This window comes from Aquimarina atlantica (assembly GCF_000626715.1).
In the GTDB taxonomy this organism is placed as follows: domain Bacteria; phylum Bacteroidota; class Bacteroidia; order Flavobacteriales; family Flavobacteriaceae; genus Aquimarina; species Aquimarina atlantica.
In genome coordinates this window covers 57,672-288,357 of sequence record NZ_AQRA01000006.1, presented here as the reverse complement: position 1 = coordinate 288,357, position 230,686 = coordinate 57,672, and the positions used below count along the sequence as shown (strand labels likewise).

The following is a 230,686-nucleotide window of genomic DNA, read 5'->3' as shown; positions in this document are numbered from 1 at the left end:
ATGCAGCATCAACTTTCTCAAACCAGGTCGTTGGTGTAGTATGTAAATGTGCTCCAAATTCAATCTCTGGATAGGCCGGAATTAAATTTGCAAACAAGTAATCAATAATTTCTGGCGTAGAAGTACCAACAGTATCTGATAATGAAAGTATCTTCACTCCCATCTTACTTAATTTCTCGGTCCACTCCCCTACTATTTCCACACTCCATGGATCTCCGTAAGGGTTACCAAATCCCATAGAAAGATAGGCCACTACTTTTTTATTTGCTTTATCTGCGATATGTAATATTTCTTGTAATGTAGCTACAGATTCTGCAATAGTCTTATGTGTATTTCTCATCTGGAAATTTTCTGAAATCGAGAAAGGATATCCCAAATAATCGATTGCTTCGTGCTGTACTGCATCATTAGCACCACGTACATTCGCAATAATAGCTAACAATTTGCTTCTGGTATCAGAAAGATCTAATTGTGATAAAACCTCTGCGGTGTCTACCATTTGTGGTATTGCTTTTGGTGAAACAAAACTCCCAAAATCTATGGTATCAAAACCACACCGTAACAATGACTGAATATACTGAACTTTTTTTTCGGTAGGAATGAATTCTTTTATACCCTGCATAGCATCTCGAGGGCATTCAATAATTTTTACGTTTTCGGTCATTTTAGAGTAGCAAACTAAGAAATATTCAATTGTGTGTATAAAAGTATGATTATTTTTTAAAATCTAAAGCGTTTCGACACGATTAGAAATCTCATTTAATTTTACCATTTTATAAAAACTCTGCAAAAAAAGGGGTTTACAAAAGAAAACATATTGTACTTATTTTTTCTTACTGTATTCATTAGGTGTACAATGATACATTTCTTTAAAACACTTACTAAAATAAGCATGATCATTAAAACCAACACTATATCCTACTTGAGACACATTAATATCTGATTTCTTAAGCAATTGTGCTGCTAATTTTAAACGTTGAGATCTAATAAATTCTGAAGCAGACAACCCCGTTAGTGCCTTCAGTTTTCTGTGCAATTGCATACGACTCATACCTAACGCCTGGCTAAACAGTGCTATCGAAAAAGAAGATTCTACCAAATTTTCGTCCAACACTTTTTGCATACGATTTAAGAACTGCTCTTCTACAGAATTTATAGTTACATCTTTCGGTCTTAAAACAACTTCCTGACTGTATCGTAATTGTAATTTTTTACGAACTTCTATCAGTTTTTTTATACGTTCTTTTAGTACACCTTCATGAAATGGTTTAGTAATATAATCATCTGCACCTGTTTTTATACCTTCTAATTTGTTTTCATCTCCAGCTTTTGCTGTTAATAAAATAATAGGAATATGGCTGGTACGTTCATCACTTTTTAATGTATTACATAACTCAACACCATCTGTTACCGGCATCATAACATCACTAATAATAATATCTGGGATATGTGCCATGGCCTGCTCAATTCCTTCCTTTCCATTTTCAGCTTTTATTATGGTATAATGTTTTGCAAATATATGTTCTACATAACTTCGAATATCATCGTTATCATCTACAATGAGTAAAATAGGCAAATCTTCATTTGTTTTATCAATTTCAATTGATTCTTCTTCGGTATAATCATTAACAGAATCACCTATTTCTTTTCTGGAAATAGCAATAAGCCCATCTGCCAATTCTTCTTTAGAAAAAGATTTTTTAGCAATAGGTAATATTACAGTAAAGATTGTCCATTCATTAGGAATGCTTTCCACATTTATAGTACCTTTATGCAACGAGACCAATTCTTTTACCAAAGCCAAACCAATACCAATACCTTCTTTGTTTTCGTTAATCTGATAAAATCGTTCAAAAACCTTGACTTCTTCTTCTTTGGTAAGCCCTTTACCCGTATTCTTTACCACAAAACGTAATTCATTTTCTTTTACCATAGCATTGCATACTATAGATCCCTTGTTTGGTGTATACTTTATGGCATTAGATATCAGATTTGATACTACTTTTTCTACTACATCTTTATCAAACCAAGTTATAGCCTGAGTTTTATTTATATACGTGAGATAGTTGATATTCTTTTCTGTAGCCAAATACGTAAAACTATCGACTATACTCCCAATAAATGAAATTACATCTTGTTGACTTGCTTTAAGCTTTAAATTTCCAGTTTCTATTTTCGAGAGATCTAATAATTGATCTACCAGAGAAAGTAACTTATGTGAATTGCGTTGTGCCATTTCAAAATTAGCACGTTCAATCGGATCGAGTTTTTCTTTTTTAAGTTGTTGTTGAATAGGCCCCAAAATTAAGGTCAGAGGTGTACGAAACTCATGTGAAATATTAGCAAAGAATTTAGATTTTGCTTTATCTAGTTCTTGTAATTTCTTGGTAGTTTTTCTATATACACTATACCTTCCTAATAAGTATATTGCTACGAAGAGAAAGAGAACACAACTACCGATAAAATATATAGACAGATAAAAAGGTTGATGAACAACAAACGTTAATTCTCGTACTGCTAATACATTTTCATCCTTATCAAGTGCTTGAATAGCTAAATTCTTTTTACCAGCAGTCAGGTCAAAAAGGCTTAGTGCATTTTCTGTTTTTATAGGAATCCATTTTTCCGAATTTAATCGGTATCTATACGATATAGAATCTAAAACATAAGGCTTAGAAATAGAAAAATCCACTACTACATTTCGTTCCCCTTCTTTAAGATCAATAGTAGAATATCCATCGATAGAAGGCCTACTTTTTAAAACATTATTAGCAACAAAACTACTTATATCAATACTATGCTTAAAGTTTTGATCGGTTTTAACCACAGGCTGGGTAGAACGAAATATTCTTCCTCGTTTCGATGCCCATACAAATCCGCTTCTATCTAAGTTTAAGAAAACACCGTCTTTCATAGGTTCTGGTGTTTCTAACCACTCATATTTTTTTGTATACCTATTGTAAAGTGCGTTTCCCAAATTAACTACATTAACCAATAAGGTACTATCGTTTAAAGGAATTGCAGATCGAATAACATTATCAGCTCGACTCCATTTCTCATGTACTTTGGTTTCAAAACGTGAAAACTGCTTGGTTTCTGTATTAAACTCTACCATTCCTAAACCATGAGTAGGCATTAAAAACACATTATCATAAGGTATAATATCATGAAAATTATGAGGATAGATATAAGGAGCATCTTTAACCTTGTAATGTTCTATATGATCATTTTTGATGTTAATTTTATAAAAACCATCAGGTAATGCAACCCAAAGAATATTATTTTTTGTATCTACATAAAAAGATTCTACAGCATGTGAGCTATTGCGATGTCGAATATCAATCCCATTAGTTAAATACTTCTTTAAAACAGTATTCGATTTTTTATCTACAATATAAATCCCATTAGAGGTACCTACGTATAATGTATCGGCTATTGATTTCAATTGTAAAATGAAATTTCGCCAATTAGGAAGATGTAACGGTTCTTCTAAAAATATTTTTTCTGAAGTACGTTTTTCTAGATTTATTTTATACAAACCTTTACGTTCTCCATACCAAATAATATCATTATCAATCAAAAATCTCGTTCCAGCCTGATTCCCTACATCCAGATTATGAAAACGAGATAAAAAACTAGTTACATTTACAGCAGCATACCCATTATACCGATATAAACCATCCTCGATAAGTGACCAAATAATTCCTTCTTCATCTTCATAAAATACATCAATATTTTCCCATGCCTGAAGTCCATCATCAGAAGTGATAGTTATTTCTTCAAATAAAATCTTTGTTGGATTTACTACAGATTTCTGAGTCCAACATAAATAAGAAGAAGTAAGAAATAACAAAAAAATGTGCGAGAAATTTTTGATACTAATGATAAATTTAAGTTGTACAAATGTTTATAATCAAAATTACAATGATACATTATTTTGATTAGCATTATTATACCATATGTAACCAATATTGTTACATAATTTATAGCATTGCTATCTGTTAAAGTACAAAAAGTCTATTTCATTCGTAATAATAAAACCAAAAGAAGTAGACTATCTGCAGATCAAAAAACACCCCGAACAAAAGAGGTAATTCCCCCATTTTCTTAATGTTACATAATTTATAATCTTTGTTACATACCTTATAACAATCTCCTTTTTCATCTCCTAGTTTTACCATAGAATCCGAAACAAGTCTGGTTTATTGATCGATTATACAGACATGAATAAAAAAAGAAAGGTTTATAAAGGGCACCTCAATCATTCTCCCACCAACAATATATATCTAAATATAAACCATTTGGAAGACGGAATCTATACGTTAAAAATCACACATAAAAACAAAATCATTAAGGAAGTAAAATTTAAAAAATAAGAGATCAACAAAGGTAACAATATTCATTGCGTAATGATATAAAGGTGTAAAACTCTAAAAGTAAAAAAATGAAAACAAAAAGTTTCAATGTACTAGTATTAATCATCCTTACAGTCACCCATCTTTCATGTGACTTAGATGATGACAATACTACTCCTATACGAGGAGGAGGAGAATTTTCTTTAGCCTTTACAGTACAAACCGAAGAAGATCAAATGGGTGAATTTGCAGGAGTTGCAATGACCATTTTTGATGGAAAAATTTATGCTGCCGGGGGGTATAATACATATGGTAGTTCTGGGTCTCATTTCCTCTGGTCCAGTAGTAATGGTATCAATTGGGCTACTGTTCCTCTTTCTAGCACTACACCAGCAAGCTTTACCTCTTTTCGTTCGGGAGCTACATTAACTACGTTTAATGATCAGCTTTGGCTTATCGGTGGTAAAGATATTACAGATGTTCCATATACTAATATATGGCATTCTGCCGATGGAGTTTCCTGGAGTGAATTATCACCTCCTTTTGGAGATTTACCAGCTCACGAAACTATCGTATTTAACAGCAAAATGTATGTAACAAAAGGTAATCGTACAACCAACCAAACCGAAGTATGGTCTACAACAAATGGTATAGATTGGATACAAGAAACCAATAATGCATTCCCCGGAAGAGGAGGACAAAAAGGTGTCGTTTTTAATGATGCGATGTATCTACTGGGAGGAGAGGATATAGCTGCTAATAAAGTAAACGAAATATGGACCAGTACTGATGGTAGTTCGTGGACAGAAGTTAACCCCACTACACTGTTTTCTGAAAGAAATGCACATTCTGCAACAGTTTACAACAATAAAGTATGGGTTATAGGTGGTAAAGATAACATCACGCCTTTTAATAATGAAATATGGTACTCCCCAGATATGATTACCTGGATCAGGTATGAAGGCCCCAGGCCAGGAACAGATGGTATCAACGATCACACCGTACTATTATTTAATGATGAGATATGGATTTTTGGAAGTAATCGTAGTGATGGTGCAGGTGGTACACGTAGAACTGGTGAAATCAGCAGTATTAAAGAAGATTAAGAACTGTTTTTTTAACAAAACACATTTCATCATTATTAGCGAAGTAAATGACAGAATTAAAATTTAGAAATCATGAAACCTTTACAACTCATAATTATAGCACTTTTTATCACGCAATGGACAAATGCACAAAGCATAGACACTAGTAAAACAAGAAAAAAAACTGTAAAAAAAGATAATCTTTTAGACATGCAAGCCAATTTTTTATCTGGTGTATTTGGAGAAAATCTGGATGGGAAATCAAATGGAAAAACAATTAATTTCTTAGAACTATTAGAAAAAATGGATCTCCCTGCAGAGCAAAAGCTAGAGTATAAAAACTTGTACTATTTACAAGTAAAAGAACTTACCCAAAAACAAAAAGATTCTTTGGGAGCAGCAATCGAGAAAAAAATAATAGAAGCCAAAAAACATCAATAAAAATAATTAAGGGGAATAAAACGTAAATCGATGAAAACTACAAAAACACTTTGCTTTCTTATTGTATTATTTGGTATCACAACAAGTAATGCTCAATTATTAGAAAGGCTTGGTAAAAAGGCAGAAGAAGCAGCAAAACGTACTATTGAAAAACGTGTAGAGCAAGAAACAGAAAAAAAAACCAACAAAGGTCTTGATGATATTTTTGAAGGAAAGAAGAAGAAAAGAAAAAAGAAGAAGAAAAAAAGAGGAGTTATTATTGGAAGTTCTGAAGAATATGAAATCAATCGTGCCTCTGATTTTACATCAGGAAATATTGTTGTATTTGAAGATAATTTCACAAATGATCAACAAGGAGATTTTCCTTCCAAATGGGACACCAATGGTTCTGGTGAAATCGTAAAGGTTGATGGCAAAAAATGGCTGCGTTTAGGAGGTAACTCTAAGTATGTCCCAACAATTGAAGAGTCACTTCCCGAAAATTATACCATAGAATTTGATCTTCTAACCCAGGGATTAGATAAAAAAACTAGTTCTCAGGCCTGGATTAAGCTTCTACTCGAAGACAATACTGGTTTTCAGCGATCCAAAAACTGGTGCATGGCAGAGCTATCTCCCTGCCAGTTTATCGAATCTCCTGGTGTTGTAGAAAAAGTAACAAACGGGCAACGCCAGATCCGAAATAAGATAGGTAAAGATTATCGTACTGCAATACAAGGAATGTCACATATAGCAATTGCTGTTAACAAGACCCGAATGCGAGTATGGCTTAATGAAAATAAAATCGTGGATGTCCCAAGATTAGTTCCTCAAAAAGCAAATGTATTTAAGTTACATACCAAAGGATTACGAGATGCAAGTGATAAAGACGAGGTATACATATCTAATATCAAAATAGCTAAAAGTGGTCAGGATAATCGAAGTAAACTTATTACCGAAGGACGTTTATCTACCAATGCCATCCTATTTAAAACAGGGTCTTCAACCATCACAGGAGGGTCTGAAACCATCATAAAAGAAGTAGCTACGGCTTTGCAAAGTCTACCCGATATGAAAATAAAAATCATAGGTCATACAGATGCCGATGGGAATGCAGAAAGCAATAGAAAATTATCTGAACAACGTGCAAAAGCTGTTAAAATGATTCTCGTAGAACAGTATGATATTCGGTTTAGCAGAGTTCAAATCGAAGGAAAAGGAGAAGCAAATCCAATAGCAGATAATACCTCAAAAGCCGGAAAAGCTAAAAATCGAAGAGTAGAATTTATTAAAATCTAAATCTTAAAAAATGAAAACATTACAATCCATTTTATATATATTATTATTGTGGTTATCGATTACCACATTCTTGTCTTGTTCTAACGATGACAATACCCCTGGGATAGATCCTAATCAAGAAGTCATATTAGCAACATTTGATTACTCTAATCTTAGTGTAAACAGTTTACCTAATATGCTTATAGCTAACAATGCAGAAGGTGAGATTTTAGCTACTGTAGAAACCAATAAAATACCGGGAATTTACACACTAATCGCAAAAGGATATACTTCAAATAACTTTATGCTTACTACCCTTTTAGAGACCGATAGTTATAAAAGTTTAGCCACAATCAAAGATGTACCAGTAGGTAGTAGTGCAATTGCGCCCAATTATAACCCTACCAAAAACGGAAGTATAAAATTCACACTAAACTTAACTGGGGCTACACGTATCAAGCTTTTCGTTTATGGACTAAAAAACAGAACTCGTACAGATGGAGTTGACCCTCTAACCGGTGCTCCTACCAAAACCTATACTTATAACAAAGAAGGATCTGGTGATAAAATTCTTCTAAAAATAAGTTACAAGCCAAATGATGTTGATCCTGTAGTTTATGGGTATACATGGATTGATAACTATAAAGAAATTGAAAATAGAACGTTAAGTTTTGCAGATTTTAGCATCACACCCACAAGCCCTATAACCATAAATGATACTTCTGATGGAAATTACACTGATCTTTATGCCATTTATGACACCAACAGATATGCTAATCTCGAAGGTGACTTTTCACAATATTTGAAAATCACTGAAGGTTTTGAGTACTACCTAACAAATTATGAAGCCTCATATCCCAATAATGTACGACATAACAAAGCTATTAAAACCGATGTTTTTCCCGAAATAATATCCGTTACAAAGCCAAATTGGGGGTTTTCATATACCTCTACATCAAACAGTCTACAAGTACAACCATCTGGTATCTATTTATGTACCAATATTGATACTCAAATTATAAATCCGGGAGCCAAAAACCTTTCATGGCACATTACAATCCCTAATAATGGCTCAAATAAAATAACACTTCCGCAACTACCAGAAAGTCTTTCTGATTATACCAATTATTTTGAAGACATCTCTCGTTTCGAAGATAATTCTGTGAGTTTAATCAATTTATCTAATAACCTCAACTATTCAGATTACATACAAGATCTAATAGATAGAACATATGAGCTGGCGGAGCGAAGTGGAGAATCTATTTTTATTCAGTTTAATCCATAAAACCATCGTTTCGCTTATCAAAAAAACGAAGTAACGATTAATAAAATAATCTATGAAACATATCGCTTTTTTAATTGCAATACTGATACTTGCATCAGTTTCTGCTCAGAACAATAATTGTAGTAAGTTTTATGCTAGCGAGGAAGGCAAAGAACTGATCATCCATCAATTTAATAAAAAGGAGCGTCTTTCTACCATAACCGAATTTAAGGTAACCGATGTAGAAAACACAGCTAATCGTAGTGTTATTACTATTGCTATGCATCTAAAAGACGGCAAGAACAAAAAATCAATTATCACCTCATCATTTAAAGCTCATTGTGCAGGAAAAACAACCCGTTTAGATCCTGAGTCTTTTATCGCTCCCGGTATACTTGATCAATATAATGATATGGAATACAGTATTACGGGAGATAACATCTTTTTCCCCAATAGTTTAACTATTGGTCAGGAATTACCTAATGCATCTGTACATATGTCTGTAAATGCGGGAATCATGAGCATTAATATGACCACTAATATGCTAAACAGAAAAGTAATTGCAAAAGAGCGAGTTACTACTCCCGCAGGAACTTTTGATTGCTACGTAATTACCTATACCAACGAGTTAACCATGGGAATGACCACAACACAACAGACTAAACAATGGATAGCTGAAGGTGTGGGTATGGTAAAAGAAGAAACACGTAAAACTAACGGAAAACTAATCACAAAAAGCATCTTATATCAAATCAACTAAAATTAATTCATTATGAAAAAAGTAGCCACATTAATCGCAATATTCATTTTTATAGGTTTATCTCAGGCACAAGACTCTGGTTTTGATGCGAAAACAAAAGGAAGTTTTATTGCTAATGGAAGCGTCAATATTTATTTCACTACCAGAAAAAGAAATGATGACAAGGCAACCGCATTTACCACCAGAATAACGCCAAAAGTTGGATATTTTGTAATTGATAACCTAGCCGTAGGTCTCGAATTAGGTATCAACACAAACAAAGAAAAGCAAGATTCTGATTTTGGAGATATAGAAACTACGACCAATGGTTTTGGCATAGGGCCTTTTGCACGCTATTATCTGGAAAACAATATTTATTTCGAAGGTCTTATCGGAATAGGAAGCTCTAAAACAACTACTGATGGAGGATTACTTGGCTCAACAGATATAAAATCAAATATTTTTGGTTTTAGAGTTGGGGCTGGCTATGCTTTTTTTCTTGGAAGTCATGTTGCCATCGAGCCCAGCGTAAGCTATTCCTGGGAAGATATTAATCCAGATGGTGCACCATCTGGCTACAAAGAAAGCCTATCCTCTATTTTTCTGGGGATTGGTATATCTGCTTTCTTTTAAAGAGCAATACGCAACAGAGAATGTATAACTTACCCCATTACCTATATAAAAAGCCAAGACTTATGTCTTGGCTTTTTTATCAGTAAAACAGTGTTTTTTACATCTCGGCTCCCGCTAGCGTCTAGCTAGTGGCACTACAAATTGTCTCGTCCTAAAAAAAGTTTACATATTTTACATTAATCCTAAAATAGGTTTACAGTTATCAAATAGCCTTATTATTGTTAACAATAATAAGGCTATTTTTTATAATAATTTTTCCATAGTTTTTCAGTTTTTAAATTGTTTTGATGTACTTGATTAGGGGTTAGATTTCCAATACTCATGTGTGGTCTTTCATTATTGTATAAATTGACAACTACTTTTAATAATTGATTAGCCTCATGAATATTTTCTACTTGATAATCTGTTAAGTATTCTTCTTTTATAATTCCATTTACTCTTTCTGCAATTGCATTTTCTAAAGGATCTCCATTCTCTGTCATACTGATAGCAATATCGTTTTCTTGCAATAGTTTGACGTATTCATTACTACAATATTGTGTACCTCTATCCGAATGATGTATAAGATGTAGATTATTCATAGTTTTTATAGTTAAACTTTCTATTGCCATTTGTAATGCTTGAATGATTCCTGATGTTTGTAAATGATCTGCTAAATGATAACCGACTATTTTTCTAGAATATGCATCTGTAATTAGACTTATATAAACAAAGCTATTTTCTATTTTCCAATAAGTGATATCACTTACCCATAATTGGTTTGAAGCATTGGGGGTAAAATTTTTAATAAGATTTGAATATTTTTTAAACCTATGAAATGAATTTGTAGTGATTGTTTGTCTTTTTTTACGTCTTACCAAGAGATTATGTGCCGATAAAACATCAAATAATCGATCTCTCCCTATTTTTATTTGATGATCTATAAGAAAGGGTTGTAGAAGTTCATATAACTTTCTTGTGCCCATATGTCGATGATGTTTTCTAATTTTTAATACTTCGCATACAATTAGTTCATCTTCGAAAGAGAGTTGTTCTTTGTACCAAAAATGTTGATAATATGCTTGACGAGTGATACCAAGTAATCGGCAAAATCTGCCTAAACTTACCTTTGGATAAATAGTTTTCATCTCTTGGATTACTTGGTATTGGACTTTTTTACAATCTTAATCTTAAATTCTTGTTCAGCCACCTCAATCATTTTTTTATAGGTCTCAGCTAATAATCGAGCCTCTTGAAGTTCTTTCTTTAATTGAGATAAAGATTCTTCCCCGTTATTTGATAATTTGTCTGATTGATTTGCCATCATTGGTAAAGATACGATACTTGGTTTTGAATAATCATATCCTAATCCCTTTAACCATACTGTCAATTGACCATGCCCTATATTATACTTCTTTTCAATTGATCGTCTGGTGGCAGTTCCAGTTAAGAATTCATTGCAAACAAATTGTTTGAAATCTTCACTATATCTATTCTGCCATTTTGTAGAATAAGTTTTAGAATATCTTTCCATTTAGTTACACTTTTGTGTAAACCTATTTCAGGACAAGACAAAAAGAGTGATTAAATAAAAAACGAGATGCTGCGCGAATGTCTCCCGACTTCGCGTGAGAATACAGTAAATAATGTATAAACAAATCGATAAAAGCTACTTAGAGATAAGTGGCTTTTGTTTTATTTATTACTCTTACCTACCAATCTTTGACGTCACTAGCCAAGAGGCATAGCGGGAGCGATCAATTACACGCTAGGAGAAGCAGGGCCAGAACTGCCTATTGGAATACCAAAGTAGGGGGAGTGTCTAATTCATCCCATAAAATACCGACGTGTAAAGCTGTTGATATTCATATGCCTAATAAGCCATTAGAAATAAAATAGTAGTGGCTGCAAAATTAGTAGGGTTTAAACGTATTGGAGTAGGAAATACTTTTGTGCATCTGGACAATGATGCTGCTAAACCTCAATATGTAGCCTAGGGATATCCGAAAGGAACAAAACCTGAGATTAATCGGTTTGTGCAGAAAAAAACAAACCTAAATTAAGAGGCTTGTTTTTATGTGAATTATTATAATTAATTTTTTTTTTTAACTAAGATAACCCAATAATTCATTGAGGATTGTCATGCATCTATTATTAAATTTCCATCTTAATTCTTAAAAAAATCTCTAGGCACATACGTTGTATCTACTGAAGTAATAACCTCGTTTTTATTTGTTTTAATTAGTGCGCCGTTACTAATGTGTTGAACTCCATAAATCATCATATAATCATTATTCTCACCTATAGATTTCTTAAGCATAGCCCAGATTTTGAAATGGCCGAGTCAAAACTTGTCACCTATTTATAATTTAATTTTTAAGTAAAAAATCTAATGATATGTTAGTTGTATCTATGGAAGTTACAACCCCATTTTCAAAATTTTTATGTATCATTATATGTTTTCCATTATCGTAATAAAAGTTTAAGTTTATTGTTTCATAATTTAAAGAATCTTCATTAATTTTTTTTAACAAATCATTTTCCAAGATAAGATTAGAATTATCAATCTTAATCATTTTTTTTAAATGAGTGTATGATGTATCATTATATATCGGGTTAGGATTTTCCCAAATCAACCAATCTTTATAATAATCATCTTCAGTATATATAAAAGTATCTGGTAAATCCATAATACCATTCTGTAATCTCATATCATTATAGTTTGAATCATATACATGTTTATTAAAAAACTTTGAATCCATGACTATATTTCTAAAAACAGAAATACCACATATTATAATAAAAATTGACCAAAAAAAGATGCTCCCTACCTTTCTCATAATTTATTTTTTTTCAATCTCGATTAATAATATTTTACCATAATCTATGAATTATTATACCTATTAAATGTTCTAATGCAATCATTAATAAAAGAAATTGCGTTTTAGTCATTTTAAGATTAAGCCCTTTTATTATTCTATCTGAATTAAGAAAAAGAACCACTAAAATTAAAAAGCCTATTATAGCTTCTATTAAAACAGAATATTCTTTTATTAATTCCATGATTTATTTTATTAAGATTGATAAATATAGATAAAAAAAGACGCAGAATTAACCATGCCTTTATAAGATTAAAGTTTGTTATCTACCAGCAATTTGTAAAGAAATAAACATAAATAGTAACTATTATTAGCATATTAGCAAACCCAAATCATTTTATCATTTTTAACAAAAGAAATTAGCAAATAGACAATTGTAGGGAGTATAATAAGAAATGCCGTCGAATCTAAATTAATAAAAAATAGATGAGTACATTCACTATCTGATAAAACAAAATATGTCATAACAAATATTAACCAAATTATTACTCTATGGTATTGATATAAAATATTATTCTTATTAATCATAAGATGGGTTATACACGGAAAAACAAACAGCCACCTATGTATAGATGGCTGCCTTTTTATTTTTAAAGTAAACTACTTGATTCAAAAATAGATGTTATTTCTTTTGAATATTTTACGTAATATTCTGAATTAGGCAACATAAACAAAAGTCGATAAAGATTATCATCTTTTACTGTAATGTATAACACTCCTTGGACTTTATTGCCGAAATCAACCTTTACCTTATAATATTCTCTATTTTTAAAAATTATTAAATCCTTGCTTAAAATTTCAGCTTTTCCGACATCTTTTAAATAATCTTCAAAGTTATAATCAGAAATAGAGTTAATCTCTTTATTTAATTTATTTTTCATTAAATAAATTAAATATTTAGGCTGATCATTATTAGCTAATGTAATCTTATAAACATCAACATTTGAAGTTTCTTCTTTTGTAGAATTCATCTTTTCAAACACTGTTGCTTTTGGTAATTCTAAAGCATGAGAGCTATTCTTTAAAGAGGTTTGGCCTGATGAAGTTAAAGCTGTCATTACTATTAACAATAAAACTATTTTTCTCATTTTAAAAAATATTTTTGAACAATTTCATAAAAAAATTCCCTATCAAAAAATATACCCACATAAAAAATGCGAATAAGAAAGCAACAAAAGGTATGAATAATATCATTATTATAAAACCCTTAATACCATAAGTAGCTTCGCCATTAAAATTAACAGGTACTATATCAAGTAATGATAATATCCCTAATAGCAAAGCTAAAGGAGCATAGCCAAACAAAAAATTCATAAATAATAAACCAAATAAATTTTTAGGCTTCTCAGAGTATTTTTCTAGTATTTTTTTCATATTTCTTATTTAAAAACATTAACAGCATAATCTTTAAGGTAATTTGCACCTCCAAGAATAGTTTTACCTAATCCTTTTGCTAAGTTATACAAATTAGCACTACCGCTCACCTTAAGTGGACCTATTTTACCTCCTATTCCAATATTTAGAAAATCTTTAGTGGAAAGCTTTACTTCATTGCCTGAACCTGTAATTACATCGCCATCAAATCCACCATTTTCGATTGAACCATCCGTATTTAAATTTTCATCAACGGAAAGGTTTATGTTCGCTACATTAAAAGTACCATAAGCTGTAATGTTTGAATCACTATCCTTTGGACCAACGGTTATACTACCCTTTACATCAACTATTTTAGTTTTTGTTTCAACCTTATCTTTATCAATCTTCCCTGTTATTGATATAGCGTTAGCTTCTGCCGCTACATTCACAGGACCAACTTTGACATTTCCTCCTACACCTAACTTACCTTTTGCTGAAGCATTAAAGCTAAAAGCCTCAGACAATAGTTGCTTACCTTCTTCTATTAAATTCAAGGTTTCTTTAGAAGCCATGAAAGGCTCTAAATGTGATACTGGCTGAGGAAAAGGGTTAATTTTTGTATCACAATCACCATTAGGGCATGGTTCCATTCCATCAGGATCAATAAAAAATATAGGGTTATCAAATGCATAAGTATATGGACTGAATCTTCTCATTTTTTCGGCTAACGGATCAAGATTCATCCATCTACCTAATGCAGGATCATAATTACGAGCCGTAATATCTATCCAGCCAAGACTTAACTCATTTTGCTCCTCTTTATTACCGAAACCATAATTATGATTCCTTCCTCGTAATGTACCATTATATCCTTCATGTTGCAGTCCAAAGGGGTAATAATGCTTCTCTTGGATGATTTCATCTTGCGAGATAGCACCATCTTTATTGGCATCCTTATAACTTAATCTAATGTTATCCAAATGGTCACGGTACTGATATACATACTTATACCCATCAGCTTCGTGCTCTACGATACCCTCTGAGTGATTAAAAAACTCTAGAGCACCATTCTTATACACATAATTACCGGCATACTCTGCGATTAAAGAACTTCCCTCTTTTGCAACCTTTTTAAGCTTTGTTCCAGCGGCATCGTAAATGTAAGAAATATATTTTGCTCCACCATCAACATTTACCCTTGTAGGTAAGTTTAAATGGTTATAAATTATTCCGGTAATGTTCTTGTTATTATCAATAGTCATGTTACCACTCTTATCATACGAATAATCATTACCTGTATTAGTACCATCTTCAAATCCACCAGCTCCATCAATCTGCTCTTCAACAGTTAGAAGTTTATTTCCCTCGTTGTAGGTATAAGCTAAATGATCTAATACTACACTTTGATTAGCTCCTCCCTTCTTATATCTTTTTAACGATCCTATATTACCGTTCTTATCATAAGTGATACCAGAAAGTTTAAACCAATTTTGCTCACTATTATTCTGATTATTATAGTCTGCTCCAGTAATCCTATTTAAAGCGTCATAACTGTATTTGTAATGTCGCTTTACATTATCATTGGCAGTTTTCCAAGTGGTTTCAGAAATATTACCGTTAAATAGTGGTGTAGCCCCGTGTTGCGGATTGTTATAATTGATCTTAAAGGCGAAAAGCTTGTTTCCAAGATTAGCATTAGGATCATTAATTTTAGTAAGCCATCCCCGTACATTATAGGTGTAATTTACTTCTTGCAATCCTCCTCCTGTTTTCTTACTTTCTAACTTCCCTAATTTATCATACCTATTTTCAACAATAGTTTCAACGGCTTGATTGTTGATCTTTTGGGTTTGGGTCAATGGCCTACCCATATGATCATACGTAAAGGTGTCTATCGTTACAATTGCAGCATTGCTACCTTTAGTATGAGTAGTTTTCGTTTCTTCTACCTTACCTACAAAATCCAACTTGCTTTCTACGATATCAGTAGTATTTAAATATTCATTTTTACTGGCTACATAGATCGGTCTTGATTTATTATCATATCTGGTAACGGTAGTAATCCAGTCATTGGTTTCCAGCACCCGCACTTTACTACCTGTAGGTAATGTTTTGGTTTGATCAGAAATAGTTTTTCCGTATGCAGTACCAGGATTCGTTAATCCTGCAAGATCAAAATTGTAATCATCGTAATAATTGATGGTAAACACCTTATAAATACTTGTTGGATAGGCATCTTTAGAATAATAAACAGTTGTACCGCCAATAGCAATAGGAGAGGTTAGTTTAGATTCATATTGTGGCGTTGTAGCATTATTCACGTTATTTTGAATAACCTTTCTATTAGCTCCGTTTATAACCGTTCCTGTATACAACACTCTACCAAAAGCATCATATTTAGTAAACAACCATTGATTCCAGGCCTTACCTGTCATTTCCTTTCTTAAACTGGCATCTTGAGTCATAATAGGCTGGTCTAGCTTATTATATACAATATATTCCCAATCTTTACCGGGAACCTTCTTTTCAATCAATCGGTTTCTATAATCATAATGGTATTGATAGCACAATTCAGATAACTCACTCTCTGATACCCCATCTGCAACATTCACTTTAGGTGAAATCACATAGGTAAGTTTACCAAACCTATCATAGACATAATAGGTGTCATGTGCTGCTCCAGCATTATAGGTTCGCTTTAAAACCACTCTACCTTGTTTATCCTTGTACTCTTTGGTCGTATGGTTATTACCATCTGCCGGGGTCCAGTTCTCATCTTGAGTAATAGTGATATATAGTTGATTAGCACCATAATATCCGTCTTGTACCAAACTTGGTTTCTCTGTATCACTAGGATTAGCAAAAACTACTTTATGATACACTACCTCATTAGCAGTATTCGTATACCAATCAGTCTTTATCGCATGATCTGCATCACTACTGGGGTTTGCTTTCCATGCTGTACCAGGAGCACCAACTTTTATTACCCTATTAAGCGGTGAGCCATCAAAAAGACTCTCTGAGTAGGCATTGATCTGGTTAAGATCAGTAATCCCGGGAAAATCACTAGCATAAGTATCCTTATAATATTGATTGATATCGGTATTGACATTGATCTCTTTATAACTCCCAATCGTATTGTCTGCCTCAAAAGGGAGGTATTGCTTTGCTTGTCTGCCATAGGCATCATACTCGATATGGGTTACAATATCTTTACCATCTGGTGAAGCTTTGATTGCTCTTTCTTGTATAGGTCTACCCAATCCATCAAAATAGGTCACACTCTCTATGGCTTTATCGATATCATTAATGTTAGCGCAGTTTACATTCTCTAGTTCTGCAATAGTCATTCCTACCTGCGGAACTGTAGTATGTATATAGTTCTTGTCTGATAATACTACCTGGGCTTGAAGATTCCAACCCAAAAGCAGTAGTATGATATATATTATATGTTTTTTCATTGTACTTAATTATTGATTAATGTTGGTCTCCACAATCTGGGCAGTCTCCATCTCCGTTATCACTAGAAACAGTAGCTACGACTATCATAGTTTTTGTGATTTGTTGACCCGTAAGATTATCTGTTATAGTCGCCTTAATGGTATATTCATGAGTGCCATTTGAAAAGTTTGAAAAACCAAAGTTTGTACCACTACCTGACCCTAAGGCATGAGATAGATTTGTACTCTTATACGCTTTCCATGAGATCTGACGTGATCCCGAACCTCCTGCTACACTAGTGATGCTAAACGACACACTTGGATGAGTCCCAGAAATAGAAGTATGAGACTGACTGCTGCTTGCCGTCATACCAGGGTAAACTTTTAGAACAGGAGCATTAGCACCCCACTTATAATTTGCATTCTGCATTGTCAGGTCAACCACCTTAAATTTAATGGTATAGGTTCCTGCAGTAGGAAAATGATATGAATATGTGGTTCCTGTAGCACTTTGTTTTACATTATTGACATACCACTCATATCTTCGGTTTCCTGATCCCCCTCCTATACCAGAAGCAGTGAAGGTTGTAGTAGTACCCCGTACAATATGCGCTTTTGACGCACTTACCGTAGGAGTATTTAAAGGATTATATGCGTATAATGTTCTTGTATTACTAATTTTTGTTTTTCCACTTGTGTTATCAATAACTTTAAAATATACGTTATAGGTTCCTGCGGTACCAGGATTGTATCTCAACGTAGTTGCTGTACTGGCTTGTTTTGCATTGTTGACATACCATTCGTATCGTAAATTACCTGTACCCCCTCCTACATTAGAGGCACTAAAGTCTACATTAGTTCCTTTCACTACATAGGTGTAATTTGTACTTACTGCAGGTACACTAATAGGAGGATAGGCCACCACTACATTCATGGTTTTACTTACTCTATGCTTGGTTTGGGTATTATAAGCGATCACTGATACAGCATAGGTACCTTCTGCACTAAAACTTTTGGTAAAGCTTGTACTACCATCACATTGTGCTTGTGTGCCCCCAACAGACCAAGTATACATATCAGCACTACCACTCCCTGAGGTATTGGATGTAAACGTAACAGATTGATTAGGTTGTACGGTACTTAAACTTGGAGTAATGGTCACATCACCCAAAGTAGCCGTTTGTTCTCCCTGGTAATTGTATCGTACTTGTTGTGCAACATGCTGATTTTGATCCAGCCCGTATTGCAACCTATTAAATTCATCATATCTATAATAGGTAGTATATCCTTTGGGGTCTGTCATACTAGTTACTCCAATAAGGGGATCATAGGTATATCCTGTGAGTTGAGCATCTGCAAAATAAACGTCCTCTCTCAAATCTTTAAACAGATTACGCATCGTTACCTCTTCTGCGGGTGTATCTTCTGTATTTGATGCGGTTTGTAATTGTGTAATTAAAGAACTTGCGGTTGAAGAAATTCCAACATAACTAGCGTTATCGATCTTGGCAATAGGCAGGGTATTGTTATATCCCCATACATACATAATATGACGACCATCGACTTGTAATACTTCTAGAGGATAACCTTGATTATCATAACTCAAATACTCTACCTGATCCTGAAATATATTTACTGTACTTTTTTCTCCTTTTAAGGTTTTAACCATTTTAGGTAATAATTTACCATCTCCCCAATCTTTAAACTCTGTAGTTTGAGAAGCAACAAATTCATCACCCTGTTTCGTTTGAGTTTCTATAGGAGTTGTAATTCTGTTCTGATCGATTAAACTGTTATGTACTGTGTTGCTTAAATCATACGGATAGAAAAACTGAGTGACAATTGTGTTATTATGGCTATCGGTATTAGTTTGTGTTTTTAATTGCCCATATGGGTTATCATAGGTATATGAAGTTTCACTGGTAAGTGTCTGCCCATGTAAAAATTCTTTGTCAATAGTTTTTACAAGTTTGTACTCTTTAGGATAGTCTACATAAAAATTGGATTGGTAATGTGTAGGGTTTCCATCAATCAACCCATTAAAATGCCCATCCTCACCATATCTATACATGATTCTTCCAACAGCCATACCATATGCTTTTACAGTACTTAATCCAAACTGTCCGAAAGGATAAACAGTTTGATACTCGTTTACAGTTTCTTTTTGAAGTACAAAGTTCTGGCCTCGTTTTGCAAACACCTCAGATTTTAATAGCTTCCCTTTTAACCAATCATTGTTTACAGGAGGTACAAAAGGGTAACTACCGCCGCTATTACCAAAACTTGAATAATGATTTACAGTTTTTCCATTAGTACCATCTTCTTCCCATATCTCAACTCTGGGATACAAAACCGGAGAACCTGCATAACTGTTTACATCTTGCATACTTTTTGCAACTCTATGAGTTGTGGTAGTTACACGAAGGTGCTTTGCTACAGTAGTTTGATACTCAAAAACTGCAGGGGAACCCACTAACACACCACTATCAGTACCATCTTCTTTGATATATTTATAGGTCTTGGTCTTACAATTTCCATCACCATCACAATCTTTGGTTTGGCTTACTCTAATACCTCCAATTAATTTATAAGGGGTATCTTCTCCTCTTTCTTCATATCGAATAGAGAATCGAAATTTAGCACTACTATTAAAAGGGGCGGTTAAACGAACCTGAACACGTATTTTACCATCTTGGGTAAATCCGGTTTGAGTATTCGTTTCGGTATAAGTATCAGGACAGTCATTTGATGTTCCCGGTTCACAAGGAATCGTTTCACCATGTTTTTTCATTCTCAGGTTAATATTTTGATATCTACAACCTCCCCCTACTGAAGAAATAGTAATATCTGATTCTGCACCCCAAAACGTATAATTAGTTCCTTCTCCTAAAGTAATGTTGCCATTCACAGTGACAACTTGTTGTTCCGGGACTTGTATAATTGTATCCAATACTTTGTCAAAGACTCCATTTTCTATACTAATAGTTTTACTAAAACTTTTGTTATGAGAATAAGAACAATTTGAAGCGGTGCTACTACTTCCTATTGCTATTCTATTTTGCTCATAAACAATCTCACTATACCCTTTAGTAGGATAGGTAATCTTCTTTAAAGCACCAGATATTGTTTTATTTGGATCAATCTCCCTGTTTTCTGCTGGTAATAATGGGCGTAGACTCCCATTATAATATCCCCAGAAATCTTGTTGCTTATAGTTTTGATCCGGAGCAACAAGGTTAGGGGCAGCATGATATTCAAATTGATACCAAGGCAACGCTACTCCTTTATTACTTTTAGTTATAGAAGTAAGAACCTTACGATTTTTTGTAGGGTCATTGTATGTAAAATCATATTTTATAATCTGCTTACTGCTGTTCCATACTGAGACACTATTAAGTGCTTGCGTAGCTACGCTTTGATCTACACTATTTGTAATATTAAATCTAACCTCTCCGTTTGGGAAAACAATTTTCTGTAAGGTACGTCTGGTCGATGTATTATTGCTAGAGCTTCTTTTTATCACCGTTGGAACTAAATATCCTAATGACATAGATTCAGAATATACTCTTTTTGAATAGAACTCTTCAGCACCATAAACAAAATCAATAGCTCCTTTATGATTAGGCAGCACTATTTTTGTTAATAAGTAGCTAATCGGAACAGTATTCTCAACTGGCTCGTTATTTGCTGTATACGTATGCGTACCTAGCTCATGAATATTAAAGTGATAAGTAACCCCTTTATCATTAACAATTGTAAAAACATCACCGTTTTTCTGAACTTTATAATTTTTATAGTTCAAGAATACAACCTCTCCAACTTCATTAAAAACAAAGCTACCTTCTAATCCGGGAACATTAATAGCATATTTATCCTGCTCTGCATCGTGATTCTGGTTAGCTATCTTGTCGTAAACATTAAACGTTTTTTCTCCTAATTGATCTGGATTTAAATGATTGAAGTCTCCTCGTAGATAAGGCACAAAAAGCGTGTTTTTAAAAGATTGATTTCCATAGTCATCATCCAACCCTCTAATTTGTCGGGTAATCCTACCATTGGCTATTAGATCCCATCCTATACCTGTCATAGGATGATCTTGCTCAGCGATTAACCCCCCATAGTTATAAGACAGCATAATAGGCCATTCAAATCCTCCGTGTTGTATCGTATAGATAGGAACAGTGTAATTGATCTTTCCCGTAGCTAGATTAACAGGGACATCCCCGTATTTACCCAAGGAGGCTGCTTCTGGCGATACAGGAAAAACCTGTAAAGCCTCTTCTAAAGGATTTTTAACGTCGTCTAGTTCCTGACTTATGGCTATCGTACAGACCATAAGTAGTAAACTTAAAAGTTGTTTTTTCATAAAAGTAATTTTAGTAATGATTGAATTTTTATAGTGGAACCGATACGTTATTGTGTGCAAAATCAGTAAAGGCAAGCACTATAGATCATTAGTTTGAGATTAAAAATTGTTGTTGTTACACGGTTTATACAAGTTAAATTGCAGTCTTTTTGTTTTCATAGTTAGATAATTATATAGTTAATATTTATGTACTCCATGTGCAATAATAAAGCACACCAGTTTCATTTTTCGGAACTCGAAAAAAATAGTAGTAACTAATTTGATTTTATAAGACTTTATTCTAGACCTCACAGGTCTTAGAGACCTGTGAGGTCTAACAAATGTTTAATTTTAAATTACCGGTTTTAATGCTGTTATTATTTTATAGTCATTTTTGTCATATACTAAACGAGTTCATAGTATACTATGTGTATAAATTAGTGCACTTGCACAAGATGTTTTTCAGGGAATTTTGAGCTAAAAATTTGCAGAAATCATAATTTTTTGAATTAAAATTTAGCTAGAAAAAGAGTGTTTTTTTGCTCCATTTTTTTGATACTTTTGGTGTAAAAATGTGCTTTTTTTGGTGATTTTGAGCACTATTTTTGGTCGTCTAGAGCAAAAAAAACGGCTTCTTAGATGAAAAAAAACGGCATCTAAGGTCAAAAAAAATCGCTTCTTAGGTGAGTTTTGGCGTTTTTTGGGCAAAAAAATACTCCCTGGCACCATAAAGTGCCAGGGAGTATCTTTATAAATTATAGCTATACACTAGATGTTTAGATGTTCTTTTTTTCTGAATTGAAACATAGGGTTTAATGCGATATTCGAACGATCACGAATTTTAATTTGTTTAATAAATGCCAGAGTTACCTCTTTTAAGACAGTAGTCACTCTTATATCCTTATTTATCACCAAAGCATCCCCCGGATTCTTTCTGGCTGCTAATTTAAAACTTACCGACATATTCATCCTATTTAAAAATTCATATCATAGGTAATAGATCAAGTTTTATTCCAAAAACAAAAGATGATATGATAAACCTGTTAAAAAATAGTTTAGATGCTTGATTATCAATAGTATGACTAGCGATATCAAAATGACAATTAAATAATGTGGTTTGCTGGTAAAAAAATAATAAATTAACATTTTTATACAATGATATACCACACTAGTTTCATTTTTCGGAACTCGAAAAAAATAGTAGTAATTAATTTGATTTTAGCTCTGGGGAAATCATCACCGAGGATTTAAAATTAATACCACTTCCAACTTAAATTTACTCAATAAAACTGCATCTTTTTACCTAAAATTTCAAAATAAAATACAACCGTAGCCCTGCTATGCTTGGGTTTTCTTTTTCATCTAAGTCAAAAATCTACTATTTTTCTTATGAGTAAATTTAAATCAGAACTGGTATAATAGAACGCTTTTTCCATCAATTCAAAAAATTAGTAACACCAGATCGCTATACGTACACAACATCGGAAGATGATAAGGAGGATAAAGTGTAGTATGAAATCAAGTATTTTTCACAAGGATTAAATTCAAAATATTTTATTTCCCCGAAATAAGAATAAAAACTCCTATCCCAATAAAAACAATAATCTGAAGCCATTTTAGAACACTCCCAATTTTCGAACTCTTTTTTAAATATTCTGCAATAGATCCGGCCAGAATCGCAATCAAGCCAAAAATAATAAATGAAACTACTATAAAAAGAAATCCAAGTATATAAAATTGTACTACATTACTTATTGTTTTGCTAAATAAGAATCCGGGGAAAAATGCTAAAAAGAATATCGATACTTTAGGATTTAAAACATTCATTATAAATCCCTGCTTAAATAATTGCCCGAGGCTTTTCTTAGGCATACTATTTTCTGAAAGGCTTACGGCTGCTTCACTTCTAAATACTTTGTACGCCAGGAAAAACAAATACAATGCTCCGAATAATTTAATAGCAAAAAAGAGAATTTCACTTTGCTTAATGATAACAGATACTCCAAAAGCAACTAATGTAGTATGAATCAAACATCCAGACATTAAACCTGCTACAACAGCCAATCCATATTTTTTGCCATTTACCACACTTTGCATTAACACAAATATATTATCGGGCCCTGGTGAGATTGATAACGCCGATGTTGCCAGAACAAAGGTGTATAGAATTTCGTAGTTCATTTTCTAAAAGCTTAGCGACTAAGTATTGCTTTATTAATATCCCTGATCAATTTGGGACCTTCATAAATAAAGCCGGTATATAACTGTACCAAACTTGCTCCAGCCTCTAATTTCTCTATAGCATCGGCAGCACTATGTATTCCCCCTACTCCAATAATCGGAAACGCTTTGTTACTTTTTTCTGATAAATATTTAATCACTTCTGTGCTTTTATTTTTTATGGGTTGCCCACTCAATCCCCCATTACCTATAGCTTCTAATCTATTTTCAGAGGCCTTTAACCCTTCTCGGGTTACAGAAGTATTACTAGCGATAACTCCATCTAAATTAGTATCTGCTACTAATTCTATGATTTCATCAAGCTGATTTGTATTTAGATCAGGAGCAATCTTTAATACAATAGGTTTTTGTTTTTCGAACGTTTTATTTTCTTCTTGTACAGCTACTATTAATTCGTTTAAGTATTCTTTATCATTTAGCTTTGCATGACTCCCCACATTTGGGCAACTTACATTAAGCACAAAATAGTCTACATATGGGTGTAATATTCGAAAACACTCTAGATAATCTTTGGTATAATGCTCTGGTAACGTATCTGTATTCTTTCCTATATTTCCTCCTATAATAAGTTTACCCTTGTTTTTTCGAAGTTGGTTTACGATTGCCTCAAGCCCCTTATTATTAAATCCCATTCTATTGATAATTCCTTGATCTTCTTTAAGCCTGAACAACCTTTTTTTAGGATTACCTTCCTGCCCTTTGGGAGTCACTGTTCCTATTTCGATAAACCCAAATCCAAAATTAGCCAATTCATTATACAAAACTGCATTCTTATCAAATCCAGCAGCTAGCCCTACAGGGTTATTAAATTTTAATCCAAAAATTTCTCGCTCTAATTTCGGGTCATTTATCTTATATAAATTCCTGAAAATTGACGGGATAAAAGGAATTTTTGAAAAAAAACGAATCATTCTAAAGGTAAAATGATGTACATTTTCTGGATCAAACAAGAATAGTAAAGGACGTAGTAAGAATTTATACATTAAATATAATTTTGCTTGTGCAAAAATAAGTTATCCAAGGTTCTAATAAAAGTGTATTTTTGAATTCTTCAGATATTAAAATAGTAGAAGCCATGATTTCAAAACAACACATCATAAATAGGTTCGTAAGTTATGTAACTATAGACACCGAAAGTGATCCCGAAAGTAATACAACTCCCAGTACCGAAAAACAGTGGGATCTTGCTAATAAACTGGTCGAAGATTTAAAGGATATTGGCTTAGAAGACATTAGTATAGATGAGCATGCTTATATCATGGCTACATTACCTTCTAATATTGATCAGGAAGTGCCCACTATTGGTTTTATATCACACTTTGATACTAGTCCCGATTTTACAGGCGCAAATGTAAATCCGCAGATTATTGAAAATTATGATGGTAAGGATATTACACTAAACGCATCAGAAAATATTATACTCTCTCCTGATTATTTTGAAGATTTAAAGCAATATAAAGATCAAACGCTAATTACCACTGATGGCACAACACTATTAGGAGCCGATGATAAAGCGGGGATTACAGAAATAATAACTGCAATGGAATACCTTGTACAACATCCCGAGATTAAACATGGTAAAATACGAATAGGATTTACTCCTGATGAAGAGATTGGTCGTGGTGCCCATAAATTTGATGTTTCAAAATTTGGTGCAGATTGGGCCTATACTATGGATGGTAGCCAAATTGGAGAGCTTGAATATGAGAATTTTAATGCGGCTGGTGCTGTAGTAACTATAAAAGGGAAAATTGTACACCCTGGTTATGCAAAAGGAAAAATGATTAATAGCATGTACATCGCACAGGATTTTATCAATTCACTACCAAGGATGGAAACTCCAGAACATACAAGCGGTCGAGAAGGTTTTTTTCATTTACATACTATGAAAGGTAATGTCGAAGAAACTCAATTACAGTATATAATTAGAGATCATGATAAAGAGCATTTTGAAGCCAGAAAAAAAGTGATGAAAAATCTGGCAAATGAAATTAACACTCAACATGCCAAAGAGGTTGTACATATAGAAATTAAAGATCAGTATTTTAATATGCGAGAAAAAGTAGAACCTGTAATGCATATTGTAGATATTGCAGAAGAAGCTATGAAATCTCTAGATATTACACCGATTATAAAACCTATACGAGGAGGAACAGATGGATCGCAATTAAGTTTTATGGGACTGCCTTGCCCGAACATTTTTGCAGGCGGACACAATTTTCATGGTCGATACGAATATGTTCCTGTAGAGAGTATGATCAAGGCCGTAGAAGTAATCGTTAAAATTGCTGAATTAACGGCAAAGAAGTAAATTAACAATTTATCCAGATTGAAAATTGTTGATGTTATTGTTTCTTACGGATTAGTAATAAAAAGCAATAATCAAAGGTATAAGATATCGAAAACAAAAAAGCGCGGTAAAATTAAAATAATTTCATCGCGCTTTTAACAAGTAGGCTAGTTATTACTTCTTATCTGCTGGTTGATTTAACTTTTGACTCATCTCCAACGATATTGCAGATTTATCATACGTTAATTTACCAGATCCTGTTTCAATAATAATAGCATTATTTTTCTCACTGAAGTCAAAAACTTTACCATGAAGTCCACTTTTTGTTACGACACGATCTCCTTTTTTTAAGTCTTCAGCAAATTTTCTTTCCTTTTTTGCTTTTTGCATCTGTGGTCGTATCATAAAAAAATACATTACGACAAATATTAAGATAAAAGGAAGAAATGATTGTATTTGCTCCATAAATAAATTATTCGCTTACTGGTGTTCCACTAACAGGCTTAGCCTTTGGAGTTACCATAGCTTTTATTTTAAGAATTTCTTTCCCAGCTTCGGTATTAGCAGTTATAGTAACTTGCTTAGTTTGCTGATTTGGTTTTCCATTAGAGTTAAACTTCACTAACATCTCTCCTGTTGCTCCTGGTGCAATCGGATCTTTTGGCCATTCTGGTACAGTACATCCACAGCTACCTTTTGCACTTACGATTACCAACGGTGCTTTACCAGTATTGGTAAATTCAAACTTATGCTCTACAACATCTCCTTCATTAATCGTTCCAAAATCGTGTTCTGTTTTAGTAAAAGTCATCACAGGAAAATCTGCGTTCTTTGCGTCACGATCTGCTGCTATTTCTACATTTTCTTCTTTAACTTTTTCTGCGGCATTGTCTTTACACGACATAACTGTCATAGCAAAAACTCCGGCTAAAATTAAGATTCCTTTTTTCATTACTTGGGTTTTTTAATTATTTGAGGGTTAAAAATACTATTTTTTCTAAATATTACATTAATCCACGACCTACTTTGTTCAATTTACCGTTTTCCCGGTACTCTTTAGAAATTTTATCCAAAATTCCATTGATAAAAATACTACTTTTAGGTGTACTATATTCTTTTGCAATTTCTAAATATTCGTTAATTGTTACTTTTACCGGTATTGATGGGAACTTTACAAACTCACAAATAGCCATTTTTATGATCGCTTTATCCAATTCTGCAATACGATCCTGATCCCAATTTGGTGTTTTACCATCAATTTCTTTTGTAAACTCTACACCATTAAGTGCTGTTTTTCTAAAAATATCGGTTGCAAACTTCTTGTCCTCTATATCCTTATATAGCTTAGGCAGCCCCATTTGCTCATCATGAGATGACTTAACTTTTCTAAGCATTTTAATAATCGAAGTATTTACCAGTGGCAGATCATCAACCCATGTTAACTTTTTATCTTCAATATATTCATACAACTTATCGTTGGGAGCTATGATTTCTTTGAAAATGTCGAGTACAAAATCTTTATCTTCTCTAAAAGAGCTAAGTTTAGTACTCATATAATCTGTATACAGCTCACTTTCTTTAATCTCTTTCCATAATATAGCCACATACTCATCATCTAATTCCCAGCAATTCAATTTTTTTTTCTCAATTTCTGTTTTGAGTTGAATATTTTTCTCTAGCAATAACAAGACTTCGTTATTGATAAATTTGGTATTAGGATTTTTTTCTTCGGAAGTAGCAAGGTATTTTTTTTGACTTTTTGCCAAAAACTCAGCTGCATGTTTTCTAATTTCTACCAGAAGCTGAAGATTTATAATAAATAATTCATACATCTGATCAATACTATAAAGAAGAAATTTTTCTTCTTTACCTAGATTATCACTTTGCGTCTGCTCTATCGAATAGAGAGACTGCATTACTTTTACTCTAATATGTCTTCTGGTTAACATAGAAAATTACAAAGAACTTTATATTAAAAAAGGGCAAAAGTATGTTTTAACTTTTGCCCTGCAAAAATACTATTATTTTTAATCGCACCTACCTTAAAACTTCTTTTTTTATGAGGTAATGGTATTTTAAAAATTTATTGGTTTTTCTTTAATTCACTTTTCTTGTGTTACAAAACCGTCTTAATTTTTAAAGGTATGATTACATTTCGTTTTTCCGTGCTGCAATTCTATCTTCAGCTATACTAATTGCTGCTGCATTTGTAGTCACATTAGTTGCTTTTGCTTTATTTAAAATATCTAAAGTAGTATCATAAATCTTCTCGGTTTTGGCAATAATTTGATCTCTGCCATACCCTTCGATCTCTGCATATACATTAATAATACCTCCTGCATTAATCAAAAAGTCCGGAGCATACACAATTCCTTTCTTTTGTAATAAAGGGCCATGAATATTTTCGTTAGCTAATTGATTATTTGCCGCTCCCGCAATCACTTTTACTTTTAATTTATCAATTGTTTGATCGTTAACGGTTGCGCCAAGAGCACAAGGAGCATAAATATCTGCTGTTTCTGCATATAGATCATCTCCTTTATAAATATCAACACCATACTTAGTACTTACAGCTTCGAGTCTTTCCTGGTTGATATCACTAATTATTACTTTTGCTCCTTCTTCAGAGGTTAAACGCACCAATTCTTCTCCTACATGTCCAATTCCCTGAACCAAAATTCGTTTTCCTTCTAGTGCATCATTTCCGTAAGCAAATTTACTAGCCGCTTTCATTCCCATATACACACCATAAGCTGTAACCGGAGAAGGGTTGCCTGCCCCTCCTTTTGATTCGGATATTCCTGTTACATAAGGAGTAACTTCTCTTACGGTATCCATATCAGAAGTTTCCATACCTACATCTTCTGCAGTATAATACTTACCTCCCAGTGTATGCACAAATTTACCAAAGCGTTTCATTAGCTCTGGTGTTTTTATTTTTTTAGGATCTCCGATAATTACCGCTTTTCCTCCTCCAAGATTCAAACCTGTAATGGCAGCTTTATACGTCATTCCTCGTGATAACCTCAATACATCATTAAGTGCATCCCACTCTGTTGCATAGTCATACATTCTAGTCCCACCTAATGCAGGTCCTAAAATTGTGTTATGTACACCAATTATTGCCTTCAATCCTGTATCTTTGTCCTGACAAAAAACAACTTGTTCGTGATTATCAAAAGATAGTTGACCAAATACTGGAGCCTCTTTTTTAAGTTGATTTGCAGTAAACACTTCGGTTATCATGTTATAAATTTTTTAAATATTACAATTATATTATACTCAAAATAAGGGTGCTAAAATAGCATATTTTTATCAATTTGAAATTTAACACTGTTAAACTTTACGGATTTATTAATAAATTCACTTATAAATATTAATCTTTTATGCGCGCATTACGCCATTTGAACAAATACTTTTTAAAATATAAATACCGACTTATTATTGGATTGGTAATTACTATAATTGCAAGAGTTTTTGCAACAATAGTTCCTACATTAGTTGGTGACTCTGTAGATGTTGTAGAACAATATATTAATAAAGATATTACCGATATTGCCGAGGTAAAAAGTGGGCTTATCCTAAATATTCTTCTTATTGCAGGAGCATTACTTATTTCGGCGTTATTTACCTTTTTAATGCGTCAAACTTTTATTGTAGTATCTCGGTTTATTGAGTTTGATCTTAAAAATGAGGTGTTTCAACATTATGAAAAACTATCTCTTAATTTTTATAAAAAAAATAGAACCGGTGATCTTATGAATCGCATTAGCGAAGATGTGTCCCGAGTTAGAATGTATGTTGGCCCTGCAATTATGTATAGTGTAAATACTATTACTCTGTTTGTTGTGGTGATAGGATATATGATTAGTATAGCTCCCGAGCTTACTCTATACACTGTTACCCCTTTACCAATATTATCGGTATCTATTTATAAGTTGAGTGTTGCCATTCATAAACGTAGTACTATTGTACAGGAGTTTTTATCTAAATTAACCACGTTTACTCAAGAATCTTTTAGCGGTATTTCTGTAATCAAAGCATATGGTCTTGAGTCTCCAACTCAAAAAAATTTCATCGAATTATCTGATAAGAGTAAGGATAAGAATCTTGACCTGGCCAAAGTACAAGCGCTGTTTTTTCCTTTAATGGTTTTACTTATCGGTTTTAGTAACATTTTAGTTATTTATATCGGTGGAAAGCAATTTATCGATGGTACGATACAGGATCTCGGTGTAATTGTAGAATTTATCATTTTTGTTAATATGCTCACCTGGCCTGTAGCTACAGTTGGATGGGTTAGCTCTATCGTTCAGCAAGCAGAAGCCTCTCAAGTAAGAATTAATGAATTTCTTAGTCAGGAACCAGAGATCACTAATACCGTAACTCAAAAAACACCGATTACCGGAAATATTAATTTTGACAATGTTTCTTTTACCTATGATGATACTAATATCACAGCCTTAAAAAACATTAGTTTTGAAGTTAAAAATGGAGAAACTATAGGTATTATAGGAAAAACCGGTTCTGGAAAATCAACAATATTAGATTTAATAGGCAGGCTATATGATGTTTCATCTGGTGAAATACGAATAGATGGAGTTCCTCTAAAAGACCTCAACTTAACCAATTTAAGAGAGAGTATTGGCTATGTCCCTCAGGATGCATTTTTATTTAGTGATAGTATACAAAACAATATAAAATTTGGCAACGAGAATGCAACAGATGATCAAGTATATGAAGCTGCCAAAAATGCAGTAGTACACAAAAACATAATAGGTTTTAGTAAAGGGTATGACACCGTTTTAGGGGAGCGTGGAATCACATTATCCGGAGGTCAAAAACAGCGTGTTTCTATAGCGAGAGCAATACTTAAAAACCCACCTGTACTCCTTTTTGATGATTGCTTATCAGCAGTAGATACCGAAACAGAAGAAGAAATCCTTAACAATCTTCACAAAATTTCAAAGAATAAGACAACTTTTATCGTAAGTCATAGGGTATCTACTGCAAAAAATGCAAATAAAATTATTGTCTTGGAAGATGGCAAAATAATCCAACAAGGCTCTCATAATCAACTAATAAGCACCAAAGGTTATTATAAAGATCTCTATTTAAAACAACTTAGTGAAAAAGAAATTTGAGTTTTTTTTGTGAGGTTAACAATTTTTTTGGATTTTTGAAACCATCATAACATATTAATTAATTAATAAATACGGATTATGAGTGATAATGAAATGATGGATAAAGAAGAAATTTTCTCAAAAGTTTTACGAGCAGGAAGAAGAACATATTTCTTTGACGTAAGAGCTACAAAAGCAGGAGATTATTATCTAACAATAACAGAAAGTAAAAAGTTCACCAATGATGATGGATCTTTTCACTATAAGAAACATAAGATCTATCTATACAAAGAAGATTTTGTTGGTTTTACTGAAATCTTAAATGAAATGACTCACTTCATTGTCGATGAAAAAGGAGAAGAAGTAATAAGTGAACGTCACCAGAAAGATTTTCAGAAATCATATGAAAAAGATGGAGTTGAAAATAAAGTTGCTGAAGAAGTTTCTGCATCAACAGAAAGCTTTACAGATGTAAGTTTTGACGATATCTAGACAATAATACGACTTTAAGTTAAAGTTATGTAAACCGCTTCATTCGCTGAAGCGGTTTTTTTTATATTCACCCATCAAAAATAATTACAAAAAAATAAAACGTATGAAACATATTTTTACTGTTTTTTTTGCACTATTAAGCTTTGTCTCTTTTGCTCAAGAGGATTTATCTTTAGAGTATTACCTTCCAAAAAATGTTACATACAATCCCGAGATTCCTACTCCGCAAAGTATACTTGGTTATGTTCCGGGAAAATGGCATGTAACCCATGATAAACTTATAAATTACATGCAGGCTCTTGCCAAAGCATCTTCCAGAATAACAATTGAAGATAGAGGAAAAACTTTTGAAGATCGCCCCATACTATTACTTACAATAACTTCAGAAAAAAATCATCAAAACCTGCAGGAAATACAAAAGAAACATGTAGAACTTACTCAAAATGGTTCTAATGCAATACATATAGAAGACCTACCTGCAATTGTATATCAAGGATTTTCTATTCATGGCAATGAACCTAGTGGTTCTAATGCGTCATTAGTTGCGGCATACTATCTTGCTGCTGCACAAGGGCAAGAAATAGACAATCTTTTAGACAATGTTGTTATTTTATTCGATCCCTCATTAAACCCCGATGGTTTACAACGTTTTGCCTATTGGGCTAATACCAATAAAAGTAAAAATATTAGTACAGATCCTCAAGATCGAGAATATAGTGAAGTATGGCCTGGAGGAAGAACAAATCATTATTGGTTTGATATGAATCGTGATTGGTTACCAGTACAATTACCAGAATCCAGAGCTCGTATCGAGACTTTTCATAAGTGGTATCCCAATATTCTTACCGACCATCATGAAATGGGATCTAACAGTACGTTCTTTTTTCAACCAGGAATTCAATCCCGAACACATCCTTTAACCCCTAAATTAAATCAGGAACTCACCAAAAAAATTGGTAACTATCATGCTAAAGCGTTAGATAATATTGGCTCACTATATTATACCGAAGAGAATTTCGACGACTTTTATTATGGTAAAGGATCTACTTTCCCAGATATTAATGGGAGCATTGGTATCTTATTTGAACAAGGTAGTTCGCGTGGTCATGCCCAGCAAACCGATAATGGGCTACTCACTTTTCCCTTTACAATAAGAAATCAATTTACGGCAACACTTTCTACATTAGAGGCAGCAAAATCAATGCGTAAAGAATTATTAGAATATAAACGAAGTTTTTACAACAACGCAAGAAAGGAAATAACTAAAGATGCTTATATTTTTGGTAACGAAAAAGATGCTGCTTCATCTTATCACCTTGCCGAAATCCTTAAAAGGCATCAAATCAAATTATACGAACTTAAGCAAGATGTGGCCATTCAAGGTAATTTTTTCAAAAAAGAGTATAGCTATATTGTTCCCAAGAACCAGCGACAAAAAAGATTATTAAAAGCTATTTTTGAAAAAAGAACAACATTTCAAGATAGTCTCTTTTATGATGTTTCTGCCTGGACATTTCCTTTGGCTTTTAATCTGGATTATGCTGAAAACGCAGCTATTTCTAATATGGGTGCCGAAATATCAGATCTCACGTATCGAAAAACCAATCCCGTTAATAAAAGTGATTATGCATATCTGATACAATGGCATGAGTATTACACTCCAAAGGCTTTATATCGGATTCTGGCTAGTGGATTGCGAGCCAAAGTTGGGATGAGACCTTTTTCTTTAGAAAACAATGAGTATGACTATGGCACAATTTTAATCCCGGTTCAGAATCAAAAGCTGAACAAACAAGAGATTCATAAACTGTTACAAAAAATAGCTGCAGAGAATCATATTAATATCACTGGTGTTTCTACGGGCCTTACCAAGGGAATCGACCTCGGAAGCAATCAATTTCGTGCTTTATCACTCCCAAGAATAGGATTGTTTACAGGTAGCGGAATCACGCCATATGATGCTGGAGAAATCTGGCATTTAATGGATCAACGTTATGATATTCCTATTACAAAATTAGAAACCCGTAATTTTAACAGAATTACTTTATCAAAGTATACACATATTGTGCTACCAAATAGTTGGAGACAGTCTTTTGACAAAGAAAAAGCAGAAAAATTAAAAACATGGGTTCGTAATGGCGGGACGTTAATTGGATACAGAAATGCTGCCCAGTTTTTTAAGAATAATGAATTCATGAAAATCGAATTTGCTACTCCAAAAAATGATGCAAAAAACATATCTTTTGAACAAAAGCAAGATTTTAGTGGCGCACAAGTAATTGGCGGGGCTATTTTTGAAGCCGAAATAGATCGTTCTCACCCTATTAATTTTGGATATAAGAACAACAAAATTTCACTATTTAGAAACACAAAATTATTTATTAAACCAGACAAGCAGAGTTACAACAATCCAATTCGATATACAAAAAAACCATTGTTAAGTGGCTATATTAGTAAAAAGAATTTGGATTCTCTATCAGGAACAGTTCCTTTTAAGCATAATGATTTCGGAAAAGGAAATATAATCTTGTTTACCGACAATACTAATTTTAGAGCTTTCTGGTATGGGACGAATAAATTACTAATGAATGCTATTTTCTTTAGTGATGAAATGTAAAAAGTAGTAAGTAAACTTACTCATCTTGGTTTTTTCAAACTGTAGCTATACCCTATAAAAAAGGTATCATCAAGGATTAAAAACCTTATGTTTTACAAACAGAAAAAAGCAAGATGAGTTCAATGTTTAAAATTGTAAATTACAGTTGTAACTAAGGTCTGTTTTTGTAGACTTATATGGTATAATATTGTAATTTTGAAACCTTTCAAAAAAAGAAAATCATGGCTCGTACTCCTTCTAATATGTTACCCCTTGGTACTATTGCACCCGATTTTACACTTGTAGACTCTATTACTAATGACACGTATTCTCTAAACGATGTAAAAGGTGAAAAAGGAACCGTGGTTATGTTTATCTGCAATCATTGTCCTTTTGTAATCCATGTTAACGAAGAAATAGTACGTATCGCTAATGACTATCGGGTTCAGGGATTTGGTTTTGTGGCTATTAGCAGTAATGATATCGAAAAATATCCCCAGGATGCTCCTAAAGAAATGTGGAAAACTGCTCAAAAAAACAACTATACATTTCCATATTTATTTGACGAGACCCAGGATATTGCCAAAGTATATGATGCTGCCTGTACCCCAGATTTTTACTTATTTGATTCAGAATTAAAACTCATTTATCGAGGGCAACTTGATGATTCCAGACCCGGAAACGGAATTCCTGTAAATGGTCGTGATCTTCGTCAGGCACTTGATGCTGTACTTCGCAATGCCAAAGTTTCTGAAGAACAAAAACCAAGTATTGGTTGTAATATTAAGTGGAAAGAGTAGATACAACTTATAAAAATTGCTACAATATTGTGGCCTTAGAATATGCAAGAAGTAGTTTTTAAAGAATGTTCTGCTAAAGATATTAATGAGTTAAGTAAAATAAGTCAACAATTCTATCCCGAACATTATGCCCATATTTGGAAAAATAATGATCCCAGCTATTATATAAATCTAAGTTTCAATCAAGAAGCTTTTGAAGAAGATTTTAAAACAGATACCATTGTTTATTTTTTAATTCGAAAGGCAAATACATCTTTAGGGTTACTAAAAATAAAAAAGCAAGAAGCTATTAAAGGGTTTGATACTTCTATAACACTGCAGTTAGAGAAAATATATCTTTTAAAATCAGCCACAGGTCTAGGCATTGGTAAGAAGGGAATTGAGTTTGTTAAAAATTATGCTATTAGCCTAGATAAGAAAATAGTATGGTTAGATGTAATGAGTACCAGTCCTGCACTACTCTTTTATAAAAAAATGGGTTTTGAAACTATTTCTTTTTATGACCTAGATTATCCTGATCTAAAAGATGAACATAGAGAAATGCAAAGAATGGTATTATCTCTTTAAATTAGAGTTGAGCAATAATTTGTAAATGTGCAAAATGATGATTACCGTGCCATGCATAGATACCGATATCTTCGCCCAATGAAATTGATACATTTCCTTCTGGATGTATAAACTCTTTTTCGAGATCATAAGTAGATAAACCTTTTAGGAAATATACCCATTTAGCATGCAAAGCTTTTATCAAGTCTAAGGATAAATGAATTGGTGCAGACTTAGTATCAAACAATTCGGCCCATAATTGCTCATCATAAGCCTTTATCATGGGTTTATTTTCTGTTAACGCCCACTTAAACCGAATATATCCATTATGATGACTATCATGAATATGATGTATTACTTGTCTGGCAGTCCACCCACCGGGACGATATTGTGTCTCTAATTGTTGTTCACTAAATGTGGAAACCAGATTTGATAGTTTCGCCGGTAACTCTTCTATATCATATATCCATTTCTCGATATGATCAGAAGTTATAATTTTTGGGCATTCAAATTTTCCTATAGGATATCTTAAATCCATAGTATAAAAATCATTCTACTTTAGCATAGACAAACTCTTCTTTAGAAAAAAGATCTGTTAATGTAAGCATATTATCATTTAAGTCATTGATTTTATATCTATAAATACGATCATCCATTGGGAAAAAACAAACCAATATTTCTTTATCTTCTATCCTGGTTTTCAAACGATTTGCAAATTTACCATTGTAAAAATTAAATCGTATTGTTCCTTCAAAAATCAAATAATCATCTGTATTCTGAATAAAAAGCCATTTTCCCTGTAACGCTTCATACGTATCCCTGTTATAGAATTTGTTATCTAATAGAGCTTTCATCTTATATGCATATTTGATAAACTCTTCTTCGGGCTCCATATCATCCAAAGGCTGGCCAATTTCTTTTTTTTCTAGCTCCTCATCATTCTTAAAATAATGCTTCGACTCATATTTAGTAAAAGCACTAGAATAGTCCATAATTCGTTGACCATTCTCATTTTTTGTTTCTAAATAAGGGCGTTGTTTGTAGTTTACATGAATAAGTTGATCATTCCAAAAATAAAATACAGTTACAACATCTGCTGTTCTGGTACCAACTTTTCTAACAATCTTTTTGAGACGTTCATGCTCATAATATCCGTTTAGTTCTGCGCCATGATCAGCCATCTTATCGAGAAATTCTTCTGGATCTAAGAAAAAAGTTTCAAATTCTATATAACCATCTATCATCTCTATTTGATCATTGATGTTTACTAGAATATCTGCTTTTTCTTGACCAAGAGTAAGATGAATAGTACACAGAATCAAAAAAGTAATAAGTCCTTGTTTCATATCTAGGGGGTATGCAATTTGGGTTAAAATATAAATAAAAGAGGATTTAAACCTCCTAATACATTTTTTTAACAAAATGAATTTAAAAAAATCGCAATGTTAAAAATAATAAAAAACTATGTTAAAAAAAATACAATTCATTAAAAATAAAGCTTTTAATATAAAAAACCACTAGGGATATACTAATTTAAACCTTCATTATTCTTACATTATTATCAAATCATAAATATGAGAGGTCTATTTTTATGTATCAGATAAAAGCAAGTAAAAAAAAAAGTCCCTTTTAAGGGACTCTTTTAAATTTTGTATGTAAGATTATAGTTATTTCACTTCTACTAACTCAACATCAAAAATAAGTGTTGCATTAGGTGGAATAACTCCTCCTGCACCTCGATCTCCATATCCAAGGTATGGTGGAATCACAAATCTTGCTTTATCTCCTACTTGTAACAGTGCAATTCCTTCATCCCATCCAGAAATTACCTGTCCCATTCCTAACGGAAAGTCAATAGGCTGATTACGTTTATACGAAGAATCAAATACTGTGCCATCGGTCAAACTCCCTTTGTAATGTACAGAAACGGTCTTTCCTTTTTCTGCTTTTGCCCCATCTCCTTTTTGAATAATCTTATATCTTAAACCGCTCTCGGTTTTTTCAAACCCAGCAGCAAGTTCTTCTAATAACTCTTCAGCTTTTTTTCTGGCTGCAGCTTCTCTTTCGGCTTTAGCTCCATTAAAACTTCTAAAAGTTTCGACAGCATTAAAACTTTCGGCTTCTGCTCCTACCCTCTGTATCTCTACAGATTCGATTTCATCGCCTTGTTCTATTGTATTTACAACATCTAATCCTTCTACTACTTTACCAAAAACGGTATGTTTCCCATCTAACCATGATGTTTCTACATGAGTAATAAAAAACTGACTTCCGTTTGTCCCCGGACCAGCATTAGCCATAGATAATACACCCGGTCCATCATGCTTTAAATCTGAGTGAATTTCATCATCAAATTGATATCCCGGTCCACCAGCTCCAGTTCCTTGAGGATCTCCTCCCTGAATCATAAAATCTGCAATCACTCTATGAAATTTTAAACCATTATAATATGGTTTCCCTTGAGGAATAGCCTGATTTTCTATATTACCTTCTGCCAGGCCAACAAAATTACCTACTGTTCCTGGTGTTTTTTTATATTCTAGATTTACTAATATACTTCCTTTTGAAGTATTAAATTTTGCGTATAATCCGTCTTGCATGACAGTCCTTTTATTTAAGTTTAAACAAGTTGCAAAGATAGGAAATTGTAGGTGGTTTTAATCTAAAAATAAAACAAAGAAATATTTTTTTTAATACCTTAAATAAGCGCTTAAGACAAGTAATCTAATAATTAACAAATAATTAAGAGTAACATTACCTCTAATCAAAACATAAATAAATAGGCATAACACTCGAATGCCTCAAAACATTTCGAGATTACACAAAATCATTATTTAACTTTATTTATGTTTAAAAAAATCTTAAAAGTAGAAGGGGTTCAGAAATTGAACAAAGACAAACAAAAATCAGTAAAAGGAGGGCATCCTACTCTAATTCGATGTACTTATAGTTGTAGTGGTACAACTGCTCGACTAAACAATGGCAATTACCTAAATTGTGCCGCTATAATATATGATGCTATACAATGCGGAGGAGATGGAAATGGAGGCGGTGTCTGGGCATAATTTATTTCCTAATTCAAATCAAAAAAGGCTTTGGAGTTACCCAAAGCCTTTTTCTATATTGTATATCATATTATATTTAGCGACATCTATAATTATCAATCAATTTCTTTCAAAAGTTGCTGTGCTTTGTTAAAATTGTAATTGCTTTTATCTGCAATTATATATTGTAAAGTTTCTAATAGTTTGTTTTTATCTTTTTGCTTCAGAAAGACCATTACTTTATACCAATCTGCTTTTTTACTTTGTAATGTGTTAGATTTTGACAATTGCTCAAACTGGAGTAATGCATTTTCATATTGATGCATTTCTAGATATGAAACTCCTAAATAAATATATGTTAATGGATTGATTGACACTTCATTTTGCTGATATACTTTAAACTTATGAATTGCCTCTTTATATTTCTTATTTTCAAATTCTAATTGTGCTTCTTCAAGTAGTCCATTAGTATTTCCTCTAGAAACCAAAGAAGGTATATTTTCAATATTGATATAATCTGTATATAAATCTTCATAAGAAGGGCTTTTAAACAAGAATACCGATATGGCAATCAAAATAGCTACAGTGGCCGCTATACTTACAAATAATAAATTTCTATTTCCAGAATTAGATCTATTTTGTGATACTACTTCTTCAATTGTATTCTTTAAAACATTAGCCTCCTCGCTTTTAAAAAAAGATAGCATTTGCTGTGATTTCTCTTTTTCTAATGCTTTTTTATCACCTTCTAACCATTTTTGATTATCATAAATAACACGCATTTCTTTCTGAAACTTTAATTCTCTGGCTAGCAAAGGATCAGAATCAATCTTTGTTTCAAACGTCTGTTTTTCTTCATCAGACATCTCTCCATCTAAATATTTCTCTATTTCTAACAAAGAGTTGTTCATAATTCTTTTATATCATTATACCTTGGATCTTTCTTGATCAATTTGGCAAGTTGAGATTTACAATTAAATATACGTTGTCTCACCACATTATCCGAGCTATATCCTAGTTTTTCCACAATTTTCTTATAAGGAGTTTTCTGAAAAAATAATTGAAGTAATTGTTTACAATTATCTGATATTTCATTTAATTTTTCCTGAAACAACTCCCATTTTTCTTGTTCCAAAGCAGCCATAGTCATATCATCCTCTTCTCTAGATAGTTCAACAACAGCATCATTTGTTACCCTCTTTTTTTCTTTATTTAGCTCTCTTCTCCACAAATTCTTGCAAACTGTAAAAAGATAAGCCTCAAAAGAGGATTCTATAATAAAGCTTTTTACTTTATATCTAGCTATTAATTGCAACAATGCTTTTTGAAAAATATCTTCTGCATCTGCTCGATCTCCTTTATTTTTTAAAATAAAACTTACAACTTTAGGAAAAACAGCTGTATACAATTCCTGTATAACGATCTTATTTCCATCTGCTAATTGTTTTAAAATGTTTGTTTCTTCTTTGGGCATCAAAAACGTATTTAACATTTTTTACTTTTGCATGGTAACAAAAGTTATATTGAGGAAACATACTAATAAATTTAGTAAACAAAAAACATTAAGAATGAAAAAAATCGCATTATTATGTTTAGCGGTGGTTTTTGTAATTGGGATACAAAGCTGCTCTAAAGATGAATTACCTCTAGAAAAACAAGAAGATATAATTACAAACAAATTATCAACAATAGGTCCTGGAATAGAATTTTGTAGCAAAAAAATTTACGTACGTTATGATACTTTTAGAAGTCATAGTTACAAACAGAAGATTGCTGGTATTGCAAGAAAGCATTGGTTTAGATATGTATTAACCGCCGAAACCAGTTGCCCATATGTTGATATATGGTACATCCCTTGTGATCAGGCTCCTTCTCCTCCTAAAAACGAAAACGAAGCTGTTCTTGATGCCGAAAGTAGTGCTACCATCGGTGAAGGAGGTGCTCCACCACCACCTGATATTTCTGAGAATCCTGTATATGATAACGACGATACTACTAATTATAATAATTTATGTAATCCCGATTTGATCATACCAAGATCAATCAACACCGACCCTAAAACACCAAATAAATAATTTTATTTCTATTTTTACCTCATACCAGTTACGTTATAACATGAGGAAATATGTAGTAATTTTATTTTTCTGTATATCTTATTTCCTGACTTTTTCTAGCAGAGGTCAGGAAATATCTTTTAGTCTAGATTCTATATCTAAATTACCTGGTAGTAATTATGAAAAACTAGGTAGTTATTATACACTATTAGATGGCTATAAAAAAAGTAATAATCTTACTCAACTAGGATTTGACGCGCATCAATTAGCTAAATGGATACACAAAGAAAAAAAATGGGATAAGGCAATAGAAATAGCAAAAATAGCTTATCTAGCTAGAGAAAATGCAATTCCTTTTAATCCAGAGTTATTAAAAAGAAGTTATTACAATTACGCAAATTTTAATAGAAAAAAAGAGAACTACACTATAGCAATTCGTTATTTCAGAAAGATGATTGAAGTAAAGGGTTCTGATTTCTTTAATGGAAAAGCCTATGCTTTAATTGGAGAATGCTATGGTAAAATAGGAGATTTATACCAGGCAGTAGAACATCAACTTCAAGCATTTGTAGATTTTGAATCAAAAAAACAGAAAGCGTATACTATTTCGAATCACATCAATATTGCTGTATCGTATAGAAATATCCGGAATCGAAAAAGCAATCAAAAGGCTGTTAGCCATTTACTAACTGCAGATTCTTTGATACATACTTTAGAGAAACCTAACTTACACGATCTCTATGCTATATATAACAATCTGGGGCTCTACTATAAAGAAGCTGCTAAAGATCATGATATGGCTATCGAATACTTCAAAAAAGCTCTAGAAATAGCTAAAAAAATGGGGATTGACAGAAATTTGGGGCAAATTCATTATAACTTGGGTATCTCAAATATCGATTCTGACAATGTAATAGCAGAAGAACATTTGAATCAATCTTTAGTTTACTCTAAAAATGTAGGCTACTTGATTCCTAAAATTTATATGGGATTAGGTATATCTGCTTTTACTAAAGAAGACTATAATATTGCACAAGAACAGTATAGAAAAGCTTTCTCTTACTATTTTAATATCGACATCCCTGATACAGACTGGTTACCTAAAAAAGAGCACCTGATTCATATCAATAATAAGGCCACTCTTCTTGAATTATTTAAAAAAAAAATTCAAGCATACTTAGAGCATGGCAAAAAAGAAAAGGATTCGTCTAGTCATTTATCTGCTATTAAAACAGTTATGGCCAGCGATCTACTTATTGATATTATCATGAAGGAAAACCTATCTTATAAATCCAAATTATTCTGGAGAAGTTTGATCTCAGAGATTTACATTTTAGGACTAGAAGCATGCATTAATTCTAACAATAAGGATGCTGCATTCTATTTTATGGAAAAAAATAAAGCCTTACTATTAACACAAGACATTACTAAAAAGAAAATTAGTATCCCAGAGGAGGTTTTAGAACAAGAAAAAAAATTGGAGAATGAAATTATTAAATTTCAAAATCAGTTCAAGAACTCCTCTAAAAAACAAAAAGATTCTCTCTCTGCAATTATTCTATCCAAAAAGAGTGAGTTATCTCATTATAAAGATTCTCTCTCATATAACTATCCCGAGTATTTTTCTTCGTATACCATCCCTGAAATGGTTTCTCTGTCGGATATAAAATTAAAAGATAATCAAATAATCATCAATTATACTATGGCAGAAGAAGTTTTAGGAGCACTGCCTAATGCCTATGGAATGGTTTTATCTAATACACAAAAAAAAGTTTTCAAAATTGAGAACATCAATCAATTAACAGATAATATATATGATTTAAGAAAAAAATTAAAAAAACCATTTAAAACATGGGATGATATTCAAAGGTATAAAGAAGTTTCACATCTACTATACAACACTCTAATACCGCTTGATATTAGAAAAGAGTTAAAAAATAAAAAGGTCACCATCATTGCAGATCACAACATAAGTCTTATACCTTTTGAAGCTCTGGTCACCAACATTGAGTTGGGAACTTACCTCATAGAAGAGTCAGAAATTAATTATGCATATTCGTTGTCTTTTCTAAAAGAAAATAAATCTATCGCGAGAACTTCTACTCAGGATTTTTTAGGGATCGCTCCTGTTAATTTCTCAAATCACTTAACTACTTTACACAGTAGTAACGAAGAAATTAAAACAGCAAACATCTTTTATGATGGTTCTTTGTTTACTAAAGAAAATGCCACAAAGAAAAACTTTATCAAAGAAGCCAATAAATATAAAATCCTGCATTTGGCAACTCATGCTGATGCTTCAGATTCAATCGCTCCCTGGATTGCGTTTTATGACAATAAACTAATAGCAAACGAACTTACTACCATAAAAAACAATGCCGAATTGGTAATTCTAAGCGCTTGTAATACTTCTTTAGGAAAATTAAATCGTGGCGAAGGTCTTATGAGTTTAGCAAGAGAATTCTTTAAATCGGGAGCTAATACTGTAATTCCTTCTCTTTGGAACACCAATGATAAATCAACCGCTACTATAACTTCTGATTTTTATAAGAGTTTAAGCGAAGGTAAAACAAAGTCTCAAGCACTTCGAATTGCAAAACTAAATTATTTGAAATCCAATTCTGATGCTGATGCATCTCCTTACTATTGGGCTCCGTTAGTACTTATAGGTGATACAGGAACTTTAGTCCCAAAATCTAATTACAATTTTCTTATATATAGTATAATTATAATAACAACAATTATATTGTTACTCTTATTTTTTAGATATCGAAGGCATAAATAAAAGGCTACGGTAACACCATAAGAAGCTCAAAATTACTTGTCTCTACATATTTTCTTTTCCCTTTAAAAATAAAAGAATTATCTCTTTTTATTCCCTAAAGCTATTTTTTTGATTTTTCTATAGTAACAATTCTTTTTTTTCTGAACATCATGATAAATAAGTATTGATCTAATCATTTCATAAATGACGTAGAAGGTATTTGTTTTTAAATATCAACCAGATATCATCTGAAATTATTAATTATTAAAAGCCAATATTATGTCGAAAAGCATTTTAAGTATTGAAGGAGCGAATTATCTAAGTAAAGCTCAGCAAAAACAGATTAATGGAGGAGCATTACCCGAGTGCCCTACATTTTTTCCAGGAGATTGTTTTGCAGGTGCTCCTTTCTACTGTAACACACAAGGTTTACCAATTTGTGATCCAATAGACGCAACCAATTAGTAAAATTAAAGACATAAACCTTGAGTGTCTATAAATGTTCGAGGATTTTAATTATTAAAATGACAAAAATCATGAAGAAAAAAAAGTTAAAAAGCTTATCCTTAAACAAAATGGCCATTTCAAGACTCAACCGTTCTACTATTAAAGGAGGAGACAGACTTAGTGCAAATGCATGTTCTGCAGAACTACCGTGTTTATCAAAAGATTGTATTGTGAAAACAGCAGAATGTGGGCCTACAGAAGTATTATGCGAATCTATTCAAGTGCATTGCTTATAGTTCTTAATTTTAGTCTTATTGTTTATTATAGTTTATGCTCAAAGTTAATAATAAGGGTAACATTACTTTATGTAGAAAAATTCACATTAGATGCAAGTTTCAAGTATCTATAAAAAGTTGAGAAAAAATTAATTTAAAAATTTAAAATTATGTTAAAAAACATTGTAAACTTAGACGGTTCTAAAATTATTAAAAAATCTGAACAAAAAAGCGTAATAGGTGGCGGACTGACAATAGGGCCTGCATGCTCAGGTGGAGATCCAATTTGTTGTGGAACTGCACAATGGCAGTGTGGAACAGGACCAAGTGCAGGAGGAATTCATAGAGGAGGATATTTCAACGGAAATCCAGTATGTAATTGCTTTTAAAATGCCTTCATTGAATAAACTGCTTAATTGCAGTTTATTTTTTTATGTAAAAAATATTAATTCTTAAAACTAAAATTATGTTACAAAACATTTTAAATTTAGCTGGTGTAAATCAACTAAACAAAACAAAGCAACTAGAATTAAAAGGTGGCTTACCTCCTGAATGCCCTGCTGCATTTCCAACAGGTTGTTTTTCGGGTCCATTTTATTGCAACATTTACAACTTACCTATTTGTAGTCCAATAGATCTGGAAGATTAAAAAAAAATAAAGGCAACCTGTATTGGTTGCCTTTATTTTTTTTTAATCTTTTATGATCTTAATAATATCAATTCGCCACTTCACTAACAAATTTGATACGATATAAGCGCAATTCTTTATCATCATAATCTCCATCAAATTATTCGACTTAAATTTGTTCGCTAAAACCTTATTTTACAATTAATTAAAAACTTAATAGATATAACAAAAAGGAAAACATAAATATGATACGAAATTATTTTTTTTAACAAAATTTAACTTATGGTAAAGGTAACGTCATATCAAAATATAACATAAACACAATAGATACAAGCCTTGAGTATCTTTAAATGTTTAAGGTATATTATCAAATTAAATAATTTAAAAGCATGAAAAATCAACAAAAAAGTTTAAGATTATCGTTATCTAAAATTGAAATTTCTAAGCTTAACTCAATGACCTCGATCAAAGGAGGTGGCGGAAATGGTGCTAGCAACAACTGTGGTACAAGTGTAAAAGGAAATGGTTGTCAGTCAACAAATCAAACTATATATTGCGATCAATAAGGTCTAGATTTCCTTTTTTGAAACAATTACTAGTTCAATTAAAAAAGAGTTTCTAGTGTTAAACTGAAACTCTTTTTTGATAACATTAAATAGTATTTTAATTAAAAATATACGATGTTTAAAGATTTCCTAATTAGCCACTTCACTTATAAATTTGATACGATATAGGCGTAATTCTTCATCATCATAATCCCCATCAAATTCTTCTATTGCTGTATCTATTTTATCATTTTCGGCTTCAATAAAATATTCATGAATTTCTTCTTGTTGATCTTCATCAAGGATTTCATCTATCCAATAGGCAATATTAAGTTTTGTACCACTGTATACAATTGCTTCCATTTCTTTAATAAAAGTAGGCATATCCATCCCTTTTGCAGCAGCAATATCATCTAATGGTAATTTACGATCTACATTTTGTATGATATATAATTTAAGACCACTATTAGCTCCTGTACTCTTTACTACAAAGTCATCGGGTCGCATAATATCATTTTCTTCTACATATTCTGCAATAAGTGATACAAATGCAGGGCCATATTTTTTAGCTTTACCTTCACCTACACCATGAACATTTGCTAATTCTTCTACAGTAACAGGATACTTAAGTGCCATATCATCTATAGAAGGGTCCTGAAACACTACAAATGGAGGGACTCCTAGTTTTTTGGACACTGTTTTTCTCAAATTTCGTAGCATTCCGACTAGCTTCTCATCACTACCTCCTTTAGCTCCGGATTTCGCAGCAGTAATTATAGAATCATCGTTAGTTTCATCATATATATGATCCTCGGTCATCATAAAGCTTACCGGGTTATCGATAAAACTTTTTCCTTCTGCAGTAATCCTAATTACTCCATAGGTCTCGATATCTTTGCGTAAATATCCTTTTACTAATACCTGGCGTGCAAGAGCCATCCAATATTTATCATCTCGTTCTTTACCACTTCCAAAGAAATCTTGTTGATGTGTTCTATGCGAAATGATTAAAGCATTGCTCTTACCAATAAGTGTATTAACCAGGTCTTTAGATTTGTAGATCTCTCCTGTTTTATTAACTACTTCGAGTAGTAACTTTACTTCATCTTTGGCTTCGTGCTTTTTCTTCGGGTTACGCACATTGTCATCCATATCGGCCCCATCACCATTTACATCATCAAACTCTTCACCAAAATAATGTAATATAAATTTACGCCTGGATATAGAGGTTTCTGCAAATGCTACTATCTCTTGTAACAAAGCGTGACCTATCTCCTGTTCGGCAACAGGTTTACCACTCATAAATTTTTCTAACTTTTCTATATCTTTATAAGCATAGTATGCCAAACAATGCCCTTCTCCGCCATCTCTACCGGCACGTCCTGTTTCCTGGTAATAACTCTCTATACTTTTAGGCATATCATGATGGATCACAAAGCGCACATCGGGTTTATCGATTCCCATTCCGAAAGCAATCGTAGCAACTACCACATCTACATCTTCCATCAAAAACATATCCTGGTGCTTAGCTCTGGTTTTGGCGTCTAATCCTGCATGATAAGGAACAGCTTTTACTCCATTAACTTCTAATGTCTGCGCCAGTTCTTCTACTCTTTTTCTACTAAGACAATATATAATCCCACTTTTACTACTATTTTGTTTTACAAAACGGGTTATATCTGCATCTACATTTTTTGTTTTAGGACGTATTTCATAAAACAGATTAGGGCGGTTAAATGATGCTTTAAATGTTTTAGCATCACTCATCCCTAAATTTTTAAGAATATCTTCCTGCACTTTTGGAGTTGCAGTTGCGGTAAGCCCTATAATAGGAATATCTTCTCCTATTCTTTTAATAATATTACGTAGATTTCGGTATTCGGGTCTAAAATCATGTCCCCATTCACTAATACAATGCGCTTCGTCTACAGCTAAGAAAGAAATTTCCTGAGATTTTAAAAAATCTACATATTCTTCTTTAGTAAGTGATTCTGGTGCAACGTACAATAGCTTTGTAACCCCATTAATTATATCTTCTTTTACCCTTTTTACTTCGGATTTATTAAGAGACGAATTAAGTACATGGGCAATACCCTCTACTGATGAAATACTTCGAATAGCATCCACTTGATTTTTCATTAATGCGATCAGGGGTGAAACCACGATAGCGGTCCCTTTACACATTAAAGCGGGCAGCTGATAACATAGGGATTTACCCCCGCCTGTAGGCATGATTACAAATGTATTTTGTTTTTCCAAAATACTTTGTATTACCTTTTCCTGTAGTCCTCTAAATTGACTAAACCCAAAATGTTTTTTTAAAGCACTTTGCAAGTCAGTTTCATTCAAACTCATTAAACTATTTAACTTTTATATACCAATTAAATAAAGATTCACTAACACTAAATCTATTTCCCCAAATACAGACTTAGTGGATGTTTCGTTTTTAATTTTAGTATGCCAAAGATAAACAAAGCATAAATTAATACGCTTTTTTTTATCACTATTTAAAATTAATAAGGTATTGTATACCTTTGCGTAAATTAAAGATAGTAAAATCTTTATTTATAACACGAAAATTTTTTAAATTTTGAACACCCAGGACACTATAATTTCATATGCTAAAAAAACTGTTGCCGAGGAAGCTCGCGCAATTGCCCACTTAGAAGAGCTCATTGATAAAGAATTTTCTGATGCTGTAGAAACGATACATAACTCAAAAGGCAGGGTTATTATTACTGGTATAGGCAAAAGTGCTATTATTGCCACCAAAATTGTTGCTACAATGAATTCTACAGGTACTCCTGCAGTTTTTATGCATGCTGCCGATGCCATTCATGGTGATTTAGGAAATATTCTCGAAGATGATATCGTTATTTGCATTTCTAAAAGTGGTAATACTCCAGAAATAAAAGTTCTGGTTCCTTTGATTAAAAATTTTAAAAACCCTTTAATTGGCATCACAGCTAATAAAGAATCTTTTTTAGGTCAGGAAGCTGATTACGTATTACATGCCTATGTAGAAAAAGAAGCATGCCCTAATAATCTAGCTCCTACCACAAGTACCACTGCGCAGCTTGTTATTGGAGATGCACTCGCCGTATGTTTATTGCACCTGCAAGGGTTTTCTAGTAGGGATTTTGCCAAATATCACCCGGGAGGTGCTTTGGGGAAAAAACTATACCTTCGAGTAAGTGATATCACATCTCGAAACGAAAAACCCGAAGTATCTCCAGAGTCTAATATAAATACTGTAATTGTTGAAATTACAGAAAAAAGATTAGGAGCTACAGCAGTTACAGAAAATGGGACTATTCTTGGTATTATAACCGATGGAGATTTACGTAGAATGTTAACAAAAGGCACTACATCTTTTGAAGGCTTAGCTGCTAAAGATATTATGTCTCCTAATCCCAAACGTATTGATAATGATGCCATGGCAGTAGATGCTTTAGAGAAATTAGAGGAAAACTCAATAACTCAATTGTTAGCAGAAAAAGACGGTAAATATGTGGGGTTATTACATATTCATGATTTAATGAGAGAAGGTATTTTATAATGGCAGGGAAAACTACTCAAAAAGATCCTCAGTCTATGTCTTTTCTAGATCATCTAGAAGAGTTGCGCTGGCATTTAATTCGGGCTACTGTTGCAGTACTCATTGCCGGAATTATAGCTTTTATATCAAAAGAATTCATCTTTGATGTTATAATTTTTGGACCAAAAAAACCAGATTTCCCTACTTATAATGGTCTCTGTAATCTATCTAAACTTCTAGGTTTAGATGAAAGTTTATGCTTTAAAGAATTACCTTTTAGTGTACAGAGCAGAAAAGTAGCTGGCCAATTCTCTGTTCATATCTGGACCTCAATAACAGCAGGTTTTATTATAGCATTTCCTTATGTACTATATGAATTCTGGAAATTTATTTCTCCTGCATTGTATGATAAAGAGAAAAAGAATTCTAAAGGATTTATTATTATCTGTTCCTGTTTATTTTTCTTGGGAGTACTTTTTGGATACTACGTAATTACACCGTTATCCATTAATTTTTTAGGAGGGTATCAAGTGAGCAAAGAGGTGCTTAACGAATTTGATATTGATAGTTATATAGCACTGGTAAGGGCTTCGGTAATAGCTTGTGGCCTAATATTCGAACTTCCTGTTATTATGTTTTTCCTTACCAAAGTAGGATTAGTTACTCCTGAGTTTTTAAAAAAATATAGAAAATTTGCTTTAGTCATTGTATTAATACTTTCTGCCGTAATTACACCACCTGATATTGCTAGTCAGGTTATTGTTGCTATTCCGGTTTTAATATTATATGAGGTAAGTATTTTTATATCTAAAGCTGTAATAAAAAAAGAAAAGAAAAAATTACAAAAACAATCTAAATGAGTGATATAGTTGACGAATTCAACAGCTACAGAGAAAAAATGAATTCTCGTATCCTGGAGGACAATAACAAAATAATTAAGAGAATCTTTAACCTGGATACCAATGCCTATATGGAAGGTGCTCTAAATGTAAAAACTAAAGAATTATTAGGATTAGTAGCTTCTGTAGTCCTGCGCTGTGACGATTGTGTGCGCTATCATCTTGAAACCTGCCATAAAGAAGGGTTAACCAAAGAAGAAGTAGTCGAATCTCTTAGTATTGCTACTCTGGTAGGAGGCACTATCGTTATTCCTCATTTACGTCGTGCTTATGAGTTTTGGGACGCGCTTGAAGCAAAAGCTTCTTAAGTATGTAGTAGTTAAAAAGAATAATGTAAATTTACCAGCTCATTTTAGCAACACCCCCGATATAAAGAAGTCATTCTGATATGAAGTTAAAAGCAGATAATCTTATAAAATCATATAAAGGTAGAAAAGTAGTAAAAGGAATCTCTCTTGAAGTAAATCAAGGGGAAATTGTTGGACTTCTGGGACCAAATGGTGCTGGTAAAACAACTTCCTTTTATATGATTGTTGGTTTGGTAAAACCTAACGGAGGGAAAATTACGCTAGATGATATCGATATCACCAAATACCCAATGTATAAACGTGCTCAAAATGGTATTGGTTATTTGGCTCAGGAAGCTTCTGTATTTAGAAAACTTAGTATCGAAGATAATATCTTAAGTGTACTTCAGCTCACTAAACTTTCTAAAAAAGAGCAATTGCATAAAATGGAAGCACTTATCGAAGAGTTTGGCTTAGGACATATCCGTAAAAACCGTGGTGATCTTCTAAGTGGTGGTGAGCGTCGTCGTACAGAGATAGCAAGAGCGCTGGCCACAGATCCTAATTTTATCCTTTTGGACGAACCCTTTGCCGGGGTTGACCCAGTAGCTGTAGAAGATATACAACGTATTGTTGCCCAGCTAAAAGATAAAAACATTGGTATTTTAATTACAGATCATAACGTACAGGAAACCCTTGCGATAACAGATAGAACCTATTTAATGTTTGAAGGAAGTATTCTAAAAGCTGGTATCCCCGAAGAATTGGCCGAAGATGAAATGGTACGTAAAGTTTATCTGGGACAAAATTTCGAACTTAGAAAAAAGAAATTAAATTTTTAATGATAATATGGAATTTGATTTTTGAGTCTTACCTTAAAAAATGTTGATCAAAAACTATTCTTCGATCGGCTTTTTTTCTTTGAAAAATAAAGACATTAAAATATAAAGTAATATCACACATGGTATTGCTATAAATTTTAAGGGTACAATTAAAATAACGGTAAGTATTATAAAAATATAACGAACCTTATTTTCTGCAAATCCCCAGGTCTTAAATTTTAAAGCAAATAGAGGAATTTCGGCATTAAGCAGATAACAACTTAGTATAGTTAACCCTATCAAAAACCATTTAGTAAGAATAATTTCCAAAATCCAGGGTTCTTGCTGAAACTTGAGTATTAACGGTAAACTAACAATTAACAATGTATTTGCTGGTGTGGGTAAACCAATAAATGAAGTAGTTTGGCGGGTATCTATATTAAATTTAGCTAATCGATATGCAGAAGCCAAGGTTACCAATAAACCCAGCAAAGACACATAAGACATATCAAAACTTGCTAAAATCTGTTCAGAATTCCAAGAACCTGGAGCTATATAAAATGGTTTTCCAAAAACTTGAGATAACAATTGATACATTACAATACCAGGTGCTACCCCACTGGTAACCATATCTGCCAAAGAATCAAGTTGCAATCCTAATTCACTTTTAACATCTAATATTCTCGCTGCAAAACCATCAAAAAAATCAAATCCTATACCTAGCATTACAAAAAGAGCAGTTAATTCCAATTGTCCCTGAACGGCAAAAATAACCGCAATACATCCACAAAAAAGATTAAGGAGGGTTATAAAGTTTGGAATTTGCTTTTTGATCCACATAAAATTCAATTTTGTGTAAAAATAGTAAACTAAATGGATACTTTATCTGATAATGGTTTCTAACCAAAAAAGAATCATTCTGGCAATCACAAATCATAGATTACAACATCAAATTTTGTCATAGTATCCTATCGCTTTTCTTAATACTTTAGATCCTAATCACCTACCAAATTTATTAAGGATTTAGCTTTCTCAAAATGATTATTTGTTATAAAAAAGCACTGATATCTTTATAAAAAACATCAGTGCTCACATAAAGCGTTTAACATTTTTGATGGGAAGAAAGACATAAGTCCCCCTTATTAACTATGAATCGCTTATATATTACAATATTTTATATACTGTTCAAACACCATGCATAGCCCTAATCCCGCACCTCCAGGTCTACAACATCCCATTGATCCAGGGCAATCCTGATGAGAATAGCATTCTGGATGCCCTCCTCCCCCATTAATTTGTTTTTGCTGTGTTTTGGTTAAAATTTTACCTAAGCTTGAAATGTGATTTTTCATAATATAAGTTTTAAGATTATTTTTTATACTCCCAATAATTAAAGTGGACCTGGATTAAGTCCACAATTTCCATCAATACACGCATACGCGTCTTCTGGTCCCAAAAAATTAGCCCATTCCCAACATTCAAATGAATTTTGACATCTACCTCCATTAATTTGTTTTTGTTGCATTTTGGTTAAAACTTTACCCAAGTTTAAAATGTGATTTTTCATGATATAGGTTTTAAGATTATTTTTTACGATAAACATTTAAAGACACTTATCGTTTATGTCTATTCTTTATAAAAATATTATTCCTAATACAAAAGCTATAAAAAGTGTTTTATACTTTCATATTTTGAATGAAACAATCAATCATTTTTTTCAAAATCCGTAATAAACTAAGAATAAACCCACTACTAATTGTACTACATCAAAATGGGTTCTTGCCCTCAATTTATCCTGATTTAGGTTGAGGGATTGGGGTAATAAAACACAACTAATATACTATATCTTATTGAAAAAAAGTAATTTATATTTATGTATAACTTTTTATCATGCGCTTAGAAAAACTTTAGTAAGTTCCTGAAAAAAAGCTGAGTTGCTTCTTAGTAAAAAGCAACTGCAGCCAAGTTATCAATACCCTACAGTGATATAAACTTTAAAACAATGATTGTTTACTTTTAAGCATATAATTGTAGAATTAATTTTACATTCTACCTCTCTTCGGGCTCATGCATACATACATCTATACATATTGGTCCCATAAAAACATAACATGGATTCCCTAGAGTACATAAACACGAGATAATGCCCTATTAATTGATTTTTATTCTGCTTTACTTAAAGCTTTTTCTAAATTCAAAATTGATTTTTTTTACTTTAGAATGATTTTCGATTTAACAACATTTGAGATAATTGATATCAGAATTTGGCGATGCATATTTACAAGTTAATTCGTTCCATCCTAATTCTTCGCAAGAGGCTTCCATTTGTCCACCATTAATAGTTTTTTGTTTAGTTTTATTTATAACTTTTCCTAAATTTAAAATTGATTTTTTCATAATTTAAATATTCAATATTTATAGTTGTGATGAACATTTTAAGACACTCACCATGTGTGTCTATTCCTCGCGAAAGAATATTTTTATATATCAAAGCTCATTTTAGAACTTTGTTTTTTATGCTACTGCCTATATTTCTTTTTTAGGAGTCATTGACTGATATGTTTTTTTCTTCAAAATCTTTAATAAAGAAAATCAAATCTGATAGTTCATCCTCTTTTAGATATGATTGTCCATTTATTGATGTTTATGGAATAAAATTGAAAATGTTTTTTTCACACATCAGATATATTACTACTCTAATTGAAGCCTCTACTTTCCTTTTTCCTGACGGTGATCCCATTGCATAAATCAAGTATTAATAACCGAATCAAATATAGTATAAAGACTAGTACAAAGACAAAGATATTAGCCATATACCCCTGAAAATGAGGTGTGAATTTATAAATTTTAACCACTATTAATTTTACAAGTGCCAAGTTGTTAAAACATAAAAATCTAGAAAAGATATTAGAAAAGTAACTCTAGATTCTTCAAAACAAAATACAGTTTTAAGTGATGAACTTCGTAAATATCACATTACGAAGAATTATATAAAATCGCCAGTTTAAGCGTCTAAAAGACTATCCATTACTAAACGTTACAAAAAAGAAACATTCAATTATATTAATTGTAACTAAATAAGTTTAATTTCGTTATTAATAAGGAAGCATTTTTTTTATGAAAAACATCATATTGTGTATTATTTCAGGCCTTTTTCTTGCTATTAGCTGGCCCACCTACGGTTTTCCTTTATTTCTATTCTTTGGTTTTGTTCCTCTTTTGACTGTAGAATATAACATTCGTAAAAATAAATACAGTAAAAGCCAGGTTTTTGGCTTTGCTTTTCTCTCCTTTTTTATTTGGAATATAATTACCACCTGGTGGATCTATAATTCTACTGCCTTTGGTATGTGGTTTGCAGAAATTGTAAATAGCCTTGTGATGACTTTGGTATTTTTGATTTATCATATTGTTGCCAAAAGAACCACATTTACGATCAGTAGTATATTTCTAGTTTGCTTTTGGATGACTTTTGAATATATGCACCTGCAATGGGAATTTTCCTGGCCCTGGCTTAACCTGGGTAATGGATTTGCAAGCTTTACTTCCTGGGTACAATGGTACGAGTACACAGGGACTTTTGGTGGTACACTTTGGATTTGGGTCATTAATATTAGTGTTTTTAGGAGTATACTACTTTTTAAAGAACACAAGGATAAAACTATTCTGTACAGATCTGCGATTCGCAATGGATTGATTATTCTAATCCCTATTATAATATCGTTTATTATTCTAAAAACGTATAAAGAAGAAGGTAGTAATATCGAAGTGGTTATTCTACAGCCTAACATAAACCCCTATACCGAAAAGTATAACACTACAGATGCTCGAATAGGTAAATTATTAGACTCACTAACAAATACCGTTGCTACTTCAAAAACAGATTTTATTATTGCTCCAGAAACTGTTTTTGCAGACAATAACAGACTTACTAATTTCTCTATCTCTATTGCTAAAAAAACTGCACAACGAATACTTAACCAATATCCTAATGCAAATGTATTATCAGGAATATCATTAATTGATGTATTTAATGATCCCGGTAAAATTCGCAAACAAACGAATACTTATAAAGAAGGCATCTATTATGATGACTATAATTCTGCATTTTTTGTTCGTCCAGATGGGACAGATGAGCTATACCACAAAAGCAAACTAGTTGTTGGTGTAGAAAATTTTCCATACCAAAGTGTTTTAAAACCCATTTTGGGTGATGCCATGATTGACCTTGGTGGAACGGTAGCTAAGAAAACTACTCAAGAAGATCGAGAAGTATTCTTCTCTAAAGATAGTATTGGAGTAGGAACTTTAATCTGTTATGAGAGTATATATGGAGAGTTTGCCACAGGATATATTAGAAATAAGGCAAAATTTCTGGCAATTATTACCAACGACGCCTGGTGGGGCAATACTCAAGGGCATAGACAACACTTATCTTATGCCAAATTAAGAGCTATTGAAACCAGAAGAAGTATTGCCCGAAGTGCCAATACCGGAATTTCTGCTATTATTAACCAAACAGGAGATATTATAGCAAAATTAGATTATGAAAAACAAGGAGCATTAAAAGGAACCCTTGTTACAAATGATAAAATCACATTCTATGTAAAAGCAGGAAATTATCTAGCTAGAGTTTCTATATTTTTATCGATTTTTATATTTCTTTTTTCTGTAACCAGGCGAAAAAGAAAAATGTCTTTACCTTCTTAACAAACAAAACTTAGTTATTTACTCTATATGTTCGTTGTCTATTAGTAATCACAGAGCAACTTATTCTTAATCTAGTTACTCCAGATATCTGTAAAGGATTATCACCTGGCATACCACCATATTCTACAATATAACCTTGTGATGCATATGCTCCTCCTCCTCCGGCAATAGGTAAGTCGTTCCATGAATTAGGAATCCCGATACCTGGTGCTGTAATATGCGCATAATCTTCTCCTCCACAACAATTGTTAGGTTCTCCCGTATTCCAAAACGCAAATTCACCAGGAACAACAGATCCGGTTTGATTTCCTGTCCAAAAAAGAGTTCCAGCTTCTGGCCCGGTAACCCATCTCCATTGTCCTTCTACTGCTTCGTCATTTGCTCCTATCCATCCATTACCTGTTATCTGCGATCCTGCAAAAGCAGCTTCAGCAGTACTGGTTAATGTAGCTAAATACCCTTGTAGTCCAAAATATGTTCTCGTAGCTGCATCGTCTCTTGCATCATCCCACCGAATTCCTGCATCTGATACGAATTCATAAAAATGTCCCGTCTCTGGCAGGAAAAGTGCATTCCCTATCACTATAGAAAATTCTTTTAATTCTGGAGGACTAGATGCACTTGTTGAATATACTACCGCCAAAATTGCCGCTTCAAACTCGGCAAATGTTGCTGGACCAGTTAGAAATAACCTCCCTTCTGTTGCATTCCAGGAACTTGTTATATTGGGATGGACACCTGTTAGTGTTAACAAATCTTGACCATTAACATATCCGGATGATATCTGTATCGAAATCTCATCGGCAGTTGTGTCATCGGGATCGGTAATGGTAACTGTTTGCACTACTGGTTTAGAATTAATAGGGTTAGGACAAAAATGCTGATCACCACTAACTACAATAGTAGGAGGTTGATTAACCGTCACAGCAGTTAAGATCTGAACATTATCGACAAAAACCCTATCATTATCACCGCTCCAATTGTTTCCAACATTATCAAAACGAATTGTTGTAGTAGCAGAAATATATGCCGAAATATCTACACTATAAAAACCAGACTGAGTACCTCCAAATGTTGCAAGAGTAGTAAAATTGGTTCCATCACTAGATGCTCTAATGGCAAGTTCTTCTCCTGCTTCCAGGCTAGATGTTTCCCAATTAAAAGAAAGTGTAGCACTTGTTGCTCCTGACAAATCTGCCGTTCTACTCATAGTTTCAGACCATATCCATCTAAATCTAAGTCGATCACCATTAATACTTATAAAACCACCAGCTGGATCATTATTAAAATCAAAAGGCTCAATTTCACTCCAGTTTCCTGCCCAATTTAATGTCCCATCGTTGTTTGCATAAGATACAGATCCGAATTCGTCTCTATAAGTTCCTTGAGCAAAGGATAATAGGCCAAAAAACAAAATAAATAAATATGGTAGTGTCTTTCTCATTTATTAGTAGGTAAAAAAAGTAATATATTAATTGTTTAAAATAATAATAACTTTAATATTAAACGTATAAAAATCTGCATAACAAGTGTAACATCTAAAAAGCGACATAACACTATCTCTACCAAACTCTTACGTTTATCATTTAAAAATTAAATATAATCCAACATATATCTTCCCCGTGTATTGCCCTAATAAAAAATGATTGTAGTGTGTAAATAATCTCTGCAAGATATAAAAATTCCTACAACTCGTATTTAAGCTACTGTAACCAATCCTAAATTACTTCGTTTCATAAAAAAATTACCCTATTGATTAAATGAATTTATTTTGAATTACAACAATACACAATCTCTTATTTTAATAAATAAAAAGACAGTTAAGTTAACCGCTACAAAACATTAAATACGATAATAAATTTCCTGTTTATCGTTTCACAACACAGAAACTTCAAAACTTTGCTTCATTGTAACTTATAAACCTTGTACCTTTGCAACTTTATAAAAAATTGTGAATTACGTATCAGTAGAAAATATCGCCAAAGGATTCGGAGAACGTATCCTTTTTAAAAACATTTCTTTCGGAATCAACGAAGGGCAAAAAATTGGTTTTGTCGCCAAAAACGGAACTGGAAAAACTTCTCTCCTTGATATTGTTGCCGGTGATGAAGAACCCGATGAAGGCCAGGTTGTATATCGCAAAAACCTTAAAGTAGCTTTTTTACCTCAGGAGCCTAATCTGGATCCTGCTCTTACTATCGAACAAACCATTTTTGCCTCAGACAATGATATTCTTCAAGTAATTAATACTTACGAAAAAGCATTGTTAAATCCCGATGATGTAGAAAACTATCAGCAAGCATTTGAAAAAATGGATGCTATTAATGCCTGGGATTTTGAAACGCAGTATAAACAAATACTTTTTAAACTTAAGCTAGAAGACCTTACTAAAAAGGTAAGTGAATTATCTGGTGGGCAAAAGAAACGATTAGCCCTTGCTAATATATTATTAAGCAAACCCAATCTATTATATCTTGATGAGCCTACTAACCATTTGGATTTAGAAATGATAGAATGGTTAGAAGAATATTTTGCCAAAGAAAATTTTACGTTATTCATGGTAACTCATGATCGTTATTTTCTAGAAAATGTATGTAATGAGATTATAGAGTTAGAAAATGGTCAACTCTATAGTTACAAAGGTAATTATGCCTATTATTTAGCCAATAAAGAGGCTAGAATTATAAATGAGCAAATTACAACAGATAAAGCCAAGCAACTTTATAAAAAAGAATTAGACTGGATGCGTCGCCAACCAAAAGCGCGTACTACCAAATCTAAATCCAGAATCGATGATTTTTATGAAATCAAAGAACGTGCTCATAAACGTCGCAACGATCACGAAGTTCAACTCGAGATTAATATGGAACGTATGGGGAGTAAAATCCTCGAACTTCATAAAATCTCTAAACGTTTCGACAACCTTATCTTGTTAGACCAATTCGAATATGTTTTCAAAAAAGGAGAACGTATTGGTATCATTGGTAAAAACGGAACCGGTAAATCTACTTTTCTAAACATGATTACAGGTGCTATACCTCCTGATCATGGAAAAATTGTGATTGGTGATACTATAAAATTTGGATACTATACACAAAGTGGTATTACCATTAAAGAAGGTCAAAAAGTTATCGATGTAATTCGAGAATTCGGAGATTATATCCCATTAAAAAAAGGAAGGCAAATTTCTGCACAACAACTGCTTGAACGCTTTTTATTTGACCGTAAAAAGCAATATGATTTTGTAGAAAAATTAAGTGGAGGTGAACGTAAAAGGTTATATCTATGTACGGTTTTAATCCAGAATCCTAATTTTTTAATTCTTGATGAACCCACCAACGATTTAGATATTGTAACGCTTAATGTGCTTGAAAATTTCTTATTAGATTTTCCGGGATGTTTGATTGTAGTATCTCATGATCGTTATTTTATGGACAAGATCGTAGATCACTTATTTGTGTTTAGAGGTAATGGTGTTATTCAGGATTTTCCTGGTAATTACACAGATTATCGTATTTATGAAGACAGTAAAGAGCCCGAGGTAAAAACATCTGATCCTACAGAAACAAAAGTTAAAAACACCTGGAAAAAAGACAATAAGGCTGCTCTTTCTTATAATGAGCAAAAAGAATTCAACAAAATTGAACGAGAGCTTAAAAAATTAGAGCTGCAAAAAAAGGAAATCGAAAACCTTTTTGCCGAAGGTAATCTAGACGAAGAAAAAATAAATACCGAGTCCAAAAAACTTCAGAAAATCATTCAGGAAATTGAGGAAAATGAAATGCGATGGTTTGAACTTTCTGAAAAAATGGAAGAATGACATGGTTAACAAATAGTGTTAGATTTTTGATTTAGACTAAAAAATGTATTTCAAAATAAAAGCATATCTCAGATTTCTTTCTAAATCTACTAATCAACATGGAGTACATTCTCCTTTTGTGTATAATTTGGTTACCCGATGTTTTTATAATACTGAAAAACGAAAAGCGTATATAGCTATACAATCAATATATAAAAAAGCAGGCAAAAAAATTCCTGTTAGATATCGCACCGCCAAGCTTCTAAATCGCATACTTCCCTATTTTGATATTAAAACTGGGCTTGTTTTAACAAATTCGAAGGTGATATCAGAGATTTTATCAATAGATAATTCGGTTAAGATTGATCATAATATCCAATCGAAGAATAATTATGATATGATTTATCTCGACATGAATCAATCACAATCTCATTTCGATATAGAATTATTGTTATCCATAATTCATAACGATAGTGTTATCATACTCAATTCTATATATGAATCTGAAAACAATATCATGTTATGGAAAACAATACAAGAACACCCAAAAATCACTGTAACTATTGATACTTTTTATCTTGGTTTTGTATTTATTAGAAACGAACAAGCAAAAGAACATTTCACCATAAGAGCATAAAAAAAGCCTAAAGATTAAAGTAATCCTTAGGCTTTTACATCTAAACATAAACTAAATCACATGAGTTTACCCACTCATATAAAATTTTAAAAAGTAATTATTGTATCATATTATCTAAACATTCTTGAAAATACCGTTCTTCGTTTATGATACTGTAATTCTTTTGGATCATAGGGTTTGGTCTCTTCAGAGAAGCAAACCTCTTCAATAAACTCATGATAGGTCATCCCTTTTTCTTCAAGAAATCCAACAAGGTATTTTTCTGTGGTTTCGACTCCACTGGCCTGTTCGATCGCCAATAGTTTTTTGTATAGTTTATCTATTTTTTCAATAGCTTCTCTAGGCGGAGCTTTTCTTCGTGCAAAAAAAGAAGTAATCTGTCCTTCGTCATCAAGTTTTACATCAAAGTCTGTAATCACCCAGTAATATCTACCATCTTTTGCCAGATTCTTAACCAAAGCGTGTATATTTTTCTTTGCCAGCAAGTGTTCCCATAACCACTTAAAAATAATTTTAGGCATATCTGGATGACGAATTACATTATGAGGTTGACCAATTAGTTCTTGCTCTTCGTATCCACAGACCTCCATAAAATAATCATTTGCGTATTCTATTATTCCTTTAGGATCGGTCTTACTCATGATTGTTTCTTTGGGATCTAAGACAATCTCTACATTAATGGGTTCGGGGCGTTTTAGTGCTTTCATATTTGTTTTGTTAGTTAACATTCCGAAGCAAAATTAACCGTAACATAAAATGCAAAAAATGACAAAAATCATAGTATTATTAGGAGGGTATTAGGGATTCAATTTTTAACTTACTTTTAACCCATATGCTTATCCCAGAGTGGTACACAGGATAAACAAAAGAACATTTTGCAATTAGAGTGTAACAACTTTTTATCTGCTGCGTCATATAGTCTAAAATTGTATCTTAACCATCTGTAAAGATTACTATATGGGAAATGTTATAGAAATTAGAGGAATCATCAGAAATTTTCAATTAGGTCAGGAAACAGTATATGTACTTAAGGGTATTGATCTTGATATTGCTCGTGGAGAATACCTGGCAATAATGGGTCCTTCTGGTTCTGGTAAATCTACTCTAATGAATCTACTGGGATGCCTTGACACACCCACTGGTGGGACTTATAATCTAAACGGAAATGATGTTAGTAAAATGACCGATAATGAATTAGCTGATATTCGAAATCGCGAAATTGGTTTTGTATTTCAGACTTTTAATTTATTGCCCAGAACTACTGCATTAGATAATGTTGCCTTACCGATGGTTTATGCAGGTGCTTCTAAAAAAGACAGAACCGTTAGAGCAGAAGAAGTACTTACAGATGTTGGTCTGTCTGATCGTATGGACCATAAACCTAATCAACTTTCGGGAGGACAGCGACAACGTGTAGCAGTTGGTCGTGCTTTGGTAAATAAACCTTCGATAATATTGGCCGATGAGCCTACAGGAAATCTGGATTCTAAAACCTCATTAGAAATCATGCAACTTTTTGATGAAATTCATGCTGCGGGAAATACTGTTATTCTGGTTACGCATGAAGAAGAAGTTGCTGCTCATGCACATCGTGTTATACGCCTTCGTGATGGGATGATCGAAAGCGATGTAAGAAACAAATAGTTTTGATTTTATGGTTTGTGGTTAGTTGTTAATTTGTATTTTGGGGATTCATTTTTAACCGAAATTCATGCAACCATTACATATCCTACTCCTTATTGCGGCTTATTTTGGGATTCTTCTTCTCATCTCTTATTTCACAGGAAAAAACTCAGGAAATGATGCTTTTTTTAAAGCGAATAGACAGTCCCCTTGGTATATTGTAGCTTTTGGGATGATTGGTGCGTCATTAAGTGGTGTAACTTTTATCTCTGTTCCTGGGTGGATTGAAGCTTCTCAGTTTAGCTATATGCAGGTAGTATTAGGGTATATTTTGGGATATACGGTTATTGGTACTGTATTACTTCCTCTTTATTACAGACTTAATTTAACCTCAATTTACACCTATTTGGAGGAACGTTTTGGTAATTACTCATATAAAACCGGAGCTTCATTTTTTTTACTATCACGAGTAGTTGGGGCGAGTTTTAGATTGTTTTTGGTAGCAAATGTTTTACAGTCTATTCTTTTTGATGCTTTGGCAGTTCCATTTTGGGTTACCGTTATCATAACTATATTATTAATCTGGCTATACACTTTTAAATCAGGAATTAAGACTATTGTATGGACCGATACACTACAAACGCTGTTCATGCTAATTGCTGTAGGTGTTGCAATATACTATGTATCAGACGATTTAGGGATTCGAGGGTCAAACTTATTGGGTTATGTATTAGAAAGTGATCTTTCGAGAATGTTCTTTTTTGATGATTTCAAAAGTGCAAATTATTTTTGGAAACAATTTTTATCAGGCGCATTTATTGCAATTGTTATGACGGGGCTAGATCAAGACATGATGCAAAAAAATCTTACTTGTCGAAGCCTAAAAGATGCTCAAAAGAATATGTTTTGGTTTACCATTGTATTAACTATTGTAAACTTTATTTTTTTAGGTCTTGGATTACTACTTACGCAATATGCATCACAAAACGGAATTGATGCCCATAAAGATCAGCTTTTTCCTGTAATTGCTACACAAAGCGGATTAGGTTTTGGTATCGCAATCTTTTTTGTACTTGGTCTTATTGCTGCAGCTTATAGTAGTGCTGATAGTGCGTTGACCTCATTAACCACATCATTTAGTATCGATATACTCGACATAGAGAAAAAATACAGTCCAGCAGATCAGATCAAGACCCGAAAAAAGATTCATATTCTATTCTCAATATTACTAGTTATAGTGATTATAATATTTAAATATGTTATCCAAGATGAAAGTGTAATTAAGAAACTTTTTAAATTCGCAGGTTTTACTTACGGACCATTACTAGGCTTATATGCATTTGGGCTATTTACGAGATTAAAAGTAAAAGATAAATTGGTTCCTATCATTTGCATTATTTCAGTAATAACATCCATAATCATCAACTTATCATCTCAATTATATGTTTATTTCTCTACTAAAAATTCTTGGACAGTTTCAGAAAAAATAGCTGCAGAATTATATTATCAAATAGGTTTTGAAATACTTATAATTAATGGAGGCCTAACCTTTTTAGGATTATTATTGTCTGCTATTTTAATACTGATTCGTAGAAAGTAATACTAGCGTACAGGCTACCTCTACTTCAATATTTGCCGTTTTAAGTTTTTGATAAAATTCTGGGTTTTCTGTCCCGGGATTAAAAATTACTCTTCTGGGATTTAGTCCTATGATGTCATCATAATAAGGTTGTTGTCTAAGCGGATTTAAATACAGAGTAATTGTATCTATACTATTGACATCATTTATATCCGTTTCAATTTTTATACCGGCAACTTCTCCCTTTTTTAATCCAACAGCAGCAACCTCATAACCATGAGTTACCAGTCTATGAATAGCTAAGTTCGAATATCTATCTACTTTTAAGGACGCTCCCAGTACCAATGTTTTTTTATCCATAAACTGTATTTGAATTTAAAACAGGAAAAATAAGTTTATTAGGACGCCAAATAAAGACTTAAACGTTAAAAATAACCTGAAAATTGTTAAAAATAAAAGATAAATGTAACACAAATCAAAGCACTTCGTCTTACATATAAAAGATATGAATTTTCATAAATTTAGTTAGTTAGTTACTTTATAATAATCAAATTTTATTCATAGTTGATGGTTAGTGTTACTATTTGGTTATTATAGAAAACCGCCTCTACAAGTAGAGGCGGTTTTTAATTATTTAATATTTTGTTAAAGTTAAAATAAGGTGTAACAGAATAGGCTTATGGTCGTCTTACACGTATAACACAATTAATCAATGTGTAAATTTTGGAAACAATCACGCTTTGTATTAGGCAATACAAAGTACAATGCATAACAATTATCAATCAAATAAACGTTCAGATGAAAACAATCAATCAAAAAGTAATTTTATTATTTTTCTCATTTTGGTGTCTATTCCTAACAGCACAACCAAGTAATGAAGCTGTAGTAGGTACTATACAAGGAAAAGTAATAGACAAAAACCTACAGCAACCCATACCTTATGCTACTGTAGCAATTCATGATGGTGCAGATAAAATTATAAGTGGAGGTATTAGTACCGATAATGGAGATTTCTCTATTTCTGATATACCAAAAGGAAATTATACACTAAAAGTACAATTTATAGGATACAAAACGTATTCTCAACCTGTCGAAATTTCTAAAAAAAATAAGGATATCAACGTTGGTACCATATCATTAGAAGAAGAAGCCGAATCTTTAGATGATGTAACTATAGTTGCAGAACGAACAACAATAGAACAAAAAATCGACCGTAAAGTTATAAATGTAGGGAAAGACCTTACTACGACCGGGGGAACTGCTTCAGAAATCATGAATAATATCCCATCGGTTAATGTAGATCAAGATGGTAATATCGCACTACGCGGAAATCAAAATGTGCGTATCCTAATAGATGGTAAACCTACTAATATTGATGCTACACAATTATTAAAACAAATCCCTTCTACTTCTATTAAGAAGATAGAATTGATTACTAATCCTTCTGCTAAATATAATCCTGAAGGAATGAGTGGTATCATTAATATCGTATTACATAAGAATAGCAATATAGGTTTTAATGGTAATATTAATCTAGGGCTTAACTTTGATAAAAATGCTCGTTTTAATAGCTCTATAGATTTAAATTACAGAGCCGGAAAAGTTAACTTTTATGGTAATTATGGTAATAACATCACTAAGCGACAAAATGCAGGAGGTGTGTTTAGACAAGATCAAAATTACCAAACAGATTTTAAATTCTTAGATAATAATAAGTCTCATTTATTTAAAATAGGTTTAGATTATTTTATCGATGACCATAATACCATCTCGGTATATACCAATCAAAATTTGTTTGACGGACTTACCGACGGAACTACAGATATCACCTTTTTTAATAATGATCAAAATGATTTATCCCAACGACTATTAAGTGATAGTGACAACCAAGGTTCTACTTATAACTTCGATTATAAACATGATTTTAAAAAAGAAGGACACAATATAGAGCTAGAAGTTGATTATAACGTTTTTGAAAGTGATAGCGATGACCGTTTTGATTTTGTAGGAGGAGATGGATCGTTTACAAGTTATAATGACCTTATTAATAATGAGCGAAAAAACACTACAATAAACCTTGATTATGTAAACCCATTATCAGAAAAGACCAAATTAGAATTAGGATATGAAACTCGTTTAAGAAGAACAGATAATGACTATCGTTCTACACTTTTCGCAAATTCAAAATATAATTACGACCGAAACATACATTCTTTTTATGGTACATACGGTCAAAATTTTGAAAAATGGTCCTATCAGCTAGGAGCACGTCTAGAAAGCTACGAAGTTGAAGCTGTTTTTGATGGCGTAAAAATATTTGAAGATGATATTTTCACTGTATATCCTTCTGGTTTTATCAGTTATACTCCGGGAGAGAAAAATAGTTACCAATTAAGTTATAGCCGACGAATAGATCGACCTGGGTTAAATCAGGTAAACCCTATACGTGAATGGAGTACACCAAGAATAGTTTCTATCGGGAACCCAGAACTGAATCCTCAGTTTACTAACTCTATAGAAGCGAACTACACACGAAAATTAGGAAAAGGATCGATAACCGGTGGAGTATTTTACAGAATTATCAATGATGAAATAAGTCAGGCTCTTATAGAAAATCCAGATGTTGAAGAAGGTCAGATATTAACATTCAAAAATTTTGATAATAATTCTTCTTATGGAGTCGAGGTATCTAGTAACTATAGAGCTACAAAATGGTGGAGTTTTAATGCCAGTTTTGACCTGTATTCGCAAACGCAAAAAGGAGTAGTAGATAATATCAATAGAGAAGTAGATGCTGTAGTATATAATTTTAGACTTAACAATAGTTTTAAAGCGACAAAAAACTTGACTTTCCAGGTATTTGGATTTTACAGAGGAGAACAAGAAGGCATATTATTTAAAACCAAGCCGTTTTATTTTGTAAACACAGGAGCTCGTTATAATTTCTTAAAAGGTAAAGGTACAGCCAGTATTAACTTTAATGATATTTTTAACACAATGCGTTTCAGGTTTTCTGCAAACAACCCATATCCTCAAAACGGACAGTTTCAAGGTGAAACGCAAACTGTTTTCTTAGGATTGTCTTATCGATTCGGAAGTGGAAAAAATAGAAAAGTTTCAAGAAAACGAAGAGATAATAATGAAAAATCTGGCGGAGGCATACTATAATCAGGTTTTTCTCACAAAAAATGTTAATATTATAACTAATAACTCAGATATTTGTTAAATTTAATACAGTTTTCTCAAAAACCTTATTAAAGTTAAATAAATGCAAAAAAATAACAAATTCTGTAACACTTTACAATTTACAACGTTTAATATAGTATAGTCATGGTTATGATTTATTTGAATTAGCCTTTAAAAAATTAATAACCGAGTTATTAGATAAAAAAACGCGAAGCTTAATTGCTTCGCGTTTTTCATTTTTTTTATTTTATAATTACCATCTAATAATAGCACTACCCCAGGTAAACCCACTTCCAAAAGCAGCCAGGACTACCAAATCCCCTTCTTTAATTTTACCTTGCTCCCAGGCTTCTGTTAATGCTATAGGAATAGATGCTGCTGTAGTATTCCCATATTTCTGGATATTATTATAGACTTGATCATCAGATAATTTAAATTGTCGTTGTACAAATTGAGAAATTCTCAGGTTTGCCTGATGTGGTATTAACATATCAATATCTGTGGCAGATAAATTATTGGCCTGTAATCCTTCATTAATTACTTCAGAAAAACGTACTACCGCATTTTTAAATACAAATTGACCATTCATATATGGATAGTAAGGAATATTTTCTTGTGGATTCTCTGAAATAATTTCCGGCACCCAATGTTCTGTGCTAGGCCCTTCAAGAGATAATTCTTTGGCATGTGCTCCTTCACTATGCAAATGTGTAGACAAAATTCCTCTACCCTCTTCTTCACTTCTCGTTAACACTGCCGCTCCCGCTCCATCACCAAAAATTACCGAAACTCCTCTTCCTCGAGTTGTCATATCCAAACCACCACTATGGTTTTCACTTCCTATGACCAATACATTTTTATACATACCGGTTTTAATAAACTGATCTGCTACCGATATCGCATATACAAACCCACTACATTGATTACGAACATCTAATGCCGGGATAGTTCTCATATTCATCATTTCCTGAACTCTAACTCCTCCTCCAGGAAAATACATATCGGGACTAAGAGTTGCGAAAATGATAAGTTCTATATCATCTGCAGTAAGTTTAGCTCTCTCCAAAGCTATTTTTGCTGCTTTAACTCCCATAATAGAAGTACTATTGCCATCTCCCTTTTTAATATGACGTCTTTCTTTTATACCGGTACGTTCCTGAATCCACTCATCATTTGTATCCATCACCTTAGACAGATCATCATTGGTTACGACATTTTCAGGGACATAAGACCCTAAACCAGATATTTTTGAAGTATACATGTTGTTAATTTATTGTGTATTGTGAGTTGTGAGTTATTTTTTGCTTAACTAAAAGTTATCACACAATATATGTATTCTTAACATTTTGATAAAAGAAACCCCACTTATATTATATGCACGCATAACAAAAAAATTATAAATAACTGTATTACAAACCTCTGTAAAAAAAGAGACTACTAATTTTAATTAGTAGTCCCCATCCCCCAATCTTCCTAAAACTAGAGTTTTAGAAATTTCTTTATCATTACCTTATTATCATCACGCACCTTAATGGTGTACATTCCTGATGGAAAAGAAGTAAATGAAATTGTATTTTTAATCGATAAATTTTTATTCCCTATAACTAAATGTCCATTTAGGTCAAAAACTTCGCAACTAGCATTAGATATTTCAGTTTTGCAATCAATATAAATCTCACCCTTTAAAGGATTTGGATAAAACGAAAATGAACTACCTCTAGAACTTTGTATTTTAGAATTAACATCCTGCATCGACTTCGTTTCTTTTCTATTATCAAAATCAAAAAAGATTTCTATTCAATTATTATATAGACAAATATATAGATATTCGTCTCCTCAAAACATACGTAGCCCCACGTAATTAGACTACAATAGTCAATATATCAATACTAGAGTAGTAATTGTTTATTTTTCTGAGACCAGATCAACAAAGCATTTGGTTTTTGCTCAAGGGTAAGTTTTCGAATTATATTTGCTCTGTGTTTTTCGACAGTTCTCACAGAAATACTTAAAAGATCTGCAATTTCTGTACTTGTCATCTCTTCTGCTATGCGCTTTAGGATTTTAATTTCTGAAGGGGTTAGTTTTTCTATATCCGAATTACGCTCTGAAACATTTGTGAAACGTTTGTATATTTTTTCGCTAAAATAAGGTTCTCCTCTACTTACACTTGCTATACAAGCTTCAATCTCTGTTAACGCAAATTCTTTTAATAAATATCCATGAATATTATATTTTACTGCATCTTCAAAAAACTTCTTTTCTTTATGAAGAGTAATTAAAATGATTTTGGTATCTATCTGGTGTCGTTTACAATTTTTTGCGATATCTACACCTGTAAGATTAGGCATTTCGATATCCAAAATAGCAATATCTGGTTTATCTTTAATAATTGCATTGTATGCAGAAAGTCCATCAGAATGTGTATTTATGATGTTATATTTTCGTTCTTTCAAAAATTCCTCTAGCCCTCTTAATAATAGAGGATGATCATCTGCGATAAGTATATTAGGTTTAAGCATGTTTCGGAATATTAAATATCAACGTAGTTCCGTTATCAATTTCAGACAGTATATCAAAAGTAGCTTTCAAAAATTTTGAACGCTCATTTAATGTTTTAAGACCTATTTTAGAGATCGATACTTTTTCTTTAGAAACATCAAACCCCTTACCATTATCTTTAATAATTATTTCAACATTATTTTCTTGATTAGTTACTTTAATTTCTGCAGATCTTGCTTTAGAATGTTTAATAATGTTATTAAAGCTTTCTTGCACCAATCTATAGATATTAACTTCTTTTTCCTGATCAAACACCTGGTCGATATTATCTATTTCTGCCGAAATAAAAATATCATAATTCTCGTCGATCATCTCTACACTACTTTGTAAAGTTACAGTAAGGCCTAGTTCTTCTAATTTAAACGGATGCAAACTTCTTGAAATGGTTCTCACCTCGTCTATTACACCATCTACCACAGCAGCTGTTTTAGTATCCTTATTCTGTAAAATTCTGTTCTTAACGAGTAATAAACTTTGCCCAACACTATCATGAAGATCCTTAGAGATACGTTTACCAACACGTTCCTGGGTTTGTAAAAGTTCTTGTAAAAATGACTGTTGTAATTTTTTATTTTTAATAAGAAGTGTTCTGTTTCTATATAAATAAATCAATAAAAACAAGAGACTTAAACCTATTCCGCCAAATATTAACAGGTTTTTCTTTGCTTTATCTTTTGCTTCAAGCATCTCGATATTAGCTTTCTGAATTGCTATTTTACTATCTCTTTTTTCGGTCTCATATAGCGTCTGATAATAAATAACACTATTAGATCGGGTTAAATTATAGATAGAATCTTTCAATAATTGATACCTATCTAAATGCACCAGAGCTTCTGGCAGTCTATTCAGGTTTTTATTTGCTTCATAAAGTTCTTTTTCTAAATGTACCTGTCCTCGAATATCATTAGAATTCTTAAAAATCTCAATCTCTTCTTCAAAAACAGGAATTGCCTCCTTATATTCTCCCTTTGCAACTTTATATCTACCTAATGCTTTTAAATAAAATATTCTATCATAAGGACTATTTATTAAATCAGTAGAAAGTTCGAGGGTGTCTAAATATTTTTTGGCAATATCTGGCTTGCCTTGTTTAGCATAAAACTCTGAAACATATGCCCTTAATCTAAACATATTGGTATGCCGACCTTTCTCTTTTCTCAACAATTCAAGAGCAGTAAGATAGGCTTCTTCTTCTTTTTTATATTCTTTTTTCTTTACAAAATCACGAGCATCATTTACGCTTAACTCAGATAAAGCTTGAAAATCTTTATTCTTTTGACTATTTAACAGTACTCTAATTTTCTGCCTTTCCTCAAAAGATTTATCTAAAAGGTAAAGCTGGCTAAAAATTCCGGATACTGCCAACCCACTATACGCTATATAAGCAGTATCTTTCATTTTGGTATACAATCGATTAGCTGCCTGGTATTTCAAAATTGCTTTAGAAAGTTTACCTAATCGCTCATATGCCTGCCCATTAAAATAAGTTGCATCTGCCTCAAAAATAGAATCTTTGGTTTGATGATATATTCTCTCTGCATTTGTATAATCTACAATCGCTTTTTCTAAATTATCAATCTGATAATTTGCTCCTGCCCTTTTAATATAAAGATGTCCCAGGTTAATTTTATTTTTAATTTTAAGGCTATCTTTAATACAGTTATTTACAATAATCAATGCAGAATCTGGTTTACCGATTACCTGAAGGTAATGAAATGTAAGTCGTGAAGTTTTAAAAGCTGCCAGGTCAAAGCTATCCAGTTGTTTTGCCAAATCAATATATTGAAGCGTATATTTTGGATAGTTTTGTTTATAAAATTCAAAATCTGAATTTCTTTTCTCATATAATACACTCGATAGCGAATCTAACAAATAAAGCTTTTCATTTGTATTTGCTACTTTTTCTACTTGATCTATTAGTTTTAAAACAGTCTTTTTCTGCTGCGAAAAAGCATAAAAATGAAATGCAGCAACAAAAATAAATATGTATATTTTGCTTCTCAACATTCTAGGGGATTCTAATTGTGAAGATACACATAAATGTATTTTCAAATTGCATGACAGGCCTCAATTTTTTGTATCTAAACCTCTTTCTGATTAAGAAATCTAAAAAATTAATAAGTTACCTTATACTTAACCACTTTCTAAACACCACATTAAAATCTGTAAATCAATAGTATATAAAACAACTTACAATTTCTATTACATTACGCCAAAATGATCTCAATTTCTTGATTTACAACATTAAACCCATAAGAAAAGACTTACACAGCGTTAATCGATTATCGTCATAAAATAATATTAAATCGACCAATTGTTTTGCTGGATTTTTAACATTAGGAAACATGATACCCGATACAAGTAGATTATACATCATTATTTACGGCTTTATACACAAAATGGTAACATCTAAAACGAGAAAGATGCGCCAACCACAGCGCACCTTTCTATCAACCTAACCAATAAATAAACAAACCAAGTCAGTCGAGTGACCGACTATAGGTACTTTTAAAAAATTCTTATCTTCTTTAATCTACCAACCCAGATGGCGACAGTAAAAACCATCGCCAAACCGGATTTATACAGTTTACAACTCCAGGGTATTTATTCTCATAGCAAAGTTTCTCCCTCCTAAATTAGCTATGTATATTAAATCAATATTCATAGCATTTATATATTGAATTGTAAACAAACTATATACTTCAAACAAACCTATTTACATCCTTAGTCCATTGTGTCAACAAATCATTACAACAGATATGAAAAAAACTTACTTCAGTGCCAGTTTGGCAGGTACATACTATTGGTATTTTTTTTGAATACATAACACCAAAAGATGACAATTAAACTAAAAACAATATAAAAATGGCAACAGGAAGTATTAATGTATCTGTAGAAAACATTTTTCCATTAATTAAAAAATTCTTGTATTCTGATCATGAGATTTTTTTACGAGAACTTATTTCGAATGCAACAGATGCAACTTTAAAGCTAAAACATTTAACAAGTATTGGTGAAGTTAAAGTAGAATATGGTAATCCACTTATCGAGATTAAAATCGATAAAGACAAAAAGCAATTGCATATTATCGATCAGGGAATTGGTATGACTGCAGAAGAGGTTGAAAAATATATTAACCAAGTAGCTTTTTCTGGTGCCGAAGAATTCTTAGAAAAATATAAAGACAGTGCTAAAGATTCTGGAATAATAGGACATTTTGGTCTTGGGTTCTATTCTGCTTTTATGGTGGCAGACAAAGTAGAAATCATTACAAAATCTTATAAAGATGAGCCAGCTGCACATTGGATTTGTGATGGATCTCCAACATATAGTATAGAGGAGCATGATAAAACAGAAAGAGGAACAGAGATCATCCTGCATATTGGTGAAGATGATGTCGAGTTTCTTGAAGATAGCAGAATACGTGAATTATTGGTAAAATACAATAAATTCATGCCTGTATCCATAAAATTTGGTACTAAAACTGAAACCTTACCAAAGCCAGAAGATGCTAAAGAAGAAGATCCTGCACCAACACAAGAAGTTGATAATATTATCAATAATCCTAATCCAGCATGGACCAAACAACCTACCGATTTAAAAGACGAGGATTATAAAGGATTCTATCGAGAATTGTATCCAATGCAATTTGAAGAACCCCTTTTTAATATCCATCTTAATGTAGATTATCCTTTTAACCTAACCGGGATTCTATATTTCCCAAAACTGGGCCAGGATATGAACATACAAAAGGATAGAATACAACTGTATCAAAATCAAGTATTTGTTACTGATAATGTAGAAGGTATTGTTCCAGAATTTCTTACCATGCTTCGTGGTGTAATTGATTCTCCCGATATCCCTCTTAATGTATCACGATCCTATTTACAAGCCGATGGTAATGTAAAGAAAATATCAAGCTATATTACTCGTAAAGTTGCCGATAAGCTAAACTCTATGTTTAAAAACAATAGAGAAGATTTTGAGCAAAAATGGAATGATATTAAAATTGTAATCGAATACGGAATGCTTTCTGAAGAAAAATTCTTCGAAAAAGCTGACAAATTTGCACTATACCCAACAGTAGACGGTTCTTTCTTTACTTTTGAAGAATTACAAGAAAAAATTAAGGATTCTCAAACCGACAAGGATGGTAAACTTGTTCTTCTTTATGCTTCTAACAAAGATGAACAACACTCTTATATCTCTGCTGCCAAAGATAAAGGATATGAAGTACTTCTTTTAGACTCCCCTATTGTTTCTCATTTGATCCAAAAAATGGAGACTAGTAAAGAAAATATTTCTTTTGCACGTGTAGATGGGGATCACATCGATAATCTTATTAAAAAGGATGAAGAGACTATCTCTAAGTTATCTGATGAAGAAAAAGAAGCACTTAAAGCCGATCTTGAAAAAGTAGTGCCAAAAGAAACATATACTGTACAATTAGAAGCTATGGACAGCAATGCTTCTCCGTTCATGATTACTCAACCAGAATTTATGCGTCGTATGAAAGAGATGCAACAAACCGGTGGCGGTGGCGGAATGTTTGGTATGGGTAATATGCCAGAAATGTACAATTTGATCATTAATACAAATCATGAATTAATTGGGCAAATTGCTGCTACCAAAACAGATAAGAAAAAAGAACGCTTAATAAAACAATCTCTGGATTTGGCCAGACTTTCTCAAAATCTATTAAAAGGAGAAGAATTAACAGATTTTATTAAACGTAGTTACGATATGATAAAATAGCAGTTAGATCACTAACGCTGTTAGATCTTAGACCGCTTCGCTGTTAGATAACTTCGAAGCGGTTTTTTGATATCATACTTTGCATTTAAACCACAAAAATTTTACATTCGTAATGAGACCTTCAATATATTATGAAAATGAAGAACCAGAACAGTATTTTTATATTCTTATTTCTACTTAATATAAATGTATTTTCGCAAAATTGTGTTTCTGGTTATGTACATATAGAGCATCCCGAAGAATGGGAACAACAGGTGTATCTAAGCAAAATTCAACTCGAGGAAAATACCAATACTTATCATACAACTACAATTGCGGCTGCTTCTTTAACAGAGAAAGGCTTTTTTGCATTTGATCAAGATTTATTTACTTCAAAAGAGCATATTTATAAAATACAACTTAACCCAATATCTGTTGAAGAAAAAAATAAACTTTCAAACAAGGTAAAGAACTTTCAACTATTTATACTCTCTAAAAAAGATACTATTCACTTTACCAAAGGAGAAACAATGTTTGGAGAGTATATTACAAGCAGTTCTGCTGATTTGGAATGGCAAAAATTAAAAAAATTTGAAGCCCAATATGAAAACCTAACCGATGATTTTGATCCTAAACAATACCTTATAGAAACCAAAGGGTATGTAAAAGATTCATTACAAATACTTTTAGTAAAACTTATTGGCATAAAAAAATTAGATGACCAGAACTTATTAGAAAAAGATGCTAAAGCCAATCCAGAATATTATCTAAGTTTTCTGAAAGAATTAAAATCCAGTGAACTTGATCCTTCTACCTATGCGTATCTCGAAAATAAGCTCAATTTTATTACTCGAGAAATCGTTAGCCATAAATATAAAATAAGCTTATGGGTTAATGGTGTAGCTTTTTTTGTTATTGTTTTATTAATCCTTCTTACCATAAAATCATGGAGAAAATCAAGAGCCCCTAAAGCTATACCTCTTAGCAAGCAAGAAAAAGCAATAAAAAACCTCATCATATCGGGAAAAAGCAATAAAGAAATTGCAAATGAATTATTTATAAGCCTAAGCACTGTAAAAACACATATCACTAACATTTACAGCAAGTTAAACATCTCTAGCAGGCAAGACCTATTGCTCAAAAAATAAAATCATACCGGTACTAGTACCTTATTAGGCTCATCAAAAATAGCCTGGACTTCTATTTTCATATTTATTTGATTTCAGAATATAAATGTGATCAAAATAAATGACAGAACGTAGTTTTCAGAAATGGAATAGAATATCAGGATGGATAGTTTTTATAATTTCTTTAAGTGTTTACATTCTTACTGTAGAACCCACTAATAGTTTTTGGGATGTTGGAGAATATATATCTACTTCCTCTAAATTACAAATTGGACACCCACCAGGGGCCCCTCTTTTTCAAATAATTGGAGCATTTGCTTCGATCTTTGCATCTGATCCTAAGCAGATTGCTTTTATACTTAATTGTACTTCTGCTATTGCCAGTGCATTTACCATTCTATTTATGTTTTGGTCCATTATTATCCTAGTTCGAAAAATTAATCCAAAGGACAAAGCTCTTACCATAAATAAAACAATTGCAATACTAGGTAGCGGATTAGTAGGGGCATTAACATTTAGCTTCACAGATAGTTTTTGGTTTAATGCTGTAGAAGCCGAAGTATATGCCATGGCAACTTGTATCCTATCTCTTCTATTCTATTTGGGGTTATTATGGGAGCGAGATATGCATTTGCCAAGAGGAAACAAGTGGCTATTACTACTATCATTTATCGTTGGATTATCTTTTGGTGTTCACTTTATGGGATTATTGTCTATTCCTGCTATTGGTTTATTATATTTTTTTAAAAATTATAAAAATATAAATATCAAGAGTTTTATTTATGCCAATATCATAGCAGTCGCCATTTTAGTATTCATTTTTAAAATATTACTACCATCAATACTTGCTTTCTTTGGTGTTTCTGAGATATTCTTTATTAATACTATTGGTCTACCATTTAACTCAGGAACCTTGATTGCGGGGTTAATAATTGCTATTATCTTTTACTTTGGATTAAAATACACTCGAAAAAAACAGTACCCTCTACTAAATACTCTATTATTATCTATACTCTTTATTCTAATTGGTTTCTCTAGCTGGATTATGTTACCCATTCGTGCAAATGCGGGTACAGTAATTAATGAGAATAATCCAAATAATGCAAGAGAACTATTGGCATATTACAACCTAGAGCAATATCCAAAAACTTACTTGTTTTATGGTCCTCAATATACAGAGGCTTATGCATACCTGGATGAAAAAAAACCGTATCAGGATGGTGTTCCAAAATATGAAAAAGATAAAAAAACGGGGAAATACATTATAGTAAATGATTGGAAAAACGCAAAACAAAACCTCGACGATAATCACAAAGGATTTTTCCCAAGAATGTGGAGCTTAGATCATATTCCCAATTACATAAAATTTTCGAGCCCACCAAAGTTTACGATCAAACCCGAGTTTAGTGATGAAAAAAAATTACTTGATGCAGTAACCAGATTCCGACGAGAATATGCTACAGGTAAACGAGATAATGAAGATTATGACCAGTTTCTTAAATCCTTTGGCAATTATCTCGATATAGAAAAACCATCTTTTAGAGATAATATAATATTTATGTTTAGCTATCAAATTAGCTATATGTATTGGCGATACTTTATGTGGAATTTTGTGGGAAGACAAAATGACATCCAAGGAGAAATGACAAATCAAAACGGAAACTGGTTAAGTGGGATACAGTTTATCGACGAGATACACCTGGGATCACAAAATAACCTACCCAGTGATGTTCTTAAAAACAAAGCTCGTAACACCTATTATTTTTTACCGCTTCTATTAGGAATTATAGGGCTTACATTTCAATTTAAAAAAGACAAAAAAAACTTCTGGGTGCTATTTGTTTTTTTCTTTTTCACAGGATTAGCTTTAAAAATATATCTAAATGAGAAACCGTTTGAAGTAAGAGAGCGTGATTATGCCTTGGTAGGTTCCTTTTACGTATTTGCCATTTGGATAGGATTTAGCGTATATGCATTATTTGATACGCTTAAAAACGCAGTAAACTTTAAAATGACATCCTTAATTATATTAATTCCTTGCTTATTTGCCGGACCTGTTATACTTGCTCATCAGAATTGGGATGATCATGATCGTTCTAATCGATATACAGCTCAATCTATGGCAAAAATGTATTTATCATCTTGTCAAAAAGATGCTATTTTATTTACTATCGGAGATAATGATTCATTTCCTTTGTGGTACGTACAAGACATTGAGGAATATAGAACCGATGTGAGGATACTAGTAACCACTTATCTAACCACAGATTGGTATATTGATCAAATGAAAAAAGCAGCATACAAAAGTGCTCCTATTCCTTCACAACTTCAACATGAGTTTTATAGATATGGGAATAACGATGTTATTTATCATAAGCCTGTCACAAACGATACAATGTTAATAAAAAATTGGTTGCGATGGATCGAGTCTAGCGATCCCAGGACCAAAGGGGAACTTCAAAGTGGAAAAAAGGTAAATACTTTTCCTTCTCAACATATTCGAATTCCTGTAGACAAAGAAGCTGTGCTTAAAAATGGCATCGTTCACCCCAAAGATGCCGATAAAATAGTTCCCTATATAGACATCCATCTAAAAGGAGATTATATATTAAAACATCGTTTATTAATGTTGGATATTATCGCTAACAATAATTGGGAAAGACCTATATATTTTTCGGGAGGTAGTTTTGGTGATGACGATTATATATGGATGAAAGAATATTTACAACTCGATGGATTGGTATACAAATTAGTGCCTATTCGAACAGAAATAGATCCTAATAATCCATATGAAATGGGTAGAATTAATACCGATGTAATGTACCCTATTGTTAAAAACTGGGGCTGGGGAAATGGAGAAAACCCTAATATATATCATGACCCACAGACTCGAAGAAACGGAATTAGCTATAGAAGTAGTATAAGCAGACTGGCTAAAACATTAATTAACGAGGGCAAAAAAACAAAAGCAGAAGAAATTCTGGACTTGGGGATTGAAAAAACACCTGTCGAGCACTACGGGTATTATAGTCTACTTAGATCTTTTGTTTCCGGGTATTACCAGTTAGACAAAAAGAAAAAAGCCAGAAACCTATGGAATATACTGGCAAAAAAATATCAAGAACAGTTAACATATTATGGAAACCTATCTACTAAAGAACAATATGAATATGCTCAAGATATTGTCACAAACATAGAATATTACAGAAGCTTAGTAGACATATTGTTTATATATAAGGACAACAAAATAATAGATAATAAAGTCGAAGAATTTAATCGATACATTAAACTATTTTCTCGTTTATACAATGAGGAAGATTATTCGAACGAAAAACCTGAACACGAACCAGAAAGCGAAGATTCTAACAGAGTATTTAAAGATTAAAAAAACGCTAAATTCTAATTTAATTGTTCTTTCAAATCTAAAAAATCCTCTCTTAATCGTATTAAAAAGTTATAAATTCTTTTTTTAGTTAGGATTCCTTACTATATTTGCATTGCAATTTTGCATAACTTAAAAAATATATACAAATGAGTAAATCAATTTTTTATCATGCCGGATGTCCGGTGTGTATTAGTGCAGAACATGATATTGTTAATCTAATTGGGGAAGACAATGTAAAGATTGTTCATTTAGGAGAAGATCGTTCTCAAATCAAGAATGCCGAAATAGCAGGAGTGCAATCTGTTCCTGCATTACTAACATCTAATGGAAATGTGCTACACATTAACTTTGGAGCTTCTATGGCGGATGTAAAAGGGTAATTTTTTTAACTTAAATAGTTAGGATTCCTAATTATAAACATAATTTTGAAATGAGTCAATTATTGATCATGGTTGACTCATTTAAACCAACAATACCAAAAAAATGAAAAATTCGATTATAATTATAGTATTTATGGCACTTAGCAGTACGTTAATGGCCTGTGATGAATGTAAAAAATATAATACAGACGATGTACAAATAGTAAAGGCTTCTGTCATACACGATACCAATATCAAAAGTACTATTTGGGAAATTAATGTTAAAGGAAGCGCGGGAAAAACGACTCCAGTCGCTGCGGGACAATTACATGGCGCTCCCGTTTTGGGTTACGTTTTTCCTACTACTCTAAAACCAACAGATGTAGGGTTTAGTGATACTCAGGGTATCTTAGCACTGGCTTTAACATCTCACCCCGATTTTGATGATACTCCATTATGGGATGAGAACAATGATTCTACCTATGATAACGATGGGATCATATGGCACCCGCATTGGGTAGTTCTTCATAAAGATGATCGGGTCGAAGGTGGATTATCGGTAAAGCAATTCAGAAAAACAGATTCCTCGGTAAAACTACCTCCTACCAATCCAGGAATGCCTATGTATATGGATTCTCCAGGTTTTCAGGTCATTACTAATAAAACCAGTATTAAAGTGGTAATACCAGATTACAGAATAAACAATCAAACCAACTTCAAATTCGATGCTGTTTCTGCCTTTATGCAGGTAAATACCGAAAACAAAGATAAACCAATGCTTGGTGTGTATAAAGTATACAGTGTTTTAAGCACCGATTTATCTCTTCCATATACCGTACAATCAAAGTAATAGTATAATGATGAAAATAGCCGTTTGGGATACTTACGTACAACGAAATGATGGGATCATAATGCATTTTGACATACTCGTCCCCGATTCTATAACAGATCAAGATGTGGTGTTTAAATTTGGAGAAAATTACCTGGAGTCTAAACCCTTTAAGACAGAAAAAATTACTACTAATGAATGTAGGCTCTGTCATATTGAACTAGCTACTCCAGAAATGATACATGATATCGAAATCAAAGGATATTCGATTATTGAAATGGAAAATTGCTAAAAACGACAAATAAATAATTAGGATTACTAACTTTGCTAAAGAGAAAGTGATGCTTTCTCTTTAGCATTTTATATGAGTAAAAGTATTTTTGACATATCATTTCAACATAAAGATATCAATAGCAAAATTGTAATTGGCCTGGAACGTATTTCTGAGGTCTTTAGAGTTTTGTTATGGGAACATGCAAAAACTGTAGGCTTAAGTCCTATACAGATACAGATTATAATTTTTATCGCTTATCACAAAGAAGATTTATGTACAGTAAGCCATCTTGCAAAAGAGTTTAATGTAACTAAACCTACGATTAGTGATGCTGTTAAAGCATTAGAAAAAAAAGAAATGATCTTCAAAAATAAAACCTCGATAGATAATAGAAGTTATTACATAAGCCTAACTCCAAAAGGACAAAAACATGTTTTTGAGGCCGAAAATTTTGCAGATCCCATCAAGAAGCAACTTTTAAATTTTGATACCGAGGAACAGGAGTCTCTGTTAAAGACTATAAATATCTTAATATACCAACTAAACAGATCAGGAATATTATCGGTACAGAGAACTTGTTATGCTTGTAAGTTCTATGAAAAAAATAAAAACAATCATTATTGCAATTTTATACAAACAGAGCTTAAAGATGTAGATATTAGATTAGATTGTGCTGACTTTGAAGAAAAACCATAAAAAAACCTCCTGAATCAAGTTTCAGGAGGTTCTTATGTGCAATTAGAGAATCTAATTTATCCTTTTACAGGTTTTGTTGTTTTTTTATTATTTAAATGTTTTGCATAAAATCCCATCATAGCTTTATACATCTCTATAGAATTTTCTTCTTTACCAAAACCATGACCTTCATCATATCTTACCATATAAGGTACATCAAACCCTTTATCTCTTAATGCTTTAACGATCTGATCTGATTCATCTATATTTACTCTGGGGTCATTTGCTCCTTGCACTACAAATAGTGGTTTTTTAATTTTATCTATTTGATATACAGGAGACACTTCTTCCATGATAGCTTTTTCTTCGGCTACATCTTCATCATACCATATTTCTTTTATGATCTTTAAATAAGGTTTCCAATAAGGAGGAATGGTTTTCATAAAAGTAAACAAATTAGAAACTCCAACGTAATCTACACCGCAGGTATACAAATCAGGAGTTTTAGTTAGTCCTCTCAACACAGCATACCCACCATGGCTCCCTCCATAGATAGCTACTTTATCTTTATTCACCCAACCTTGATCGATTACATACTTTAATCCATCCTCTACATCGTCCATGGCTTTTCTTCCAATTTCTTTAAATCCTGATTCTAAGAACTTTCTTCCGTACCCCCCAGATATTCTAAAATTCACTTGCAAAGTTGCATATCCTCTACTAGCAAACAATTGAGCTTCTGGATTAAACCCCCATGAATCACGAATACCTTGTGGTCCGCCGTGTGGATTGACAATCAACGGAACTTTCTTTCCCTGTAATGCTTCTTTTGGTAAAGTGATATATCCATGTATAGTTAAGCCATCTCTACTTGTAAAAGTAATTGGGCGCATTTCGGCCATATCTTTTTCCTTCAACTGTGGCATTAAGTTGTATAACAACTTAAATTCGCCAGTCTTGTTATCGTAAGAATAGTATACTCCATATAATTTATCACTTTGTAAGAAAATTAAATATTTATCTTCTTCATCCGTTTTATCTGCAATAGAGTATTGATGATCAGGAAACTTCGTTGTAATTTTTGCGTGTAATTTCTTATAATAATCACTTACAGGTACAATTACACTCTTTTCTCCTTCATAAGAAAAGTAGTCTAACTCATACCCTCTTTTTTTTGATACCGAAAGGCTAGACACATCATATTTATCATTCGAGAAAATTTTCTTAATCACTTTATCTGCCTTAAGATCGTATAAATAAATTTGAGATTTATCAGATTCCAGATTAGAAACCACATATGCATCATGAGGATTATCTGTAGCATAATCAAATCTCAGAATAGAAAATGTATCTTTCCAGTTTAACTGTTTAATGATTTCATATTTCCCTTCTTCCTTGGCATAATATAAATCAAAGTTTACTCCATCCCTGATTTTGGCATATCCTCTAAGGTTACCATCTTTATCAAAATTATATCCTGCAATTGGATTTGCAGCATCTTCATTTTTGAATAATTGTTTAATCTCACCAGTAATTATATTGATTTTATATGGTTCAAAAATTTGTTTATTATTCTTGTTCATAGAAATGATCATATGATCTTCATCTTCTTTTAAACCTTCAAGAATATTCACCTGGACACCTTCAAAAGGGGTTAATTCTTTTTGATCTGATCCATCGATATTTGCTGCAAAGAGATGATAATCTTCATTTCCTCCTTTATCCATTACATAAACCAAACGGTTATTATTTGCCCAACCATACCCTCGAATCAATTCTTCTTTTTCTTCAATAACACGAGTAACTTTGTTTGTAGCAATTTCTTTTACATATACATGATTCTTTTTATTATCATCTTTCTCTCTATAAGAAAGATATTTCCCGTTGGGAGAAAAACGAAAAGTTCTGGCTTTAGGTTTGGCAAAATAATCTTCGACTGAATATTTATAATCTCCTTTATCCAAATTACCTAATTCTACAAGAGCAGCATCTGTAGTAACCAATTCTGGGTTACCTGGTATAGTTTTTTCCGATTTTTCCATTTCTAGTGGTAGTTCCATTCCGCCTTGATAAAAAGTTCCTGTAAGTTTTTTTGCATCGACAGTTGCGACATATTTAACTCCTGCTTGTTTTAATGCCAAAGTTAATTGATTGTTTTCAAAAAGTGCTGTATCCATAGGGATTCCTGTTGCTCCTTGAGATGGGCTATCCATTGTTGCTGCTAATGCCCCATTCGTTTTTTCTATATGAAACGCTAAAGGAATTTCTGCCCCCTGAACCGATAATTTTCCTTTCCAGGTTCCTGTAACTTCTTGTCCATACGACTGAGCGAAAGACATGCACAGTAACACGATAAAGGTGGTCCATACTTTTAATGATCTTGTTTTCATTATTACGTTAGATTTTATTGATTAATTAAGAGTGTTTGTAAATAGTAAGTAACCCAATTCTACTATTTGTTACATCATTTATCATAAATTAGTCAAGTAGTTATTCATTTTTTCTGTAACCGTTAATGTATTAGAGCGTCATATGGGTAAATCGATTAAAAAGCTTATTATGAAAATCACCAAACATTCATCGATCACACCCTTGGTAGTGTTACTATTTTTATCGGCTCTTTCTTTTTCCTCTTTTGCTCAAAGTCTTGAAGAAAAATTTGATACTCTTCTGCAAGAAAGGTATAAACCCGATGGTCCTGGAGCTACTGTTTTGGTAGCTAAACAAGGAAAAATCATTTATCATAAAGCTTTTGGGCTTGCTAATGTAGAATTAGAAGTTCCTATGAAACCTAATAATGTTTTTGAAATAGGTTCTATCACTAAACAATTTACCTCGGTTGCTATCTTAATGCTTATGGAACAAGGTAAACTTGCCATCGAAGATGAAATCACCAAATTCATCCCTGATTATCCTACGCATGAAAAAAAAATAACAATACATCATCTCTTAAACCATACTTCGGGGATTAAGAGTTACACCTCTATGAATTTATCAGAGATCGCGGCAAAAGATATGACTCCTACCGAATTGATCAATTATTTTAAAAACGAACCTATGGATTTTGATCCTGGTGAAAAATGGTTATATAATAACTCTGGATATATTATCCTGGGTTTTATAATCGAAAAAATTTCTGGGCAATCTTATGAGGATTTTATAGAGCAAAATATTTTCAAACCATTAGCGATGAATAATTCATACTATGGTAGTAAAAGAGAAATCATCAAAAACAGAGCTTCGGGGTATCAAACCCGAGAAGGATATGTTAATGCTGCTTATCTAAGCATGACTTTACCTTATGCCGCCGGTTCGTTGATGAGTACTGTAGAGGATTTACATAAATGGCAAAATGCAGTTAATACCAATACTCTGGTTAAAGCAGAAACTATCAAAAAAGCATTTCAGAATACAACATTAAATAATGGAAAACCTACCTATTATGGATACGGATGGAGTGTAAATGAGATCAATGGAATACCCACAATCGAACATGGTGGCGGCATCTTTGGATATACTTCCTATCAGATTTATATCCCCGAAGAAGATGTACATGTGGCAATATTAACCAATTGCAACTGCAATAGCCCTACAAACATTACAATTCGTATTGCAGCCTTAGCGATAAATAAACCTTACGGAAAAGAGAAAAAAACAAATGTTTCGACTTCAGCACTTAAAAAGCTAACTGGTGTTTACAAATTTGAAGATGGAGCAGTAAGAAGTATTAGCCTAAAGGATGGTCAATTATACAGTCAAAGAGATGCTGGTAAGAAATTCAAAATCTTTCCTAAAACCGAAAACACTTTTTTCTTCGAGGATAGTTTTTCTGAAATTTTGTTTAAAACAGATAGTAAAAAACCAGAGGCTACTTTTAAAAATAGAGTTAAAGAAACTAAAGGACATAAAACAAACGCCCCTATTCCTGCAGAGAAAAAGGCAATTACTGTATCAAAAAATATACTTAGCCAATATGTAGGAGTTTACCAGATCAAAGAAGGATTTAATCTTACAATATCTTTAGAAAACGAACAACTAATTTCGCAAGCAACGGGACAAAAAAGTTTCAAAATATATCCAGAAAGCGAAACCGTATTTTTTGTAAAAGAATTCTCTGCTTCTCTAGAGTTTATAAAAGAAAATAATAAAGTGGTTAGTGCAGTACTTTATCAAGGAGGGCAAAAAACTCCCGCCAAACGTATCGATTAGTTTTTATATAGTTAATATCTTCTGTTACATTTTTCCTAAAAACTGTTTGTTGAAGTATTGGTTTTAGTAATTTTAATACTTGTAACGCAAACTATTATTTATGAAAAATCTATCGATTTTGATCATGGCCATTATCATTTTAAGCTGTGGTAACAATAAAAAGCAAGAAAGTCAAACTACAGATGCTACAGATAACAAAACCGAAAAGATTTCGGTAGAACCAGATGGTGGTATGGGAGATGGTGCTGTTTCTATTATGGATCACCATATTAAAAACATTGAGAAAGCGCATAAAAAAACTGATTTCCTAAAGCATAAAGCGGTAAGCTTTAATATTGTTATTTCTTTTGGTGGTAAATTACGTTTGGATGGAAAGATTACCATGTTAACAAATTCTACGAAAATCAGAATTGATAAAAAAGATGATAGTAAATTGATCTATACCGGCGAAAATGTTTTTTTGTGCCCAGAAAATGCAAACGATAAAGGAGCACGTTTCGATATCTTTACCTGGACTTATTTCTTCGGAATGCCATATAAACTAAATGATCCTGGCAGTAAATTAGAGCTAGAAAACATGAGAACTTTAAACGAAGTAGAGTATCAAACTGCTAGACTTTCTTTTGAAGAAGGCATTGGGGATTCACCCGACGATTGGTATATTATTTATACAGATCCCAAAGATCACACTTTACAAGCCACAGCATATATTGTTACATTTGGAAGTAAAGGTGATATTACCAAGGCAGAGAGTGATCCACACATTATACAATATCAAGATTATAAAACTGTAGAAGGAATTCCTTTTGCTACAAAATGGAAGTTTTATGGGTGGACTGAAGAAAAAGGGATCACTAATGAATTAGGAGAAGCTACAATTACAGATATTACATTTCTGGATGATGAAGGTTCTATTTTTGAAACTCCAGATAATGCCAAAGAGATAAAACTATAACACATTACTTTTTGCAGCATATAAAAATCCCTTCAGAAAAACTCTGAAGGGATTTTATTTTTCATGCTATTTCCTATGCAGTATTAATTTTTTGCTACATCGTTAAGATGCGGTACATCTTGAGCGTTTGATGATTTTGATGCACCACATTGTCCTATTCGGGTCCAACCACTAGAAGTTCTTTCATACAAATACCCTCTATAGGTTACACGATCTCCTACCTGATAATTTTGAGAACTAGACCAAGGAGCAACTCCTTCGCAAATATCATTTCCACCACCACCGGGGTACATAATTTTTATTCCGGCGATATCTCCACTAGAAAGTCCATTCCTTTGTGCATTATAAGTAGATCCATCTTTTTTTACAATAGTAGGTTGCCCATTTGCAGAAAAAGCATAAGAACCATATAACATAATCGAATTAAAATCTAACGAGTTAGTATACTCATCACCATCATACCCTTGCTGAGCATACGTTTTGAAATTAAAATCTCTATTCGCCTGTATATTCTGAAAATTGATGGTGATATACTGATCCCTGTCTTTTCTACTTTGCTCATGCCATAATCCTACAGCATGGCCTATTTCATGAATTGTATTACCGGTAGAACACCCATTTGCAAGATTGATATTTTGCCTTCTACCTGTTCGTCCTACAGAAGATGAGCACCCACTACCACTTCTAAAATAGATATAAGCGGTTTGATTTGTTCTTTTCACAAATTTAAGGCTTGTATTTGCCTCCCAATGTGCAATCGCATTGGTTACCCTTGCCTGATTAGGCAAACTACTTTGTATTTCATAATACACAGTATTGTTTGGCCATCTGCTTCCGGTACGTCCTGTACTTTTACCGTTTTTGATCATAACATCCTCTTTATCAATAAGAATATCTCCTAAAACATACTGTCCGTCGATTTCCTCGACTTCAACAGATTCCCCGTTAAGCTCAATAGTAACTAATTTTCCTGTTCTTTCTGGATAGGCTTGCTCATGCAAGAATCCTTTTTCAACTGTTGTTTGATTTTCTAGTTGTTCGTGAGCATTGTCTTGATCTTTCTCACAAGAAATGAAAGTTGTACATGCAACGAATGCTAAAGCGCCAAGTACGGTGCTCTTAAAAACTGTTTTCATAATTTATATATTTGAGTTTGTGTTATAAAGTAAACTTCAATTTTCTTGTTTTTATTGTTCTTAACCTAGTACAATAGTCAATCCCCCTTAATACACTGATACAGATCAGGATATAAATATTTTCATAAAAACATCAAGTTATAAAATGATCAGTTTTTTTCGTATCTTTAAAAGACACAAGTTTTTCTAAAATTTATTCTCATGACACCTCTATTTAAAAAATTACAGCTTCCTCCCTTTTTAGATGAGATATTAATACTTAATGAACCCGAAGGGTTTTGTGAAGACCTTGATTGCCTTAAGGGTGTAACTGTTAAAGAATCTTTGATTCAGGTATCAGAAGTTGATTTTGCTGTTATATTTGTTACCGAAAAGAAGCAAATAGAAAACCGTATAGAAACGGTATATCCAAAATTGGTAGGTGATGCTATACTTTGGTTTGCATATCCTAAAAAAAACTCTAAAAAATACACCACAGAAATTAATAGAGATTATGGTTGGGGAGTTCTTGGAGATTATAATCTCGAACCCATAAATCATGTTTCTATTAATACAGATTGGAATGCGCTACGCTTTAGAAAAATAAGTTTTATTAAAATGATGACTCATAACAAAAATCATTCGCTTAGAGAAACTGGTAAAGAAAAAGCTACTGGAGTTTGATGAGTTGGCACTTATATGTTTTATCATTCATCTTTGGTATTGCCGGCGTTTTTCATCTAATTAGCCCTAAGGCATTCATGAGAATAATGCCATTGTATATCCCTTATCACAAATTATTGGTTTATTTAAGTGGTGTTGCAGAGATTTTTGTGAGTTTTGGTTTATTATTTGCACCAACCAGAACATTTTCTGCGTGGAGTACAATTTTTATGCTCATTTTGTTTTTCCCGGTTCACATACATATGCTTGTACATAAAAAAGCGAGTTTAAATTTACCAAAATTCGTTTTAGTCATTAGATTGTTACTTCAATTTGGTTTGATATACTGGGCATCTCTTTATCTTTAATTTTTTGTTTATTTTAAATTGACATACAACAGAGGATGATAATTCAATAAAAAAAACCCTTACAAAACTGCAAGGGCGCTTTTAACATCAAACAAAATTAATCTATGAAAAATCCTCTCTGCAAAGAGGTGGCTATTTTTTTATATTTTATGATATGACTCGATATGAATCTTTATCATAGTTTATAGAATTTAAATCATACTTACCATTCTTTAGTAATACTATAGCAATACCACAAAAAAATAGATGAATAAGTGCTAAAATCAAGCAATCTGCATCTATCATAAACAAAGTGAAAAATGTAAATAGTATGATGATTGTGATTAAAGCCTTTCTCACGAAAATATTAAGAATCAGGAACATCCCTATTACAAATTCTTCAAAAGGTACTAATGGAGCCAGGGCTTCTATAAAAGCTATATTAAATACTGTAGCATTACTAAAATATACCTCTAGTCGCTCTAAAAACTCTGAATACCTAATTACGTTATAAGTACCGTACAACACCAGCAAGCCTCCAAATACCACTCTAATGAGATGGTATAGATAAATTCTAATTTTCATGATAGATTTGTGCGAAATTTTGATCGGCAAATGTATATCTTACCTTCATTCTGGTTCTTGTATATTTTTGTAAATAACTTGTACAAAAATCCATGTAATCAATTAATTATCAACATGATTACACACATATACACAAAAATACTTGTATAAAAGAATTCCTGTTTTATTGATTTTATTTTTGTAACTTTAAAATGTTAAAGAATTGTTTATGAACCGTTATACCTTGAATGAAACTTTTGTAGTACATCGATATGCTATTGATGAATGGGAAGCGGAACCTCATAATCATAACTATTTTGAAATCATTTTTATTGAAAAAGGAAGTGGATATCATACCATTAATGATATACGGTTTCCTTATAAAGAAAATAATATTTTTCTACTGGCACCAGAAGACACGCATCACTTCGAAATTGAAAAACGTACTAATTTTACTTATTTCAAGTTTACAGAGCTTTTGTTCTCTAGTAAAGTCAATCTTCCTGACAGGAAATATTGGTTACAACGTATTGAGCAGCTATTACACCAACCTAATATCATACCAGGAGATGTAATTTCGCATGAAGAGGATCGAAGTATTATTTGGGATATCCATAATGTTGTCTTAGAAGAGTTTAAAAACGAGAAAGTATATTATCAGGAAATTATTTCTAATGCAATCAGTACTATTCTAAGTATTATAGTTCGCAACATCTCTGAAAAATATAATTCGCATCAAAAAAATATCTTAGTTTCTCATAACAAAATAGATTCGATCTTAAGCCATATTAGACAACACGTTTATGACAATGATCTTACTAAGATTAATTTTTTGGCAAATAAATTTAATATGTCTCAGAGTTCAATTAGCACATATTTTAAAAGAAAAACAGGAGAATCTATACACCAATATGTTACTAAGTATAAAATGAAGTTGGTTGAGTATCGCTTACAACATACTGAGTTTACTATTGCAGAAATTGCATATCAATTAGGATATACAGATGAGAGTCATCTTACCAAAACCTTTAAAAAGCATTTTTCGATGTCTCCCAAGCAATACCGTAACGAAATGTCTATTAGCTAATCGTAATTTTATCCAAAAATTTCATTTACTATTTTAGCCAATCGTATTCCTCCTTTTTGCAATTGGGTACGTACTATAGGAAAATAATCATACATATATTTATAACCTAGTTTTTCACCTACATTTGCAGATCCATATACTTGTTGTGCAAGCTTTTGAGATTCGTGCACCCAGTCTACTACACCACCATTTTGAATTGCTTTAATCTGATCCTTAGATAACACGGTCTTATTTACAGATAGCTCTGTATAGCTCATACCATAATAATCTATCATATCACTATCCCAAACCCTATGCAAGTTAGATCCATCTCTAAACCAACGTACCTGAATATCATTTCCTCCTTTATCTTCTCCTCTACCTACATGAAGCGGTTGGTGTAAATCACCAACAAAATGTACTAGCATTTTAAGATGAAACACCATATCTTCTTTAGATGATTTTTCATTTTTTAATACCGATATACATGTATTTATCCCTTTTACCAAGTCACCATACTCACTAGGCTTTTCTTCCCCATATTTCTTATCAAATGGAAAATTAACATAATGCCAGGGGCTATAACCTCTATATTTTTTGTCACTTTTAATTTCATCGGCAAATGTAGAAACCAAAGCAAGACTTTGGCCGTTAAGAAGTTTTGCTATAGTACGCCTTGCTTTCTTTGTCAAATATGAGTCTGCAATCTGGCCTGTAGCTCTATGTCCTGTCTTTCCCCAATCATAATCTGCAGAAAACCCAGATAAAGAAATTATGAACAAAACAAGTAACCATTTATATTGAAGTTTCATTTATATATATTTTGAAGCAAAGATAAAAAAGGGTATGTTAGTGATTCGTTAAAAATGATTAATTACGCGTAAATAATATTAAAAATAACAAATAGTAATTGTCTCGAATCAAAATATGCTTTCAAATTTGTCGTTTTATCTGTTTTATGTATGTTCTGTTTGGTAATCAAACACATTTCAATTCATATTAAACGTTTAGTCAATATCAATTTGATTAGTATTCATTTCTTATTTGTTATATACACAAACCCTACCTACTATGAAGAGTAAATTTTATTTATTTATGATCTTGATTTCTGCATTGAGTTTTGCTCAAAAAAAAGAATTTAACTCTGCAGTTGTCAAAATCAATAGGTATATAGAGGGTTCTTTGGTTACTCCATATTCTGAAGATAATGTTCCTTTGGTTATTTTTATAATGGATGCTGGAGCGATTAATAGAGATGGCAATGATCGAATGTCTAAAAATGATACTTTTAAGCAGTTGTCTCATGAACTTGCCAAAGAAGGTATTGCAACTTATCGCTATGACAAAAGACTCTTTAAGATGGATGGTTTAGGAATTAAAGAGCATGAAATTTCTTTAGATCATTATATTGAAGATGCAATATCAATAATAGATTATTTCAGTAAAAACGGAAAATACAAAAAAGTTATTATCGCTGGTCATGGTCAAGGTTCTCTAGTAGGTATGATTGCTGCAAAAGGAAGAGCAGATGGTTTTATTTCTATAGCAGGAAATGCAGTAGCAATAGATCAGGTAATTATAGAACAAATTGCAAAACAAGCTCCTGGTTTAGATAAAAGCGCTTCTGTAGCTTTTAAGCAATTAAAAGAAAATGGCAGAGCTACTAATTATGACCCGGCATTAGAATCTATTTTTAGATATAATTTACAACCCTTTATGAGTTCCTGGATGAAGTATAATCCTTCTGAGGAAATTTTAAAATTAGAAATACCTGTTCTCATAATTTATGGTGATAAAGATATCCAGGTAGAACTAATACAGGCAGAAAAATTTAAAGAGATTATACCACAAGCCGAATATCTATTTGTTACAGATATGAATCATATCTTAAAAGAGATTAAAGGAGGTCGACTAGAAAATCACAAATCATATAATGAACCCTTTAGGAAAATAATGCCCGAAGTTCTGACAGGGATTACTAACTTTGTGAATCAATAGTTTATTAAAAAAATTATATAACCCTAATCAAAAACACCTAATGCCACATCGCATTATATTCTCTGATATTGATGGAACGCTGTTAAATTCTGAAAGAGAACTTTCTGAACTTACGATTTCAGAAATTAAGAGAATTAAAAACAATATACCTGTAGTTTTAATTTCTTCCAGAATGCCAGATGCTATGAATCATTTACAGGAAGAGTTAGATATAAAAGACCAACCCATGATATGCTATAATGGGGGATTAATTTTGGTAGATCAAAAACCTGTTCATTCTACTTTTATATCTCCAGATATTATAGAAGAATTAGATACTTTTAATAAAGATCAAAAATTTCATATAAGCTTATATCACAATAATGATTGGTTTGTTCCTAAAATGGATTTTTGGGCAAATCGCGAAGCAAATAACACCAAAGTAAATCCAGTGGTAAAATCGACCCAACATGTGATACAAGAATGGAAAGCTAATAACAAAGGAGCTCATAAGATTATGTGTATGGGTGAAGAATCTTATATAGATCAAGCGTACGCTTTTTTAGAAGATAGTTTCAAAGATACGCTTCATTTATATCGTTCTAAACCCACATATATAGAGATTGCACATAAAAGTATTTCAAAATTAACTGCCATCGAGATGCTGCTTGACTCTTATTTTAAAATTCCTATTTCTGATGCAGTTGCATTTGGAGATAATTATAATGATATTGCAATGCTACAAGCAGTAGGAACTGGTGTAGCTGTAGCAAATGCAAAACCAGAAACTTTACAAGTAGCAAATGTTATTACGCTTTCAGGAAAAGAAAATGGAGTAGCAACATATATTCAAAAAAATATTTTATAACTGTGCAAAGAACGATTCATACCATAAAAACCCTACTATTTGCATTTGCCATATTTAATTTGGCTACTGGTTGTAAGACTACACAACTTCCTGTTGCTTCGACAAATGTATCTACAATACGTGCTTCTATTGATCTCGTTAACGTAAAAGATGATAAAGTTAAAGTAGAAATCCAAATCGATAACTTAAACCTGGACTCCATAAGTTATTACTTGCCAAAAATTGTACCCGGGACTTATCAAAATAACGACTTTGGCAAATATATTGATGATTTTAAAGCGTTTGATCACGAGGGAAATTCTATTGATGTTCAAAAATATGGAGATAACCGTTGGAAAATAAATAATGCCAAACAATTAGACAAAATCACCTATTGGGTAAATGATACGTATGATTCTGAAGATTCTCACGATGTTTTCTCCCCAACAGGGTCTAATATTATAAAAGACAAAAATTTTATTTTAAATCTATATGCTTTTGTGGGGTACTTTGGTGGGATGAAAGAAAATAAATACAAGCTATTTATTAAACACCCTTCTTTTTTGGAAGCTTCTGCTTCGGTTGAAGAAATACTTTTTGACAATGCTACGAGTACTTCTAAAAACGATATCGATTACTTCTCTTTTAAAAGATATGCTGATGTAACAGATAATCCTATCATGTACTCTATTGCGGATAAAGCCAGTTTTAAGGTTAATGATATAGAAATACTTCTAAGTGTTTATTCTAAAAATAAAACTCACAAAGCAGCACAAATAATGCCCCAGATGGAGCGTATGATTAGAGCGCAAAAGGATTTTTTGGGTGATATTAACTCTACAAAAAAATACACTATATTACTTTACCTATCTTCTGCAAAATCTAATGATGCACAAGGATTTGGAGCTCTAGAACATAATACCTCTACAGTAGTTGTATTGCCAGAATCACTATCTCGTAAAAAACTTAATGAAGCGCTTACTGATGTTGTTTCTCATGAGTTTTTTCATATTGTGACACCATTAACCATTCATTCTGAAGAAATCCATAATTTTGATTATAACAATCCAAAAATGTCGGAGCATTTGTGGTTATACGAAGGTACTACAGAGTATTTTTCGATGTTATTCCAAATCACACAAGGGCTTATTACAAAAGATGAATTTTTTGAACGAATTATTGGTAAGATTGAAGCCTCCTCTTCTTTTGATGATTCTATAGCTTTTTCGACTATGAGTAAAAACATTTTGGTCGATCCTTATCACAATAGCTACAGAAATGTTTATGAGAAAGGAGCATTAATATCTATGTGCCTGGATATCATAATGCGGGAAAAAAGTGAAGGAGCTTATGGATTACTTGATCTTATTAAAAATTTATCAGTTCGATATGGTATCGATGTTCCTTTTGATGATAAAGAACTTATTAAGGCTATAGAAGAAGATTCATATCCCGAGGTAAGTGCATTTTTGCAAACACATGTTATGAGCAATACTCCTATTGATTATGAATTTTATCTTAATAAAGCCGGAGTATTATACGGAACAAAGAATGCTCCTTCTTCTTATTTTATTTTTAAACAAGAGCCTTTTGTAACTGGTTCTGAAGTTACTAAAGAAGTGATTTTTACATCAGATATCCCATTTAATAGTTTTTTAAAAGAACTTGGGATTTTAGAAGGAGATGTTTTACTAAGCATTAACAAAAAAGAATACAGCCTTAATAATATATATGATCTGTTTGGTGATTCTAATAAATGGAAAATTGGAGACGAAATCACATTTAGAATTAAGCGTAATAACGAGATCATGACACTTAAGTCCAATGTAACCAAACCTACTATAGAGAAGATAATTTTAAAACAGGACCCTAAGGCTACAGCACAGCAAAAGATGATATTAAAAAAATGGATTAATGATTAGAACCTCCTTTTTTGATATCATTTTTGTCTTCTTCAAATTAAATGTATTTTGCCATATATCTTTTTTAAAACTAAATAATTAATAATGGAGAACGTTCCTTTTTTTACAAATGACACTATAGTTTTTGGAATTTTAATGCTTTGTTTAGGGTTAGTTTTTTATACTTCCTCTAGTCATAATAATTTTTGGAAAACTTTCTATAAGTTTGTCCCCGCACTGCTACTCTGTTATTTATTACCTGCTATATTCAATTCATTAGGAATTATTTCTCCAGAATGGAAAGAATTAAATGCAGAAGGAGTATTAGTAGAAAAATCTTCTAATGTGTATTATGTTGCCAGTAGATTTTTACTTCCTGCTTCTTTGGTGTTAATGACATTAAGTATAGACCTTAAAAGTATTTTTAATTTAGGTCCAAAAGCATTAATTATGTTTTTAACAGGTACCCTTGGTGTTATCATTGGTGGTCCAATTGCAATTCTACTCATTTCTCTCGTTTCGCCAGAAACTGTTGGTGGAGCTGGATTTGACGCCATATGGAGAGGATTATCTACATTAGCTGGTAGTTGGATTGGTGGAGGAGCAAATCAGGCTGCTATGCTCGAAATTTATAAATATAATCCCGAGAAATATGGCGGAATGGTATTGGTTGATATTGTAGTTGCTAATATATGGATGGCTATATTATTACTTGGTATTGGTAAGAGCGATAAAATTGACCGATGGTTAAAAGCAGACAATAGTGCCATCGAAGCTTTAAAACAAAAAGTATCGAGTTATGCAGAAAGCATAACCCGAACCCCATCTTTGACCGATTATATCATTATGCTTTCTATTGCATTTACCGTAGTAGGAATTTCACATTGGGGAGCTGCAGGGATTTCTAATCTATTATCTGATAATTTTGAAGTCTTTAACGACAAGAGTTCTGCATTATCCTCTTTTACTTCTAAGTTCTTTTGGATGATTACTATTGCTACTGCTATAGGAATTCTGTTATCATACACCAAAGTTAAACAATATGAAGGAGCAGGAGCCAGTAAACTAGGAAGTGTTTTTATCTATATTTTGGTAGCTACTATAGGAATGAAAATGGATATCGGTAAGATTTTCGAAAACCCGGGACTTATTGCCATAGGGCTTGTTTGGATGGCTATACACGTATTTCTCCTTATTGGAGTAGCCAAATTGATCAAAGCTCCATACTTTTTTCTTGCCGTAGGTAGTAAAGCTAATATAGGAGGAGCCGCATCTGCACCTGTAGTTGCCGCAGCATTTCATCCTTCACTAGCCACAGTAGGTGTATTGCTTGCCGTTTTTGGATATGTAGTAGGAACCTACGGAGCTATATTATGTACAATTCTTATGCAAATAGCCTCGGGAAGCTAATAAAAAAGAGACCATTTTTTTGACCATTAGATTCTATTTTTTTATTTCATTTAAAATAAAACTCGCATCTTTGTGGCCCTACTAAACATCAAAAATCAGTACATGAAATATTTTTCTACGCTATTATTATTAACTGTATTATTAATCAATTGCAGTTCACCCACTAAGGAAGGGAATGTAACAGTAATAGGTAACATTAAAGGATTAAAAAAAGGAGTTGTATACTTACAAAAGATACAGGATACACTATTGGTGAATGTAGACTCTGTAAGTATCGATGGCAATTCTGAATTTGTACTTAAATCTGAAGTTGAAGAACCCGAAATTCATTATCTATATCTCGATAAAAACGACGGAAAACAATATAATGATCGTATTGACTTTTTTGTAGAACCGGGAGAGATTACTATAACGACTAATTTACTTGATTTTGAAAATGATGTAAAAATAAAAGGTGGAAAAAATCAAGAGAAGTATACCGAATACAAAAAAATGCTTAAACGATTCAATGATAGAAATCTTAGGATCATCAAAGAAGATTTTGAAGCCAGTAAACAAAAAGATGATGAAAAACTCATCGAAAATGATAAAGCATACAAAAATTTAATGCGTCAAAAATATTTATACACTATTAATTTTGCTGTAACAAACAGAAAATTAGAAGTAGCTCCTTATATCACGCTTAATGAAGTTTTTGATGCCAATATAAAATTTCTGGATACAGTTGCCAGATCTTTAAGTCCTAAAGTAAAAAAATCATTATACGGAAAGCAGTTGATCAAGTATATTGATGATCGTAAAGCTAAAGAAGCAGAAGCAAAGACCAGTACAGAAGAATAATTTTAGGAAGAAAGATTAGTACAGCAAACTCCTGGTTGAATTTGATAAAAGGTTTGGACTTATAAAAAAAGAAAAGCGAACCGAAGTTCGCTGAATTTTATGGTAAACATAATTCGATAGTCCCACAAGCATAATTTTTACTCCTGCACCCTCCTACAAGCTGTGTTCTTCTTAGCCCTCCTTTAACTTGCGTTAATCCTAATTTAGAAATAGATTTTTTGTTAAGTTTCAATGATTTCAGATTCTTTTTTTTCATGATATATATTTAAAGGTTAATAACATAACCAAGTTAAGAAAATATCTACTTATAAAAGTTAAAAAACGATTAATACAAGAAGAGTTCCTCTTATTCACATAAGCACCTCTTACACAAAATGTTAATTGAGGTATTACCGTATATCATCGATATGTATTTTCCTTAATTTAGTGATGAAACTTAAAACCAAAACATCATGTTAAAAACCATTCTAAATTTAGAAGGAACAAAAAGTCTTAAAAAAAGTGAGCAAAAAGGAATACACGGTGGTCGTATTCCGGTACTTCGAAAATGCTGTAATCCTGCATTACGATGCTGTACTACAACTCATGTTGCATTAAACAATCCTAGTTGTGGTGCTACTTACATTCCTGGATGCTCTTATCATCCATCAAACGGTTGTTGTATCTAAAAAAATCGTTTTATAGAATACCTAAGTATCTAAGTGTATTCTTTCTTTTTAAACAATTAAAAAAAGAAAAAGTCCTAAACATTAAGTTTAGGACTTTTTTAAGAGCCGATAGAGGGACTCGAACCCACGACCTGCTGATTACAAATCAGCTGCTCTAGCCAGCTGAGCTATATCGGCAAAAGCGGTTGCAAATATAATTTCTATAACCGTTTTTACAAATATTTTTTAAAGAAAATTACAGTGCATTTACTTTTTCAACTAAAGCCTTAGCTGTTTTTTCTAAATCATCACGAAGAGATTTAAAATGTTTTTTAGGGTTTTCGAGTTTTCGTTCATTAGCTCTAGCCATAAAACTATCAAAAGATGCAATTGCTTCATCGATAATTGCTTCTCCAGATTTACCATCTTTACCTGGGTTTTCTAATTCCCACATATAGACTTCTTCTATAATATCTCCTAAAACGTAGTTTATATCTTTTTTAAGGTCTCTTTTATTTGCCATATCTAATTTGTTTTGTGCAAAATTAGTGTTTTCAATTCAATAATGAAGTATGTAAAAGGTGAACTCCTTCTCAAATTTTTATTTTCAGGAGGAGTTAGTTACTCATTTACTATTTCTTTTATTTTTTCTAGTGCTTTACTTACATGTTCTGAAGCTTTCATACTATTAAATTTTAATTGTATGATTCCTTTTTCATCTATCACATAGGTTTCTCTTCCCGGTAGTAATCCCAATACTTCTGATTTCACTCCAAAAAGCTTTCTTAATTCACCATTAGAGTCAGATAAAAACATAAAAGGGAGTTTGTATGTATTCTTAAATCTTGTATGTGATTTTATACTATCGGCACTTATGCCTATCACTTCTACACCAAGATTTTCAAAATCTACATAACTATCCCTAAAATTACAGGCTTCTTTTGTACAACCGGGAGTAAAATTTTTAGGATAAAAATAGAGTACCAGATTTTTTTTACCGATAATATCAGAACTCAAAAAATGTTCTCCTTTATCATTTGTAGCGATAAACTCAGGAACCTTATCACCAACTTGTAGCCCCATATTTTATTCTCCTTTATAGATTACAAAATTGCGAGGCGTTTCGTATAAGGTAACTTCAATATCGTATTGTGGTGCTATCTTTTTACGCAATCTATTCCATATTACGTAGGCTATATTTTCTACAGTAGGATTTAAACTCTTAAACTCTTCTACTTCTTCGTTAAGGTTTTTATGATCCATATAATCTTCGACTTCGGTTTTAATGTATTCTTTTAAGATCTTAAGATCCATTAAAAAACCTGTTTCGGGATCAGTCTCTCCTATTACAGCTACGACAAGTTCGTAATTATGACCGTGATATTTCGGATTGCTACACTTGCCAAATATTTGAAGGTTCTTTTCGTCACTCCAATCTTTTCTATATAATCGATGTGCTGCATTAAAATGAGCTTTCCTACATGCTTTAATCCTCATAAGGTTATGTGCGAATAAAATTTTTCAAAAATGATTTTAAACCATTCTGTATATAGTTCGGGATGTACTAATATATCACGTTTCACTGCTTCTATAGGCATCCATTTCCAATCTACTACTTCTTCTGGATTAATAACAGGATCTTCTTCATACTTTCCTAATAACACATGATCATATTCATGTTCGGTAAGTCCGTTATCAAAAGGAGCTTTATATATAAACGAAACAGAGTCTTTTAATGAAGTAGTAAATCCCATTTCTTCTTGTAATCTTCGTATTCCTGCTTCTACATTAGTTTCTCCTTCTCTTTGGTGGCTACAGCATGTATTTGTCCACAAACCTGGTGAATGGTATTTATGATGTGCTCTTTGCTGAAGCATTAATTCGTTTTTACTATTCATAATGAATACCGAAAAGGCTCTATGCAATACAGCTTTTTGATGTGCTTCTAATTTAGGCATCAGCCCGATTTGCTCGTCATTTTCGTTAACCAGGATAACTTTTTCTTCTTCTTCCATTGTTTTTAATTGCTTCAAAATTACAAAATCATAAGAGTAATTCATAATCCATATTGTCTATAGAGATTAATTTAGTAGTATCTATTCTTAGCAAAAAGCTTTACCACAAAATTTGAAAATAGTACAACAAGAAACCTGCCATATCCTAAGATTGATTTACCTGTTTATTTTTGAGTATGTACTCCTGTAGTTTTTTAAAAATAGTATTTCTTCAATAAAAAACGCCTCAATATCATGAGGCGTTTTTGACAATATGTGTAAAAGTATTGTTCTAAAAATTATTTAACGATAATAAATTCACTTCGTCTATTTAACTGGTGTTTGTCTTTCTCGCAATTCGATTCATTACCACAGTCATTAACTAATTGAGTTTCTCCATATCCTTTTCCTGTTAATCGATCTGCAGATATACCATTATCGATCATATAATTTACAGTAGCTTCGGCTCTTTTCTCAGATAAATATAAGTTGTATTGATCTTCTCCGTGACTATCTGTATGCGCTCTTATTTCTAGTTTCATATTCGCATATTGATTCATCACTTCAATTACTTTTGCCAGTTCTATTTTTGCATCAGAACGTATTGTATATCCATTAAAATCAAAATAAATTGGTTTAAGCGCTAATATCTTTGTTAAATCATCTCCTACATCTGCAGTTTTAATTTTCTTTTCTAGTGCAAGCGGAGTATCTATAGTTTGGGATTTATCCGACGTATTCACGAGCTTCTCCAAAGTGTTGTATTCTTCTTTCTCTGCACGTACAAAGTAGCTGGATTCACATTCAACCAGTTGTGAATAGGTAGCTTCATCACCCACAACAAAACTTTGTATTAGATTATTATTACTATCATATAGAGAGACTTTGGTCCCTGGTAATAATTCATTAGTATCTTTATCGGTAACTAATCCTGCAATAGTAGTCTCGCAGAAATCTTTTAAATCTTCTAGTTCTACAAAGCTATAAATATCATCGCTTCCTTTTCCTCCTTCACGATTAGACGAAAAATATCCTTTCTTGGTATTCTCATCAATTATAAAAGCAAAATCATCTTTAGGTCCATTAATAGGCCTACCAACATTTACCACTAACTTTTCTTTATCTGTTTGTGGGTTAATCTTTGTAACGTATACATCTAATCCTCCTAAGCCCATATGCCCATCAGACGAAAAATATAGCTCACCATCTGCTCCTATAAATGGGAAGGTTTCTTTTCCTTCTGTATTAATTCTATCTCCCAAATTTTTTGGTTCTCCAAAACTACCATCACTATTAATAGCCACTTCATACAAATCAGAACTTCCTTTTCCTCCTGGCATATCTGACGAAAAATACAATGTTTTCTCATCACTACTTAATGTAGGATGTGCAACAGAATACTCGTCACTATTAAATGGTAAATTTTGCGGTGTTGTCCATCCTCCCTCTGGATTTTTATAGGAGCGATATATTTTTAACTTATTTGTTCCCTTTTGATCACGGCCTAGTTTACCTTCTTCAAAATTATTTCTTGTAAAGTAAATAGTTCGTGTATCCTTTGTAAAAACAGGTGTTGATTCATGAAATTTGGAGTTTATTTTTCGATCAAACCTTTTAATTTTTGAAAAATTATTATTTACAGAATCATATTTTGCTTCAAAAAGATTTAAGAAAGCCTCTCCATTCCATTGGTGAATAGTTTTTTTAAATGTAAGTGTATCTCTAGAAGAGCTAAAAACTATATTTTTTCCATAAAAAGCAGTTCCAAACTCAACAAAAGAAGAGTTTACTGATGCATTTTCTATTTCAAATCTACCGGATTGAAAATCAATCCGTTTTAGATAATCAGAGCCATCTAAAAATAATTTTGCACGTAGATCATTTCCATTAGCGGCTGCAAATTTTTTCATGTATATATCAGAATCCTGGTATCTTTCTACAGTTTTTAGTGTTTGAGCGTATCTAAAATAATATTCTGGCTGGATCTGGTCGGGATAAGAGTTTACTAATTCCTCATACCATTTTAGTGCCTCTTCAAATTGGCTATTAAAATAATAACTATCGCCCAGATTCATAAAAAGATCTGCGCTCTTATATCCTTTTCTAGCTACTTTAAGATACGTTTCTTGTGCATCAATATATTGGTACTTATCGTACTGTTCTTTGGCTTTTTTGAGTTTTTTTTCTTGAGATAAAAGAGTGTTGTTTCCGAAAAACAACAGCATAAAAATCAACAATGACTTAAGTAAATATTTCCCCATTTTTTTACTATTACATTTTAAAATCTTAATTAAAAGAAGCGCGGTGTTAGCATTCTATTATATTTTTTGAAAAGTTCGAATCGTAGCATCACTTCATAACTTCCATCATTAAATTGTGATTGTCCTAATTCTGTTGTTTCTCGATCATAAGCAAATCCGATCATCATCGAGTCTGATATCTGAAAGCCTACCATACCACTTACAGCTGCACTCCAACGATATGCTGCTCCTAAGGTTAAGCGGTTATATAACAAAAAGTTTGCAGAAACGTCTACTTGTAATGGTGCTCCAAATACTAGTTTACTTAAAACAGCAGGTTTAAATTTTATATCATCGGTCAAATCAAAAACATGTCCTGCTATTAAATAATAGTTGATACGTTCTTCTGCCAAAAAACTCACTGCTGTACTATTACTAGTTGTCGTGCTTTCATCAAAATGATCTGTTTCTAACAGATTAGGAGCACTTAATCCCACATAAAAACGGTCTGTATGATAATAGACTCCAACCCCAACATTAGGGCTAAACTTATTATCAATATTGTTTTCAAACAAAGCATCATTACTATTAAACTGAGATAGTTTTTGAAAATCTACGTTTAACAAATGACCACCTGCTTTTAATCCGAAACTTAACTTTCCAACATCCGAAGTAGGAATAGAATAAGAAAAATCAATATCAAAATATGTTTCATCGGTAGGACCTATCTCATCATTAACAATAGATATACCTAAACCCAGGCGTTCATTACCTCCTATTGGAGTATTTACAGTAAGTGTTTGAGTACGAGGCGCACCATCTAAGCCAACCCATTGACTACGATGCAGCCCCATAATACTTAATACTCCACGACTACCAGCATAGGCAGGATTAACACTTATCGTATTGTACATGTATTGGGTATATTGAGCATCTTGTTGTGCGCAAATAGAAGTTGTAGCAAAACCTAAAACTACAAGCATAAACATTATTGACGATGTATTCATAAGTATTTAATTCGATTTAGGGAATAACAAATATATGATATTCCAGATACATTTATCTATTTATATACAAGTAACCAGCTTTGGACATGTTGATTCCACTAGCGTTTTCATATTCTAAAACATAAAAATAAGTCCCTACTGGTAATTCTTTATTCTTACCCATTGTAGCTCTTCCTTCACTAATTCCTTCAAAAAATCTAGCTCCAGATTGTTCATATCCGTTCTCTTCAAATATCTTAACTCCCCAACGGTTGAATATCTGTAATGTGTTATTTGGGAAATTATCTAATCCTACTATCCTAAACTGATCATTAACGCCATCTCCATTGGGAGAGATCCCGGTATACACGACGATTTCATCATCAACATCAGCAATTATCACAAATCCATTATTTTCTTCTACTGTTATTCCGGTTCCTATTACATTTACTGTTGTTGGGTCAGTTCCTTCGGTTTGTAAGCTTCCTAACGGAAGTGTTGTATTATCGATATCAACTACGGTTGCTCCTACAGGAACATTTGCCGTGAAGTCTCCATTTAGATCGGTAGTTACAATTTGTTCTACCCCATTAATATCAATAATATTAACATCTACCCCTTCTAAGTCCGGTTCGCCAATATCCTGTGTGCTATTATCATTTAAGTCACTATACAAATGACCAGTTACAGTACCATTTGGAGCAGGAACTACTGTTATTGTAATCACCGCATCATCACAAGCTAATGGGATCGCTATACTACACAGGGTATAGGTAATAGTATAATCTCCTGGTGGAGTATTTGGTAAAACTGTAACTTCGCCTGTACTTGGGTCGAAGCTAACACCATCTCCCGGGTTGGGGTCTGTGACTGTGGTTACCATAACATCGACTCCTAGTGTAACCCCGTTTCCATCTAAAATATCATTATCGTTAACAACATTGATAGAATTACCTCCTGTATCACCATCAATAGTTACTGTATCATTATTTGCTATAAGGCATGATAAAGGTATAGTAACAGGAAGTATTCGTTTACAACCATTAACTGCAGTTGCTGTAATATTAATGTTTACTCCTGGTGTTATCCCTTCAACACTCCATATATTACCAGAAATATTGCTTACCGTTCCAGAAGTACTGGTCACTGTACCCGAGCTTACCGTTACCTCTAAGGAATAAGTTGTTGAATCAGCTGAGCAAATTGGAGCACTTGTGATACTAATAGTCGGTGCAGCATTAACAGTAAGTATTCTTTCTTCTGAAATTTTAAAATCACATGCATATGTAGAACTGGAAACAATTACTCGATATCGATTTCCATCATCAGATGCTGAAGCATTTGTTATTGTTAATGTATTTGTAGTTGTTGCACTATGAATACCGCTATCTGTTAAATCATCCCAGGAACTACCATTAAATAATTGCCATTGATATGTATCTGCATTAGAAGTGGATATCGTAAATGTAGTATCTGTTCCTTCACATATGGTAACATTAGACGGCTGGGTAGTAATAGTTGGAGCAACTCCGGGAGTGATAACATTACTATTAGTCCCGGTATAGCCATCACTACCCGAGGTAACTAAACCATTCCCATCGACGGTAAGTCCAGCTCCAAAAATACCATTTCCCAAAAGGCCATTATCATCATTATCTGTAAATCCAGCTTCAATAACATCATTACAATTATCTCCGTCACTATCTAAGTCGTGATAATCCGGAGTTCCATCATTATCTGTATCGGTACTTTTACAGGTAAATACTATTAATTCTAGACGGTCATATCCTATTCCGCTTCCTCCTACCTGAACAAATTGGAGTGTAAAAGAAGAAATTGCTCCCTGTATCTGTAAAGAACCAGATGCAGTTCCATCGGCATCATTCATACTACTTTCTCTTGTATAAATACCTAAATAGGCAGAATTTGCTCCTCCATCTCTTGCAGTTGTAGATGTTGTATGAAAATCTTTTGTTCCGCCTAGTTTACTCCAGGTTAATCCTCCCAGCAAGGTAATATCTGCCGAATTTTGAGTTGGCCCACTAAATGACCCTATGCGATCTAAATGTATTATCGGATTATCCACAATTACAGGATTCCCTAAAGCATCTTCAAAACTAATAGTTAATGTCGAGTTCCAATTATAATCATTTTGTAATGAAACATTTCCTGCTAAATTTTCTGACCAGAAACCTGTTCCCCCAGGATTAAAATTTCCATTAGAAAACCCTGTAGTTGTATTTGTAGTAGCTCTTATAATTAAATCTGGAGCTATGGTTGTTGTATTGTTAAAACTGGTACCATTCCAATTTCCAGATTGTACAGGGGTACATATTCCTTCTTCTGTATCTAAAATACCGTCGTTATCATCATCATTATCACATATATCTGAAACAGAATCTCCATCTGTATCAATGTTTCCAGAAATTGTAGAATCACATTGATCAATCACAGGACAGCAAATACTATAATCTTCTGATAACCATATTGTTTGGTCAAGACCACTTCTTGCTACTCCTGCAGCATAAGAAATTATTAATTTGTCAATTACATTTCCATTAGAGTTGACCAATACAGATCCGTTGTCATTGGTACTCGACGGATTATCTGATTGCCCATCTGCCGTTTGCCCAATAATTGTAAAACTAGGGGTATCTCCAGCCGCAGTAAGTACTAAAGGAACATTTACTCCTCCAACAGAGGCAGTAAAAGTAACATCATCATCAAAAGTTACATTATTATCAATATCGTCTACTTTAAAATCATTGAGCATAACGGGCGTAGAAAAATCTATAGTAAGGCTTATTTGATCACCTACAGCTACATCTCTCATAGCCATTTTATATCGTTTATTATCGATTTCTGTTCCACTATTACTTAAAACATTATCAGGATCTTGTAATGTTAATGTTAAAGTTGCAGGAGCAGAACACACCGAAGTCGTATAGGTAGAACTTAGAACTGTTGTTTCATCCCAGGGATTAGGAGTCAAAAGACTCCAATCAAAAGTTTGAGAATTACCAAGACATTGTGCTTTAACTCCGATAAACGAAGTACTAAAAAAAAGAAATAATACAAATACTTTAATTCTGGACGTTGATCCAGAATTTCCCCCCAAAGTAATTTTTTTCATATGACGAACATTTATAATGTCATTTACAAAAATTCATTTTATAGAATTTTTACAAATTATTTATAAAACATAATTAATATCATACAATAAAAACCGTAATAAAAATACGGTTTTACCATAACATTTTTACAAAACTAAGAAAATAAATTTCTTAACTATTTAATAAAATTAATTTTCCAGTTTTCTCGATGCAAATCACTTTTAACCGGTGAAATGCACATGCTCGCCAAAGTTTATTTATATATTTAAAAAAGGATCCCCCTCCTATTGTTTAATTCTAATTATACTTAATACATCTAATTCTATAAAGCTAAAATCTCCGTTCGTCAAGCAAAATAAAAGAAGCAGCATGTATAAATTCATAATCAATCTCCCCTAATAACATCTTAATAATTATGAAATTAGATATAAATCTAATTGTTTTAACATTTAGCTTTATAGCTAATTTTGAAATAATCGACAAAAAATAACTTTTATCGATTAAATACATATAGATAAATTTTCAAATGTATTTTTTCGTACCAGACATTTCAATGTTCCTACACTATGAAATCGTAAGAGCTTTATTGTCTATTTTAATATTATATTTGCATCCTCATTTAGATATAAGGACAGATAATAAATATATCATCAAACTTATAGGGATTATAAAATGAATAGGCAATTAAACGCTTATTTTGATAAGAAATTTGATGCTATTATGGATGTATCTAAATATTTAGAATAATAAACAAAATCAAATGAAATTTATAGACGAAATTGGGAGAAGAAGAACCTTTGGGATCATCTCTCACCCTGATGCAGGTAAGACTACATTGACCGAAAAATTATTACTTTTTGGAGGTGCTATTCAAGAAGCAGGGGCCGTAAAATCAAACAAAGTTAAAAAAGGAGCTACCAGTGATTTTATGGAAATTGAACGTCAAAGAGGTATATCTGTCGCTACCTCTGTATTAGCTTTTGAGTATAAAGACATTAAGATTAATATTCTGGATACTCCCGGGCATAAAGATTTTGCTGAGGATACGTTTAGAACATTAACTGCTGTGGATAGTGTAATTGTTGTGATTGATGTTGCAAAAGGTGTTGAGGAACAAACCGAAAAATTAGTTTCTGTTTGTAGAATGAGAAATATCCCTATGATTGTTTTTATTAACAAACTGGATCGTGAAGGAAAAGATGCTTTTGAACTTCTGGATGAAATAGAACAAAAACTTGGTCTTACGGTTACACCGCTAAGTTTTCCTATCGGAATGGGGTATGATTTTAAAGGGATTTATAATATTTGGGAGAAAAATATTAATCTTTTTAGTGGCGATAATAGAAAAAATATTGAAGAGACTATTGAAATATCTGATCTATCGTCTATGGATCTTAATGATATTATTGGAGATACTGCCGCAGACACATTACGTGAAGAATTAGAATTGGTAGAAGGGATATACCCAAAATTTGAAAAAGAACAGTATCAAAATGGGGATTTACAACCTGTATTTTTTGGATCAGCATTAAACAATTTTGGCGTTAGAGAATTATTAGATTGTTTTGTTTCTATTGCCCCTCCTCCAAAACCAAAAGAAAGTGATGTACGATTGGTACATCCTGAAGAAAAAGATTTTACCGGATTTGTATTTAAAATCCATGCCAATATGGACCCCAAACATAGAGACAGACTGGCTTTTATCAAAATTGTATCAGGAACTTTTGAAAGAAACGTTCCGTATCTGCATACCAGACATAATAAAAAACTTAAATTTTCTAGCCCTAATGCTTTTTTTGCTGAAAAAAAGGAAATTGTAGATATATCATACCCTGGTGACATTGTTGGATTACATGATACCGGGAATTTTAAAATTGGAGACACTCTTACCAAAGGAGAAGTGTTGCACTATAAAGGCATCCCTAGTTTTTCTCCAGAACATTTTAGATATATCAACAATGCAGATCCTATGAAATCTAAGCAATTAGCAAAGGGGATAGATCAATTAATGGATGAAGGGGTTGCACAGCTTTTTACATTAGAATTGAATGGAAGAAAAGTAATAGGAACAGTTGGTGCTTTACAATATGAAGTAATTCAATATAGATTAGAACATGAATATGGGGCAAAATGTACATATGAAAATCTAAATGTCTTTAAGGCCTGTTGGGTAGAAGCAAAAGATCAGGATAATGATGAGTTTAAAGATTTTAAACGTGTAAAAAGTAAATTTCTGGCAAAAGATAAACAGGGTCAACTGGTATTTTTGGCTGATTCTTCTTTCAGCTTACAAATGACACAGCAAAAATATCCATCGATCGAGTTTCATTTTACTTCAGAATTTTAATTATCTATAGACTAGATCCAAAATTTTATTAAAACTAAGCGCATCTAAATACAAATTAGTACCATCGTAATTTATATTATTTTGTCATGACCAATAATGAGCATCCGCCTAATAACTTTACAGTTATATCTTTATTGGTTTTATACATTATTTTTTTGGGTAAGTATGTAATTTTTGAACTTATTGTTTTTCTAGGAAAATCCAGAAAACTTGTCGTGTAAAAAAAATCAACAATCTCATATCCACAATCTTTTAATGTAGCTATTGCTGTTTCTTTTGTGAAATGATGTAGGTGTCCTACAGATTTTCGTAAAGACATAAGATCATTTTTCAATAGTCGGTTAACTGATATATCTAATGGGATATGAAATATCGTATTTTTAGCTTTATGCTTACATAATTTTAAGAACCCAAGATAATCGTCAACATGTTCAAAAACATCTATCATGAGTAATAAATCAAATTTTGAGTTTATCTTTAGAAAATCTTCAGATCTAAATTCTAATCTAGATTTTTCTCTTTGCCTGGCAATATTAATAGCATCATTCGAAATATCATATCCTGTAAAATGCACATCATCGGGCATTGTTTTATGCAATTGATTTAATATCTCACCAGCACCACAGCCAACTTCTGCAATAGATTTTGGATGTATTGGATTACGATCCAACATTTTGATGATCTGCTTAGCTTTCCAAGGAGAATCTTCGGCGTGCCAGGTAGGATTTTTTTTTAAATATTCACTATTTTCTTCGGTGTAAATTTTTTCAGTCATTATATTTTTCATTTTTTCACATAAAAGAACAAGTATTCTATTCTAAAATGCATTAAGTTGTTTTTTTGTTTTGTAATTCGAAATAATGATTACAAATTTCTCTACTAATTCAACTTATTTTCTCGAAAAGGCACGAGCTTCTTTTAGGGGGAATTTTGACTAATTAAGGTTGTATGACAGGCTGTATTTACATTATGAATATAGTAAAAACTCAATTCTTATCCAATAAAGAAACTTGTTTTATACTAAGATTCTTATCCATATATTTACTATTTAAATATATACAAATTGGTCGATTAAAACCATAGTTCTTCTAATTCTTATGGGTTTAGGTTATCTGCTAGTCATGAGGTTTAACACTCTTTTAAAGAATCCAGCTTTTGGTCTTTCTCCATACCCATATCCGTAGCCATATCCATACCCAATTTTTCTAAAATCTACATCATTAAACAAAACTGCTATAGAAGTAAACCTTTTTTCTTGATTTAATGTTTTTGGGATATCCAAAAGTCTTTTATCAGAAAACTTTTGCCTTACTACATAGATACACAAATCTGCATAAGAGCTTAATAATAATGTATCTGCCACAACAGTAATAGGAGGTGTATCTATAAGAATATAATCATATTCTTTTTTTAGATACTTAAATAATTCTTCAATTCGTTCATGTTTTAATAATTCTGCGGGGTTTGGCGGTTTAGGCCCAGAAGTAAAAACGTCTAAGTTTTTAAAGCCTTTCATGTTAGACATTATATCCTCTACCCGTATAGATTCGTCTCGAATAAAGTTGGTAATTCCTTTTTTACCATCAACATCCATCCGCTCTCTTAACTCTGCAGATCTTAAATCCATTTCTAACAAAGCAACTTTATTTCCAGAACGACCAAGAGTTATTCCCAGATTACTAGCGGCAAATGACTTTCCTTCTCCTTTAATACTAGAAGTAATCAAAATGGTTTTTCCTTTTTCTTTAGAATGCGCTAAGAGAAAGTCAAGATTGGTTTCTAACAATCTAAATGCTTCTGCTAATATGGATCGATCCGCTTTTGGTGTTACCAATTTTTTATCTTCTGGAGATGAAGGAATACTACCTAGTAGAGGTAATTTTAATTTCTTTTTTAGTTCTTTAATATCATTGACTTTAGTATTCATTAAATCCTTAAAGAAAACAATAACGATAGGTATAATTAGTGCCGCAAGAAAGCCTGTTAGAAATACAATATTCTTTTTTGGTTTTATAGGGCTTCTAGAAATATATGCTTTTTCGATAACCTTCACATTCGAAACAGTAGCAGCAAGAGAGATTGCTGTTTCTTCTCTTTTTTCTAATAAATACAAAAACAGAGTTTCTTTGATTTGTTGTTGTCTCTGTATATCTCTGAGTTTTCGTTCTTTTTCTGGTAATAATGAGATTTGAGCATTTACTACGGCATCACTGTTTTTAAGATTATCTATTTTAAGTTGAAGCGTTTTTTTTAGATTGATAAGACTTTGTTCTATACTCTTTCTTAAATCAAAAAGCTTATCATTTAAGCTTATTAATAGCGGGTTTTCTACTCCCGAACTCTTAAGTATTCTATTTCGCTGTAATGCTATATCATTGTATCGGGAAATCATGGTTACCGCCTTACGGTCTTCAAACCCAAGGTTTACAGGAAGAAGATCATTTTTAGAATTTTCTAAATAATCCATTAAATAATCTATTAATCCCATTTGTATTGTTGCAGCTAACTGTTCTTTTTCATTAACAAAAGACTTTTCTAGCATTAAAGAAGCTTCTGAAGATAAATTTGTTAAGTTATTTTCGGTTTTAAAGAATTCGACATTTTTCTCTAAGTCATCTAATTCTTGATTAATAATATGTATTCGTTCTTTTATAAAATCGGCAGTATTTGCAGAGATTTGATTTTTATCTTTAATAACATCCTTGTTATATTCTTCGATAAGACTATTTAATATTTCTTTAGCTCTATCTTGAGCTATGGTAGTTAGTGTTAATGTGACTACACTTGTATTTTGATCTGTAAGGCCTATTTTTATGGTCGATTTATATCTTTCTACCATATCCAAAAGCGGAGTACTATTTACATAGATATTAGCACCGGTATACTTGTGAAGAATTCTAAAATCCGGTTCAACCAAAATATCTCCAAAGGGAGAACCTATACATTTTCCGTATTCTCCTTTTAGAATGAATTTTTCGTTGGTATCTTTTATAGCAAACTGCGTATTAGGCAGAATGGTAATGATAAAATTTAATCCCTGATCATAATAAGAATCTTCTAGAAACTTAACTTTAATAGGTGAGTTTTTAGTAAGTTCTACAAATCGTTTAGAGTATTTGGTTTTACTAAAATACTGAACATTTAAGTGTAGTTTTTTAACAACATTTTCGAGTAATGGTCGTGATTTAAGTATTTCTATCTCATTTTCTACTTCTCTTTTAGCATTTTTAAAAATAGAGAGGTCTTCAAAAGCAGAAAGTTCAGACATTGCTCCATTATTCTCTGATTTAATTAATATAGTAGATGTAGCTCGATACATCTTAGGAGTATATCTTAAATAGAAAAAACCTATCACAAAACAAATTACAAGAGAAACAATAAACAACCTCCAGTGGGCTATATATCTTTCTAGTAATTCTTTGATGAATAGATTTTCAGAATCATCATCGATCTCATAATTCATTTTATGAATTCTTTCGGTTTAAAGAGAATTTAATTATTGTAAATTTAACTATTATATATGAACTATCACGAAAGAATTTCAAATTCTATGAGGTACTTGAAGCTGAATATTCTATAAGGCCAAGAAAGCTAAAACCAATACTTTTAAAAACTTCTTTTTCCTTTTACTACAATGTTTTTAATGATTTTAAATAAGTAATTAATATCTGTTAAAATTGGGTTTTTCTCATATGCTGTTAAATATTTCATTTCAGACGCTATAATTTCTTCTAGTGTATCTGGCATATCAGCATAAAATGGGGGAATGAGGCCTGGTTTGAATTTAATTCTTTTTTCCTGTAATTCTTTGGTATACAAACTAAAGTAATGACTACTAAGAGGGCGCCCTCCTATAAGTTTCATGTCTCCTTTTAAAAAATTAAGAACCATAGGTAGTTCGTCTATCCAATATTTTCTAAGTAATTTACCTGTATTAGATATTCTAAAATCGTTTTTTAATTTCCCTCCCTTTTTCAGATTGTTCTTTTGAAAAACATAATGTTGCAGATACTCAGAGTATGGATGCATGGTTCGCAACTTATATACATTAATTAATTTTCCATTTTTACCTACACGTTTCAGACTAATTAAAGGGCCATAGGTAGGGTTCATATCATACAAAGGAAGTTTTGTTTTCTTTGCTACAAAATATAATTTATTATCAATTACTTTTTCTTCTATTACATCAAAACCACAACTATATAATCTTCCTAACACTTCGGCCTTTGTTAATACTCTACCGTAACCTTTTGTAATATTAAAATATATTTTTTTTGACCACTTTAGCTTAGGACTAACTCTATGAAAGATAAAATCACCTAAATAATATAGATAATTTAAAGGCTTAGGAAATTTTTTAAGTATTCTTTCTTTACGGGTTTCATAAGTTTCTATCGTATTAACAAACAATCCTCCTTCTGGTAATTTATCATTTACCATTTCAAGAAATTTATTAATTCGCCTGTAGTGATTAACTTCTTGTAGATTTACAATTGCCTGAAATGATTCTTTTGGATAAGCATCAATATTATTTTTATCCCTGGTATCACAAAGTAACACATCAAACAATCGAAATTCTTGCAGGTGACTACTTATAAAATCACAAGCATCATTACCCAATTTCCTGGTAATTATCTTTTTGATTGCAACCTTACTTTTACCCCTTAACGCATAAGGTTTAGTACCAGAAAAAATAGAATTAGTAAGGTTTTTACTCTTCTTATCTAAAATAGCATAAGCTTCTGCACTAATAGTTCTTATGATCATACCTCAACACTAAATTTAGAAGATGAAAATGAATCAAAAAATAAGCAACCCGATGAGCTGAAAACAAGTGGTTTTGTTTTCAGAAAACTATGTTTTAGTAGCATAGATATTTAGATTTGGTTAACACTTTAAAGATACTACAAGAAGAGTAAAATCGATAACGGGTTTACCACAAAATAATTATGCTAAATTCCTGTTTTACAGATTTTTACCCGTAAAAACTAAGAAAATAAAAGGGATTTAATAGGAAAAAAAGTTAATCTTAACAAAAAAACTTACACTTTTTGTTAAAAAATCAATTAAACATCGGTAAAACAACAAAAATAAGAGGTAAAATAACCTTAAAAATAATAATGTTGTTGTTTTTGAACCAAAACAGTAAACTTTAAAGTGATAAGAGTACTTATTAATTCACCACACGAAAGAAGAACACATTTTGAATACAGTATTAAAGTTTGAACAGTCGTTGTTTAATGTCTCTAAAAGAATTAATAAAGCAAAATCGATTGAATTGAAAATCATAGGTTATTTTTTACATAAAAATGCTTCTTAACTACATTTTTTACATTCTGTAGCACTAATTCTTTACTCCATTTTATGATGTTATCATTCCATCGTTGAGGATGAAATGTAAACATAACCTGGTTAGGAAATGCTGCATTTTTGAGTGCTTCGACAATTTCGGGGGTGCTGTGAAAAGTTTTGTCATATCTGGTATTCACCCAATCTCTTACACTGGTCTTATGTCCATCCCATTTCCTTCCTGTATCTGTTAAGTAATACACTTTATCATAATCTATATCAAAATAAGGTTCGCCAATAATACCAAAATCCTGATATCGGTATGTTTTCCACAGGTCCTTAGAATCATATTTAGATAATGGTGAGCCATGCATACAAATAGTAGATACAGGTGTAAGTTCTCTTAGTGCAAAAAGATTATTTCTAAAATCTTGAATTCCTGCTTCTACATCACCTTTTGTAGTTGTTAAGCATTCATAGTGATATCCTATCTCATGGCCGAGATCTGCTATTTTCAGGATTATTTTTTCATTCCAACTTTCTGGAACAGCTCTAAAATAGTAAGTTCCCTTAATTCCTTTTGAAGCTTGAAGCTTTGCAAAAGCCAATGAGTTCTGTGGTAATAAATCTACATCATGCCTTAGAACAATGCTTTTTTTTCCTGGTTTTGCAATAAACTCTGCAAAAGTTTGAAATTGATAGCCGTTGTTCATCAATGCTCGTAACAATTCTCTATATCGCTGTACGGTAAAATCTATCATTTATACTCGAGTTGTATTTTTGGATTGTCTATTATAGCTTTTTTGCTTTGAGGATAGTTTTCTACAAACCATACCATAAAAGAGGTAACATCAATTTTATCTTTTAATAACTTTTCTAGTCTTTTTTTAAATACTTCTTTCAAATCAGGGATTTCATCAAGTTCTTTAATTTTAGACAATACACCTTCTCCATTTTTAAAGCTAAACAGTAACCCATATTTTTCTTGTTCCCTGATGGTTCCTGCCATGATACTATTTATATATAGTGCGGGTGTACCAAGTACGGCGCATTCTGAGGCCATTGTTGCTCCTTCGCCAATAAACATACAAGCATAAGCCAAAACATTATGCATTTCTTCTGGCGGTATTCTTATTTGATATTTTTTGAATTCATCTGGCAATTTTCCTTCAGAGGAGATAAAGACCGTATATTTCTTTTCTAAATAATCTATCAGTTCTCGTTTTTCCTGTATAGATAGTCCAGATTGATTTACATCATGACTTGCATTCCATGACACAAATCGAAGTATTACATATTTAGCATCGGGGTTAATTTTTAGAACATCATAAATACCTGGGTCTGCAACAAATCTATTAGGGTGCAGGTAGGCTAATTCATGATACCCATCATACCATATTTGCCTATCTCCCAACTCTTTATGAAACGCATTAGAGGTTAAAACACTATTTGTAAAAGGTAAATATAAACGCACTTGTTCCATATTTCCTGTATCCTCCATCGATATATGTGGTTTTCCTAATACAACCGATGCATGTGCCGCATAAGGAGAGCCATGGCTCATTAAAATATCAGGACGAAACTTCAACCCATGAAGAATTTCCATAATATCGAATTTTAGTAAGCCAAATATTTTTCCAATAGTGGTATTATATTTTTTACCAAACGAAATAAAGCGAAGCCCTGAAGCTTTCAATAACTCGATCTCGAATTCTTTTTCGCGGCATGTAAAAAGAAATTCATGTCCTCTTTTTTGCATTTCTAATGCAAAGTTTTTAAACAAATGAACATGACCTGGATGACCAATATCGATAAGGATCTTCATACGTATTTAATTTTATTTTTTACAATCAACTGTTTTTTAAAATTTTAACTGCCCTTTTTCCCAAACTATATAAAAGTGGATTGGCTACATAAATAAATCTGCCATACTCTACCAAATCCCCTCCAAATTTTGATTTAAATTCTCTTACTCCATAGTCTTCTTCAGGTTTTCCTGCTCCCATAAAATCAAACCTCTTAATGTTGTTTTTGCATGCATAAAGCATAGCCGACCATGTGGCAAGAATACTTGGATATATATTCTTATATGCTTTATCCTTACCACACACATACCACTCATAGATTGCTTTATCTCTAAAAATTGGAAAAACAATCCCGCCAACAACTTCGTCTTTATAAAAGACCAAAAGAAATTTTGCAACTCTCTGGCTCCATAAAGTGATAAAGAAATATAATTTTGGAAGTGGTGTTTTTACTTTTGTCTTATATAGGTCACTAAGAATGGCATAGTATGCCTCTATCTCTGATTGATGCTTTGCTTCTCGCACTACTGCACCTTCTTTTAAGCTCTTTTTAACCTGCCTTAGTTTACTACTGCTAATTCTTTGTTTTACTTTTTCTTCTGTATCGCATGATACATGAAAATTTAAGTGAGGATGATACTCAAAACCTACTGTATTAAGAGCGTTTTTATATTGATTATAGTCATTAAGGTTACGAGTTTCTATATAAATTACTTTATGTTTTAAATGTTTAACCACCGTTTTAAACAATTCTGTAACGTGAACTTCTTCTACTTCTTTAGAAAAAACGGGGCCTCCAAAAATGATGGCTCTACGGGTAAAAGAGGACTTAATTCCGTTTTCTTTTTGGACAATTCCGGAAACAAATGCAGTAATTTTTTTATCATACTCTATGGCAAAAGCAAAAGTTTCATACCCGGCGGTGATAAAAAAGGAAAGTGCCTCTGGCGTTTGAAAAAAACTTGCAGAATCGTTTTCTAAAAGCACTTCTAATTCCTCTGGGTTTATCCCGCTGGTACTTGTATGTATGGTGAGTGTTTTAGTCATTATAAAGCTTCTTTATAAATGGATATTAGTTTAGGAGCGATAACTTCAGAATCCAGGTGAGAAATACGAATTCTACCCTCTGTTCTTTTAGGATATTGTAGTGCTTTATCAATTTTATTCGCTATCTCTGTTTTATTAAAACCAGTGACAAAACATCCTGGCGTATTTCTAATAGTTTCTTTTATATCCCCTACATTAACAGCTACAATTTTACAATTACAGGCCATGGCTTCTTTAATTACATTGGGAGATCCTTCCCAAAAACTTGTAAGAATGATTACATCTGCAGCATTAAAATAAGCAGGCATTTGCGTGTTAGGAATATCGATAAGCGATTGTAACTCTATATCCTCATGATCAAGTAATTCGAAAGCGCTTTTTGCCAACTCATAATTTTTTACTTTTCTTTTGGGATTTGCTGCAAAAAGAATGTGTCGCTTATTAGGATCCCATTGTGTAATTTCTAAAGCTTCTTTTTTAGAAAACGGTCTAAATTTTTTAAAATCTACCCCATTAGGTAAGATATTTACTGTTTTAATACCAGAAGATGTTTTCATATCCAGAGATTTTACGATAATCTTATTCCAGAAAAAGAAATTGAATATTCTGATCAGATATTTTAGCAAAAAGGAAGCTTTTACATCACTCCCCATTAGAGATACTATTAATGGTTTTCCTCCTGCCAAAGCTGCAACTATGGCGCTAAGAGAATAGTGTGCATGAATGATATCATAAGAATGGCGTTTCAGAAATTTTCTTAGTATGAAAACATGTTTTAGATATCCACTAAACCCTTTACCTTTAATTGTAAAGAAAGAAACATCATGTCCCAGCTCAATCAGAGAATTACCTTGATTAAAAACAATAGGAGATATTCCATTCTTTGTATTTCCGCTACTTACAAAAAGTACATCCATTTCTATTAAAAAGATTATTGTTTAATTATTAGCTGTGATATATCGGTTCTGTTTTTACATTCTTATTCTCTAAATATTGCACGATACTATCTGCATATACTTTCTCTACTTCTAGTTTTTTGGTTACAAATTCCCAGTTGTCATTTTTATTGGTAAAATATCCTTCAGAATAAGGAATTCCTGCTGTGCCAAAATAGAGGGACTGAAACTCAATTAGATAAAATTCGCTTCCATCAAATACGATATCAATAGAGATATGAGGGACATTCATTTTTGTATAGATTTCCTGTGCAAAATCAAAAAGGCCATCGGGTGCTTCGGCTTCTAATCCATAGAAATAATTATCATATCCACCACCACTGGCTTTAATACCACGTCCTTTTAATAATGGTCTTTTAAATACATATAATTTTTCTCCAAAAATGTAGATTTTCCAATCGTTCTGCAGATTTGGTATAAAATCTTGTAGTATAAATTTTTGCCTGTATAGAGATTCTCTTATGTATCCTTTATGTTTGAGAGATCTTCCGTAATCTTTTAAGTCACTACGATAATTACGCTGATTTATTTGCTTGACTCTAGTGATTAATTCTCTTTCAGATTTTATTAGGCAAACTCCCGTTCCCGAGGCACCTTCAGAAGTTTTAAAAACAACAGGATAAGTGATCTTATCCAAATGCATCAAAAGATCTTTCATAGAACCATAAACCTGCGCATTAATATTATTTGTCAAGTCTTCGAAATGTCTCATAAGCTCCATAAAAACTTTATTATTATTAGCTCTTAAGTGCTTGTACGCAGGAATTACATTTGCGCCAGATAATTCTAATGCATATATCATATCTTCTATATAGGATTTATACTTATACCCAATATCTTCTGAAGAAGTATAGATCACATCTTTACCTTTAAAAGTATTCTCATTCAGGTTAATTTCATTGAAATAGGTATACGACAACCGAAATCCCATATCATAAAAATAGTCGGATAGCTTATCTTTATCCATCCCACTACGATAAGGAGTATCAAAATGTTTAGATCCAAATTTTGCTTTATAATCCATTAATACTATTATAGACTTCATAGGTGTGTATTTTTGGTGAAATAGAATGATTAGACATATTGTGTAGTATCGATAAAGACATTAATAATGTATCTCGGTATTTTTCTGGTGTATAGGGAGATAAATCAGTAAACATTGTATTTAATTGTGTATTATCAAAAAGTGATTGATCGCTATTTATGATCAAACGTAATTCTTTCTCATTTGCTTTGACCCCAGAAATAATACCCAGATTGTCTAAATTGGTTTTTGTAACTTTTTTAAGTAGTTTTTTCTTTAAAAACGGAAGAATAATATTATGAATATACTTAGGATCTCTCACATCTATAGGGCGATATCCTTTTCCTGTTATCTGGGTATAAATCTGTTGATTCGTCTTCTTTATGATATCGGTATACAGGTATTGACCTTTCATTCTTTTTATAGGATTATCTGTAAAAAAGTCATTATTAGCTCCTCCATACTTCGTAGTAAGCAATGTTTTCACAAAATTATAATCAAGAAATGGTGTTCTAACCGAAACGTATTTTTGCTGTAGCGTGATCCACTGCCCAAAGAATTTTCTAAAGATTTCTTCGAATACAAAAATGTAAAATTGTTGATTCCTTGTTATATCCTGAGGAAGAGATTTTTTGTATTCTATAATTTCCTCGATAAGTTCGTCTAATGCTACAGTAAATGCAGATGAATTTAAAACGCGAAGAGGTTCTGCATTCTTTATAATGTCTGCTAATTCTTCTTCGTTTTGTATTCTAAAGATATTTGTCAATGTTTCTGAAGTGACTGCACCGGCAGAATGTAATGCTCTAAACAATTCGCTTCCTCCTGCTCCAGACAGCAAATATTTTGAGTTTTCTGAAACCTTTTTTGTACTGTATAAAAAATGAGGGTATAAAAATCCATTCCCCAGATAACCCGATGTGGTATATTCTAGTGCATTTTGATAATATTCTAATGCTATATATTCGGTTGCCCCAAGGTCAAAATATTGATACGGTATTTTTAGAGTTTTAGCATTAGCCAAAGGGATACTTACATCATCATTTCCTAGCTTACCAAAAGAAAATGTCCTAAATTTTTGATGATGATATGTAGCACAACTCACTAGCGTTCTTCCGTCGAAACCACTTGTAAATGCAATATCAAATTCTTCTTTCGGAAAATATTGTTTTGCGGTCTCTATGAATAGATTACTTAACTGATCTACCGTTTTTTTACCTCCTTTTGGATACGGAACAAACAAGCTGGAAATATCAAAATGTTTGGTAACCGTAATTTTATCATTTTTTAAAGTAATAAAAGAATGACAGGGAAGCAAGTTGATATTTTTATATAACGTCCTATTAAAAAAGCCATAGTTAAACAAAAGGTTTTCTAAAATAAACTTTTTATCTATTTCTGGTTTTGTAGTAAGGTGCTCTTTAATTAACTGTAGTGATGATGATATTAAGCAATCATTCTCTGTATAATAAATTGGTAGCATGCTAAAGAAACTATTGTATATTTTTATAGAATTCTCTTTGGCTACAATAGCATAAAAATGCCCCTTAAGCTTAGCAATTTCATAATCATTAACACTAAAAACTTCTTCGATAGAACCTATATAATCGCCAACAACTATTACTTTAAATTTTCCAATATTATATTCAAAAAAGCTTGTACTGGTAAATGACAAATACCAGTTAGAGGTTAACCTGAGTAATTTTTTTTTCTCTGATTTAGATATCAGCTTTTTATGAAATAGTATAAAGTCACTCATAGCTTTTCCTGTTTATAATAGTCCGCGATTTGATAGTTTAAATAAATTCCACATCAATATTGCTGCAAAAATGAATGTTAGATAGCTTAACCAATGCTGATTACGTTTGGGATATTTTGTAGCAATACCATCTGCCATAAAAATGATTAAAAATGGCAGCGATAGTATTTGAAATCGATCCTGAAATGATATTCCGGATGCAGCAAGAATTATAATATATAGTATAGAAAATCCTCCAACAAAAATGACTTTTCTATTTTTGGTTTTATAAGCATTATACAATCCTAGAAATACAAAAAAGTATAGGCAATTTCTTACAATTTCATTCTGAAAATGTGAGTAAATCCCTAATTGTGCCTCCTCAAAATCTAATAATGAAGGAAAAGGAGTAATGATTGCTCCTGCAATTAAAAGCGGACTTACAAGAGCCGCTGTATAATTTATTCCTCTCTGTTTAGAAGTATTACTTAACTCATTCCCAAATTGATCTTTACTTGCTTCTATTGCTATCTCTACATGCTTATCCATTCCCAATTTTTTCATTACAAAAAAACTTCCGACGATAAACAGTATTGAAATAAATACAGCCGACATTTTATAATTTTTATTAGACGTTTTATAGAACAGAATCTGTATTAGTACACAAAAGATTAGTAAGGGAGCTAATATTACTCTGAAATAAAAAAGTATCCCGAACTGAAGTAGAATAAGTAATGAATATAGGACTCTAAATTTTCTTTGTATGATGATTAATTGTGTTAGATAAGCAATATTTACAATCAGAAATATCATTAATGTTTCTTTTAACAAAAAACCTGTAAACCATAACAATGCTGGCATTAACATTGTAATGATTCCTGCCATACGAGCTCTTTTTTCATCATAAGAAATTCTGGTTATTTGATAAATTCTTATCACCGTGATACTACCCAGTACTGCATTGAAAATTTTTATAATTAAAATATTCTTTCCAAAAATGAAATAGAAAAAACCGATAATAATAGAGAATCCATAATCAGATTCATTTTTCCAAAAACCGGATAATGCACCAAATATATGTCTTCCATCTTCTATTGCATCTGCTACTATTGATCCAGAATAATGATAGCTCCAGGAATCTGATGCTGCTATTTCCATCGGTAAGTTTGCTGGATCATAGAGCATGGTAAGTAGATATAGGATTCCTATTGAAATGAGGCGATATATAAAACTGTGAAGGAAAATTCTTTGTATAAAATTATCTTTCTTTTCCCAGGAGTGAGAATAATATTGCAAACCCGTAGCAAAAAGAATAATGGTTCCAAAACCAGCAAACAGAATAGGCAATGGCATGATGTAGTCTGGAAATATCACTACATGTAGTAACAGTATTCCTACTGTAAAAAACATGATAACATTAGTATTTCTCTTTGTCCAGTACATTATGCAGATTTACTTTGATAAGATTGATTTACCTTTTGTATTTCGTAACAGTCTTCAAAACATGATTTGGCATTAGCGGCCATTATTTTTTTATCAGCCTGTGATAATTCAATAAATTTTAGAATAGCTGATGTTAATGAGGGCACTTCAAAATCCTCGATAAGAAATCCATTATAACCATCTATAATAATATCTTTAATTCCTCCTGCCGGAGTACTAATTATAGGAACACCCATTGATAAAGCTTCTAGAATTACGATAGGCATACCTTCCTGGGCAGAGCTTACAATCAAGGCATCTGCATCTAGCAAAAAGTCTGCTGCACTTTTTTTGGGTCCTGCTAAGAATACATTGGGAGTGTTAATTCTTTTCAGTTCGTCAACCAGAATCATATCTGTCTCACGTCCTATCTGAATACACATAGCCCCTGGATATTTTGTATAGACCTCTCCAAAACTTAAGGATAATAGTTTATAATTTTTATGGCGATTTATATTTCCTATTGCCAGAAAACGTTGCCCTTCTTGTGGTTGTATTGAAAAACTATTCCAAAATGTCTTTATTTCGCTTGCTGCTCTTTCTGGGTAATGGCTTTTTATTCCGTTAGGTATAACTGTTGACTTCAGTTTTGGTAAATTTTTCTTGAGATCCTTATAAATAGTTGGGGCAACACATACATGTAAAATTCTATTGTTTAAAAAACGAAGTTTATTTAAATACCCAAGTACTAATTTCCAATTTTCGAAACTACTATGAATGGTATGTACGTACGATATTTTAGGTTTTAATATTGAGATTCCGTAAACATAATATAACGGATTATGTAAGTGTACAAAAATGGTTTTGGGAGCTAATTTACCCAAGAGAATGTATAGATTAATAAATTGTTTTATACTATACTTTTTGGTCCAACCCAATTGGTGTAGATGAACTCCTTTTTTTATTTTATCAATATAATTTTTATTGGGATCTGTTATTCTTAAAGCAATGATAGACACATTATCTGATTTTGATTGTTCATTGGCAAGTTGAACAACAAAATTTTCTGCTCCTCCAATATCCAGGGATGATATGACATGTACAATTTTCATCTATAGCTGTTTTCCATATATCCAGCTGTCTATTATCTGATGTCCCGTTTGATTATAGGAAACCTGAAAATTATTAGCTTTTAAGAATTTTGACATTTTAATCTTAATCTGCCGGTCATCATCAAAAAGAAAATCATGACAGGAGATGGCAACATTCTTAGTAATCTTGATTGCATTTTCCATACCTTCTATCATTTGTAGTTCGGATCCTTCTATATTAACCTTAAGAAAATCAATATTTGTTATATTGTTTTCTTCTACAAAATGATCTAATGTGATCCCATCTACTTCTATACCTTTGGATTCTTTATTTATGTAATCAACTTGATAATTATTTGTTTCTTCAATCCACAATTTTTGATTACTATCAGTAATAGCCAGGTTTAAATTTTCGGAAGTCTTAATTTGGTTTTTAGCACATAATTCTACAAGTTTTTGATGACTTGCCCTACTCGCTTCGATAGAATATATTTTACCTTCATTTTCTGTTTTCTCATCAAAGAATAACGTTTCTGTTCCTATTCCTGCTCCAATATCGACAATTACATCTCCTTTTTTAGGAGTATAATATTGACAAGCTATTCGTTCAATGCTTCGATAAAGTTTCTTTTTACTAAAATTGAAATATGGCTGTTGTACCAAATAAAGATATTGCTCTCCATTTTTTAACCAATACATATCATAATCTGCATCATATTCTACTTGATTATTAGGGTCTTCTAATATCCTACTAATCCATCCTAAAAAAGATGCTTTACGGTTTTTTCCCGGAATCAAAGCCATAATACCATTGAGTATTCCTGATATTATTTTTTTTATGATTTGTTTCATCTTTTTAGATTTTTTAATATTACTTTATCGTTATCTTGTTAGTAATAAGGTTTTTAATTTCAATCAATTCTTTAAACTTCAGCATATAGGATAGTACATAGTATATCCCTAAACTTATTCCTACCCCTGTGATGAGTTGAATTAAATGGCTGCTAAATATTTCACTAATAAAAAAACCTATCCCTGTAGCTACTGTACTAACTAACAGGTACGGAAGAAGATCTACTAATTGATCAAAACCTGAGTAATCAATATACTTTTGGGTATAATATGAGTTAATAAAAAACCCTAAAAAAGAAACCAAAACATATCCAATACTTAACGGAATCAATCCAAACTTATAGGTCACCAAAATTGCAACAATAGTGAGCACATTTTTTACGAGTTCTAATTTTAAGAATAAATCAGACCTTCCTTTGGCATTCAGAAAATTAAGATTGATATATTGTAACGGATGAAAAATAATTTCTAATGATAATATCTGAAGTAAAATAACAGTTGGTAACCATTTACTTGTAATTAAAACCAAAATAATAGGCTTAGCATAAAATATAAGTGCAGTAATAATAGGAAATAATAGGAAACCTGTAAGTTTGACACTTCGCTCTAAAAGATTCTTAACTTTTGAGTCTTCCTCTATTACTTTTACCAAAACAGGAAAAGTAACACTTTGAAGAATCGTGGTTACCAGAGTTTCTGGGATTTGTTTAAATAAAGTGGCCCTAGTAAAATATCCCAGTTCTTCTGCTTTATAGATTTTACCGATTATAATAAGATAAATGTTTTTAAAAAATATTTTAAGTAATCCAGAAATCATTAGTTTAGAGCCAAATCCAAAAAGGTCCTTAAAAGATTCTTTATCAAAAATCAAACTAGGTTTCCATTGATTGAAGATCCACAATAGGATTGCAATCGATAGGCTTCTTACAATGGTTTGATACACTAAGGTCCAGACACCATATCCATTAACCGCCAGGTAAACACCTACAATTCCTCCTAGTAATGCAGATACAATATTTATTATGGCCAATGTTTTGAAATCAATTTTGGTAGTAAGAAATGCTCTATGAACAATGGTCGTAGATACGATTATAATATTGATTCCTATAACTTTTATAATATCGACAAGAACTGGTGTTTCATAGAAATCTCCTATAAAACCTGATCCAATAAATAAAATGCCATATAGTATAAAACCTACAATGATATTAAAGAAAAATATTGTAGAGTAATCATTATTGTTTACATTTTTTTTCTGTACCAATGCTGTAAAAAACCCACTATCTACTAAGGACTGAGATATTGCAAGAAAAATTGCTATCATTCCGATAAGGCCGTAGTCTTCTGGCATAAGTATTCTTGCTAATACAATACCCAAAATGAATTGTATCATTAACGTTGAAAACTTATCAATACTACTCCACACTAATCCAATAGTTGTTTTTCTTTTCAAAATACTCACGAGTAGTTGTTTTTATATAAAGTAACCAAATTTTAAAGTCAAATCTTGTACTGAAAAATTAGGTATACTGTAATTTTTTCGACCTATTTAGAAAAGGGTGATATTCTCCTCTTAACGGGCTTAATTCTGCGTTTCTAATATCATGCACTAATTGTATAGATGGTTTTGCATCTACCAATCCGAAACCATTATTGTTTAGAATCTCTATATAACTTTTGGTATGTAATTCTGTAAAGCCAGAGCTAAATTCAATTTCTTTTCCGTCAACAAGAATAGAACGATATGTCCTTTGGTTTTTCATTTTAACAGATTCTGGTATATTTTTATAATCTATAGATAGAAACCATCTCACACGTGCTTTTTCTAGTTCTAAATATCCAGAGGCATTATAAAGATCATGTTTGTGTACAATGTTTTCTGTTGCTCCTCCAAATATCCAAAGTAGCATATCAAAAAAATGAACTCCGATATTGGTTGCAATTCCTCCTGATTTACCAATTTCTCCTTTCCAGGAGCTATTATACCAACTCCCTCTAGAGGTAAGGTAGGTAAGATCTATATCATATATTTTATCCTTGGGCCCTTCATCAACCATTTTTTTAAGAGCTACAATACTATGGTGTAATCGTAACTGCAGAATTGTATTTACTTTTCTTTCGCACTCTCCTTCAATCTCAATGAGTGGTTCTATGTTCCAGGGATTCAAAACGAGAGGTTTCTCGCAGATTGCATTGGCCCCTCTGCGAAGCGCCATTCTTATATGGGCATCGTGTAGATAGTTTGGCGTACAAATACTTACATAATCTAATACAATCCCTTTTCTTCTTTTGAGTTTTTCGAGATGTCTGTCGAAACGTTCAAATTCTACAAAAAAATCAGTATCTGGGAAATAACTATCCAATACTCCTACACTATCAAATTTATCTAGTGCAGCCAGAAGATTATTATTTGTTTCTTTAATAGCCTTAAGATGTTTTGGAGCCACATAACCTGCTGCGCCAATCAATGCAAAGTTTTTTTTCATCATCATGTATTTTTTAATTACACTTTTAGATATTTAATCACGTATCTGATCGTAAAGAATTCTAGGGGTACATTTTAGGAATCAAAATTCCTTTTTGACAGGTTGTGTTTTAAAAACTTGTTGATTATCTAATTTATATTTTTCATTGCTTTCGGGGCAAACGGCAATACCTTCTTTATCAAATTCTAAACGATGCCCATACTCGCTCATCCAGCCAATTTGTTTTGCCGGATTTCCTACCACAAGTGCATATGGTTTTATATTCTTGGTTACAACAGCTCCTGCACCAATAAAAGCATATGTACCAATATCATGACCGCAAACTATGGTTGCATTTGCACCGATGGTTGCTCCTTTACCTACGTTTGTTTTGCTATATTGCCCTCTTCTATTTACACCGCTTCTGGGATTTACAACATTGGTAAATACACAAGACGGTCCCAGAAACACGTCATCTTCGCAAGTAACACCTGTATATACAGATACATTATTCTGTATTTTCACATTATCTCCGATAATAACTTGTGGAGAGATTACTACATTTTGGCCAATATTACAATGCTCACCTATACTACAATCTGTCATAATATGAGAAAAATGCCATATTTTGGTATTGATACCAATATCGCACCCATCATCTATTACGGCAGTTTCATGTACATAATAATTTGGTTTCATATACTATATTTTAATTATATCAACTCATTTATAACCATATTACAACCGAAATAGAATGTTGTAAATGATTTGCATTTCCTGGGGTGTTATTGTCTATAGAAAATTTTCCTAATGTCTGAAAATTAAGCCACATATATGCTCCTAGTCTAATGTTTAACCCCAGGCCAACATTTAGAGTATTATTAATAACTTCATTAAAAAAATTTCCACCCCATCCTCCTATCACATATCCTGTATATCCTGCATGTCTGGGATCGTTCCAATAGTTAGAAGTATAGTTTTTAACCATTAAGTCAACTGCAAAATAATTGATGGTTTCTACACTAAAAACACTGTTTATTTTTTTGCCTCTCTGAAATTTATTGATTGATGTTGATAGCTCAATTCCATAGTCATAATCAAATCTTTTTTCTACCGTAATTTTTAATAAACGAGATAGATTCCAATTATCTTCAATATTGAGTAATTCATCAAAACGACTTCCAGAATTGTCAACAACATTTAGTCCCAAGCCAATAACCCAAGGATCTTCTTCTTGTGCATAAGCAAAAGAAAAATTTATAACAAATAAGACTAGCAACAGAAGTCGTGTCAAAATCATATTTTATGATCACCATATATGTGTTTCTTTCATCATACAAATCAATTTTTTGGGGTTATAAATTGATTAATACATTTGATCAGGGTAAATCAAATCAAGAATTATTATAAATTCTTCTAAAACACTTTTAATTACTCGTGAACTATATAAATTTATTTGACAAATGTGAGTAATGAGCTCTATAATAAACCATTTAGCTTCTTTTTTTAAGATTTATTTAGATATCTCTTATGTAAATTTAGCAGATTTTTCTTTAAGTCAATTACTGTTTTACCGCAAAAATATAACTGCCTATAGTTATTTCATATATTTTAGGCCCATATAAGTTTATGTATCAGACCTTTAAAAATTTACTATTTATAAATATGATATTTAAAATGAAATGGCTTCTATTTTGCTAGAATATCAAAAACGAAACCATAATCTTACTAGCATTCAACACCTTATACACATATTGAATTCATTTTTATTGAGATAAGGAAATCTGAAGCATGTATAATAAAAAACCGACTTAAATGCTACATAAAATATAGCATTTAAGTCGGTTTTTTATTATTATAGTTCTTATCTAAGCCTCTCCTGTAGGACCAAAATTCATAGGGATTGGTGTTTGCTCATAATCTTTAATTTCTCCATGAGCAGCTTCAAATCTATTTACATTATCACTAAGAGCTTTTAATAATCTTTTGGCATGCTGTGGAGTTAAAATAATTCTACTTTTCACCTTACTTTTAGGTCTACCCGGCATAATGTTAACAAAATCAACTACAAATTCTGAAACTGAATGATTAATGATTGCAAGATTACTATATGTACCATCTGCAACATCTTCATCTAGTTCTATATTCAATTGATTTTGTTTCTGATTTTTATTATCTGCCATATTCAATTTTATTTTAGAATCGTTTGATCAAAAAAAAGCCTGCCTAAAGAGGCAGGCTATTTATATTAGTTATAATTAACTTCTTGTCGCTGTTCCATTCGTTCTTCAAACTCTTCGTTTGAACCAACAATGATACTTTCATAGTCTCTCATTCCTGTTCCTGCTGGTATTCTATGTCCAACAATCACATTTTCTTTAAGACCTTCAAGGCTATCAACTTTACCACTTACCGCAGCTTCGTTTAACACTTTTGTTGTTTCCTGGAATGACGCCGCAGAGATAAATGACTTGGTCTGTAACGAAGCTCTTGTAATACCTTGTAGTATTGGAGTCGCTGTTGCAGGAGAAACGTCTCTTGCAGTAACTAAGTTTTTATCATCTCTACGTAAAGCCGAATTCTCATCTCTTAACTCACGAGGAGAAATAATCTGTCCTTCTTTAAGGTTTTCGCTATCTCCTGAATCTTCAACAACCTTCATTCCGAAGATCTCATCATTTTCTTCGATAAAATCAGATTTGTGTACTAGCTGATTCTCAAGGAAAATAGTATCTCCCGGATCCTGGATTCTTACTTTACGCATCATTTGACGTACTACTACTTCAAAATGCTTATCATTAATTTTTACACCCTGTAGTCGATATACTTCTTGTACTTCATTAACCAAATACTGCTGTACTGCAGAAGGGCCTTTGATTTTAAGAATATCTTCTGGTGTGGTAGATCCATCTGATAATGGCATTCCTGCACGAACATAATCATTTTCCTGAACAAGAATTTGATTAGAAAGTTTTACAAGATACTTTTTAATTTCTCCTATTCTGGATTCTACGATAATCTCTCGATTACCACGTTTGATTTTTCCAAATGATACTACACCATCGATTTCACTAACCACAGCAGGGTTAGAAGGATTACGTGCTTCGAATAATTCTGTTACTCTAGGAAGACCTCCTGTAATATCACCAGCTTTGGCAGATTTACGAGGAATCTTAACCAAGATTTTACCTACCTTAATCTTATCATTATCGTCTACCATAAGGTGAGCTCCAACAGGTAAGTTATAAGAACGTAACACTTCATCTCCGCTTCCTAGTACATGTAGTGTTGGTATCTTTTTCTTATCACGTGATTCAGAAATTACTTTTTCCTGGAAACCAGTTTGTTCATCAATCTCTACTTGGTAGGTAGTACCTTGCTCGATATTTTCATATCTTACTTTACCTGCAAATTCAGAGATAATTACTCCATTATATGGATCCCACTGACAGATTACCTGATCTTTATCAATTTTATCTCCATCCTGGATAAATAATTGAGAACCATAAGGAATTAAGTTTGTACTTAAAACAATCTTAGTTTTTGGATCAATAATCTTAACTTCTGATGTACGAGAAATTACTACATCGATCTCATTACCTTCTCCATCTTCTCCTTTAACGGTTTTAAGTTCTTCAATTTCAGCTTTACCAGCAAATTTAGATCTTAATTGGTTTTCTTCAGAAATGTTACCTGCAATACCTCCCACGTGGAATGTACGTAATGTAAGCTGTGTACCAGGCTCTCCAATAGATTGAGCAGCTACAACACCAACGGCTTCACCACGCTGTACTGTTTTACCAGTAGCAAGGTTACGACCATAACATTTTACACAAATTCCTTTCTTTGCTTCACAAGTAAGTGCTGAACGAACTTCTACAGATTCTACAGGAGAATTCTCAATAATCTTAGCTACTTCATCACTAATTTCTACACCAGCTTCTGCTAATACTTCTTGAGTTAGAGGATCAACAACATCTTGCAATGATGTTCTACCCACTATTCTAGCTGCAAGTCCTTCTATAATTTCCTCATTCTTCTTTAACGGAGTTACCTCTACACCTCTAAGTGTACCACAATCTTCTATATTAACAATAACGTCCTGGGCAACATCCACTAGACGACGTGTAAGGTATCCAGCATCCGCAGTTTTAAGAGCGGTATCTGCAAGACCTTTACGTGCACCGTGAGTAGAAATAAAGTACTCAAGAATAGAAAGTCCTTCTTTAAAGTTAGAAAGAATTGGGTTTTCGATAATTTCTCCACCAGCAGAACTCGCTTTCTTCGGTTTTGCCATCAATCCACGCATTCCGGTTAGCTGACGAATCTGTTCTTTAGATCCCCTTGCCCCAGAGTCAAGCATCATATATACCGAATTAAACCCTTGTTGATCTTCACGAATACGCTTCATAGACAATTCTGTCAACTCAGCATTTGTAGATGTCCAAATATCAATTACCTGATTATAACGCTCATTATTAGTAATAAGACCCATATTATAGTTTGCTACAATATTGTCTACCTGAGCATTTGCATCTGCAATCATGGTATGCTTCTCTTTAGGAATAATAATATCTCCTAAACTAAATGATAATCCTCCCTGGAATGCAAAATTATATCCTAAGGTTTTGATTTCATCTAAGAATTCTGCTGTTTCAGGAACACTTGTTACTTTCAAAATACCTCCGATAATATCTCGAAGTGATTTTTTTGTCAATACTTCGTTAATATATCCTGCTTTTTCCGGAACTTTTTCATTAAATAAAACCCTACCAGCAGTAGTTTCTATGATTTTGGTTACTACTTCTCCTTCTTCGATATCATTAGTACGAACTTTGATATTCGCATTAATATCTAATCTCTTTTCATTATAAGCAATAACTACTTCTTCTGGAGAGTAGAACGTTAAATCTTCTCCTTTTATTTCTAATTCTGGAGTAGATCTACGAGACTTGGTCATATAATAAAGACCCAAGACCATATCCTGAGAAGGAACCGTTACAGGTGATCCGTTAGCAGGATTAAGAATGTTGTGTGATGCTAACATCAACAACTGAGCTTCTAAAATTGCTTCTGGCCCCAGTGGTAAATGTACTGCCATCTGATCCCCATCAAAATCGGCATTAAATGCGGTACACACCAAAGGATGTAACTGTATCGCTTTACCTTCGATAAGTTTAGGCTGAAAAGCCTGGATACCTAAACGGTGAAGCGTAGGAGCACGGTTTAGTAATACCGGATGTCCTTTTAAGACATTCTCTAAGATATCCCAAACTACAGGCTCTTTTCTATCTATAATTTTCTTGGCAGATTTTACTGTTTTTACAATACCACGCTCAATCAATTTTCTGATCACAAATGGCTTATAAAGTTCTGCTGCCATATTTTTTGGAAGACCACATTCGAATAATTTCAATTCTGGTCCTACAACAATCACAGAACGTGCTGAGTAATCCACACGTTTACCAAGTAAGTTCTGACGGAAACGTCCTTGCTTACCTTTTAATGAATCGGATAAAGATTTTAATGGTCTGTTAGAATCTGTTTTAACAGCAGAAGCTTTACGTGTATTATCAAATAATGAATCTACAGATTCCTGAAGCATACGTTTTTCATTACGTAAAATAACTTCTGGAGCTTTGATTTCCATTAAACGTTTCAAACGATTATTACGGATAATCACACGACGGTACAGGTCATTTAAATCTGAAGTCGCAAAACGACCTCCATCAAGTGGTACCAAAGGACGTAATTCTGGTGGAATTACCGGTACAACTTTAAGAACCATCCATTCTGGATTGTTTTCTCTGTTTTTATTTGCATCACGGAAAGACTCTACAACCTGAAGACGTTTTAATGCTTCAGTTTTACGTTGTTTAGACGTTTCGTTATTTGCTTTATGTCTTAGTTCGTAAGATAGTGCATCAAGATCAATTCTTCTTAAAATCTCGATAAGGCACTCTGCTCCCATCTTTGCGATGAACTTATTAGGATCTGTATCATCAAGATATAGATTTTCCTGAGGAAGGCTATCTAAAATATTTAAATACTCTTCTTCTGTAAGGAAATCCATTTTCTGAACAGCTTCGCCTTCTTCATTTTTGGCAATACCAGGCTGAATTACTACATAACGCTCGTAGTAAATAATCATATCTAATTTCTTAGATGGAAGTCCTAATAAATATCCTATTTTATTTGGTAAAGAGCGGAAATACCAGATGTGTGCCACAGGAACAACTAAGTTAATATGTCCTACACGATCTCTTCGCACTTTCTTTTCGGTAACCTCTACTCCACATCGATCACAAACAATACCTTTGTAACGAATTCTTTTATATTTACCACAAGCACATTCGAAGTCCTTTACAGGTCCAAAAATACGCTCACAGAACAAACCATCACGCTCGGGTTTGTGAGTACGATAATTGATAGTTTCGGGTTTTAACACTTCTCCTTGAGATGCCGCTAAAATTGACTCAGGAGATGCTAAACCTATAGAGATTTTATTAAATCTCTTTACTGTATTCTTATCATTATTTCTTGCCATAATATATGGTTGCTAAAGAATTATTGTAATTTAATTTTGAATAGTTTATGTTTCATTCGTACCCTTCGACTTAGCTCAGGGTACGAATTAGTATTTACTATTCTTCTAATCTGATATCCAGACCCAGACCTTTTAATTCGTGCATTAATACATTAAAAGATTCTGGTAATCCTGGTTCTGGCATAGGCTCACCTTTAACAATACTTTCGTATGTCTTAGCTCTTCCTATAACATCATCAGATTTTACCGTCAATATCTCACGTAAGGTTGCAGAAGCACCATAAGCCTCTAGCGCCCAAACTTCCATCTCTCCAAAACGCTGACCTCCAAATTGAGCCTTACCACCAAGTGGTTGTTGAGTAATCAACGAGTAAGGACCAATAGAACGTGCATGCATTTTATCATCTACCATGTGACCAAGCTTAAGCATGTATATCACACCTACGGTTGCTGGCTGGTGGAAACGATCTCCCGTACCTCCATCATAAAGATAGGTATGTCCAAATCTTGGAATTCCTGCTTCATCTGTAAATCCATTAATCTGATCTAGAGACGCACCATCAAAAATTGGAGTAGCAAATTTTCTATTCAGTTTTTGTCCGGCCCATCCTAATACTGTTTCATAAATCTGACCAATATTCATACGAGATGGTACCCCAAGTGGGTTTAATACAATATCAACTGGTGTTCCGTCTTCTAAGAATGGCATATCTTCTTCTCTTACGATACGAGCAACAATACCTTTGTTACCGTGACGACCTGCCATTTTATCACCTACTTTTAGCTTACGTTTCTTAGCGATATAAACTTTAGCAAGTTTTATAATTCCTGAAGGTAACTCATCTCCTACAGAGATTGTAAATTTCTCTCTTCGAAGATTACCTTGTAAATCATTTTCTTTAATCTTATAGTTATGGATAAGATCTGCAACCATACTATTTAAAGCATCATCGGTAGTCCATGTTCCTTTAGTAAGGTGAGCATAATCATCAACACTATTAAGCATTTTCTGAGTATACTTTTTACCTTTAGGAAGCACTTCTTCTCCCAGGTCATTCATAACCCCTTGAGAAGTTTTACCACCAACAATAGCGAATAACTTGTCGACTAATTCAGATTTTAGCAATTCGAATTTTGTATCGTATGACCTTTCTAAAATCTCAATATCTTCTTTATCCTGAGAACGTTTTCTCTTATCCTTTATAGCGCGGGCAAATAATTTTTTATCAATTACCACACCATGTAAAGAAGGGGAAGCTTTTAAAGAAGCGTCTTTAACGTCTCCTGCTTTATCTCCAAAGATTGCTCTTAATAGTTTCTCTTCTGGAGTAGGATCACTTTCTCCTTTTGGAGTAATTTTCCCGATAAGGATATCACCCGGTTTGATTTCTGCACCAACACGAATCATTCCGTTTTCATCAAGATCTTTGGTAGCTTCTTCAGAAACGTTAGGAATATCATTAGTTAATTCTTCATTACCTAATTTGGTATCTCTAACCTCAAGAGAATATTCATCAATATGGATTGAAGTAAAGATATCTTCTCGTACTACTTTTTCAGAAATCACAATCGCATCCTCAAAGTTATACCCTTTCCAAGGCATAAAGGCTACTTTCATGTTTCTACCAAGAGCAAGTTCTCCTTTTTCTGTAGCATATCCCTGACACAATACCTGACCTTTTTTAACACGATCTCCAACATTAACGATCGGTTTAAGGTTTATATTGGTACCTTGATTCGTTTTACGGAATTTTATTAATTCATATGTTTTAGAATCATCATCAAAGCTTACCATTCTTTCCTCTTCGGTTCTATCGTATTTAATGGTAATCTTTTGTGCATCTACGTACTCAACAACTCCTTCTCCTTCTGCATTAATCAATACTCTGGAATCTGATGCTACCTGACGTTCTAATCCTGTTCCTACAATAGGAGCATCAACTCTTAATAATGGTACTGCCTGACGCATCATGTTTGATCCCATCAGTGCACGGTTTGCATCATCATGTTCTAAGAACGGAATTAAAGATGCAGAAATAGATGCTATCTGATTAGGGGCAACATCGGCATAATTAACATTGGTTGGGTCAATTACCGGGAAATCACCTTCCATACGTGCAATTACCTTATCAGAATCTATTGCACCATCTTCTTTTAAAGGAATATTAGCCTGAGCTATTAATTTTTCTTCTTCCTCTTCTGCACTTAGATATGTATATCCAGAAAGATCAACCTTTCCTTCTTCTACTTTTCTATATGGAGTTTCAAGGAATCCCATTGAATTCACTTTTGCAAATACAGAAAGTGAAGAGATAAGACCAATATTTGGTCCTTCAGGAGTCTCAATAGGACATAGACGACCGTAATGTGTATAGTGTACATCACGTACCTCAAAACCTGCACGCTCACGTGATAAACCTCCTGGCCCAAGAGCCGAAAGTCTACGCTTATGTGTAATCTCTGCTAATGGATTGGTTTGATCCATAAACTGAGATAACTGGTTTGTACCAAAGAACGAATTAATTACAGATGATAGTGTTTTAGCATTGATCAAATCAATCGGTGTAAAAACCTCATTATCTCTAACATTCATACGTTCACGAATGGTACGAGCCATACGTGCCAGACCAACTCCAAACTGCTGTGATAATTGTTCTCCTACCGTTCTAACACGACGGTTAGAAAGGTGATCGATATCATCAATTTCTGCTTTAGAGTTAATTAATTCTATTAAGTATTTTATAATGGTAATAATATCTTCTTTGGTAAGCACTTGCTTATCCATTGCAATATCAAGTCCCAATTTCTTATTCATTCTATAACGACCTACTTCACCAAGATTGTAACGTTGATCAGAAAAGAATAACTTGTCAATAATACCTCTTGCAGTTTCTTCATCAGGCGGTTCTGCATTACGTAATTGACGGTATATATGTTCTACCGCTTCTTTTTCAGAATTGGTAGGATCTTTTTGTAAAGTATTGTGAATAATTGCATAATCTCCTTTTTGATTATCTTCTTTATGAAGCAAAATGGTTTTTGCTCCAGATTCGATAATCTCTTCAAGGTGATCTTTATCTAAGATGGTATCACGATCTAAAACGATCTCGTTACGCTCAATAGATACTACTTCTCCTGTATCTTCATCCACAAAATCTTCATGCCATGTATTTAATACACGTGCTGCTAATTTGCGTCCTAAAACTTTTTTCAATCCGGATTTAGAAACTTTTACTTCTTCTGCAAGATCAAATATTTCTAAAATATCTTTATCACGTTCAAAACCAATTGCACGGAAAAGCGTAGTTACCGGTAATTTTTTCTTTCTATCGATATAAGCGTACATTACACTATTGATATCGGTAGCAAATTCTATCCAAGAACCTTTAAAAGGAATTACTCTTGCAGAATATAATTTAGTTCCATTGGCATGGAATGATTGTCCAAAGAATACTCCCGGTGAACGGTGTAATTGAGATACGACTACTCGCTCTGCCCCATTAATACAAAAAGTACCACTAGGTGTCATATAAGGAATTGTACCTAAGTACACATCCTGAACAATAGTCTCAAAATCTTCGTGTTCTGGGTCTGTACAGAAAAGTTTTAGACGGGCTTTTAAAGGTACACTATAGGTAAGACCTCTTTCTATACACTCCTGCAGATCATATCTTGGAGGGTCTACAAAGTAATCTAAAAATTCTAGTACAAATTGATTACGAGTATCTGTAATCGGGAAGTTTTCCATGAAGGTATTGTATAAACCTTCGTTTCCTCTTTCTTCAGATTTTGTTTCTAGTTGAAAGAAATCCTGGAAGGATTTGATCTGAATATCCAGGAAGTCAGGATAATCAGGTCTATTCTTTACAGAAGAGAAATTCAATCTTTCAGTTTGCGTTGCTAACATCAATGGACGGAATTAAATTAAAATTTAAAAAAGGGTGCGTATGTACAACTTAATGTTTATATACGCAAAATGGTTTAGACCTCATCAGGCATCATTGCATGATGGGTCTAAACCTATATGTCAATATATGGTAAGCTTATTTAAGCTCAACCTCAGCTCCAGCCTCTTCTAATTGTGCTTTAAGAGCTTCTGCTTCATCTTTAGATATTCCTTCTTTGATTGCTTTAGGAGCTTCATCAACTAATCCTTTAGCATCTTTAAGACCTAGACCTGTAAGTTCTTTTACAAGTTTTACAACAGCTAGTTTAGCACCACCTGCAGCCTTAAGGATTACATCAAATTCTGTTTTTTCTTCAGCAGCATCTCCTCCACCAGCACCACCGCCAGCAGCTACAGCTACTGCAGCAGCAGCAGGTTCGATACCATATTCTTCTTTTAATATATCAGCTAACTCATTAACTTCTTTTACTGTTAAGTTAACTAATTGTTCTGCGAAATCTTTTAAATCTGCCATTTTCTATCGTTTTAAATAATTTTTTTTAATTGAAATATAATTGTTAAAAAGTGCGTACACTACTATTAATTACCCTTCTTTTTCGGATAACGTTTTAAGAATACCAGCTATAGTACCACCGCTTGATTTTAATGCTGAAATAACATTCTTAGCTGGTGATTGTAATAGACCAATAATGTCTCCGATAACTTCTTCCTTAGACTTAATATTAACTAAAGCGTCTAAGTTTTCGTCACCTACATATACTGCCTCTTCTATAAATGCTCCTTTTAACAAAGGTTTTTCAGATTTCTTACGAAACTCTTTAATTACCTTTGCTGGTGCATTTCCGGCTTCAGCAAACATAATAGAAGTATTACCTTTTAATGTAGTTGGTAATTCTCCAAAATCTTTATCTGAATTCTCCATTGCTTTTGCAAGGAGTGTATTCTTAACTACTTTTAATGATACATTAGCTTTAAAACAAGCTCTACGTAAATTTGAAGTTGTTCCTGCATCCAATCCTGAAATATCTGCTAAATAGATATTAGCGTTATCAGCTAACTGAGCAGTTAAGTCTTCAATTACTAGTGATTTTTCTTCTCTTGTCATAATCGTTTATCTTAATTACCCAGCAAAGTTTTTAGCATCAATTTCTACACCAGGACTCATGGTAGAAGATATATATATTGATTTAATATATACTCCTTTTGCAGTCTGCGGCTTCAACTTTACCAATGTTGTTAATAATTCTTTAGCGTTTCCAGCTATTTTCTCTGCATCGAAAGAAGATTTACCTATTGCCGCATGAACAATACCGGTTTTATCAACTTTAAAATCAATCTTACCTGCTTTTACATCAGAAACTGCTTTTGCAACATCCATTGTTACTGTTCCTGTTTTTGGGTTAGGCATTAATCCACGAGGTCCTAATACTCTACCTAATGGTCCCAATTTTCCCATAACGCTAGGCATAGTGATGATTACATCAACATCTGTCCATCCACCTTTGATTTTATCAAGATATTCATCAAGACCAACAAAATCAGCACCTGCTTCTTTTGCTTCGGCTTCTTTATCTGGTGTTACTAATGCTAATACTTTAACATCTTTTCCTGTTCCGTGAGGTAATGTTACCACACCACGTACCATTTGATTTGCTTTACGTGGATCTACGTTCAGACGAACAGCAAGATCTACAGAAGCATCAAAATTTACGTTTGTTATTTCTTTTACTAAAGCAGAAGCTTCATTTAATGAATACGCTTTGTTTTTATCAACTTTAGCGTTTGCTTCCTTTTGCTTTTTAGTTACTTTTGCCATTTTGTAAACGTTTTTGGATTAAAAAGGAGCTTGTCCTTTTACAGTTACACCCATTGAACGAGCGGTACCAGCAATCATTTTCATAGCAGACTCTACAGTAAATGCATTTAAATCCTGCATTTTATCTTCTGCGATTGTACGAACTTGATCCCAAGTAACACTAGCTACTTTTTTACGATTAGGCTCTCCAGAACCTTTTTTCTGTTTTGCTGCTTCCAGTATCTGAACAGCTGCTGGTGGAGTTTTGATAACAAAATCAAAAGACTTGTCTGTGTACACATTAATTACTACTGGTAATACTTTACCAGCTTTATCTTGTGTTCTACCATTGAATTGCTTACAGAATTCCATGATATTTACTCCGGCAGCACCTAAAGCAGGTCCAACTGGTGGGGATGGGTTTGCCGCTCCTCCACGCACTTGTAATTTTACTACTTTACCTATCTCTTTAGCCATTTTTCTAATTTTAAATTAGAATTGTTCTATAAGTGGAAGCAAAAGAACAACTCTGGATCTATAATGTAACAATTATTATATTTTTTCTACTTGCATATAACTCAATTCTAATGGTGTTTTTCTTCCGAAAATCTTAACCATTACTTCAAGTTTACGCTTCTCTTCGTTTACTTTTTCAACAGTACCATTAAATCCGTTAAATGGTCCATCGATAACTTTTACTGTCTCTCCTACTGTATAAGGAATAGCAACATTATCAGTTTTAACTGCAAGTTCATCAACCTTACCAAGCATTCTATTAATTTCTGCTTTTCTTAGTGGTACAGGATCTCCTCCTTTTACTTCGCCAAGAAAACCTATTACACCATTAATAGATTTAATTATATGTGGTATTTCTCCAGAAAGGTTAGCTTCTATCATAACATAACCGGGAAAATACACTCTTTCTTTATTTATTTTTTTCCCATTACGAATCTGTACTACTTTTTCTGTAGGCACAAGAATCTGAGAAACATAATCTTCAAGTCCCATATGAGCAATCTCTCGCTCGATATAGTCTTTAACTTTATTTTCCTGACCGCTTACCGCTCTTACCACGTACCATTTCTTCGTATTATCCACTTCAGCCATTTTAAAAATTTAAGATTTAACTAAAGTAAAATAATATTCTATCACATTACTAAATGCAGTATCTATACCCCAGATAACTAAGGAAAAAATAACCGAAAAAACGATTACAATCAAAGTAAGTCTTTGTGCTTCTGCCCAAGGGGTCCAAGTCACATGATTCTTTAGCTCATTATATGATTCTGCAATGTAATTTACTAGTCCAGCCATCTTGTTTATTTTTTAAACGAATCAAAAACAAATTTTAATTTCGTTATAAAACTCATTATTATAACAATCGATACTGCATCTATACAATATTGATTGACTTTGCACGGGTTGAGAGACTCGAACTCCCGACACCTGGTTTTGGAGACCAGTGCTCTACCAACTGAGCTAAACCCGTAACATAAGTCAAGGTATTCGTATCAACGAATACCTTAACTTTTATATACTATCTTGTATTAGTCTAAAATTTCAGTTACTTGACCAGCACCTACTGTTCTACCACCTTCACGGATCGCAAAACGAAGACCTACATTCATTGCAATTGTCTGAATTAACTCAACAGTAATCGTTAAGTTATCACCAGGCATTACCATTTCAACTCCATCAGGAAGAGCAATATTTCCTGTTACATCAGTTGTACGTACATAAAACTGAGGACGGTAGTTATTATGGAATGGAGTGTGACGTCCACCTTCTTCTTTCTTAAGGATATACACCTCAGCTTTGAATTTTTTATGTGGAGTTACAGAACCAGGCTTAGTGATTACCATACCACGAGAAATTTGAGTTTTCTCAATACCTCTTAACAGGATACCAGCGTTATCTCCAGCCTCACCTCTATCAAGGATTTGACGGAACATCTCGATACCAGTAATAGTAGAAGTTAATTTCTCAGCTCCCATACCAATAATCTCTACAGGATCTCCAGTATTAGCGATTCCTGTTTCTATACGACCTGTAGCAACAGTACCACGACCAGTAATAGAGAATACATCTTCAATCGGCATTAAGAAATCTTTATCTACATCACGCTTAGGTAATTCGATCCAAGCATCTACAGCTTTCATTAATTCTAAAACTGTATCAACCCATTTTTGCTCTCCATTAAGAGCTCCAAGTGCAGAACCAGAAATTACAGGACCATTATCACCATCATATTCGTAGAAAGATAAAAGATCTCTAACTTCCATCTCAACAAGTTCTAATAATTCCTCATCATCAACCATATCCACTTTATTAAGGAATACAACGATTCTAGGAATACCTACCTGACGACCTAAAAGTATGTGTTCACGAGTTTGTGGCATAGGACCATCTGTAGCAGCAACTACTAAGATCGCACCGTCCATTTGTGCAGCACCAGTAACCATGTTCTTTACATAATCGGCGTGACCTGGACAATCAACGTGTGCATAATGACGATTCTCAGTTTGGTACTCAACATGAGATGTATTAATAGTAATACCTCTTTCTTTTTCTTCTGGAGCATTATCGATTTGATCAAAATCTCTCGCTTCAGAAAGACCTGCATCTGCCAATACTTTAGTAATCGCAGCAGTTAAAGTCGTTTTACCGTGATCAACGTGTCCAATAGTACCAATATTTAAGTGCGGTTTGGAACGATCAAAAGTTTCCTTTGCCATAATTAATTTATTTAATCTAAGTTATATATTAGTGTTCAATTCAAAATTCTGAACCTAGAGCCAATGACGAGATTTGAACTCGTGACCTCTTCCTTACCAAGGAAACGCTCTACCCCTGAGCTACACCGGCTTTTTAATAAGTATAATGACAAATCAGAGCACTTTCAATACTATAAGAAAGAAATCCGATCAATCATTACATTTATGTTAAAAATCCAATCCTAACTTTACAATTAAGATTTGCTCTATTTTAGAGCTGAAAACCTCAAAAAAAACAGGCTCTACTCTCTACACAGGCTTTTCACCCTACTTTCTTTTACCAGCCAAACAAAATTGTTTGAATGTAAAGAAAATTCTTAGAGCGGGAGACCAGGTTCGAACTGGCGACATTCAGCTTGGAAGGCTGACGCTCTACCAACTGAGCTACTCCCGCTTTTAGTTCTGAATTAAAAATTATCAGAACAGAATTTTATTTTTAACTTCTTTTAAAAAAACATCTAGACAAATCAAATTGATGTTTATTTTAAAATTATGTGGGGAGAGCAGGATTCGAACCTGCGAAGACATAGTCAGCAGATTTACAGTCTGCCCTCGTTGGCCGCTTGAGTATCTCCCCGATTAAAAAAATTCAATATTTTAAAATGAACTTATTGAATTTTGAGAGCGCAAAAATAATCATTTATTTTACAATTCAAAATTCTATTTAAAAAGCTTTATTTTTTATTTAAAAAAATTGCTTTTTAAGAGCCGATGGAGGGACTCGAACCCACGACCTGCTGATTACAAATCAGCTGCTCTAGCCAGCTGAGCTACATCGGCTTTTCACCATGTTTTAGAACATAAAAAAGTCCGCTATTTCTAACGGACTGCAAATGTATAGAATTTATTTCTTTCACAAAACTATTTTTCAAAAAAAATAGTCAAACATGTGCATTTAATTTTTCTTTACGTTTTCTAAGTTGTCTTTCTAACGAACTAACACACTCATCTACACCTTCTTCAAAGGATTTATTAATTTTTTTTATCATAAATTCGTCTCCCGGCACACTTAATAAAATTTCCGTAATTTTATTTTCTTTACTACTTGTATTCATAACTTTCAAAAATACATCTGCATGAATTATTCGATTAAAATGAGTTTCTAACTTATCCAATTTAGTTTGAGTAAAATTCACCAACTTTTGATCTACATTAAAATTTACGGACTGCAAGTTCACTTTCATAGGTTGTTAGTTTAATTAGATTGAACAAAATTTTAAGCTAAAAAGATTGACAAGCTAACAACTCACCTTTATTTTTTATTCCTTGGATGAGATTGTTTATATACTTTTGTTAACTGAGCTACACTATGATGAGTATATATCTGGGTAGCAGCTAAACTGGAATGGCCAAGCAATTCTTTTACAGCATTTAGATTTGCCCCTTCATTTAGTAAATGTGTCGCAAAAGAATGTCTTAAAATATGCGGACTCTTTTTTACTTTTGAAGATGCCTTACTAAAATAACTATTTATAACGCGATATACAAGTGTTTCATAGATTTTAACTCCTTTTTTTGTCAAAAGCAAAAAAGAAGATTCTTGCTCCATAATTAAATCAGATCTAACAGTTAAATACAAGCTTAATGTATCACAAACCGATGAAAGAAGCGGTAAGTATCTTTCTTTATTACGTTTACCCAAAACTTTTATTTGCTTCTGGTTTAGATCTACATCTGATAGTTTAAGATTTACCAATTCAATTCTTCTTATTCCTGTAGCATAAAAAAGCTCTACAATCAACCTATCCCTAACGCTTTCGAAATCCCGATCATCTCTTAAATCTTTCAAAACGTCTTCTACCTCTTGTGTAGAAAATGGTATTTGAAGTTTTTTAGGCGCTTTTAAAGCTTGATGTTTTGCCAGAGGATTCTTATCTATTTGTTCTGACTTAAGTAGAAATTTATAATATGTCTTAAGAGAAGACACCTTTCTATTAATCGTTCGATTAGAAACACCATCGTTAACAAGACTCACAATCCAGGAACGAATCTGCGCATAGTTTGCATCAGCTATCTTAGAAGTATCATATTCTATTTGATAAAACTCTAAAAAAGACAACAAATCTGCTTTATAGGCCGTTACTGTGTGCTTAGAATAATTTTTTTCGTGAAGTAAGTACTCTATAAACTCAGAAATAAACATAAAAAAAACCGTTAGAAAACAAAAGTATAAAACTTTTATTATCCTAACGGTTAAAATTTATACTGAAAAAACGGCAGTCTAGCTTCTTTTCACAAAGAAACATTATAAAGACAGCGTTATTTATCTTTAAATTTCTTCTTGATCTCTTAAGTGCTGAATATATTGCGCTTTTTGAATCTGCGCTCTTCTTTCAACAGAAGGTTTTGTAAACGCTTGACGCTTACGAAGCTGACGCATCGTTCCTGTTCGATCAAATTTTCTTTTAAAACGTTTTAACGCTCTATCTATATTTTCTCCGTCTTTAACTGGTATAATTAACATAGTGGCACCTCCTTTCTTTAGAAATAATTAGGGTGCAAAGATAATACAAAACTATTATCCACAAAGTTTTCTTCAATAATATTTAATATTATTTCAAAGACCAAACAGAATAGCCTTTTGGGGGTGCCTGAATTTTAACCCATTTACCTCCCTGGGTAGTTGGTTCCCATCCCGAATGACCGGTATAATCTTTAATTTTCTTGTTTGACCAATTGGTTTGGATCCATCTTTCCTGCCATGAATCTGAATTATTAATATACACCACTAAACCATTTTTTCCGCTTCCTCCGTTTCTCCTAGCAATATATTCATCATTATCTGTCCAAAGGTTTGTTGTATTTCCTCCTGCAAGATTGTTATGAATCCAAATTAGATTATTCATTTTATTTTTATCTAACCAGTGTTCATAATCTCTATAAAAAATCGCGGGGTATCCTTCATGAGTCAAAATATATGCATAAGCAAGTATTTTGTTATTAATAATCTCATCGGTATCATGATTAGCTACAAAAGTAACTGCCCTTGTTGGACTTCTTTTCCATAGCATATCTCCGTTAAGCGCATTAAGATTATTACCCATAAAAGCATCTCTCATTTTGTAATAACATCCAAAATCAAATGCAGACATCTGCGCCTGATCGGTCCACCACTTTAATGTATTTACATTTCCATCCCAATACTCTCCCACAGCAAATCCTCCTACTGCATTCCTAAATTCTTTTGGAACCCATGGTTCGAATCCTTTTACATAATCAAACCTCCAACCATCAAACTTCATAGTATTTTTATAATACTTTGCTACAGAATTAGATTTTTTCCACAACCAATCCTGCACATAGCTTTTGTGGTGACACATATCTGCAAAACCTCCAAAAACACCCGAATCATTATTATGATAATCATTTGGATGAAAATCATACTGAGTTCTTTCGAACAGACCAGACAGGGGATTATAATCCGTATAAGTATTAGAATTAGTAAAAATATTAGCTTCAGAATCTCCTCCACTATTGTGATTAATTACAATATCTGCAATTACACTTAGACTATTATTATGTGCCGTTGTAATTAAACTGGTTAATTCTGAGCGCGAACCAAATCTGGTTTCAGTACTTCCCATTTGGTTATACTCACCAAAGTCATAATAATCAAAGGGGTCATATCCCATTGATAGTCCTCCATTCATTGCTTTACTAACAGGCGGTAACCAAATAGCATCTATACCTGCATTACTCCAACCGCTTACTTTTCCTTTTACAACATTCCACCAGGTACCTCCTGCAGGAACATCCCAGTAAAAAGCTTGCATCATTACCCCCGTTCCTATTTGTTTTAGTGCTTTTGAAGAAACCTCTTGCTGTATGTCCGCAGATTCAGGAGTTCTCTCTTCTAAAATCTCATCTTTACTACAACTTACAAGCAAAAACGTTATAGTAATAAGTCCATAAAAAAATGTGTTGATTCTCATAATTAACTAATGTTTGTGTTAAATTTTCATCAAATTAGGGATTTTATAAAACCCGAAAACGTTTGAAATCTCACGCAAACGTTTGCGTGTTGATAAAACTTTAAACTTTATTGTTTTTTACTAGTAAAAAACAAAGAATCAGAAAATGTAACCAATTTTTTTAGTTCTTAGGAGAATTTAGAATTCATAAAAAAACCTCGAGATTTCCTCGAGGTTTTGATATATAAAATTTTATGTAAAAAATCTATATGATCACGTTGCTGCTTTATATTCTTTTTTATCAATTACAATCTTAGCAATTACTTCTCTTAATATCTCAGAAGTTCCACCTCCTATTGGCCCTAATCGACTATCTCTAAATAGTCTTGCCATTGGGTACTCTTCCATATACCCATAACCTCCTAATAGTTGTAGACATTTATATATTGCTTCATCGGCAATTTTGGTAGAAATCAACTTCGACATACTAGCTTCTTTAACCACATATTTCCCATCGTTAAGTCGCTTAGCTACAGAATAATTAAATTCTTTACACATTTCTACTTCACTGGCAATATCTGCAACGGTATGTCTTAGTGCCTGAAATTTATCAATTGTTTTTCCAAAAGCTTCTCGCTCTGACATATATTGTATAACATATTCTAATGCATACTCTGTTCGGGCATGCGCATTAACTCCCATTATCAATCTTTCTAAAGCAAAATGCTGCATTATATATGAGAATCCTTTGTTTTCTTCTCCCATCAAATTATTCGCTGGAATTTTCACATTATCAAAAGCAATTTCTCCGGTATCAGAAGCTTTCCATCCTAATTTTTCTAATTTGGTAGCAGAAATTCCGGGAGTATCTCTATCAACAACAAAGATACTTATTCCTTTATTTCCCAACTCGGGATTTGTTTTTGCGGCAATAACCAGATAATCACTATAAACACCATTAGTAATAAAGGTTTTAGATCCATTAATTACATAATGATCTCCTTCTTTTACTGCTGTGGTTCTCATTCCTGCAACATCAGAACCTCCAAAAGGTTCTGTAATACCTAAGCATCCTATTTTCTCACCAGATATACTAGGCTTTAAATACATTTCTTTAATTCTATGATCTCCTTCTTTATTTAAATGTGTCATCGCCAAATATGCATGTGCCCATATAGCAGCAGCAAAACCACCAGAATTAATTTTTTGCAGTTCTTCTAAAAGTATTACAGTATAAAACAGGTCGAGATCTAGCCCACCGTATTCTTCTGGATATGCAATTCCAAAGTACCCCATTTCACCAAACTTCTCCCAGATAAATCGATCAATATCTCCACTTTTTTCCCATTTGTCTATGTGTGGAGTTACTTCTTTTTTCAGAAATTCCTTGAGACTTTGTCTAAATAATTCGTGTTCTTCTGTAAAATACATACTATTCATATGACAACCTTCTTTTTTTTAGTTAACATATTACTACATATAATGATTACTTCCTCAATACAATAAAACCTAAATCCATAAAATGGGTTTATGAATCAGTTATTATTTTAATGATTTATCAAAATTCGTAGCAATTTTTTAATGATTCTTAATTCAATGTCAAATATAACTTTATTCTATCTATTTTTTTGAGAGAAAAACCCTCAATTTCTTCTAATTCGTTAAAGTTTAAGATATTCCCATTGTCTTCAATAAATTCTTTAATATCCAACGCCATTTCAAAATCAAAATATGGTATTTCTACTAACTCATTGACTGACGCCGTATTGACATTTATTTTTTTTATCTTTTTTGGTGTCTTAACCGTAAACATAGATAAAATTTTATCTTTCTGATTATCATATAGACCGTAAACATCTTCAAGTTGAATATCGAGAGTAAAACCTCCTATACTATTTCTATATTTGATTATTCTATCTGCAACAAAATCGGGTAGGCCAATACTTTGCTCTAGTTCTTCTCTAGAAACTGTGTTCAAATCTTTTTTTTGATCATACGATTTAATTGGAAATTTCTTCTTAGCATATTTCCTTGTCCCCTCTTTATTACTCTTTTTTGTCCATGCAGGGAATTTAAATAAAGGAGATATAACCGAAAGAACCGAATCAGAAACCTGAGTTACTTTTTTAAAATCCGCAATAGAATTGATCCATTTATTATCATTTCTGTATGCATGAAGTCGATCTAGCTCACTTGTAGAAAGTCCTAGTGTATATCCTTTATGGTCTGAGATAAAATTTGGGTTAAAAGGTTGTAGACGATATTGTTTTTTTTGTTGTTCGGCGATACTCTTAAGCGAGTCTATCTGTTGTTGAAAAGAGGTTAACTCTGCAAAACTATACTGTTGAGAGAAAGACTTTGGGTAAAAATAATATGCTATAAGCGCAGCAAATAGGATAATTGATAAAAGAAAAATCCCATTTCGAAAACGTGAGTGTATTTCGAAATGGGATTTTTTATAATTCATAAAGAATATTTTTTTAGCTTTTTGATGCTTTTATTGCCTCAAAATATCTAGATAGTTGTTTTTTAACTATTGGGAACAAGAAGAACAATCCTATCATATTTGGGAATACCATTGCAAAAATCATTGCATCAGAGAATGCCCAAATAGAACTCATACTAGCTGCTGCTCCAATTATTACGAAGGTTAAAAATAATAGCTTATACGTTAAATCAGCAGCTTTACCTCTACCGAACAAGAATTTCCAGGACTGTAAACCATAATATGACCATGAAATCATGGTTGAAACCGCAAATAATACTACTGCAATGGTTAAAAACACATTAGAGTAAGGTATATATTTTGCAAAAGCCATAGAAGTTATCCCTGCACCTTCATAAGGTACTCCATCAATAAAAACAGCTCCAGAACCATCTCCTCCATACTCAAATGCACCACCAAAATTGAAAATAATAATTACTAATGCTGTCATCGTACATATCACTACAGTATCGATAAAAGGCTCTAGCAAAGCAACAAGTCCTTCACTGGCAGAATATTTGGTTTTTACCGCAGAATGCGCAATAGATGCAGAACCTGCTCCTGCCTCATTAGAAAATGCAGCTCTTTTAAAACCCACTAATAGAACTCCTATAATACTTCCTACTCCAATAGCTGTTGGGTTAAAAGCTTCGCTAATAATCAAGCCTATTGCATCATCGACCAATGAAAAATTACCGAAAATTATATATAAACAAGCTAACAAGTATAAGATAGCCATAAAAGGAACTACTTTTTCTGTTACCGAAGCAATTCTTTTAATTCCTCCTATAATAATAATTCCTACAAGAATTGCTAAAATAACTCCAATCCAAAAACCTGCTCCTGTGCTTTGTAGTTCTAAAAGCTCCTTTAAAACAACAGTAGCTTGATTAGATTGTGCTGCATTACCGCCACCAAAAGATCCTCCTATACAAAATATAGCAAATATAACTGCTGCAACTTTTCCTAGAACTTTAAATCCTCTTTCTTTCAATCCTTTACTTAGGTAATACATAGGGCCTCCATACACAGTACCATCTTCTCCTACATCTCTATACTGAACTCCAAGAGTACATTCTACAAACTTGGTAGACATTCCTAATAATCCGCAAATAATCATCCAAAATGTAGCGCCTGGTCCTCCAAGTGCAATTGCCAAGGCTACCCCCGCAATATTACCATTACCCACAGTACCCGAAACTGCTGTTGCCAATGCTTGAAAATGACTAACCTCTCCTTCTTTAGACTCATCACGTATAGTATCTCTTATATCTCCGTCTACCGCAGCCGATGGATCTCCTAAGCTATGCCCTTCAACATCATCATATTTTCCTCGTACTACATTAATAGCTTTTCCAAAATATCTTATATTAGGAAAACCAAAATACAATGTAAAAAACAATGCACTTAATACTAATAATATAATAACGAACGGAGCACCTTCAAAAACTTCAAAGAAAATTACCGCAGAGAAAAAATCGGATACAGGTTTAAAACCTTCATCGATTTTCTGATCAAGCCCCTTTTCTGTGACCTCTTGTGCGAATGTAAAAAATGGAATGGTAAGTGCTAAAAGTGAAAGAAGAATTCTCTTCATGATTTTGTGAATTAATTGAATTTAATTGTTAAGAAGTGAGCAAGATGGTAAAAAAAACACTTGTTTACAATTTTTTTAGATGTTAAATGTTTCTAATTCTCAAATATCGAACTCCTTATTTAAAAGATTAATTTGCTCTGGACGACCTAAAACTACAATCTTAGAACTTGGTTTTAATAAGGTATTAGCTTCTGGGTTCACAATATATTCTCCCTCGGGCGATTTATAACCTATAATGGTACATCCTGTTCTGGATCTCATATCGATATCAAGAATAGTTCTTTCTATTTTATCATCAAACATATCTTCAAAAGAAATCTCTTCGATATTTATAGATCTTTTACCTACAATAGAAAGGTTATCTAAAAATTCTATTAAATCGGGCACCACTACTAATGACGCCATATGATCCCCACCAATACGATCCGGCATAATAACATTATCTGCACCGGCTAATCGTATTTTCTTATAAGAAGTATCTTGCGAAGCTCTACTAATTATTTTGAGTCCTTTATTAATTTGTCTTGCAGAAAGTACAATAAACAAGTTATCTGCATCTTCTGGTAATGTGCATATTAAACAAGCAGCTCTCTTAATACCTGCTTCTATTAATACTTCATCTTCTGTGGCATTACCTTTTAGAAAAAACAGGTTTTCATTTTGATACCTTTCTATTACTGCTTCGTCTTTTTCGATAATGATAAATGGTTTATTATATGCTAACAATTTGGCAGCAGCTTGTTTACCATTACGGCCATAACCAATTATAATAATATGATTCTCAATATGATGTATCATTTTTTGTGTTTTTCGATATTGAAGTCTTTTAGGATCATTTTTGCTTACAATATATTCTGTTATTACTGATACAGAGTATGCAAATATGGCCACACTGGTCGAGATAAGGAATACAGTAAATAACTTTGCATTATCATCTAACGGTTGAACTTCTCCAAAGCCCACAGTAGATAAAGTAATAACTGTCATATATAAGGCATCTACCCAAGAATAGTCAGAAAAAAACCGAAATCCTAATACACCAATTGCAGTTACTATAATTAATAAAATTAATGCAATATATATTTTTGGCATTCCCCATCTATAGATCTTTTTCATAGGTCAAATACTGAAGTTCGTTTAGTATAAACCAAATCTTTTAATTTTAACCAAAATGCCAGGTTAATGTATATTACAAAACCTAACCCTACAGTGGCGAAGGTTAAATAAATAAAGAATAAACGAACATTTTTTGCTCGCATCCCTAACCTATCGGCTAACCTAGAGGAAACATAAAATCCGTTACGTTCTAAAAATTGTCTTAGATTATAAAGCATATCGCAAAATAATTATATTATCCTAAATTCTCTTCACCATTTAATAAATAATTCCCGATTGCACATTTTAAACATGCTTTTTGATCACAGTATGTGTTTTTGAGTTGAATCATAGCTTGAGAGTGCATTGCATTTTCAATTGGCACATTTAAGTCTGTAAAATTGCTAATAATGCTATTTTTTTCAAAAGGTAATTTAGTAATTAATTCAAAAATATCTTCTTCGGGATTTTGTCCTACACTTCTAGCATATACAAATTTTATAGGAATAATTGTATTAATCAGTAGCAAGTCTATAAATGCTTTGGTTAATTTTTTCTTACTTGTTTTTGATTCTTTTTCAAAAGTATAATGGTTTTGCCAAAATTTGCTGGTTTCTACAGCGAAAAGAGCATAAAAATCTTCAATTTTATTACTGTTAATTACTTTACTGAAGAGTTGGTGGTTTTCAAAATATAATATTGCCAATTGCGCCAATCGTATCGTTGGAAAATTGGGTGGTCGTAATCTAAAAAAATGAAATGGTTCTACTCTACCGGTACTTAATTGATATTTATTTTTCAAAAATTGATATTCTCTTTTCAAGGTGTTGAAATACTCTCCTTCTATATCAACCTCTAAGAAGCCTGCCTGACCAAAAAATAAGGCTTCTAATTCTTCTAGTTGACCTCTACATTTTCTAAGCACTACAAAATCTATTGAATTTGCCAGGCTAAAAAAAGCTGCTCCATTTGTTTTTAGACCAAAATTTTTAGACAATAGCTTAAACAACACAGCTTCCCAATTATTTGCAGAGTCATTTAGAAGTTTTAAAATTAAGGTCGATTTTTTCTCTAGTCGCTCTAAATACAATCTTTCTTGCCAATTTGATAACATAAAACGTGAAACTTCGGGGAGCTGTCTATCACAACTAATCCATTGTTGAGCGCTTTTATCAAAGAGTTTTTTATAACGAATTAATAGTTCTTCTCTTATGTATTCTTTAAGTTGTAATGTTGGTATAATCGAGTTATCTTTTCTGTAAACTTCTACATCATCTTCCCAAACTACATGAAGAATCACATTATCATATGCAGGGTCATTCTCATGGTTATGAACATACCAATCACTTGATCTGATATGCACTTCAACGTTCCCTGCCCATTTCTGCCCTTGGATAATAAGTCTTGCATCAAAAAAATCGGGTCCAGAGCTTTCTATGTTGTGCGTCCCCACTTGCTGAAGTATAAGCTCCTCATGCCTTGTTGTTCTTAGATCTACAAACCCAAATTTTTTATATTTCCAAAGGTATTGTAAAAAATCCTCAGTCATATATTCTATATATTGTTTATAATTATCAGACCTACCTGTAAGCAAACAGGTGGTATTAGCTACTAAATATTTCGGGTAGGATAGAAAATAAGAAGAATAGCTTTTCTAAAATTTAGATGATGAAATTACTAAAATTTATTAAAATCCTGTAAGTTCTATTGAATAACATTGACTACTTTTTAAATCTATATATAAATGACTAATATTTTAAAGTCTATTTTTATTTCTGTTTTCCCAGTAATTGCTCTTTACTTTGCTATTGACAGTGTTATACATCTTATTGATCATGGAGTATCGTATAGGTATATAGGAAGGTTAATTATTTCGCTTTCTATTGTAACACTCTTTGGCTTATTCTTTGTAAAACCCGTTGCAAGAACTGATGCTAACCTAAAAAAATATACACTACCTATTGCCATTGGTTTTTTAATTAGTCTTCTATATGGTGGTGTTATCGAACAAGATTTAAACGGATCTCTACCAGGGGTTGGTTTATTTTTAGGATGGATCTTATATATAAGATGGTATTCTACTTTTAAGGATAGAGAAAAAAATACAGTGATTAAAGTAGGCGATCGGTTACCAGAACTCGAATTACAGGATTCAGAAAAAAATAATATACACACTTCTAAATTTATAGGAAATCCATCAATTTTTCTATTCTATCGCGGAAACTGGTGCCCATTATGCATGGCACAGATCAAAGAAATTGCTTTACAATATAAAGAACTTGAAAAAAGAAATATAAATATAGTTCTTATTAGTCCTCAACCTCATAAGCATACTAAATCTCTAGCAAAGAAATTTGGATTAAATTTTAATTATTTGGTGGATCAAGGAAACAAAGTTGCTAAGCAATTACAAATTTTCTCAAAAAATGGTCTCCCCATGGGTTTCCAAATATTAGGATATGACAGTGATACTGTAATGCCAACTGTAATCATAACTAATAAGGAGGGAAAAATAATCTTCGCAGACCTTACTAATAATTATAGGGTACGACCAGAACCAGAAATATTTTTAAAAATTATTGATCAACAAAGTCTTTAGTTCAAAAGACTAACATTAGTTAGTACCCCCAAAAAAAAGAAGGTAAAAGTTGCTATAAACACAAAAAACACAGAACTAACTCCTTTTAAATAGTACGATTACTACTTAATATTCTTAAAATCAAGTTAATTCCTTACAAAAATGTACTATTGGTAAGATTTTATGTATTAATGGAAAACTTAAGCACAAATTCATTTCTTTACTTTGTTATGAATTAAAGGGAAAATTAATTCATTCTAAAAATATTAAGATTACAAAACCCTAAGCTAAGTTGAGTTTGTGTTAGGTTATTGATGGTTGCCATTTTTGGCGACCATCTTTATTTTTATACATATCCAAAAAAGTAGGAAAGTCTGAGTTTGTACATTTTATGTATTCATATCTGGGTAGATATCAAACTTATTAAAAAAGGCTTTTTTAAATTTTGAAGAATTAGAATAATTAAGTGTATCCATCACTTCACGTATGGATAAGCCTTCTCCAATAATCATATTGTATGAAATTTCTAGTCTTTTATTATTAAAAAACTCTAAAGGAGTTTGGTTATGAATTTCTTTAAACATATTAAAAAAATTCGTACGACTCATATGTGCCATAGCTGCCAATTGATCAACTCCAACAAAAGGTTCTTTAAGATTATTCTTGAGGTAATCACTTACCTTATAAATATTACCCACTTGCCCGCAATTGATACTAAAAGGATTGCTTTCTGTTTCCCATCTTAATACATCTTTCCAAAAAGTTTCTAATAGTCGAACACCTCTGGCAATAAAATAAAGGTAATTCTCTACCTTATCTACATCAGGTTGTACAATTTGATCAAAAAGACTCGATTGCTTATACGAAAGATAAAATTTATTAATATGTTGGTGAGAATAACGAATATAATTATCAAGTTTTTCTGCCATATCGTTATTCTTTAAAAAAAAAGGTTTGGTATATGAGCTTTTTAATACAATCATAGTAGATTTCACTTCTGCTCCTTTTGTAATAAAAACTTGTTCTCCTTGTCGAGCATCCATACATCTCATATTTCCTGGAGTATAACTATCAGAATATTGGCTTATAATCTGGTCTTCTTCTAATTGATGGTCTAAAGCATATTTTCTAAAATGAAGTATAATATCTTTTTCATCGATGGGTCGTCTAATATATTCAATATCTGTATTAGCTTTATAATTGTTTATAATAAGAAAGACTTCTGGAGATATTTTATAATACAACAAATACCCTTCTCCAATCTCTGGAGGGAAATAAATTCGATCAGTAGAACTATTTGGACTGAGTTGTGATCTAAAATAGTCACTTAGTTTGTCTATATCAGAAAAATCAAACAAATATTTACACATACCACCATCATTTTACACCTATCTTTTTTAGCTCATGTAGATGTATTCCTGGTAGCTAAAAAAAATAAATAAACACAAAAACAACCCCTTTATTAGCTTACAAAAAAGCTAATAGAGGGGGAGAATTATTATTTAAATATAAGAATTTATTTTATATGACTAATAACATCATACTTTGTTATGATGTGGTGTTTTCCGTTTTCTAACTCAACTAAAACTGCAGAACTTCCATTTTTAATAAGCTTAGATATCTCATCAAGTGAAGTTTTAGCGTTTACAATCGGAAAGGAATCTTTCATAACATCTTTGATTGGTGTACTACCTGTATTTTTATCATCTAAAAAAGCAGTAAAAAGTGCACTTTCATCAACAGAACCAACAAATCCATCACTATCAACTACTGGTATTTGCGAAATTTTAAATTTACGCATACGCTCTATAGCATGTGATACCAATTCTTCTGTCTTAACAGTAACTAATGGTTTTTCTATATGATTCTTTACTAAATCATCGGCTGTATATACTTCCTCATCCAGAAAACCTCTTTCTCGCATCCAATCATCATTAAACATTTTCCCTACATATCTACTACCATGGTCGTGAAATAAAACGACTACAACATCATCTTTGGTAAAATGTTCGTTTAATTGAAGTAATCCTTTTATAGCCGCTCCGGCACTATTACCTAAAAACATTCCTTCTTCTTTCGCAAGTTTTTGAGTATAAACCGCAGCGTCTTTATCGGTCACTTTGGTAAATCCATCAATAACCGAAAAATCTACATTTTTTGGCAGAATATCTTCTCCAATACCTTCTGTGATGTATGAATAAATTTCGTTTTCATCAAAAATCCCGGTTTCATGGTATTTCTTAAAAACAGAACCATAGGTATCTATTCCCCAGATTTTAATATTTGGATTTTTTTCTTTTAGATATTTTCCTGCACCAGATATTGTACCTCCAGTACCTACTCCAACAATAAAATGTGTTATTTTACCATCTGTTTGTTTCCAGATTTCGGGGCCTGTGCTTTCATAGTGTGCTTTTGCATTCGAAGGATTATCATACTGGTTAACATACCAGGAATTTGGAGTTTCTTCTGCCAATCTCTTAGAAACCGAATAATACGATCTTGGGTCATCAGGTTCGACATTAGTTGGACAAACCATCACTTTTGCGCCTACTGCCCTAAGGATATCCATTTTTTCCTTAGATTGCTTATCTGCCATTACACAAATCAGTTTATACCCTTTTATAATAGCTACTAACGCTAATCCCATTCCTGTATTTCCTGATGTACCTTCTATAATGGTTCCTCCTGGCTGCAATCGACCATCTGCTTCTGCATCTTCTATCATTTTTAAAGCCATTCGATCCTTTACAGAATTCCCTGGGTTAAAAGTTTCATATTTAGCCAACACCAAAGCGTCTATATCTTTAACCAATGTATTTAATTGGACTAATGGTGTGTTCCCTATAGTTTCTAGTATGTTTTTTGCGTATTCCACTCGTTATAATTTACACCCCTATAGGGTATTTCAACATGGCAAAGATACGACCTAGATTATCGATTGGCAATTTTAAAAGAGAGAATAACAAATTATTGAAACCGGATTGATTTGGTTGGTGATATTTTTGCAATAATATACGAAGGGATAAGTAGCATTAACAAACATAATAACATTGTTCCTATATTGAGTAACACAATATATCCTATATCAATATACACTGGGGCAGTACTTACATAATATGTTTCTGGATTAAGCCCTACAATTCCATATTGTTCTTGTATAAGGAGTAAACCTATACCAATAAGGTTACCCCAAAACAAGCCTATTAAAATCAAATATGCAGCATTATAAAGAAACACTTTTCTTATACTCCAATCACTTGTTCCTAAGGCTTTTAAAATCCCAATCATAGGGGTTCTCTCGAGGATCAAAACCAATAAAGCGGTAATCATATTGATACCAGCTACCAAAATAATGATCCCAATAATTCCAATAATATTAAGATCAAATAGTTTTAACCATTCGAAGATAGTAGCATACTTTAAAGAAATTGTCTGGCTATCTAAGGTAGAAGGAATATTTTCATAGATTTCCTGTCCTTTTTTATCGATTTGATCAAAATCATCAATAAAAACTTCAAAATTACCAACCTCATCGGGTTTCCATTTATTCATTTTTATTACATGTCTGATATCTGCGAAAAGGAAGGTTTCATCAAACTCTAAAAATCCCGAATTATAAATCCCTACAATCTCAAAAGCCCTAATAAAGGTTTTTGAGTTTGAAGCAGTATTCTTTTTCAAAAAGTAAGTAATTACTTTATCTCCAATACGAAATCCTAAACGATTCGCTATATGCGAAGACAATAAAATTTCTTCATTGAGTTCTCCTGTAAAATCAGGTATTCTTCCTTCTACCAGATATTCTTTAAAAGAATCCCAATTATAATTTTTACCTACTCCTTTAACCACCACACCATCAAAATCAGATGCTGTGCGTATAAGCCCCATTTTGGTCGCCACCCCTTGCATATGAACAATTCCTTCAACCTCGGGAAACTCTGGATAGAAGTTTTGATCAGTAGATATAGGTATAAGAGATTCTACACTACTGTTATTATCAAAACTAGAAATTAATATATGCCCATTAAATGCCGCAACTTTTTCTCTTATTTTGCGTTGTAGTCCTACACCAGTAGCAACTGTAATTAGCATCATGATCATACCAATAGCAATAGCAAAAATTGCAATTTTTATAATTGGAGTCGAAATGCTACTTTTATGTTCCTTACCTTTGATAAGGCGTTTGGCAATAAAATACTCGAAATTCAAGCTTAACTATGGTTTTTGTTAGAAATGCATTCAAAAATACATTTTTATTCCTTTTCATAATTTTTATTTCTTGTGTAAGTGGGATAAAAACGACTTTACCCCCTTCTTCTGTAAAAATTGAAAACTCGATATCTACGGCATATATTGCTCAAGATACTACAAAAATTCAAGAATCTATAGTAGTTGGGGCCAATCTTACAGATGATTATATTCCTATCTTAGAAAATAAGAAAGTAGCTATCGTAGGGAATCAAACTTCTGTTATTTTTAAAGATAGTATTACTAATCAAAATTACGTACATCTTGTTGATTCTTTATTGTCTAGAAATATTAAAATTCAGAAAGTATTTGCTCCAGAACATGGTTTTAGAGGTAAGGCAGATGCAGGAGAATTAGTAGCTGATAGTAAGGATATTAAAACCGGGCTTCCTATTTTTTCTCTACACGGAAAAAACAAAAAACCATCTAAAGAAGCTTTATCTAACATCGACATCGTTGTTTTTGATATTCAAGATGTAGGAGTTCGCTTTTATACCTATATTTCGACATTACATTACGTAATGCAAGCCTGTGCAGAAAATAACATTCCTGTCTTGATACTAGACCGTCCAAATCCAAATGCACATTATATTGATGGACCTACTTTAGAACCTGAACACTCTAGTTTTTTAGGTGTACATCCTATACCATTGGTTCATGGTATGACTATTGGCGAATATGCAAAAATGATAAATGGCGAAGGTTGGTTGGGAAAAGATTTAACCTGTGAGATCAATATTATCCCTGTTAAAAACTACTCTCATACTGCTTCATATAGTTTACCAATACGACCATCACCAAATTTGCCTAATGATAAAGCTATCAATTTATATCCTAGTCTTGGTTTTTTTGAAGGAACTTCTATTAATGCAGGTCGTGGTACCGAAACGCAGTTTCAAATTTTTGGTTCTCCCGATTTGATTATAGAAAAATATGATTATGCCTATATTCCCAGGCCAAATTTTGGTTCTAAATACCCTAAACATAGAGGAGAAGTATGTTACGGGAAAGATTTAAGAAAAAGCGAGTCATTAGATTCTATAAACTTAGAGTGGTTAATTAATGCCTATAACCATACCAAAGTCAAAGAAAAGTTTTTTAATACCAAATCGTTCACCATTCACGCGGGAACAAAAAAATTACAACAACAAATTGAACAAGGTCTTTCTTTTCAAGAAATTAAAAATACATGGATAGAAGGCCTAGAGAAATTTAAGGTTAAAAGAGCGCAATATCTAATCTATCAATAGCACTATTTAGTCTAAAAAACCCCTATTTTCAGGGATGTTATTGCCTTTAGGAATTAATACATTTGCTTATGTTAAAATTTCTACTAAAACTATTTACGGTTTTTTTATTTTTTTGTTCAATTGGTTTACATGCACAAGTGAAGGAAAAAACAATGTCTTTATCTCACTTAGAATCAAATACATATACAGAACAGAAAAAAATAATCTCTCAAGCATTCCAAGATCTTGATACAAAAAAAGATAGGACAGCTTATATCATAAGTCATAAAATCTTAAAAAAAACCAAGTATCGAAAAATAAAATTGCAGGCCTACATTAATCTTGGAGTTTATTTTAATGAACGAAATCGAGCAGATTCAGCATTATTCTACGGAAATAAGACTTTACAAATCATTGGTAAAAGAAATGATTCAATCTTTATACAAGGAAAATCTTTTGCATATAATATAATTGCACTTTCGTATGGGCATAAAGGTCTATTTGAAGAGGCCAAAAAGTGGCATTTAAAAGGGTTAGAAATTGTTAAAAATTTGAAACCAAAAAAGCAATACTATGTAAAATTACATAATTTGGCAGTCATGGACATCAAACTAGGCAATTATGATAATTCAATAAAACTTTTAGAAGCTTGTTTAGAATATAAAAAAGAGCCAGATTTTATGCTCATGATTTATAATAATCTTGCCAATGTATATGCATCTAAAGATAATTATGAAGTTTCTATGTCTTATTTAAAAAAATCTCTTGATTTTTTTAAAAATAAAGAAGCTTCGAGAATAAAAGCATCAATTATACAAAACATAGGCGCTTTGTACCATCTTATGGGGGATCATGATAAAGCTATTGAATATTATTATAAAGCATATCCTATAGCCAAAGAAACAGAATTTCATAGGGCACTTATTGATATCTTAACTAATATCGGTTTGGTCTATCAAGATAAAAAAATGTATAATAAAGCTAAAAAATCTTATGATGAGGCCTTATCTATTTCAGAAGAGTTAGGCTTTCTTGACAAACAGATAACAATATACAATAATCTCAAAGAAGCTTCTAAAACTCAGAATAATTATAAAGATGCCTATTCGTATCTTCAAAAAGAAATAAAAATCAAAGATTCAATAAGTAAATTACAAAAGAGTAAAGAACTTAATGAACTTGAAGTAAAATTTAACACCCTTCAAAAAGAAAAAGAAATAAAAGTTCTTCAGGTCGAAAATGCAAATCGAGAATTGGATTTAAAAAATCAGGAAGAAGCGATCAAAAACCTTAAATTACAACAAGAGATTGAAAAAAAAGAAACTCACAACAAGATTTTATCTTTTCAGAATGCTTCAGAAAAAAAGCTTAACGAAATTGCATTATTAAAAAAAGATCAGGAAATTCAAGAATCTAAATTAGCCAGGCAAAAAAGTATTAAAAATAGTATCTTGTACTCTTTTTTAATTCTTCTTATTCCGGTTATTGGTTTATTGTTTACATATTATCAAAAACTTCAGGCTCAGAATGAATTAAATAAAAAGCAAGAAGAAATAAGTGAGCAAAAAATTTCTTCTCTAATTAAAGATCAAGAGTTAAAACTAATTAAAGCATCTATCAAAGGTCAGGACAAAGAAAGAAAACGAATTGCGCTAGAGCTACACGATAGTATCGGTGGTAATCTTGCTGCTATAAAGCTGCAATTAAATAACACTGTGCTTAATGGAAATAAAAAAACAATATCAATAATTAACAGTCAATTAGATGACACCTACGAGCAGGTACGTAATTTATCACATAACTTGATCCCTAAAAAATTTAGTAAAAACAATTTTTGTGATGTACTTGAAGAGTATTTCAATAATATCGGTGGGACGACTAGTCTAAGTACTTCTTTTGTAGCATACCCAAGAACAGAAATTGATGTTTTGGACGAAACTTTGCAAATCGAAATTTTTAAAATTATTCAGGAACTTATTACGAATACTATTAAACATGCTAAAGCTACTTCTGTAGAGCTTCAATTAAATTTAGTAGAAAATATGGTAAATGTACTATTCGAAGATAATGGTATAGGTTTTAATGCAAAAAACAAAGCTACCGGACTTGGGTTTGAGAATATCAAAAATCGATTAAAAAAAGTATCTGGTACTTTTCATATCGATTCTAGAATTAATCGAGGTACTATTATAGATATAGAAGTTCCTGCATTAACATCAATTAATGGAAAAAAGAGCTATAATCATCACTAGATCGTTCTAGTGTCTATCTAATCGTGAACAAGATTAGAATTACATATAGCAAGTTTTATTTAAACCTAATTACAAAAAAATAAACCAATGAAATATAATTTAATCATAGCAGATGACCATAAAATGTTTTTGGATGGTTTACTAAGCATTCTTAACTCAGAGAAAGAATACAATATTTTATTAACTGCCAAAGATGGTAAACATATTGCAAAATACCTTGAGATTAATCCTGATGAAAAAATAGATCTTATTATCACCGATATTTCTATGCCAGAATTAGATGGTATTTCTCTAAACAAAATTATAAAAGAAAGAAAGAAAAGTATAAGAACACTGGTAGTTAGTATGCATAATGATGCAGATATGATTGATAATCTTATAGAACATGATGTAGATGGGTATGTGCCAAAAAATGCTGAAAAAGAAGAGCTTTTAAAAGCTATAAAGACAATACTTAAGGGAGAGAAATATTTTTCAAAAGATATAAAAGATATTTATTTAGAAAATAAATTTGCTAAAAAGAAGAAGGAAGATATTAAACTTACTCAAAGAGAAATTGATGTTATTACCCTTATTGCGCAAGAACATACTACACAAGAAATTGCAGACCAATTGTTTTTGAGTAAACATACTATCGAAAGTTATAGAAAAAATCTTATTGCCAAACTTAATGTTAGAAACCTGGCTGGATTAACCAAGTATGCCTTAAAAATGAAGTACATAAAACCTTGATAGAATATAGCTCAATCCTCATTAATGCAAAAATCAGGTATTGAATCTTGATTTGATTATTTATTTCTTATTACCAAATCCATCACCTAAACGGTAACTAAGTATAATCCCATGTGTATTATTAATGGGAGTATCTCTTAGGGTTTGATTATAATTATACAATACTCGTAAGTGATTAGAAATATAAAACCCTGCAAGAAAATTCATCGAAGAACTCGTTCTGTATCCAGCACCAATTTCAATTTTATTTTTATAGTTCACTGTAGTATTAACATCTACCTGAATTGGAGCTCCAGAAACATATTTAACCAAAACACTGGGAGTTATTAATACTTCTTTAAAACGTGAAGCAAAAAAACGATATCCTGCATATGCATAATATGGGGTCTCTAAATTAATATTATCCTCAGAAGACAAAGAATCTCCTAATAGGTTTGGAGCAGAAGCTCCTATATAAATATGCTCTCTATTATACAAAATTCCTACCCCCAAAGTAGGAATAACAGTATTAATATTATTTGCAAAATTAGGATCATTATCAATGCCTAATTCTAGTAAATTTTCGTTATAAATCATTGCGCCACCCGTAATCCCAAAAGATAATACATTGGGATTATAAGACCACCATCTTGCCTGGTTATAATTATGGTCAAAAACTATTTTATAGGCATATGCTCCAAACAAGCTTGTTGTTGTAGTTACTCCTACCTGATCACTATAAACTCCTGCTCCTAAGCCCATATTTTTTGAACGCAATGGTGAGTTGACTGTTAATCCAATATTTCTCGGACTACCATCTAACTGATTTAAATATCCTCTATTGGTGAGAGTAATATCAGAATCGGGATAGAAACCGGCATGGGCTGGATTAATAATCACTGTATTGTAATTATAATTTGCAAAAACCGGTGTTTGCTGCCCAAATATTGGGCATAAAAATCCTTTAGATAGTATTGCAACTATCAATAATATATATACTTTTTTCATAAATTAACGCTTTAAAACAAGGAAACCGGTTTGCTTTTTTAAATTATGAGAACCTTCTATATTGATATTGAAGAAGTATGTCCCCTCGGGTAATTTATCTCCTCCCAAACTTCTCTTTCGATTGGCAATTCCTCTAAAAACTCTTGAAGTATTATTATATCCTTCAACTTCAAAAACTATATCTCCCCATCGATTATATATCGATACTTTATTATTTGGGTAATTTTCAATGTTATGAATCTCCCAATATTCATTAATTCCATCACCATCTGGTGAAAAACCATATCGGGTTTGATCTTCTTCTTGTGCTTCTACATAAACTGTGACTGTATCTTCTTCAATACATCCTTGATTACTGGTAAAAAGAACAGTATAGGTTGTTGTTTGATCTGGGGTTGCTATTGGGTTGGCAATATTAGCATTGGTAAGACTTATAGAGGGTGTCCAAACAAATGTTCCATTACCAGAAGCAGTTGCATTTAATTGAACCTCTTGCCCCTGTATAATCTCTTCGTCCTCTCCTGCTTGAACTTCACAAATAATCGGATCTTCATCTGTTATTATAATATCGAAACTACATGTATTTGTATTTCCAGCACTATCAGTAACTTCAAAGGTATTGGTAGTTGTTCCAATCGGAAACCCAGATCCTGATGGTAAACCCGCAATTTGAACGGTGGTCACTCCTATACAGTTATCTGTACCTATTGGGGGAGTATAAGTTACTATCGCAGTAGACAAACCTAAATCTACATTCTGAGTAATATTTGCAGGACAATCAATATTAGGATTCGTAGTATCATTTACAGTAATGGTTTGAGTAACGTTTATACTATTCCCTACTTCATCGGTTATGCTATACGTCCTGGTAATCACTTCAGGATTGCTATTCCCATCACTAACGTCTCCTTCAAAAGCAACCGTAACTACTCCACAATTATCTGCCTCATCTGTTACGACAACTACATCTGGCAAAGGAACATCATCTGTACATTGCACATTGATAGGCGAAGGGTTACTCGCTGTAGGGTCAGTAGTGTCATTAACAGTAATCGTTTGAGTAACAGTAATACTATTTCCAGCAATGTCTGTTACACTATAGGTCCTGATAACGATTCCCGTACTTGTAGTTACATCACCAACAAATTCTACTATAGGATTGGCTGTACAATTATCCATCTCATCGATCACTACAGTTATATCCTCTGGCGGAACATCTGAAGCACATGTCACAGTAATTCCTGCTGGATTACTTGCTGTAGGATTAGTAGTATCATTAATCGTAATAGTTTGTGTGACAGTAATACTATTTCCAGCTCCATCTGTTACACTATAGGTTCTGGTAACGATTCCCGGACTTGTAGTTACATCACCAACAAATTCTACTATAGGATTGACTGTACAATTGTCCATCTCATCGGTCACTACAGTTATATCCTCTGGCGGAACATCTGAAGCACATGTCACAGTAATTCCTGCTGGATTACTTGCTGTAGGATTAATAGTATCATTAATCGTAATAGTTTGTGTGACAGTAATACTATTTCCAGCTCCGTCTGTTACACTATAGGTTCTGGTGATCACCTCTGGATTACTACCTCCATCACTCACATCACTCACAAAAGCTACAGTCGGGGTAACTCCGCTATTATCATCTTCATCAATAACTACCAATGGATCTGGTGTCGGGACATCAGCAGTGCATTGCACATTAATTGGTGATGGATTACTAGCGGTTGGAGGTTCGGTATCGGTACCAGGTATAGTTACATTAAAACTACACTGAGTTTCTTTCCCACTATTATCGGTTACCGTCATGGTAACTGTTGTATCTGCAGTAAATGAGGTTCCTGCAACAGGGTCTTGAGTAATCTCTAGATTGGTATCACAATCATCGGTAGCATCAACATCACCCGTATAATCAGGTAACGGAGATCCTGAACTTAAAGTTTGATCACTTGGGCAAGTTGTAATCTGTGGAGCTTCAGTATCCGGCATATCTTTTCCGAAAATAACATATGCAAACCCCGGATCAAAATTAGCTTGATAATTACTAAATACCGAATTTAAGTGTTTGCCGATAATAACATCATCAAAACCATCATTATTAACATCACCTGCATAGGATTCTGTTCCTCTATAAAAACCAGACAAAATATCAATTACAATACCATAATGATGACTTCCAAAATCTACAGAAACAGTCGCATCCCATGTCTCTCTCCCATAAATAATCCCTCCTCTAGAATAATCCCTAACACTCAAATCGGCATATCCATCATTATTAAAATCACCTATATAATTAAGCCCACGTACACTCTTTGAAAATGAAAAACCATTTGTACCATTTAAAGTTGCCAAGTCGACCACAGGAGTAAAGGTCTCATCTTTACCAAATAAAACATATTGATTCCTAAAAACAATATCATTAAAACCATCATCATTGATATCACCAGCATTACTTACGTTTCCATATGTAAAAGAAGTAGTAGAGTGTTCAACAGCAAAACCATTGGCTCCATTTAGATCTTCGACATACATTACGGTTGGAAAATTAGATGAGGATGGTTTCCCAAAAATTACAAACTTTTGGTCTTCATTCCCTCCTATTGCTATATCGTTTATGTTATCACCATTTATATCCCCTAAGCCTGCCAATTTACCACCAACTTTTTCTATAGAGGTTCCATTGGTTGTAATGGTAAACCCATTGTTTCCGTTTAGTTCATCAAGTCTTATGGTTCTAGGAAACTCTGTTCTTGAACCGTACAACACAAAACATTTTCCTTGCACATTACTACGTGTACTAGGTATATTGGTAAATGCAATATCATCTATAGTATCACCATTAATATCACCAACATTATCCAGATCAATCCCCAAACCTTCATTGCGAACAGTACCTATTACTGTAAAACCATTTTTTCCATTAAGTGTTGACAAATCAAATGTTGAAGAAAAACCTGCTCTTGTACCAAAAATGATATAAGTATATCCTAGTCTTATGGTTGAACCATTTCCACGAAGAGGCTCACTAATCATGATATCATCTATAGTATCACCATTAATATCTCCTGCTGTATCCGCTTTATAGAATTGATTATCATCACTTGTTCGTTGGTGAAAAGCTGTATCATTATTGATTTTAAAACCTGCAGAAACATCTAAATATTTTAAATTTATATTAGGTGGAAATCCAGCATTGGTACCATAAATAATATAAACTCCTCCTGTTACATCAATGTGATATCCATCATATGGTCCTGTATGGTTAACCACATCCCCTTTTGCCACTACTATAAAGTCATCGATATCATCTCCATTTATATCTCCTGCAGGACTAACATCATATCCTGTTTCACTATGCGGCTTTTCACCATAAAGTACAAGGCCGTTTGTTCCATTTAAATTGTTTACAGAAAAAGAAGTTGTAGAACAATCTATTTCTTCTGTAGTGGTTTTTACATTCACCATAAAATTACAAGAAGATATATTTCCTGACCGGTCTGTAACTGTAATGGTTACATTAGTGTTTGTTGTAAATAAGGTTCCTTCGGGAGGTGTTTGCGTATAAGACATTTCTGTATTATAACTACAATTATCGCTTACACTGGGTAAAAAATGTATGTAATTAGGTAATCTTGAATTGGCATATAATTCCTGAGTACCATTAGGGCAATTTATTGTTGGTTCTATAGCATCAATAACATTAAAAGTATTACCAAAAAAAACATGCGTTGCCCCTTTTTTTCTGTGTATATTGCTATAATTAATTTTTTCTCCTACAATAAAATCATTAAAACCATCATTATTAAAATCTCCTACATTGCTTACCGAATGACCAAAACCTTTGTAGCTATAACGCTGATCATCAAAAACCTGATATCCATTACTTCCAATAAGTTCTAAACTTGCCAAAGTAGGAGGAAGCGAGCTTCCTCCATAAATTATATAAACTCCCCCACTTCTTGCATATCCATCCCCATGAGGAATCGAAACTATTAAATCTGTAACCCCATCGCCATTAACATCAGACAAACCATCAACATCACTAGGTCTATATGGATATTGGTACCACCCAGCTTCAAAAACAAATTTAGCGTCTGCAGCTAGATCAGATATCCCAAATGAAGTACCAAATAAAGTATCCTTTCCATATATTACATATGTTTTAGTAGCACTGTTTATTGCTAGATCGTCAATCCCATCATCATTAAAATCTTTTGCAGAAGCTACAGAATTTCCTAGTCTTTCATTTTCTATATTTTCGGTTATATAAAATCCATTCATTCCATTTAAAGACGATAATTGAAAAACAGGAGGAAACCCAGCAATATCCCCACTACCATAGACAACAACAACTCTTCCTGATCCGTTCATTCCTCCTTCATCATACGAAGGATATCCTAGAACCAAATCGTCTATATTATCATCATTTATATCTCCCGCATTGCTTACTTTTAAACCAGATCCAGATCCAAATTGCGCAAACCCTTCAATTTTAAAACCATTAGTACCAACAAGTGCAGCAACATCCATACTCCTAATAGCAGAATTACCATAAAAAACATAGGCATCACCTCCTCCTGAAAATGATGATGTACCAATAATAATATCATCTATAGTATCCCCATTAACATCTCCTGCATTACTTAATGTCTGTCCAAAACCAGTATTACTTGCAGTATCTTCTATTATGATACCATTATCATTATTGATATCTGTTCGGGTATACACGGCAGAAAAATCTGTGGTATTTTTAGTATCTTTACCAAAGATAACAATGACATCACCACTATTATTTCCAATTAATATATCATCAATCTCATCATCATTGATATCTCCTGCTGTACTTACACTTACACCTAACCCTTCATTAGCATTAAGTCCTCTTATTACAAAACCGTCTTTTCCATCTAAAGATGTTATATCAACAGAAGATGAAGTAATCCCTGTTCCTCCAAAAATGACATAGGCCTCTCCTATGTTTTCTTGACCACCACTATCAACACCAGGGGCGCCTATTATAATATCTGCAATACCATCCCCATTTATATCTCCAGCTTCACTTACTGATTCACCAACATCATCTGTTTCATTTTCCCCATACACACTAAATCGCTGTGTTTCATCAGTGCCGGATATTGGAACATCCGGACATCCCTGTCCAAAGGACATAAAGACATTTCCTAATACCATTAAATATAAGGTAAACATCTTTATACTAAACTCTAATTTTCTTGTAAACCGAATCCTACTATTTCTCATCTTTTGAAAAAAATTGTTTACCACAAAACTATATTTCTCCTTAGTATTAAAACTCACTATAAATAGGGTTTTACCACATACAAATACCCCCCTGTTTTCAGGGTAAATATTTTCACCAGAAAGGGTGTGTTTCTCAGCAATTGTATCGCTCATCTTTGTACTGTGATTTTTGGTCTTCAAAACATGTATCAAAAAAAACAGATATAAGAAGTCCTATATGAAATCACAAAAAAATAAATACTAACCCTTTAAAACTAAAAATTATGACCTGGGGAATCACATTAATTCTATTAAGTATTATAGCAGTACCATCACTATTGTTATCTAAAAAACCAAACGCGAAAGAACTTTTAGAAAAAATCGAACCGTATCAAGGTTGGATCGGACTTGTATTTTGTTTCTGGGGAATATGGGGAATCATTTCTTCAATCCTTGGTATAGGCTGGCTTGCATCATTCCCAATTCGATGGGTAACTTTTTTGGCAGGAAATATTGTTTCGGCAGTACTAGGATTCATGTTAGGTTTTGGTATGATTAACAAACTTGTACTATCTAAAAATGAAGCGGCCAAAGAGAAAGCCAACCAATTAAGAGCAAAATTAGCACCAAAACAAGGTAAACTAGGAATCGTTGGTTTAATTGTAGGTGCTGCAATGATCGTATTATCATTTTTGCCTTACTAATATTAATACCCCTATAAAACTTGTTTTTATAGTACTTACAACAGTAACAATTGCCATTTAGCAGAAAAAATCCAAAACATCATGATCATATTTGGAACAGGTTCTTCAACCATTCATCCCAAAAAATTAGAAGGAGGAAGTTGCCCCTATTGTAATACAGAAAACAATATGTGGATACAAGGATATAGAAAGTATATTCATGTGTTTTGGATACCGTTCTTTCCTATCGGAAAAAAAGTATACTCGGTTTGTGGTCATTGTAAAGGAGCTTTTGAAGAAAGAGAATTTCAGAATCAGCAATTGATACAGAGTTTTAACGATTTTAAAAACAATCAAATAAAAACTCCATGGTATCACTTTACAGGGCTTACAATTCTGGTTGTGTTTATTGCATTACTTATTGTACTGCCATATTTAACAAAATAAAAACCACGTAGAATCATATAATTTTTTTAAAATGAAAAAACTTGTTTTTATAGTATTCCTCTTAACGGTTACATCGGTTATTTCACAAGAAAATAATGCGACCCTAACTATTGTAGGAGAAGCGAATAAGCAAATAGAAATCGATAGCTATTCCCTAACAATTTCATTAAGACAAATTGTTGCAAACGGAAATCTAAATTTTGAGCTCGCAAGTTTGTCTCAAACTACTCAAAACTATAAAGACAAGCTAAAGACCATAGGAGTTGACTTTAGTAAGTTTAAAAAGAATGTTCTCTATCAGTTATATGCATCTTATTCTGAAGTAAATGATGTTTCGTATTACAATTATGCGACAACTTCTGAAGAAGAGATGATCAAAATCATTAAACAGAAGATGAATGGCTTAACAATCGTACAGGTCGAAGCAGTTGCCAAAGAAAAAAACAATACAGAATGGTCTGCTTTAACACTTGCCGCTATTGAAGATGCAAAAGTGAAAGCAAAAAAAACTGCTGATCACCTCAACAAAAAATTGGGACGTATTGTAAAGGTTGAAAATTCTGATTCGAGAACGCAATACATAAATATGTATAAACCTAGAGAAATTCAAAAACATCTTGTAACTGTAACTTTTACACTAGAATAATAAAAGTGTATACCAATAAATTAATTAACACATAAAATCAAAAAAATGAAATCAAAAATTTTAATCTTAGTTGTTATTCTTGCTTTTGGAAGCAACCTAAATGTCCAAGCTCAAAAATTAAAAAAGTTTGGCAGTTCTATCGAAAAAAAGATAGGTCCCAAAACCATAAAAGTACCTTATACAGATGTTGTGTCTTATATGGGGTATGCTGCCCCTGGTAATGAAGATGAAGTAAAAGACGGTAAAAAATTCTATTACATTTATGTATGGATTCCTGCTGTTGCTCCAGAAATCGGGGTAAGAATGATGTCTCCTGTAGGGAAAACCAAAATCAAAAAGGCAACAAAATCAGCAGCATACACAGAAAATGCAAAATCAACTGATTATTTCGATACCTATATTACTTTAGAACGTTCTGATATAACCAGTAAAGATAATATTAGTGAGGATGCTGTAAAAAGTGCGAACTGGGTTACTCTAGATCGTAATGATGATAGCAGCGAAATGCCTAAGCAGCCTAGCGGAAGTGGTTATAACTCTCTATTAAGATACAAAAGTGAAGCAAGTGATCCTCTTAAAGCACTAACTGTTGGGTTATATCGTATTGGTTTTACTACATACAAAACTGGTGAAGTAAAAGGTACTTTCCTGGCAGAGGTTGCCGCTCCTATCAAATTACCAGGAGTAGTAATGGCTAAAACTATTGAAGACTTAAAAAAAGGGCTATAAAACATAAATTGGAATAGTAGCACCTACGGTTATTCCTATGTTTTTTCTCCAAAAAATATGGGAATAACCCCTTTTGTACATGTCTTCTCTCTAAATCACCAATTTTAAGATGCAAGAAAACGATAAACAAAACTCTAAAGAAGAAGAAAAAAACCTTCTTGATGATATCCTGGCTAATGCACTTTCTTCTACAAAAAAATATGAAGAAACAAATGCTGGCCTCGAAACCAAACGATGTAAAAGCTGTGGCGCAGCAAGACCCGAAGACACAGATCTTAAATACTGTGATTTCTGTGGAGACCAATTCTATTAAAAAATAATAATCCTTTAAAAGTATGTCATTTAATGAAACACAAAATAGATGGGATGGATTCCTTAAGAAAATCGAAGATCGATTTGAGGAGATATTAGAAAAAACAGAAGCTGCATTGCCTCTATTATTTAAAGCAACTGATTTTGAAACTACTACATTTCACAATGCCTGGCAAGGAATTTATTCTCAAGCTAATGAACTTATCTGGAAAATAGATAGCACATGGGACGACAAAGTCGAAGAAGCTTTTGAAAATGCAGGAGCAGAATTTGGTTCCAAAAAATTTATACAGGAAAGAGATAAAGGATACCTCATCAAATTTAAACTTGAACAAAAACTAAAATCATACGAAGTGAAAATTTTTGCAGATGCTGCAAAAAAATTACTACAAGAAGTAAAAGATACTTTATCCAAAGATTTTTGTTGTACCCAATGTCAAGCTAAACTACCGGTAAAAGATAATTTTTTCAGATCCTATTATAGTACTTGTGAATATTGCCAGACAGTAAATACATTCGAACCAGGGACTAAAGCCAGAAATATCGAGCATTTTGCTATCCATGCTCTTGGGGAAGAGGCTGCATTAGAGCACTATCTGCAGTATGAAGAACTTAAGTTTCAAAATTATATACAAGATTCTGAAACATATTCCAAAGAGGAATTAACACCTCTATATCAAAAATATGTAGAGGCCTACTTAAAGAAGAGAATCGAAATTATACCAGATTATAAAGACCGGTATGAAAAAGATCTCAAGGCTAAAACTGCATTCTTAACTAACTATTAGTAATCCTAAAAGAAAAAAATATGTCAAATTCATTTAGAAGTCAACTCCGTTCGGTAATCGAATGGCAAAACCCAAAACCCGAAACTCTTTTTGAAAAATGGACAGAAAACGGGGACGAGATTAAAAATGCTTCAAAATTGATCGTAGGGCCCGGACAAGGATGTCTTTTTGTATACGAGGGCAAAGTAGAAGGCGTTTTTGAAGAAGAAGGGCTTTACGATCTTAAAACAGGGAATATTCCTTTTTGGACGACCATAAAGAATATCATGTACACCTTTGAGTCTGCTCATAAAGTAGGTATCTTCTTCTATAGAAAAGCAGAAATGCAAAATATACGCTGGGGAACCCCCTCTCCTATCACCTATAAAGACCCTGTTTATAATTTTCCTGTAGGATTAGGTGCATTTGGTAATTTTTCTTTCAAAATCACTACACCAGTTGATTTTTTTACCAATGTTATTGCAGGTGATGACTACTATCCTGTAAAAGCGATACAAAAAGTTATTCTATCCAGAATTACCCAACCTATCAGTGATTTCCTTGCTAACGCTTCGTTTAGCTATGTAGAAATTGATAAACACCGTAATGAAATTGCAGCATTCTCTCAGAATTCGAGTGCGCAAATCTTTGATGAATTAGGTTTTAAGCTTCTTGATTTTAGGATAGAAGGAACCAGTTTTGATGAAGAAACCAAAACAAGAATTGGTCGAATCGCAGATATGAGTGCCGAAGCACAGGCGATGAAAGAACTTGGAGTAAGCTACCAGGATTACCAACAACTCGAAGCCTTAAAAAATATGGCAAAAAATGAAGGCGGTGGTAATATCGGTATGCAAATGGGAGCTGGCCTGGGAATGGGTCAAATGTTGGGAAACATGATGAATAATCAGGGGCAGCAATCTACACCTCAACAAAATACTCCTTCTCAACCTCAACCTCAAAGCGATGACCCAGTACAAAAATTAGAAAAACTAAAGAAAATGTTTGATGCTGGTTTAATCGACGAACAGGAATACAAACAAAAAAAACAGGAAATATTATCTCAATTCTAAAAAACAAAAATCAATCTTTAAAAATTACACCATATGAGTACCGTAAATGAATTATATCAAGACGTTTCAGGAAAACAAAAAGACGAATACAGAGATTACCTAGCGATTATTGATCGTATGGATTGGCACAACTATGACTACACGACGTGGCCATGTGCAGATCTTTCTTTTCAGGATCTTGAAGAAGGCGAAGATTATGATCTGTGGCCATTTAAACCTAACCTAAATGAACCACATTGGGTAGATCTTAATAACCAATTTAAGTCTGGAATCAGAAGATACGGATATGTACATAAATTAGAAATGCCAGAGCAGGTTCGCGAACTTTCTCACGAGAATGCTACCGAAATCCTTAATGATATAAAAAATCTAAAAGATAGTGATCTTTCAGAATTTAATGATCAAATTCAAGAGTATGGATTCTCTGATGAAAACCATTTTTTATGGGGAATAGCTTTACTAGATTCTGCTGAAGAAAAAGCATACGATGCTGCTGATAACCTTTTAAAAGAGCAAAAAGCTAAACTAGATGCCCAGATGGATGCTCATATAGAAGCAGCAGAAGCTGGTGGATTATTAGATCCTATAAATGGAATTGATATGGAAACCTGGGCGGCTGCCAATGCAAAAATAGCTGGAGGTATGGATCTAGAAGAAGTACTTAAAGTTGTAGGAACAGAAAAACCAATCTGGGATGAAGTATCTGCAGAATGGACTGCAAGAATGTCTCAAGACACAACTTTTGCAATTTCTAAAGTATATGGTGATGCTTTTATGAATTCGAATATTGGCAAATTTGCCAATGCAGAAAATAATCAAGAATCTGAAACTGGCTCTTCTGCAGGTAACAATGATATTTATGAAGATTTCGAGCTTTATGTTAAGGTGATGTGTCATCAAAATATGGGAGCGACGCAAGGAAAAGATGCTGCTTCAATCTTACAAGAATACGGACTTACAGTTACCGATTGGAGTTCTGTAGGTATGCATTGGACCACAAAAATGGCTACAGATACTCGCATGGCATTAAAAATGGGAGAATTAATGGAAAAATATAATGCAGAATTTGCTTCGGCAAAAGCAGGAGACGACATCGATTTTTAATCCCAATAACATTTTACGTATAGATGGCCTGGGATTCATCTGCAACCCAATTACACTACATTGCAAATTAGATGAAATCGGGCCATCTTGTTTTTAAAAAACAAAAAAGAATCATGGAAAATAATATCAAACAATTCGGAATATATATTAAAAGTAAAGATAGATATCTATCATTTGCCCCCATCAATAACACCAGTTTTCCTGAGTTTAGACACCTTAACAAGATTCCGTCGGTAGTACGAGAAAATGATCACATAGAGATTATTGTATATCTACAAAATTTTGAAAGTGGATCCCTGGTGGCTCAAGCAAGAAAACTAGCATTAGGAGGGTTTAATGAAGATGTAAATTTTGGCATAGAGCCTTTAGAAAAAGAAAACATGTATAAACTTACCACCGATACAACAATACCCGATGGTAGCTTTTTGTTTATTTCGACAGGGTGGAATGAAATCTTATCTGTCTTTCTTGGAGATAGTGAAAAAGAAGCCATAGCTTTCTTCTCTGATACTACCTTAAGGCCTGCATATGCTGCTGTTCCTGACTTGGAAGATACGATTAAAGCTTTTCCTAATTCGCAGGAATTAATAGATCTATTACCAAAATGGAAAGAAATTAAACAATTAGAACGGCAGGAATTAGAATACAAATATGTCGAAGAAGCGTGGCAAAAATACCAGGAAACTGAAAAAATTTCATTAAAAATAAGATACCTTAAAGAGATGCAAATGGCACTTAACGGTTTTCTCGCTAATCATCCCGAAAGTAATAAATCTGAAGAATGCAGAGAAAGACAAATCGAAATTGACACCAAGCTTCCTGAGTTAGAAAAAATGATATAATATCTCGATAATTTATAAAAGATAGTTTTTTAAAAAATACAACCTCGAAACCTATACATCTCATCTTTGTATTGTGAGTTTTAGGCTTCAAAACAGGGATCAAAACAATAAGTATTCACACCTTAAAACTAAAAACTATGATTGAAGGAATCACATTGATTTTATTAAGTATTATAGTAGCAGCACCATCATTATTGCTATCAAAAACACCAAAAACAAAAGAGTTTTTAGAAAAAATCGAACCGTTGCCAAGCTTGATCAGACTTATGATCGGACTTATATTCTGTTTCTGGGGGGTGTGGGGAGTTATTTCGACAATTTTAAATCTAGAATGGATTACAACATTTCCTATCTGGTGGATCACCATATTAATTGGGAATACTATGCAAGCTGTATTAGGTTTCATGTTAGTTTTTCGCTCAATTAGCAAGTTTTTCTTATCCAAAAATGAAGCTATAAAAGAAAAAGCAAATCAATTAAGAGGAAAGTCAGCATCAAAACAAGGTAAGTTAGGAGTTTTAGGAATCATTATTGGCTGCTGGCAGATTATAGCCTCTTTCTTATTCTTCGTGTAGTAAGAACATAGAAATTATCAAACTATCTTGTTAAAATTGAGAACAATTTTAGAATCAATTTAATATTTATCGATAGCAATATAATTAAACACAAAAGATATTTAGTTCTAATACTAAATTCTCATATTTTACAACTAGATTATAAATTATTATAGCACTAATCTATAGAAAAAAAACCTATGCAATTAAACATCACTACATTCATTCAAAAACAACTTAAAGAAATTATAGATCAAGCTGTTGTATCAGGCAAAATTAATCCCGAAGAACTGCGAATGATTATCATTTCGCCTACTACAAATTTCGATGTACTTAAAGTAACTTATAACAATGAGTGGGATGAATATTATTATGGTACCGGATATAGTAGTGATGCTGCAGATATTGGTACAATTTCAATATCAGATTGGTTAGATATTGCCGATAAAGCTTTTGAAAAAAGAGAAGAATTAGATATTGCTTTTATTGATCAGGCAACTGAACAGGATAAAAAATATACAAAAATAAAGCCTGCGCTTACTTTTAATCATGTATCTGATCAATTGTATAAGAGTTACCTAATATGTTTACGAGAAGAATTGATTTCTCAAATTGAAAGTGCTATACAAAAAGTCGCTACTTCTTATACTCAAAAAGATTTCAAACATGTTGTAGGTTTTGTGACACATAAACTTACTTTTAAACAGGATGATAATGTGAGAATATTGGCTTTTAACCATCCAAATGGTTCGGGTCCTTTTTATAATGTGATGCTTACCTTACCCAAATCAAAATTAACCTATCCCTATCTAAAATTTTATGACACTGGTTTTTATTTGTTTTATCCAGAAAGTAATATCTATGAAGGTCCTGAAGCAGAAAGCAATATATACACCTATGATATCAAAAACATCGAGTATGGTTTTGTACAATCTAAAGAAAGAGAAAAAGCAATTTTTAGATTAACCGATGAATTTGAAGATTGGAAACTAGATGGAGGCCATATCGAAGAAGAAGAAGGTGATTTATCAGAAGAAGCTTTTTTTAGTGCCTTTGACAAATTTATGATACGGTTTCCGGATAAAATAATAGATTCTTTGCAGGTTCCTGATCCTATCCATAACGAATCCGACTTTACAAAATGGCTAAACACTATACAAAAGCATAATCTGGATATCCCATACAAAGCAAAAGAAAAGCTTTATGACTATGGTGAAGAAGCTTTTAGAAAAACAATAGCACTTTTACCCGATACCAATAAAAACTATTCAGATTTCCAAAAATTCTTAACCGCCAGGTTATTTTCTGAAGGGCGATATGAAGAATCAACAGCAATCCTTACATCTATAAAACAACTATCAGATCATTATAAAGTACATCTGTTAGAAAATCTATATTTCCTTAACTGCAAAGAAGAATTTGATGAGTGTTATGATTCTATAGAAAACAAAAGTGCTAAAAAAGATGCATTATTGCCAAAGTGGTTATTTGATATTCGACTATATCAAGATCAGAAAGATGAGCTTAATAAGTTGAAAGATGAACTTATTTCTTTTATGTCAGAAAATAACGGGTATTCTTCGGCAAGCAGAGCGGCTATAGCATTAACCCATTTATATACGGTTCTTGGAGAAAAAGAAAATGCGTTATACTGTTTTCAGAACATTTCCTTTTCTAGTACTATTCACAATACACTATTTAAAAAAGAGTTTACAGATTCTCCATATATGCTTCAAGCATATGATGATTATTTAGCAAAAAAGAAAGAAAAAGAAGATTTTAAATCCAAAGTAAAAGTATCTTCTCTTGTTATCCCAGAAAAAAATAAACAAGTAATAGAAAAAGTACCTTATGAAGATAGTTATTACCTAACTCATAAAATCAAAGATGTTAATCTAAATTGGGCTGTACCTATTAGCAAAAATAAATTCGTCGCGGTAAATGGCGATAAAGAACTTTTTACAGCAGAAATAACAAATACTCATGAGGTAGTAAAACATAGTATCATCGAGTTAGATAAGAAAAAAAGGTACCACTATTCTTACCATAATGAAGTAGTATATATATCAGATTATGATAGAGGAATTGTAAGATATCAAATCCGGGGAAATACTATTATTCCTATAGAAGGTAGTATTAGAAATACTAAAAAAGTGCCTAAATATGGTAATCTCAATATTTCAGATGGTCATTTGTATGTTTGCAATAATGAGTATCTCGAAATTTTTGATCTTTCTACTCCTGATGCGCCCCCGATTTCTTCAGATGTATTTATAGAAAGCGGATATAGCCTTCATATTAACGATAACCTACTAGTTGTGGGGGCTGGTGCTGGCTTAGTTCTACTATTAGATATCCAAGATAAAAGTAATCCTACACATTTATCCAGTATTATAGAAGATAAGACTCCTGGTAATATGCATGTAGAGTTTTTTGAACATTATATGGTTACCCGATCTGTGATAGATATAAGTAACCCTGCTGACCCGAAATTTGTTTGTCATAACTGGGATGACCTTGCTCCTATTTACTATTTTTCAGAAAAACCCAATATATTATTATGTAGTACAGGTGATGAATTTTTGTTTACCACGCTTTCTAAAGAAGATAATGGTAAAATTTCACTCGTTAATTGGTTAGAAAGTCTAAACAAGGAAAATTTATATTACGAACGATTAACCTATAACATAGCTACAATGTATGATGAAGATATTGTTATAGGTTTTACTCAATATGATATCTGTATTTTAGAAAAAGACAAAAACCTTACTCAGCAGAAACAGGAATTTGATGTTCAGGATATATTAGAAAATATGGCTATTGAGTGTTTCGAGCATTTAGTAGAACATCATCCCGATTTTAGTATTGGAAAAGTAATTCTGGAGCACAGACCTGATTATGGATCGATATCACTTTCTTTTCAGGAATGCTCAAGTCCTGCAATAGTATCTGGTTTTCATGAGGGATCTGAACTTCCTATGGTCTATTCAGAATTTAACATTTATCCATATTTCTCTGATACTTTGGATATTAATTTTGATCCCCAGATCATGAAAATAAATTATGATCTAAATCGTGTCATGGATAAAATCATCTCGAATGATCGTTTTAATACAATAACTTCAAAACATGTTTCGATACTTATAAATAATGAGTCCAGGTATTTAGAATTCCCCAATCATAACTGGAATCCTTATCGCGAAATCAGTTCGTCGCAAGATCCAGAAACTGTTAAAGATATTATACTTAGCAATAATGATAATCTGATTAAACAATTAGAAAACAGAATGGTTGATGAAGAAGGTGTTTTTGAAGAATTACTACAGCTAATCAATCCAAAAAAGCCAAAAGATAACGCTAAAAACCTTCTTGCCTCTTCTGATAACAACAAAATAACATTGACATATATTCACGGACCAGTTTTTGAGCCAAAACAAAAAGAAGGTGATTCTTCGACTGCTATTCGAAGATTAAAAGCTCAGGTCCTTCAAATCATTACTTCTCATCCCGACAGAAAAATTGTTAAAAATATCATGTTGAATGGTGCAAAATACAGTATTCCAAAGCCTGTATTAGAAAAAACACCAGCTGTTCTGAACATAAAAGATGGATACATATCAATCCTGGTAAATAATGGATATGGTCTTTGGGATGAATTTGCCGAAGATCCTGAAATTAAAACATTCTTATTAGATATTTTAGATACGCTAAATGATGAATCTCTAATAGCAAAGCTGGCCTATCGCTATAAAATACATTCTCATAAATCTATCTATAATTATATCAAAAAATTGTTAACCGATACGCATGATATTCTTGATTATTATAACTATATCGGAGATAGCCATAGAAGTATAATAAACATCTCTAAACTCCCCTTGATTGCCATAAGACCATTTGAAAAGGAATTATTAGAAATTTTTGAGCAATTTGAATCTGACACTGATATAGAACAAAATCATCGTATAAAAAATATGATCATACCGGTATGCGATATGCTTATTAAATTAGGGCACGAAAAATTTCCAGATAAATTGATTTCTAAAGCAAATTCTGCTAAAAAGCGTAATGAGAAATATGATGACGATCTTTTTGCAGATGATGATTATGAAAACGAAGAAACATTCTTGTTACAATTATATCGAAAACAACAGGTAAAACGTATACTACAAAGTTTTAAATCTGAAGAAGAAAAACCTATTTGGGATAATACCATAGAAGCTGAGCCATATAAAAAATCATGGTATACCACTATAGATGTATTATTTGAACAGGGAGAATACATTTATGGAGAGGATTTTAAGCATATGTTCATCCATAAACTATCGAGAAATATCGCCAAAGATGAAAATTATGACCATGACAGATTATTAGCTTTTAACTTCATTCATTACACCTACAAACATATTCAGAAAAGACCAGAACTAGCGAGTATGGCAGAAATTATTGTCGAAGCTATCGCCGATAACAAAGACAAATTCTCTGAAGAAATTGATTTATACAACATCAAAGAAAAAAGTAAGTTTGCACTGCTTCAGGCGGCCTGGAATGATTTAAAAAATAAAGACCTCGAATTGGCAGAGAAAAAAGGAGATGCTATTCTAAAAATAGACCCAGAATTTGGTCAGGTGTATTTTTTAAAAGCACGCCTACTTTGGTTAAAAGAGGGAATTCCTACATATCTCGAAAAACAAGAGGAGTATATCAAAAAAGCGTCTCATGATGCTGCAACACTCGCACGGTTATACAATCTTACAGGTTGTGCATTAGATGTCGAAAAACGTTATGAAGAAGCATTACCTTATTTTAAAAACGCTGCGCTAACCGCCACCAATGAACCTATGTACCTCGCCAATATTGCAGAGATATATTATAAACTTAAAAACCCAAAAGAAGCCTTAAACTATGTACAAAAAGCTAAACAAAATGGACATTCTTCAGAAATGATGGACGAGATCTCTACCAATAAAGGAATAATCAATGATGTAGAAGATGAGTCTAACAAGTAATTGTCCGGGTGATGAGTCTGTTTCAACAATTAAACAAATTAACATATCATTAATACATGGATTTTAAAAAAAGTTCTCTATACTAGAGGGGTTAAAATGGGATAAAATATTTGGTTATTAAAGAAATTCTAATGTTAAACAATCATTATTTCAAATTAATTGTATCGTCTTTTATATTTTATTTTAATTATAAACTCTCATATTTGTAATTAAATCGATAATCATAGATTATCAATAAAACTAACCTATAGTGATAAGAAGTGTGTGTATTTATCACTAAAATCAAATCAAGTATTTATGAAAACAAAAATCTTAATTTTACTAAGCATATTTGCTTTAGGAACTTCTATTGATGCTCAAGCACAGAAATTGAAGAAATTTGGTGGTTTAACCGAAAAAAAGATAGGCCCAAAAACTATAAAGGTGCCTTATACAGATGTTGTAACATATCTTGGATATGCTGCACCTGGTAATGAAGACGAAGTAAAAGATGGTAAGAAATTTTATTACATCTATGTTTGGATTCCTGCTGTGGCTCCAGAACTTGGTATAAGAATGATGTCTCCTGTAGGTAAAAACAAAATAAAAGGAGCTACTGCATCTGCTGCATATACAGAAAATGCAAGTTCTAGTGATTTCTTTGATACTTATATTACGCTAGAGCGTTCTGATATCATAAGCAAGGATAAAATTACCGGAGAAGCTGTAAAAAGTGCTAAATGGACTGTTCTAGAACGTAATGATGACAGTAGCGAAATGCCTAAGCAGCCTAGTGGAAGTAGTTACAATTCGCTATTAAGATATAAAAGTGAAGTTGGTGACCCTCTTAAAGCATTAACTGCCGGACTATACCGTATTGGATTTACCACATACAAAACTGGCGAAGTAAAAGGTACTTTCTTAGCTCAGGTTGCTGCTCCTATCAAATTACCAGGAGTAATAATGGCCAAAACTATCGAAGAGTTAAAAAAAGGATAATATATAAATCCTAATGTAATGAGCACACACTTGCGGTTATTCCCATATATTCCTTAAAAGAATATATGGGAATATTTGTTTTCATCTATATGGCTATACAGGTAGTTTAGATTTCATTTTTTCTACAATATTATATGCTGCAGGGCAAATTGCCACGTTTTTCAACGTCAAATTAGATATCTGTTGAAATTTTTTACGATCTGTATGAGGGTACTCTCGACATGCTTTTGGTCTTACTTCATAAATCGCACAGTAATTATCGGTCCCAAGAAAAGTGCACGGAGTTTGTTGCAATATCAAGTCTCCATCCTCATCTGTTCTTAGGTATTGTTCTTCAAATCGTCTAGGCTTAATTTTTAAAAATTTTGAAATTCGATCTACATCTTTATCCGTAAATAACGGCCCTGTAGTTTTGCAGCAATTAGCACATTCTAAACAATCTGTGTTGCTAAACTCTTCATCATGTAACTCCTGCATGATATAATCCAGTTGTTTAGGCGCTTTTTTTTTAAGTTTAGTAAAGAACTTTTTGTTCTCGTTATGTTTATCTTTGGCCAGTTTTGGTAATTGGTCTATGAATTCTTGCATAGTACAAAAGTAAGACTTTTGAGAGTTTTGATTACCAAATATTGTTTCCTATAATCACAAACTGTACCTCATGAATAAAGATATCTTCGGAAAAGCCATCAAAGATTTTTACAATAAAAAATATACCGAAGACATTATCGTACAGGCAAATGATTTTGATGATGATCATATCCCTATTCCTTACCTGTTTAGAGAGTATCCCGAAATGCCCAAAATAGAACAAAAGGCATTAGAGCTTTCATACGGAAAAGTACTAGACGTAGGTTGCGGTGCCGGAAGCCATAGTTTGTTTCTTCAAAATAATCAAAAGTTAGATGTTAAAGCTATAGATATTTCTGAAGGTGCCATAGAAATCTGTAAAAAAAGAGGAGTACATCATGCAGCGGTACAAGATATGTATGATCATAGTGATGCTACATACGATACCATACTATTATTAATGAATGGTAGTGGTATTATTGGTACCCTGGATCATATTGATCGGTTTTTTACTCATGCTAAAACACTTCTTGCTCCCGGAGGTCAAATTTTAATGGATTCATCAGATATTTCCTACCTTTTTCAGGATGAAGACGGAGGCTTTTGGGTAGATGCCTCTGCCGGTTATTATGGAGAAATGCAATATAAATTAAAATATAAAAAACAAGAATCAGAATGGTTTGATTGGTTATATATTGATTATAATACACTTCAAAACGCTGCAAATGCCAACGGTTTACTTTCAGAATTAATAGTTGAAGGAGAAAATAATGATTACCTGGCCAGATTTACCTTAGCATAATAGTAAAAATCTTTATCATAACATTGATGGTACAATCTTTGTGGCAAAAAAACCATTTAACACAAGAAAGTTAAACTAGAAATAAGACACGATGTAAATTCGTTTACTTACAGTTATAACCTCTTAAAAAAGAAATCCTGTGCAAATAACAAAGCTCTTTGGTTACTTGTTAATCTCTTCTTTTATTCTTATTGGATGTTCTGACGATGACGATAACACCCTTGTTTCAAATGCTTTACAAGCAAACAACAAAAAACCTCTGGGTAGCTCTGCAAATGATTTGCTAAGTGCAACCAATTTTAATAGCCTAACTATTGAGATCGTAGCTGTGCAAGGATTCGAACCTACCTCACAAGCAATACAAGGGTTTAGAGAATTTTTACAAGATCGCTTATTTAAACCCGACGGAGTTACCATTACGCAACGTTCTATACCTTCTTCTGGTAAGGCCCCTTTTTCTATTGAAGAGGTAGCAGAAATCGAAAATACTACCAGAACACTGTTTAATAAAGAAGATGATATCACTGTATATGTATATTTTGCAGATGGAAGTAAAGAAAATGACACCAATGAGCAAGTAACTTTAGGTTCTGCGTACCTAAATACCTCGATAGTAATCTATGAAGGTACATTACGTGCATTAAGCATAAGGCCAAATTCTCCTTCTCTTAGCGCCATAGAAACCGCTACGCTAAACCATGAATTTTCTCATCTATTGGGACTGGTAAATCTGGGTACTCCTTTACAATCTGAGCATGAAGATCCAGATGCAAGTAACCACTGTAATGTATCAAACTGTTTGATGGAAGCTGCAATAGAATTTGGTAGCGGGATGATGGGAATGGGTAACGTAATCCCGGAACTAGATGCCCAATGTATTGCCGATCTGCAAGCAAATGGAGGAAAATAAAATAAGAAAGCACCACCTTTTATACTGATGATGCTTTCCCGAAAAAAATCACTGGCATTCCTAATACGCTAATCTTTCTCTTTTTTAATCTGCTTATACTTTTTGTTGAACTATAGAATCTGCCAATTTTACTAGTGAAAATGCTCCTATAGCCATCACTATATCTCTTACAGCTACATCAATATAATGCCCACTAAATAGAAGAGTTAACGCTATCGCCAATAACCATCCCATAACTACATATCCACCTATCCTGGGGCGATAAAGCACTAAAATACCTGCTATAATTTCGATCACTCCCACAATACTCATAAACGTTTTAGCTTCAAAAGGTAATATAGCTGCAAATCCAGAAGAAATATACTGGCTCCAGTCTGTAAGTATATTAATAAATTTATCTAATCCCGCAACTATAGGTACAAGGCCGTAGGTATATTTTAGTAGTATAAAAACCGTCTTAATCTGCGAATCCATAATTTCATTTTTTTTGTTATTCGGTTTTTAGATAAAAAAATCATTTTTTGGTTACAAAGTTTTGTAACTTTTTATGCAGTTTTTCATCTAAGCTATAAATAACAAGCTATGGAACCTATCAAAATCAATGATTATAAAACTCATAAAATATCAGATTCTGATGTAATATATCGTATTCATGCCGGAGAAAAAGAGTTGTATGAAATCTTGCTAAGAAGAAATAATCAAAAACTATATCGAGTTATCCGAAGTTATATAAATGATCTTGCAGAAATCGAAGACATCATGCAAAACACCTATTTAAAAGCCTACGAAAAACTCTACCAGTTTAAGCACAACTCACAATTTTCTACCTGGTTGATTCGAATTGGAATAAACGAAACTCTAGCTCGATTAAAAACAAAAGGAAAATATCTTAATCTATATAAATCTGAAAATAGCGTATCGAATGATGTTGTTCTCGAGATTCCTGACACAGAACAATTAAATCCCGAAAAAAAAATGATACGACAAGAAGCAAAGCAGATCTTAGAAAAAACTATTGATCTATTAGATGTAAAATACCGAACCGTTTATGTTCTTAGAGAAATTGAAGGGATGAGTATGGCCGAAATATCAGATTGTTTAGGATTAACGGTTTCTAATGTAAAGGTGCGTCTGCATCGTGCTAAAGATATGATTAGAGAAGAACTCTATGATCTCTCTCAGGATACCGATATCTTCGAATTTGGATTTAGTAAATGCGATACCATTGTAGATAAAGTAATGAATGCTATCTAATACACCTTTTCTCCATCAATATAAGTAGCTTTCACTTTTATATTTGGGATTTGATCTTCATCAATTTCCATAATATTATCTTCAAGGATTACAAAATCTGCAAATTTACCTGCAGTTATACTTCCTTTTTCATATTCTTCAAAATTACTGTAAGCTGCCCAAAGCGTCATTCCTTTTAGGGTTTCTTCCCGACTAAGAGCATTTTCTTTTTGAAAACCACCTTCTGGGTATTGCTTTAGATCTTTTCGTGCTACTGCTGCATAAAAAGTATAGAACGGACTCACATGCTCTACAGGGTAATCTGTACCCAAAGCAATTCTACCTGTTTTTTCTAATAATTTTTTATATGCATATGCTCCTTTTATACGTTCTTCTCCTAATCGTTCATCTGCCCAATACATATCACTTGTAGCATGAGTTGGCTGTACACTCATAACCAGATTATTATTAAGGATTTCAAATTCTTCTGGAGCCACTACCTGGGCATGCTCTACCCTCCATCTTCTATCTGATTTATTTTGAAGCACATCATAATACGTTTTCATGACTACTGCATTAGCCGAGTCCCCAATAGCATGAGTATTCATCTGAAAAGGTGATCCTGCCAATCGTTTTGCCAGAGTTTTAAACTCATCATTTCCTATGACCATAGCTCCATAATGATTTTCCTTATCTGCATATGGTCGCTTTAATGTAGCTCCTCTAGACCCTAATGCCCCATCTGCATATACTTTGAAAGAAGAAACATTTAACTTATCTGTTTTATGTACCCCATTCTTTAGATAATGATCTACATATTCGGGTACATTACTTACCATAGCATACATCCTGATTTTAAGTTCATTTATTTTCTGTAAGCTATCTACTAGTGTAATTACCTTGGGACTCAATCCTGCATCATCTACGGTAGTTAAACCATACCCAAAATTAATTTTCTCGGCATCTTTTAAAGCCTGTATTTGCTCTTGTACTGTAGGTTTAGGAATAATTGCACTAATCAATCCCATAGGGTTATCGATTAATACACCTGTTAGTTTTCCATCTTTTTGAAGTATCTCTCCCCCTTCTACTTTGGTACTTACAGTAATTTTAGCCAGATCTAATGCTTTTTGATTTGCGATCATTGCATGGCCATCTACTCGGGTTACTGCAACAGGAGTATTAGGAAACAAGCTATCTAATTTTTCTTTGGTCGGAAATTCTTTTACCTCCCAATCATTTTGGTCCCATCCTCGTCCCGTAATAAACGATACATTTTTTTCTTTCTGAAAAGCTACAATCCTATCCAATACTTCTGCATAACTTTTGGTTCCCATCAGGTCTACTTTTTGCTGTTGTAATCCAAGACCATAAAAATGACAATGCGCATCAATCAATCCAGGTACTATTGTTTTTCCTCCTGCATCCAAAGTATTAGCTGTTGTATATCCTTTTAAGATCTCATCATTACTCCCTACAGCAATAAATCTTCCCTCCTTTATAGCAAATGCCTCTGCTTTTGGATTCGTATCCTCTACAGTATATACATTTGCATTAATAACCAATAAGTCTACTTCAATCGGTTTCTTGCAAGAAAAAAGTAATACAATACTAACTAATAGTAAGAATGATCTTTTCATTATTGTCGAGTTTTTAAAGCTCTAAATGTAAATATATCTTATGGGTGTAGTGGTTAAGGTTTTCTTAATATAATAAGAATCCTACTCTAAACCGTGATCGTACTCAAATTCATAAAAACTGTTAAGAATTGTCTCATTTCATAAAAATGAGACCGTTTGATCCCAAAACTCACGATTTATTCATAAAAGGAAACAATATTTTTGAGATAGCAATACAATCTCATCATCATAAAAGAATCAATCAAAAAACGAATAGAGATACTACTATAGGCTATACCTTAAAAACAAATTTATGAATACAAACTTACCAAAGGATCATGCTTCAATACAATATTATGATAGTGATTACCCTTCAGAAGAACATTCTGTTTTTTCTAAAAACTTCGATGACACTGTGTCCTCACAAGGTCTTAAACATGATGTCGATCGTTTTCTTGATTTTGTAACAAAAAACAATGGAGAGATTCTCGAATTATGTTGCGGGTCTGGCCGTGTAACCATACCATTGGCCAAAGCAGGTCATCGAGTTACCGGAGTTGATAACTCTAGAGGTATATTAGAACAATTTGAACATAATTTACAAAGAGAAAATGAAAACATCCGCCAAAACATACAACTAGTAGAACAAGACATAACGCTATTAAACCTGGATAAAACAGACTATAAATTGGCAATATGTGCGTTTAATAGCCTCATGTGTATTCCTGATTTTGATAGTCAATGTAAGGCCTTATCTAGTATTTATAATCATATGTCTAAAGGTGGACTAGTGGTAATAGACCTTATGAATCCATTTATTTTAAACCTATCTGGCGATGCCATACCTAAACCATTTTTTACAAGAAAAAATTCTCACACCGGTAATTCGTATACAAGATTTGCAGCATCTGGGCCTATGAATGAAGACCAGATTCAGGAATTATATGGCTGGTATGATGAAATTTTTCCCGATGGCACAGTAAAACGTAAAAACTATAGTATGAAATGGCGTATTATATTTCCATTTGAAATCAAACTAATGCTTAAACAAGTCGGGTTTAACATAAAAACTATAGAAGGTGGTCATCAAAAAGAACCTTATACTACTGATGCTAAGAAAATGTTTATTGTAGCAGAGAAATAAGGAATTGGGGCGTACCAAAAGTTGTACTATATACTACTAATAATCTAAATGATACACAAGAGAAAATACATGAAATATAAATATATTACCCTATACATTATTTTGATATTCAATTATTCTTTGATCGCACAATCTAAAGTTTCAGGTGTTGAAACCACTACATATTTTGAATTTCATAATAACTTCTGGATTAATCTTCATTTTTATTTGTATGAAACTGCTGCGGCATCGTATAAAAAACCATTAGATAAGGTGGTTAAAAAAGAGGTTTGGCAAAAACTTAGTCAAAAAGAAAAAGTAGTTTTTCAAAAAACCATAACCTATTATAAAGATCATATAGATTTAAAAAATCATTTCAATCAGGAATTGATAGGGTTTAGAAAATGGATCACTAACTATAATGAGCAGGACGTACTTCCTGAATCAGAGTTTGAAATTCTTTTTATAAAAAACCTCAACGAATTTAAACCAATCTATAGTACTCACTTTTGGAAAACTCATCGACAAATCAACACAGATAAGTTACAGGAGAATATTGATCTTATCAAAAAAACAGAAAATATTGTCATTTCTCGAATGGCAAAAATAGCTCAGGTAAAATGGCAGGATACCAAAATACGCATTGATCTTTCGATAAAAAGTCCGGGAGGTGGTGCTTTTACACTAAGTAGAGTCCCTAGTTCTATTGTATTAAGTACTGTTGCCAATTATCCAGAAATAGCAGGCGATTGGGTAGAAACCTTATTTCACGAAGCAAGCCATACTGTAATAAAAGGACGAAAAGGAGCCATCGCAGAAAGTATAAATAGCGTAAGTGAGAAGCTAAAAGTAGAGCCTCCAAAAAATTTATGGCATGCCATATTATTCTATACAGCAGGTAAAGTAAGCCAGGAAGCATTTTTAGAACAAGGAATTAATGAGTATACCTTATATATGGATCGTGAGAATGTTTTTAGTTTTTATCAGCATGCTATACACAAGTATTTTCCTCCTTATCTAACTAATGAAGTGGATTTAGATATTGCAATAGAAAACATAATTAATTCTATATCCGATAAGTTAGAACTTGCTAGAACAATTACTATGTTTAATACAGCATTTAAAGAAGGTAATATTACAAAACTCGAGAACTTGATAACCGATAATTATCTACATACCAACGGAACATCAAAATCAATAGGAAAAACAGCCTGGTTAAAATATTTAAAAAACAGAAAAAAAGATATTGACAACGGTAATTTGATAATTACCAGGTATGAAATGAAAGAAACACAACTCGAGTTATATAATAACTTTGCAATTGTTACTGCAAAAATAATAACTTCAGATATTCGAGATGGAAAACCCAAAGAAAGTCAATATAGAGTATCTCATGTATGGGTAAAAGATAGCAATCTATGGAAACGTGCAGGATTTCATGATAGTAAAATTGAACCGAATTAAAAATAAAAACTTAAATTTCATAAAAATAAAAACATGAAGATCAGGTACTACAAATTGCACTATATCTTAATCCTAGCTGTATGTTTTAGCTCGAGTTGTAATTCTCAGAAAACTCAGCAACAATTAGATACACAAACCATCTTAAATAAAAGTATAAAAACATACGACCCCAATAATCATTGGCCGATAACAAATTTCAAAATTCATATACAAGAACCTCGTTTATCCAACCCTCACCGGTATTCTATCTTAAAAATGAATAATAATGATCATAGCTTTGAATTAAAAAGAAATAGAGATCAGCATATATCTACACATATAATAGATGAAAAAGGAATCTCAACAACACTACTTGACGGAGAGGTTAATACCGATAGCACTCAAATAAAAAAATATAGACTACAACCAGAAAGAAACCCAAATTATCAAAAGTTTTATCAGCATTTAATTGGCTTACCTATGTCTCTAAACAAAGCCGCAGTCGATACTTTTGGTAAAACAAGTAAAACTGTATTTAATGATACAGATAGTTATAAAATCGAACTTGTATTAAAAGAAGAAATATTTTCTAAGCACTGGAATGTATTTATTTCTCAAAAAGATTATACCCTATTAGGTATCGAAATTGTATTTCCTGATGACCCTACAAAAGGAGAACGCCTTTATTTTTCTGGTGAGATTATCATTGAAGGAGTCAAAATCCCAAGAATACGACATTGGCACGAATATGATACCGATGCGTATTCGGGATCTGATATCATAGTGAAAGAAATAGTTCGAAATAAGTAAATGTATGAGTAGGATATATGATTTGAAAGAAAAATTAAGCTCCAGAGGATATATTGGGATTTTCATTCTACGAATTTTTGTGAGTTTGCGTTTGTTATATGGAGTAATAGACAATATCGTTAGTTGGGAACGAATGATAGAATTTTCTGGTTTCCTTCATATCAACGGTTTTCCTTTTCCCGTAATTAGTGCTATCCTATCTGTGTATATACAAGCTATAGGAGCGCTATTGATTCTTATCGGTTATCATATACGGTTAGCTTCACTAGTTCTGGTTATAAACTTTATAATTGCGGTACTGGTACATATACGTCTTGGTGATAGCATTGAAGCCACCACACCAGCGTTGGCTATATTATTCTGTTGCCTTGCTTTTATCTTTACAGGAGCAGATAAGCTATCTATAAGTAAACCTTAAACTCTAAAAAAATAGATGAGCAATATTTGGGATAAAATTCAATCTGAATTAGAAAATACTTCAGAGCCAATTGCAAAGAAAATTTTAGATCGATACCAAAAACAATGCAAGGACTTAGCAGATGTTTTAAGTATTGTACTGAGTAAAAAGCTTTCTGATGATCTTATAACGTCTAGCGAGTTAGCTGCTATTTTTAATGAGATACTCATCAACAATACAGGACTAAAAGATATTTTTAAACGAGATCTCACCTCTTATTTCGAAAGAGATTTTGCGTGTACTCATTATTTTGAAGTATTGTTCTTTTTTAGAGGATACCAAGCATTACAAGCATATCGATTTTCTCATGAACTATTCAAAAAAGGAAATTCAACAACTGCCAAATGGTTACAAAACAGAATTTTTGAAACCTATGCTATCGATATACATCCTGCTGCAAAAATTGGTAAAGGCTTGGTAATAGATCATGGGATAGGTGTTGTTATAGGAGAGACCTGTGAAATTGAAGATGATGTATTTATGTTTCATAATGTTACCTTGGGCGGTACTGGAAAAACAGAAGGAAAAAGGCATCCAAAAATCGGTTCTAACGTAGTTATCGGAGCAGGCGCTACGGTATTAGGAAATATAACTATAGGAGCACATTCTAATATTGCCGCCGGAGCTGTAGTTCTAAAAGATACAGCACCCGGCATTACAGTCGCAGGGATACCAGCAAAACCTAAAGGGAAAGCAAATAAAATACAATAATTCTTTTAAGAGAAACTTCAGGATTTTTCTAAAAATGACAATAATGCATTTCGATATGTTAAACTTATTGGAATATGTCTTTTTTTAATTTCTACATACTCTTTGGTATATGTGTTTATTTTCTCGGTATTTATAATATAAGATTTATGTATTCGCATAAAAGAAAAAGAAGGTAATCGCTGTACCAGATCACTCATCTTTTCGTAAACAACCAAAGTACTCTCTATTGTATGAATTTTGACATAGTTACTTAGACCTTCTATATATAATAATTCTGAAAAATTAATTTTGACCATTTTTTTATCGGCTTTTACAAAAATATGATCAACCACAGGTGTAGATGTAACAGTGGTATTCGAAAACTTAGGATTAATTTTTTGAACGGCTTTTAAAAATCGATCAAAAGAAAAAGGTTTTAACAGATAATCAACTGCACTTAAATCGAATCCTTCTAAAGCAAACTCGCGATGTGCCGTTGTAAACACAATTTTAATTTTATGCTCTATAATTTTGGCCAGATTTAAGCCCGAAAGCTTAGGCATTTCAATATCCAAAAACATCACATCAACCGAATGACTCTGGATATAATCTAAAGCTTCGAGAGCATTTTTAAACTCTCCCGTTAGATCCAAAGTAGAAACATCCCCAATATATTTTTTCAAAATATTTCTTGCGGTCTGCTCATCATCTACTATAATACATCGAAGCTTCATCTATCTCTTTTATTTTTTTGCAACTACTTTATCAAATCATAATTTTTAATACAATAGTATATACTCTTTCTTCATCTTTAATATCTAATTGATACCGATCATTATATAGGATATCTAATCGTTTTTTGATGTTTTGTAAACCAATTCCTTTTAGTGAAGAATCTTCTACAGTAGCTTCGGGTTTCGAGTTTATAACTTCATAGATTAGTTGATTATTTATTACCTCTAATTTAACAATTATATGAGCAATTTTGGTTTCGTTTTTTAAACTATGTTTAAATGCATTTTCTACAAATGGCACCAAAATAAGAGGAGGAATAGATATCGGATCTATATGTTCGGGGATAGAAACCTGTACATCTACCCTATCTTCAAATCGAGATTTTTCTAAATCAATAAAATCATTTAACAAACTGATTTCTTTTTCTAAAAGAATAAATCTTTGAGAACTCTCGTATAAAGAAAAACTAAGGAAATCAGATAGTTTAAGTATCAGTTCTGGAGCTTTTTTAGAGCTTTCTAAAGACAGACCATAGATATTATTTAAGGTATTAAAAAGAAAATGAGGATTAATCTGTGATTTTAGATACTTCAATTCTGATTGCAATTTTTCATTTTCAAGAGTTTTGGCCCTCTTTTGTAACTCTGCTACTTTCCAGATAACCGAAATTCCTATAATAAAAATTAAAGGAGAAGCTATGATCATAGAAGCTTGTAAAAATTTATAAGGCAACCACAATCCAGAATCTTTCATATTTGGATAAAGCATAGATAGCACCTCATAATTAATAATTCGCTGAACAAATCCTGAGATAATTAATGTGAGTATTGTATATACAAAGTATTTTACCGTTTTGCCTTGTAATAAGAGTTTGGGTAACAAAACAAAATAATTAAAGTATACGATAATAAGACGCATTGGCATATTCATAAGCTCAAAAGCTAATGCCTCGGTATACTTTCCTTTATAACTAGCTTCAACAATAGTAAATATTGCAGTATATACAATCCAAAAACCAATATGAAACCAAATACTTTTAATCTTCATCAATAACAAAGCTATATGATTTTTGGTTTTCAGTCCTACCTAAACTCATAATTTATGTAAATCTATCATTTACTTATGTGTAATCAACTCACATAAGTATAATACAATTACACATTAAAAAAGAAGGGTTTGATATAAAATCGATCCTCTCAATTCTTTTATCAAATACATTCGTCTTAAGAAGAAAAACACTAAACATTATCCACCTCACATATTTTATTTTTAAAACAAAATAGATGAAAACAGTTTTTTATATCATTCTTTTTACCGGATTTGGTTTTTATGGTATTGCGCAAAAACCAATTGAGCAATTCAACAAAAGTTTTATAGCCTATACAATTCCCGAAAAGGATTTATTGCCCGAGAACGTGGCTTATGATCCCACAGATAAATCTTTTTATATAGGAAGTACCCGAAAAGGAAAAATTATAAAACGATCCAAAGATGGTACGCATCGTGATTTTGTACAACCACAACAAGACGGTTTACATATGATTATAGGGATGAAAATTGATCCGGTACGAAGACACTTATGGGTATGTAGCTCTGGAGGAAGTAATCTTATCGGATATAGTAGAAAAGATAAAAACGAGGGGCGTCCTGCCGGGATTTTTAAATATGATTTGCAAACCGGAAAGCTCATCAAAAAATATTGGATCGATATCCCGGGAGAAGCGCATTTCTTTAATGATATGGTTTTAGATACATCGGGAAATCTGTATGCTACACATATGTTTTCGAGCCCTATGCTATATACCATTCAGAATAATGAAGATGAACTAAAAGTCTTAACTCGTTTTTCTGAAATAAAATACCCTAACGGAATTACCATTTCTGACGACCAAACTTATTTATTTGTAGCACATGCTGAAGGAATTACTCGCATTCATATCAAAACCAAAAAAAAAGAGAACATACAATATCTTGAGGATGCAGATACAAATAGTAGTAAAAGCATAGATGGATTATACTTTTATAAAAACTCTTTGATCGGTATACAACCAGGTAAAAACTCAGTTAGAAAATTCGTCCTTAATGCTAAGCAAAATGCAATTACAAAAACTGTACTGCTAGAACACAATCATCCTATGATGAACAATCCCACAACAGGAGTTCTGGTCGATAATGAATTGTATTATATCGCAAACGCACAGTTCGGAAGTTTTAATAAAGACGGATCACTGTTCGCTATAGAAAAATTATATGAACCTACCATTTTAAAAGTAAAACTAGATGATTAACAATATCTTTTAAAAACTTTGATCATGAACAGAAAACAATTTTTGACTACTGGTGTGTTAACTACCGGGTTATGTATTGCTGCTCCGAATGTGATCTTTTCGCAAGAGCAGAAAAAACCACAATTAGACAAAAAAATAGTGCAGCATTTTGTTAGTGCCGGACATAAGAGTTTGGAAACCGTAAAAGAATTATTAGCAGAATATCCTACCCTGATCAATGCTGCACATGATTGGAGAGGTGGGGATTTTGAAACATGTTTGGGAGCCGCAAGTCATGTTGGATATAAAGAACTGGCTCAATACCTATTAGATCATGGAGCTCAAACCAATGTGTTTACTGCTACTCTTTTCGGGAAGATCGACATCATCAAATCGATACTAGAATTTTCTCCCAGAACACTGCATGCTAAAGGACCACATGGGTATACTCTTCTTCATCATGCAGAACGAGGAGGTGAAGAATCAAAAGAAGTTGCCGAGTATCTAAAATCTTTAGGTCTAAAAAAGACAAAAATAGACCTCTTTTAAACAATCAAAAAACGAACAGAAAAATCAAATGAGGTCTATTTTTATTGTATGTATGCTGGTGAGTATAGCATCATCGGCACAAGAAATTATTGATGTTCCTTTAGGGGAAAATGCTATTATTCTGGACGGAAAATTAGAAGAAAACGTATGGAGAAATGCTTTAGAATTTTCTGACTTTAAGCAAATAGACCCTAATATAGGCACACCTGCATCAGAGCAGGTAATGGTAAAAATTTTATATGACAAGGAATATCTTTATGTAGGTGGGGTTATTAATTTTAGAGATCCTTCTCAGATATTCGCAACAACACTAGAAAGAGATGTAGCCCAGGTAAAAGACGATTATTTTCAAATACATATCGACACTTACAATGATAAAATAAATACACTCATTTTTAGAACAAATCCATTGAGTGCACGACAGGATATGGAAGTAAGTCGTAATGGGGAAGAATTTAATACTTCGTGGAACACCTTTTGGGATGTTAAATCTATTATTACCGAAAAAGGGTGGAGTACAGAAATGAGAATTCCGTTTTCATCTTTACGATATGAAAAATCTTCTGAGAACATCATGAGATTTAAAGCAACAGTAAAATATAAAGAAATTAATGAACGAATAACGTCTCATCTCAAAAATATCGATATCGGTAACGCGCTACATCATTTTACCAATGCTCAGGAAATACGTTTTACAGGTTTACCGGTGACAAAACCGTTGTACATAACCCCATATATAAAAGCAAATGCCATTAGAGAGAACCTGATTAACGAAGAAGGAACAGCATATAAAAGTAACACTACCATTTTAGAACGCAAACAATATGCAGATCACGAAGTATTAGATAAAGTAGTAAGTAATCTGGGAGTAGATATAAAATTTAAGCCTAATGCAAATCATACGATAGATTTTACATTAAACACAGATTTTGCAGAGGTAGAAGCAGATGATCGAATCGTTAATATTTCTCGTTTCCCAATATTTTTAAATGAAAAACGACTGTTTTTCCTCGAAAATGCTGATATATTTAACTCTAACCAATTTGATCACCGTTTATTTCATTCCAGGCGTATCGGTATTCAGAATGGTGCTTCAATTCCCATCATAGGAGGTGTTCGATTTACAGGCGGAAATACAAAATGGCAATACGGGATTTTATCAATGCAAACACATGAGGTAAATGAAGTAGCCGCTTCTGCTAATAAAAGTGTAACCCGAATTAAAAAAAACATAGGAAAACTAGGATCATATATTGGTTTTATCAATACCAATTCATTAAGTAATGAAGACCATAATCATCTCATGGCTGTAGACGCAAATATTCGTTTAACTAATACTGTTAGAACTCAATTAACAATAGGCACAACCTTTGATAAAGAAAAAGGAAATTGGAAACCAATGTATGGTGCTTCAATAAACACCTTTAAAAACAATGGTTTTGGGCTACAATACAGGTTTCGGGAATACACAGAAAACTTTGATCCCAAATTGGGTTTTGTTTCTCAACCCAATACCAAACGTTTAACATTAAATCATGGGTGGAGAAAATCATACACCAATCATTCATTCTTGCAATTCTTTTCGGTAGGTCATTATTTCAGAAAAAACTGGTTGTCTAATTCTGGTAATCACGATTTTTTTCAAACGAACCTTTACATGACAGCGATACATAAAAAAGGACATCGTTTAACTATGTTTTTCCCTATCTATCAAGAAGATAATCTATATAGTGATTGGGAGATCGCAGAAGGAGTAACTATTCCTGCTGCACAGTACAAGATGTGGAAATTTAATCCCATTTTTATTTCTGGAGATGCAAGACCATATAAAATTACATTAGATACAGAAATAGGAGAATTTTATGGCGGAAACCAGTTTACTATGTCGTATAACGTTTCTTACGATTTTAGTACACTCTTTCAAGCTCAACTAGGAGGTACATATAATAATCTTAGATTTCCTAAAGAGTATGCTAGTGAAACATCCAGAAAACTAAATTTAAGTAGGTATTTTTCGAGGTTAAAATTCAATTTATCTTCAAAAACATCATTAAACTCTTATGTGCAATATGATACACGAAGTGACCAGTTAGGATGGAATCTTAGATTTAGGTATAACCCAACAGAAGGTACTGATCTATATATCGTCTATAACCATAATGCTAATACGAATAGAAATGCATTGCAACCCAGACTGCCATTTACAGATAATCAAATACTGATTATCAAATTTTCTAAAACCTTTATACGATAAACTTCTTTAATCTATTCTAGAAATCTATTACTTACTATATCTGCTTTATATTCATTGGGAGTCATGCCGGTATGCTTCTTAAAAACTCTATAGAATGTTGCCTTAGAATTAAACCCTGATAATGAAGCAATACTAACCAGGTCATAATTATTATACTTTTCTTCTTTCAGATTATTTTTAAATTCTCTAATTCTATATTCGTTCACAAAATCGGTAAAACTAGAATATCCTTTTTCGATCAAAACAGTTCGAATTGCAGATTTGGTAATGCCCGATGAAAGAGATAATTCGTCTATAGTAAGGTTTGGGTTTTTAAACACTTCATTAACAGAGAAAAACTCTTTGATATGTATAAAAATATCTGCATTTTTTTGAGAATCATGTATAGGTTGATGTATAGAAGCCATTAGAAAATATTTTTTCACCCATTGTAACTCCGTAACCCCATAAAAGAGTAAGAAAATAAAAAGAAGCATATAAATAGGAACAGCCCAATATTGATAATAAGGTAATACAACGGCTTCTGTTAAATTATCAATGACGCTAACATCGGTATATATACTAAGAAACAATATAAATCCTGGTATAATGGTAAACAATAAATGAGTATTTACTATAGTATAAAAACTTTGAAATCTAATTTTTGATTTTTCTTTTAAATTTATTCTTATGTGCTGTTTAAATTCTTTTATCCCTAAAACGAAATAAGAAATTAATAGGGTCCAGTAGAAAAAATACCCCACTGCTTTTAGTCTTACAATCATTGAATCTTCCTGGCTTATATAAAAATAACGATAAAGAGACAATCCAAATAAAGCAAGCGGAAGTATTAAATGAATCCATTCTTTTTTATGATTCCATTTTTTACTTAACGATTTTAAATAAAGATATAAAACCGGCCCGTAAAAATATCCTTTCCATCCTCCAAAAAAGGCATACATATAAGGTTCCTTTTTGAAAAAATCGCTAAAAATAAGAGCTATATGGGCATTAGCAACAAGAAGGCAGTATATACCCAAAAAAACATTTTTTGTGTTCTTCGTACATATGTTTAATGTGCCTACTACTATTAATTGAATTGTAATACATAGCTGGATCCCAATAAAAATCTCACTCCAATGGTACATGATATAAAAATAGCTTTTTCTTTTTTTATTCTATCTATCTCCTATTTTCCGTCGAGGACTAGTTTTAACCACCTCGATCGTTCTGGACTCAAATGTATTTCATCATGGTATTCTGGAGTTAACAGCACCGATAATTGGCCAGGTTTTGAAGGGGTTAATTTCTTTATTGCGTTTATGTTTACCAAAAGTTGCCTGTTTAATCGAATAAATTCTTTGGGATTAATCATCCTTTGTAATTGATTTAAAGAATCATCCAAAGGAAATAATTTTCCGTTCGAGAGCTTTGCAAAAACCAATTCGTCTCGATAAAAATACGCTATATCACCTATTTTTACGGGGGTCATGCTATTTCCTGATTTTAACAAAAAACGTTCTTTGTACTCAGATTTTTCTTCTTTTTGTATACGTTGAAGTACATCTATATTTCTAATAATCCACTCATCTGCTTCTTTGGCTCGATTTTTAAAGAATTTTTGTAATGCGTTTTGTAAATCTTCTTTATTAATGGGTTTTAGTAGATAGTCAATTCCTGTTGTTTTAAAAGCTCGTATGGCATATTCATCATAAGCGGTAATAAATATAATAGGAGCATCGATGGTAACTTCTTTCAATATATCAAAAGAAATCCCATCGGATAGATGAATATCCATAAAAATTAGATCTGGATGTTTATTTGATCGAAACCAATCTATACTTTCTGTTACTGTAGAAATTGATGCAATAACAGAAATATCTGTATTGATCCGGGCTATTAATTTTATAAGATGATCCCTTGCTGTCGCTTCATCTTCTAATATGACAGTTTTAATTTTCACACATTTAGTTTTTTACTATTTGTTTCATTCATTGGTTGCCGATAACAAAGGTATAGACACTATAAACTCTTCTTCGGTGTTCGAAATAATTACCTTATTCTCGGTTAGAAAATCATATCGTTTTGTAATATTTTCTAACCCTGTTCCGGTAGTACCAGACGTACGTTTAGGATTATTGTTGTTTTTAACTGTAAAGTAGTTTTCTGTTACTTCAAAATAAATGTGCAATGGGGAATGTTCATCTATTCTATTATGTTTTACCGCATTTTCAATAAGTTGTTGTAGTACTAATGGAGGAACACTTTTATGCTCAAAAAATGTTGAATCTACAGTATCATGTACTTTTAGAGCGGTCTTATAACGTTGTTCAATAAGTAAAAGATATTGTCGAGCCATCTCATACTCACGTGATATAGGTATAATTGCTTTTTCGTTGTTTTGAAGAATATACCTGTATACCGATGCTATATTTTTTAGAAATCTCTGCGCCAATGCCCCATCTTCATCAATTAAGTAATATAAGGTATTAAAATTATTGAACATAAAATGTGGGTCGAGCTGATTTTTTAGAATAGATAAATTAGCTTTTATAATTTCCTTTTTAAACTGTTCGTTTTCTATATGAGAAATATAGTACTGGTTTTTCCAGTTGTATGTTAGTAAAATAAGACCTAGAATGATACAAATTGCCAACCCGTTTATAGCAGAAAATAGTATATGTTGTACCAAAGGAGGTTCACTACCTAAAATAAAATAATCTAGCCATTTATAAAAATAAAAAGAGACGGTATAGCTAACAGTCCCTCCTATACTACTTCCTAAAAAGACCCAAATAGAATTTAGATTCTTTCGCACCAATTTTTTCTGAAGCTGATGAATCACTTCAAAACTTAAGTAAATAATAGCTATCCATAACAGCAAAAAAAATAAGTTTGGTCTCGGAGCTTCTCTAAATTTTGATGCAATTGCTACAATACTAAACATAACCATCCCCACAATAAAAACGATAACAAGTCGCCATCCCGGAGATAATTTTGGTGTTTCTATATTCATATCGAATCTTTTTACACTAATAAAAATAAGCAATTGAAGATGAAATTTGTTTTATAAAAGTCAATTTGCTGTACAATTTCGCAACGCTATTATCATGTTCGTATCCCATATCATGTGGTTTATCTTTCAAAAAAATAAGTTCGGGAATATAATATTGGGGTTCGTAATATTCCTAAAAAAAACGCTGTACAAACGAAGTATTTTTGAGGTATCAATCTCAAAATAATATGCGATGAAAATTATTTTTTCTTTATTTATAAGTATTATCTTTTTATCTACCCCATTTATACACTCACAAGATAAAATTGATTTATCAAAGTACAGTTTTCAGATAGAAGACTTTAACGATGATACCTTTTTATCCTTTACAAAACAGCGATTAGAAAATAGTCAATTTGTATTTGTAGGAGAACAACACGGCATTAAAGAAGTGGGGATTTTTACAAATTCAATATACAATATTGCACAACCATTTGGTTATCATACACTCTGTATAGAGACAGATGCTATAGCTGCAGAAAAAATAACGACCATAGCCTCTTCTAATGACCCTATAGGTAATGCAAAAAAATTACATCAAGAGTTTCCCTTCGCTATTCCTTTTTACAATAATGAGGATGATTATGATCTGTTTACCAATGTAATTAAAAAGAAAGGAACGCTCTGGGGGATTGACCAGACTTTTATGGTTCAGTTTCGTCTTAATTTTGATTATATTATTTCTACTACAGACAATACACCTTTAAAAGAAAAACTACAGGAATTAAAAAAAGAGGCTATCGAGGGTTATCAATACGCTATAGCTAATAAAAAGTACGGAGCGACTTATATTTTTAAATATAACGAAGCTCTACATAAATCGTTGCTGGAACTAGCTACTGATGCCAAAGACATCGAAATTTTAAAACAACTCTGGAAAACTAAGGAAATATACGCCTATAATATGATCACTAAAGAGTATTATAAAAATAATAATACGAGGGGTCAATTAATGAAACGTAATTTTTTAAACTATTATCATAAAGCTAAAGATCGTAATACTACTCCAAAAGTAATCTTTAAACTAGGAGCCAATCATGCGGCAAAAGGATTAAATCGAACTAATATTTATGATATTTCTAATATGGCAAGTGAATTGGCTATTACCAACAAAATGCATTCGTTACATTATATGGTGATGGGTATAACCGGAAAAGCTGCTATAGGAAACCCTTTTTCACCTAATCCTGTAGCACCATTTGATAATAGTAAAGATTTTCCTGAAGAAATTCAAACAGTTATACCCACTATAACCAAGAAGTATTATGTACTGGATTTAGCTTCTTTAAGGCCACTTGCTTATGCTAATTTTTCTGATGCCTTTAAGAAAATTATCTTTAGATATGATGTTCTTGTTCTGGTACGAAATGCTGAAGCATTTAAGAGTTTTTGATAAGTTGACACGATATTTTATGCTGTGAATTGTTTCTAATATTGTAATGTCTCCCTATACTTTTAGCATTTCTAAAATCCTCCTTAACAAACCTTTATTAATTATCTATATAAGGAATTGTTACTTTTAAGAATGTAAAAGAACTATTTTCAGGGTACTTTAATCACAATATTATGAATAAAATAACTACTATATTATTAGTATTTTCCTTTCTATCATGTCAAAAATCAATTGATATTGAAGCTGAAAAGCAAAAAATCCAGTCATTAATGGATCTGGTAGAACAGGCTCATTTTAATAAAGATGCTAACCAATTTTATCAACCTAATGCAGAAGAGTGGTACGATGTTAGAAAAGGTAATGTACAACAAATAAAAAAATCTGATAGGATTTCGGGTACTCAATCATACTTAGACGCTATGGAGTTTCACGAACTAATTAAACGTGATGATCCTGTTATTGAAATATCTGATGATGGCTCTATGGCTAGCTATATTGGATCGGTAATTGTAAAAGGAATTTTAGGGAGTGAGCCTGTATATTGGGTAGTTTCCTGGCAAAATGTTCTAAAAAAAATCGATAACGAATGGAAAATTATTAGTACTGTCAATACAGAAGCAGATGCATATACTACAGCAGAAATAGTTTTAAATCAAGTAAGAACTAATTTGGGAATTTCTGGCAACTCGGATATAGTTTCTATCTATACTCTAGCGGATTGTAAAGGCCCAAAAAACTCTTTCAAAACTCTTATACTATCTAGAGAAACTGACGGGAGAATGGAACAAGTTTATGACGAGAACCATAGTATTATAAAACATGGAAAAAATGCTTCTTGGCATTATGATATACATACACAATCACTTACTGAATCTTTAGATTCTGAAATGCAAACATTTGTGTATGGCCATGAATTACATTGGTTAAGTGTTAAACCCGAAACTCGGTATACCAATCCTATTTTAAAGGGATTCACCAAATTTCAGAATCAAACTGCATTTCATATCGAGTTTAAGGATAACACTCAAAGGCCTGTTAACTTTTATTACGCTTTTGATTCCTTTCTTCCACTAGGTTTCGATATCAATACCAATGAAAAAGGAGATTTGGTAACTGTTATTTTTAAAGATTGGGAAAAGATAAATGGGATCTCTGTTTTTAAACAATCAACATTTATTCAAGGTGATGATTTATATGACTACAATTTTATCGATATCAAAATAAATCAAGTCAAGGATCAGGACTTTGAAAATAAAACAAGTTTAATAAAGTAAGTTAGAGTAGTTGTAAGGTCCTTACATAAAATAAAGACGCGCATAAAAGTTTATGCGCGTCTTTATTTTATAGGCTAGAATACGATCTCGCCGACTAATTACTTATTACTGGCAATCCATGTATTGATTTTATTTTCTAGCAATGCCAATGGTACACATCCGGTTTCTAACACTTGATTATGAAACTGGCGAATATCGAACTTATCTCCTAGTTCTGCCTCTGCCTTAGCACGAAGTTCTCTTATTTTTAATTGTCCGATTTTATACGATAATGCCTGACCAGGATTGGCCATATACCTTTCGATTTCTGAAGTAATCCCTGCTTCTGATTCTGCTTCGTTATCTAATGAATATTGAATTGCCTGCTCCCGTGTCCATCCTTTAGAGTGTAATCCTGTATCTACAACAAGACGAACAGCACGATGCATCTCTGCGCCTAACATTCCGAAATACTGATATGGATCTGTGTATAAGCCTAATTCTTTACCCAAAGATTCGCTGTATAATGCCCAACCTTCTCCATAACCGCTGTACCACAATGTTTTTCTAAATTTTGGCAATTCTTCACTTTCCTGAGTTAACGAAATCTGATAATGATGTCCTGGTATGGCTTCATGTAAAAACAACGACTCATCACTATAGGTATTATATTTGGTTACTTCTGGAATCGGAGTATAAAAAATCCCCGGGCGAGTACCATCTAACGATCCAGGATTATATTCTGCGCTAGCAGAGTTCTCACGAAAAGCTTCTGTTCTACGTACTTCAAATGGTGTTTTGGGTTTTACATCAAACAGTTTTTCAATCTGTGGTTTCATACGATCATGAATGGCATTAAAATTATCGATCACTTGTTGTGGCTCTGTAAATGGCATCAATTCTTTTTTGCTACGCACATGATCAAAGAATGATTTTAGATCTCCTTTAAACCCTACTTGCTCTTTTATTTTTTCCATTTCAGAAGAGATTCTAGCAACTTCAGAAAGTCCCAGCTTATGAATCTCATCAGCTGTCATAGTTGTTGTTGTATACAACTTGATTTGATATTGATAAAACTCTTTTCCGCCAGGAATTCCTTCGATTCCAGAACTAGTTCTACCTGCTTCCATATAATCTGTACTCATAAATTTATGAAGACTTTTATAGGTAGGAATAATTTTTTCGGAAACCATTTTGCTATAGGCTTCTGTTAATTGTTTTTTGTCTTCATCAGAAAAATCCTCTGGGAAATTCTTTATCGGAGTATAGAAAAGATGTTGATCTAAGTCTTCAACTGTTAGTGCTTCTAATTGTGGAAGCACTTTTACGATTAATGATTTTGGTAATACATACCCGGCTGCCATACCTTCTTTCATTTTGGCTTCGGCAGATGTCATCCAATCTATATACCCTTCAAGGCGCTTTAACCAATTATGGTAATCTTCGACTGTCTTAAAAGGTTGTGCACTAGCACCACTAGCCAATTGCCCGGCAACAAGGTTAATAGACCACATTTGATCAATAGGAAAATAATCTTGCTTAAAATTAAAGCTTTCTAAGTTCATATCACATTCCCAATTAAGAATTGCCTTAGTCATCTTTTCGCTTTCAGATAATGTAGCATCATCAAATTGCGCTAATTGCTCTTTATATTTTTTAAAATAAGCCTTAGTTTTATTTACTGTTTCCTCTGCAAGAGGGTTAGGGAATTGATCATTAAATCTATTATCACCGGCAAAGGTAGCTTGTACCGGATTGAGCTGTAGACCTTCTTCATAATAGTTATCTAGCATCTCATTAAATTTGGCACTTACATCTACCTTTTCTACAGGTTCTTTGGTAGTAGTAGCTTCATTTTTACAAGCTGTAAAAATCATAGCAAAACAAGCTATAGAAAGCATTTTTTTGATCATGATATGGTATATTTTTGATTTAGGAATGGAAGATAGGAAAATTAGCACGAAAAGAAATGCATCTTAACAATGTAGTAACTTCTCTAAAAAAAACGTGACCTCACAGATTTCAAAAATCTGTGAGGTCAATGATATATCGGGTTTTGATACGGTTTTGGTGTGTTTACTTTTCTATAAGTAAAATAGTTCGTTTGCTTTTTTTAGTTAAAAATTTCATTTTTAAAACACTTCTTTTCAAGGTTTTTAGGCAAAAAACAAAACGCTCAACTATAAGAGAATACAACAGTACATTAAGGATTAATCCTCCTACTGCACCATAGATTCCTTTACCTAATGTAGCATATCCTATAGTATTTGTAGGAAGGTTAATTATCGAATGTAATTTTAGTAAAAAATCTGTTGTAGGAGTCAAAACAAGTGTTCCTTCATTGTTGGCGTACCCAATTAAACTGCATATTGCAGCTAAAACATATAGTAAAATAAATGTAACAATATATGTATGTAAATTAATCTTTTTCATCTGTATATCTAGTATTAAAAGTTATGGTAAAACTGTTCTTAATACTGTGCAAGATATAGCCGTTTAGGCAGGTGCAAAACACCATAAACGATGAAAATTAGGGTACTGAAAACAGGGATGTTTTATACCCTATTTACCGGTATAATTATATTTAGAATCTATCAAAAAGTATATTAATATTCTCTGCGATACTTTTCTTTTTCTTTAAGCGCAATAGCTTGTTTTCCTTTTCCGGTTAGGAATTTTGTTTTTAAGGTAATTCTTTCTTTTAGTCTTTGAAAAAATACAATGAAATGTAAATGTGGTCCTGTAGCCCAACCAACATCACCACTATATCCAATAAATTGGCCTATTTTTATTTGATCGCCAATGTTTACCTGTGCTCCATTTTTTTTAATATGGGTATACTCGGCAAAAGTACCATCGCTATGATAAACAAGAATAAAATTATTATACTTTGCACAATCTGCAGAAGTACAACTTTTACTAAAACTTTCTTCGATATCTACAACTACTCCGTCTCGTGCTGCATAAATTTTAGTCCCTACGGGCATTTTAAAATCTAACGCATTTTCATTTTGGTGAGAAGTAGCTCCATTATATCCCTGAGATAGCCAATATTCTTCTCCTTTTTTAAATGGCAGGTAATATTTAAAACTGGTATCATATTTTTTTTGATTATGATTTCCATGATTATAGATAGATTCGTACCCCAGTTTTATGCGTTTTTTTCTATCAATTACTTTTAGATCTGTAATCGTATGTCTTTTTGTTTTTGCTGGCACTACAAAAACTTTATCACTACCATTAGTAGATGTTAGGTTTTCTAACCTGAAGTCTATTTTTGCAGACACCGGAGTATATTCGTCATTATCTGCCAGAATCTTAAATCCATTTTCTGTTTCTTCATAATAGAGTTTAAAATTATCCTGGGAAAACATACCTATAGAAAACAGGCAAAAAATAAGAAGTAAAGTACCTTTCATAAGTTTTATTTTATCTAAACAACAACAAAAACTATACCGATAGCAATATGTTAATCAACCGATTAACAAGATATCATTGATAAAAAAACCAAATCATTATATCCAATATATGATTAAATGATCGGTATTTTTATTACGATAAGGTACCAAAAATTTTAAATTTATCTAATTCGAGATTAAATTTAGTAGTTAAATTTATATGTAACTCCTCCTAAAACTTGTATTCCTTGAACCGGGAAATTTACCCAACGCTCATAATTTTCTCCAGCCAAATTGTTTCCTTTAATAAAGAAGGATAGTTGATCACTTAATCGATATCCTAAATTTACATTAGCATCAAAGTAAGAATCTAGTGTTACGATAGATTCAGGAACTGTAGGTAAAGAAATGACTTGATTATTAATGTCTTTTCGTTCGCCAACATAAAATAACTGTGCTCCTACGTACCATTTTTTATTGATTTGGTAATCCATAAGTACCGATGCTTTTAGTTCGGGGAGATTCCATGCTTCTTGTTCGTCTTCAGAGCTATAATTAAAATATTCTGCAGAAGCTCCTAATTTAAATTTTTTGCTAATTTCAAAATTTAACTCCCCATACCCTACTAATGTATTAACATCGTCATAGCGATACGAAAATGAGTTTCCATAATCAAATCCTTCTCGTTGTAATGTTGCACTAACATTATTAACAAATAAAGGTTTTTCATCTTCTGAGATATAACTTCCTCTAAAATTATAGCTCACTACATCAGATATTTTTCCTTTCAACCCTACATACGCATCATACAACATATTCGTAGGTTCTATGACCAAAGTAGGAGATACAAAAGGATTTTTTTGTACCGCATTCCGATATGTATTTTGTTGTAAATCACCTTCAAGCCCACCATAAGCAATAACAGCTTCTTCTAATAATCTATAGGAAGCCGTTACTTTGGGATAAATAAAGAAATCATTATCGCTATTTTCTGTATCAATGCTATAATATACTGCGGCTCCAAGATTCACGGTAAGATTATCTCTTAATATTACAAGACTTGGGTTAACTCCGACATTTAAAATACCATATTCGTTAGGAGTTTGGAACGCAAGGTCGCGATCAAAACTTCCTTTTAAATAATCTGCAATAAAATTGGTTGTAATTAGGTTATCTCCTATTTCGAACTCAAAAGTAGGTTTTGCTATCACATGGTGTTCTACAGAGCTTAAAGCATCACCAAAATATCTATAGTTTAACACAGCTTTCTTAAAATACAGGTCATCAAATTGAAGTTTCCCTCCTAGTTTTGCTCCAAAATAACTCTGTTGTGGGTCAATTGCATTAATCTGTTCTTGTGTTAATGTAGGAATATCGGGCAATCCATACCAATTATATAATTGGTGTTCTGCTCCTACTTCTATCCCATATGTATAATCTCTTGTACGAGAGGTATAATTAAGGTCTAAAAAGGTATTATAAAATTTATCATCTAATTGCACTTCTTCTATACCTCCTTGCGATGAGTTATGGTGCAAATACAATCCGATATTATCGGATCGATTAAGCTGAAAATTACTATAAAACTCTGCAAGAACCGATGTAAAATTCCCAAATCCTAATGTAGCATAGTTATCATAGATATCTATAGGTTTTGGTCTATCTATATTGGCGGCCCTTCCTTTTGCTGGTGTATACGTGGATGCCACAGGCACAGAAAAAATACTATATCGTATTTGCTTTTTCTGCTGTGTTACCGAATCATTAAGAACAGGAGTAGATTTCACTTTAAATGCATCACTAATTGTTGGTGTGTATGCTTTTACAATAACCACTCGTTCTGTATCCAGGGTTTCATTTTCTTTTTCCTGGGCAGCACCCTTTATTCCTATTATAAAAATGGGTACAAAAAGTAACACTCTAGACCTCACAGGTCTTAAAGACCTGTGAGGTCTATTCAATTTCTTAAAATATGTAAACATACAATACAACTCGTTTTACTAACTTATTATTACTGTTCGGTTTGGATAGATGAATTTGTTTTTGACTCTTCGGCTTTAATTTTTCTGAGTTCGGCTTGCGCTTCATCGATTACCTCAGGAAAATCGGTAAAATTTTTAATTACACTTTCCAAAATATATGTAGCCTGATAAGCATCTTTAAGTCCATAAAAGTTTTTAGCCATAAGCACTAGTCCTTTAGAACCATATAATCGATATCCAGGAAAATCTTTAGATAATTTTTGAATGGTTTCATTAGAAGCCTTGTAATTGCCATCTAAATTTTTAAAATATGCATTATAGTATAATGCTTCGGCAGCTAATTCTCCTGTAGCTATTTTTTGTACCTCTGCATAAGCTTTCTTTGCACGTTGCATGTCTACAGTCTTAAATGCTGCTCGGGCGGTAAAAATCTTAGCATCACTTTTTACATCATTTTGAATTTTTGGATTCGCCAGAACCTTATCTGCATATTCGATAGTTTTTTGATAATTCAACAATTGATAATACGACTTCATCAAATTAGATTGCGCAAAAATGATATTTTGCGGATAATCAGCATCACTTTCTAAACGTTCTAGCACGGGAATTGCTTTTTCATACTTACGATTCTCCAGATACACTTGTGAGAGTCTTGCCAATGCTTGCTCTGTAAACTCTGTTCTATCCTGTTGTAGTACAAATTCGTAATGTGGGATTGTTGCGTCTTTATTTCCTTTTTTGAAATACAATTGTGCCAGGTGAAAGTGGCTTTTAAGAGCGTGTAAACCATTAGGAAATTCGCTAAGGTATTTCTCAAAACCACTAATTGCACCTTTATCATTATTTTCTAAGAATTGTTTTTCTGCAGCTTCAAAAGCTGTATTATCCAAATCGGCATCACTAACATCTACAAAACTTAATCCTTTTACCCAGCTGGCATATTCATGTGTTCTTCCTAAATCTACATAAATCAATCTTGCTGTATTGACGGCCTGGATTGCTTCATCGGTACCTGGATATTCTGCAACTACTTTTTTAAATTTTGATAAAGCTCTGTCTCCCTGATTTCCGTTATAATAAATTAATCCTTGTTTTAGTAATGCTTTTGGTACATATGAACTTCTGGGTACATCTCTAATTAGACGATCATAAGCCTCAATACCTCTCTGTGTTTTATTTTCGGAAACATATACATCACCAAGAGCAAACATAGCATCATCTCGATATGTAGATCTGGGATACATTTTTAAGAACATTTCTAGATCCTGAATCTTTTTGTTATGCTTATTTACAAAGCCATAGCTAATGGCTTTTTGATAATGTGCATAATCAGAATCTGGTCCGTTTTTTTTAATTGCCAGGTTATAGGCTTCCATTGCCGGCCAGTATTTACTAGAAATAAAATGACTATCTCCTAATCTTAGATAAGTATCTGTTTGTCTTGCTTCATCGGCTTTGTTACTCTTAGAAAAAGTTTCAAAATATTGAGCCGCCTGGGGGTATTGTTTCAACTTAAAATAAGTATATCCTAAATTATAATCTATATGCTCATACTCACTAGTCGATGATGCTCCTGTACTGCCTTGAAATTGTTTAAATCCAATTAAAGCATCATCAAAATTATTTAATAAGTAGTCACTTTCGGCTTTCCAATATATTGCTTTGGCAGTAAATGCAGGGTCTACTTGTTCTTTTAGAGATTTATCAAAATAGATTATTGCTTCTGGATAATTATTTTCTGAGTACAATTCTATCCCACGGTAAAAAGCTACTTTTTGATATACTTCTTTATCTGCAAAGTTTCTACTTCCTTCTAGCAGATCCATCGCTTCTTTATAGTTCTTTGATGTGATATACGAACTAATCAGTAATTCTTTGATCTCTTCTTCAAATTCTGTGTTAGGGTATTGATCTAAGTAGGATAGCAAAACTTTTGGAGCGCTCTCGAAAGAGTTTCCTATTTCGTAGCTTAATTTTGCATAGTTATAGGTAGCATCTTCCTTAATTTTAGCTTCAAAATCCATTTCCGAAGCATTTTTAAAAGCATTTAGTGCTTGCTGTTTTTGATCTGTTTTAAGATAAGATTCTGCTAAGTGATAATAGGCATTTTGGGCGGTAGCATTACGCCCATCTACAATTTTATTAAATTCTGAAATTGCATTCTGATATGCTCCTTGTTTATAATAAGCATAGCCTAATAAGTAATAATCTGTATTGTTCCACTTCCCTTTTCGTCCTTTATATTCTTTAAGGTATGGAATAGCTTTATCATACTGACCAAGGTTAAAATAACTCTCTCCTATAATTTTATTCAATTCAGATTTTTCTGAACGCTTCGATTTAGGCAATTGCACTAATCCTTCATTGATAGCTTCTTCAAAATTTCCTGACTTGAAATTCATATCACTCTGGAAATACGATAAGTTCTTATTATATTGATCTAGATCCTTTACTTCATCAAACAATTTATCGGCTTCTTTATAATTATCTCCTTCGTAAGCTATAAAACCCAGGTAATATTTTGCTTTAGCGCTATACTCTGGAGAATCTTCAACACGATTTAAAAATTTCTTCGCTTCGTTAAATCGCTGTATTTTAAAATAGGCATACCCGTTATTAAAATTATATTTCTCTTTTTCTGCCCGTCCTAAATTACTTTCATCAACTTTATCATACCATTTACGCGCATAGGCATATTTACCATTATCAAAATAGTATGTTGCTGCGTCCAGGTATGCTGCATTACGCTTAATACTTGTAGGATATTGCACAACAAAATCTTCTAAAAGTTGATCTGCTCCTTTTTGATTTAGCCACACCGCGCAATTAGCAATATAATAGGTACAATCGGCATCAATATTCTCATCTGTAGAGGCATCCTTAACCTTATCAAACAGGTTTTGAGCCGCCAGAAATTGTTTATTGTTATACAATTCTAGAGCCTGATTATACAGCACTAATTCATTGGTGTAAATTGCGGATTGCTGTGCAAACATATATGCAGACATAACAATCACAAAAAGCATCGAGATGATGTATTTGTTCATTTAAGTAAGTATTACAATCTAAAAAGTAAATATCGTTTCCCGCGAATAAATTTTGTGTTAAAGATACCCTAATCTTCATTTTAATAACGAAATATTTTGGATATAATTACATTGTAAATTTAGAATTGTGAATACTTTATGAGTATAATACCTAAAAAAATGATCTTATAAATGTGCCATTTGTGTATTTCTTCTTTTAAAATAAACGAATACAACAAAGATTAAAACCCTAGATTGTTATGACAAACCATATAGTATATCATTGTTTTTCTCATAATTTTACAATGTGGTTTTAAAAAATTTAAATTTGTTTCGCAAATTGTAATCTGTACCACATGCAACTTAAAAAATATCTGGAAGAACCATATCCATACTATTATGGTAACCAAAAGAAGTTAATTCTAATTTTGGTATTGATTTCTTTTTTAAGTTTTATTTTTTCTTATTTTTTCGACCCTTTTGTCGTTAATATATCCGAGCATCGAATAGATTATATCTGGATTTTAGTAATTCATTCTTTTATTCCTCTTCCCATTGCTTATTTTTATTTCAGCTACCTTAACTGGAAATCAAAGGGGTATTCCTGGACTTTAGGAAAAGAAATTTTAAATCTCTCTATAATTTTATTGATCATTGGTATTGTCGATTTTTTAATTCGTGATATCATTTATTTGAATTCTGATAATTGGTCACTACGATATCTTTGGGAAGAGATACGGAATACTTTTTTGGTAGGCGTTCTTTTATTAGCCATTGTTTTACCAATAAATCTTGAAAGGCTTATTAAAAAACATTCTTCCGATTTGAAAAAGTTATCCATTAAACCTAAAGAGCGCTTAATTAAAGATAGTACTATACGCATAACATCAAGAGTATCAAATGATCATTTTGAAATTAAAGCAGAACATTTTTTGTTTGCAAAAGTCGAAAGTAATTATACTGAGATTTTCACCATATCACCTAATGGTTTTGAAAAGGAATTAATTAGAATAACGTTAAAAGAATTAGAATCCCAATTACAATCATTTTCTTTTATTTATAAAACTCACAGATCTTATCTTGTAAACATTAACCACATCAAATCATTCTCTGGTAATGCTCAAGGTTATTTGGTTAATTTAAAAAATTATAAATCGTCGATTCCGGTTTCGCGTTCGAGAATCAAAGGGTTTAATCTGCTTTTTTCACCCAATTCGGGAACATAAATCAAATTTGCATTTCGTCACAAACAGTTGTTATTTATCACATAAATAATATCACGAAAGCATTTGTTTATAAGTTTACCGACTCAAATTTAAAAACAAATATTGTGATAGAAAAAAAGCGACGGTACGATCTAGATTGGTTAAGGGTAATTGCAATTTTAGCTGTATATTTTCATCATATCGGAATGCCATTTAATGGTGATAAGTTTCATATTATGAATTCTGAGTCCAGTAAAATCCTGGATGATATTATGGTGTTTTTTGAACAGTTTAGGCTGCCTTTATTATTTTTAATTTCCGGAACCGGAACAATGTTTGCTTTTTCAAAAAGAACATGGTTTCAATTCTTAAAAGAACGGAGTATTCGTTTATTAATTCCTCTTTTTTTTGGAGTTCTTTTTATTGTTCCACCACAAACCTATTACGAAAACATAGGCAGTTACCTTTCTTATTTCAAAGTATATGAAAATATGAGCCTTAAGGTAAACCATCTCTGGTTTATCGAAAACTTGTTTATCATTTCAGTTTTGGTCATACCTTTAATTCTATTTTTGAAATCACCAAAATCAAATAAAATCTTAACTGTACTAGAACACGGTGCTTATAAAAAATATGGTGTATTCTTATGGGTAATTCCGTTAATATGTATAACTATAGCTTTAAAAAAATTATATCCCAGTGATTCCAAATCGATCACAAACCTATCATCAACTGCTTTTTATGGATATTTCTTTATATCTGGTATGTTATTTACTTCGGCAAAAAACATTTGGGTGTATTTAAAGGAGTATCGCAAATTTAATTCGATTATTTTCTTAATCAGTACTTTATTATTTTATGGCTATTATTTTTTACCTAATAAGTATATTGCACCATATCTTTCTAGCAGTATACAATGGGACATTTGGTATTTAGTTTGTGCATTAGTAAGTTGGACATCAATTATTTCTATACTCGGTTATGGACAAATTTGGTTCAATAAACCCAGTATTGTACTTAACATACTTAATGAAGCTATATATCCTTTTTATATTCTACATCAAACAATTATTGTTGTATTAGGATACTATATTATTCAATTAAATGTAAATATCTCTTTAAAAATACTAGTGTTGATCTTTACTACATTTCCGTTAATAATTATCATTTACAGATTTTTAATTTACCCTTTTACTATTCCAAGAATATTATTTGGTATGAAAAAAAAGAAATTAAAACTTCCAAAATAACTTATGTTAGATATGTTTTTAGTGATTTAGCAAGAAGTGTCCAATATATCTTGCATAAAGCTGATCATTAAATTATAATGTTTCACTACATCAAATAATTACTTCTGGAAATCTAACATTTTCAAACTGTCTAATAATCACAAAAAATAAACTATTTAATAAAGAATTGAGTTATTAATTAAATTATGTATTAAAAACTATTTCCATACCTGATTTTTTTTACCAGAAAACTTTTTACTTTTACCAAAGTATATTAATTCAGAATCATAAACTATGTCCAATACGGTATTAAGCCTCAAAAATGCTTCAATTTATCAACGCGAAAGCTTAATTCTTTCTGATGTCAATGTAGAAGTAAATAAAGGGGATTTTGTATATCTTATTGGTAAAACTGGTACAGGAAAAAGTAGTTTCATGAAAACGTTATACGGGGATCTTCCTTTGTTAGAAGGCGAAGGGAGTATTGTTGACTTTGATTTACCTACCCTGCAAGAAAATCAAATCCCTTTTTTACGCAGAAAATTAGGCATTGTATTTCAGGATTTTAAATTGCTTAATGATAGAACTGTGAAAGGCAATCTTTTATTTGTCCTTAAAGCCACAGGATGGACAGATGAAAAAGGGATGGATAGTAAAATTGATGATGTATTGGATAAAGTAGGCATGAAAACCAAGGATTTTAAATATCCATATCAATTATCAGGAGGAGAACAACAACGTATTGCTATTGCCAGAGCATTACTAAATGATCCCGAGTTAATATTGGCCGATGAACCCACCGGAAACCTGGACCCACAAACATCTGTCGAAGTTATGGAAGTTCTAAGGGATATCAATAAAAATGGTAACACCATACTTATGGCTACTCATGATTATGCTTTATTACTTAAATACCCTTCTAAGACATTAAAATGTGATGGGAACAAAGTATTCGAAGTGGTACAAAGAAAAGGATAAAGATATAATTGGCCTTTAACAGATTTAGAATCTAAGTTTTTTTTGCAATTCTATTATTTATCCTGCATATACAATAATATATATACCAATTACAGAGACTAACCTATTCGCAATCCATTTTTAACAGGTAAATCCGGAGTTAATAAAGTTACTTCTTTATCTTCTCCTACAGCTCCTAATACCAAGCATTCACTCATCATATTAGCGATTTGTTTTGGCGGAAAATTGACTACTGCAATAACTTGTTTGCCTATAAGTTCTTTAGGTTCTGAATAGAGTTTCGTGATCTGTGCAGAGGTTTTTCGCTCCCCTAATTCGCCAAAATCAACAATCATTTTATAGGCTGGGTTTCGTGCTTCTTTAAAAATTTCTACATGTACTATAGTGCCAACTCGCATATCTACATTCATAAATTCTTTCCATTCTAAACCTCGATCCATTTATTTTTTATTTCAAATTATTTCTTAAAAGTATTGAAGTTCTGTTAAAAAATAACATTTTAAATATTGATCTTTCAAAAGAGCAGTAAAAACCGTATCAAAACAATGTTTTTTGCGTATTTTATCGTTATTAATTGTATTTTACCGATATTTTGTTGATTTTTACAAGCGAAGTTACAGGAATTATTCTTACATTTGTACCATACAAATAAAACATTATATACCTTTATTTGCCCCAAAATATAGAATTAGCCCCAAATACCCCAATGCATACCCCAAAATATCGACGATAAATCCCGAGTTAACTCGGGGTTTTATTTTTAATGCCAGTAATAATTTAAAGTTACGGTATTAAAAAACCGCGAGAATTTCTCGCGGTTTTTTACTTTTATAGGTATAACTTAAAAGAGTTTAAACAATTTTATTTCGTTTACGTTCTACTTCAGTTAAGTAAATTTTACGCAATCTCAAAAAGTTAGGAGTAACTTCTACGTATTCATCTTTTTGGATATATTCTAAAGCTTCTTCTAACGAAAACTTGATTGCTGGTACAATCTTGGCCTTATCATCTGCTCCTGCAGAACGTACATTTGATAATTTCTTTGTTTTGGTTACATTAACTGTCATATCATCTCCTCGAGAGTTTTCGCCAATCACTTGTCCTTCATAAATATCTTCTCCCGGATCGATAAAAAACTTTCCTCTTTCCTGCAATTTATCTATAGAATAAGGTATTGCTGTTCCTTTTTCCATAGAAACTAATGAGCCATTAATACGACCGGGAATATCACCTTTAAGAGGTTGATATTCTTTAAAACGATGCGCCATAATTGCTTCACCAGCAGTAGCGGTTAACAATTGGTTTCTTAAACCGATAATTCCTCTAGACGGAATCAAAAATTCGCACACCATACGATCTCCTCTGGCTTCCATACTAAGCATTTCTCCTTTACGTAAGGTTACCATTTCTACAGCTTTTCCCGAAACATGCTCAGGAAGATCTATCGTTAGTTCTTCAACAGGTTCGCACTTTACTCCATCAACCTCTTTTATGATCACCTGGGGTTGCCCGATTTGAAGTTCATATCCTTCGCGTCTCATAGTCTCTATCAACACAGATAAATGCAGTACTCCTCTACCAAATACCATAAATTTATCTGCACTATCTGTTTCATTAACTCTAAGTGCAAGGTTTTTTTCTAATTCTTTTTCTAATCTCTCTTTGATATGTCTTGATGTTACAAATTTTCCATCTTTACCAAAGAAAGGTGAATCGTTAATGGTAAACAACATACTCATCGTAGGTTCGTCGATAGCAATAGTTTGTAATCCTTCAGGATTTTCTATATCGGCTACAGTGTCTCCTATTTCAAAACCTTCGAGTCCTACCAGAGCACAAATATCTCCTGCCTCTACTTTTTCTACCTTCATTCTTCCGAGGCCTTCAAAAGTGTGAAGCTCTTTTATTTTTGATTTTTTTATCGTTCCATCTCGTTTCACCAAAGAAACCTGCATACCTTCTGTTAGAGTTCCTCTTTGTAAACGTCCGATAGCGATACGTCCTGTAAAAGATGAAAAGTCTAATGATGTGATCAACATTTGAGGAGTACCTTCTTCAATTTTGGGAGAAGGAATATGCTCAATTACCATATCAAGCAGAGGTTCGATATTGTCTGTTTCATTCTTCCAGTCTTCGCTCATCCAATTATTCTTAGCAGAGCCGTATACTGTAGGAAAATCTAGTTGCCATTCTTCTGCACCAAGTTCGAACATCAGGTCAAATACTTTTTCATGTACTTCGTCTGGCGTACAGTTTTCTTTATCTACCTTATTTACAACAACACAAGGTTTTAGTCCAAGGTCAATTGCTTTTTGCAGTACAAAACGAGTTTGTGGCATAGGTCCTTCAAAAGCATCTACCAAAAGTAGTACTCCATCTGCCATATTCAATACGCGTTCTACTTCTCCTCCAAAATCGGCGTGACCAGGAGTATCTATGATATTAATTTTGGTTCCTTTATATGTAACCGAAACGTTTTTGGAGGTAATAGTAATCCCTCTTTCACGCTCCAGGTCATTATTATCCAAAATTAAATCACCTGTGTTTTCATTTTCACGAAATAATTGACAATGGTACATAATCTTATCTACCAACGTAGTCTTACCGTGATCTACGTGAGCAATTATCGCAATATTTTTTATAGCTGTCATAAACGCCTCATTTTTAAGGGTGCAAAGGTACGAGATATTTTGACAGGTTGTATGCGAAAGTTTTAATTATTAATAAATAGATATTTATGTGCTCTAAAAAGCCACAGAAATCAGCATAACCAATTCATTATCTGCTAATTAATATCTTTTCCAAATGTCCATCCTATTGAAAAACTAGCAATTGGTGATATGTAAGTCTCCTTATCATTAAAGCCATAACCAACTCCCAATTCCAAATTCCAGTTAAGTTTCGATTCATAGGTTCTCTGTATTCCCCATACAGGACCAACCACTCCATTATAATCCGATCTTGTTTCTAAATCACCAATCAAAGGATCTCCAATACTTAGATAAGAAGATAAGGCCAAGTAATTTCCAGAATTATTAGCTATTCGTTTTCCTTTTTGTTTTCTTCTTTTAAAATTATAATAATAACGATACGTACCTTCAAAATTGGAAAAAATCCCATATTCAGAACCATAGAGATCACTATATACCCAAGCGAACCCAGTACCAACCCCAACAACTAATGAAGTCTTAGAAGTTAGTCCTACTTCGTATCGTAGTCCTGGCATTATTATATTTGCAGTAAACATATTCTGTGTTCCTTGTGTGTGATTTGTACTGGTTTGCGCATTGCTATTAAAAACACACATTACCAGAATGGTGAGAAATATTTTTTTCATGTATAAAAGCCTAATTGGTAAAAAAAAATCTATCGATCAAACTTTATACCAAAAGTTGATAGTTAAATCGCTTATACATTAACAAAACTCATATCTTTGCGCCATAAAATAAGCTATCATGCAATTAGAAAATATTCCAAACCTTAAGAATCTTAATTCAAATAACTTTTTTCTCCTGGCTGGTCCCTGTGCTATTGAAGGGGAAGAGATGGCATTACGCATTGCCGAAAAAGTGGTTACTATTACATCTAAGCTCGAAATCCCCTATGTTTTCAAAGGATCATTTAAAAAAGCTAACCGTAGTCGTATTGATAGTTTTACGGGGATTGGTAATGAAAAAGCATTAAAGATCTTACGTAAAGTTGGAGAAACTTTCGAAATCCCAACAGTTACAGATATTCATGAAAATGAAGATGCAGCACTTGCAGCCGAGTATGTAGACATTTTACAAATCCCGGCTTTTTTAGTACGCCAAACAGATCTTGTAGTTGCTGCAGCAAAAACAGGAAAAACGGTTAACCTTAAAAAAGGACAATTTATGAGTCCTGAAGCTATGCAACATGCTGTAAAAAAAGTAAAAGATAGCGGTAATGAAAATGCGATGATCACTGATCGCGGAACCATGTTTGGTTACCACGATATGATTGTTGATTTTAGAGGGATTCCTACAATGAAACAGTACGGTACTACTGTACTTGATGTAACACATTCGTTACAGCAACCCAATCAATCTAGTGGTGTGACCGGAGGGAGACCCGACATGATCGAAACTATTGCACGTGCGGGAGTAGTAACTGGCGTAGATGGTTTATTTATGGAAACTCATTTTGATCCTGCAAATGCCAAAAGTGATGGCGCAAACATGCTGCATCTTGATCATCTGGAAAAATTATTGAGCAATCTGGTTGCCATTCGACAAACCGTTAATCAGTTATAAATTTTTCATTTCTAAAAATGTACGCTTGCTCAAGAACTTCGATAAGTACTTGATCATCGATATCATCTATACTTTGGTATCGAAGAGATTTTACATATTTTCTTTTATCAGACTCTAGTTTCTCCTGATGTTTGGTAAAATACTGTGCACTCCAAAATCCCACATCTACATATCCTTTGGTTACATTAAGATAACAGATCGGACTTCTACCCATATAGTAAAAAGGAACTCTCCACTTAAACAACAACTCAACCCCTGGTAGCGTCGTTTCGATAATCACCTGTAGATGAAGCAGTATAGATTTAAAAGGTTCTGGTTGTCTTAAAATATATTCTTCTGCTGGATTCATATTTCAAAAATACAGTTTTATCATAAAAAAGATAGTTTATATTACTTGTAGCCAAAATTAACTACTTCAAAAAAGCCTCTCCCCTCACAAGATTGTTCTTGAAAATTAAATTTGCACAATTCAATATTTTAATTTTACTTTGTATTTCAAAGTACTTTTAACATGAGCACAGAAGAATACTTAAAAGACATTACCGAGATTAAAGATATGATGAACAAATCATCTCGTTTTTTCTCACTTAGTGGTTTATCAGGAATAATGGCAGGTATCTATGCCTTAATTGGTGCTGCTGTTGCCTATTACCTGGTAAGTATTAGTGGAAGAAATTACCTTATTTTAGATGGTAAAATATTTAATTATATCCTATTAGACCTGGTCTTAGTTGCTTTTCTAAGCATTATTACTGCCATCATATTAAGTATTACAAAAGCAAAGAAAAATAACGAAACCTTATGGAATAGTGCCTCCAAAAGATTACTTACTGCTTTTTTGATTCCATTAGTTACTGGTGGTATTTATATCATTATTAAAATATCAAGCGATCATTATGGTCTTACCGGCTCATTAATGCTTATTTTTTATGGTCTTGCCCTGGTAAATGCTTCAAAATACACTATTGGTAATGTAAAATATTTAGGATATATAGAAATTGTATTAGGTTTGATCTGCGCAATTTATCCAGGATATGGTTTCTGGTTTTGGGTGTTGGGGTTTGGTGTAATGCATATTATATACGGAAGCCTGATATACTTTAATGAGACTTCAAATTCGAAATCTAAACCATAAAGTAGCAACCCTTTTACCCGATAAATTAATTTTTGATTTATACGGAAATGTAATTCAATCAGGTTAAACTGAGTACAAAATTTGAAAAAATTCCCTTTTTTTAGGGAATCCGGAATGAAAAATATAATTAACAATATAAACAAAGCTTTTGACCATCGAATTCGATTAGGAATTATGTCGATATTGATTGTTAACGAATATGCTGATTTTAAAACACTAAAAGAGCTTTTGGGAGCTACAGATGGCAACTTGGCCAGCCACACTAAAGCTTTGGAAAAAGAAGAATATATTATGGTAGAAAAATCATTTATAGGCAGAAAACCCAATACAAGATATAGCGTTACCAAAAAAGGTCGGGAAGCTTTTAAAAAACACGTTGAAGCTATTGAAAAGTTATTAAAACAGTAACTATATTTTTTTATCATTTCACTTTGAAAAACAAAGTACTTTTAAAATAAAAAATGAGAGCATTTATATTAGAAACGATTTATGAGTTAAGCAAAAAACCATATCAAAAATGGTTTAAGAAACAACCACCCTGGGATATTTCGGTAAAAACACTTATCAAGTATCCCAAAGGGAGCCTTGGGTTTCATTTAGGTTGTTTTTTACTACAACATGATTTTAGTCCGCAACCCAAATTAGAAAACCACGATGTTTTTCATGTATTAACCAATATTGGCATCTCTGTTTCTGAAGAGGTGGCTATGCAGTATTATCTTTTAGGAAACGGTAAGCGCACAATATATCTCATCTCTGTCATAGTACTAGGCACTCTGTTCTATCCTGATAAGATCAAACTCTTTAAAAAAGCATATCGAAAAGGTAAAACCGCTTATCCCTTTCATCAGCTAGATTATAAAAAACTGTTGTACCAACCTGTACAAACCTTGAAAACCACATTTTTAATCTCATCATTATGAAAATCATACAACCTATTAACAAAAATGCGCTTATCGTAGCAACCATAAGCTTTCTTTTAGGAACTATACTATTATTGTTCTTTTTAATTTCTCAATCTAATATCATATTAGATATAGGTCTTTTTTATGTAATCATAGCATCAACACTTAATGCAATCATCTTTATAGGACTTATCACTAATGCCATCATCAATTACCAGTACTATAAAGAGAATCTAACAACGATCATATTGGTTGTTCTTAATATCCCAATTACTATTGGGTATATCATTATCGTAATGAACAACCCATTTCTAAACTATTTTTAATCTCATCATTATGAAAATAGCACACCCAATTAATAAAATTGCAATTACTTTAGCCTTAATTAGTTTTCTTATCGGAACCTCTTTACTGCTACTTTACATAACCTTTAAATGGAGTACACTACTGCATATAGGGATTAATTATGTTAGAATTGCTTTTCTTGTTAATGCAATTTTTCTGGCATTTCTAATTATCAACGCACTTTTCTTTTCAAAAAATACTAAGGAGAATCTAATCACGATACTACTCTTTTTACTTAACATCCCCATTACACTTATCTATATCCAAATCGTATAAATACTAATTATTATGAATACTATAGAAAAACAATTGCCTTTTATAAAACTGTTTACGTTTTCGGTAACATTTAGTCTACTATTACTAGCCATTAGAATCTTAAAAACAGAATCTTCTTTTTATCTATTCCTAGTCTGGAATCTATTTTTAGCATGCATTCCTTATGGTATCACAATGCTCTTAAGCATACGCAAAACAAATCAACTTATTTTCTGGTTAGGTTTTGTGATATGGCTTTTATTTTTACCTAATTCTCCGTACATCTTAACCGATTTACAGCATATCAGACTAAGCAATTTACAATCTGTTTGGTTTGATGTTTTACTAATTCTATCCTTTGCCATCAATGGATTAATCATTGGTTTTGCCTCCTTATTAATGATGCAAACACTGCTTCTTAAAAAATTTTCAAAAAAAATCACAAACATTTTCTCATACTGCACTCTGCTATTGTGTGGTTTTGGGATATATCTGGGAAGAGTTTTAAGATGGAATAGTTGGGATATCCTTCAAAATCCATCCGGGATTTTATCAGATATCTTAAAAAGAGTTCTATTTCCAACCCAACACATTAATACCTGGGCATTTACAATAGGTTTTGGTGGTTTTTTAATCATCACATATCGAATGATCCAACATTATCAAGAAAAAAATAATTAAAAAATACAATCACTATAAATATTATATCTATGGAAACTCAAAAACAAAAAAAGTCCTTTGGTCAATGGTTAAAGACTTCAATTACAGTTAGAATGCTAATGGTCGGAATACTAATCCTGGTATTATTAATTCCTTTGTCTTACATTAAAGATTTAATACGAGAACGTTCCTATAGACAAGAAGAGGTTGTTAGAGAGATTAATCAAAAGTGGGGAAATGAAGTATTATTATATGGTCCGATTCTTAAAATCCCATACCAGGTACATACTCTAAAAAAAACCTGGGATGACAAAACAAAGTCTTATAACGAAGAAGATGTTATTACTATAAAATATGCCTTTTTCTTCCCTAATACACTAGATATAAAAGCCAATATCGAATCAGAAACTCTAGGAAGAAGTATCTATGAATCGGTAGTATATACTGCCGATATGAAAATAACAGGTTCTTTTACCACTCCAAACTTCGAAACGCAAGATATTGCTGCAGCTGATATTTTATGGAACAAAGCTACTGTACAGGTAAATTCTACAAACCTAAAAGGTATACGAAGTAATCTGGAACTAAAATTAGGAGCAGATCAATATCCTTTACGTTCTCGATATGCACAAAACTCATACACTAATACTCTGGAAACTAAATTTCTAAAAGATAGTTCGCTACCCAAAGAAAATACAATCGATTTTAGCCTTGATCTCCTTATTAACGGAAGTGAACAGCTACGGTTTATACCTGTAGGTCGTGAGACCAATGTATCTATGACATCAAATTGGGCCTCGCCAAGTTTTAATGGTAATTATCTACCCGATACCAAAACCAAACAAATCTCTGATCAAGGTTTTAAAGCCAATTGGAAAGTATTACAAATCAACAGGGAATTCGAGCAAGAATTTTTTGGAGAACTACCCCATATTAACGCCTCTGCTTTTGGTGTAAAATTATTAATCCCGGTAGATGAATATCAAAAAAGTGAACGTGCTGCCAAGTATGGATACCTGGTGATTGCCCTTACCTTTCTGGTATTCTTCTTAATCCAGGCAATAAGTAAAATTCATATTCACCCTTTTCAATACTTAATGGTGGGATTGGCACTAACTATGTTTTATACATTATTGATTTCAATATCAGAGCATTCGAGTTTTTTACAAGCATATGCCATAGCAGGTAGTGCCGTAGTGTTACTAACTTCTATGTATTCGAAAGCCATACTTAAAAGTTACAAATTTATGGGATTCATAGCCGCTTCTTTAGCAGCTTTATATGCATTTATATTTGTGATCATCCAATTAGAGAGCTATGCATTATTAGTAGGAAGCATAGGGTTATTCCTAATCCTGGGAACCATAATGATGATATCCCGAAAAATTGATTGGAAAAACGAGTAAAAACAATATTTACAATAAAAGATGCTGGTTAGTTAGTTGATAAAAGTCGTGCTTCAGATTTTTGAAGTGCGGCTTTTTTATCTACTTTTAGTTCTGTTAAAAACAAACTGATGAAAAAAAGCATTTATATTTCAATTTTTGCATGTGCAACACTAAGCATGTTTTCTTGTAAAACAGATTCTAAAAACAATAAGAATCTGACTAAGGAGATTACATTTACCAAGGAAGGTGAACTTTCTTTGTTTGACCTAAAAGATTCAATCCCTAATCTAATTACCAAACTAGATATCGAAATCGCCGACTCTGATTACGAAAGAGAAACAGGCCTAATGTACCGTAAATCTATGCAGAAGGATCGGGGTATGTTATTTATATTTTCTGAAGAAGCTCCGCACTCGTTTTATATGAAAAACACAAAATTCCCTTTAGATATTATATTTATAAATGCAAAAAACAAGGTGGTAAGTATCCAAAAAAATGCGCAACCCCTTAATGAATCTTCATTACCATCTGAAGGGCCAGCACAATATGTACTAGAAGTAAATGCTAAACTTACAGACACCTGGAATCTTAAAGCTGGTGATTCTATTTCTTTTACTAAAATGTAAAAATAAGACCTCACAGGTTTTAAAAACCTGTGAGGTCTTGAAAAAATATTAGAAAATAAAAAAATCCTTTCTAAGCAATTAGAAAGGATTTTTTGTAATTATAACTTACAAAAAGATTATTTTTTCTTCTCTTCGGTTACTTTTTCTTTAGTCTTTAGCCCCACTTTACGTACGGTATCATACATTACCGGAGTTGCAATAAATAGTGACGAATAGGTACCTATAATCACCCCAATAATTAACGAGAACATAAACCCTCTTAATGGTACTGCGAAGATAAAGATCGCAATAAGTACTAACAATGTGGTTAAAGATGTATTTAAAGTACGACTTAATGTACTATTTAAAGCTCCATTAACGTTTTTATCCAATGGCCTTCCAGTATGCTCGTTGAAGAATTCCCTAATTCTATCAAATACAACCACGGTATCATTTAACGAGTATCCAATTACAGTAAGTATAGCTGCAATGAATGCCTGATCAATTTCCATATTAAATGGCATAAACTTATAGGTCAACGAGAATATTCCTAGCACTATTAATACATCATGGAATACCGCCGCAACTGCTCCTAAACTAAATTGCCATCTTCTAAATCGTAATAAAATATATAAGAAAACAACTATAAGAGACGCAAGTACCGACCAGAATGCCGCTTGTTTAATATCATCTGCAATTGTTGGCCCTACTTTCATAGAGTGCATAATACCTACTTGCTTATCATCTCCACCATTAGCAAATTGATCATATGTCAATCCATCTGTTAAATAAGGTTTTAATGCTATAAACAACTTGTTCGAAATTTCTGCATCTATTTCTTCTCCAGTTTCATCAACTTTGTACTTTGTTGTAATTTTTAATTGATTATTGGTTCCATAAGTTTTTGCCTGTGCACTTTCAAATGCAGCAACAAGATCTTTCTCTACAACAGTAGGAACAACATCTTTTGCAAAACGAACGGTATATGTTCTTCCTCCTACAAAATCCACACCCTGATCCAAACCATTGGTGAATAATGAACCAATACCTGCAACGATAATAATACCAGAAATGATATAGGCAACTTTACGTTTCTTTAAGAAATTAATATTAACATTCTTAAATAAGTTCTTGGTTGCTCCTGTAGAAAAAGCCAATTCTTTACCATTTTTACCATAACCATCGATAAATAATCTGGTTACAAAAATAGCTGTAAACAAAGAAGTTAAAATACCTATTAATAAGGTAGTCGCAAATCCTTTAATTGGTCCTGTACCGATAACTAATAAAATAAGACCTGTAAGACCAGTAGTTATATTCGCATCAAGTATTGATGATAATGCATTACTAAATCCATCTTTAATAGCATCTACCTGGGATTTACCTTTTGCTAACTCTTCTCTAATTCGTTCAAATATTAATACGTTCGCATCCACCGACATACCAATCGTTAATACGATACCTGCAATACCAGGAAGTGTAAGTACTGCTTTTAACCCTGCTAATACTCCAAAAATGAATAAGATATTAACCACCAAAGCCACATCTGCAAAAAGTCCAGCTTTACCATAGTAAAACACCATCCATATTAGAATTAACACTAATGCTATTGCAAAAGACATAATACCACTATCAATAGCTTCCTGACCTAAAGATGGTCCTACTACTTCACTTTGTATGATATCTGCAGAAGCTGGTAATTTACCTGCTCTTAATACATTTGCCAAATCCTGACCTTCTTCTATAGAAAAGTCTCCGGTAATCTCACTTCTACCTCCACTAATCGCTCCTGTCGTAACACCTGGAGCAGAATATACTATATCATCTAATACAACTGCTATCTGGCTGCTTTGATTAAAAGCACGACCGGTCATTTCTTCCCATTTTTTAGCTCCTTTACCATCCATTTGCATGGTAACTGTTACTTTACCTAATTGGCTATATTCTTGCCTTGCATCTGTAATAACACCACCACTTAGTTCTGGTTCATTATCTCTATTTCCTTTTATAGCATATAAGTCTAAAAACTCAGAATCATTTTCGGGTTTTCCCCATGCAAATTTCATATAACGTTGCTCTACCGGCAATAAAGCTTTTACTTTAGGATCATTAAGATATGCCATAAATTGATCTGCATTCTTCTTCTCTACAGTAGCTACTACTGGCCCTCCTTGTCTTCCCTGTCCTACGATTAGGTCAAACAATGGATTTACCTGTGCTTCAATATCTGTAGAATCTTCGGCATCTTCTAATAAGTTTTCAATAGCTGCATCAGCATCAGTTGTTGTAGAATCAACTTTTGCAGTATCTACCTGGGTAGAATCTACTACCGCTTCACTGGTTTCTGCAACTTTTTCTTTTATTTTTTCTACACCTTCAAGCTCTTCTTTAATCAAGTTATTGGCAGCAATAAGATGATTAAAAACCTCTTCCATCTTATATACATCCCAAAATTCTAATTGAGCTGTACTGGTTACCAAGCTTCGTACACGATCAATATCTTTTGCTCCTGGTAATTCAACCAAAATACGACCAGATTCTCCTAAACGCTGGATGTTAGGCTGCGTAACTCCAAACTTATCGATACGTTTACGTAATACTTCAAAAGCTGACGCTATAGATTCATCGATTTTACGTCTCAATACAGGTTTAACCTGCTCGTTGGTCATATCATAAGTGATATCATCACTTAAATTTTTATTAGCAAAAATATCTGGTGATGCTAATTTTGCATCCGGAATCTTCTCAAACTCTATAAAGAAATCTTCTATATATGTATTTTGACTATTTTTCTGCACCTCATCGGTAGCAAGTAAGGCCTGATTAAATGAAGGGGCTTTAGATTTATTTGCAAGTCCACTTAAAATATCTTTTACAGAAATTTGTAGAATTACATTAATCCCTCCTTTAAGGTCAAGCCCTTTATTAAGCTCTTTATCCTTTGCATCATTATACGTTATGCCGGCAAAAATTTCTTCTTTACCTATAGAATCCAGATAATTACGCTCTGCTGTTTCCCTCAATTTTGAGTAATCCTCTACGCTCTCGGGATATTTTTGTTGTGCATAAGCTTCTGCTTCTGCTTCTTTTGTGTAAGCCATGTATGTATATGACAATTGGTAAATACATACCAAGCCAAATAAAATAGCAAATACCCTAACAAGTCCTTTATTTTGCATTGTTATTTATTTTGGTCAAATCTGCTAAAGCGAGTACTTACAATATTCTTCTTTAGATTTGACAATTATTTTTATTATTTAATACTATGTGATTGAGCTTTATCATACTCATGACAAAAGCCCTATTTTTAAAATATGGTAGTTTTTAGGAATTTCAGAATCCCAATCAAGAAATGGGGCCAGCTCTTACTTCCGGAATGTTATGCGAAGTGCAGTCTATTGCAATTGCAATATTTGTGTTTACTTTTTGGGCTACTTTTACAAGTCTGCCTATATCATCGGTATCATTTTCTTTAATAAAACTAAACGAGTTAGAACCAGAGTATCCATCACGTTCATGTTTTACTTCTAAAACATACTTTCCATTAAAGTCAGCATCAAAATCAGTACTTTTCTGGATTTCATAAACATCGAGATTATAGTCTTGAGAATTTTTATTTAAAGGAAACTGATCACCATCTTCGTTTTGATCATAAAAAACATGATCTAGAGCTACGTCTTGTGCTTCAGAAAGTATTCTTTTTATGTACTCTACATCTGCATCACTATAATAAGCAATTTTGAGCTTACCATTTTTTAGCCCTTTTGATATCCTTGTATGCTGCACTCCTATAGATTGCAGTTGTTTTTTTACAAGTGTTATCGCATTTTGAGCTTCAACAGAAGTAATTTCATTATTAACAAACTCTAATACAATTTCCTGATTAGGCACTACGGTTTGCTGCTGGATAACAACAAGTGTTGCTAGAGCAGAAATTAAAATTCCGAAGTACCATTTTTTCTTCATCCGGCAAATATAAAAAAATTAAAACTGCATTTCTAAAGTCTTCAAATAAATATCTATTGTAATCTTCGAACATCAAAACGTATAAGTTTCAATTTTGGTATTTACCACTATTTAAAAAACATCAAAACCAAGGTTTGTATTACCGTAAAAAACTTCATTAATCCGGAGAAAATCATATTTCTACACTACTGTAAAAACAATAAGAGCTGCATAAAGCAGCTCTTATTAAATTTATTTGTAAGGATATATTACAATTCTAATAATCCGTTTGTTTTCTTAACACCTTCTGCACTTTCTGCAAGTTTAGCTTTTTCTGCATCGTTAAGTTCTATTTCAACAATCTTTTCGATTCCATTTTTACCTAATACAACTGGCGCACCGATACAAAGATCATTTAATCCATATTCTCCTTCTAATAAGGTAGAACAAGGAAAAATTTTCTTTTGGTCACAAGCGATTGCCTGTACTAAACCAGATACTGCAGCTCCAGGAGCATACCATGCCGATGTCCCCAATAATTTAGTTAATGTAGCTCCACCAACTTTAGTATCTGCTGCTACTTGTTCTATTCTTTCTTCTGAAATAAATTCTGAAACAGGCACGCTATTTCTTGTAGCCAATCTTGTTAACGGTACCATACCTTTATCGCTATGCCCACCAATTACCATTCCGTCAACATCAGAAATAGGAGCACCTAATGCTTCTGCCAATCTATATTTAAAACGGGCACTATCTAAAGCACCACCCATACCTATAATTCTATTTTTAGGAAGATTAGTTGTTTTATGCACCAAATAGGTCATTGTATCCATAGGATTACTAACCACAATAATAATTGCATTAGGAGAGTGCTCTATTAAACTTGAAGATACTGATTTAACAATCCCAGCATTAATACCAATTAATTCTTCTCTTGTCATTCCTGGTTTACGAGGAATTCCTGAGGTAATTACAGCAATATCACTTCCTGCAGTTTTAGAATAATCTCCTGTAGTACCTGTGATTTTGGTATCAAACCCATTTAAAGAAGCGGTTTGCATGAGATCCATCGCTTTTCCTTCTGCATATCCTTCTTTAATATCTAATACTACTACTTCTGAAGCAAAATTCTTTATTGCTATATATTCAGCGCAACTAGCACCTACTGCACCAGCTCCTACTACTGTAACTTTCATGGTATATTTTTTTGAATGTAATTAAACTTATTTATTTCGCAAAAATACGAATTCTTTGATGAATTAATTAACAAATAGAGTGTTAATTACCAGCCAAAATTAAGTCCTAAAGAAAGGTTATTATAGTTTTGCAATGTATAATCAAGATTAGCTCTAAAAATACCAAATTGTACTTTTGCGCCAATTGACGCTTTAACCCCATTTGTTTTGTTTTTCACACTTATCGGATCTATTACTGTTTGTGATGTAAGTGGTCCATTCTGGATTTGATAGGTTCCTAGTAAATCTGCATCACTCGAACCAAAATAATACCCTAGTCCCCCATAAAAGTTTAAAACCGGTAATTTGGTAGATACAATACCTGTGATTAACCACGAATTAGTATTTAAGCGTACTTCCTGATCTACTCCTTCTATTCCACTACTAGCATTTATATCATAAAAACCTTTTACATTGGTATATCCTAATAATGCAGATAGTCTAACAGGCCATCTTTTTAACGGAAAAACCCAATCGGTAAACTCATGCTGAAAAGCAACACCATACAGTTGTATTTCTGCATCTTGTACTGCTTTAATTCTTGGCAAAAACCTAAGTTTTATTTCAGTACTTTTTATCAATCCTAATGATCCCTGAATAAACCCACTTGGTAAAGAATTAATTTCAGAATCACCAATACCGTTTGGTAAAATAACTTCTAATTCTGTGGCTTGACCTCGATTTATCACTACTGCTATTTCTTCTCGGTTTACACCCAATGCATTTGCAACACTCTGACTGTTTTGACCATTTCTAAACGTTAAATCTGTATAATCCTGCACATTTAGAACAAAAGATTGTTTTTCTTCTCTTATAAAAGAAAGGTTACCTACAATCCCAACTTCGAAATGCCACAATTTCTTTGTTTCTGCTGTATTATACCAACCATTAGACATAGCATTTACCAAAGATTCTCCTGCAGATGCAAAATAATCTTCACTAAATCTCTGGGCATTTTCAATTCCTATTTCAAGAATTTGATCGATATCTGTTTGCGAAAACGTAACATGACCTAGAAGTAATGCCAACAGCAAAGTACATTTTTTCATAAGATTTGGGTTTAATAGGCATTGCAATATAAAAAAAATCCGCTATACCTATTATATAGCGGATCTTAAATATAAATCTAAACTGTTGTTTATGCATCGATATTTGCGTACACAGCGTTCTTTTCTATAAACTCTCTACGTGGTGGTACTTCATCTCCCATTAGCATAGAAAATATACGATCGGCTTCGGTAAGATTTTCGATAGTAACCTGACGCATTGTTCTAAATTCTGGGTTCATTGTGGTATCCCAAAGCTGTTCTGCATTCATCTCTCCAAGACCTTTATATCGTTGTATTTTAGAATTTTCTCCAAACTCTTTTACAATCATATCTCGCTGATCATCGTTCCATGCATATTGTTTTTTAGCTCCTTTTTTCACCAAATACAATGGTGGTGCAGCTATATAGATATGTCCAGCCTCAATCAACTCCTTCATATAACGGAAAAAGAAGGTTAAGATTAATGTAGAAATATGACTACCGTCGACATCGGCATCACACATAATTACAATTTTATGATAGCGTAATTTTGATAAGTTTAGCGCTTTGCTATCTTCTTCGGTTCCAATGGTAACACCAAGAGCCGTAAAAATGTTTTTGATTTCTTCATTTTCAAAAACTTTATGATGCATTGCTTTTTCTACATTCAATATCTTACCACGTAATGGAAGAATTGCCTGAAACATACGATCTCGTCCTTGCTTTGCTGTTCCACCTGCAGAATCTCCCTCGACTAGAAACACCTCACATAATGCAGGGTCCTGTTCTGAGCAATCCGAAAGCTTACCAGGTAAACCTCCTATACTCATCACAGATTTACGCTGTACCATTTCACGTGCTTTTTTAGCGGCGTGACGTGCTTGAGCAGCAAGGATTACTTTTTGAATAATCGTTTTAGCATCATTAGGGTTTTCTTCAAGATAGTTTTCCAACATTTCGGAAACTGCCTGTGAAACGGCAGAAGTAACTTCTCTATTCCCTAATTTAGTTTTTGTCTGACCTTCAAATTGTGGTTCCTGAACTTTTACAGATACAATTGCTGTTAATCCTTCACGAAAATCATCACCAGCAATTTCAAACTTTAGTTTATCTAATAATCCTGAAGCGTCTGCATACTTTTTTAATGTAGACGTAAGACCTCTTCTAAAACCTGATAGATGCGTTCCTCCTTCATGCGTGTTAATGTTGTTTACATAAGAATGTAAATTCTCTGCATAAGAATCATTATAAATCATTGCAACTTCTACCGGAATATTATTTTTTTCACCTTCCATAGAAATTACATCTTCTATAATAGAACTACGACTTGCATCAAGAAATCGTACAAATTCTTTCAATCCTTCTTCAGAAAAGAAAGTTTCTGAAACGTCATTACCTTCATCATCCTGATGACGCTTATCGGTTAATGTAATTGTTATTCCTTTATTAAGGTATGCCAATTCGCGCAGACGACTTGCTAAAGTATCATAATTATACTCTAGTGTTTGTTGAAAAATTGTAGCATCTGGCTTAAACGTTACTATGGTACCATTAAAATCTGTATCTCCTGTAGATTTAACCGGGTATAGTGGCTTTCCTCTTTCATATTCCTGCTCCCATACTTTACCATCTTTATGAACAGTTGCATGCAAATGATCTGATAATGCATTTACACAGGATACTCCTACCCCGTGAAGACCACCAGAAACTTTATAAGAATCTTTATCGAATTTTCCTCCTGCTCCTATTTTGGTCATTACAACCTCTAAAGCAGAAACACCTTCTTTTTTATGTATACCTACAGGAATTCCTCTACCATTATCACGAGTAGTAACAGAATTATCCTCATTGATTGTTACTTGTATAGCATC

The 230,686-nt window shown here is 32.5% G+C and carries 201 protein-coding genes and 6 tRNA genes (2 of these 207 only partly in view); 91 read left to right on the top strand and 116 right to left on the bottom strand.

What is annotated here, in order from left to right:
* Positions 1-664, bottom strand: the 5' portion of a protein-coding gene (locus ATO12_RS14880) for a hydroxymethylglutaryl-CoA lyase (RefSeq protein ID WP_034242961.1). 203 nt of this gene lie to the left of the window's left edge; only the first 664 of its 867 coding nucleotides appear in the window; it begins with the start codon at positions 662-664; the stop codon falls past the left edge of the window.
* Between the two features lie 159 nt (positions 665-823).
* Positions 824-3,853: a response regulator gene (locus ATO12_RS14875; protein WP_034242960.1), complete on the bottom strand. Its 3,030-nt coding sequence runs from the start codon at positions 3,851-3,853 to the stop codon at positions 824-826.
* A 591-nt stretch (positions 3,854-4,444) separates the two neighbouring features.
* On the opposite strand from ATO12_RS14875, the gene ATO12_RS14870 reads away from it, so the two are divergent.
* The 6 genes from ATO12_RS14870 to ATO12_RS24985 all read left to right on the top strand — a co-directional run bounded on the left by ATO12_RS14870 (position 4,445) and on the right by ATO12_RS24985 (position 9,774).
* Positions 4,445-5,461, top strand: coding sequence for a Kelch repeat-containing protein (locus ATO12_RS14870; RefSeq protein ID WP_034242959.1), 1,017 nt, complete (start codon positions 4,445-4,447; stop codon positions 5,459-5,461).
* 72 nt (positions 5,462-5,533) lie between these two features.
* Positions 5,534-5,881, top strand: coding sequence for a hypothetical protein (locus tag ATO12_RS14865; RefSeq protein ID WP_034242957.1), 348 nt, complete (start codon positions 5,534-5,536; stop codon positions 5,879-5,881).
* A 30-nt stretch (positions 5,882-5,911) separates the two neighbouring features.
* A complete protein-coding gene (locus tag ATO12_RS14860; protein ID WP_034242956.1) occupies positions 5,912-7,159 on the top strand; it encodes an OmpA family protein in 1,248 nt (415 codons plus the stop codon).
* A 10-nt stretch (positions 7,160-7,169) separates the two neighbouring features.
* Positions 7,170-8,423, top strand: a complete 1,254-nt coding sequence (locus tag ATO12_RS14855) for a hypothetical protein (protein WP_034242954.1) — start codon at positions 7,170-7,172, stop codon at positions 8,421-8,423.
* A 52-nt stretch (positions 8,424-8,475) separates the two neighbouring features.
* Complete coding sequence (locus ATO12_RS14850) at positions 8,476-9,162, top strand: TapB family protein (protein WP_034242953.1); 687 nt, start codon at positions 8,476-8,478, stop codon at positions 9,160-9,162.
* Positions 9,163-9,174: 12 nt separating this feature from the next.
* Positions 9,175-9,774: an autotransporter outer membrane beta-barrel domain-containing protein gene (locus tag ATO12_RS24985; protein ID WP_051575857.1), complete on the top strand. Its 600-nt coding sequence runs from the start codon at positions 9,175-9,177 to the stop codon at positions 9,772-9,774.
* 236 nt (positions 9,775-10,010) lie between these two features.
* Here the strand turns inward: ATO12_RS24985 and ATO12_RS14835 are convergent, their stop codons facing one another.
* A complete protein-coding gene (locus ATO12_RS14835) occupies positions 10,011-10,901 on the bottom strand; it encodes an IS3 family transposase (protein ID WP_081802078.1) in 891 nt (296 codons plus the stop codon).
* A gap of 8 nt (positions 10,902-10,909) precedes the next feature.
* Entirely contained in the window at positions 10,910-11,287 is a 378-nt protein-coding gene (locus ATO12_RS14830; RefSeq protein WP_034242951.1) for a hypothetical protein, read from the bottom strand.
* Between the two features lie 188 nt (positions 11,288-11,475).
* Between ATO12_RS14830 and ATO12_RS26390 the strand changes: the two genes are divergently transcribed.
* On the top strand, positions 11,476-11,652 hold the full coding sequence (locus ATO12_RS26390) for a hypothetical protein (protein WP_205625245.1): 177 nt from the start codon (positions 11,476-11,478) through the stop codon (positions 11,650-11,652).
* Between the two features lie 268 nt (positions 11,653-11,920).
* On the opposite strand, the gene ATO12_RS26130 is transcribed toward ATO12_RS26390, so the two are convergent.
* The 10 genes from ATO12_RS26130 to ATO12_RS14780 all read right to left on the bottom strand — a co-directional run bounded on the left by ATO12_RS26130 (position 11,921) and on the right by ATO12_RS14780 (position 24,997).
* The gene (locus tag ATO12_RS26130; protein ID WP_165583390.1) at positions 11,921-12,073 is read right to left on the bottom strand and encodes a hypothetical protein; all 153 of its coding nucleotides are present in this window, start codon (positions 12,071-12,073) and stop codon (positions 11,921-11,923) included.
* 49 nt (positions 12,074-12,122) lie between these two features.
* On the bottom strand, positions 12,123-12,515 hold the full coding sequence (locus ATO12_RS14820; RefSeq protein ID WP_034242949.1) for a hypothetical protein: 393 nt from the start codon (positions 12,513-12,515) through the stop codon (positions 12,123-12,125).
* 112 nt (positions 12,516-12,627) lie between these two features.
* Complete coding sequence (locus ATO12_RS14815; protein ID WP_034242947.1) at positions 12,628-12,816, bottom strand: hypothetical protein; 189 nt, start codon at positions 12,814-12,816, stop codon at positions 12,628-12,630.
* A gap of 406 nt (positions 12,817-13,222) precedes the next feature.
* Positions 13,223-13,720, bottom strand: a complete 498-nt coding sequence (locus ATO12_RS14810; protein WP_034242945.1) for a hypothetical protein — start codon at positions 13,718-13,720, stop codon at positions 13,223-13,225.
* Position 13,721: 1 nt separating this feature from the next.
* Positions 13,722-14,006 (bottom strand): hypothetical protein, encoded by a 285-nt coding sequence (locus ATO12_RS14805; protein ID WP_034242943.1) that lies wholly within the window; start codon positions 14,004-14,006, stop codon positions 13,722-13,724.
* 5 nt (positions 14,007-14,011) lie between these two features.
* A complete protein-coding gene (locus tag ATO12_RS14800) occupies positions 14,012-17,449 on the bottom strand; it encodes a DUF6443 domain-containing protein (RefSeq protein ID WP_034242942.1) in 3,438 nt (1,145 codons plus the stop codon).
* 16 nt (positions 17,450-17,465) lie between these two features.
* Complete coding sequence (locus ATO12_RS14795; protein ID WP_034242941.1) at positions 17,466-21,794, bottom strand: PKD domain-containing protein; 4,329 nt, start codon at positions 21,792-21,794, stop codon at positions 17,466-17,468.
* A gap of 747 nt (positions 21,795-22,541) precedes the next feature.
* Positions 22,542-22,736, bottom strand: coding sequence for a hypothetical protein (locus ATO12_RS14790; protein ID WP_034242940.1), 195 nt, complete (start codon positions 22,734-22,736; stop codon positions 22,542-22,544).
* Positions 22,737-23,327: 591 nt separating this feature from the next.
* A complete protein-coding gene (locus ATO12_RS14785; protein WP_034242938.1) occupies positions 23,328-23,954 on the bottom strand; it encodes a LysE family translocator in 627 nt (208 codons plus the stop codon).
* Positions 23,955-23,965: 11 nt separating this feature from the next.
* Positions 23,966-24,997 (bottom strand): quinone-dependent dihydroorotate dehydrogenase, encoded by a 1,032-nt coding sequence (locus ATO12_RS14780; protein ID WP_034242937.1) that lies wholly within the window; start codon positions 24,995-24,997, stop codon positions 23,966-23,968.
* A gap of 92 nt (positions 24,998-25,089) precedes the next feature.
* Here ATO12_RS14780 and pepT point away from each other — a divergent pair, with 92 nt between their 5' ends.
* Positions 25,090-26,325 (top strand): peptidase T, encoded by a 1,236-nt coding sequence (gene pepT, locus ATO12_RS14775; protein WP_034242936.1) that lies wholly within the window; start codon positions 25,090-25,092, stop codon positions 26,323-26,325.
* A 153-nt stretch (positions 26,326-26,478) separates the two neighbouring features.
* Here the strand turns inward: pepT and yajC are convergent, their stop codons facing one another.
* The 4 genes from yajC to ATO12_RS14755 form a co-directional block, all read right to left on the bottom strand.
* Entirely contained in the window at positions 26,479-26,769 is a 291-nt protein-coding gene (gene yajC, locus ATO12_RS14770) for a preprotein translocase subunit YajC (protein WP_034242935.1), read from the bottom strand.
* A 7-nt stretch (positions 26,770-26,776) separates the two neighbouring features.
* Positions 26,777-27,256 (bottom strand): DUF1573 domain-containing protein, encoded by a 480-nt coding sequence (locus ATO12_RS14765; RefSeq protein WP_034242933.1) that lies wholly within the window; start codon positions 27,254-27,256, stop codon positions 26,777-26,779.
* 52 nt (positions 27,257-27,308) lie between these two features.
* Positions 27,309-28,220 (bottom strand): transcription antitermination factor NusB, encoded by a 912-nt coding sequence (gene nusB / locus ATO12_RS14760; protein ID WP_081802089.1) that lies wholly within the window; start codon positions 28,218-28,220, stop codon positions 27,309-27,311.
* Positions 28,221-28,452: 232 nt separating this feature from the next.
* The gene (locus ATO12_RS14755; RefSeq protein ID WP_034242930.1) at positions 28,453-29,550 is read right to left on the bottom strand and encodes a Glu/Leu/Phe/Val family dehydrogenase; all 1,098 of its coding nucleotides are present in this window, start codon (positions 29,548-29,550) and stop codon (positions 28,453-28,455) included.
* Positions 29,551-29,690: 140 nt separating this feature from the next.
* Here ATO12_RS14755 and ATO12_RS14750 point away from each other — a divergent pair, with 140 nt between their 5' ends.
* The 5 genes from ATO12_RS14750 to ATO12_RS24980 all read left to right on the top strand — a co-directional run bounded on the left by ATO12_RS14750 (position 29,691) and on the right by ATO12_RS24980 (position 35,882).
* Complete coding sequence (locus ATO12_RS14750) at positions 29,691-31,448, top strand: ABC transporter ATP-binding protein (protein WP_034242929.1); 1,758 nt, start codon at positions 29,691-29,693, stop codon at positions 31,446-31,448.
* 78 nt (positions 31,449-31,526) lie between these two features.
* Positions 31,527-31,919: a PUR family DNA/RNA-binding protein gene (locus ATO12_RS14745; RefSeq protein ID WP_025666012.1), complete on the top strand. Its 393-nt coding sequence runs from the start codon at positions 31,527-31,529 to the stop codon at positions 31,917-31,919.
* A gap of 103 nt (positions 31,920-32,022) precedes the next feature.
* Entirely contained in the window at positions 32,023-34,536 is a 2,514-nt protein-coding gene (locus ATO12_RS14740) for a M14 family metallopeptidase (RefSeq protein WP_034242928.1), read from the top strand.
* A gap of 221 nt (positions 34,537-34,757) precedes the next feature.
* Entirely contained in the window at positions 34,758-35,315 is a 558-nt protein-coding gene (locus ATO12_RS14735) for a thioredoxin family protein (RefSeq protein WP_034242926.1), read from the top strand.
* A 42-nt stretch (positions 35,316-35,357) separates the two neighbouring features.
* Positions 35,358-35,882 carry a GNAT family N-acetyltransferase gene (locus ATO12_RS24980; RefSeq protein WP_051575856.1) on the top strand — a complete coding sequence of 175 codons (525 nt, stop codon included), beginning with the start codon at positions 35,358-35,360 and terminating at the stop codon, positions 35,880-35,882.
* Between the two features lies 1 nt (position 35,883).
* On the opposite strand, the gene ATO12_RS14725 is transcribed toward ATO12_RS24980, so the two are convergent.
* The 3 genes from ATO12_RS14725 to ATO12_RS14715 all read right to left on the bottom strand — a co-directional run bounded on the left by ATO12_RS14725 (position 35,884) and on the right by ATO12_RS14715 (position 38,461).
* A complete protein-coding gene (locus ATO12_RS14725) occupies positions 35,884-36,399 on the bottom strand; it encodes a YfiT family bacillithiol transferase (protein WP_034242925.1) in 516 nt (171 codons plus the stop codon).
* Positions 36,400-36,409: 10 nt separating this feature from the next.
* On the bottom strand, positions 36,410-37,207 hold the full coding sequence (locus ATO12_RS14720) for a hypothetical protein (RefSeq protein ID WP_034242924.1): 798 nt from the start codon (positions 37,205-37,207) through the stop codon (positions 36,410-36,412).
* Positions 37,208-37,528: 321 nt separating this feature from the next.
* The gene (locus ATO12_RS14715; protein ID WP_034242922.1) at positions 37,529-38,461 is read right to left on the bottom strand and encodes a peptidylprolyl isomerase; all 933 of its coding nucleotides are present in this window, start codon (positions 38,459-38,461) and stop codon (positions 37,529-37,531) included.
* 246 nt (positions 38,462-38,707) lie between these two features.
* Here ATO12_RS14715 and ATO12_RS14710 point away from each other — a divergent pair, with 246 nt between their 5' ends.
* On the top strand, positions 38,708-38,926 hold the full coding sequence (locus ATO12_RS14710) for a hypothetical protein (RefSeq protein ID WP_034242920.1): 219 nt from the start codon (positions 38,708-38,710) through the stop codon (positions 38,924-38,926).
* Between the two features lie 95 nt (positions 38,927-39,021).
* On the opposite strand, the gene ATO12_RS14705 is transcribed toward ATO12_RS14710, so the two are convergent.
* Positions 39,022-39,816, bottom strand: a complete 795-nt coding sequence (locus ATO12_RS14705) for a tol-pal system YbgF family protein (RefSeq protein ID WP_034242919.1) — start codon at positions 39,814-39,816, stop codon at positions 39,022-39,024.
* Positions 39,813-40,397 carry an RNA polymerase sigma factor gene (locus ATO12_RS14700; protein WP_240486140.1) on the bottom strand — a complete coding sequence of 195 codons (585 nt, stop codon included), beginning with the start codon at positions 40,395-40,397 and terminating at the stop codon, positions 39,813-39,815. The genes ATO12_RS14705 and ATO12_RS14700 overlap by 4 nt, the downstream gene beginning before the upstream one ends.
* Positions 40,398-40,473: 76 nt before the next feature.
* On the opposite strand from ATO12_RS14700, the gene ATO12_RS14695 reads away from it, so the two are divergent.
* The 7 genes from ATO12_RS14695 to ATO12_RS26125 all read left to right on the top strand — a co-directional run bounded on the left by ATO12_RS14695 (position 40,474) and on the right by ATO12_RS26125 (position 45,639).
* Positions 40,474-40,980 carry a hypothetical protein gene (locus tag ATO12_RS14695; protein WP_131248841.1) on the top strand — a complete coding sequence of 169 codons (507 nt, stop codon included), beginning with the start codon at positions 40,474-40,476 and terminating at the stop codon, positions 40,978-40,980.
* A 40-nt stretch (positions 40,981-41,020) separates the two neighbouring features.
* Positions 41,021-43,744: a CHAT domain-containing protein gene (locus ATO12_RS14690; RefSeq protein WP_034242915.1), complete on the top strand. Its 2,724-nt coding sequence runs from the start codon at positions 41,021-41,023 to the stop codon at positions 43,742-43,744.
* 258 nt (positions 43,745-44,002) lie between these two features.
* The gene (locus ATO12_RS14685; RefSeq protein WP_034242914.1) at positions 44,003-44,188 is read left to right on the top strand and encodes a hypothetical protein; all 186 of its coding nucleotides are present in this window, start codon (positions 44,003-44,005) and stop codon (positions 44,186-44,188) included.
* Positions 44,189-44,259: 71 nt separating this feature from the next.
* On the top strand, positions 44,260-44,466 hold the full coding sequence (locus ATO12_RS14680) for a hypothetical protein (protein WP_034242912.1): 207 nt from the start codon (positions 44,260-44,262) through the stop codon (positions 44,464-44,466).
* 149 nt (positions 44,467-44,615) lie between these two features.
* Positions 44,616-44,834, top strand: coding sequence for a hypothetical protein (locus ATO12_RS14675; protein ID WP_034242911.1), 219 nt, complete (start codon positions 44,616-44,618; stop codon positions 44,832-44,834).
* A 77-nt stretch (positions 44,835-44,911) separates the two neighbouring features.
* Positions 44,912-45,094, top strand: coding sequence for a hypothetical protein (locus ATO12_RS14670; RefSeq protein ID WP_034242910.1), 183 nt, complete (start codon positions 44,912-44,914; stop codon positions 45,092-45,094).
* 368 nt (positions 45,095-45,462) lie between these two features.
* Entirely contained in the window at positions 45,463-45,639 is a 177-nt protein-coding gene (locus tag ATO12_RS26125) for a hypothetical protein (protein WP_165583389.1), read from the top strand.
* Between the two features lie 129 nt (positions 45,640-45,768).
* Here the strand turns inward: ATO12_RS26125 and ATO12_RS14665 are convergent, their stop codons facing one another.
* Positions 45,769-47,973 (bottom strand): RecQ family ATP-dependent DNA helicase, encoded by a 2,205-nt coding sequence (locus ATO12_RS14665; protein WP_034242909.1) that lies wholly within the window; start codon positions 47,971-47,973, stop codon positions 45,769-45,771.
* Positions 47,974-48,208: 235 nt separating this feature from the next.
* Between ATO12_RS14665 and ATO12_RS14660 the strand changes: the two genes are divergently transcribed.
* The 4 genes from ATO12_RS14660 (at position 48,209) to lptB (ending at position 51,184) form a co-directional block, all read left to right on the top strand.
* A complete protein-coding gene (locus tag ATO12_RS14660; RefSeq protein ID WP_034242908.1) occupies positions 48,209-49,177 on the top strand; it encodes a KpsF/GutQ family sugar-phosphate isomerase in 969 nt (322 codons plus the stop codon).
* Positions 49,177-50,016 (top strand): twin-arginine translocase subunit TatC, encoded by an 840-nt coding sequence (gene tatC / locus ATO12_RS14655; RefSeq protein WP_034242907.1) that lies wholly within the window; start codon positions 49,177-49,179, stop codon positions 50,014-50,016. Before ATO12_RS14660 ends, tatC begins: the two co-directional genes overlap by 1 nt.
* On the top strand, positions 50,013-50,363 hold the full coding sequence (locus tag ATO12_RS14650; protein WP_025665997.1) for a carboxymuconolactone decarboxylase family protein: 351 nt from the start codon (positions 50,013-50,015) through the stop codon (positions 50,361-50,363). Before tatC ends, ATO12_RS14650 begins: the two co-directional genes overlap by 4 nt.
* Before the next feature lie 80 nt (positions 50,364-50,443).
* A complete protein-coding gene (lptB, locus tag ATO12_RS14645; protein WP_034242905.1) occupies positions 50,444-51,184 on the top strand; it encodes an LPS export ABC transporter ATP-binding protein in 741 nt (246 codons plus the stop codon).
* Positions 51,185-51,238: 54 nt separating this feature from the next.
* On the opposite strand, the gene ATO12_RS14640 is transcribed toward lptB, so the two are convergent.
* The 4 genes from ATO12_RS14640 to ATO12_RS26115 form a co-directional block, all read right to left on the bottom strand.
* Positions 51,239-52,003 carry a CDP-alcohol phosphatidyltransferase family protein gene (locus ATO12_RS14640; RefSeq protein WP_034242904.1) on the bottom strand — a complete coding sequence of 255 codons (765 nt, stop codon included), beginning with the start codon at positions 52,001-52,003 and terminating at the stop codon, positions 51,239-51,241.
* Between the two features lie 317 nt (positions 52,004-52,320).
* On the bottom strand, positions 52,321-52,515 hold the full coding sequence (locus tag ATO12_RS14635) for a hypothetical protein (protein WP_034242903.1): 195 nt from the start codon (positions 52,513-52,515) through the stop codon (positions 52,321-52,323).
* Positions 52,516-52,553: 38 nt separating this feature from the next.
* On the bottom strand, positions 52,554-52,730 hold the full coding sequence (locus ATO12_RS26120; RefSeq protein ID WP_165583388.1) for a hypothetical protein: 177 nt from the start codon (positions 52,728-52,730) through the stop codon (positions 52,554-52,556).
* Between the two features lie 665 nt (positions 52,731-53,395).
* Entirely contained in the window at positions 53,396-53,560 is a 165-nt protein-coding gene (locus ATO12_RS26115; protein ID WP_165583387.1) for a hypothetical protein, read from the bottom strand.
* Between the two features lie 720 nt (positions 53,561-54,280).
* Between ATO12_RS26115 and lnt the strand changes: the two genes are divergently transcribed.
* Positions 54,281-55,873 carry an apolipoprotein N-acyltransferase gene (gene lnt / locus ATO12_RS14620; protein WP_034242899.1) on the top strand — a complete coding sequence of 531 codons (1,593 nt, stop codon included), beginning with the start codon at positions 54,281-54,283 and terminating at the stop codon, positions 55,871-55,873.
* A 10-nt stretch (positions 55,874-55,883) separates the two neighbouring features.
* Here the strand turns inward: lnt and ATO12_RS24975 are convergent, their stop codons facing one another.
* On the bottom strand, positions 55,884-57,317 hold the full coding sequence (locus tag ATO12_RS24975) for a C-type lectin domain-containing protein (protein WP_051575855.1): 1,434 nt from the start codon (positions 57,315-57,317) through the stop codon (positions 55,884-55,886).
* A gap of 507 nt (positions 57,318-57,824) precedes the next feature.
* Here ATO12_RS24975 and ATO12_RS14610 point away from each other — a divergent pair.
* Together ATO12_RS14610 and ATO12_RS14605 are read left to right on the top strand one after the other, a co-directional pair.
* Entirely contained in the window at positions 57,825-59,693 is a 1,869-nt protein-coding gene (locus ATO12_RS14610) for an ABC-F family ATP-binding cassette domain-containing protein (RefSeq protein WP_034242897.1), read from the top strand.
* Between the two features lie 43 nt (positions 59,694-59,736).
* The gene (locus ATO12_RS14605) at positions 59,737-60,309 is read left to right on the top strand and encodes a hypothetical protein (RefSeq protein ID WP_034242896.1); all 573 of its coding nucleotides are present in this window, start codon (positions 59,737-59,739) and stop codon (positions 60,307-60,309) included.
* Between the two features lie 110 nt (positions 60,310-60,419).
* Here ATO12_RS14605 and ATO12_RS14600 read toward each other — a convergent pair whose 3' ends face one another.
* The gene (locus ATO12_RS14600; RefSeq protein ID WP_025665989.1) at positions 60,420-61,016 is read right to left on the bottom strand and encodes a PAS domain-containing protein; all 597 of its coding nucleotides are present in this window, start codon (positions 61,014-61,016) and stop codon (positions 60,420-60,422) included.
* Positions 61,017-61,266: 250 nt separating this feature from the next.
* On the opposite strand from ATO12_RS14600, the gene ATO12_RS14595 reads away from it, so the two are divergent.
* Positions 61,267-61,953, top strand: coding sequence for an ABC transporter ATP-binding protein (locus tag ATO12_RS14595; protein WP_025665988.1), 687 nt, complete (start codon positions 61,267-61,269; stop codon positions 61,951-61,953).
* 67 nt (positions 61,954-62,020) lie between these two features.
* A complete protein-coding gene (locus tag ATO12_RS14590; protein ID WP_034242893.1) occupies positions 62,021-63,532 on the top strand; it encodes a sodium:solute symporter in 1,512 nt (503 codons plus the stop codon).
* On the opposite strand, the gene ATO12_RS14585 is transcribed toward ATO12_RS14590, so the two are convergent.
* Positions 63,509-63,871 carry a CoA-binding protein gene (locus ATO12_RS14585; protein ID WP_034242892.1) on the bottom strand — a complete coding sequence of 121 codons (363 nt, stop codon included), beginning with the start codon at positions 63,869-63,871 and terminating at the stop codon, positions 63,509-63,511. The two genes, ATO12_RS14590 and ATO12_RS14585, sit on opposite strands and share 24 nt — an antisense overlap.
* Before the next feature lie 438 nt (positions 63,872-64,309).
* Between ATO12_RS14585 and ATO12_RS14580 the strand changes: the two genes are divergently transcribed.
* Positions 64,310-66,679, top strand: a complete 2,370-nt coding sequence (locus ATO12_RS14580; RefSeq protein ID WP_034242891.1) for a TonB-dependent receptor domain-containing protein — start codon at positions 64,310-64,312, stop codon at positions 66,677-66,679.
* 271 nt (positions 66,680-66,950) lie between these two features.
* Here the strand turns inward: ATO12_RS14580 and ATO12_RS14575 are convergent, their stop codons facing one another.
* The 4 genes from ATO12_RS14575 to ATO12_RS14560 all read right to left on the bottom strand — a co-directional run bounded on the left by ATO12_RS14575 (position 66,951) and on the right by ATO12_RS14560 (position 71,266).
* Positions 66,951-67,958 (bottom strand): 3-oxoacyl-ACP synthase III family protein, encoded by a 1,008-nt coding sequence (locus ATO12_RS14575; protein WP_034242889.1) that lies wholly within the window; start codon positions 67,956-67,958, stop codon positions 66,951-66,953.
* A gap of 218 nt (positions 67,959-68,176) precedes the next feature.
* Positions 68,177-68,449, bottom strand: coding sequence for a T9SS type A sorting domain-containing protein (locus ATO12_RS14570; RefSeq protein WP_034242887.1), 273 nt, complete (start codon positions 68,447-68,449; stop codon positions 68,177-68,179).
* Between the two features lie 137 nt (positions 68,450-68,586).
* Entirely contained in the window at positions 68,587-69,219 is a 633-nt protein-coding gene (locus ATO12_RS14565) for a response regulator (protein WP_034242886.1), read from the bottom strand.
* Entirely contained in the window at positions 69,212-71,266 is a 2,055-nt protein-coding gene (locus ATO12_RS14560) for a tetratricopeptide repeat-containing sensor histidine kinase (protein ID WP_034242885.1), read from the bottom strand. The genes ATO12_RS14565 and ATO12_RS14560 overlap by 8 nt, the downstream gene beginning before the upstream one ends.
* Positions 71,267-72,124: 858 nt before the next feature.
* On the opposite strand from ATO12_RS14560, the gene htpG reads away from it, so the two are divergent.
* The 7 genes from htpG (at position 72,125) to ATO12_RS14525 (ending at position 80,663) form a co-directional block, all read left to right on the top strand.
* Positions 72,125-74,014, top strand: coding sequence for a molecular chaperone HtpG (gene htpG / locus ATO12_RS14555; protein ID WP_034242884.1), 1,890 nt, complete (start codon positions 72,125-72,127; stop codon positions 74,012-74,014).
* A 137-nt stretch (positions 74,015-74,151) separates the two neighbouring features.
* Complete coding sequence (locus tag ATO12_RS26640; RefSeq protein WP_316932926.1) at positions 74,152-75,141, top strand: response regulator transcription factor; 990 nt, start codon at positions 74,152-74,154, stop codon at positions 75,139-75,141.
* 100 nt (positions 75,142-75,241) lie between these two features.
* Complete coding sequence (locus tag ATO12_RS14545; RefSeq protein WP_034242882.1) at positions 75,242-78,505, top strand: glycosyltransferase family 117 protein; 3,264 nt, start codon at positions 75,242-75,244, stop codon at positions 78,503-78,505.
* Between the two features lie 146 nt (positions 78,506-78,651).
* Positions 78,652-78,885 carry a hypothetical protein gene (locus ATO12_RS14540; RefSeq protein ID WP_034242881.1) on the top strand — a complete coding sequence of 78 codons (234 nt, stop codon included), beginning with the start codon at positions 78,652-78,654 and terminating at the stop codon, positions 78,883-78,885.
* A 103-nt stretch (positions 78,886-78,988) separates the two neighbouring features.
* Positions 78,989-79,714, top strand: coding sequence for a hypothetical protein (locus tag ATO12_RS14535; protein WP_034242880.1), 726 nt, complete (start codon positions 78,989-78,991; stop codon positions 79,712-79,714).
* Positions 79,715-79,721: 7 nt separating this feature from the next.
* A complete protein-coding gene (locus tag ATO12_RS14530) occupies positions 79,722-79,985 on the top strand; it encodes a DUF2024 family protein (RefSeq protein WP_316932925.1) in 264 nt (87 codons plus the stop codon).
* A 72-nt stretch (positions 79,986-80,057) separates the two neighbouring features.
* A complete protein-coding gene (locus tag ATO12_RS14525; RefSeq protein ID WP_034242879.1) occupies positions 80,058-80,663 on the top strand; it encodes a MarR family winged helix-turn-helix transcriptional regulator in 606 nt (201 codons plus the stop codon).
* Positions 80,664-80,719: 56 nt separating this feature from the next.
* On the opposite strand, the gene ATO12_RS14520 is transcribed toward ATO12_RS14525, so the two are convergent.
* Positions 80,720-83,032, bottom strand: a complete 2,313-nt coding sequence (locus tag ATO12_RS14520; RefSeq protein WP_240486139.1) for a S9 family peptidase — start codon at positions 83,030-83,032, stop codon at positions 80,720-80,722.
* 169 nt (positions 83,033-83,201) lie between these two features.
* Here ATO12_RS14520 and ATO12_RS14515 point away from each other — a divergent pair, with 169 nt between their 5' ends.
* A complete protein-coding gene (locus tag ATO12_RS14515) occupies positions 83,202-84,851 on the top strand; it encodes a serine hydrolase (protein ID WP_051575881.1) in 1,650 nt (549 codons plus the stop codon).
* 100 nt (positions 84,852-84,951) lie between these two features.
* Positions 84,952-85,806: a DUF6503 family protein gene (locus tag ATO12_RS14510; RefSeq protein WP_034242878.1), complete on the top strand. Its 855-nt coding sequence runs from the start codon at positions 84,952-84,954 to the stop codon at positions 85,804-85,806.
* Positions 85,807-85,889: 83 nt separating this feature from the next.
* Here the strand turns inward: ATO12_RS14510 and ATO12_RS14505 are convergent, their stop codons facing one another.
* On the bottom strand, positions 85,890-86,942 hold the full coding sequence (locus ATO12_RS14505) for a M12 family metallopeptidase (RefSeq protein WP_081802077.1): 1,053 nt from the start codon (positions 86,940-86,942) through the stop codon (positions 85,890-85,892).
* A gap of 201 nt (positions 86,943-87,143) precedes the next feature.
* Here ATO12_RS14505 and ATO12_RS14500 point away from each other — a divergent pair, with 201 nt between their 5' ends.
* A complete protein-coding gene (locus ATO12_RS14500) occupies positions 87,144-87,605 on the top strand; it encodes a hypothetical protein (protein WP_034242876.1) in 462 nt (153 codons plus the stop codon).
* Positions 87,605-87,952, top strand: a complete 348-nt coding sequence (locus ATO12_RS14495) for a DoxX family protein (RefSeq protein WP_034242874.1) — start codon at positions 87,605-87,607, stop codon at positions 87,950-87,952. The genes ATO12_RS14500 and ATO12_RS14495 overlap by 1 nt, the downstream gene beginning before the upstream one ends.
* A 147-nt stretch (positions 87,953-88,099) precedes the next feature.
* Here the strand turns inward: ATO12_RS14495 and ATO12_RS14490 are convergent, their stop codons facing one another.
* Positions 88,100-88,516, bottom strand: a complete 417-nt coding sequence (locus ATO12_RS14490) for a MauE/DoxX family redox-associated membrane protein (RefSeq protein ID WP_034242871.1) — start codon at positions 88,514-88,516, stop codon at positions 88,100-88,102.
* Positions 88,517-88,724: 208 nt separating this feature from the next.
* Between ATO12_RS14490 and ATO12_RS14485 the strand changes: the two genes are divergently transcribed.
* Positions 88,725-89,582: a helix-turn-helix domain-containing protein gene (locus ATO12_RS14485; protein WP_034242869.1), complete on the top strand. Its 858-nt coding sequence runs from the start codon at positions 88,725-88,727 to the stop codon at positions 89,580-89,582.
* A gap of 8 nt (positions 89,583-89,590) precedes the next feature.
* Here ATO12_RS14485 and ATO12_RS14480 read toward each other — a convergent pair whose 3' ends face one another.
* Positions 89,591-90,373, bottom strand: a complete 783-nt coding sequence (locus tag ATO12_RS14480) for a S1/P1 nuclease (RefSeq protein WP_034242868.1) — start codon at positions 90,371-90,373, stop codon at positions 89,591-89,593.
* Positions 90,374-90,632: 259 nt separating this feature from the next.
* Between ATO12_RS14480 and ATO12_RS14475 the strand changes: the two genes are divergently transcribed.
* The 5 genes from ATO12_RS14475 (at position 90,633) to ATO12_RS14455 (ending at position 96,536) form a co-directional block, all read left to right on the top strand.
* Complete coding sequence (locus tag ATO12_RS14475; protein ID WP_034242867.1) at positions 90,633-91,559, top strand: alpha/beta hydrolase; 927 nt, start codon at positions 90,633-90,635, stop codon at positions 91,557-91,559.
* Positions 91,560-91,599: 40 nt separating this feature from the next.
* Complete coding sequence (locus ATO12_RS14470; protein WP_034242866.1) at positions 91,600-92,406, top strand: Cof-type HAD-IIB family hydrolase; 807 nt, start codon at positions 91,600-91,602, stop codon at positions 92,404-92,406.
* Between the two features lie 2 nt (positions 92,407-92,408).
* Positions 92,409-94,307, top strand: a complete 1,899-nt coding sequence (locus ATO12_RS14465) for a M61 family metallopeptidase (protein ID WP_117590054.1) — start codon at positions 92,409-92,411, stop codon at positions 94,305-94,307.
* Positions 94,308-94,391: 84 nt separating this feature from the next.
* Positions 94,392-95,696: a DUF819 family protein gene (locus tag ATO12_RS14460; RefSeq protein WP_034242865.1), complete on the top strand. Its 1,305-nt coding sequence runs from the start codon at positions 94,392-94,394 to the stop codon at positions 95,694-95,696.
* Positions 95,697-95,798: 102 nt separating this feature from the next.
* Positions 95,799-96,536, top strand: a complete 738-nt coding sequence (locus tag ATO12_RS14455) for a DUF4369 domain-containing protein (protein ID WP_034242864.1) — start codon at positions 95,799-95,801, stop codon at positions 96,534-96,536.
* Positions 96,537-96,633: 97 nt separating this feature from the next.
* Here the strand turns inward: ATO12_RS14455 and ATO12_RS26110 are convergent, their stop codons facing one another.
* Entirely contained in the window at positions 96,634-96,792 is a 159-nt protein-coding gene (locus ATO12_RS26110; protein WP_165583386.1) for a hypothetical protein, read from the bottom strand.
* Between the two features lie 196 nt (positions 96,793-96,988).
* On the opposite strand from ATO12_RS26110, the gene ATO12_RS14450 reads away from it, so the two are divergent.
* Positions 96,989-97,204 (top strand): hypothetical protein, encoded by a 216-nt coding sequence (locus ATO12_RS14450; RefSeq protein WP_034242863.1) that lies wholly within the window; start codon positions 96,989-96,991, stop codon positions 97,202-97,204.
* Between the two features lie 103 nt (positions 97,205-97,307).
* Here ATO12_RS14450 and ATO12_RS14445 read toward each other — a convergent pair.
* The 8 genes from ATO12_RS14445 to ATO12_RS14410 all read right to left on the bottom strand — a co-directional run bounded on the left by ATO12_RS14445 (position 97,308) and on the right by ATO12_RS14410 (position 105,536).
* Positions 97,308-97,381 (bottom strand) — tRNA-Thr (locus tag ATO12_RS14445).
* Positions 97,382-97,439: 58 nt separating this feature from the next.
* Positions 97,440-97,706: a hypothetical protein gene (locus tag ATO12_RS14440; RefSeq protein ID WP_034242862.1), complete on the bottom strand. Its 267-nt coding sequence runs from the start codon at positions 97,704-97,706 to the stop codon at positions 97,440-97,442.
* Between the two features lie 98 nt (positions 97,707-97,804).
* A complete protein-coding gene (locus ATO12_RS14435; protein WP_034242861.1) occupies positions 97,805-98,266 on the bottom strand; it encodes a peroxiredoxin in 462 nt (153 codons plus the stop codon).
* 3 nt (positions 98,267-98,269) lie between these two features.
* Positions 98,270-98,680 (bottom strand): 6-pyruvoyl trahydropterin synthase family protein, encoded by a 411-nt coding sequence (locus ATO12_RS14430; protein WP_034242860.1) that lies wholly within the window; start codon positions 98,678-98,680, stop codon positions 98,270-98,272.
* Positions 98,677-99,243: an isopentenyl-diphosphate Delta-isomerase gene (gene idi / locus ATO12_RS14425; RefSeq protein WP_240486138.1), complete on the bottom strand. Its 567-nt coding sequence runs from the start codon at positions 99,241-99,243 to the stop codon at positions 98,677-98,679. Before idi ends, ATO12_RS14430 begins: the two co-directional genes overlap by 4 nt.
* A 233-nt stretch (positions 99,244-99,476) precedes the next feature.
* Positions 99,477-101,438 (bottom strand): OmpA family protein, encoded by a 1,962-nt coding sequence (locus tag ATO12_RS14420; RefSeq protein WP_034242857.1) that lies wholly within the window; start codon positions 101,436-101,438, stop codon positions 99,477-99,479.
* Between the two features lie 29 nt (positions 101,439-101,467).
* Entirely contained in the window at positions 101,468-102,424 is a 957-nt protein-coding gene (locus tag ATO12_RS14415) for a PorP/SprF family type IX secretion system membrane protein (RefSeq protein ID WP_034242856.1), read from the bottom strand.
* Positions 102,425-102,476: 52 nt separating this feature from the next.
* Positions 102,477-105,536 carry a gliding motility-associated C-terminal domain-containing protein gene (locus ATO12_RS14410; protein ID WP_034242855.1) on the bottom strand — a complete coding sequence of 1,020 codons (3,060 nt, stop codon included), beginning with the start codon at positions 105,534-105,536 and terminating at the stop codon, positions 102,477-102,479.
* 740 nt (positions 105,537-106,276) lie between these two features.
* On the opposite strand from ATO12_RS14410, the gene ATO12_RS14405 reads away from it, so the two are divergent.
* Positions 106,277-107,863, top strand: a complete 1,587-nt coding sequence (locus ATO12_RS14405; RefSeq protein ID WP_034242854.1) for a peptide chain release factor 3 — start codon at positions 106,277-106,279, stop codon at positions 107,861-107,863.
* Positions 107,864-107,939: 76 nt separating this feature from the next.
* Here the strand turns inward: ATO12_RS14405 and ATO12_RS14400 are convergent, their stop codons facing one another.
* From ATO12_RS14400 to ATO12_RS14200, 41 genes are all read right to left on the bottom strand, one after another.
* Positions 107,940-108,638, bottom strand: coding sequence for a class I SAM-dependent methyltransferase (locus tag ATO12_RS14400; protein ID WP_034242853.1), 699 nt, complete (start codon positions 108,636-108,638; stop codon positions 107,940-107,942).
* A gap of 333 nt (positions 108,639-108,971) precedes the next feature.
* The gene (locus ATO12_RS14395) at positions 108,972-111,326 is read right to left on the bottom strand and encodes a GumC family protein (RefSeq protein ID WP_034242852.1); all 2,355 of its coding nucleotides are present in this window, start codon (positions 111,324-111,326) and stop codon (positions 108,972-108,974) included.
* Positions 111,327-111,469: 143 nt separating this feature from the next.
* Positions 111,470-112,630 (bottom strand): sugar transferase, encoded by a 1,161-nt coding sequence (locus tag ATO12_RS14390; protein ID WP_051575853.1) that lies wholly within the window; start codon positions 112,628-112,630, stop codon positions 111,470-111,472.
* Positions 112,631-113,148: 518 nt separating this feature from the next.
* On the bottom strand, positions 113,149-113,913 hold the full coding sequence (locus ATO12_RS14385) for a polysaccharide deacetylase family protein (protein WP_034242851.1): 765 nt from the start codon (positions 113,911-113,913) through the stop codon (positions 113,149-113,151).
* On the bottom strand, positions 113,910-114,977 hold the full coding sequence (locus ATO12_RS14380; protein ID WP_034242849.1) for a DUF354 domain-containing protein: 1,068 nt from the start codon (positions 114,975-114,977) through the stop codon (positions 113,910-113,912). The genes ATO12_RS14385 and ATO12_RS14380 overlap by 4 nt, the downstream gene beginning before the upstream one ends.
* A 25-nt stretch (positions 114,978-115,002) precedes the next feature.
* Positions 115,003-116,004: a lipid II:glycine glycyltransferase FemX gene (locus ATO12_RS14375; RefSeq protein ID WP_034242848.1), complete on the bottom strand. Its 1,002-nt coding sequence runs from the start codon at positions 116,002-116,004 to the stop codon at positions 115,003-115,005.
* On the bottom strand, positions 116,004-116,921 hold the full coding sequence (locus ATO12_RS14370; RefSeq protein WP_034242847.1) for a glycosyltransferase family 4 protein: 918 nt from the start codon (positions 116,919-116,921) through the stop codon (positions 116,004-116,006). Before ATO12_RS14370 ends, ATO12_RS14375 begins: the two co-directional genes overlap by 1 nt.
* Positions 116,922-116,949: 28 nt before the next feature.
* On the bottom strand, positions 116,950-118,005 hold the full coding sequence (locus tag ATO12_RS14365) for an ATP-grasp domain-containing protein (RefSeq protein WP_051575852.1): 1,056 nt from the start codon (positions 118,003-118,005) through the stop codon (positions 116,950-116,952).
* Positions 117,974-119,743 carry an asparagine synthase-related protein gene (locus tag ATO12_RS24970; protein WP_051575851.1) on the bottom strand — a complete coding sequence of 590 codons (1,770 nt, stop codon included), beginning with the start codon at positions 119,741-119,743 and terminating at the stop codon, positions 117,974-117,976. Before ATO12_RS24970 ends, ATO12_RS14365 begins: the two co-directional genes overlap by 32 nt.
* A 12-nt stretch (positions 119,744-119,755) precedes the next feature.
* On the bottom strand, positions 119,756-121,165 hold the full coding sequence (locus tag ATO12_RS14355) for a glycosyltransferase family 39 protein (protein ID WP_034242846.1): 1,410 nt from the start codon (positions 121,163-121,165) through the stop codon (positions 119,756-119,758).
* On the bottom strand, positions 121,165-122,256 hold the full coding sequence (locus ATO12_RS14350) for a glycosyltransferase (RefSeq protein ID WP_034242844.1): 1,092 nt from the start codon (positions 122,254-122,256) through the stop codon (positions 121,165-121,167). Before ATO12_RS14350 ends, ATO12_RS14355 begins: the two co-directional genes overlap by 1 nt.
* The gene (locus ATO12_RS14345) at positions 122,257-123,087 is read right to left on the bottom strand and encodes an FkbM family methyltransferase (protein WP_034242843.1); all 831 of its coding nucleotides are present in this window, start codon (positions 123,085-123,087) and stop codon (positions 122,257-122,259) included.
* Between the two features lie 19 nt (positions 123,088-123,106).
* Positions 123,107-124,549: a lipopolysaccharide biosynthesis protein gene (locus ATO12_RS14340; RefSeq protein ID WP_034242842.1), complete on the bottom strand. Its 1,443-nt coding sequence runs from the start codon at positions 124,547-124,549 to the stop codon at positions 123,107-123,109.
* Between the two features lie 58 nt (positions 124,550-124,607).
* Complete coding sequence (locus ATO12_RS14335) at positions 124,608-125,573, bottom strand: Gfo/Idh/MocA family protein (protein WP_394331714.1); 966 nt, start codon at positions 125,571-125,573, stop codon at positions 124,608-124,610.
* 81 nt (positions 125,574-125,654) lie between these two features.
* A complete protein-coding gene (locus ATO12_RS14330) occupies positions 125,655-126,251 on the bottom strand; it encodes an acyltransferase (RefSeq protein ID WP_034242840.1) in 597 nt (198 codons plus the stop codon).
* A gap of 28 nt (positions 126,252-126,279) precedes the next feature.
* Positions 126,280-126,846: a hypothetical protein gene (locus ATO12_RS14325; RefSeq protein WP_165583385.1), complete on the bottom strand. Its 567-nt coding sequence runs from the start codon at positions 126,844-126,846 to the stop codon at positions 126,280-126,282.
* A gap of 574 nt (positions 126,847-127,420) precedes the next feature.
* Positions 127,421-127,735 carry a DUF3467 domain-containing protein gene (locus ATO12_RS14320; RefSeq protein WP_025665932.1) on the bottom strand — a complete coding sequence of 105 codons (315 nt, stop codon included), beginning with the start codon at positions 127,733-127,735 and terminating at the stop codon, positions 127,421-127,423.
* Between the two features lie 65 nt (positions 127,736-127,800).
* Entirely contained in the window at positions 127,801-132,099 is a 4,299-nt protein-coding gene (gene rpoC / locus ATO12_RS14315; RefSeq protein WP_034242838.1) for a DNA-directed RNA polymerase subunit beta', read from the bottom strand.
* Between the two features lie 97 nt (positions 132,100-132,196).
* Entirely contained in the window at positions 132,197-136,006 is a 3,810-nt protein-coding gene (gene rpoB / locus ATO12_RS14310) for a DNA-directed RNA polymerase subunit beta (RefSeq protein WP_034242837.1), read from the bottom strand.
* A gap of 136 nt (positions 136,007-136,142) precedes the next feature.
* A complete protein-coding gene (gene rplL, locus ATO12_RS14305) occupies positions 136,143-136,520 on the bottom strand; it encodes a 50S ribosomal protein L7/L12 (RefSeq protein ID WP_025665929.1) in 378 nt (125 codons plus the stop codon).
* Between the two features lie 69 nt (positions 136,521-136,589).
* The gene (gene rplJ / locus ATO12_RS14300) at positions 136,590-137,111 is read right to left on the bottom strand and encodes a 50S ribosomal protein L10 (protein WP_034242836.1); all 522 of its coding nucleotides are present in this window, start codon (positions 137,109-137,111) and stop codon (positions 136,590-136,592) included.
* A gap of 15 nt (positions 137,112-137,126) precedes the next feature.
* Positions 137,127-137,822, bottom strand: a complete 696-nt coding sequence (rplA, locus tag ATO12_RS14295; RefSeq protein ID WP_034242835.1) for a 50S ribosomal protein L1 — start codon at positions 137,820-137,822, stop codon at positions 137,127-137,129.
* An 18-nt stretch (positions 137,823-137,840) separates the two neighbouring features.
* On the bottom strand, positions 137,841-138,278 hold the full coding sequence (rplK, locus tag ATO12_RS14290) for a 50S ribosomal protein L11 (protein WP_024768886.1): 438 nt from the start codon (positions 138,276-138,278) through the stop codon (positions 137,841-137,843).
* A gap of 75 nt (positions 138,279-138,353) precedes the next feature.
* Positions 138,354-138,908: a transcription termination/antitermination protein NusG gene (gene nusG / locus ATO12_RS14285; RefSeq protein WP_024768887.1), complete on the bottom strand. Its 555-nt coding sequence runs from the start codon at positions 138,906-138,908 to the stop codon at positions 138,354-138,356.
* A 9-nt stretch (positions 138,909-138,917) separates the two neighbouring features.
* Entirely contained in the window at positions 138,918-139,115 is a 198-nt protein-coding gene (secE, locus tag ATO12_RS14280) for a preprotein translocase subunit SecE (protein WP_025665926.1), read from the bottom strand.
* A 102-nt stretch (positions 139,116-139,217) separates the two neighbouring features.
* Positions 139,218-139,290: transfer RNA gene (locus ATO12_RS14275), tRNA-Trp, on the bottom strand.
* A 58-nt stretch (positions 139,291-139,348) separates the two neighbouring features.
* Positions 139,349-140,536, bottom strand: a complete 1,188-nt coding sequence (gene tuf / locus ATO12_RS14270) for an elongation factor Tu (RefSeq protein ID WP_034242834.1) — start codon at positions 140,534-140,536, stop codon at positions 139,349-139,351.
* Between the two features lie 58 nt (positions 140,537-140,594).
* A tRNA-Thr gene (locus tag ATO12_RS14265) sits at positions 140,595-140,666 on the bottom strand.
* A gap of 230 nt (positions 140,667-140,896) precedes the next feature.
* Positions 140,897-140,969, bottom strand: a tRNA-Gly gene (locus ATO12_RS14260).
* Between the two features lie 101 nt (positions 140,970-141,070).
* A tRNA-Tyr gene (locus ATO12_RS14255) sits at positions 141,071-141,152 on the bottom strand.
* A 129-nt stretch (positions 141,153-141,281) separates the two neighbouring features.
* Positions 141,282-141,355, bottom strand: a tRNA-Thr gene (locus tag ATO12_RS14250).
* A 101-nt stretch (positions 141,356-141,456) separates the two neighbouring features.
* A complete protein-coding gene (gene hpf, locus ATO12_RS14245) occupies positions 141,457-141,759 on the bottom strand; it encodes a ribosome hibernation-promoting factor, HPF/YfiA family (RefSeq protein ID WP_025665924.1) in 303 nt (100 codons plus the stop codon).
* Between the two features lie 68 nt (positions 141,760-141,827).
* Positions 141,828-142,718 (bottom strand): tyrosine-type recombinase/integrase, encoded by an 891-nt coding sequence (locus tag ATO12_RS14240; protein ID WP_034242832.1) that lies wholly within the window; start codon positions 142,716-142,718, stop codon positions 141,828-141,830.
* Between the two features lie 126 nt (positions 142,719-142,844).
* Positions 142,845-143,039, bottom strand: a complete 195-nt coding sequence (rpsU, locus tag ATO12_RS14235) for a 30S ribosomal protein S21 (RefSeq protein ID WP_034242830.1) — start codon at positions 143,037-143,039, stop codon at positions 142,845-142,847.
* A gap of 88 nt (positions 143,040-143,127) precedes the next feature.
* Positions 143,128-144,507, bottom strand: a complete 1,380-nt coding sequence (locus ATO12_RS14230; RefSeq protein ID WP_034242828.1) for an alpha-amylase — start codon at positions 144,505-144,507, stop codon at positions 143,128-143,130.
* Positions 144,508-144,759: 252 nt separating this feature from the next.
* Positions 144,760-145,926, bottom strand: a complete 1,167-nt coding sequence (locus tag ATO12_RS14225; protein ID WP_034242827.1) for an acyl-CoA dehydrogenase family protein — start codon at positions 145,924-145,926, stop codon at positions 144,760-144,762.
* 148 nt (positions 145,927-146,074) lie between these two features.
* The gene (locus ATO12_RS14220) at positions 146,075-146,953 is read right to left on the bottom strand and encodes a ComEA family DNA-binding protein (protein WP_034242825.1); all 879 of its coding nucleotides are present in this window, start codon (positions 146,951-146,953) and stop codon (positions 146,075-146,077) included.
* Between the two features lie 13 nt (positions 146,954-146,966).
* The gene (locus tag ATO12_RS14215; RefSeq protein ID WP_034242824.1) at positions 146,967-148,568 is read right to left on the bottom strand and encodes an alanine/glycine:cation symporter family protein; all 1,602 of its coding nucleotides are present in this window, start codon (positions 148,566-148,568) and stop codon (positions 146,967-146,969) included.
* A 99-nt stretch (positions 148,569-148,667) separates the two neighbouring features.
* Entirely contained in the window at positions 148,668-149,684 is a 1,017-nt protein-coding gene (locus ATO12_RS14210) for a potassium channel family protein (protein WP_034242823.1), read from the bottom strand.
* Complete coding sequence (locus ATO12_RS26475) at positions 149,681-149,902, bottom strand: PspC family transcriptional regulator (RefSeq protein WP_034242822.1); 222 nt, start codon at positions 149,900-149,902, stop codon at positions 149,681-149,683. Before ATO12_RS26475 ends, ATO12_RS14210 begins: the two co-directional genes overlap by 4 nt.
* 17 nt (positions 149,903-149,919) lie before the next feature.
* Positions 149,920-151,212 carry a DUF2851 family protein gene (locus ATO12_RS14200; RefSeq protein ID WP_034243520.1) on the bottom strand — a complete coding sequence of 431 codons (1,293 nt, stop codon included), beginning with the start codon at positions 151,210-151,212 and terminating at the stop codon, positions 149,920-149,922.
* 195 nt (positions 151,213-151,407) lie between these two features.
* On the opposite strand from ATO12_RS14200, the gene ATO12_RS14195 reads away from it, so the two are divergent.
* Complete coding sequence (locus ATO12_RS14195; protein WP_034242821.1) at positions 151,408-152,262, top strand: peroxiredoxin family protein; 855 nt, start codon at positions 151,408-151,410, stop codon at positions 152,260-152,262.
* A gap of 368 nt (positions 152,263-152,630) precedes the next feature.
* Here the strand turns inward: ATO12_RS14195 and ATO12_RS14190 are convergent, their stop codons facing one another.
* The 3 genes from ATO12_RS14190 to ATO12_RS14180 all read right to left on the bottom strand — a co-directional run bounded on the left by ATO12_RS14190 (position 152,631) and on the right by ATO12_RS14180 (position 156,453).
* Entirely contained in the window at positions 152,631-153,611 is a 981-nt protein-coding gene (locus tag ATO12_RS14190; RefSeq protein ID WP_034242820.1) for a helix-turn-helix domain-containing protein, read from the bottom strand.
* A 146-nt stretch (positions 153,612-153,757) separates the two neighbouring features.
* Positions 153,758-155,119, bottom strand: a complete 1,362-nt coding sequence (locus tag ATO12_RS14185) for a pyridoxal-phosphate dependent enzyme (protein WP_034242819.1) — start codon at positions 155,117-155,119, stop codon at positions 153,758-153,760.
* Between the two features lie 92 nt (positions 155,120-155,211).
* Positions 155,212-156,453, bottom strand: coding sequence for an ABC transporter permease (locus ATO12_RS14180; RefSeq protein ID WP_034242818.1), 1,242 nt, complete (start codon positions 156,451-156,453; stop codon positions 155,212-155,214).
* An 8-nt stretch (positions 156,454-156,461) separates the two neighbouring features.
* On the opposite strand from ATO12_RS14180, the gene ATO12_RS14175 reads away from it, so the two are divergent.
* The 3 genes from ATO12_RS14175 to ATO12_RS14165 all read left to right on the top strand — a co-directional run bounded on the left by ATO12_RS14175 (position 156,462) and on the right by ATO12_RS14165 (position 160,705).
* Positions 156,462-157,742, top strand: coding sequence for an exo-beta-N-acetylmuramidase NamZ family protein (locus ATO12_RS14175; RefSeq protein WP_034242817.1), 1,281 nt, complete (start codon positions 156,462-156,464; stop codon positions 157,740-157,742).
* Between the two features lie 152 nt (positions 157,743-157,894).
* Positions 157,895-159,973, top strand: a complete 2,079-nt coding sequence (locus ATO12_RS14170; protein WP_165583384.1) for a tetratricopeptide repeat protein — start codon at positions 157,895-157,897, stop codon at positions 159,971-159,973.
* An 87-nt stretch (positions 159,974-160,060) separates the two neighbouring features.
* Positions 160,061-160,705 carry a response regulator transcription factor gene (locus ATO12_RS14165; RefSeq protein ID WP_025665910.1) on the top strand — a complete coding sequence of 215 codons (645 nt, stop codon included), beginning with the start codon at positions 160,061-160,063 and terminating at the stop codon, positions 160,703-160,705.
* Between the two features lie 60 nt (positions 160,706-160,765).
* Here the strand turns inward: ATO12_RS14165 and ATO12_RS14160 are convergent, their stop codons facing one another.
* Positions 160,766-161,692 (bottom strand): PorP/SprF family type IX secretion system membrane protein, encoded by a 927-nt coding sequence (locus tag ATO12_RS14160; RefSeq protein WP_034242816.1) that lies wholly within the window; start codon positions 161,690-161,692, stop codon positions 160,766-160,768.
* Between the two features lie 3 nt (positions 161,693-161,695).
* Positions 161,696-167,113: a T9SS C-terminal target domain-containing protein gene (locus ATO12_RS14155; protein WP_034242815.1), complete on the bottom strand. Its 5,418-nt coding sequence runs from the start codon at positions 167,111-167,113 to the stop codon at positions 161,696-161,698.
* Positions 167,114-167,223: 110 nt separating this feature from the next.
* Between ATO12_RS14155 and ATO12_RS14150 the strand changes: the two genes are divergently transcribed.
* From ATO12_RS14150 to ATO12_RS14095, 12 genes are all read left to right on the top strand, one after another.
* A complete protein-coding gene (locus ATO12_RS14150; protein ID WP_034242814.1) occupies positions 167,224-167,643 on the top strand; it encodes a hypothetical protein in 420 nt (139 codons plus the stop codon).
* Between the two features lie 81 nt (positions 167,644-167,724).
* Positions 167,725-168,069 (top strand): zinc-ribbon domain-containing protein, encoded by a 345-nt coding sequence (locus ATO12_RS14145; RefSeq protein ID WP_034242813.1) that lies wholly within the window; start codon positions 167,725-167,727, stop codon positions 168,067-168,069.
* Between the two features lie 31 nt (positions 168,070-168,100).
* Positions 168,101-168,715, top strand: coding sequence for an SIMPL domain-containing protein (locus ATO12_RS14140; RefSeq protein ID WP_034242812.1), 615 nt, complete (start codon positions 168,101-168,103; stop codon positions 168,713-168,715).
* 45 nt (positions 168,716-168,760) lie between these two features.
* Complete coding sequence (locus ATO12_RS14135; RefSeq protein ID WP_034242811.1) at positions 168,761-169,444, top strand: Lipl32 family lipoprotein; 684 nt, start codon at positions 168,761-168,763, stop codon at positions 169,442-169,444.
* 109 nt (positions 169,445-169,553) lie between these two features.
* On the top strand, positions 169,554-169,757 hold the full coding sequence (locus ATO12_RS14130; RefSeq protein WP_025666644.1) for a hypothetical protein: 204 nt from the start codon (positions 169,554-169,556) through the stop codon (positions 169,755-169,757).
* 22 nt (positions 169,758-169,779) lie between these two features.
* The gene (locus ATO12_RS14125) at positions 169,780-170,544 is read left to right on the top strand and encodes a hypothetical protein (protein WP_034242810.1); all 765 of its coding nucleotides are present in this window, start codon (positions 169,780-169,782) and stop codon (positions 170,542-170,544) included.
* 20 nt (positions 170,545-170,564) lie between these two features.
* On the top strand, positions 170,565-171,596 hold the full coding sequence (locus tag ATO12_RS14120; protein WP_034242809.1) for an SPFH domain-containing protein: 1,032 nt from the start codon (positions 170,565-170,567) through the stop codon (positions 171,594-171,596).
* A 33-nt stretch (positions 171,597-171,629) separates the two neighbouring features.
* A complete protein-coding gene (locus tag ATO12_RS14115) occupies positions 171,630-172,700 on the top strand; it encodes a DUF6620 family protein (protein WP_034242808.1) in 1,071 nt (356 codons plus the stop codon).
* Between the two features lie 113 nt (positions 172,701-172,813).
* Positions 172,814-173,542 (top strand): hypothetical protein, encoded by a 729-nt coding sequence (locus tag ATO12_RS14110; protein WP_131248839.1) that lies wholly within the window; start codon positions 172,814-172,816, stop codon positions 173,540-173,542.
* A gap of 137 nt (positions 173,543-173,679) precedes the next feature.
* Complete coding sequence (locus ATO12_RS14105; protein ID WP_034242806.1) at positions 173,680-174,117, top strand: hypothetical protein; 438 nt, start codon at positions 173,680-173,682, stop codon at positions 174,115-174,117.
* A 179-nt stretch (positions 174,118-174,296) separates the two neighbouring features.
* Complete coding sequence (locus ATO12_RS14100) at positions 174,297-179,105, top strand: tetratricopeptide repeat protein (protein ID WP_034242805.1); 4,809 nt, start codon at positions 174,297-174,299, stop codon at positions 179,103-179,105.
* Between the two features lie 297 nt (positions 179,106-179,402).
* Entirely contained in the window at positions 179,403-180,083 is a 681-nt protein-coding gene (locus ATO12_RS14095) for a Lipl32 family lipoprotein (protein WP_034242804.1), read from the top strand.
* 93 nt (positions 180,084-180,176) lie between these two features.
* Here the strand turns inward: ATO12_RS14095 and ATO12_RS14090 are convergent, their stop codons facing one another.
* A complete protein-coding gene (locus tag ATO12_RS14090) occupies positions 180,177-180,671 on the bottom strand; it encodes a YkgJ family cysteine cluster protein (RefSeq protein WP_034242803.1) in 495 nt (164 codons plus the stop codon).
* 70 nt (positions 180,672-180,741) lie between these two features.
* On the opposite strand from ATO12_RS14090, the gene ATO12_RS14085 reads away from it, so the two are divergent.
* Both ATO12_RS14085 and ATO12_RS14080 read left to right on the top strand, forming a co-directional pair.
* Positions 180,742-181,452 (top strand): class I SAM-dependent methyltransferase, encoded by a 711-nt coding sequence (locus tag ATO12_RS14085; protein ID WP_034242802.1) that lies wholly within the window; start codon positions 180,742-180,744, stop codon positions 181,450-181,452.
* A 139-nt stretch (positions 181,453-181,591) separates the two neighbouring features.
* A complete protein-coding gene (locus ATO12_RS14080) occupies positions 181,592-182,362 on the top strand; it encodes a hypothetical protein (protein WP_051575849.1) in 771 nt (256 codons plus the stop codon).
* 93 nt (positions 182,363-182,455) lie between these two features.
* Here ATO12_RS14080 and ATO12_RS14075 read toward each other — a convergent pair whose 3' ends face one another.
* Positions 182,456-182,836, bottom strand: a complete 381-nt coding sequence (locus tag ATO12_RS14075; protein ID WP_034242800.1) for a hypothetical protein — start codon at positions 182,834-182,836, stop codon at positions 182,456-182,458.
* Between the two features lie 108 nt (positions 182,837-182,944).
* Between ATO12_RS14075 and ATO12_RS14070 the strand changes: the two genes are divergently transcribed.
* Complete coding sequence (locus ATO12_RS14070) at positions 182,945-183,616, top strand: RNA polymerase sigma factor (protein ID WP_034242799.1); 672 nt, start codon at positions 182,945-182,947, stop codon at positions 183,614-183,616.
* Here ATO12_RS14070 and ATO12_RS14065 read toward each other — a convergent pair.
* Positions 183,613-185,235 carry an amidohydrolase gene (locus ATO12_RS14065; RefSeq protein WP_034242798.1) on the bottom strand — a complete coding sequence of 541 codons (1,623 nt, stop codon included), beginning with the start codon at positions 185,233-185,235 and terminating at the stop codon, positions 183,613-183,615. The two genes, ATO12_RS14070 and ATO12_RS14065, sit on opposite strands and share 4 nt — an antisense overlap.
* Positions 185,236-185,527: 292 nt before the next feature.
* Between ATO12_RS14065 and ATO12_RS14060 the strand changes: the two genes are divergently transcribed.
* From ATO12_RS14060 to cysE, 5 genes are all read left to right on the top strand, one after another.
* The gene (locus tag ATO12_RS14060) at positions 185,528-186,358 is read left to right on the top strand and encodes a class I SAM-dependent methyltransferase (RefSeq protein ID WP_034242797.1); all 831 of its coding nucleotides are present in this window, start codon (positions 185,528-185,530) and stop codon (positions 186,356-186,358) included.
* A gap of 69 nt (positions 186,359-186,427) precedes the next feature.
* Positions 186,428-187,801 carry a nuclear transport factor 2 family protein gene (locus tag ATO12_RS14055; RefSeq protein WP_165583383.1) on the top strand — a complete coding sequence of 458 codons (1,374 nt, stop codon included), beginning with the start codon at positions 186,428-186,430 and terminating at the stop codon, positions 187,799-187,801.
* Positions 187,802-187,834: 33 nt separating this feature from the next.
* Entirely contained in the window at positions 187,835-188,590 is a 756-nt protein-coding gene (locus tag ATO12_RS14050; RefSeq protein WP_240486137.1) for a DUF6503 family protein, read from the top strand.
* 4 nt (positions 188,591-188,594) lie between these two features.
* Positions 188,595-189,008, top strand: a complete 414-nt coding sequence (locus ATO12_RS14045; RefSeq protein ID WP_051575848.1) for a DoxX family protein — start codon at positions 188,595-188,597, stop codon at positions 189,006-189,008.
* 15 nt (positions 189,009-189,023) lie between these two features.
* Positions 189,024-189,758: a serine O-acetyltransferase gene (cysE, locus tag ATO12_RS26595; RefSeq protein WP_051575847.1), complete on the top strand. Its 735-nt coding sequence runs from the start codon at positions 189,024-189,026 to the stop codon at positions 189,756-189,758.
* 17 nt (positions 189,759-189,775) lie between these two features.
* Here cysE and ATO12_RS14035 read toward each other — a convergent pair whose 3' ends face one another.
* Both ATO12_RS14035 and ATO12_RS14030 read right to left on the bottom strand, forming a co-directional pair.
* Positions 189,776-190,471 carry a LytR/AlgR family response regulator transcription factor gene (locus tag ATO12_RS14035; protein WP_034242794.1) on the bottom strand — a complete coding sequence of 232 codons (696 nt, stop codon included), beginning with the start codon at positions 190,469-190,471 and terminating at the stop codon, positions 189,776-189,778.
* Between the two features lie 31 nt (positions 190,472-190,502).
* Entirely contained in the window at positions 190,503-191,519 is a 1,017-nt protein-coding gene (locus ATO12_RS14030; RefSeq protein ID WP_034242793.1) for a sensor histidine kinase, read from the bottom strand.
* Positions 191,520-191,755: 236 nt separating this feature from the next.
* Between ATO12_RS14030 and ATO12_RS14025 the strand changes: the two genes are divergently transcribed.
* The 3 genes from ATO12_RS14025 to ATO12_RS14015 are packed head-to-tail and all read left to right on the top strand — an operon-like array spanning position 191,756 to position 195,542.
* Positions 191,756-192,760, top strand: coding sequence for an SMP-30/gluconolactonase/LRE family protein (locus ATO12_RS14025; protein ID WP_034242792.1), 1,005 nt, complete (start codon positions 191,756-191,758; stop codon positions 192,758-192,760).
* Between the two features lie 24 nt (positions 192,761-192,784).
* Complete coding sequence (locus ATO12_RS14020) at positions 192,785-193,288, top strand: ankyrin repeat domain-containing protein (RefSeq protein WP_051575846.1); 504 nt, start codon at positions 192,785-192,787, stop codon at positions 193,286-193,288.
* 28 nt (positions 193,289-193,316) lie between these two features.
* Positions 193,317-195,542 (top strand): carbohydrate binding family 9 domain-containing protein, encoded by a 2,226-nt coding sequence (locus ATO12_RS14015; protein WP_034242791.1) that lies wholly within the window; start codon positions 193,317-193,319, stop codon positions 195,540-195,542.
* 11 nt (positions 195,543-195,553) lie between these two features.
* Here ATO12_RS14015 and ATO12_RS14010 read toward each other — a convergent pair whose 3' ends face one another.
* The 3 genes from ATO12_RS14010 to ATO12_RS24965 all read right to left on the bottom strand — a co-directional run bounded on the left by ATO12_RS14010 (position 195,554) and on the right by ATO12_RS24965 (position 198,537).
* The gene (locus tag ATO12_RS14010) at positions 195,554-196,561 is read right to left on the bottom strand and encodes a helix-turn-helix domain-containing protein (protein WP_165583382.1); all 1,008 of its coding nucleotides are present in this window, start codon (positions 196,559-196,561) and stop codon (positions 195,554-195,556) included.
* Between the two features lie 149 nt (positions 196,562-196,710).
* Complete coding sequence (locus tag ATO12_RS14005) at positions 196,711-197,484, bottom strand: LytR/AlgR family response regulator transcription factor (RefSeq protein WP_051575845.1); 774 nt, start codon at positions 197,482-197,484, stop codon at positions 196,711-196,713.
* Between the two features lie 24 nt (positions 197,485-197,508).
* Positions 197,509-198,537, bottom strand: a complete 1,029-nt coding sequence (locus ATO12_RS24965) for a sensor histidine kinase (protein WP_051575844.1) — start codon at positions 198,535-198,537, stop codon at positions 197,509-197,511.
* 232 nt (positions 198,538-198,769) lie between these two features.
* Between ATO12_RS24965 and ATO12_RS13995 the strand changes: the two genes are divergently transcribed.
* Together ATO12_RS13995 and ATO12_RS13990 are read left to right on the top strand one after the other, a co-directional pair.
* A complete protein-coding gene (locus ATO12_RS13995; RefSeq protein ID WP_034242789.1) occupies positions 198,770-199,969 on the top strand; it encodes a hypothetical protein in 1,200 nt (399 codons plus the stop codon).
* A 173-nt stretch (positions 199,970-200,142) separates the two neighbouring features.
* Positions 200,143-201,243, top strand: coding sequence for a hypothetical protein (locus tag ATO12_RS13990; RefSeq protein WP_034242788.1), 1,101 nt, complete (start codon positions 200,143-200,145; stop codon positions 201,241-201,243).
* Between the two features lie 98 nt (positions 201,244-201,341).
* Here ATO12_RS13990 and ATO12_RS13985 read toward each other — a convergent pair whose 3' ends face one another.
* The 5 genes from ATO12_RS13985 to ATO12_RS13965 all read right to left on the bottom strand — a co-directional run bounded on the left by ATO12_RS13985 (position 201,342) and on the right by ATO12_RS13965 (position 209,649).
* Complete coding sequence (locus tag ATO12_RS13985) at positions 201,342-203,135, bottom strand: DUF885 domain-containing protein (protein ID WP_051575843.1); 1,794 nt, start codon at positions 203,133-203,135, stop codon at positions 201,342-201,344.
* A gap of 163 nt (positions 203,136-203,298) precedes the next feature.
* Positions 203,299-203,655: a hypothetical protein gene (locus tag ATO12_RS13980; RefSeq protein ID WP_034242787.1), complete on the bottom strand. Its 357-nt coding sequence runs from the start codon at positions 203,653-203,655 to the stop codon at positions 203,299-203,301.
* Positions 203,656-203,828: 173 nt separating this feature from the next.
* On the bottom strand, positions 203,829-204,641 hold the full coding sequence (locus tag ATO12_RS13975; protein ID WP_034242786.1) for a M23 family metallopeptidase: 813 nt from the start codon (positions 204,639-204,641) through the stop codon (positions 203,829-203,831).
* Between the two features lie 182 nt (positions 204,642-204,823).
* Positions 204,824-206,602, bottom strand: a complete 1,779-nt coding sequence (locus tag ATO12_RS13970; RefSeq protein WP_131248838.1) for a TonB-dependent receptor — start codon at positions 206,600-206,602, stop codon at positions 204,824-204,826.
* A 29-nt stretch (positions 206,603-206,631) separates the two neighbouring features.
* Positions 206,632-209,649: a tetratricopeptide repeat protein gene (locus ATO12_RS13965; protein ID WP_034242785.1), complete on the bottom strand. Its 3,018-nt coding sequence runs from the start codon at positions 209,647-209,649 to the stop codon at positions 206,632-206,634.
* Between the two features lie 335 nt (positions 209,650-209,984).
* Between ATO12_RS13965 and ATO12_RS13960 the strand changes: the two genes are divergently transcribed.
* The 3 genes from ATO12_RS13960 to ATO12_RS13950 all read left to right on the top strand — a co-directional run bounded on the left by ATO12_RS13960 (position 209,985) and on the right by ATO12_RS13950 (position 213,040).
* Positions 209,985-210,854: a LytR/AlgR family response regulator transcription factor gene (locus tag ATO12_RS13960; RefSeq protein WP_051575842.1), complete on the top strand. Its 870-nt coding sequence runs from the start codon at positions 209,985-209,987 to the stop codon at positions 210,852-210,854.
* 104 nt (positions 210,855-210,958) lie between these two features.
* Positions 210,959-212,083, top strand: a complete 1,125-nt coding sequence (locus ATO12_RS13955; protein WP_051575841.1) for an acyltransferase family protein — start codon at positions 210,959-210,961, stop codon at positions 212,081-212,083.
* A gap of 273 nt (positions 212,084-212,356) precedes the next feature.
* On the top strand, positions 212,357-213,040 hold the full coding sequence (locus ATO12_RS13950; RefSeq protein WP_024768942.1) for a cell division ATP-binding protein FtsE: 684 nt from the start codon (positions 212,357-212,359) through the stop codon (positions 213,038-213,040).
* Positions 213,041-213,138: 98 nt separating this feature from the next.
* Here the strand turns inward: ATO12_RS13950 and ATO12_RS13945 are convergent, their stop codons facing one another.
* From ATO12_RS13945 to ATO12_RS13935, 3 genes are all read right to left on the bottom strand, one after another.
* Positions 213,139-213,480 carry a tRNA-binding protein gene (locus ATO12_RS13945; protein WP_034242784.1) on the bottom strand — a complete coding sequence of 114 codons (342 nt, stop codon included), beginning with the start codon at positions 213,478-213,480 and terminating at the stop codon, positions 213,139-213,141.
* Positions 213,481-213,891: 411 nt separating this feature from the next.
* Positions 213,892-215,691: a translational GTPase TypA gene (typA, locus tag ATO12_RS13940; protein ID WP_034242783.1), complete on the bottom strand. Its 1,800-nt coding sequence runs from the start codon at positions 215,689-215,691 to the stop codon at positions 213,892-213,894.
* Positions 215,692-215,825: 134 nt separating this feature from the next.
* On the bottom strand, positions 215,826-216,377 hold the full coding sequence (locus ATO12_RS13935; RefSeq protein ID WP_034242782.1) for a hypothetical protein: 552 nt from the start codon (positions 216,375-216,377) through the stop codon (positions 215,826-215,828).
* Positions 216,378-216,495: 118 nt separating this feature from the next.
* On the opposite strand from ATO12_RS13935, the gene kdsA reads away from it, so the two are divergent.
* Positions 216,496-217,314, top strand: a complete 819-nt coding sequence (kdsA, locus tag ATO12_RS13930; RefSeq protein ID WP_034242781.1) for a 3-deoxy-8-phosphooctulonate synthase — start codon at positions 216,496-216,498, stop codon at positions 217,312-217,314.
* Here the strand turns inward: kdsA and ATO12_RS13925 are convergent.
* Complete coding sequence (locus ATO12_RS13925) at positions 217,301-217,663, bottom strand: DUF1801 domain-containing protein (protein ID WP_034242780.1); 363 nt, start codon at positions 217,661-217,663, stop codon at positions 217,301-217,303. The genes kdsA and ATO12_RS13925 overlap by 14 nt on opposite strands.
* Before the next feature lie 162 nt (positions 217,664-217,825).
* Here ATO12_RS13925 and ATO12_RS13920 point away from each other — a divergent pair, with 162 nt between their 5' ends.
* The 8 genes from ATO12_RS13920 (at position 217,826) to ATO12_RS13885 (ending at position 222,628) form a co-directional block, all read left to right on the top strand.
* A complete protein-coding gene (locus ATO12_RS13920; RefSeq protein ID WP_034242779.1) occupies positions 217,826-218,449 on the top strand; it encodes a hypothetical protein in 624 nt (207 codons plus the stop codon).
* Between the two features lie 114 nt (positions 218,450-218,563).
* Positions 218,564-218,857 carry a winged helix-turn-helix domain-containing protein gene (locus ATO12_RS13915; RefSeq protein WP_034242778.1) on the top strand — a complete coding sequence of 98 codons (294 nt, stop codon included), beginning with the start codon at positions 218,564-218,566 and terminating at the stop codon, positions 218,855-218,857.
* Positions 218,858-218,910: 53 nt separating this feature from the next.
* Positions 218,911-219,372: a Coq4 family protein gene (locus ATO12_RS13910; protein WP_034242777.1), complete on the top strand. Its 462-nt coding sequence runs from the start codon at positions 218,911-218,913 to the stop codon at positions 219,370-219,372.
* Positions 219,369-219,680, top strand: coding sequence for a hypothetical protein (locus tag ATO12_RS13905; protein ID WP_034242776.1), 312 nt, complete (start codon positions 219,369-219,371; stop codon positions 219,678-219,680). Before ATO12_RS13910 ends, ATO12_RS13905 begins: the two co-directional genes overlap by 4 nt.
* Before the next feature lie 10 nt (positions 219,681-219,690).
* Entirely contained in the window at positions 219,691-219,975 is a 285-nt protein-coding gene (locus tag ATO12_RS13900; protein WP_034242775.1) for a hypothetical protein, read from the top strand.
* Between the two features lie 12 nt (positions 219,976-219,987).
* Positions 219,988-220,635: a DUF1361 domain-containing protein gene (locus ATO12_RS13895; protein ID WP_051575840.1), complete on the top strand. Its 648-nt coding sequence runs from the start codon at positions 219,988-219,990 to the stop codon at positions 220,633-220,635.
* A gap of 29 nt (positions 220,636-220,664) precedes the next feature.
* Positions 220,665-222,020 (top strand): cell envelope integrity protein CreD, encoded by a 1,356-nt coding sequence (gene creD, locus ATO12_RS13890; RefSeq protein WP_034242774.1) that lies wholly within the window; start codon positions 220,665-220,667, stop codon positions 222,018-222,020.
* Positions 222,021-222,130: 110 nt separating this feature from the next.
* Positions 222,131-222,628, top strand: a complete 498-nt coding sequence (locus tag ATO12_RS13885; protein WP_034242773.1) for a DUF192 domain-containing protein — start codon at positions 222,131-222,133, stop codon at positions 222,626-222,628.
* A gap of 116 nt (positions 222,629-222,744) precedes the next feature.
* Here the strand turns inward: ATO12_RS13885 and secDF are convergent, their stop codons facing one another.
* From secDF to gyrB, 5 genes are all read right to left on the bottom strand, one after another.
* Positions 222,745-225,786: a protein translocase subunit SecDF gene (gene secDF, locus ATO12_RS13880; RefSeq protein WP_034242772.1), complete on the bottom strand. Its 3,042-nt coding sequence runs from the start codon at positions 225,784-225,786 to the stop codon at positions 222,745-222,747.
* Between the two features lie 166 nt (positions 225,787-225,952).
* Complete coding sequence (locus tag ATO12_RS13875; protein ID WP_034242771.1) at positions 225,953-226,573, bottom strand: hypothetical protein; 621 nt, start codon at positions 226,571-226,573, stop codon at positions 225,953-225,955.
* A gap of 248 nt (positions 226,574-226,821) precedes the next feature.
* A complete protein-coding gene (mdh, locus tag ATO12_RS13870) occupies positions 226,822-227,748 on the bottom strand; it encodes a malate dehydrogenase (RefSeq protein ID WP_034242770.1) in 927 nt (308 codons plus the stop codon).
* Positions 227,749-227,834: 86 nt separating this feature from the next.
* Complete coding sequence (locus ATO12_RS13865) at positions 227,835-228,836, bottom strand: DUF6588 family protein (protein ID WP_034242769.1); 1,002 nt, start codon at positions 228,834-228,836, stop codon at positions 227,835-227,837.
* Between the two features lie 89 nt (positions 228,837-228,925).
* On the bottom strand, positions 228,926-230,686 hold the 3' portion of the coding sequence (gene gyrB, locus ATO12_RS13860) for a DNA topoisomerase (ATP-hydrolyzing) subunit B (protein WP_034242768.1). It continues 180 nt past the right edge of the window; the window shows 1,761 of its 1,941 coding nt (coding positions 181-1,941); its start codon lies off the right edge, out of view; its stop codon occupies positions 228,926-228,928.

Excerpts from the sequence above, each read along its gene's own strand:
- ATO12_RS14820 (WP_034242949.1), bottom strand. The coding sequence starts at position 12,515 with ATGGATTCAAAGTTTTTTAATAAACATGTATATGATTCAAACTATAAT.
- ATO12_RS14210 (WP_034242823.1), bottom strand. The coding sequence starts at position 149,684 with ATGAAAAAGATCTATAGATGGGGAATGCCAAAAATATATATTGCATTA.
- ATO12_RS13975 (WP_034242786.1), bottom strand. The coding sequence starts at position 204,641 with ATGAAAGGTACTTTACTTCTTATTTTTTGCCTGTTTTCTATAGGTATG.
- ATO12_RS14715 (WP_034242922.1), bottom strand. The coding sequence starts at position 38,461 with ATGCAAGACGGATTATACGCAAAATTTAATACTTCAAAAGGAAGTATA.
- ATO12_RS13950 (WP_024768942.1), top strand. The coding sequence starts at position 212,357 with ATGTCCAATACGGTATTAAGCCTCAAAAATGCTTCAATTTATCAACGC.
- ATO12_RS14390 (WP_051575853.1), bottom strand. The coding sequence starts at position 112,630 with ATGATCATAAGAACTATTAGTGCAGAAGCTTATGCTATTTTAGATAAG.
- ATO12_RS14370 (WP_034242847.1), bottom strand. The coding sequence starts at position 116,921 with ATGGATGTACTTTTTGTAAGTAGCGGAAATACAAAGAATGGAATATCT.
- ATO12_RS14810 (WP_034242945.1), bottom strand. The coding sequence starts at position 13,720 with ATGAGAAAAATAGTTTTATTGTTAATAGTAATGACAGCTTTAACTTCA.
- ATO12_RS14065 (WP_034242798.1), bottom strand. The coding sequence starts at position 185,235 with ATGAAAAGATCATTCTTACTATTAGTTAGTATTGTATTACTTTTTTCT.
- ATO12_RS14225 (WP_034242827.1), bottom strand. The coding sequence starts at position 145,926 with ATGAATAGTATGTATTTTACAGAAGAACACGAATTATTTAGACAAAGT.
- ATO12_RS13925 (WP_034242780.1), bottom strand. The coding sequence starts at position 217,663 with ATGAATCCAGCAGAAGAATATATTTTAAGACAACCAGAACCTTTTAAA.
- ATO12_RS14495 (WP_034242874.1), top strand. The coding sequence starts at position 87,605 with ATGAGTTGGCACTTATATGTTTTATCATTCATCTTTGGTATTGCCGGC.
- ATO12_RS14155 (WP_034242815.1), bottom strand. The coding sequence starts at position 167,113 with ATGAGCGATACAATTGCTGAGAAACACACCCTTTCTGGTGAAAATATT.
- ATO12_RS14565 (WP_034242886.1), bottom strand. The coding sequence starts at position 69,219 with ATGCTTAAACCTAATATACTTATCGCAGATGATCATCCTCTATTATTA.
- ATO12_RS14575 (WP_034242889.1), bottom strand. The coding sequence starts at position 67,958 with ATGTATACTTCAAAAATATCTGGTTTAGGGTCTTATGTCCCTGAAAAT.
- ATO12_RS14055 (WP_165583383.1), top strand. The coding sequence starts at position 186,428 with ATGAAATATAAATATATTACCCTATACATTATTTTGATATTCAATTAT.
- rplL (WP_025665929.1), bottom strand. The coding sequence starts at position 136,520 with ATGGCAGATTTAAAAGATTTCGCAGAACAATTAGTTAACTTAACAGTA.
- ATO12_RS14595 (WP_025665988.1), top strand. The coding sequence starts at position 61,267 with ATGGGAAATGTTATAGAAATTAGAGGAATCATCAGAAATTTTCAATTA.
- secDF (WP_034242772.1), bottom strand. The coding sequence starts at position 225,786 with ATGCAAAATAAAGGACTTGTTAGGGTATTTGCTATTTTATTTGGCTTG.
- ATO12_RS14380 (WP_034242849.1), bottom strand. The coding sequence starts at position 114,977 with ATGAAGATCCTTATCGATATTGGTCATCCAGGTCATGTTCATTTGTTT.
- rpoC (WP_034242838.1), bottom strand. The coding sequence starts at position 132,099 with ATGGCAAGAAATAATGATAAGAATACAGTAAAGAGATTTAATAAAATC.
- ATO12_RS14815 (WP_034242947.1), bottom strand. The coding sequence starts at position 12,816 with ATGGAATTAATAAAAGAATATTCTGTTTTAATAGAAGCTATAATAGGC.
- lnt (WP_034242899.1), top strand. The coding sequence starts at position 54,281 with ATGAAAAACATCATATTGTGTATTATTTCAGGCCTTTTTCTTGCTATT.
- ATO12_RS14480 (WP_034242868.1), bottom strand. The coding sequence starts at position 90,373 with ATGAAACTTCAATATAAATGGTTACTTGTTTTGTTCATAATTTCTTTA.
- ATO12_RS14240 (WP_034242832.1), bottom strand. The coding sequence starts at position 142,718 with ATGTTTATTTCTGAGTTTATAGAGTACTTACTTCACGAAAAAAATTAT.
- ATO12_RS14195 (WP_034242821.1), top strand. The coding sequence starts at position 151,408 with ATGACTAATATTTTAAAGTCTATTTTTATTTCTGTTTTCCCAGTAATT.
- typA (WP_034242783.1), bottom strand. The coding sequence starts at position 215,691 with ATGACAGCTATAAAAAATATTGCGATAATTGCTCACGTAGATCACGGT.
- ATO12_RS14695 (WP_131248841.1), top strand. The coding sequence starts at position 40,474 with ATGAAAAAAATCGCATTATTATGTTTAGCGGTGGTTTTTGTAATTGGG.
- ATO12_RS14765 (WP_034242933.1), bottom strand. The coding sequence starts at position 27,256 with ATGAAAAAAGGAATCTTAATTTTAGCCGGAGTTTTTGCTATGACAGTT.
- ATO12_RS14510 (WP_034242878.1), top strand. The coding sequence starts at position 84,952 with ATGAAAAATCTATCGATTTTGATCATGGCCATTATCATTTTAAGCTGT.
- ATO12_RS14345 (WP_034242843.1), bottom strand. The coding sequence starts at position 123,087 with ATGAAACAAATCATAAAAAAAATAATATCAGGAATACTCAATGGTATT.
- ATO12_RS14750 (WP_034242929.1), top strand. The coding sequence starts at position 29,691 with ATGCGCGCATTACGCCATTTGAACAAATACTTTTTAAAATATAAATAC.
- ATO12_RS14090 (WP_034242803.1), bottom strand. The coding sequence starts at position 180,671 with ATGCAAGAATTCATAGACCAATTACCAAAACTGGCCAAAGATAAACAT.
- nusG (WP_024768887.1), bottom strand. The coding sequence starts at position 138,908 with ATGGCTGAAGTGGATAATACGAAGAAATGGTACGTGGTAAGAGCGGTA.
- ATO12_RS26110 (WP_165583386.1), bottom strand. The coding sequence starts at position 96,792 with ATGAAAAAAAAGAATCTGAAATCATTGAAACTTAACAAAAAATCTATT.
- ATO12_RS14780 (WP_034242937.1), bottom strand. The coding sequence starts at position 24,997 with ATGTATAAATTCTTACTACGTCCTTTACTATTCTTGTTTGATCCAGAA.
- yajC (WP_034242935.1), bottom strand. The coding sequence starts at position 26,769 with ATGGAGCAAATACAATCATTTCTTCCTTTTATCTTAATATTTGTCGTA.
- ATO12_RS14415 (WP_034242856.1), bottom strand. The coding sequence starts at position 102,424 with ATGAATACATCGTCAATAATGTTTATGCTTGTAGTTTTAGGTTTTGCT.
- ATO12_RS13945 (WP_034242784.1), bottom strand. The coding sequence starts at position 213,480 with ATGGATCGAGGTTTAGAATGGAAAGAATTTATGAATGTAGATATGCGA.
- ATO12_RS14830 (WP_034242951.1), bottom strand. The coding sequence starts at position 11,287 with ATGGAAAGATATTCTAAAACTTATTCTACAAAATGGCAGAATAGATAT.
- ATO12_RS14490 (WP_034242871.1), bottom strand. The coding sequence starts at position 88,516 with ATGAAAATTAGAATTTATCTATACCATCTCATTAGAGTGGTATTTGGA.
- ATO12_RS14590 (WP_034242893.1), top strand. The coding sequence starts at position 62,021 with ATGCAACCATTACATATCCTACTCCTTATTGCGGCTTATTTTGGGATT.
- ATO12_RS14215 (WP_034242824.1), bottom strand. The coding sequence starts at position 148,568 with ATGAAGAGAATTCTTCTTTCACTTTTAGCACTTACCATTCCATTTTTT.
- ATO12_RS14585 (WP_034242892.1), bottom strand. The coding sequence starts at position 63,871 with ATGGATAAAAAAACATTGGTACTGGGAGCGTCCTTAAAAGTAGATAGA.
- rpoB (WP_034242837.1), bottom strand. The coding sequence starts at position 136,006 with ATGTTAGCAACGCAAACTGAAAGATTGAATTTCTCTTCTGTAAAGAAT.
- ATO12_RS14485 (WP_034242869.1), top strand. The coding sequence starts at position 88,725 with ATGAACCGTTATACCTTGAATGAAACTTTTGTAGTACATCGATATGCT.
- ATO12_RS14355 (WP_034242846.1), bottom strand. The coding sequence starts at position 121,165 with ATGTACTGGACAAAGAGAAATACTAATGTTATCATGTTTTTTACAGTA.
- ATO12_RS26115 (WP_165583387.1), bottom strand. The coding sequence starts at position 53,560 with ATGAAAAAATCAATTTTAAATTTAGGAAAAGTTATAAATAAAACTAAA.
- rplK (WP_024768886.1), bottom strand. The coding sequence starts at position 138,278 with ATGGCTAAAGAGATAGGTAAAGTAGTAAAATTACAAGTGCGTGGAGGA.
- tatC (WP_034242907.1), top strand. The coding sequence starts at position 49,177 with ATGGCAGGGAAAACTACTCAAAAAGATCCTCAGTCTATGTCTTTTCTA.
- ATO12_RS14650 (WP_025665997.1), top strand. The coding sequence starts at position 50,013 with ATGAGTGATATAGTTGACGAATTCAACAGCTACAGAGAAAAAATGAAT.
- lptB (WP_034242905.1), top strand. The coding sequence starts at position 50,444 with ATGAAGTTAAAAGCAGATAATCTTATAAAATCATATAAAGGTAGAAAA.
- ATO12_RS13875 (WP_034242771.1), bottom strand. The coding sequence starts at position 226,573 with ATGAAGAAAAAATGGTACTTCGGAATTTTAATTTCTGCTCTAGCAACA.
- ATO12_RS14805 (WP_034242943.1), bottom strand. The coding sequence starts at position 14,006 with ATGAAAAAAATACTAGAAAAATACTCTGAGAAGCCTAAAAATTTATTT.
- ATO12_RS14790 (WP_034242940.1), bottom strand. The coding sequence starts at position 22,736 with ATGTCGGTAAGTTTTAAATTAGCAGCCAGAAAGAATCCGGGGGATGCT.
- ATO12_RS14720 (WP_034242924.1), bottom strand. The coding sequence starts at position 37,207 with ATGAAACAAGGACTTATTACTTTTTTGATTCTGTGTACTATTCATCTT.
- ATO12_RS14605 (WP_034242896.1), top strand. The coding sequence starts at position 59,737 with ATGTATTTCAAAATAAAAGCATATCTCAGATTTCTTTCTAAATCTACT.
- ATO12_RS14405 (WP_034242854.1), top strand. The coding sequence starts at position 106,277 with ATGAAATTTATAGACGAAATTGGGAGAAGAAGAACCTTTGGGATCATC.
- ATO12_RS14410 (WP_034242855.1), bottom strand. The coding sequence starts at position 105,536 with ATGAAAAAAATTACTTTGGGGGGAAATTCTGGATCAACGTCCAGAATT.
- ATO12_RS14680 (WP_034242912.1), top strand. The coding sequence starts at position 44,260 with ATGAAGAAAAAAAAGTTAAAAAGCTTATCCTTAAACAAAATGGCCATT.
- ATO12_RS14870 (WP_034242959.1), top strand. The coding sequence starts at position 4,445 with ATGAAAACAAAAAGTTTCAATGTACTAGTATTAATCATCCTTACAGTC.
- ATO12_RS14500 (WP_034242876.1), top strand. The coding sequence starts at position 87,144 with ATGACACCTCTATTTAAAAAATTACAGCTTCCTCCCTTTTTAGATGAG.
- ATO12_RS14460 (WP_034242865.1), top strand. The coding sequence starts at position 94,392 with ATGGAGAACGTTCCTTTTTTTACAAATGACACTATAGTTTTTGGAATT.
- ATO12_RS14365 (WP_051575852.1), bottom strand. The coding sequence starts at position 118,005 with ATGAAGTCTATAATAGTATTAATGGATTATAAAGCAAAATTTGGATCT.
- ATO12_RS13910 (WP_034242777.1), top strand. The coding sequence starts at position 218,911 with ATGAGAGCATTTATATTAGAAACGATTTATGAGTTAAGCAAAAAACCA.
- ATO12_RS14535 (WP_034242880.1), top strand. The coding sequence starts at position 78,989 with ATGAAAAATTCGATTATAATTATAGTATTTATGGCACTTAGCAGTACG.
- ATO12_RS14685 (WP_034242914.1), top strand. The coding sequence starts at position 44,003 with ATGTCGAAAAGCATTTTAAGTATTGAAGGAGCGAATTATCTAAGTAAA.
- ATO12_RS13920 (WP_034242779.1), top strand. The coding sequence starts at position 217,826 with ATGAGCACAGAAGAATACTTAAAAGACATTACCGAGATTAAAGATATG.
- ATO12_RS14670 (WP_034242910.1), top strand. The coding sequence starts at position 44,912 with ATGTTACAAAACATTTTAAATTTAGCTGGTGTAAATCAACTAAACAAA.
- ATO12_RS14520 (WP_240486139.1), bottom strand. The coding sequence starts at position 83,032 with ATGAAAACAAGATCATTAAAAGTATGGACCACCTTTATCGTGTTACTG.
- ATO12_RS14400 (WP_034242853.1), bottom strand. The coding sequence starts at position 108,638 with ATGACTGAAAAAATTTACACCGAAGAAAATAGTGAATATTTAAAAAAA.
- ATO12_RS14745 (WP_025666012.1), top strand. The coding sequence starts at position 31,527 with ATGAGTGATAATGAAATGATGGATAAAGAAGAAATTTTCTCAAAAGTT.
- ATO12_RS14850 (WP_034242953.1), top strand. The coding sequence starts at position 8,476 with ATGAAACATATCGCTTTTTTAATTGCAATACTGATACTTGCATCAGTT.
- ATO12_RS14430 (WP_034242860.1), bottom strand. The coding sequence starts at position 98,680 with ATGAGGATTAAAGCATGTAGGAAAGCTCATTTTAATGCAGCACATCGA.
- ATO12_RS14035 (WP_034242794.1), bottom strand. The coding sequence starts at position 190,471 with ATGAAGCTTCGATGTATTATAGTAGATGATGAGCAGACCGCAAGAAAT.
- creD (WP_034242774.1), top strand. The coding sequence starts at position 220,665 with ATGGAAACTCAAAAACAAAAAAAGTCCTTTGGTCAATGGTTAAAGACT.
- rplJ (WP_034242836.1), bottom strand. The coding sequence starts at position 137,111 with ATGACAAGAGAAGAAAAATCACTAGTAATTGAAGACTTAACTGCTCAG.
- ATO12_RS14020 (WP_051575846.1), top strand. The coding sequence starts at position 192,785 with ATGAACAGAAAACAATTTTTGACTACTGGTGTGTTAACTACCGGGTTA.
- ATO12_RS14110 (WP_131248839.1), top strand. The coding sequence starts at position 172,814 with ATGGAAAATAATATCAAACAATTCGGAATATATATTAAAAGTAAAGAT.
- ATO12_RS14375 (WP_034242848.1), bottom strand. The coding sequence starts at position 116,004 with ATGACTAAAACACTCACCATACATACAAGTACCAGCGGGATAAACCCA.
- ATO12_RS14835 (WP_081802078.1), bottom strand. The coding sequence starts at position 10,901 with ATGAAAACTATTTATCCAAAGGTAAGTTTAGGCAGATTTTGCCGATTA.
- ATO12_RS14860 (WP_034242956.1), top strand. The coding sequence starts at position 5,912 with ATGAAAACTACAAAAACACTTTGCTTTCTTATTGTATTATTTGGTATC.
- idi (WP_240486138.1), bottom strand. The coding sequence starts at position 99,243 with ATGAATTACTCTTATGATTTTGTAATTTTGAAGCAATTAAAAACAATG.
- ATO12_RS14030 (WP_034242793.1), bottom strand. The coding sequence starts at position 191,519 with ATGAAGATTAAAAGTATTTGGTTTCATATTGGTTTTTGGATTGTATAT.
- ATO12_RS13990 (WP_034242788.1), top strand. The coding sequence starts at position 200,143 with ATGAATAAAATAACTACTATATTATTAGTATTTTCCTTTCTATCATGT.
- ATO12_RS14070 (WP_034242799.1), top strand. The coding sequence starts at position 182,945 with ATGGAACCTATCAAAATCAATGATTATAAAACTCATAAAATATCAGAT.
- ATO12_RS14120 (WP_034242809.1), top strand. The coding sequence starts at position 170,565 with ATGTCAAATTCATTTAGAAGTCAACTCCGTTCGGTAATCGAATGGCAA.
- ATO12_RS13885 (WP_034242773.1), top strand. The coding sequence starts at position 222,131 with ATGAAAAAAAGCATTTATATTTCAATTTTTGCATGTGCAACACTAAGC.
- ATO12_RS14025 (WP_034242792.1), top strand. The coding sequence starts at position 191,756 with ATGAAAACAGTTTTTTATATCATTCTTTTTACCGGATTTGGTTTTTAT.
- ATO12_RS14505 (WP_081802077.1), bottom strand. The coding sequence starts at position 86,942 with ATGAAAACAGTTTTTAAGAGCACCGTACTTGGCGCTTTAGCATTCGTT.
- ATO12_RS14140 (WP_034242812.1), top strand. The coding sequence starts at position 168,101 with ATGAAAAAACTTGTTTTTATAGTATTCCTCTTAACGGTTACATCGGTT.
- ATO12_RS13915 (WP_034242778.1), top strand. The coding sequence starts at position 218,564 with ATGAAAAATATAATTAACAATATAAACAAAGCTTTTGACCATCGAATT.
- ATO12_RS13865 (WP_034242769.1), bottom strand. The coding sequence starts at position 228,836 with ATGAAAAAATGTACTTTGCTGTTGGCATTACTTCTAGGTCATGTTACG.
- ATO12_RS24985 (WP_051575857.1), top strand. The coding sequence starts at position 9,175 with ATGAAAAAAGTAGCCACATTAATCGCAATATTCATTTTTATAGGTTTA.
- ATO12_RS14095 (WP_034242804.1), top strand. The coding sequence starts at position 179,403 with ATGAAAACAAAAATCTTAATTTTACTAAGCATATTTGCTTTAGGAACT.
- ATO12_RS14475 (WP_034242867.1), top strand. The coding sequence starts at position 90,633 with ATGAAGAGTAAATTTTATTTATTTATGATCTTGATTTCTGCATTGAGT.
- ATO12_RS14085 (WP_034242802.1), top strand. The coding sequence starts at position 180,742 with ATGAATAAAGATATCTTCGGAAAAGCCATCAAAGATTTTTACAATAAA.
- ATO12_RS14725 (WP_034242925.1), bottom strand. The coding sequence starts at position 36,399 with ATGGATTTAAGATATCCTATAGGAAAATTTGAATGCCCAAAAATTATA.
- ATO12_RS14470 (WP_034242866.1), top strand. The coding sequence starts at position 91,600 with ATGCCACATCGCATTATATTCTCTGATATTGATGGAACGCTGTTAAAT.
- ATO12_RS14640 (WP_034242904.1), bottom strand. The coding sequence starts at position 52,003 with ATGTGGATCAAAAAGCAAATTCCAAACTTTATAACCCTCCTTAATCTT.
- ATO12_RS14135 (WP_034242811.1), top strand. The coding sequence starts at position 168,761 with ATGAAATCAAAAATTTTAATCTTAGTTGTTATTCTTGCTTTTGGAAGC.
- ATO12_RS14545 (WP_034242882.1), top strand. The coding sequence starts at position 75,242 with ATGACAGAACGTAGTTTTCAGAAATGGAATAGAATATCAGGATGGATA.
- ATO12_RS14690 (WP_034242915.1), top strand. The coding sequence starts at position 41,021 with ATGAGGAAATATGTAGTAATTTTATTTTTCTGTATATCTTATTTCCTG.
- ATO12_RS13935 (WP_034242782.1), bottom strand. The coding sequence starts at position 216,377 with ATGAAAAAAATATTTCTCACCATTCTGGTAATGTGTGTTTTTAATAGC.
- ATO12_RS14540 (WP_034242881.1), top strand. The coding sequence starts at position 78,652 with ATGAGTAAATCAATTTTTTATCATGCCGGATGTCCGGTGTGTATTAGT.
- ATO12_RS14160 (WP_034242816.1), bottom strand. The coding sequence starts at position 161,692 with ATGAAAAAAGTATATATATTATTGATAGTTGCAATACTATCTAAAGGA.
- ATO12_RS14335 (WP_394331714.1), bottom strand. The coding sequence starts at position 125,573 with ATGAAAAAAAACTTTGCATTGATTGGCGCAGCAGGTTATGTGGCTCCA.
- ATO12_RS14330 (WP_034242840.1), bottom strand. The coding sequence starts at position 126,251 with ATGAAACCAAATTATTATGTACATGAAACTGCCGTAATAGATGATGGG.
- ATO12_RS26125 (WP_165583389.1), top strand. The coding sequence starts at position 45,463 with ATGAAAAATCAACAAAAAAGTTTAAGATTATCGTTATCTAAAATTGAA.
- hpf (WP_025665924.1), bottom strand. The coding sequence starts at position 141,759 with ATGAAAGTGAACTTGCAGTCCGTAAATTTTAATGTAGATCAAAAGTTG.
- ATO12_RS14525 (WP_034242879.1), top strand. The coding sequence starts at position 80,058 with ATGAGTAAAAGTATTTTTGACATATCATTTCAACATAAAGATATCAAT.
- ATO12_RS13895 (WP_051575840.1), top strand. The coding sequence starts at position 219,988 with ATGAATACTATAGAAAAACAATTGCCTTTTATAAAACTGTTTACGTTT.
- pepT (WP_034242936.1), top strand. The coding sequence starts at position 25,090 with ATGATTTCAAAACAACACATCATAAATAGGTTCGTAAGTTATGTAACT.
- ATO12_RS14395 (WP_034242852.1), bottom strand. The coding sequence starts at position 111,326 with ATGAATTATGAGATCGATGATGATTCTGAAAATCTATTCATCAAAGAA.
- ATO12_RS14165 (WP_025665910.1), top strand. The coding sequence starts at position 160,061 with ATGAAATATAATTTAATCATAGCAGATGACCATAAAATGTTTTTGGAT.
- ATO12_RS14060 (WP_034242797.1), top strand. The coding sequence starts at position 185,528 with ATGAATACAAACTTACCAAAGGATCATGCTTCAATACAATATTATGAT.
- ATO12_RS14455 (WP_034242864.1), top strand. The coding sequence starts at position 95,799 with ATGAAATATTTTTCTACGCTATTATTATTAACTGTATTATTAATCAAT.
- ATO12_RS14515 (WP_051575881.1), top strand. The coding sequence starts at position 83,202 with ATGAAAATCACCAAACATTCATCGATCACACCCTTGGTAGTGTTACTA.
- ATO12_RS14735 (WP_034242926.1), top strand. The coding sequence starts at position 34,758 with ATGGCTCGTACTCCTTCTAATATGTTACCCCTTGGTACTATTGCACCC.
- ATO12_RS14125 (WP_034242810.1), top strand. The coding sequence starts at position 169,780 with ATGTCATTTAATGAAACACAAAATAGATGGGATGGATTCCTTAAGAAA.
- ATO12_RS14190 (WP_034242820.1), bottom strand. The coding sequence starts at position 153,611 with ATGTGTAAATATTTGTTTGATTTTTCTGATATAGACAAACTAAGTGAC.
- ATO12_RS14665 (WP_034242909.1), bottom strand. The coding sequence starts at position 47,973 with ATGAGTTTGAATGAAACTGACTTGCAAAGTGCTTTAAAAAAACATTTT.
- ATO12_RS14700 (WP_240486140.1), bottom strand. The coding sequence starts at position 40,397 with ATGTTAAATACGTTTTTGATGCCCAAAGAAGAAACAAACATTTTAAAA.
- ATO12_RS14145 (WP_034242813.1), top strand. The coding sequence starts at position 167,725 with ATGATCATATTTGGAACAGGTTCTTCAACCATTCATCCCAAAAAATTA.
- tuf (WP_034242834.1), bottom strand. The coding sequence starts at position 140,536 with ATGGCAAAGGAAACTTTTGATCGTTCCAAACCGCACTTAAATATTGGT.
- ATO12_RS14785 (WP_034242938.1), bottom strand. The coding sequence starts at position 23,954 with ATGAACTACGAAATTCTATACACCTTTGTTCTGGCAACATCGGCGTTA.
- ATO12_RS14705 (WP_034242919.1), bottom strand. The coding sequence starts at position 39,816 with ATGAACAACTCTTTGTTAGAAATAGAGAAATATTTAGATGGAGAGATG.
- ATO12_RS14530 (WP_316932925.1), top strand. The coding sequence starts at position 79,722 with ATGATGAAAATAGCCGTTTGGGATACTTACGTACAACGAAATGATGGG.
- ATO12_RS14570 (WP_034242887.1), bottom strand. The coding sequence starts at position 68,449 with ATGCAGGATGTTAATTCTAAAATACAAAGTTCTAGAGGTAGTTCATTT.
- rpsU (WP_034242830.1), bottom strand. The coding sequence starts at position 143,039 with ATGTTAATTATACCAGTTAAAGACGGAGAAAATATAGATAGAGCGTTA.
- ATO12_RS14230 (WP_034242828.1), bottom strand. The coding sequence starts at position 144,507 with ATGAGAATCAACACATTTTTTTATGGACTTATTACTATAACGTTTTTG.
- ATO12_RS14710 (WP_034242920.1), top strand. The coding sequence starts at position 38,708 with ATGTTTAAAAAAATCTTAAAAGTAGAAGGGGTTCAGAAATTGAACAAA.
- ATO12_RS14015 (WP_034242791.1), top strand. The coding sequence starts at position 193,317 with ATGAGGTCTATTTTTATTGTATGTATGCTGGTGAGTATAGCATCATCG.
- ATO12_RS13985 (WP_051575843.1), bottom strand. The coding sequence starts at position 203,135 with ATGATCAAAAAAATGCTTTCTATAGCTTGTTTTGCTATGATTTTTACA.
- nusB (WP_081802089.1), bottom strand. The coding sequence starts at position 28,220 with ATGCAGTCTCTCTATTCGATAGAGCAGACGCAAAGTGATAATCTAGGT.
- secE (WP_025665926.1), bottom strand. The coding sequence starts at position 139,115 with ATGGCTGGACTAGTAAATTACATTGCAGAATCATATAATGAGCTAAAG.
- ATO12_RS24980 (WP_051575856.1), top strand. The coding sequence starts at position 35,358 with ATGCAAGAAGTAGTTTTTAAAGAATGTTCTGCTAAAGATATTAATGAG.
- ATO12_RS14220 (WP_034242825.1), bottom strand. The coding sequence starts at position 146,953 with ATGAATTATAAAAAATCCCATTTCGAAATACACTCACGTTTTCGAAAT.
- ATO12_RS13905 (WP_034242776.1), top strand. The coding sequence starts at position 219,369 with ATGAAAATCATACAACCTATTAACAAAAATGCGCTTATCGTAGCAACC.
- rplA (WP_034242835.1), bottom strand. The coding sequence starts at position 137,822 with ATGGCAAAAGTAACTAAAAAGCAAAAGGAAGCAAACGCTAAAGTTGAT.
- ATO12_RS14150 (WP_034242814.1), top strand. The coding sequence starts at position 167,224 with ATGACCTGGGGAATCACATTAATTCTATTAAGTATTATAGCAGTACCA.
- ATO12_RS14450 (WP_034242863.1), top strand. The coding sequence starts at position 96,989 with ATGTTAAAAACCATTCTAAATTTAGAAGGAACAAAAAGTCTTAAAAAA.
- ATO12_RS14635 (WP_034242903.1), bottom strand. The coding sequence starts at position 52,515 with ATGAAAAATCACATTTCAAGCTTAGGTAAAATTTTAACCAAAACACAG.
- ATO12_RS24970 (WP_051575851.1), bottom strand. The coding sequence starts at position 119,743 with ATGAGTGACTTTATACTATTTCATAAAAAGCTGATATCTAAATCAGAG.
- ATO12_RS14675 (WP_034242911.1), top strand. The coding sequence starts at position 44,616 with ATGTTAAAAAACATTGTAAACTTAGACGGTTCTAAAATTATTAAAAAA.
- ATO12_RS14045 (WP_051575848.1), top strand. The coding sequence starts at position 188,595 with ATGAGTAGGATATATGATTTGAAAGAAAAATTAAGCTCCAGAGGATAT.
- ATO12_RS14320 (WP_025665932.1), bottom strand. The coding sequence starts at position 127,735 with ATGGCAGATAATAAAAATCAGAAACAAAATCAATTGAATATAGAACTA.
- ATO12_RS14440 (WP_034242862.1), bottom strand. The coding sequence starts at position 97,706 with ATGGCAAATAAAAGAGACCTTAAAAAAGATATAAACTACGTTTTAGGA.
- ATO12_RS13900 (WP_034242775.1), top strand. The coding sequence starts at position 219,691 with ATGAAAATAGCACACCCAATTAATAAAATTGCAATTACTTTAGCCTTA.
- ATO12_RS14175 (WP_034242817.1), top strand. The coding sequence starts at position 156,462 with ATGGTTTTTGTTAGAAATGCATTCAAAAATACATTTTTATTCCTTTTC.
- ATO12_RS14050 (WP_240486137.1), top strand. The coding sequence starts at position 187,835 with ATGAAGATCAGGTACTACAAATTGCACTATATCTTAATCCTAGCTGTA.
- ATO12_RS13965 (WP_034242785.1), bottom strand. The coding sequence starts at position 209,649 with ATGAACAAATACATCATCTCGATGCTTTTTGTGATTGTTATGTCTGCA.
- ATO12_RS14755 (WP_034242930.1), bottom strand. The coding sequence starts at position 29,550 with ATGATAACCGAAGTGTTTACTGCAAATCAACTTAAAAAAGAGGCTCCA.
- ATO12_RS13980 (WP_034242787.1), bottom strand. The coding sequence starts at position 203,655 with ATGAAAAAGATTAATTTACATACATATATTGTTACATTTATTTTACTA.
- ATO12_RS24975 (WP_051575855.1), bottom strand. The coding sequence starts at position 57,317 with ATGAGAAAGACACTACCATATTTATTTATTTTGTTTTTTGGCCTATTA.
- ATO12_RS26475 (WP_034242822.1), bottom strand. The coding sequence starts at position 149,902 with ATGCTTTATAATCTAAGACAATTTTTAGAACGTAACGGATTTTATGTT.
- ATO12_RS14350 (WP_034242844.1), bottom strand. The coding sequence starts at position 122,256 with ATGAAAATTGTACATGTCATATCATCCCTGGATATTGGAGGAGCAGAA.
- ATO12_RS14075 (WP_034242800.1), bottom strand. The coding sequence starts at position 182,836 with ATGGATTCGCAGATTAAGACGGTTTTTATACTACTAAAATATACCTAC.
- ATO12_RS14600 (WP_025665989.1), bottom strand. The coding sequence starts at position 61,016 with ATGAAAGCACTAAAACGCCCCGAACCCATTAATGTAGAGATTGTCTTA.
- kdsA (WP_034242781.1), top strand. The coding sequence starts at position 216,496 with ATGCAATTAGAAAATATTCCAAACCTTAAGAATCTTAATTCAAATAAC.
- ATO12_RS14865 (WP_034242957.1), top strand. The coding sequence starts at position 5,534 with ATGAAACCTTTACAACTCATAATTATAGCACTTTTTATCACGCAATGG.
- ATO12_RS14795 (WP_034242941.1), bottom strand. The coding sequence starts at position 21,794 with ATGAAAAAACAACTTTTAAGTTTACTACTTATGGTCTGTACGATAGCC.
- ATO12_RS14855 (WP_034242954.1), top strand. The coding sequence starts at position 7,170 with ATGAAAACATTACAATCCATTTTATATATATTATTATTGTGGTTATCG.
- ATO12_RS14100 (WP_034242805.1), top strand. The coding sequence starts at position 174,297 with ATGCAATTAAACATCACTACATTCATTCAAAAACAACTTAAAGAAATT.
- cysE (WP_051575847.1), top strand. The coding sequence starts at position 189,024 with ATGAGCAATATTTGGGATAAAATTCAATCTGAATTAGAAAATACTTCA.
- ATO12_RS13960 (WP_051575842.1), top strand. The coding sequence starts at position 209,985 with ATGCAACTTAAAAAATATCTGGAAGAACCATATCCATACTATTATGGT.
- ATO12_RS14115 (WP_034242808.1), top strand. The coding sequence starts at position 171,630 with ATGAGTACCGTAAATGAATTATATCAAGACGTTTCAGGAAAACAAAAA.
- mdh (WP_034242770.1), bottom strand. The coding sequence starts at position 227,748 with ATGAAAGTTACAGTAGTAGGAGCTGGTGCAGTAGGTGCTAGTTGCGCT.
- ATO12_RS26640 (WP_316932926.1), top strand. The coding sequence starts at position 74,152 with ATGAAGAACCAGAACAGTATTTTTATATTCTTATTTCTACTTAATATA.
- ATO12_RS14560 (WP_034242885.1), bottom strand. The coding sequence starts at position 71,266 with ATGTTGAGAAGCAAAATATACATATTTATTTTTGTTGCTGCATTTCAT.
- ATO12_RS14800 (WP_034242942.1), bottom strand. The coding sequence starts at position 17,449 with ATGAAAAAACATATAATATATATCATACTACTGCTTTTGGGTTGGAAT.
- ATO12_RS14740 (WP_034242928.1), top strand. The coding sequence starts at position 32,023 with ATGAAACATATTTTTACTGTTTTTTTTGCACTATTAAGCTTTGTCTCT.
- ATO12_RS14420 (WP_034242857.1), bottom strand. The coding sequence starts at position 101,438 with ATGGGGAAATATTTACTTAAGTCATTGTTGATTTTTATGCTGTTGTTT.
- ATO12_RS13995 (WP_034242789.1), top strand. The coding sequence starts at position 198,770 with ATGAAAATTATTTTTTCTTTATTTATAAGTATTATCTTTTTATCTACC.
- ATO12_RS14200 (WP_034243520.1), bottom strand. The coding sequence starts at position 151,212 with ATGACTGAGGATTTTTTACAATACCTTTGGAAATATAAAAAATTTGGG.
- ATO12_RS14580 (WP_034242891.1), top strand. The coding sequence starts at position 64,310 with ATGAAAACAATCAATCAAAAAGTAATTTTATTATTTTTCTCATTTTGG.
- ATO12_RS24965 (WP_051575844.1), bottom strand. The coding sequence starts at position 198,537 with ATGAATATAGAAACACCAAAATTATCTCCGGGATGGCGACTTGTTATC.
- ATO12_RS14130 (WP_025666644.1), top strand. The coding sequence starts at position 169,554 with ATGCAAGAAAACGATAAACAAAACTCTAAAGAAGAAGAAAAAAACCTT.
- ATO12_RS26120 (WP_165583388.1), bottom strand. The coding sequence starts at position 52,730 with ATGAAAAATCACATTTTAAACTTGGGTAAAGTTTTAACCAAAATGCAA.
- ATO12_RS13970 (WP_131248838.1), bottom strand. The coding sequence starts at position 206,602 with ATGTTTACATATTTTAAGAAATTGAATAGACCTCACAGGTCTTTAAGA.
- ATO12_RS14435 (WP_034242861.1), bottom strand. The coding sequence starts at position 98,266 with ATGGGGCTACAAGTTGGTGATAAGGTTCCTGAGTTTATCGCTACAAAT.
- ATO12_RS14105 (WP_034242806.1), top strand. The coding sequence starts at position 173,680 with ATGATTGAAGGAATCACATTGATTTTATTAAGTATTATAGTAGCAGCA.
- htpG (WP_034242884.1), top strand. The coding sequence starts at position 72,125 with ATGGCAACAGGAAGTATTAATGTATCTGTAGAAAACATTTTTCCATTA.
- ATO12_RS26130 (WP_165583390.1), bottom strand. The coding sequence starts at position 12,073 with ATGCTTAAGAAATCTATAGGTGAGAATAATGATTATATGATGATTTAT.
- ATO12_RS14170 (WP_165583384.1), top strand. The coding sequence starts at position 157,895 with ATGTCTTTATCTCACTTAGAATCAAATACATATACAGAACAGAAAAAA.
- ATO12_RS14385 (WP_034242851.1), bottom strand. The coding sequence starts at position 113,913 with ATGATAGATTTTACCGTACAGCGATATAGAGAATTGTTACGAGCATTG.